The 227,091-nt window shown below is 61.9% G+C and carries 205 protein-coding genes, 1 other RNA gene and 6 pseudogenes (2 of these 212 cut by a window edge); 116 read left to right on the forward strand and 96 right to left on the reverse strand.

Annotation, left to right across the window (positions count from 1 at the left end):
• On the forward strand, positions 1-780 hold the 3' portion of the coding sequence (locus tag JNO50_RS07230) for an endonuclease (protein ID WP_189535539.1). It extends 9 nt beyond the left edge of the window; only the last 780 of its 789 coding nucleotides appear in the window; its start codon lies off the left edge, out of view; its stop codon occupies positions 778-780.
• A gap of 188 nt (positions 781-968) precedes the next feature.
• A complete protein-coding gene (locus tag JNO50_RS07235) occupies positions 969-2,843 on the forward strand; it encodes a B12-binding domain-containing radical SAM protein (protein WP_189535630.1) in 1,875 nt (624 codons plus the stop codon).
• Between the two features lies 1 nt (position 2,844).
• Here JNO50_RS07235 and JNO50_RS07240 read toward each other — a convergent pair whose 3' ends face one another.
• Both JNO50_RS07240 and JNO50_RS07245 read right to left on the reverse strand, forming a co-directional pair.
• Positions 2,845-3,573 (reverse strand): tetratricopeptide repeat protein, encoded by a 729-nt coding sequence (locus JNO50_RS07240; protein WP_189535541.1) that lies wholly within the window; start codon positions 3,571-3,573, stop codon positions 2,845-2,847.
• Between the two features lie 65 nt (positions 3,574-3,638).
• Positions 3,639-5,633: a bifunctional 2',3'-cyclic-nucleotide 2'-phosphodiesterase/3'-nucleotidase gene (locus JNO50_RS07245; protein WP_215796516.1), complete on the reverse strand. Its 1,995-nt coding sequence runs from the start codon at positions 5,631-5,633 to the stop codon at positions 3,639-3,641.
• A 310-nt stretch (positions 5,634-5,943) separates the two neighbouring features.
• Between JNO50_RS07245 and JNO50_RS07250 the strand changes: the two genes are divergently transcribed.
• The 9 genes from JNO50_RS07250 (at position 5,944) to JNO50_RS07290 (ending at position 23,343) form a co-directional block, all read left to right on the forward strand.
• Positions 5,944-8,070: a type I secretion system permease/ATPase gene (locus JNO50_RS07250; protein WP_189535543.1), complete on the forward strand. Its 2,127-nt coding sequence runs from the start codon at positions 5,944-5,946 to the stop codon at positions 8,068-8,070.
• A gap of 3 nt (positions 8,071-8,073) precedes the next feature.
• Entirely contained in the window at positions 8,074-9,495 is a 1,422-nt protein-coding gene (locus tag JNO50_RS07255; protein WP_189535546.1) for an HlyD family type I secretion periplasmic adaptor subunit, read from the forward strand.
• Positions 9,496-9,658: 163 nt separating this feature from the next.
• Complete coding sequence (locus tag JNO50_RS07260; RefSeq protein WP_189535548.1) at positions 9,659-14,929, forward strand: TcdA/TcdB catalytic glycosyltransferase domain-containing protein; 5,271 nt, start codon at positions 9,659-9,661, stop codon at positions 14,927-14,929.
• A 328-nt stretch (positions 14,930-15,257) separates the two neighbouring features.
• Positions 15,258-15,428, forward strand: a complete 171-nt coding sequence (locus JNO50_RS07265; protein ID WP_189535550.1) for a hypothetical protein — start codon at positions 15,258-15,260, stop codon at positions 15,426-15,428.
• Between the two features lie 888 nt (positions 15,429-16,316).
• Positions 16,317-16,820, forward strand: coding sequence for a cupin domain-containing protein (locus JNO50_RS07270; RefSeq protein WP_189535551.1), 504 nt, complete (start codon positions 16,317-16,319; stop codon positions 16,818-16,820).
• Between the two features lie 492 nt (positions 16,821-17,312).
• Entirely contained in the window at positions 17,313-18,542 is a 1,230-nt protein-coding gene (locus tag JNO50_RS07275; protein ID WP_189535554.1) for a tyrosinase family protein, read from the forward strand.
• Positions 18,543-18,559: 17 nt separating this feature from the next.
• Complete coding sequence (locus tag JNO50_RS07280; protein WP_189535556.1) at positions 18,560-19,417, forward strand: hypothetical protein; 858 nt, start codon at positions 18,560-18,562, stop codon at positions 19,415-19,417.
• 16 nt (positions 19,418-19,433) lie between these two features.
• Positions 19,434-20,948: an SCO family protein gene (locus JNO50_RS07285; RefSeq protein WP_189535557.1), complete on the forward strand. Its 1,515-nt coding sequence runs from the start codon at positions 19,434-19,436 to the stop codon at positions 20,946-20,948.
• A gap of 133 nt (positions 20,949-21,081) precedes the next feature.
• A complete protein-coding gene (locus JNO50_RS07290; protein WP_189535559.1) occupies positions 21,082-23,343 on the forward strand; it encodes a hypothetical protein in 2,262 nt (753 codons plus the stop codon).
• A 5-nt stretch (positions 23,344-23,348) separates the two neighbouring features.
• Here JNO50_RS07290 and JNO50_RS07295 read toward each other — a convergent pair whose 3' ends face one another.
• From JNO50_RS07295 to kdsA, 3 genes are all read right to left on the reverse strand, one after another.
• A complete protein-coding gene (locus JNO50_RS07295) occupies positions 23,349-23,792 on the reverse strand; it encodes an RES family NAD+ phosphorylase (protein ID WP_189535562.1) in 444 nt (147 codons plus the stop codon).
• Positions 23,789-24,250: an antitoxin Xre/MbcA/ParS toxin-binding domain-containing protein gene (locus JNO50_RS07300; protein ID WP_189535564.1), complete on the reverse strand. Its 462-nt coding sequence runs from the start codon at positions 24,248-24,250 to the stop codon at positions 23,789-23,791. Before JNO50_RS07300 ends, JNO50_RS07295 begins: the two co-directional genes overlap by 4 nt.
• 109 nt (positions 24,251-24,359) lie before the next feature.
• A complete protein-coding gene (gene kdsA, locus JNO50_RS07305; protein ID WP_373298393.1) occupies positions 24,360-25,196 on the reverse strand; it encodes a 3-deoxy-8-phosphooctulonate synthase in 837 nt (278 codons plus the stop codon).
• Between the two features lie 294 nt (positions 25,197-25,490).
• Between kdsA and JNO50_RS07310 the strand changes: the two genes are divergently transcribed.
• Entirely contained in the window at positions 25,491-26,003 is a 513-nt protein-coding gene (locus JNO50_RS07310; protein ID WP_189535565.1) for a GNAT family N-acetyltransferase, read from the forward strand.
• Between the two features lie 5 nt (positions 26,004-26,008).
• On the opposite strand, the gene JNO50_RS07315 is transcribed toward JNO50_RS07310, so the two are convergent.
• Together JNO50_RS07315 and JNO50_RS07320 are read right to left on the reverse strand one after the other, a co-directional pair.
• Entirely contained in the window at positions 26,009-27,586 is a 1,578-nt protein-coding gene (locus JNO50_RS07315; RefSeq protein ID WP_189535567.1) for a glycosyltransferase family 39 protein, read from the reverse strand.
• 82 nt (positions 27,587-27,668) lie between these two features.
• A complete protein-coding gene (locus JNO50_RS07320; RefSeq protein ID WP_189535570.1) occupies positions 27,669-28,856 on the reverse strand; it encodes a citrate synthase family protein in 1,188 nt (395 codons plus the stop codon).
• 107 nt (positions 28,857-28,963) lie between these two features.
• On the opposite strand from JNO50_RS07320, the gene JNO50_RS07325 reads away from it, so the two are divergent.
• Positions 28,964-30,421, forward strand: a complete 1,458-nt coding sequence (locus JNO50_RS07325; RefSeq protein ID WP_189535572.1) for a CoA transferase — start codon at positions 28,964-28,966, stop codon at positions 30,419-30,421.
• On the opposite strand, the gene JNO50_RS07330 is transcribed toward JNO50_RS07325, so the two are convergent.
• The 4 genes from JNO50_RS07330 to JNO50_RS07345 are packed head-to-tail and all read right to left on the reverse strand — an operon-like array spanning position 30,403 to position 34,583.
• Positions 30,403-31,347: an AraC family transcriptional regulator gene (locus JNO50_RS07330; protein WP_215796517.1), complete on the reverse strand. Its 945-nt coding sequence runs from the start codon at positions 31,345-31,347 to the stop codon at positions 30,403-30,405. The genes JNO50_RS07325 and JNO50_RS07330 overlap by 19 nt on opposite strands.
• 57 nt (positions 31,348-31,404) lie before the next feature.
• Positions 31,405-31,812 (reverse strand): hypothetical protein, encoded by a 408-nt coding sequence (locus tag JNO50_RS07335; protein ID WP_189535574.1) that lies wholly within the window; start codon positions 31,810-31,812, stop codon positions 31,405-31,407.
• A 48-nt stretch (positions 31,813-31,860) separates the two neighbouring features.
• On the reverse strand, positions 31,861-33,387 hold the full coding sequence (locus tag JNO50_RS07340) for a DHA2 family efflux MFS transporter permease subunit (protein ID WP_189535577.1): 1,527 nt from the start codon (positions 33,385-33,387) through the stop codon (positions 31,861-31,863).
• Positions 33,384-34,583: an HlyD/EmrA/EmrK family protein gene (locus JNO50_RS07345; RefSeq protein ID WP_215796518.1), complete on the reverse strand. Its 1,200-nt coding sequence runs from the start codon at positions 34,581-34,583 to the stop codon at positions 33,384-33,386. Before JNO50_RS07345 ends, JNO50_RS07340 begins: the two co-directional genes overlap by 4 nt.
• A 141-nt stretch (positions 34,584-34,724) precedes the next feature.
• Here JNO50_RS07345 and JNO50_RS07350 point away from each other — a divergent pair, with 141 nt between their 5' ends.
• On the forward strand, positions 34,725-35,531 hold the full coding sequence (locus tag JNO50_RS07350; RefSeq protein ID WP_189535580.1) for an AraC family transcriptional regulator: 807 nt from the start codon (positions 34,725-34,727) through the stop codon (positions 35,529-35,531).
• 86 nt (positions 35,532-35,617) lie between these two features.
• Positions 35,618-37,042, forward strand: coding sequence for a cytochrome P450 (locus JNO50_RS07355; protein ID WP_189535582.1), 1,425 nt, complete (start codon positions 35,618-35,620; stop codon positions 37,040-37,042).
• Positions 37,043-37,133: 91 nt separating this feature from the next.
• Here the strand turns inward: JNO50_RS07355 and JNO50_RS07360 are convergent, their stop codons facing one another.
• Positions 37,134-39,638 carry a S9 family peptidase gene (locus tag JNO50_RS07360; RefSeq protein ID WP_189535584.1) on the reverse strand — a complete coding sequence of 835 codons (2,505 nt, stop codon included), beginning with the start codon at positions 39,636-39,638 and terminating at the stop codon, positions 37,134-37,136.
• 142 nt (positions 39,639-39,780) lie between these two features.
• Positions 39,781-40,467: a Crp/Fnr family transcriptional regulator gene (locus JNO50_RS07365; RefSeq protein ID WP_189535586.1), complete on the reverse strand. Its 687-nt coding sequence runs from the start codon at positions 40,465-40,467 to the stop codon at positions 39,781-39,783.
• Between the two features lie 105 nt (positions 40,468-40,572).
• On the opposite strand from JNO50_RS07365, the gene JNO50_RS07370 reads away from it, so the two are divergent.
• The 6 genes from JNO50_RS07370 to JNO50_RS07395 all read left to right on the forward strand — a co-directional run bounded on the left by JNO50_RS07370 (position 40,573) and on the right by JNO50_RS07395 (position 45,841).
• Positions 40,573-41,043 (forward strand): DMT family transporter, encoded by a 471-nt coding sequence (locus tag JNO50_RS07370; protein WP_229804819.1) that lies wholly within the window; start codon positions 40,573-40,575, stop codon positions 41,041-41,043.
• Between the two features lie 11 nt (positions 41,044-41,054).
• Positions 41,055-41,513, forward strand: coding sequence for a DMT family transporter (locus JNO50_RS07375; protein ID WP_215796519.1), 459 nt, complete (start codon positions 41,055-41,057; stop codon positions 41,511-41,513).
• 135 nt (positions 41,514-41,648) lie between these two features.
• Positions 41,649-42,176 (forward strand): cysteine hydrolase family protein, encoded by a 528-nt coding sequence (locus JNO50_RS07380; RefSeq protein WP_189535589.1) that lies wholly within the window; start codon positions 41,649-41,651, stop codon positions 42,174-42,176.
• 95 nt (positions 42,177-42,271) lie between these two features.
• Positions 42,272-42,778: a GNAT family N-acetyltransferase gene (locus JNO50_RS07385; RefSeq protein ID WP_189535591.1), complete on the forward strand. Its 507-nt coding sequence runs from the start codon at positions 42,272-42,274 to the stop codon at positions 42,776-42,778.
• Positions 42,779-43,191: 413 nt separating this feature from the next.
• The gene (locus tag JNO50_RS07390; RefSeq protein WP_189535593.1) at positions 43,192-43,809 is read left to right on the forward strand and encodes a HEAT repeat domain-containing protein; all 618 of its coding nucleotides are present in this window, start codon (positions 43,192-43,194) and stop codon (positions 43,807-43,809) included.
• Between the two features lie 265 nt (positions 43,810-44,074).
• Complete coding sequence (locus tag JNO50_RS07395; protein ID WP_189535595.1) at positions 44,075-45,841, forward strand: hypothetical protein; 1,767 nt, start codon at positions 44,075-44,077, stop codon at positions 45,839-45,841.
• A gap of 379 nt (positions 45,842-46,220) precedes the next feature.
• Here JNO50_RS07395 and JNO50_RS07400 read toward each other — a convergent pair whose 3' ends face one another.
• Entirely contained in the window at positions 46,221-46,955 is a 735-nt protein-coding gene (locus JNO50_RS07400; RefSeq protein ID WP_189535597.1) for a peptidylprolyl isomerase, read from the reverse strand.
• 710 nt (positions 46,956-47,665) lie between these two features.
• Between JNO50_RS07400 and JNO50_RS07405 the strand changes: the two genes are divergently transcribed.
• The 8 genes and pseudogenes from JNO50_RS07405 (at position 47,666) to JNO50_RS19235 (ending at position 53,726) form a co-directional block, all read left to right on the forward strand.
• Entirely contained in the window at positions 47,666-48,520 is an 855-nt protein-coding gene (locus JNO50_RS07405; RefSeq protein ID WP_189535614.1) for a formylglycine-generating enzyme family protein, read from the forward strand.
• Positions 48,521-48,573: 53 nt separating this feature from the next.
• Positions 48,574-49,119, forward strand: coding sequence for an RNA 2'-phosphotransferase (locus JNO50_RS07410; RefSeq protein ID WP_189535616.1), 546 nt, complete (start codon positions 48,574-48,576; stop codon positions 49,117-49,119).
• A 53-nt stretch (positions 49,120-49,172) separates the two neighbouring features.
• A pseudogene (locus tag JNO50_RS07415) lies at positions 49,173-50,031 on the forward strand (IS5 family transposase); the annotation flags it as partial.
• 50 nt (positions 50,032-50,081) lie between these two features.
• Positions 50,082-50,564 carry a hypothetical protein gene (locus JNO50_RS07420; RefSeq protein ID WP_189535618.1) on the forward strand — a complete coding sequence of 161 codons (483 nt, stop codon included), beginning with the start codon at positions 50,082-50,084 and terminating at the stop codon, positions 50,562-50,564.
• A 108-nt stretch (positions 50,565-50,672) separates the two neighbouring features.
• Positions 50,673-51,014 (forward strand): annotated as a pseudogene (locus JNO50_RS07425) (transposase); the annotation flags it as partial.
• Between the two features lie 91 nt (positions 51,015-51,105).
• A protein-coding gene (locus JNO50_RS07430; protein ID WP_215796520.1) for an IS3 family transposase occupies positions 51,106-52,325 on the forward strand; the annotation gives its coding sequence in 2 pieces (ribosomal slippage) (positions 51,106-51,439 and positions 51,439-52,325; 1,221 coding nt in all).
• Positions 52,326-52,403: 78 nt separating this feature from the next.
• Positions 52,404-53,003, forward strand: a pseudogene (locus JNO50_RS07435) (IS5 family transposase); the annotation flags it as partial.
• 366 nt (positions 53,004-53,369) lie between these two features.
• On the forward strand, positions 53,370-53,726 hold the full coding sequence (locus JNO50_RS19235) for a TNT domain-containing protein (protein ID WP_189535970.1): 357 nt from the start codon (positions 53,370-53,372) through the stop codon (positions 53,724-53,726).
• A 441-nt stretch (positions 53,727-54,167) separates the two neighbouring features.
• On the opposite strand, the pseudogene JNO50_RS07445 reads toward JNO50_RS19235, so the two are convergent.
• A pseudogene (locus JNO50_RS07445) lies at positions 54,168-55,136 on the reverse strand (IS481 family transposase); the annotation flags it as partial.
• 144 nt (positions 55,137-55,280) lie between these two features.
• On the opposite strand from JNO50_RS07445, the gene JNO50_RS07450 reads away from it, so the two are divergent.
• Together JNO50_RS07450 and JNO50_RS07455 are read left to right on the forward strand one after the other, a co-directional pair.
• Positions 55,281-55,637, forward strand: a complete 357-nt coding sequence (locus JNO50_RS07450) for a hypothetical protein (protein ID WP_215796521.1) — start codon at positions 55,281-55,283, stop codon at positions 55,635-55,637.
• A gap of 8 nt (positions 55,638-55,645) precedes the next feature.
• On the forward strand, positions 55,646-56,140 hold the full coding sequence (locus tag JNO50_RS07455) for a hypothetical protein (RefSeq protein ID WP_189535966.1): 495 nt from the start codon (positions 55,646-55,648) through the stop codon (positions 56,138-56,140).
• Between the two features lie 223 nt (positions 56,141-56,363).
• On the opposite strand, the pseudogene JNO50_RS07460 reads toward JNO50_RS07455, so the two are convergent.
• The 4 genes and pseudogenes from JNO50_RS07460 to JNO50_RS07475 all read right to left on the reverse strand — a co-directional run.
• A pseudogene (locus tag JNO50_RS07460) lies at positions 56,364-57,458 on the reverse strand (IS3 family transposase); the annotation flags it as partial.
• Between the two features lie 427 nt (positions 57,459-57,885).
• Positions 57,886-58,290 carry a peptide-methionine (R)-S-oxide reductase MsrB gene (msrB, locus tag JNO50_RS07465; RefSeq protein ID WP_189535982.1) on the reverse strand — a complete coding sequence of 135 codons (405 nt, stop codon included), beginning with the start codon at positions 58,288-58,290 and terminating at the stop codon, positions 57,886-57,888.
• A gap of 10 nt (positions 58,291-58,300) precedes the next feature.
• Entirely contained in the window at positions 58,301-58,945 is a 645-nt protein-coding gene (locus JNO50_RS07470; protein ID WP_189535964.1) for a histidine phosphatase family protein, read from the reverse strand.
• Entirely contained in the window at positions 58,945-60,312 is a 1,368-nt protein-coding gene (locus tag JNO50_RS07475) for a deoxyguanosinetriphosphate triphosphohydrolase (protein WP_189535962.1), read from the reverse strand. The genes JNO50_RS07470 and JNO50_RS07475 overlap by 1 nt, the downstream gene beginning before the upstream one ends.
• A 99-nt stretch (positions 60,313-60,411) precedes the next feature.
• On the opposite strand from JNO50_RS07475, the gene JNO50_RS07480 reads away from it, so the two are divergent.
• Together JNO50_RS07480 and JNO50_RS07485 are read left to right on the forward strand one after the other, a co-directional pair.
• Positions 60,412-61,035 carry a helix-turn-helix transcriptional regulator gene (locus tag JNO50_RS07480; protein WP_189535960.1) on the forward strand — a complete coding sequence of 208 codons (624 nt, stop codon included), beginning with the start codon at positions 60,412-60,414 and terminating at the stop codon, positions 61,033-61,035.
• Between the two features lie 146 nt (positions 61,036-61,181).
• On the forward strand, positions 61,182-62,387 hold the full coding sequence (locus JNO50_RS07485) for an MFS transporter (protein ID WP_189535958.1): 1,206 nt from the start codon (positions 61,182-61,184) through the stop codon (positions 62,385-62,387).
• 58 nt (positions 62,388-62,445) lie between these two features.
• Here the strand turns inward: JNO50_RS07485 and JNO50_RS07490 are convergent, their stop codons facing one another.
• The 4 genes from JNO50_RS07490 to JNO50_RS07505 form a co-directional block, all read right to left on the reverse strand.
• A complete protein-coding gene (locus JNO50_RS07490) occupies positions 62,446-63,285 on the reverse strand; it encodes a dienelactone hydrolase family protein (protein ID WP_189535956.1) in 840 nt (279 codons plus the stop codon).
• Positions 63,286-63,289: 4 nt separating this feature from the next.
• A complete protein-coding gene (locus tag JNO50_RS07495; RefSeq protein WP_229804855.1) occupies positions 63,290-63,604 on the reverse strand; it encodes a hypothetical protein in 315 nt (104 codons plus the stop codon).
• An 82-nt stretch (positions 63,605-63,686) separates the two neighbouring features.
• Positions 63,687-64,214, reverse strand: a complete 528-nt coding sequence (locus tag JNO50_RS07500) for a C40 family peptidase (protein WP_189535955.1) — start codon at positions 64,212-64,214, stop codon at positions 63,687-63,689.
• On the reverse strand, positions 64,211-66,121 hold the full coding sequence (locus JNO50_RS07505; protein ID WP_189535953.1) for an ATP-binding cassette domain-containing protein: 1,911 nt from the start codon (positions 66,119-66,121) through the stop codon (positions 64,211-64,213). The genes JNO50_RS07500 and JNO50_RS07505 overlap by 4 nt, the downstream gene beginning before the upstream one ends.
• Positions 66,122-66,261: 140 nt before the next feature.
• Here JNO50_RS07505 and JNO50_RS07510 point away from each other — a divergent pair, with 140 nt between their 5' ends.
• The 8 genes from JNO50_RS07510 to JNO50_RS07545 all read left to right on the forward strand — a co-directional run bounded on the left by JNO50_RS07510 (position 66,262) and on the right by JNO50_RS07545 (position 74,091).
• A complete protein-coding gene (locus tag JNO50_RS07510; RefSeq protein ID WP_189535951.1) occupies positions 66,262-66,615 on the forward strand; it encodes a hypothetical protein in 354 nt (117 codons plus the stop codon).
• Entirely contained in the window at positions 66,572-67,036 is a 465-nt protein-coding gene (locus JNO50_RS07515; RefSeq protein ID WP_189535949.1) for a YgfX family protein, read from the forward strand. The genes JNO50_RS07510 and JNO50_RS07515 overlap by 44 nt, the downstream gene beginning before the upstream one ends.
• Positions 67,037-68,311, forward strand: a complete 1,275-nt coding sequence (folC, locus tag JNO50_RS07520) for a bifunctional tetrahydrofolate synthase/dihydrofolate synthase (protein WP_189535947.1) — start codon at positions 67,037-67,039, stop codon at positions 68,309-68,311.
• 7 nt (positions 68,312-68,318) lie between these two features.
• Positions 68,319-69,110 (forward strand): SPOR domain-containing protein, encoded by a 792-nt coding sequence (locus tag JNO50_RS07525; protein WP_189535946.1) that lies wholly within the window; start codon positions 68,319-68,321, stop codon positions 69,108-69,110.
• Complete coding sequence (locus tag JNO50_RS07530) at positions 69,107-69,601, forward strand: CvpA family protein (RefSeq protein WP_189535945.1); 495 nt, start codon at positions 69,107-69,109, stop codon at positions 69,599-69,601. The genes JNO50_RS07525 and JNO50_RS07530 overlap by 4 nt, the downstream gene beginning before the upstream one ends.
• Positions 69,602-69,692: 91 nt before the next feature.
• Positions 69,693-71,228 carry an amidophosphoribosyltransferase gene (purF, locus tag JNO50_RS07535; protein ID WP_189535943.1) on the forward strand — a complete coding sequence of 512 codons (1,536 nt, stop codon included), beginning with the start codon at positions 69,693-69,695 and terminating at the stop codon, positions 71,226-71,228.
• A 36-nt stretch (positions 71,229-71,264) separates the two neighbouring features.
• Positions 71,265-72,623 (forward strand): aspartate aminotransferase family protein, encoded by a 1,359-nt coding sequence (locus JNO50_RS07540; protein ID WP_189535941.1) that lies wholly within the window; start codon positions 71,265-71,267, stop codon positions 72,621-72,623.
• A 541-nt stretch (positions 72,624-73,164) separates the two neighbouring features.
• Complete coding sequence (locus JNO50_RS07545) at positions 73,165-74,091, forward strand: ADP-ribosylglycohydrolase family protein (protein ID WP_189535939.1); 927 nt, start codon at positions 73,165-73,167, stop codon at positions 74,089-74,091.
• Here the strand turns inward: JNO50_RS07545 and JNO50_RS07550 are convergent.
• Both JNO50_RS07550 and JNO50_RS07555 read right to left on the reverse strand, forming a co-directional pair.
• The gene (locus JNO50_RS07550; protein WP_189535937.1) at positions 74,054-74,617 is read right to left on the reverse strand and encodes a hypothetical protein; all 564 of its coding nucleotides are present in this window, start codon (positions 74,615-74,617) and stop codon (positions 74,054-74,056) included. The genes JNO50_RS07545 and JNO50_RS07550 overlap by 38 nt on opposite strands.
• 544 nt (positions 74,618-75,161) lie before the next feature.
• Entirely contained in the window at positions 75,162-75,677 is a 516-nt protein-coding gene (locus JNO50_RS07555) for an HPP family protein (protein ID WP_189535935.1), read from the reverse strand.
• 107 nt (positions 75,678-75,784) lie between these two features.
• Between JNO50_RS07555 and JNO50_RS07560 the strand changes: the two genes are divergently transcribed.
• Entirely contained in the window at positions 75,785-76,336 is a 552-nt protein-coding gene (locus JNO50_RS07560; protein WP_189535933.1) for a TetR/AcrR family transcriptional regulator, read from the forward strand.
• Between the two features lie 21 nt (positions 76,337-76,357).
• On the opposite strand, the gene JNO50_RS07565 is transcribed toward JNO50_RS07560, so the two are convergent.
• Positions 76,358-76,780 carry a GFA family protein gene (locus JNO50_RS07565; RefSeq protein WP_189535931.1) on the reverse strand — a complete coding sequence of 141 codons (423 nt, stop codon included), beginning with the start codon at positions 76,778-76,780 and terminating at the stop codon, positions 76,358-76,360.
• A 187-nt stretch (positions 76,781-76,967) separates the two neighbouring features.
• Between JNO50_RS07565 and JNO50_RS07570 the strand changes: the two genes are divergently transcribed.
• The gene (locus tag JNO50_RS07570; protein WP_229804853.1) at positions 76,968-78,482 is read left to right on the forward strand and encodes a carboxypeptidase M32; all 1,515 of its coding nucleotides are present in this window, start codon (positions 76,968-76,970) and stop codon (positions 78,480-78,482) included.
• Between the two features lie 9 nt (positions 78,483-78,491).
• Here the strand turns inward: JNO50_RS07570 and JNO50_RS07575 are convergent, their stop codons facing one another.
• The gene (locus JNO50_RS07575; RefSeq protein ID WP_189535929.1) at positions 78,492-79,502 is read right to left on the reverse strand and encodes a zinc-binding alcohol dehydrogenase family protein; all 1,011 of its coding nucleotides are present in this window, start codon (positions 79,500-79,502) and stop codon (positions 78,492-78,494) included.
• A gap of 115 nt (positions 79,503-79,617) precedes the next feature.
• Here JNO50_RS07575 and JNO50_RS07580 point away from each other — a divergent pair, with 115 nt between their 5' ends.
• On the forward strand, positions 79,618-80,583 hold the full coding sequence (locus JNO50_RS07580; protein ID WP_215796522.1) for a LysR family transcriptional regulator: 966 nt from the start codon (positions 79,618-79,620) through the stop codon (positions 80,581-80,583).
• On the opposite strand, the gene JNO50_RS07585 is transcribed toward JNO50_RS07580, so the two are convergent.
• A complete protein-coding gene (locus tag JNO50_RS07585) occupies positions 80,520-81,281 on the reverse strand; it encodes a class I SAM-dependent methyltransferase (protein ID WP_189535928.1) in 762 nt (253 codons plus the stop codon). The genes JNO50_RS07580 and JNO50_RS07585 overlap by 64 nt on opposite strands.
• Before the next feature lie 155 nt (positions 81,282-81,436).
• On the opposite strand from JNO50_RS07585, the gene JNO50_RS07590 reads away from it, so the two are divergent.
• Together JNO50_RS07590 and JNO50_RS07595 are read left to right on the forward strand one after the other, a co-directional pair.
• Positions 81,437-82,222, forward strand: coding sequence for a thioesterase family protein (locus JNO50_RS07590; protein WP_189535926.1), 786 nt, complete (start codon positions 81,437-81,439; stop codon positions 82,220-82,222).
• A 122-nt stretch (positions 82,223-82,344) separates the two neighbouring features.
• Positions 82,345-84,543, forward strand: a complete 2,199-nt coding sequence (locus JNO50_RS07595; RefSeq protein ID WP_189535924.1) for a tetratricopeptide repeat protein — start codon at positions 82,345-82,347, stop codon at positions 84,541-84,543.
• Here the strand turns inward: JNO50_RS07595 and JNO50_RS07600 are convergent, their stop codons facing one another.
• The 4 genes from JNO50_RS07600 to JNO50_RS07615 all read right to left on the reverse strand — a co-directional run bounded on the left by JNO50_RS07600 (position 84,544) and on the right by JNO50_RS07615 (position 87,376).
• A complete protein-coding gene (locus JNO50_RS07600) occupies positions 84,544-85,302 on the reverse strand; it encodes a fumarylacetoacetate hydrolase family protein (RefSeq protein ID WP_189535922.1) in 759 nt (252 codons plus the stop codon).
• Complete coding sequence (locus tag JNO50_RS07605; RefSeq protein WP_189535919.1) at positions 85,299-86,048, reverse strand: class I SAM-dependent methyltransferase; 750 nt, start codon at positions 86,046-86,048, stop codon at positions 85,299-85,301. Before JNO50_RS07605 ends, JNO50_RS07600 begins: the two co-directional genes overlap by 4 nt.
• A gap of 106 nt (positions 86,049-86,154) precedes the next feature.
• Complete coding sequence (locus JNO50_RS07610; RefSeq protein ID WP_189535917.1) at positions 86,155-86,823, reverse strand: SOS response-associated peptidase; 669 nt, start codon at positions 86,821-86,823, stop codon at positions 86,155-86,157.
• A gap of 13 nt (positions 86,824-86,836) precedes the next feature.
• Complete coding sequence (locus JNO50_RS07615) at positions 86,837-87,376, reverse strand: 5' nucleotidase, NT5C type (protein WP_189535915.1); 540 nt, start codon at positions 87,374-87,376, stop codon at positions 86,837-86,839.
• Positions 87,377-87,601: 225 nt separating this feature from the next.
• Between JNO50_RS07615 and JNO50_RS07620 the strand changes: the two genes are divergently transcribed.
• Positions 87,602-88,072, forward strand: coding sequence for a DUF3757 domain-containing protein (locus JNO50_RS07620; protein WP_189535914.1), 471 nt, complete (start codon positions 87,602-87,604; stop codon positions 88,070-88,072).
• Here the strand turns inward: JNO50_RS07620 and JNO50_RS07625 are convergent.
• Positions 87,988-88,962: a LysR substrate-binding domain-containing protein gene (locus JNO50_RS07625; protein ID WP_189535911.1), complete on the reverse strand. Its 975-nt coding sequence runs from the start codon at positions 88,960-88,962 to the stop codon at positions 87,988-87,990. The genes JNO50_RS07620 and JNO50_RS07625 overlap by 85 nt on opposite strands.
• An 89-nt stretch (positions 88,963-89,051) precedes the next feature.
• On the opposite strand from JNO50_RS07625, the gene JNO50_RS07630 reads away from it, so the two are divergent.
• Complete coding sequence (locus tag JNO50_RS07630; protein WP_189535910.1) at positions 89,052-89,717, forward strand: LysE family translocator; 666 nt, start codon at positions 89,052-89,054, stop codon at positions 89,715-89,717.
• A gap of 7 nt (positions 89,718-89,724) precedes the next feature.
• Here the strand turns inward: JNO50_RS07630 and JNO50_RS07635 are convergent, their stop codons facing one another.
• A complete protein-coding gene (locus tag JNO50_RS07635; RefSeq protein ID WP_189535908.1) occupies positions 89,725-90,141 on the reverse strand; it encodes a hypothetical protein in 417 nt (138 codons plus the stop codon).
• A 76-nt stretch (positions 90,142-90,217) separates the two neighbouring features.
• Positions 90,218-91,384, reverse strand: a complete 1,167-nt coding sequence (locus JNO50_RS07640; RefSeq protein ID WP_189535906.1) for a PP2C family protein-serine/threonine phosphatase — start codon at positions 91,382-91,384, stop codon at positions 90,218-90,220.
• Between the two features lie 313 nt (positions 91,385-91,697).
• Between JNO50_RS07640 and JNO50_RS07645 the strand changes: the two genes are divergently transcribed.
• Genes JNO50_RS07645 through JNO50_RS07660 form a run of 4 tightly spaced genes read left to right on the forward strand, consistent with a single transcriptional unit; the run spans position 91,698 to position 96,472 of the window.
• Positions 91,698-92,462, forward strand: a complete 765-nt coding sequence (locus tag JNO50_RS07645; RefSeq protein ID WP_189535904.1) for an efflux RND transporter periplasmic adaptor subunit — start codon at positions 91,698-91,700, stop codon at positions 92,460-92,462.
• A 9-nt stretch (positions 92,463-92,471) separates the two neighbouring features.
• A complete protein-coding gene (locus JNO50_RS07650) occupies positions 92,472-93,788 on the forward strand; it encodes an efflux RND transporter periplasmic adaptor subunit (protein WP_229804850.1) in 1,317 nt (438 codons plus the stop codon).
• Between the two features lie 2 nt (positions 93,789-93,790).
• Positions 93,791-95,899, forward strand: coding sequence for a site-2 protease family protein (locus tag JNO50_RS07655; protein ID WP_229804848.1), 2,109 nt, complete (start codon positions 93,791-93,793; stop codon positions 95,897-95,899).
• 57 nt (positions 95,900-95,956) lie between these two features.
• Entirely contained in the window at positions 95,957-96,472 is a 516-nt protein-coding gene (locus JNO50_RS07660) for a GNAT family N-acetyltransferase (RefSeq protein ID WP_229804846.1), read from the forward strand.
• On the opposite strand, the gene JNO50_RS07665 is transcribed toward JNO50_RS07660, so the two are convergent.
• From JNO50_RS07665 to JNO50_RS07690, 6 genes are all read right to left on the reverse strand, one after another.
• Entirely contained in the window at positions 96,465-96,794 is a 330-nt protein-coding gene (locus tag JNO50_RS07665; protein WP_189535900.1) for a hypothetical protein, read from the reverse strand. The two genes, JNO50_RS07660 and JNO50_RS07665, sit on opposite strands and share 8 nt — an antisense overlap.
• 24 nt (positions 96,795-96,818) lie before the next feature.
• A complete protein-coding gene (locus JNO50_RS07670) occupies positions 96,819-97,406 on the reverse strand; it encodes a phage tail protein (RefSeq protein ID WP_189535898.1) in 588 nt (195 codons plus the stop codon).
• A gap of 168 nt (positions 97,407-97,574) precedes the next feature.
• Complete coding sequence (gene ahpF / locus JNO50_RS07675) at positions 97,575-99,146, reverse strand: alkyl hydroperoxide reductase subunit F (protein ID WP_189535896.1); 1,572 nt, start codon at positions 99,144-99,146, stop codon at positions 97,575-97,577.
• A 121-nt stretch (positions 99,147-99,267) separates the two neighbouring features.
• Positions 99,268-99,831, reverse strand: coding sequence for an alkyl hydroperoxide reductase subunit C (gene ahpC, locus JNO50_RS07680; RefSeq protein WP_189535895.1), 564 nt, complete (start codon positions 99,829-99,831; stop codon positions 99,268-99,270).
• A gap of 188 nt (positions 99,832-100,019) precedes the next feature.
• A complete protein-coding gene (locus JNO50_RS07685) occupies positions 100,020-100,736 on the reverse strand; it encodes an ATP-binding cassette domain-containing protein (protein WP_189535893.1) in 717 nt (238 codons plus the stop codon).
• 3 nt (positions 100,737-100,739) lie between these two features.
• Complete coding sequence (locus JNO50_RS07690) at positions 100,740-101,456, reverse strand: hypothetical protein (protein WP_215796523.1); 717 nt, start codon at positions 101,454-101,456, stop codon at positions 100,740-100,742.
• Between JNO50_RS07690 and JNO50_RS18925 the strand changes: the two genes are divergently transcribed.
• Positions 101,446-101,814 (forward strand): hypothetical protein, encoded by a 369-nt coding sequence (locus JNO50_RS18925; protein WP_229804844.1) that lies wholly within the window; start codon positions 101,446-101,448, stop codon positions 101,812-101,814. The two genes, JNO50_RS07690 and JNO50_RS18925, sit on opposite strands and share 11 nt — an antisense overlap.
• Complete coding sequence (locus JNO50_RS07695) at positions 101,702-103,282, forward strand: methyl-accepting chemotaxis protein (RefSeq protein ID WP_229804842.1); 1,581 nt, start codon at positions 101,702-101,704, stop codon at positions 103,280-103,282. Before JNO50_RS18925 ends, JNO50_RS07695 begins: the two co-directional genes overlap by 113 nt.
• On the opposite strand, the gene JNO50_RS07700 is transcribed toward JNO50_RS07695, so the two are convergent.
• From JNO50_RS07700 to JNO50_RS07710, 3 genes are all read right to left on the reverse strand, one after another.
• Positions 103,270-103,740: a GNAT family N-acetyltransferase gene (locus JNO50_RS07700; RefSeq protein WP_189535887.1), complete on the reverse strand. Its 471-nt coding sequence runs from the start codon at positions 103,738-103,740 to the stop codon at positions 103,270-103,272. The two genes, JNO50_RS07695 and JNO50_RS07700, sit on opposite strands and share 13 nt — an antisense overlap.
• A 149-nt stretch (positions 103,741-103,889) precedes the next feature.
• Positions 103,890-104,906 carry an EthD domain-containing protein gene (locus JNO50_RS07705; protein WP_189535886.1) on the reverse strand — a complete coding sequence of 339 codons (1,017 nt, stop codon included), beginning with the start codon at positions 104,904-104,906 and terminating at the stop codon, positions 103,890-103,892.
• Positions 104,903-106,090: an MFS transporter gene (locus tag JNO50_RS07710; protein ID WP_189535884.1), complete on the reverse strand. Its 1,188-nt coding sequence runs from the start codon at positions 106,088-106,090 to the stop codon at positions 104,903-104,905. Before JNO50_RS07710 ends, JNO50_RS07705 begins: the two co-directional genes overlap by 4 nt.
• Before the next feature lie 120 nt (positions 106,091-106,210).
• On the opposite strand from JNO50_RS07710, the gene JNO50_RS07715 reads away from it, so the two are divergent.
• Positions 106,211-107,137, forward strand: a complete 927-nt coding sequence (locus JNO50_RS07715; RefSeq protein ID WP_189535882.1) for a LysR family transcriptional regulator — start codon at positions 106,211-106,213, stop codon at positions 107,135-107,137.
• 12 nt (positions 107,138-107,149) lie between these two features.
• Here the strand turns inward: JNO50_RS07715 and JNO50_RS07720 are convergent, their stop codons facing one another.
• Positions 107,150-108,055: a LysR family transcriptional regulator gene (locus JNO50_RS07720; RefSeq protein WP_189535880.1), complete on the reverse strand. Its 906-nt coding sequence runs from the start codon at positions 108,053-108,055 to the stop codon at positions 107,150-107,152.
• Between the two features lie 118 nt (positions 108,056-108,173).
• Here JNO50_RS07720 and JNO50_RS07725 point away from each other — a divergent pair, with 118 nt between their 5' ends.
• From JNO50_RS07725 to JNO50_RS07810, 18 genes are all read left to right on the forward strand, one after another.
• Positions 108,174-109,175, forward strand: a complete 1,002-nt coding sequence (locus tag JNO50_RS07725) for an MDR family NADP-dependent oxidoreductase (RefSeq protein ID WP_189535878.1) — start codon at positions 108,174-108,176, stop codon at positions 109,173-109,175.
• A gap of 385 nt (positions 109,176-109,560) precedes the next feature.
• Complete coding sequence (locus JNO50_RS07730) at positions 109,561-110,829, forward strand: DegT/DnrJ/EryC1/StrS aminotransferase family protein (protein ID WP_189535876.1); 1,269 nt, start codon at positions 109,561-109,563, stop codon at positions 110,827-110,829.
• Positions 110,813-111,478, forward strand: a complete 666-nt coding sequence (locus JNO50_RS07735) for a histidine phosphatase family protein (RefSeq protein ID WP_189535874.1) — start codon at positions 110,813-110,815, stop codon at positions 111,476-111,478. Before JNO50_RS07730 ends, JNO50_RS07735 begins: the two co-directional genes overlap by 17 nt.
• Before the next feature lie 12 nt (positions 111,479-111,490).
• Entirely contained in the window at positions 111,491-115,165 is a 3,675-nt protein-coding gene (locus JNO50_RS07740; RefSeq protein ID WP_189535872.1) for a hypothetical protein, read from the forward strand.
• On the forward strand, positions 115,162-115,992 hold the full coding sequence (locus tag JNO50_RS07745) for a hypothetical protein (protein WP_189535869.1): 831 nt from the start codon (positions 115,162-115,164) through the stop codon (positions 115,990-115,992). The genes JNO50_RS07740 and JNO50_RS07745 overlap by 4 nt, the downstream gene beginning before the upstream one ends.
• A 12-nt stretch (positions 115,993-116,004) precedes the next feature.
• Entirely contained in the window at positions 116,005-117,867 is a 1,863-nt protein-coding gene (locus JNO50_RS07750; protein ID WP_189535867.1) for a hypothetical protein, read from the forward strand.
• Positions 117,860-119,110, forward strand: a complete 1,251-nt coding sequence (locus JNO50_RS07755; RefSeq protein WP_189535865.1) for an aminotransferase class III-fold pyridoxal phosphate-dependent enzyme — start codon at positions 117,860-117,862, stop codon at positions 119,108-119,110. The genes JNO50_RS07750 and JNO50_RS07755 overlap by 8 nt, the downstream gene beginning before the upstream one ends.
• On the forward strand, positions 119,107-119,844 hold the full coding sequence (locus JNO50_RS07760) for a PIG-L deacetylase family protein (protein WP_189535863.1): 738 nt from the start codon (positions 119,107-119,109) through the stop codon (positions 119,842-119,844). Before JNO50_RS07755 ends, JNO50_RS07760 begins: the two co-directional genes overlap by 4 nt.
• On the forward strand, positions 119,841-120,140 hold the full coding sequence (locus JNO50_RS07765; RefSeq protein ID WP_189535861.1) for a DUF6137 domain-containing protein: 300 nt from the start codon (positions 119,841-119,843) through the stop codon (positions 120,138-120,140). The genes JNO50_RS07760 and JNO50_RS07765 overlap by 4 nt, the downstream gene beginning before the upstream one ends.
• Before the next feature lie 148 nt (positions 120,141-120,288).
• Positions 120,289-121,560, forward strand: coding sequence for a 2-deoxy-scyllo-inosose synthase (locus tag JNO50_RS07770; RefSeq protein WP_189535859.1), 1,272 nt, complete (start codon positions 120,289-120,291; stop codon positions 121,558-121,560).
• Entirely contained in the window at positions 121,548-122,453 is a 906-nt protein-coding gene (locus JNO50_RS07775; protein WP_189535857.1) for a radical SAM family protein, read from the forward strand. Before JNO50_RS07770 ends, JNO50_RS07775 begins: the two co-directional genes overlap by 13 nt.
• Positions 122,454-122,477: 24 nt before the next feature.
• On the forward strand, positions 122,478-123,728 hold the full coding sequence (locus JNO50_RS07780) for a glycosyltransferase (protein ID WP_189535855.1): 1,251 nt from the start codon (positions 122,478-122,480) through the stop codon (positions 123,726-123,728).
• A 1-nt stretch (position 123,729) separates the two neighbouring features.
• Entirely contained in the window at positions 123,730-124,437 is a 708-nt protein-coding gene (locus JNO50_RS07785) for a radical SAM/SPASM domain-containing protein (RefSeq protein ID WP_189535853.1), read from the forward strand.
• Positions 124,427-125,437, forward strand: coding sequence for a glycosyltransferase family protein (locus JNO50_RS07790; RefSeq protein WP_189535851.1), 1,011 nt, complete (start codon positions 124,427-124,429; stop codon positions 125,435-125,437). The genes JNO50_RS07785 and JNO50_RS07790 overlap by 11 nt, the downstream gene beginning before the upstream one ends.
• A 34-nt stretch (positions 125,438-125,471) precedes the next feature.
• Positions 125,472-127,019: a GMC oxidoreductase gene (locus tag JNO50_RS07795; RefSeq protein ID WP_189535849.1), complete on the forward strand. Its 1,548-nt coding sequence runs from the start codon at positions 125,472-125,474 to the stop codon at positions 127,017-127,019.
• 2 nt (positions 127,020-127,021) lie between these two features.
• Positions 127,022-128,029, forward strand: a complete 1,008-nt coding sequence (locus JNO50_RS07800; RefSeq protein ID WP_189535847.1) for an ABC transporter ATP-binding protein — start codon at positions 127,022-127,024, stop codon at positions 128,027-128,029.
• Complete coding sequence (locus JNO50_RS07805) at positions 128,026-128,799, forward strand: ABC transporter permease (RefSeq protein WP_189535845.1); 774 nt, start codon at positions 128,026-128,028, stop codon at positions 128,797-128,799. The genes JNO50_RS07800 and JNO50_RS07805 overlap by 4 nt, the downstream gene beginning before the upstream one ends.
• Complete coding sequence (locus tag JNO50_RS07810; RefSeq protein ID WP_189535843.1) at positions 128,796-129,587, forward strand: ABC transporter permease; 792 nt, start codon at positions 128,796-128,798, stop codon at positions 129,585-129,587. Before JNO50_RS07805 ends, JNO50_RS07810 begins: the two co-directional genes overlap by 4 nt.
• An 88-nt stretch (positions 129,588-129,675) precedes the next feature.
• Here JNO50_RS07810 and JNO50_RS07815 read toward each other — a convergent pair whose 3' ends face one another.
• On the reverse strand, positions 129,676-130,206 hold the full coding sequence (locus JNO50_RS07815) for a hypothetical protein (protein WP_189535840.1): 531 nt from the start codon (positions 130,204-130,206) through the stop codon (positions 129,676-129,678).
• Between the two features lie 364 nt (positions 130,207-130,570).
• Here JNO50_RS07815 and JNO50_RS07820 point away from each other — a divergent pair, with 364 nt between their 5' ends.
• Complete coding sequence (locus tag JNO50_RS07820; protein ID WP_189535837.1) at positions 130,571-132,163, forward strand: methyl-accepting chemotaxis protein; 1,593 nt, start codon at positions 130,571-130,573, stop codon at positions 132,161-132,163.
• Positions 132,164-132,359: 196 nt separating this feature from the next.
• Here the strand turns inward: JNO50_RS07820 and JNO50_RS07825 are convergent, their stop codons facing one another.
• Entirely contained in the window at positions 132,360-133,151 is a 792-nt protein-coding gene (locus JNO50_RS07825; protein WP_189535836.1) for an EAL domain-containing protein, read from the reverse strand.
• A 218-nt stretch (positions 133,152-133,369) separates the two neighbouring features.
• A complete protein-coding gene (locus JNO50_RS07830) occupies positions 133,370-134,608 on the reverse strand; it encodes an NADH:flavin oxidoreductase/NADH oxidase family protein (protein ID WP_229804840.1) in 1,239 nt (412 codons plus the stop codon).
• 290 nt (positions 134,609-134,898) lie between these two features.
• Here JNO50_RS07830 and JNO50_RS07835 point away from each other — a divergent pair, with 290 nt between their 5' ends.
• From JNO50_RS07835 to JNO50_RS19240, 3 genes are all read left to right on the forward strand, one after another.
• Positions 134,899-135,312 carry a MerR family transcriptional regulator gene (locus tag JNO50_RS07835; RefSeq protein ID WP_189535834.1) on the forward strand — a complete coding sequence of 138 codons (414 nt, stop codon included), beginning with the start codon at positions 134,899-134,901 and terminating at the stop codon, positions 135,310-135,312.
• Positions 135,313-135,660: 348 nt separating this feature from the next.
• Positions 135,661-136,122, forward strand: a complete 462-nt coding sequence (locus JNO50_RS07840; RefSeq protein WP_189535832.1) for a GNAT family N-acetyltransferase — start codon at positions 135,661-135,663, stop codon at positions 136,120-136,122.
• Between the two features lie 384 nt (positions 136,123-136,506).
• On the forward strand, positions 136,507-136,863 hold the full coding sequence (locus tag JNO50_RS19240; RefSeq protein ID WP_425325367.1) for a cation:proton antiporter: 357 nt from the start codon (positions 136,507-136,509) through the stop codon (positions 136,861-136,863).
• A 116-nt stretch (positions 136,864-136,979) separates the two neighbouring features.
• Here the strand turns inward: JNO50_RS19240 and JNO50_RS07850 are convergent, their stop codons facing one another.
• The 3 genes from JNO50_RS07850 to JNO50_RS07860 all read right to left on the reverse strand — a co-directional run bounded on the left by JNO50_RS07850 (position 136,980) and on the right by JNO50_RS07860 (position 140,356).
• Entirely contained in the window at positions 136,980-138,095 is a 1,116-nt protein-coding gene (locus JNO50_RS07850) for an alkene reductase (RefSeq protein WP_189535830.1), read from the reverse strand.
• A 65-nt stretch (positions 138,096-138,160) separates the two neighbouring features.
• Positions 138,161-138,967, reverse strand: coding sequence for a 2,5-didehydrogluconate reductase DkgB (dkgB, locus tag JNO50_RS07855; protein ID WP_189535828.1), 807 nt, complete (start codon positions 138,965-138,967; stop codon positions 138,161-138,163).
• A 168-nt stretch (positions 138,968-139,135) separates the two neighbouring features.
• Positions 139,136-140,356 carry an MFS transporter gene (locus tag JNO50_RS07860; protein WP_189535826.1) on the reverse strand — a complete coding sequence of 407 codons (1,221 nt, stop codon included), beginning with the start codon at positions 140,354-140,356 and terminating at the stop codon, positions 139,136-139,138.
• Positions 140,357-140,457: 101 nt separating this feature from the next.
• Between JNO50_RS07860 and JNO50_RS07865 the strand changes: the two genes are divergently transcribed.
• From JNO50_RS07865 to JNO50_RS18930, 4 genes and pseudogenes are all read left to right on the forward strand, one after another.
• Entirely contained in the window at positions 140,458-141,384 is a 927-nt protein-coding gene (locus tag JNO50_RS07865; RefSeq protein WP_189535824.1) for a LysR family transcriptional regulator, read from the forward strand.
• A 263-nt stretch (positions 141,385-141,647) separates the two neighbouring features.
• On the forward strand, positions 141,648-142,454 hold the full coding sequence (locus tag JNO50_RS07870) for a hypothetical protein (protein ID WP_189535822.1): 807 nt from the start codon (positions 141,648-141,650) through the stop codon (positions 142,452-142,454).
• Positions 142,455-143,548: 1,094 nt separating this feature from the next.
• On the forward strand, positions 143,549-148,429 hold the full coding sequence (locus JNO50_RS07875) for a PAS domain S-box protein (protein ID WP_189535820.1): 4,881 nt from the start codon (positions 143,549-143,551) through the stop codon (positions 148,427-148,429).
• 153 nt (positions 148,430-148,582) lie between these two features.
• Positions 148,583-148,690 (forward strand): annotated as a pseudogene (locus JNO50_RS18930) (IS5/IS1182 family transposase); the annotation flags it as partial.
• A gap of 23 nt (positions 148,691-148,713) precedes the next feature.
• Here the strand turns inward: JNO50_RS18930 and JNO50_RS07880 are convergent.
• The 3 genes from JNO50_RS07880 to JNO50_RS07890 all read right to left on the reverse strand — a co-directional run bounded on the left by JNO50_RS07880 (position 148,714) and on the right by JNO50_RS07890 (position 151,484).
• Entirely contained in the window at positions 148,714-149,193 is a 480-nt protein-coding gene (locus tag JNO50_RS07880; protein ID WP_189535818.1) for a hypothetical protein, read from the reverse strand.
• A 63-nt stretch (positions 149,194-149,256) separates the two neighbouring features.
• On the reverse strand, positions 149,257-150,189 hold the full coding sequence (locus tag JNO50_RS07885; RefSeq protein WP_215796524.1) for an IS5 family transposase: 933 nt from the start codon (positions 150,187-150,189) through the stop codon (positions 149,257-149,259).
• Between the two features lie 461 nt (positions 150,190-150,650).
• A complete protein-coding gene (locus JNO50_RS07890; RefSeq protein ID WP_189534597.1) occupies positions 150,651-151,484 on the reverse strand; it encodes a TIR domain-containing protein in 834 nt (277 codons plus the stop codon).
• A 343-nt stretch (positions 151,485-151,827) separates the two neighbouring features.
• Here JNO50_RS07890 and JNO50_RS07895 point away from each other — a divergent pair, with 343 nt between their 5' ends.
• Positions 151,828-152,307, forward strand: coding sequence for a tyrosine-type recombinase/integrase (locus JNO50_RS07895; protein WP_229804717.1), 480 nt, complete (start codon positions 151,828-151,830; stop codon positions 152,305-152,307).
• 361 nt (positions 152,308-152,668) lie between these two features.
• Positions 152,669-154,273, forward strand: coding sequence for a DUF262 domain-containing protein (locus tag JNO50_RS07900; RefSeq protein ID WP_229804720.1), 1,605 nt, complete (start codon positions 152,669-152,671; stop codon positions 154,271-154,273).
• Positions 154,274-154,714: 441 nt separating this feature from the next.
• Here the strand turns inward: JNO50_RS07900 and JNO50_RS07905 are convergent, their stop codons facing one another.
• The 6 genes from JNO50_RS07905 to JNO50_RS07930 all read right to left on the reverse strand — a co-directional run bounded on the left by JNO50_RS07905 (position 154,715) and on the right by JNO50_RS07930 (position 160,746).
• Positions 154,715-155,455 carry a DUF3800 domain-containing protein gene (locus JNO50_RS07905; RefSeq protein ID WP_189534593.1) on the reverse strand — a complete coding sequence of 247 codons (741 nt, stop codon included), beginning with the start codon at positions 155,453-155,455 and terminating at the stop codon, positions 154,715-154,717.
• Entirely contained in the window at positions 155,452-156,708 is a 1,257-nt protein-coding gene (locus tag JNO50_RS07910) for a tyrosine-type recombinase/integrase (RefSeq protein WP_189534591.1), read from the reverse strand. The genes JNO50_RS07905 and JNO50_RS07910 overlap by 4 nt, the downstream gene beginning before the upstream one ends.
• 385 nt (positions 156,709-157,093) lie before the next feature.
• Positions 157,094-157,458: a transfer-messenger RNA gene (ssrA, locus tag JNO50_RS07915) on the reverse strand.
• A gap of 59 nt (positions 157,459-157,517) precedes the next feature.
• Positions 157,518-159,701 (reverse strand): peptidase domain-containing ABC transporter, encoded by a 2,184-nt coding sequence (locus JNO50_RS07920; protein ID WP_189534589.1) that lies wholly within the window; start codon positions 159,699-159,701, stop codon positions 157,518-157,520.
• A complete protein-coding gene (locus tag JNO50_RS07925; RefSeq protein ID WP_215796525.1) occupies positions 159,698-160,582 on the reverse strand; it encodes an HlyD family secretion protein in 885 nt (294 codons plus the stop codon). The genes JNO50_RS07920 and JNO50_RS07925 overlap by 4 nt, the downstream gene beginning before the upstream one ends.
• Entirely contained in the window at positions 160,579-160,746 is a 168-nt protein-coding gene (locus tag JNO50_RS07930) for a biotin/lipoyl attachment domain-containing protein (RefSeq protein WP_215796526.1), read from the reverse strand. Before JNO50_RS07930 ends, JNO50_RS07925 begins: the two co-directional genes overlap by 4 nt.
• 39 nt (positions 160,747-160,785) lie before the next feature.
• On the opposite strand from JNO50_RS07930, the gene JNO50_RS07935 reads away from it, so the two are divergent.
• Both JNO50_RS07935 and JNO50_RS18935 read left to right on the forward strand, forming a co-directional pair.
• The gene (locus JNO50_RS07935; RefSeq protein ID WP_215796527.1) at positions 160,786-161,046 is read left to right on the forward strand and encodes a hypothetical protein; all 261 of its coding nucleotides are present in this window, start codon (positions 160,786-160,788) and stop codon (positions 161,044-161,046) included.
• A 159-nt stretch (positions 161,047-161,205) separates the two neighbouring features.
• Positions 161,206-161,388, forward strand: a complete 183-nt coding sequence (locus JNO50_RS18935) for a hypothetical protein (protein WP_229804712.1) — start codon at positions 161,206-161,208, stop codon at positions 161,386-161,388.
• Positions 161,389-162,954: 1,566 nt separating this feature from the next.
• Here JNO50_RS18935 and JNO50_RS07945 read toward each other — a convergent pair.
• Together JNO50_RS07945 and ilvA are read right to left on the reverse strand one after the other, a co-directional pair.
• Positions 162,955-163,602 (reverse strand): HAD family hydrolase, encoded by a 648-nt coding sequence (locus JNO50_RS07945; RefSeq protein WP_189534585.1) that lies wholly within the window; start codon positions 163,600-163,602, stop codon positions 162,955-162,957.
• Between the two features lie 8 nt (positions 163,603-163,610).
• The gene (gene ilvA, locus JNO50_RS07950) at positions 163,611-165,140 is read right to left on the reverse strand and encodes a threonine ammonia-lyase, biosynthetic (protein WP_189534582.1); all 1,530 of its coding nucleotides are present in this window, start codon (positions 165,138-165,140) and stop codon (positions 163,611-163,613) included.
• 189 nt (positions 165,141-165,329) lie between these two features.
• Between ilvA and JNO50_RS07955 the strand changes: the two genes are divergently transcribed.
• The 5 genes from JNO50_RS07955 to JNO50_RS07975 all read left to right on the forward strand — a co-directional run bounded on the left by JNO50_RS07955 (position 165,330) and on the right by JNO50_RS07975 (position 170,118).
• Positions 165,330-166,463: a D-alanyl-D-alanine carboxypeptidase family protein gene (locus tag JNO50_RS07955; RefSeq protein ID WP_189534580.1), complete on the forward strand. Its 1,134-nt coding sequence runs from the start codon at positions 165,330-165,332 to the stop codon at positions 166,461-166,463.
• Positions 166,464-166,493: 30 nt separating this feature from the next.
• A complete protein-coding gene (locus JNO50_RS07960; RefSeq protein WP_189534578.1) occupies positions 166,494-166,763 on the forward strand; it encodes an HP0495 family protein in 270 nt (89 codons plus the stop codon).
• 1 nt (position 166,764) lies between these two features.
• Positions 166,765-167,394: a lipoyl(octanoyl) transferase LipB gene (gene lipB / locus JNO50_RS07965; protein ID WP_189534576.1), complete on the forward strand. Its 630-nt coding sequence runs from the start codon at positions 166,765-166,767 to the stop codon at positions 167,392-167,394.
• Positions 167,391-168,338 carry a lipoyl synthase gene (gene lipA / locus JNO50_RS07970; protein ID WP_189534574.1) on the forward strand — a complete coding sequence of 316 codons (948 nt, stop codon included), beginning with the start codon at positions 167,391-167,393 and terminating at the stop codon, positions 168,336-168,338. Before lipB ends, lipA begins: the two co-directional genes overlap by 4 nt.
• A 136-nt stretch (positions 168,339-168,474) precedes the next feature.
• Positions 168,475-170,118, forward strand: coding sequence for a hypothetical protein (locus JNO50_RS07975; protein ID WP_189534572.1), 1,644 nt, complete (start codon positions 168,475-168,477; stop codon positions 170,116-170,118).
• A 129-nt stretch (positions 170,119-170,247) separates the two neighbouring features.
• Here JNO50_RS07975 and JNO50_RS07980 read toward each other — a convergent pair whose 3' ends face one another.
• The gene (locus JNO50_RS07980) at positions 170,248-171,930 is read right to left on the reverse strand and encodes an ATP-binding protein (RefSeq protein ID WP_189534570.1); all 1,683 of its coding nucleotides are present in this window, start codon (positions 171,928-171,930) and stop codon (positions 170,248-170,250) included.
• Between the two features lie 71 nt (positions 171,931-172,001).
• A complete protein-coding gene (locus JNO50_RS07985) occupies positions 172,002-173,333 on the reverse strand; it encodes a DNA cytosine methyltransferase (RefSeq protein WP_189534568.1) in 1,332 nt (443 codons plus the stop codon).
• Between the two features lie 50 nt (positions 173,334-173,383).
• Between JNO50_RS07985 and JNO50_RS07990 the strand changes: the two genes are divergently transcribed.
• Positions 173,384-174,130, forward strand: a complete 747-nt coding sequence (locus JNO50_RS07990) for a SprT-like domain-containing protein (RefSeq protein WP_189534566.1) — start codon at positions 173,384-173,386, stop codon at positions 174,128-174,130.
• Positions 174,131-174,296: 166 nt separating this feature from the next.
• Here JNO50_RS07990 and JNO50_RS07995 read toward each other — a convergent pair whose 3' ends face one another.
• From JNO50_RS07995 to JNO50_RS08015, 5 genes are all read right to left on the reverse strand, one after another.
• On the reverse strand, positions 174,297-174,476 hold the full coding sequence (locus JNO50_RS07995) for a hypothetical protein (RefSeq protein ID WP_189534564.1): 180 nt from the start codon (positions 174,474-174,476) through the stop codon (positions 174,297-174,299).
• A 78-nt stretch (positions 174,477-174,554) separates the two neighbouring features.
• Positions 174,555-175,562 (reverse strand): TniQ family protein, encoded by a 1,008-nt coding sequence (locus JNO50_RS08000; protein ID WP_189534562.1) that lies wholly within the window; start codon positions 175,560-175,562, stop codon positions 174,555-174,557.
• 4 nt (positions 175,563-175,566) lie between these two features.
• The gene (locus JNO50_RS08005) at positions 175,567-176,454 is read right to left on the reverse strand and encodes a TniB family NTP-binding protein (RefSeq protein WP_189534560.1); all 888 of its coding nucleotides are present in this window, start codon (positions 176,452-176,454) and stop codon (positions 175,567-175,569) included.
• Entirely contained in the window at positions 176,451-178,328 is a 1,878-nt protein-coding gene (locus tag JNO50_RS08010; protein ID WP_189534559.1) for a Mu transposase C-terminal domain-containing protein, read from the reverse strand. Before JNO50_RS08010 ends, JNO50_RS08005 begins: the two co-directional genes overlap by 4 nt.
• Positions 178,325-178,981, reverse strand: coding sequence for a TnsA endonuclease N-terminal domain-containing protein (locus JNO50_RS08015; protein ID WP_189534557.1), 657 nt, complete (start codon positions 178,979-178,981; stop codon positions 178,325-178,327). Before JNO50_RS08015 ends, JNO50_RS08010 begins: the two co-directional genes overlap by 4 nt.
• Positions 178,982-179,167: 186 nt before the next feature.
• Between JNO50_RS08015 and JNO50_RS08020 the strand changes: the two genes are divergently transcribed.
• On the forward strand, positions 179,168-181,096 hold the full coding sequence (locus tag JNO50_RS08020) for an ATP-dependent nuclease (protein WP_189534555.1): 1,929 nt from the start codon (positions 179,168-179,170) through the stop codon (positions 181,094-181,096).
• A 522-nt stretch (positions 181,097-181,618) separates the two neighbouring features.
• Here the strand turns inward: JNO50_RS08020 and JNO50_RS19130 are convergent.
• The 4 genes from JNO50_RS19130 to JNO50_RS08035 form a co-directional block, all read right to left on the reverse strand.
• On the reverse strand, positions 181,619-181,750 hold the full coding sequence (locus tag JNO50_RS19130; protein WP_268248178.1) for a hypothetical protein: 132 nt from the start codon (positions 181,748-181,750) through the stop codon (positions 181,619-181,621).
• A gap of 69 nt (positions 181,751-181,819) precedes the next feature.
• The gene (locus JNO50_RS08025; protein ID WP_215796528.1) at positions 181,820-183,214 is read right to left on the reverse strand and encodes a sensor histidine kinase; all 1,395 of its coding nucleotides are present in this window, start codon (positions 183,212-183,214) and stop codon (positions 181,820-181,822) included.
• A gap of 20 nt (positions 183,215-183,234) precedes the next feature.
• Positions 183,235-183,894, reverse strand: coding sequence for a response regulator transcription factor (locus tag JNO50_RS08030; protein WP_189534552.1), 660 nt, complete (start codon positions 183,892-183,894; stop codon positions 183,235-183,237).
• Complete coding sequence (locus tag JNO50_RS08035) at positions 183,891-184,244, reverse strand: PepSY domain-containing protein (RefSeq protein ID WP_189534550.1); 354 nt, start codon at positions 184,242-184,244, stop codon at positions 183,891-183,893. Before JNO50_RS08035 ends, JNO50_RS08030 begins: the two co-directional genes overlap by 4 nt.
• A gap of 131 nt (positions 184,245-184,375) precedes the next feature.
• Here JNO50_RS08035 and JNO50_RS08040 point away from each other — a divergent pair, with 131 nt between their 5' ends.
• The 4 genes from JNO50_RS08040 to JNO50_RS08055 are packed head-to-tail and all read left to right on the forward strand — an operon-like array spanning position 184,376 to position 186,196.
• A complete protein-coding gene (locus tag JNO50_RS08040; RefSeq protein ID WP_215796529.1) occupies positions 184,376-184,774 on the forward strand; it encodes a DUF1924 domain-containing protein in 399 nt (132 codons plus the stop codon).
• A gap of 12 nt (positions 184,775-184,786) precedes the next feature.
• Positions 184,787-185,299: a diheme cytochrome c gene (locus JNO50_RS08045; protein ID WP_215796530.1), complete on the forward strand. Its 513-nt coding sequence runs from the start codon at positions 184,787-184,789 to the stop codon at positions 185,297-185,299.
• A 2-nt stretch (positions 185,300-185,301) separates the two neighbouring features.
• Complete coding sequence (locus JNO50_RS08050) at positions 185,302-186,033, forward strand: cytochrome b/b6 domain-containing protein (RefSeq protein WP_189534548.1); 732 nt, start codon at positions 185,302-185,304, stop codon at positions 186,031-186,033.
• Entirely contained in the window at positions 186,017-186,196 is a 180-nt protein-coding gene (locus JNO50_RS08055) for a rubredoxin (protein WP_189534546.1), read from the forward strand. Before JNO50_RS08050 ends, JNO50_RS08055 begins: the two co-directional genes overlap by 17 nt.
• Positions 186,197-186,285: 89 nt before the next feature.
• Here JNO50_RS08055 and JNO50_RS08060 read toward each other — a convergent pair whose 3' ends face one another.
• Positions 186,286-187,374, reverse strand: a complete 1,089-nt coding sequence (locus JNO50_RS08060) for a cytochrome-c peroxidase (RefSeq protein WP_189534544.1) — start codon at positions 187,372-187,374, stop codon at positions 186,286-186,288.
• Positions 187,375-187,752: 378 nt separating this feature from the next.
• Here JNO50_RS08060 and JNO50_RS08065 point away from each other — a divergent pair, with 378 nt between their 5' ends.
• Together JNO50_RS08065 and JNO50_RS08070 are read left to right on the forward strand one after the other, a co-directional pair.
• Complete coding sequence (locus JNO50_RS08065; protein WP_189534543.1) at positions 187,753-188,196, forward strand: Spy/CpxP family protein refolding chaperone; 444 nt, start codon at positions 187,753-187,755, stop codon at positions 188,194-188,196.
• A gap of 68 nt (positions 188,197-188,264) precedes the next feature.
• A complete protein-coding gene (locus tag JNO50_RS08070) occupies positions 188,265-188,906 on the forward strand; it encodes a cytochrome b/b6 domain-containing protein (protein ID WP_189534541.1) in 642 nt (213 codons plus the stop codon).
• A gap of 6 nt (positions 188,907-188,912) precedes the next feature.
• On the opposite strand, the gene JNO50_RS08075 is transcribed toward JNO50_RS08070, so the two are convergent.
• Both JNO50_RS08075 and JNO50_RS08080 read right to left on the reverse strand, forming a co-directional pair.
• Positions 188,913-189,308 carry a hypothetical protein gene (locus tag JNO50_RS08075; RefSeq protein WP_189534539.1) on the reverse strand — a complete coding sequence of 132 codons (396 nt, stop codon included), beginning with the start codon at positions 189,306-189,308 and terminating at the stop codon, positions 188,913-188,915.
• Between the two features lie 89 nt (positions 189,309-189,397).
• The gene (locus JNO50_RS08080; protein WP_189534537.1) at positions 189,398-189,832 is read right to left on the reverse strand and encodes a c-type cytochrome; all 435 of its coding nucleotides are present in this window, start codon (positions 189,830-189,832) and stop codon (positions 189,398-189,400) included.
• Between the two features lie 143 nt (positions 189,833-189,975).
• Between JNO50_RS08080 and JNO50_RS08085 the strand changes: the two genes are divergently transcribed.
• The 6 genes from JNO50_RS08085 to JNO50_RS08110 are packed head-to-tail and all read left to right on the forward strand — an operon-like array spanning position 189,976 to position 194,025.
• A complete protein-coding gene (locus tag JNO50_RS08085; RefSeq protein WP_189534535.1) occupies positions 189,976-190,410 on the forward strand; it encodes a transcriptional repressor in 435 nt (144 codons plus the stop codon).
• Positions 190,398-191,339 (forward strand): CobW family GTP-binding protein, encoded by a 942-nt coding sequence (locus JNO50_RS08090; protein WP_189534609.1) that lies wholly within the window; start codon positions 190,398-190,400, stop codon positions 191,337-191,339. The genes JNO50_RS08085 and JNO50_RS08090 overlap by 13 nt, the downstream gene beginning before the upstream one ends.
• Positions 191,339-191,479, forward strand: a complete 141-nt coding sequence (locus JNO50_RS08095) for a hypothetical protein (RefSeq protein ID WP_189534533.1) — start codon at positions 191,339-191,341, stop codon at positions 191,477-191,479. The genes JNO50_RS08090 and JNO50_RS08095 overlap by 1 nt, the downstream gene beginning before the upstream one ends.
• Complete coding sequence (locus JNO50_RS08100) at positions 191,476-192,219, forward strand: metal ABC transporter ATP-binding protein (RefSeq protein ID WP_189534531.1); 744 nt, start codon at positions 191,476-191,478, stop codon at positions 192,217-192,219. The genes JNO50_RS08095 and JNO50_RS08100 overlap by 4 nt, the downstream gene beginning before the upstream one ends.
• A 2-nt stretch (positions 192,220-192,221) precedes the next feature.
• Positions 192,222-193,094 (forward strand): metal ABC transporter permease, encoded by an 873-nt coding sequence (locus tag JNO50_RS08105; RefSeq protein ID WP_189534607.1) that lies wholly within the window; start codon positions 192,222-192,224, stop codon positions 193,092-193,094.
• A 31-nt stretch (positions 193,095-193,125) separates the two neighbouring features.
• The gene (locus tag JNO50_RS08110) at positions 193,126-194,025 is read left to right on the forward strand and encodes a metal ABC transporter substrate-binding protein (protein ID WP_189534529.1); all 900 of its coding nucleotides are present in this window, start codon (positions 193,126-193,128) and stop codon (positions 194,023-194,025) included.
• Here JNO50_RS08110 and JNO50_RS08115 read toward each other — a convergent pair.
• Positions 194,009-194,692, reverse strand: a complete 684-nt coding sequence (locus tag JNO50_RS08115) for a sulfite exporter TauE/SafE family protein (RefSeq protein WP_189534527.1) — start codon at positions 194,690-194,692, stop codon at positions 194,009-194,011. The genes JNO50_RS08110 and JNO50_RS08115 overlap by 17 nt on opposite strands.
• A 145-nt stretch (positions 194,693-194,837) precedes the next feature.
• On the opposite strand from JNO50_RS08115, the gene JNO50_RS08120 reads away from it, so the two are divergent.
• Positions 194,838-195,632: an enoyl-CoA hydratase gene (locus JNO50_RS08120; RefSeq protein WP_189534525.1), complete on the forward strand. Its 795-nt coding sequence runs from the start codon at positions 194,838-194,840 to the stop codon at positions 195,630-195,632.
• 30 nt (positions 195,633-195,662) lie between these two features.
• On the opposite strand, the gene JNO50_RS08125 is transcribed toward JNO50_RS08120, so the two are convergent.
• From JNO50_RS08125 to JNO50_RS08150, 6 genes are read right to left on the reverse strand one after another with little or no spacing between them, the layout of a single operon-like run.
• Positions 195,663-196,445: a peptidylprolyl isomerase gene (locus tag JNO50_RS08125; RefSeq protein WP_189534523.1), complete on the reverse strand. Its 783-nt coding sequence runs from the start codon at positions 196,443-196,445 to the stop codon at positions 195,663-195,665.
• A gap of 22 nt (positions 196,446-196,467) precedes the next feature.
• Positions 196,468-197,262, reverse strand: coding sequence for a peptidylprolyl isomerase (locus tag JNO50_RS08130; protein WP_189534521.1), 795 nt, complete (start codon positions 197,260-197,262; stop codon positions 196,468-196,470).
• 18 nt (positions 197,263-197,280) lie between these two features.
• Positions 197,281-197,547, reverse strand: coding sequence for a BolA family protein (locus JNO50_RS08135; RefSeq protein WP_189534519.1), 267 nt, complete (start codon positions 197,545-197,547; stop codon positions 197,281-197,283).
• A complete protein-coding gene (locus JNO50_RS08140; protein WP_189534516.1) occupies positions 197,544-197,846 on the reverse strand; it encodes a YciI family protein in 303 nt (100 codons plus the stop codon). The genes JNO50_RS08135 and JNO50_RS08140 overlap by 4 nt, the downstream gene beginning before the upstream one ends.
• Position 197,847: 1 nt before the next feature.
• Positions 197,848-198,378, reverse strand: coding sequence for a septation protein A (locus tag JNO50_RS08145; protein ID WP_189534514.1), 531 nt, complete (start codon positions 198,376-198,378; stop codon positions 197,848-197,850).
• Positions 198,379-198,431: 53 nt separating this feature from the next.
• Entirely contained in the window at positions 198,432-199,115 is a 684-nt protein-coding gene (locus tag JNO50_RS08150; protein ID WP_189534513.1) for an HAD family hydrolase, read from the reverse strand.
• A gap of 468 nt (positions 199,116-199,583) precedes the next feature.
• Between JNO50_RS08150 and JNO50_RS08155 the strand changes: the two genes are divergently transcribed.
• From JNO50_RS08155 to JNO50_RS08175, 5 genes are all read left to right on the forward strand, one after another.
• Positions 199,584-200,099 carry an FxDxF family PEP-CTERM protein gene (locus JNO50_RS08155; RefSeq protein ID WP_189534511.1) on the forward strand — a complete coding sequence of 172 codons (516 nt, stop codon included), beginning with the start codon at positions 199,584-199,586 and terminating at the stop codon, positions 200,097-200,099.
• 225 nt (positions 200,100-200,324) lie between these two features.
• On the forward strand, positions 200,325-201,458 hold the full coding sequence (locus JNO50_RS08160) for a porin family protein (RefSeq protein WP_215796531.1): 1,134 nt from the start codon (positions 200,325-200,327) through the stop codon (positions 201,456-201,458).
• A 12-nt stretch (positions 201,459-201,470) separates the two neighbouring features.
• Positions 201,471-202,946: an undecaprenyl-phosphate glucose phosphotransferase gene (locus tag JNO50_RS08165; RefSeq protein WP_229804711.1), complete on the forward strand. Its 1,476-nt coding sequence runs from the start codon at positions 201,471-201,473 to the stop codon at positions 202,944-202,946.
• A gap of 25 nt (positions 202,947-202,971) precedes the next feature.
• Entirely contained in the window at positions 202,972-203,898 is a 927-nt protein-coding gene (locus tag JNO50_RS08170) for an EpsD family peptidyl-prolyl cis-trans isomerase (protein WP_189534507.1), read from the forward strand.
• The gene (locus JNO50_RS08175) at positions 203,899-204,675 is read left to right on the forward strand and encodes an SLBB domain-containing protein (RefSeq protein WP_189534505.1); all 777 of its coding nucleotides are present in this window, start codon (positions 203,899-203,901) and stop codon (positions 204,673-204,675) included.
• Positions 204,676-204,740: 65 nt separating this feature from the next.
• Here JNO50_RS08175 and JNO50_RS08180 read toward each other — a convergent pair whose 3' ends face one another.
• Positions 204,741-206,168 (reverse strand): mannose-1-phosphate guanylyltransferase/mannose-6-phosphate isomerase, encoded by a 1,428-nt coding sequence (locus tag JNO50_RS08180; RefSeq protein WP_189534503.1) that lies wholly within the window; start codon positions 206,166-206,168, stop codon positions 204,741-204,743.
• Positions 206,169-206,345: 177 nt separating this feature from the next.
• On the opposite strand from JNO50_RS08180, the gene JNO50_RS08185 reads away from it, so the two are divergent.
• Both JNO50_RS08185 and JNO50_RS08190 read left to right on the forward strand, forming a co-directional pair.
• Positions 206,346-206,996 carry a ParA family protein gene (locus tag JNO50_RS08185; protein WP_189534501.1) on the forward strand — a complete coding sequence of 217 codons (651 nt, stop codon included), beginning with the start codon at positions 206,346-206,348 and terminating at the stop codon, positions 206,994-206,996.
• Between the two features lie 186 nt (positions 206,997-207,182).
• Positions 207,183-208,133 carry a GMP reductase gene (locus tag JNO50_RS08190; protein ID WP_189534500.1) on the forward strand — a complete coding sequence of 317 codons (951 nt, stop codon included), beginning with the start codon at positions 207,183-207,185 and terminating at the stop codon, positions 208,131-208,133.
• Between the two features lie 10 nt (positions 208,134-208,143).
• On the opposite strand, the gene JNO50_RS08195 is transcribed toward JNO50_RS08190, so the two are convergent.
• The 4 genes from JNO50_RS08195 to lptF form a co-directional block, all read right to left on the reverse strand.
• Positions 208,144-208,602 carry a MaoC family dehydratase gene (locus JNO50_RS08195; protein ID WP_189534498.1) on the reverse strand — a complete coding sequence of 153 codons (459 nt, stop codon included), beginning with the start codon at positions 208,600-208,602 and terminating at the stop codon, positions 208,144-208,146.
• Between the two features lie 74 nt (positions 208,603-208,676).
• Positions 208,677-211,247 carry a [protein-PII] uridylyltransferase gene (locus tag JNO50_RS08200; RefSeq protein WP_189534496.1) on the reverse strand — a complete coding sequence of 857 codons (2,571 nt, stop codon included), beginning with the start codon at positions 211,245-211,247 and terminating at the stop codon, positions 208,677-208,679.
• A gap of 1 nt (position 211,248) precedes the next feature.
• The gene (gene lptG / locus JNO50_RS08205) at positions 211,249-212,325 is read right to left on the reverse strand and encodes an LPS export ABC transporter permease LptG (RefSeq protein ID WP_189534494.1); all 1,077 of its coding nucleotides are present in this window, start codon (positions 212,323-212,325) and stop codon (positions 211,249-211,251) included.
• Positions 212,326-212,328: 3 nt separating this feature from the next.
• Positions 212,329-213,429 carry an LPS export ABC transporter permease LptF gene (lptF, locus tag JNO50_RS08210; RefSeq protein ID WP_189534491.1) on the reverse strand — a complete coding sequence of 367 codons (1,101 nt, stop codon included), beginning with the start codon at positions 213,427-213,429 and terminating at the stop codon, positions 212,329-212,331.
• Between the two features lie 188 nt (positions 213,430-213,617).
• Here lptF and JNO50_RS08215 point away from each other — a divergent pair, with 188 nt between their 5' ends.
• The 3 genes from JNO50_RS08215 to JNO50_RS08225 are packed head-to-tail and all read left to right on the forward strand — an operon-like array spanning position 213,618 to position 217,607.
• Complete coding sequence (locus JNO50_RS08215) at positions 213,618-215,183, forward strand: leucyl aminopeptidase (protein ID WP_189534489.1); 1,566 nt, start codon at positions 213,618-213,620, stop codon at positions 215,181-215,183.
• The gene (locus JNO50_RS08220; RefSeq protein ID WP_189534488.1) at positions 215,170-215,592 is read left to right on the forward strand and encodes a DNA polymerase III subunit chi; all 423 of its coding nucleotides are present in this window, start codon (positions 215,170-215,172) and stop codon (positions 215,590-215,592) included. Before JNO50_RS08215 ends, JNO50_RS08220 begins: the two co-directional genes overlap by 14 nt.
• A 2-nt stretch (positions 215,593-215,594) precedes the next feature.
• The gene (locus tag JNO50_RS08225) at positions 215,595-217,607 is read left to right on the forward strand and encodes a hypothetical protein (RefSeq protein ID WP_189534486.1); all 2,013 of its coding nucleotides are present in this window, start codon (positions 215,595-215,597) and stop codon (positions 217,605-217,607) included.
• A gap of 31 nt (positions 217,608-217,638) precedes the next feature.
• Here JNO50_RS08225 and JNO50_RS08230 read toward each other — a convergent pair whose 3' ends face one another.
• From JNO50_RS08230 to trxB, 5 genes are all read right to left on the reverse strand, one after another.
• Positions 217,639-218,484: an alpha/beta hydrolase gene (locus JNO50_RS08230; RefSeq protein WP_229804710.1), complete on the reverse strand. Its 846-nt coding sequence runs from the start codon at positions 218,482-218,484 to the stop codon at positions 217,639-217,641.
• The gene (locus tag JNO50_RS08235) at positions 218,484-219,887 is read right to left on the reverse strand and encodes a PhoH family protein (RefSeq protein ID WP_189534483.1); all 1,404 of its coding nucleotides are present in this window, start codon (positions 219,885-219,887) and stop codon (positions 218,484-218,486) included. The genes JNO50_RS08230 and JNO50_RS08235 overlap by 1 nt, the downstream gene beginning before the upstream one ends.
• A 64-nt stretch (positions 219,888-219,951) precedes the next feature.
• Positions 219,952-220,404, reverse strand: a complete 453-nt coding sequence (locus tag JNO50_RS08240) for a peroxiredoxin (protein WP_189534481.1) — start codon at positions 220,402-220,404, stop codon at positions 219,952-219,954.
• A gap of 56 nt (positions 220,405-220,460) precedes the next feature.
• Entirely contained in the window at positions 220,461-221,108 is a 648-nt protein-coding gene (locus JNO50_RS08245) for a Smr/MutS family protein (RefSeq protein ID WP_189534479.1), read from the reverse strand.
• A gap of 4 nt (positions 221,109-221,112) precedes the next feature.
• A complete protein-coding gene (gene trxB / locus JNO50_RS08250) occupies positions 221,113-222,066 on the reverse strand; it encodes a thioredoxin-disulfide reductase (RefSeq protein WP_189534477.1) in 954 nt (317 codons plus the stop codon).
• Between the two features lie 124 nt (positions 222,067-222,190).
• On the opposite strand from trxB, the gene JNO50_RS08255 reads away from it, so the two are divergent.
• A complete protein-coding gene (locus JNO50_RS08255; RefSeq protein WP_189534474.1) occupies positions 222,191-222,376 on the forward strand; it encodes a hypothetical protein in 186 nt (61 codons plus the stop codon).
• Between the two features lie 114 nt (positions 222,377-222,490).
• Here the strand turns inward: JNO50_RS08255 and JNO50_RS08260 are convergent, their stop codons facing one another.
• The 3 genes from JNO50_RS08260 to JNO50_RS08270 form a co-directional block, all read right to left on the reverse strand.
• A complete protein-coding gene (locus tag JNO50_RS08260) occupies positions 222,491-223,762 on the reverse strand; it encodes a S8 family serine peptidase (protein WP_189534472.1) in 1,272 nt (423 codons plus the stop codon).
• Positions 223,763-224,058: 296 nt separating this feature from the next.
• Positions 224,059-225,510 carry a chemotaxis protein CheW gene (locus tag JNO50_RS08265; protein WP_189534470.1) on the reverse strand — a complete coding sequence of 484 codons (1,452 nt, stop codon included), beginning with the start codon at positions 225,508-225,510 and terminating at the stop codon, positions 224,059-224,061.
• Positions 225,507-227,091: the 3' portion of a PAS domain-containing methyl-accepting chemotaxis protein gene (locus JNO50_RS08270; protein ID WP_189534468.1), read on the reverse strand. It continues 1,274 nt past the right edge of the window; only the last 1,585 of its 2,859 coding nucleotides appear in the window; the start codon falls outside the window, past its right edge — the gene reads right to left on this strand; it ends in the stop codon at positions 225,507-225,509. Before JNO50_RS08270 ends, JNO50_RS08265 begins: the two co-directional genes overlap by 4 nt.

A 227,091-nucleotide genomic window follows, 5' to 3' on the forward strand; every position in this document is an offset into this window, starting at 1 on the left:
CGGTTTTTCATCCTCCTGTTATCGTGTCTGATTCTTTCATCTTGCCAGGACAAGTCCGGCGAACCCGCCCGTGCCGCCGCGCGGCCGGCCGCCGAACCCGCCCGTGTCGCGCTGGTCGCCGGCAAGCGCGGGGTGGGACACCGTGACTTCGTCAATGCCAAGAAAGTGTTGCCGGAGGTGTTCCGCGGTCTGGAAGAGGACTTCTACTGCGGTTGCCGCTACAGCGGCAAAACCATGGATCTGGCGTCCTGCGGCTATGCGCCGCGCAAAAACGCCGAACGCGCGTCGCGGCTGGAGTGGGAACACGTGGTGCCGGCCTGGGTGCTGGGGCACCAGCGCCAGTGCTGGCAGAACGGCGGACGCAAGGCCTGCACCGACTCGGATCCTCTTTTCGCCGCCATGGAAGGCGATCTGGTGAATCTCGTACCGTCGATTGGCGAGGTCAATGGCGACCGCGGCAATTTTCCGTACAGCCAGTGGACGCGCGAACCCGTCCGGCAGTACGGCCAGTGCTCCACGGTGGTCGATTTCAAGGCGCGCCGCGTGCAGCCGCGCGAAGCGGTGCGCGGTCGCGCCGCGCGCATCACCCTGTACATGCATCAGCGCTGGAGCCTTTCGATGAGCCGTCAGGATCGCCAACTGATGTGCGCGTGGGCGCGCCAGTTCCCGGTCGACGATTGGGAGCGCGAACGCGACCGCCGCATCGTGGCCCTTCAAGGGGAAGGCAATCCGCTGGTGTCCGACCCATCCGCCCTCGCCAGGGTCTGCCAGGGCGGCTGACAAGCCGCGCCGCTTGCCGTATCATCGCTTGCCGGCTGGCAAGCCTCGCGGGAAACGCCATGAAATCAAGTGATTGATGGCGTTTTTCGTGCCATGCCGGGCCTGTTTCACTGACCGGAGTATTGTTTCCCTTGACCGCGCTGCCCGCTTCCCCGTCCGACGTTCGCGTCCTGTCGATCATCCCGCCGATGACGCAGTTGAACACCCCATACCCTTCGACCGCCTATCTGACCGGCTTCCTGCGTTCGCGGGGGGTGGATGCGCGCCAGGAGGATCTGGCGCTGGCTCTGGTGCTGGCGCTGTTCTCGAAAGAGGGTCTGCGCGCTGTGGCGGACGAGATCGACGCCATCCCCCCGAAAAAACGTTCCGGGCAGGTCAAGGCCTTCGTCGCCGGGCTGGACCGGTATCTTGCGACCATCGGACCCGCGGTCGCCTTCTTGCAGGGCCGGGACTCGACCGTGGCGCATCGTATCGCCAGCCGGGCGTTCTTGCCCGAGGGACAGCGGTTTTCCTCGCTGGACGTGTACATCGACCCGGATGATCCATACGGCGGCGACCCCCTGGCGTGGGCGTTCGGCGCGCTGGGCGTGCACGACCGGGCGCGCCATCTGGCGACCCTTTACCTCAACGACATCTCCGATGTGCTGCGCGACGCGGTGGACGCGCGCTTCGAGTTTGTGCGCTACGCGGAATCGCTGGCGCTGAGCCAGCCGACGTTCGAACCGCTGGCCCGGGCGCTCGCCGAACCGCACAATCTGGTGGACGGCCTTTTGCATTCGCTGACGCTCGACGTCATGGAACGGCACCGGCCTCACATGGTGCTGCTCTCCGTGCCGTTTCCGGGCGCGGTGTACGCCGCTTTCCGCATCGCGCAGAGCATCAAGGCACGCTATCCGGAGACCGTGACGGTGCTCGGCGGCGGTTACGTCAATACCGAGCTTCGCGAACTGGCGGAACCGCGGGTATTCGATTATTTCGACTACGTGACGCTGGACGATGGCGAGCGGCCGCTCCTGGCGCTGATGGAGCACCTGGCGGGCCGGCGCGCGAAAGACCGGCTGGTGCGCACCTATGTGCGCGACGAGGGCAGGGTGCGGCGCATCGACTGGCCCGAGCCGGATGTGCCGTTCGCCGAGGTGGGCACGCCGACCTGGGACGGCCTGCCGCTCGACCGTTACCTGTCGCTGCTGGACATGCTCAATCCGATGCACCGGCTGTGGTCGGACGGGCGCTGGAACAAGCTGACGATCGCGCACGGCTGCTACTGGAAGAAATGCACCTTCTGCGATGTGTCGCTCGATTACATTTCCCGCTACGAAACGGCATCCGCCGAGCTGTTGGTTGACCGCATCGAGGCGATCATCGCCGAAACCGGCCAGACCGGCTTTCATTTCGTGGACGAGGCCGCCCCCCCGAAAATGCTCAAGGCGCTGGCCGAGGAGCTGCTGCGCCGCAATGTGGCGATTTCCTGGTGGGGCAACATCCGTTTCGAGAAGTCGTTCAGCCCCGACGTGTGCCGCCTGCTCGCGCAAAGTGGCTGCATCGCGGTATCGGGAGGGCTCGAAGTGGCGTCCGACCGGCTGCTCAAACTGATGAAGAAGGGTGTGTCGGTGGATCAGGTGGCGCGTGTCACCCATGCCTTCACCGAGGCGGGCATTCTCGTCCATGCCTACCTGATGTATGGATTCCCGACCCAGACGGTGCACGATACCGTGGACGCACTGGAGTACGTAAGGCAGCTTTTTGACGCCAACTGCATTCAGTCGGGGTTTTTCCATCGTTTCGCCTGTACCGTGCATTCGCCGGTCGGTCAGCATCCCGAGGAATTCGGCGTCACGCTCGAGCCCCTGCCGCCTGTCACATTCGCCAAGAATGATGTGGGCTTCATCGACCCGACCGGCGTCGACCACGACCTGCTGGGCGAGGCGCTCAACAAGGCGCTGTATAACTACATGCACGGCATTGGCCTGGACGAGGATGTGCGGCGCTGGTTCTCGGTGCGGGTTCCGCGCACCCGTGTGCCGCGCCACTTCATCGAGCGCGCGCTGTCGCGGCGCGATTGAGTCAGAACAGCGCCGACTGGAAGTCGCGCACCGCGTGTGCGGCCTGCGCGAAGAGTTCGTCGGACCTGGCGTCGTTCCTGGGTAGTCCCAGATCGCCGGTTCGATAGGCCATGGCGAGGGTCTGCAGCGCCGCGGGCATTTCCAGGCCCGCCGCTTTCTCGTACCAGCTCCTGGCCCGGGCGATATCCCTGTCCACCCCCAGCCCTTCCTGATAACTGATGCCCAGCTGGAACATCGCCTCGGCGCTGCCCTGTTCGGCCGCCTGGGCGAACCAGCGGTTGGCGCCGGCGTAATCGGGCTTGCCTGAGGACGGATTCTTGGCATGCAGGCCGAGCAGGCAGGCGGCATCGGGGTGCTTGAGTTTCGCCGCGGCCAGTAGCCAGGCGCGCGAGCGCTCCCTGTCCGGCGCGACCCCAGATCCCTTGGCGTACAAACGGGCCAGCCGGAACGCCGACACTCCGTCGCCGTGCCCTGCGGCGCGTTCATACCATGGCCGGGCCCGACGCCAGGCGTCGGACGTGTCCAGCGAGGCGAGCGCGTCGGCCAGCGCCCGTTCGGCGGCGGGATTGCCGTCGGCCGCCCATGTCTTCAGATGCTGCCAGGCCATGCTGTCGCGAGCGTATTGAGCGCGGTGGCGTGCGTCGTCGATGTCGGCCTGAGCGGGGGTTTTTGCGCAAGCGGCGAGTATCAGCGCCGCTGTCGCGATCAGAGCGGATAAAGCGGGATTCATTGCGGGTCGATCCATGCTGAAGCGCCCCCCGCCGTGAGGGGCGGAGGGCCGGTTGCTACCGGAATTTACTGATTCAGGTCGATCAGGTAGGTCCACGTTCCGTCATTGTTGTCGGCGCCCTGGGTCACCCCCTGGATGCCGGCCTGCGTCGCCGCCGCGAGCTGGTTGGCCGCGCTCTTGAAGCGGACCGGCCCCGCCGTGCTCACTCTGACGAAACTCCACGAACGGGTGGCGCCGTACTGGGCGCGGGTGAGCGTGCCGTTGGTCTTGATATAGCTGATCAGCACATCGCGGTTGGCGTCGGGCGCCTGGATGATGGTCTTGGTGCCGTCGATGCCCGGGAAGTTGCCGCCACCGCTGGCGCGGTAGTTGTTGGTCGCCACGATGAACGGCTTGCTCGGATCGATCGCCGAACCCTTGTATGTCAGGTTGACGATGCGGCTGCCCACCGGCCGGGTGACATCGATCTGGTACTGGATATCGCCGTACAGCACATCGAAGTTGAACACCTGGAAGTTGGGGTTGAGCAGGTCCTGTGGCGCGGTGCTGGCCGGATTGATGGTGTTGAACATCTCGGCCGAGCGCTCCAGCCAGTTCTTCAGATCGGCTCCGGTGACTTTCACGGCCTGCACGGTATTCGGGTACAGGTAGAGATCGGCCGCGTTATTGATGGCGATCGCGCCCTGGGCCACGGCGGTGTAGTCGCTGGCGCCATTGCGGCCGGCCTTGAACGGCGCGGTCACCGACAGCACCGGAATCGATGCGTATTGCGGCAAGTTGGTCTGAATGTACTTCTGCACATAATCCTGCTGGGCCATGTTGACGATCTGCATGGCGCTCACATCGCCAAGAAGCGCGAAGTAGGTGTTCATATTGAAATCGGTGTTGCCGATCGGGGTCTTGACGTAATCGATGGTGCCCTGGTGTTCGGCCGCCACCATTTGCGCCACGGCCGGATCCGGCGCGACGAAGGTGCCGTCGGCGTTCTTGATCGAGCGGGTTTCCACCGCGGACTTGTCGTTCTGGACCACCCACTTGCCGCCCGTGTATGTGAGCGTCAGGCGGATGATGCCGAGCCGGTTGCCCCAGTTGCCGGCCATCACCGTCGGCACGCCGTTGACGAGGCCTTTGGTGTTGTCGACGCCGGTCATGTTGTTGAACTGCGAGCTCGCCACGCCGGGGTTGGGGAATACGTCGTGGGAGTGGCCGATCATCATCGCGTCGATGCCTGTTTTGGTCAGGTGCCAGCTGCCGTTTTCCATGGTCGGGCTGTAGGCCGACGGATCAAGCCCGCCGTGGGAGAGCGCCACGACCAGATTGGCGCCCTTGCCACGCATCTCCGGAACGTAGGTGTTGGCCGTTTCGACCAGTCCGTTGGTGTAAACCTTGCCGTCCAGATTTTTCTTGTCCCAGTCCATGATGGTCGGCGGCGTAAAGCCGATGACGCCGATTTTCAGGGCGACGGGCATGGTCTTGCCGTCCGGCCCCGTTGCGGTGTAGGTGCGGTCCAGCAGGGTATACGGCTGGAAAATCGGTTTTTTGTCCTGAAGATTGGCGACGTTCGCCAAAACCTGCGGGAAAGCCGGCGATCCGCAGCGCGCCGGGGCCGCGATGCCCGGAAGCCGGAAATGGGTGTTGGTGACCTGGGAGAGGAAGGGCAGGCCATAGTTGAATTCGTGGTTGCCGATGGTGCCGGCGTCGTATTTCAGGTAGTTCATCACCTTGTGAACCGCCAGGGTATCCGAACATTTGACCGGATTGATCACCGCCTGATAGTCGCCCAGCGCGGTGCCCTGGATCAGGTCGCCGTCATCGAGCAGCAGAGTGTTCTTGTACTGGGCGCGGGCCTGATTGATCAGCGTGGCGGTGCGTTCCAGGCCGAACGTTGAATTGGCGGCCAGTTTGTAGTAGTCGTAACTCAGGATGTTCTGGTGAATATCGGTTGTCTCCAGCAGCGCGATGTCGACCGTGGTGCCTTCCGGAACGGAACTGCCGGTGTTGGTGCTCGAGCAGCCGGCCAGGGCGATGCCTGCCATCCCCATCAGAATTGCGTTTCTCACAAACATTTCTTGCCTTTCTTGTTTTTTCGGGCATTCACATTGCCCGAAGGCAATTCTAAAGCGCCTCCGTTGTGCATTGCTTGAGGTGAAATGAATTTTTAATGACGGATGATTCCTGTTGTAACGGTGCGTTTTCCTTGAAGACGGAAGCAACACCTTGCCGATGACGACGGAATGTTCCGCAGCGCCTCGTGTCAGCTGTTTGTAGGTTTTTATCTAAAGTTGTCTTCCAATCGCATTTTGCTATTGAGCAGTTGCTGTGGCCATCACTAGACTCTACTTGTAAAAAATATTTACAAGTAAATGTGTTATGGCTTCAAATTATTCTTGCGCTCCCTCCGATCCGGGGCTGAGCGCCCTGGTGCTGCTTGCCCAGTACCACGGTATCGCTGCCGATGCCGCGCAATTGGCGCATGAGTTTTCCGCGTCCGGCCGCGCCCTGTCCGAACCGGATCTGCTCAGGGCTGCCCGCGCCCTGGGGCTCAAGGCCCGTGTGGTGACGAAAACGGCGGACCGGCTCGAACACGCCGCCTTGCCGGCGCTGGCGCTGAGCGCGACAGGCGGGCATTTCATCGTGATCCGCAAGGACGACGGGGCGGTTCTGATCATGGACCCCGACACGGGGCGGAGCGTCCTGCTTCCCGATGAGGAATTCGCCGCCCGCTACGAAGGCCGGCTTCTGGTGGTCGCGTCGCGCGCCTCCTTGCTGGGCAGCGCCGCGCATTTCGATTTCACCTGGTTCATTCCCGCGATCATCAAATACCGCCGCCCGCTGCTCGAGGTTCTTGCCGTCTCCCTGGTGCTGCAGGGGTTCGCCCTGATCACGCCGATGTTTTTCCAGGTGGTGATGGACAAGGTGCTGGTGCACCGCAGTTTCACCACGCTGGACGTGATCGCCGTCGCGCTGGTCGCGGTCACGCTGTTCGAAGTCACGCTGTCCGCATTGCGCAGCTATGTGCTGTCCCACAGCACGACACGCATCGATGTGGAACTTGGCGCGCGCCTGTTCCGCCATCTGTTGGGATTGCCGCTGTCGTACTTCGAGTCGCGCCGCGTCGGCGATACGGTGACGCGGGTTCGCGAGTTGGAAAACATCCGGCATTTTCTCACCGGCCAGGCGTTGACCAGCGTGATCGATCTGCTGTTTTCCTTTGTGTTCCTGATCGTGATGTGGCGTTACAGCGGCCGCTTGACTCTCGTTGTTCTGGCGTCGATTCCCTGCTATGCCGTCTGGTCGGCGGCGATTTCTCCGGTACTGCGCCGGCGGCTCGACGCGATGTTCGCCCGCGGCGCCGACAACCAGTCGTTTCTCGTGGAGGCGGTCGGCGGCATCGGCACCATCAAGTCCATGGCGGTGGAACCGGTGATGACCCGGCGCTGGGATACACAGTTGGCCGCCTATGTGTCGGCCGCGTTCCGCGTCACCAAACTGGCCAACATCGGGCAGAACGGTGTCCAGCTGATCCAGAAGCTGGTCGGTATCGCGATCATCTGGATCGGCGTGCATCTGGTGGCCGGGGGCAAGCTGACGGTTGGGCAACTGATCGCCTTCAATATGCTGGCCGGGCATGTGGCGGCGCCTGTCATGCGCTTGGCTCAGCTTTGGCAGGATTTTCAGCAGGTGGGTATCGGTGTGGCGCGTCTGGGCGACATTCTCAACGCCAAAACCGAAGCGCCGGCGAGCCGCGTGGCGCTGCCCCCGATCGACGGGCGCATCACGCTTGACGATGTGACATTCCGCTACCGCCCCGACGGGCCGGACATCCTCAAGTCGTTCAGCCTCGACATCGAGGCCGGCTCCGTGGTCGGCATTGTCGGCCGCTCCGGCTCGGGCAAAAGCACCCTGACGCGCCTGGTTCAGCGTCTTTACGTGCCGGAAAGCGGCCGGGTGCTGATCGACGGCGCGGATCTGGCCCTCGCCGATCCGGCCTGGCTGCGTCGCCAGATCGGGGTGGTGCTGCAGGAAAACCTGCTGTTCAACCGGACCGTCCGGGAAAACATCGCGCTGGCCGACCCGGGCATGCCGCTGGAGTCGGTCATTCAGGCCGCGACGCTGGCCGGCGCCCACGACTTCATTCTGGCATTGCCGCAGGGCTACGACACCGTGGTCGGGGAGCATGGCGCGTCCTTGTCCGGCGGGCAGCGCCAGCGTATCGCCATCGCCCGGGCGCTGCTCGGCGATCCGCGCATTCTGGTGCTCGATGAAGCGACCAGCGCGCTGGATTACGAATCCGAGCATGCCGTCATGCAGAACATGCGCTCCATTTGCCGGGGACGCACCGTACTGATCATTGCCCACCGTCTTTCCACGGTGCGCTGGGTGGACCGGATCATCGCCATGGACCGGGGGCGGATCGTCGAGGACGGACGTCATGACGAGCTGCTCGCCAAGCCTGACGGGTATTACGCCCATTTGCACAGTCTGCAAAAAGGATAAGCCATGAAAATCGGTTTAGAGGCGCTGGCGGCGCTCTGCCGTCGTTACGGGGAGGTGTTCGTCACGGCGTGGCGTCATCGCGCGCAATTCGAACCCGTCCGGCGGGCCAACGATGAAAGGGAGTTCCTGCCCGCTCACCTGGAGCTGATCGAGACTCCCGTATCGCCCCTGCCCATGTGGACGATTCGCCTCCTGATCCTGATCGCGGTGCTGACCGTGGCGTGGGCCGCTGTCGGGCGCATGGATATCGTGGCCGTGTCCACCGGGCGGATTGTATCGGGCGGCCGCACCAAAATGATCCAGCCCGCCCAGGGCGCCGTGGTCAGCGCCATCAAGGTCCGCGACGGGCAGCATGTCGCGGCGGGCGAACTCCTGCTCGAACTCGATGCGGTGGGGGCCGACGCCGATCACCGCAAGACCGGTGATGCGCTGCGCACGGCGTACCTCGATGCGTCGCGTTTTGAAGGTTTGCTGCGCGCCGCCGACTCGGGGACATCGCCCAGGCTGGCCGCCGTTGACGGGGTGGAGCCGTCGCGGCTCGCCGCCGAAGTCTCGCTCGCCGAAGGGCAATGGCGGGCCTACCAGTCGCGCCGCGACGCGCTGTCCGCCGTGCTCGCCCAGCGCGAGGCGGAACTGGCGACTTTGCAGCAGCAGATCCGCAAGCTGCAAGGCAGCGCCCTCATGGCGCAAGAGCGGGAAAAGGATTACCGGGATCTGTTGGCGAAAAATTTCGTATCGCGTCATGCCTATCTGGAGAAGCAGCAACAGCACGCCGAGCTGCAAAGCGAGATCGCCGTGCAGCAAAGCCGGGTGAAAGAAGTGCGGGCAACGCTGGCGAGTCAGCGTCAGGAACTGGCGTCGCTGCGCGCGGAGTTCCGCAAGGATGCGCTCGATCAGCTGCGGCAGGCGAACGAACGCATCGCGCAACTGCAGGAAGAAATCCGGAAAACCGGCGCTCAGCAAAGCCGGATGCGGCTGGTGTCACCCGTTGCCGGCACGGTGCAGCAACTGGCGATCCATACGGTGGGCGGCGTTGTGACGGAAGCCCAGCCCCTGATGGCCATCGTGCCGGACGGCGACGCGCTGGAGGCCGAAACCTGGATCGACAACCAGGACATCGGGTTCGTGCGGCCGGGCCAAAGCGTTGTCGTCAAGGTCGACAGTTTTCCCTATACCCGTTACGGCTACCTCGAAGGCACCGTCGAGAGCGTGTCCAGCGACGCGGTGCGCGACGAGAGCCGCGGCTGGGGATTCACGGCGCGCATCCGTCTGAAGCGCGACAGGCTGGTGATCGACGGCAAACCGGTGAAGCTGACGCCCGGCATGACAGTGAGCGCCGAAATCAGAACCGGCACCCGGCGGGTGATCAGTTATTTCCTCGGTCCGTTACAGGAGTACGCCAGCGAGAGTTTCCGGGAGCGTTAACGTCCGGATAGCCCCGTGGGGCGGAGGCACGGCTTTATGCGCTATCCGCGCATGAAGTCCATCTCATGAACAACAGCTTGCTCAATGCCTTGCCGGGGTGTTGCGACGGATGCATTCATTTGTGCGGTACATGTTTTGTGTGTGTTAAACGATAGGTGTCTGAATGAGTAAAAAAAAAGCCAATGAAGTCGCGAATAAAGCCGTGCATGACTACACGGCTGAGTTGCTTGAAAAACTTAACGGTAAGAAAGATAAAGAACTTGCTTCGGCGATTTCTTTCTATCGCGAGGCGCATGAGAAAGGACGTGTTTGTGAATATGACGCGCTAAAAAAAATTGAAAAGGCAATCTCAGATAGAAAGAATGGCGCGGCGGCTTCCAAAGCTGCCAATGCGAAAAAAGACAAGTTGATTGATGAGTTTCGTCAAGTCGTCGAGGCGCGAGTGGCCAAGATCAATGCTCTGTCCGATGAGGATCTGATTTCAAGCGATTCATACCGGCTGGCAAAAGAGAAGGGAGGCATGGCCGAGTACTTGTACCTGCAAGACCTGGTCAGTTCCGTTGGTCAAGGGGGGGGCGATGTACTTCATCAACGAATCCGGAATACGGCATCTGCAAAAATGAGTGGCTTGCAGGTGACTGTCCCGAAGAATCTGCATTTTGTATGGTTCGGGAAGTTGGGCGATGTGCAGAAAGAGTACATTGCCATGTGGGGCAAGGTAAATCCCGGCTACGAGGCGACAGTTTGGTTCGACCCGAACGCAGTGATGGCCATTGAACTGAAAAAGGCCATTTTTGCCAGGGCTGAAGCGGCTTCGTATGTTACGGAATATGGGGGGAGTGAGGATCAAAACAAAACGATCAGAATCATGGCGCTCCAGAACCAGGCCCACGAGTACGTGAAACGGCGCATGGCGGAAGGCGCGGCGATCACATTCGATGCCGCGGCAATCGACTTCATGGCCGGGGAGCTCGGAAAAGACCGTGCCGCATTGGAGACGACGCGCCAGGGGAATCTTGATTCGTTCAAGAGCATTGCCTCAAACAGTGGAGCGAATACAAACGGAGTCGCCAATGTCAAATTTGCCTCGGCTGAAGAACTATTGCCGACATTATCTCCTGCATTGCGTGATGCGTACTACCAAGAATTGAGTCTTCGTGGCAATGCAGCGGCCGCATCCGATATTTTCCGTATTCATGTGCTAGACAAAAAAGGTGGGGTGTATTTTGACGCCGATCTTTTGCCGGTTATTAATGATGGCGTATATTCTTCGATCGATAAATCGCTGACATCGGGTGTTAACCCGCGAGTTTTGAATAGTGCCAAGACACAGGTTGTTCTGAACGAACTAGCCAAATCCGGAGATTTTTCCGGTCGCGAGAAGTTGAAGGGCACATACACTGACTATATACAAAAACTTCGTAACGATGGACAGCATGCGCTTGTGGATGCAATGCAATCTGCTGTCCGGGGAAAGACGTTTGACCAGTTGTTTGTCAAACTGAATGAGGTGAGTATTAACCCATCTGGTTTTGCGGTAGGAAAAATAGCGAAAAACTACTGCAATTCCAGCCTGGCGGCAGAGCAAGGCGCTCCTTTTATTGCGAAGATCAAGGAGGTTTTTGCCGATAATTATGCGTTTTTGAGAAGGGTGGGAGCGGCTAAGCCTGCGACGCGCTTTGACTGGATGGGGGACGTCACGACCAAAGCGCTTGCCGATAATTATTTTGTCTCTCACATGGAAGAACATGGTCGCGTTTACAAGATCCTGACGTATCGACGGGATGGCATGGATAGCGACAGTCTGGCTACGGTTTCCGTCAGTGGACCGGGGGCTCTTGAAAGCGCGATTTTCAGCTACGAAAAAGAACTCCGGGGGAAGAAGGCGGATTTGACGCAGGATAGTTATCGCATGGAGCACTTTAATAGCGATACCGAAGAGGAAAAGAAAAGTACTTGGACCACGCGGGTCGAGGAGCTTGGCAACGTCAGTACGAAACCGGTAACATCGCCTGAAAATGGCCGCCATTCTCTCATCGATGGCGGAAAGCCCGCAGATGCGAGAAAACAGTCCGGCGACTCCGGCATTGAATCGGATAGTGGCGGGCAACGCTCCGTCGACGAGGGGCGATCCCGTAGCGGCTCGGCATCCGGCGATGCCGCGACCAGCGATATCACCCGTGTTTCGAGCGGTCTTGATGTCTCGGACGGGGTGAACGGGTCGACTACGCCGCAAGGGCCGCACTTGACCTCCGATGATGTGGTGTCCCGTGTCTCGCCGGGCTCGAAGTTCCTGTCATCGGGTCAAACCGGCATGCGTCTTTACGGGCTCTACCGCTCCCTGACATCCATCAAGGGCAATCTGGCCCGCGGAGACAATGTCGCGGCGTATATCGACATGGGCAACCTGGCCGCCGAGGGCGTATCCGAAGTGGCGGAGCGCGGACTCGTCAGCCTCGGCCGCTTCATCCAGCGTTCGGTGGGCCGCTCATCCTCGACGCTGGGCGGAGTCGGCCGCGCCCTCTCCAAAGGGGCCGGGCTGATCGCCTCCGTGTTCACCTTGCCCTTCGATTTTTACAATGTCTACACCAATGCCCGCAATGTCGGCAATCTGGAAGGCAAAGCGCGGCAGGACGCGGTGTTCAGCGGCCTGATGGCGGTGGCGTCGGTCACCACCACGGTCGCGCTGGGGGTCGGGGCGCTGTTGAGCGCCAAGGTGGCGGCCGTGCTCGGCCCGGTGGGGCTCGCCGCCGGAGTGGGGCTCATTACCATCTCACAGGTTTACAGCGCTGTACGGCAGGTCGAGGAGATCGAGAAATACGTCGCACTGTCCGGCTGGGAGCGTTTCCGCGAAGGGGTACGCGGCTTTTTCGGCATGGCGCCGACCACCGAGGTGGCGGATGCGGTGCGGGCCGGCAATTGGCAGGAAGCGATGGAACGGCAATTGAAAGCCGGCTTTTTGTCGCTGGCGGCCGAGGCGGAGAACAAGGGCATCGACGACGCCGTGTATGCCCGGCCGTCGATCGTGTCGCGCACGTATCTGGACGATGCCGCGCATCCGAAATGGATGGAGCGAGAGGTGACCGACGAGCACCAGTACCGGCTCGCGGCCGACAGGCTGAATCGGCCCTTCCGGTGCAACGAGCCTCATTCGATTGACGTGTCGGAACATTTGCATCTGCACTTGCTCGAGGAAACCCGGGATCTCCACAGCCGTATCTACATCGGCGAGGAAACCCGATCGACCCATGATCACGCCGAAGTGTACGTCCAGGCGACGGACGACACGCTGGATTTCTCCGAAGGTCTGGACAAGGTCAAGGGGACCGGGCAGTTCAGCGCGATGAATCTCGAGGCGGCCCGCAAAAACGGTTCCGCGAAATTGAACTGCGTGACCCATTACGATAACGAAATGCGCCGCGCGTCGCCCGGCAATGCCAACAAGGGAATGGTGATGTTCGACTTTGGCGATGGCAACGACACGATCGCCGGAGTGCGGGACCGTCAGAACCATTTCCGGCTCGGCAGCGGCAGCAAAGCGATTTTCGGCGGGGAGAAGGACGATATTTTCCGGTTGAGCGCCATGCCGTCGCTTGGCGACAGCCATGGAGGCCGGTTCGCCACGGCGGAAGCGTACAGGCAGCTTGCCGGCCGGATGGGCTCGTATCGCTACCAACTGGAAGGGGGTGGCGGCAGTGATACGTTGATTCTGGATACCCGTTTCGATGAAAACGTTTTTGCCGGTTACCGCATTGATTTGAAGAGTGGCTCGATCGACCTGCTCCGGCCGGATGGCGCGCGGCAAGGCGTCGGCACGGTCAGCGGGATCGAGCATATTCAGCATGGCGGCGCCGCCTCCGCCAGCGCGAATGAATTGCACGGCAGCGATGACTCCAATCATCTGGCCGGCAAGTCGCGCGACAAGGTGTACGGGCGCGGTGGCGCCGACGTGATTCGCCTGACCGGCCATGCCTTTGCCGATGGCGGCGCCGGCATCGATACCTACCGGGTTTCCCTCAACCCTGGTGACGAAGTGACGATTCAGGACCGCTACACTGTGACGGGCGAAACGCTGGAAAGCAGTGTGGTTCATCTGGAGAACCTGGGCATTCGTGATATCGCCTCCTGGGATATCGACGGGAAGGATCTGGTGGTGAGCGCGAAGGGCGGCGGCAAACTGGTCGTCAAGGATGTGTACCGTCCGACGTCCAGGGGTAGCGTGTTCAACGGCAACCATTTCCAGTTCATCACGCGCGACGGTTTGCTGCTGGCGCCGGAGTTTCCGTCCGTCATCGCCCGCGATGGCGCGCATCGGGGATTGACCTTCGCGGCGAGCTATCTGAAAGAGGCGGACAAGGAGTACGCCGCCGAGGCCGGCGGCGTGACGCTGGACCTGGCCGCCGGAAGCATCGCGCGCGGCGGATTGGGCCCCCTGGTGCTGGACCGGCGTTACCGCCTGCTGGGCGGTGGTTCGCTGGAGGGCGACAAGGTGGCGGGAACCGGCGCGGATGACGTGCTGCATGCCGGCGAAGGGGCGGACGTGCTTCAGGGCCGGGGCGGCAAGGATCTGTTCGTGATCGGCGCGGGCAAGGGCGATGTCACGGTGGAAACCGGCGCGGGCGACGAGCACAAGCCAAGCGCCGTGGTGCTGCCGACGGGTTCCCTGCGGGATGTGACCGTATCGACACAGGGCGAGTCGATGCGGATCTCCTCCCGGCTCACGGGCCTGTCCGGCCCCACCGAGCGCACGATCATTCATCGCGGCAAGCCCAATGGACTGTGCCTGATCGACGAAAAAGGGGCCGAATTGCACTGGAAGGTGGACGACACCACGAAAAAAGTGAGCAGCTACACACAGATCGCCGGCGAGGGCGGCACAGAGCTGCGCAGCCGCGAGGCGCGCCAGAACGTGCTGATCGGCCGGGGCGGCGCCGATACGCTGGTGGCCGGACACGCCGACACCCTGATGGTGGGGGGCGAGGGGGCGGATACCTATGAAATCGGCGTTCATCAGGGCGACTACTACCTCAACAACCGAGCGGGAGACCGCGCGCGCGATACGGTACGCTGGAGCCGGGAGGGTCGCGTGAACGGGGAGGATCTGAAGCTTGACCGGTTGGGTGACGACCTGCGTCTGAGCCACGGCGCAGCGGGTGGGAAAGCATCGAACCTGGTGGTGTTCGGCTACTTCGCCGACGAGCAGGCCCGCAATCTGGACCTGCGCCTGGTGTCGGGCGGCCACACCCTGTCGCTGGACCGGGACGCGTTGTGGCGGCGGACGGCCGAGGCGCCGCGTCTGGCCGCCGACGCCCCCCTCGCGGGCAAGGTGCAAAAGCTGATCCAGGACGCCAATCACCGGACCTCGCCGGGCGCCGCCCTGTCGGCGGGTTCCGGTATGACGCGCGACCCGTCCGTCACCCTGGCCGCCGGCTAGGATCATGCGCTCCCGGGGCTCTGACGAACCGGGAGCGCATGGACAGTTCGATGTCTTTCACGTAAAATAATCAAGTCTTTATCAGATGGAGAGTCCCTTCGTGGACGGTGATTCCAGTCGTCGATCTTGTATCGGCGAATAAAGGCAAGGACATCGCGGATTTCTTTTTTCTGGTCGCTGCCCTTGCCTGACAAGGGTAGCGGCATCATCGGGCCGATTCGGCCGATCTTCCCTACCGTTTCATTTCTTACCGGTCACTCCCATTCGACCTGGCGGTCGATGGCCTGTGGCCCTTGGCTCGCGGACCCGCGCGTCCGGAGGAGGAAATATGCGCGTAGAATTCATGAGAACCGGTCTTCTGGTGTATTTGCTGAACGAAAAGCAACTTCGCCATGACAGGGACGGAGCGCTCAGGGATGCCACTCCGGCTTCCCGCCGGGTGCTGGAACCCCTGCTGGCGGCCTGTCGCAAAATGGCCTCCCGGGGACAACTGATCTGACTGTCTCCGTCAGGCGACGCTTTTTTCCAAACCGGACCCGCGTGGTCCGGTTTTTCTTTTCGTGCGTCCGGCAGGGCGGGAAGCATGAGCCCGCGAGGCGTGGCGTCATGGGCGTCTGATTTTTTTGTCATTTAATCTTGATGGCGTAAAACGTTTCGGAATGTGCCAGAGAACATGCGTGACGGTAATAATCGCTACGCCGGACGATATGATCCTTTTTACGGCCTGTCGTGTCAGACATGCCCTGACTCGTGGTGAATCCCTGTATTGAATCCATTGGCATGGCAGGTCCATGGCCGGGCATCGCCCGCTGTGCCGTGGAAAACCCGTGCGCACCGTACCGGAAGGCCCGCCGGAAGCCGAAATCGCGAAGCGCGGTTTTGTTCCGGCATCATGCGTTTTTCTTTGCTGAACCTGGCGGCGCGGCACCGGAGCGCCAAGCGCAAGGTGGCGTTGGCATCATCGCCAGTCTTGTTGATGGCATGAAAACCGGCCGGGTGACCGGGATACCCGCGCGGCTCCGTCTCATTTCATTTTTTGCCGCGAAACGGGAGCCGCGTAACGAGTCGGGCTGGCGCACACCGGCGTGCACCGGCATTACATGGCTTACGCACCCGGCATGAAATGGCGAAGGGTTTTCCTATCGATACCGCATTCGACGTATTACATGGAACAGGCTCGTGAACCGGCGGTTTCATGACGCGGCGCTGGAGGGCGCTCCCCGCAGCCGGGCTGGCCTGGCGGGTCTTCGGCCGTTTGGCGAAGCCGCCGTCCCGGTGGTTCGATTCATCGTCAGTCGTGATGCGAGAGACATATACTTAGAGGGGCACCGCCAAGGATTCCGGCTTTGAGATTCTCATTTGTCTTCACGGGGAAAGGAGTGTTCCCATGTCCGAGCGCGCCAGAGAGCTTGTCGACAAGCTGATCCGTAATTATCGCGATGCGAATCTGGAACGGGAGGTGCGAGACCCGTTGTATGAAACCTTATGCTGCCGGCTCGGGCGGGGCACGGCCGCCTGCAAGCTCGGAGCCTCGGTCGATACCGTTCCGCCCGGCAAGCGGGCATGCCCGTATCACTTTCATCATGCGCAGGAAGAGATGTTTGTCATCCTGAGCGGCGAGGGGACATTGCGAGTGGCGGGTGAAATGCTGCCGGTCCGGGAAGACAATGTCATTTTCATTCCTCCCGGCCCGGAGTATCCCCATCAGTTGATCAATACCTCCCACACGTCCATGACCTATCTGTCCGTCAGCACCCAGGATTCTCCGGAAATCTGCGAGTACCCCGATTCGGGCAAGTATTTCGCGGCCATGTCCCGGGCGGATGGGTCCTGGTTCGGCGCCATCCAGAAGACTTCGGCTTCGCTCGATTACTGGCAGGACGAACCGTGATTACGCTTGCCCCCGAGGTTCAATGACGACCGGCATTGCGTTCGCGATGCCGGTCGTTGTTTTTCATGCATGAAATGCCCGGGGCATGGAACTGGTTCGTCGTTCCGTTGTTCGCCCTGTTCCGGGGGACTGTGCGTGAAAGGCGGATCGCCGACGGGCATTTTTTGTGTTCCAGCGGCGGGCAAGGCGCTGTGGCGCGGTTGGTGGCGCACGCTTGCCGCGGGATGCCATTGCCCCGTGGCGATGCCAATTGCGTCGTTGTGGCTGCCCGCACGCCGCCGGCCCCCGGGATGAAGGTGCTCTTGGCCCCCGCTGTACAAAAAACGGCGGGCTTTGCCGGCGATTTTCCCGGCACGGGGTATCGGGAAAAATTCTCCTCCCGACAGGACGGCGCGGCTCGCTGTGCTATTTGTGAATGTGTTTGACAACTCTCATAAAGGAATCTACTACCTGAATCGAATGGTGCCTTGCGTAAAAGAAGGAGGAGAGCCCATGAAGATCGAATTGCTGATCAATGACAGCGCCGATACGCGGGCACGCTATCTCGGCTGGGCGCCCTCGCCGTGCAAGGTACGGCTGGTCAATTCTCCGGCCAGCAAAGGTCCGGTGGACATCGTGGTCGCGAGCCGGACGAGGGCGGGAGGCGGGCAATTGGTGCTGTTCGCCGCCAAAACCGCCTCGCCAGCCAAAGCCCTGAACCTCTCCTTGCCGGCCAACGGAGATCCGGTGACGTTCTTCGCCGCGGGCGAATTCGGTCACCCGAGCGCCGCCGATCACGATGTCACCCTGGTGATCACGCGCCATGGATCGGTACTGGCCACCATGCCGGTGATGGTGCGAATCCGCAAAGACGCGACGAAGCTCACCGCCGGCGAGCGCAACCGCTTCATCGCCGCGCTCGCCAAGCTCAATGACAAGGGGCATGGGCTGTTCAAGGACTTTCGGGACATGCACACCCAGGTCAGCTCTCCCCAGGCGCATGGCGCGCCGGGGTTTTTACCATGGCACCGCGCCTATCTGCTGGATCTGGAGCGTCAGCTGCAACTGATCGATGCCAGCGTCGCTCTGCCTTACTGGCGCTTCGACCAACCCGCCGCCGCCCTGTTCACGAAAGATTTTCTGGGGGAGTCCGACACGCTCGGCACGGTGCGGTTTTCCGCGTCCAATCCCTTGCAATTCTGGGTGACCGACGGTGTGCCGGGCATCAAGCGGCGTCCCTTGTTCAATGTCGCGAATCAGGCGGCGAACGTGCAGAACGATGAAAACGCGACGCTGGCGTTTGGCTCGGCCTTCGCGGCGTTCCGCGAGCTGGAAGGGGATCCGCACGGCAGCGCCCATGTCAGTTTCGGCGGTTCGATCTCCAGTATTCCGACCGCGGCCAAGGATCCGCTGTTTTTTCTGCTGCACGCCAATGTGGACCGCTTGTGGGCCAAGTGGCAGAAGGTCAACGGCCGTTTCGATCCGGCGCAGGCCGACGCCTTCGACAGCCAGTTGCCCGCCGGTAATCCGGTCGGCCACAACCTGGAGGACACCATGTGGCCATGGAACGGGGTCACCGGTTCTCCCCGCCCGCCGACCGCCCCTGGCGGACCGATGGCGGCATCGGTCTGCGCCGCCGCCCCGGGGCCCGCGCCCAGAGTCAGGGACTGTCTGGACTATCTGGGCCGGGTGCGCGCCGAGGCCAGGCTGGGATTCGGCTATGACGACGTTCCTTACGCCTAGATGATCGCGAGGTAATCATGACCCCCACTTCCGATGAAGAACGTGCCGCCGGCGCTCCGGCCGGCTGGGCCGCTGTCGCCGACGCGGGATTGAGCGAAGGCGAGCGCGTGGCGGCGCTCGGGCGGCTGGCCAACGCGGTCGGCAAGGATCCGGACCTGCTGAGGGCCGCGCTTGCACTGCTGTGCGACGGCACAGAGCCCGCCGCCCTGCGCCTGGCGCTGTTCAGTACTGTCCAGGCGGCGAGTTTCCAGACCGCGCGTTTCGCGCCGGTGCGCCCGGAATACCTGCAGTCCTTGCGCTCGGTCGCGACCGACGCGGACCCGGAGTTGCGCCAGCGGGCGCTGGGCGCCCTGGCCCGGGAGCAGGACGCCGTGGCGCAGACCCTGCTGCTGGACGGTCTCAACGATCCGGCCAAAGCCCTGCTTCCCCCTGAAAAAGCCCTGCAATTGCTCAGCTACGACGTGCATGCCGAGGCCTATCCGGTCGCCCGCCAACTCCTGCAGTCCTCGACGGACCCCGCCGTGAGATGCGAGGCGTTGCGCCTGTTGGCCGGCGATGCCGGTTCAACCGGGGAATTCGAACGCATTCTGGACGACAAGAGCGAGTCCGACGATTTGCGGCGCCTGAGCGCCACGGCCTTGCATGGCGTGGCGCCCTCGGTCTTGCAGGCGCGGGCGCGCGCCATCGTGCTCGACAATGGGGAGAGCGACGAGCTCAAGGCGACGAGCCTGACGGCCATCGCCCATTTTGGCGATGCGGCGTCGCTGGAGCAGGACGAGGACCTGCACCAGTGCGTCGGCCATTTGCACGACATGACCGATTCCGAGGATCTGAAGGCCTGCGCCCGGCAGTTTCTCGGCAAATACCGGCGCTGACGGGAAAAGTGCCGCCATGCGCGATTCGGAGGGTACCGGCCCGATTCCGGCGGAAACCGTATTCCACCAATGGGTGGAGGAGCTGGGCGGCATGGGGGAGGCGCGCGCCCTGATGGCGCTGTTGCGCGAGGATCATCCGGTCTACCGGCAGCGCGGCGCGGCGGCGGTCGCGCGGATGCGCGCCTGGGTGCTGCTGGCGCTGGGGCGAAACGGATTGCCCGATGCGGCGATGCCTTTCGTGCTCGAAGAACTCGAGACCGGCAAAGAGGCCTACCCGGTGGCGGTGGCCGCCCGCGTATTGCGCCAGGGGAGGGTGGCGCGCGCGCCGCTGGCGGCCTTTGTCGTCCGGGCGTTGGAGAACATCCGGACCCATGACGCTTTTGTCCGTCTGGAGCGGTACGGTGGGGTGCCGGCCCCCGGGGAGCCCTGCACCACGGCGGTCGAGGAGCTGCTGGCCGCGCTGCGCTGGCTCGGCCCCGCCGCCGCGGGTCAGCCTGGCGTGCACACCGTGCTGGCCGCGACCCGGGAGGGATTGGCGGGAGCCCGGAAGAGTGCGGTCGATGTCACGGAAACCCTGTTGCGCGCGGTGGGGCCGGATCCGAGCGCGTGTTGCGCCTTGCCGCCCGCGTTGACGGAAAACCGCCGCTGGCCGCGAATTGGGCGGCGGCCGGCCCGCGGCGCTGTCGCGGCTGTTCTGTTCGAGGATCAGGACGGCCGGCGCCAGACCTTCGCGGAGGTGTTCCGGGGAAAGCCCTCGATCGTGGCGTTCTTCTACACGCGCTGCGACAACCCGCGCAAATGCTCGCTGACCGTCGCCAAGCTGGCGCGAGCGCAGGCCCTGCTGGCCGGCCGCGGCCTGGCCGGGGCGGTGCGCACGGCGGCCGTCACCTATGATCCCGCCTTCGACCTTCCCGACCGGCTGCGCGGCTATGCCCAGGCGCGCGGCATGCGGCTCGATGACGAGCACCGCGTGCTGCGCGCCGTGTCGGGAATGGCGGATCTGGCCGGTTTCTTCCATCTTGGGGCGGGATTCATCGGGTCGCTGGTGAACCGCCACCGGGTGGAAGTGTTCGTCCTGGACGCCGAGGGCCGTATCGCGGCCTCGTTCACCCGCGTGGCGTGGGACGAAGCCGTGGTTGCCGGGCAGGCCGCCGCGCTGCTGAAGGCGCCGGTCCCATGGCGGATCTGGACGCGTTGCGCGGCGATCGGCCTGAGCGCGGCCGGGATCGGCGTGATCGGCGCGATGCCGGGTTTGCCCTGGCGGTGGTCGCTGTTGCCGGTGTTCGCGGCCGTCAACCTGGGCGCGTTGTGGTCTGTCCGCGGCCGCTCAGGACGCATGGCGGGCTTCGGCGTCGCTCTTGCCGGCGCGTTGGCGCTGTTCGGTTTGGGCGCTGCGTTTGACCGGACTTCGGCGCTCCTGCCCGGGATCGCGCTGATGACGCTGGGTTCCGTGCTGGAGGTGACGAATGGTGTGTGGCGGCGCGTGGGGCCGCCGTCGCCGTCCTTGCCGGCCGGAACCGAGCCGACCTGAACGCCTGCCTGGGACGCGTTGTGCAAGTTTTCGGGATTCTCGGGGGGAAGACTTTGCGTTTTTTGCTGGTTGGTTTCAACACACGACAACATCGCACCGTTGCGCACACTCTGGATGGAAGGACAGCAAGAACATGGCAAAAATCGACGATATCAAAGATGCCGCCGGCAAAAAGGCGGCGATTCTCGACATCATTTACGGGAGGTTGAATGAATTGATGGGCGGCGGGCCCACCGGGCAGCTTTTCTGTATGGAGTTTCCGGCCCGCCCGTTGAATTACCGGCAATACGAATACGACACGGACAGTCGCACCAGCGTGGTCTCCAAACCGTTCACCGTGGCCGATTCGGAATTCCGGCTGGTGGATGATCTGTTCAATGTCGCGCCCATTGTGCAGGGACCGAACGGCAAAAAGCTGTCCATCACGTTTTTCGAATTGCTCAACAATTTTGTGCCCAAGCTGCAGGAGTTGCACGACTTCATCACCGACAAGACCAATATCCGCGAATGGCTGCTGGCGAGCGTCAAGGATACCGTGGAAGGCAAGCCGTTCGAAGGATCCCGGATGGAGTTGTGCAAGCAGCTTTACTCCGCGTACCTCGATGCGAAATTGCGCTGGGAAACGGAAAAATCCGACCAATACCGGAAATTCAAGGACAAGGACGATCTGGACGGATTCGCCGCCTGGCTGTCCGCCAGCGGGATGGTCAAGGATCAGGAGTTGAACAACCTGTTCAACGACGCGGTGGTCCGGGGCTACTTCCACGAGGTGCTGACGTTCCTGGGGTTCCTCAATGTCTCGTCGTCGGCCGAATCCCTGGAGACGACCAAGCAGAATGCCCGCAATGCCTCGCGCCGCAGTCTTGACGAATCGATGGATGTTTACCCGGTTCAGTTGCAGCCCAACAACTGGTTCAAGGCGATGCAGCCCAATCTGTCGCCCAAAGACCTGACCATGGCGAAGGAAATCGTGCTCGCCCAGTACCAGACGAAGCGTACCGAGCTTGCCCAGTTGAAGTCATACCTCGTGCAGTTGAAAAACAACGCGGTGACGCGCGACGACGTGGACAAGGCCGAGGCGGCGCTCGAGGCCGGCAAGACGGCCTTCCGCAATGCCGAGGCCGGTCTGATCAAATCGTACGGGGACGGCGCGCTGAGTCTTTTCAAGGTGTATCTGAACGCGCAAACCGGAGGGTTGATGTCCGCGGTCGGGTCGGTCAAGGAAGTGGCGAACGATGACCCGACCGCCCGTGCGCTGGGTCTGGCCTCCGAGGTGGCCAATGCGATGCTGGCGACTTACAAGGGTCAGCAGGAGTACCTGGCGGCGGCGGAGCATGTCGCACAGCTTCATGCCAGGCTGGCCGATGCCACGACGCACGACTATCAGGCCGAAATCGCCAACACCACCCAGCGTATCGATGACTTGCAGGCGGATTTGCGTTATCTGGAAACTCTCGCCGGCGGCGTGTTGTCGCCGGCGAATCAGCCGCAAAAGAAAACCGTGACCAAAGCCGACGGAACGACCGAGGAAGTGGAGGTGGCGCCCGACGTGATGCCCGCCGCCAACAGCGATCCGAGCGGGGACGGCATGTTCATGGACGTGGTGATATCGCAAGACGAGTCGTTCGACGCGAGCAGCAGCTCCGGGTCGTCCAGTTCGAGCAGTTCAAGCTGGAATGTCAGCGCCTGGTTCGTGTCGGCGGGTGGGCAGAATTCGACCGCCACGGCCGCGTCCCGCGTCGAGACGGCCGCCTTGAGCAAGTCGTTCAAGATCGGATTTCGTGTGGCCAAAGTGGCCATCGACCGGGGCGGCTGGTTCAATCCCACCATTTTCGAGATGTCCAGCGGCTTTCAGCGGATCGCGCGCGGGATGCTCGCGAGTCCGGGCAAGGACGATCCGCCGCTGACCAAGACCAGCATCATGGACAAGGTCAACAAGGATCCGGGCGGGTTGGCGTCGCTGCTGTCCAGCCGCGACAAGATCCCCTATATGCTTCCAGCCTATCCGGTCGCTTTTGTGGTGGCCAAGGATATCACCATCCGCGTTGAGGACAGCAGTTCGGTCAGCGAGCTGCAAAAAACGATGGCCGAAAGTTCATCGGCCGTCGGGGGCGGGTTTTTGTGTTTCAGCGCCTCCAGCGCGTCATCGAGCAAGAGCACGGCGGAGTCGGCGTATCACGGCTCGCAGGGTGGTTGCTATTACATCCGCATTCCCGGTCCGCAGGTCATCGGCTGGTTCCTGCAATTGACCCCACCGGATGACGCGCAGCCTTACAAGCAGCTGGATGCGGAAACCCTGGCCCAGCTGAGAAAAGGCATCACGGATGTGCTGTCGCCTCCCGCCAGGGAGCCCGTTCCGGATAAACCGCCTGCGCCACATGCGGACGGGGTGTGACACGCTCAGAGCGGACGCAGCCGCGGGTCCAGCGGCGCGCGCAGGACATCGAGAATCCGGCAGCGGGCGGCATCGGGGTGGACGGGGTTGAGCAGCAGGTTGCGCCCGTCCACCGTCAACGCGCTGGGGACCCGCAGCACGGCGGAGGGCGCCTGTTCCAGCCAGGCGTCGCCGATACCGCGCGTCAGGTGCGGACGGGCCTGCCAGCCCGCTTCGAGTTCGCCCGGATCCAGGTCGAGCAGGCAGTCGTCCGGAATCTCCACCCTGAGCAGCTGAAAACTCGCCGGCAGGGTGCGCAGCTCGCAGTGCACCAGCATTTCCAGCATGGCGCTCGCCGAATGATCGGCCAGATAAACGATCGGCCGTCCGGCGAAGTGCCATCGGCCCTCGGCGTGCAGGCCGCCCAGCCCGTTCAGGTCGGCATAATTGCTGATGCGCCAGGCGATCACGCGAAATAGCCTTCGTCGATCTGGGTGAGCAGGTTTTCGACGAGGCGGGCGCCCTGTTCGGTTCTGGCCGTCTCCAGCGGCGTGGCGCCGCCGAAGCGGACGAGGGGATGGCGCAGCCAGTCGGTGGCGGCCTGGGCCCCGCCCAGCACCTGCTCGGCGAGCACCAGCAGATTGGCGATGCGCACGCCGCGCTCCGATTCGTCCCGGCTCAGGCTTTCCTTGCGGGCGATGCGGTGCGCCAGGGTGCGCGCCGGAATGACGAATTCCAGCTCCTTGCGGGTCAGACCCTCGCGGGTGAGGTGATCGATCAGGATGGGTTCGACGCCCTGGGCGACGCAGGTGGCGACATCCAGATCGGAGTGGACCGAATGGCCGATCAGTTTGGACAGCCGGGTATAGCGCGCGGCGCGCGCCGGTGTCCTGTGTGTTGTGCCGCGTCTGAATACCGTGCCCGTCATGGTCCGACTCCGTTTTTGCCATTTGCCGTTTCATTATCGGCATTTTGCCGGAAAAGCTCAAGGCCGGCCGCGCGGTTCTCGCGGGCCGGCCCGTGACGGCGCGTCCCGGTCAGAGCGGCAGCGGGGCGAAGGACTTGACCAGATCGTCGATCGCCTTCAGTTCGGCGAGGAAAGGCTCCAGCAAGTGCAGGGGCAGGGCGCTCGGACCGTCGCATTTGGCCTGGTCCGGATCCGGATGGGCCTCGAGGAACAGGCCCGCGAGTCCCACCGCCATCCCCGCGCGAGCCAGTTCGGCGACCTGTTCGCGCCGCCCTCCCGACGCCGCGGCGCCCGCTTCGCGCTGCTGCAGGGCATGGGTGACATCGAAAATGACCGGGCGGTCGCCCGTGGTTTTTTTCATCACGCCGAATCCCAGCATGTCGACCACCAGGTTGTCGTAGCCGAAGCAGGAGCCCCGGTCGCACAGGATCAGCTGTTCATTGCCCGCCTCCACGAATTTCTCGACGATGTTGTGCACCTGCGGGGGACTCATGAACTGCGGTTTCTTGATGTTGATGACCCGTCCGGTTTTGGCCAGGGCCACGACAAGATCGGTCTGGCGCGCGAGGAAGGCCGGCAGTTGCAGCACATCCGCCACCTCGGCGACGAGCGGCGCCTGCCAGGGTTCATGGACATCCGTGATGACCGGCACGCCGAACGCGGTTTTGACCGCCTCGAGGATCTTCATCCCTTCGTCCAGGCCGGGGCCGCGGTAGGAGTGGATGGACGAACGGTTCGCCTTGTCGAAACTGCCTTTGAAAACGTAGGGAATGCCCAGCTTTTGCGTGACGCGGACATACTCTTCGGCGGCGCGCAGCGCCAGATCCTTCGATTCGAGTACGTTGATGCCGCCGAACAGGACGAATTCACGGGAGTTGCCGACGGTGAGGCCGGGCGGGATGAGCACGTTGGACACGGAGGTTTCCTCTCGATCTGGATAGGGATGACCGTCAGGAAACCGCGCGAGGCGCGCAGGGCGAATCTCGCGCCGGCTGTCCGGACGGCCCGGAATGGGGTAGAGAATAATGTTCCCGCGCCGCTTTGTCACATGCTCTTCGAGCAAGGCGGCCGCGTTGCCGCCAAAGGGGCGCGACACGAGGGCCCCGGTTCGCGTAAGCTCGTGAGGATGGACGCGCGTTCGCGTTCCGTCTCCTGTCCCCGCGCGGGATCCTGTTGACCGGTACGAAACTGAGGTGCGGCGATGTTGACCCTTCGACCCATGCGACCCGATGACTTCGAACGGTTCTGGCCGATTTTCCATTCCGTGGCGAGCGCCCGCGAGACCTATGCGCTCGATCCCGATACCACGCCGGAGCAGGCGCGCCACTACTGGCTGCGGCTGCCGCTCGCCACCCAGGTGGCGGAGGTGGACGGCCATCTGGTCGGCTCCTATTTTCTGAAGCCCAATGGCGCCGGTCCCGGCGATCATGTGTGCAATTGTGGTTACATGGTGGCCGAGTCCGCGCGAGGCCGGGGCGTGGCCCGGGCCATGTGCGAACACTCTCAGAGTCTGGCCCGCGATTACGGGTTCCTGGCCATGCAGTTCAATTCGGTGGTCGCCTGCAACGATGTGGCGGTGGCCTTGTGGCAGAAGCTCGGGTTCGACATCGTCGGCCGGGTGCCGCGGGCCTTCCGTCACGGGCGGGCCGGTCTGGTCGACTGTCTTGTCATGTACAAATGGCTGGGGCAGGGCGATGTTCCCCTCGTGCCGTGAAACCGCTACCGATACCAGTACACCCGGTATGTGGTGGGTATCTTGAGCGGGAACAGCCATCCCTGGCGCGTGGCCGTGATGTCCGACGGGATGGCGGGCAATCCTTTGGCCTTGAGCCAGGCGACCGATTCGCGCTGACAGGCGGCATCGTTCAGCCGGCAAAGCAGGGCGCCGGCGCCAAGGCGCGACAGCCGGGACATGACGGGGCTCACGCCAAGGGGCGGGTGGTCGGGCAGGCCGGGCAGCGCGCGCACGGTGCGATCGGCGAAGAACGGCACGATCGCCGCTTCCGGCCAGCTGCCGCCGACCCAGACGATCCGGCCGACAGGGCTGGCGCGCAACAGTTGCCTGGCGATCGCGGCATCCTCGCGGTAATGGCTCAATGCGCCGTTCAACCCCTGCGCGACGGCGAACAGTGCGCCGGCGGCCATCAGCGTTGCCCAGACGGTGGGCAGCGCGCCCATGGCCCACCGGACTTTTGCCGCATCGGGCGCGGTCGCGCGGGTCAGCCAGAACACCGGGAAAGCGTAAACGACAGGAATGGCCCAGTGCAGGGTGAGGGTCATGCCCGCGGCGAGGGCGAAGAACGCCACGATCGCCAGCGGCGCGAAGGTCAGCCAGAAGAGCACGTCGTCGGGCCCTGTGCGGCGGAACGATTGCCGGATCCGGAACAGCGCCTTGCCGCGGAACGCGGCCCACAGCGCGAGCAGCCAGGCCAGGCCCGCGTAGCTGAACGGTGACAGCAGGAAGCTTGCCAAGTGATCCCAGGCGATCGGCACGCCGCCGCGTTTTTCCGCGTAGGCGATGGTCGGCGCGCCATGCTGGAGCAGCCAGACGATATGCGGGGCGAGGCACAGCATGCACACGGCGGCGGCCAGATAGGGGGCGGGGGTGCGCAGCCATTGGCGTCCGGAGGGGGTGGCGACCGCCGCGATGAACATGCTCGCCAAGAGCACGCCGGTGAAGTATTTGCCGAGCATGCCAAGCGCGGCCAAGGCACCCAGGGCGACCGCGTGGCGCCAGCTTCCGCCACGCCATGAGGTGACGAACAGGCAGGCGAGCCAGGGCCAGATCGGCAGCAGAATGCTATTGGCGTTGTATTTGAAGCCCAGTGTACTGAACGGCAGGGTGAGGCCGAGCGCCAGCACCGCGAGCACGCTTTGCTCGAGAGGGAGAAACAGTCTGGCCAACCGGAAAACCCCCAGCATGCCGATCAGCAGACAGACGCTGCTCAACAGGTAAAACGCCCAGATTTCCCGGGGCCAGACCAGGAACCAGCTTTTGGCGACCCAGCCCATCAGGGGCGGGTGCTTGAAGGTGCCCAGCTCCCAGTTTGGTGTCATCGCGAAAGTCTCGACCATGTCGCCATACGGATCGAGGTTCTGGAAGGCGATCTGCCCCGCGATGAACCAGACCAGCGCATTGAGGGCGCACAACAGCACCGGATAACGCAGCAGGACATCGGCGAATCGCGATGACCAATCGTGCGGGGCGACGCGCGTACCGTATTGGCGCGGAACTCCGGAAGGCGCGGGCATCGGGCGCGAAGCGGTGGCCGCAGGGCGGTTGTCTTGGGTAGTCATGCTCGGGCAGAAGGTTATCCGTTCCGGATCGGCAATCTACCCTCCCGCCCTTAGTTTTTCCTTAGCGGCGCCCCGTATTCGCTCATGATTCGGGCGGAGGCCCGGCGTAGGCGGCCCGGGGGCGGATGAGCCGGTCCTCTGCGCGCTGCTCGAGCGCATGGGCGATCCAGCCGATCGAGCGCCCGAGGGCGAACAGTCCGAACGCGCTTCCTTGCGGCAGGTTCAGGTGCCGGCGCGCCGCCACCAGCGCAAGGTCGATCGACGGGCGCTGGCCGGTGAGGCGTTCCGCGGTGTCGAGCCAGTCTTTCCAGCGCGGGCGCGCTGGCAGGATGGCCGCCAGAAGGGCGGTGGCCCGCGCATCGCCGTCCGGGTAGAGCGGGTGGCCGAAACCGGGCAAGGCATCGCCGCGTTCCAGGCGGCGGCGCAGCGACACGTCCGGAGCGCTCATGTCGCCCATTTCATCCCAGAAGGCTTCGATCCTGTCCGTGGCGCCGCCGTGCCGGCCGCCGCCTAGCGCGCACAGCCCGCCCAGCACGGCGGCGTGCAGGCTCGCGCCGGTAGAGGCGATGCAGCGGGCGGTGAATCCGGAGGCATTGAGTTCATGGTCCGCGCACAGCACCAGCGCCATGCGCGCCAGCTCGGCTCCGGCCTCGTCCAGATTCCAGGCTCTGGCGCATTGTCGGTGCAGCGGCGCCGTTTGCACGGACGTGCCGAGCAGGCAGGCGGCCAGGATCCGGAGCAGGTTTCCGCAACCGGTGGTGCGCCGTTTCGGGTCCGTTTGCCAGACGGCCGTGTCCTCGTTGCCCGGCGCCAGGGCGAACAGGGCGGGCAAGGCAAGGCGCGGACTTTGCCCGGCGTAGACCGGGCGAACCGCGTCGAGCACTGGCGGCAGCGGGGGCGGGGCGGCCGCGAAGGCCTCGCTTTCGTCGCATTGCCAGAGCAGCGCCGCGACCTGTTCCACGCTGGCAGAGCCGGCCAGCCGCACCGCGTCCCGTCCCCGATAGTACAGGCGGTTGTCCCGGATCAGGGTGAGGCCGGACTCCAGAACCGGCAGTCCCCAGTTAAGCGTGGCCCTGGCGGTTTCCCGGGGTTTGCGGCCGCGGGCCCGCGAGCGAGCCAGGGCCTCGACTTCATCGCGCCGATAGCGGTTGACCCGATGGTTGTCCGTCGGGTGGGCGCGCAACAGTCCGCGGCTGACGTAGGCATACAGCGTTTGGCGCGATATGCCGAGCAACGCGGCGGCTTCGGCGGCGAAGAGGTAAAGCGGCATGCGAAAGTTCCTGGTCGGTGCGATAGGTTGATTGTGATGATCAAGATTGACGATAGTGGATTGCCAATTTGTAATGAGTCATTTTTTCCCCGGCGATAGGAAATGGCATGGCACCGGACGAAAAACTCTCCGGCCTGACGCGCTCGGCGCTCGCTACCTTGTGGCGGAGCACCGGCCTGGACGAACGGGCGTTGGATCACGTCAACCTGACAGGGGACGGGCAGAGCCTGCCGTCGTCGTTCGCCGTGGGGTGCGCGGCCCAAGCGAGCATTGCCGCCTCGGCGCTCGCGGCGGCCCATCTGTGGCAGTTGCGTGGCGGCGCCTGGCAGACGGTCAGCGTGGATCGCCGCGCGGCGGAAGCGGAGTTCCGCAGCGAGCGCTATTTGCGCGTGGACGGTTCGGCTCCGCCGGACCCCTGGGATGCGCTGGCCGGACTGTATCGTTGCGGTGACGGGCGCTGGGTGCGATTGCACACGAATTTCCCGCATCACCGGCAAGGCCTGCTCGATTTGCTCGGGTGTGGGGGCGATCGGGAGGATGTGGCGGCGGCGCTGCGGGGCTGGCGCGCGGCGGCGGTGGAGGACGCGCTGGCCGAGCGTGGCCTGGTGGGGAGCATGGTGCGCTCATTCGACGAATGGGACGCCCATCCCCAGGCCCGGGCGCTGGCCGACTTGCCGGTGTTCACCCTGGAGCGGATCGGGGACGCGCCCGCCGAGCCGCTGCCGCCGGCGCTCCGCCCCCTTTCGGGCGTCAGGGTGCTGGACCTGACGCGCATCATCGCCGGCCCGGTGGGCACCCGCGCGCTCGCCGCGCACGGCGCGGAAGTGTTGCTGGTGACGTCTCCGCGTTTGCCGTCCATTCCCTCGCTGGTCATCGACACCGGACGCGGCAAGCGTTCCTGTCAGCTGGATCTGACGCAGGCCGAAGATCGGGGCCGTCTCGCGCACCTGCTGCGGCAGGCCGATGTGCTGGTCGATGGATACCGGCCGGGAGGGCTCGCCGGTCTGGGCTTCGGCGCCGAAGCGGCGGCCGCGTTGCGGCCCGGCATGGTCTGCGTGTCGCTATCGGCCTACAGCCATGCCGGCCCCTGGGCGGGACGGCGCGGTTTCGATTCGCTGGTGCAGGCCGCCACCGGATTCAATCTTGCCGAGGCGGAGGCGGCCGGCCGGAATGAACCGCTGGCCTTGCCGGCGCAAGCGCTGGATCACGCCGCCGGCTACCTGATCGCCCTGGGCGCCATCGCGGCGCTGTCCCGCCGCGCCACGGAAGGGGGCAGCTGGCATGTGCGCGTGTCGCTGGCGCAGACGGCCCGCTGGCTGCGAGGCCTTGGCCGCATCGACAACGGGTTCGCGGTGGCCGATCCGGATCGGGAGTCGGTGCGGGATTGTCTGGAGGAGTCCGGCTCGGGGTTCGGACGGCTCAGCGCGGTCGGGCATGCCGCCGTGATGGCGACAACGCCGGCCGGCTGGGAGCGTCCATCCGTGCCGCTGGGCCGCGACGAGCCTGTCTGGCCGGAAGGCGGCGGGCGGGACGGGATGGCGGCGGGTCAGACCCACAAACGGTAAAGCCAGAATGATTCGTCTTCGATGAAGCGACGGGCGAATTCGCCCGGGGCGAATCCCGTGATGCGTCGCGTGGCGCGGATCAGGTGCGCCTGGTCGGCAAAGCCCTCATCGAAGGCCAGTTCCGCCCAGTCGACGGGCTGGCCGGTTTCGTAGCGTTCGCGCGCGGCGAAAAACACCCCCTCGGTCTTGACCAGTGACTGCCATTGACGCAAGGACCGGCCGCTATAGGCCTTGACACGGCGTTCGACCTGACGCGGGCTGTGGGTGCGGCGCCATTCGCGGGCCTGCAGGGCGATGCGTTCCACCCAATGGCGGCCGATCCGCCGCAGAGAGGGAAGGGCCGATGCCGAGTGGGCGTGCCAGCGCGGCGCCAGGTGCCGCTCCAGCGCGGCCAGCGCCTCTGTATCGTCTTGTGTTTCGAGCAGGGCGTTCAGCAGTGGTCGCCACTGTCCGTCCAGTACGTCGCGCGCATCGGCGAAGCGATCATGGATGTCCGCCGGATCCACGCCGAAAAGCCGGCGTGCGATGTCGGCTGTAAAGCAGAGCATGAGGGCGCGCCCGTCGGTCGGCATCCAGCTTGTGCAGGGGCGCGACTGGCTGCCGGCCAGCACCACGGAGGCGCCGAACGGCCTCCAGAGCGGTCCGGTTCCGGCATGTTCCACGAGTCCCGCCTCATACCCCGCAAACCAGGAGAGGCTGAGCAGCGGCGAGGCCGGAAAATGCGTCAAGCGCTGTTCGGCTGTTGTTCCGAGCCCCCGGATGTCGCGGCTGATGATGGCCGCGATCGCGCCTTGCAGGCCCTGGGGGATACGATGCAGCCGTTCGTGCGCGGACGGGGACGCGATCCGCGGTGCTCGGGCAAGCGGATCGGGGCATGGCGACGGAAGCGGCGGCGACTGGATTGTCATGGCGGCCAAGTATAGCAAACGTCATGCCCTGATCGGAGTGGCGCCTGCGCGGCATTCCTCCACCCCTGCTCCGTATCAGCACCGGCCGGCCAGCCGCGCCTCGGCTTTTGTCCTGGCGTCTTGCGGGGTGGATGCCGTGTCCAGAGGAACACCGAAAAACGGCGCCAGCGTCAGAGCGCGTTTGCGCAGCGATTCCTGCTTTCGCGCATCCGGCTCGATGCTGATCAGGGCGAGGCAGACGCTCGCCAGTTTCGCTTTGTTCGCCTTGAACCAGTCCATGCGACGCTGGCGATCTTCGCGGCTTTCCTGCTCCGGCCGGCCTTCGGGGAAAATCAGAGCGAATGGCCGCGGTTGATTCACCAGGGCATCCAGTTCGCGTTCCCATCGGGCGGCGAAGCCGGGGACAAGGGCATCATTGTTGGCTGTCACGATAGGAAACTCACGGACATCGTAAAGGGTGAAGTTGTGCGCATCGAGGGTCATGATCGGCTCCAGTGAGGCGGGAGGGTGAAAAAACAGGGGTGAACACAGTCAGGTTTTCGTTTTCGGAACAAACGGCGGTCTGGCGAGCCAGACCAGCGCGATGGCCGCCAGAAAAACAACGCCAAGCATGCCCGCCACGTCGTTGAAGGCGAGTTGGGCGGCCTGGGAGTCGACCAGAATCGCCAGCCGCTCAAGCCCGGCCGATGTGCCGCCCTGGCCTGGCGCGGCGATCGCCTGGCGTGTCGCGGCATCGTAAATGTCCAGGTTTTCCGCAAGGCGCGCGCGGTGCTCCACCGTCCGCCTGTCCCATATCAGCGTGGTCAGGGAAACCGCCAGGCTGGCACCCAGCGTGCGCAAAAAGGTGGACAGTCCCGAGCCCGCGGCGATGTCTTCCGGCTTCAGGTCCGACAGCAGGATGGCGTTGATCGGCATGATGAACAGGGCCAGCCCCAGCCCCTGCAGCAGTTGCACCTGCGCGATATGAGCGAAGTCGACACCGGACGGGAAACCGGCTCTCAGAAACGAGGCGCCGGCAAGCAGAACGAAGGCCGCGCAGACCAGCAGGCGCAGGTTGATCCGCGGCGCGTACTTGCCCATGAACGGCGTCAGAAGCACCGGCAGGATACCCATCGGCGCAATGGCGAGGCCGGCGAGGGTCGGCGTATAGCCCAAAGTGCGCTGCAGCCACAGAGGCATGATCACATTGACCGCGTAGAAGGCGGAATAGGCCAGCACCAGCGCCGCGACACCCGCCGCGAAATTGCGGTGGCGGAACAGACGCAGGTTGACGATGGGCTGGCGCGCGGTCAGCGCCCTGAACAGAAAACCCACGATGCCGGCCACCGCCATGACCGACAGCGTCACGATGAGCGGCGACTCGAACCAGTCCGCCTCGTTGCCTTTGTCCAGCACGACCTGCAGCGAGCCGACCCCCGCGATGAGGGCCACCAGTCCCGCGATGTCGACGTTGGCGCGGTCGGTGACAACCGGACTGCCGCGCATCTGGCCGGCCACGACAAGGCAGGCGAACAGGCCGACGGGCAGATTGATCAGGAATGCCCAGCGCCATGAATGGCTGTCGGTGATCCAGCCTCCGAGCAAGGGACCGGCGATCGGCGCCGCCACGGTGACCATGGCGATCATCGACAGGGCGAAACCGCGCCGCTCGGGCGGATGGATCGACAGCATCAGCGCCTGGGTGGTCGGAATCATGGGGCCGGCCACAGCGCCCTGCAGCATGCGGCACAGCACCAGCGTTTCCATGCTCGGCGCGAGCCCGCACAACAGCGACGCCAGCGTGAACAGGGCGGTCGCCCAAAGAAACAAACGCAACAGGCCGACGCGGCGCACCAGGAACCCGGTCAATGGCAGGGCGATGGCGTGACTGGCGGCGAATCCGGTCACGACCCAGGTGCTCTGGCCGGGGCCCACGCCCAGATTGCCGGCGATGGCCGGCAGCGCCACATTGGCGATGGTGCCGTCCAGCACCTGCATGAACACCGCCAGCGCCAGGCCGGCCGTGGTCCAGCCCACGCTGGCCGGATGGAAGCTCCCGGCGGGAGCCGGGGTGCTCACGAATGCTCCGGCGTACGGTCGCCGGCCGGTGCCGCGGCCCGGACAATGCGTCTGATGAGCGCGTCGGCCTGGGCCAGCTGATCGCGGTAGACAGTGGTTTCCGAGGCCGGTTTCCCAGGGGGACTGTGCGCCAGCAACGCGCCTCGCCTGTCCCGAAGGTCCACATCGACATGCGCGGACAAGCCGATGCGCAGCGGGTGGGCATCCAGCTGTTCCGGCCGGGTCAGCGCGATCCGCACCGGCACGCGCTGCGCGATCTTCACCCAATTGCCCGTCGCGTTTTGGGCGGGAAGCAGGGCGAAGGCGCTGCCGGTGCCGATGCCCAGACTCTGGATTTTACCGTCGTAGCTGACTTCGTCGCCGTACATGTCGACGCGGATCCGGGCCGGCTGGCCAAGACGCATGCCGGCCAGCTGCGTTTCCGTGAAATTGGCTTCGATCCATACCTCGCGCAACGGTACCACCGCCATCAACGGTTCGCCGGGTTGGACGCGCTGTCCCACCTGGACGCCGCGCTTGGCGATATGACCGGTCACCGGAGCGAGCACGGTCGCGCGGGCATGCTCGAGAAATGCCGCGCGCAATGCGCTTTGCGCCACGATCACATCGGGGTGAGAGACCAGCATGGTGTCGTCCACCAGCGACTGGCGGGTCTGAAAACGCTTGCGCACCGCATCCCGCTCTGTTCGCGCGAGTCTCAGATCGTCGCGCGCGTGGGCGAGCTCCTCCACGGGAATCGCTCCGGACGCGGCCAGTCCCTTGCGACGTTCGAAGTCGGCCGACGCTTTATCCACGGCGACTTGGCGGGCCGCCATTTCGGCCCGCGCGCTGCCGGCGTCGCTGTACAGTCCGCGCACCTTGCGCACGACGCTCGCCAGGTTCGCTTCGGCGGCGGCCAGGGCGAGCCGGCTTTCGCTCGGGTCGAAACGGAGCAGCACGTCGCCCGCCCGGACGAAGTCGCCATTATCCGCGCCGACCGCCACCACCGTGCCGCGGGTCTGCGGGGTGATCTGCACGATATTGCCCTGGACATAGGCATTGTCGGTACTGACGCGCCAGCGGCCGCTCAGACCGTACCACGCTCCCCAAGCGACGGCGGCGACGGCGAGCGATGCGCCCGCCAGAAGGCCCGGCAACCGGAGGCGGGGGCGTCCGGAGGGAACGGGCGGGGGCGTCGTGGCTGGTGTGCTGTTCATGGCAACTCCTGAAACGTTGGCGGGTTCGCATGGCGGACGCGGGGTAAGCCGTGTGTCCTTGGCGACCATGGTGGACGAAACCGGGTGAAACGCGATAACGTTGTTTATGCTAAAAATAATGAAATCGGGTCATTGCCGACGATGATTGAGTCACCTGGCGGCCGGGATGCCAGCGAGCGTTCCGACGGCCCCGCCCTGATCGTGCTAAGAGGCGAGGATCATCCGGATATGGAGTTCCGCCTCGGCACCCGCGAATACGATTGGCACAGCCATCTGCGCGGGCAGGTGTTCTGTGTGGAAAACGGCCTTGTCACGGTGCGCACCGGGCACGGTTCCTGGCTCATGCCGCCCAATCGGGCCGGATGGATTCCCCCGGGGGAGTCGCACAAGGTCGCTATCAGCGGCGCCATGAGCGGCTGGACCGTGTTGATCGCTCCGGCGCCGAGCCGCGATCTGCCCGACCGGCCCTGCGTGTTCGGAATCGGCGAATTGATGGGGGCGTTGGTGCGGCGCGCGGTCACCTGGTCGAGGCAGGATGTTTTGACGCAGGAACAGGAGCGCGCCATGGCGGTGCTTTTCGATGAAATCCGCCACGCACCCCGCGAGCCTCTGCATCTGCCGATGCCCACCGACCGCCGATTGCTGCGCATTGTGACCGCCGTGCTGGAGAGTCCGCACGATACCCGCACCTTGCAGGACTGGGCGGCATGGGGCGGGCTTTCGCCGAGCACCCTGTCGCGGCTGTTTCTGGCCGAGACCGGCAGCCGTTTCGCGCAATGGCGCCAGCAGGCCCGCCTGACGCTGGCCCTTGAAATGCTGGCGAGGGGAGAGCCGGTGGCGGTCATCGCCGATAAGCTGGGCTATGCCACTCCCAGTAATTTCATCGCGATGTTCCGGCGCAGTTTCGGGGAGTCGCCGGCGCGTTACTTTTCCCGCCGCAAGGGGTGAGACCCGCGATGGCGGCCGCGGCCGTCCTCGCGGGCATGTCGTTTCCGTTCAAGACCGCAGCGGAGGGGAGCGCGCATTCTGCTCCCATGAAACCATCATCCTCTTCCTCCTCGTCGTGCCCGTTCGAACCCGTCTCCGCGACGGCGCCGCCGGAGCGACATCCGCCCGGTGTCTGGCCGCCCGGACCGGCGCCGGGCTGGACCGGATGGCGCCTGCTTTGGCGCATGTCGCGCGATATGCCCGCCATGCTTGCCCAATGGCAACGGGAGCATGGCGATGTGGTGCACGCGCGCATCCGGCCCGAGCATTTTGTGATGGTGTCCGATCCCGAACGGGTGCGCGAACTGCTGGTGGCCAACCACGATGGCCTGATCCGCTGGGAGCGCGGCATGCGGGTGTTTTCCCGTATCCACGGTCATAGCGTGTTGATCGCCGAAGGCGAGGCGTGGCATGGCAAGCGTCACACCCTGCAGGCGAATTTCTCCCGGTCGGAGGCGCTCGCGTTCGTGCCGGCGATCACCGCCGCCGCCGAACGGGCCATGGCCCGCTGGCCCGCGCGCAGCGAAGCGTGGCCGATCGAAGACGAACTGACCTCGCTGGCGATGACGGTGATCCTGCATATGGTGTTTTCCGAGGGGATCGGCGAAGAGGCGCTCTCGGTCGCCCGGGCGGTGCGCGTGCTGGGAGAAGCGGCCAACAAAGACATGTTCCTGCCGGCGAGCGGCCCGGACTGGCTGCCCTGGAAGCGCGCGCGCCGCCAGTCCCTGGCGCTGCTCAACGGGTTGATCGGCCGGCATGTCGCCGCCCGGCTGGCCTTGCCGCGCGACGCCTGGCCGGACGACCTGCTCTCGCGCCTTCTGGATCAGCACCGGCTCGATGCGGCGGCCTGGCCCTTGCGGGCGGTGCGCGACGAATGCATGACGGCGTTTCTGGCCGGCCACGACACGGTGGCGGCGACCCTGACTTGGTGGACATGGTGTATGGCGGCCAATCCGGACGCGCAGGCCGCGGCCCGCGAGGAGGTGAACCGGGTGCTGGGCGAGGCCGCGCCAACCGCCGGCCATCTGGCGTCGCTCGCATGCGTGCGCAGAACCTTGCAGGAGACGATGCGTCTGTATCCCGCCGCGCCGGTGCTGTTTTCGCGCCGTTCGACCCGTCCGGTCGCGCTGGGGCCCTGGTTGCTGCCCGAAGGGGTGATGTTCACCGTGCCGGTGCAATTGATTCACCACGATCCGAGGTGGTTCCCCGAGCCCGGGGTTTTCCGGCCCGAGCGCTTCGATCCCGCCGTGACCACGATTCCGCATGGCGCCTATCTGCCGTTCGGCGCGGGGCCCAGGGTTTGTCTGGGGCAGCATCTGGCGCTGACCGAGATGACGGTGGTCGCCGCCCTGTTGCTGCGGCGCTGGGCCGTGAGCGCGCCCGAAGGCATGGTGCCGCCGCGCGCGGTGATGAACGTCACGCTCAAGCCCGACCGGCCGCTGCGGTTGCGCCTGTCCGTCCCGCCGGCTTAGCGCGGGAGCGGACATCCGAACGGACGCGCCCCCGCGAACCGGACGAATCCGGTCCGCGGGGGCGCGGGTGTTTCCGTTGCCTGCGGAAGGTTTACTGCGGATCGCCGGCCGCGGGCGCCGATTTCGCCGCGCGCGGTGGTGCGTTCTTCACGTACTTGTCGAACCAGGTGAGCATTTCATAAACCAGATGCTCGTTGGATTCGCGCGCCGCGTACCAGTGCGGCTCGTGGGGCAGCATCACCAGCCGGGTCGTTCCGCCGTTGCCGCGCACCGCTTCGAACAGCTTGGTGGCCTGCAACGGGGTGGTGCCGGGGTTGGCGTCGTCCGCGCCATGCACGATCAGCAGCGGGGTTTTCAGTTTGTCGGCGTAGAAGAACGTCGACACCTTGCGGTACACCTCGGGCGCTTCCCAGACCGAACGGCGTTCGCTCTGGAAGCCGAACGGCGTCAGCGTCTTGTTGTAGGAGCCGCTGGTGGCCGCGCCGGCGCGGAACAGGTTGGTGTGCGCCAGGAGGTTGGCCGTCATCAGCGCGCCGTGGCTGTGGCCGGTCACGGCGATGCGCTCGGGGTCGACCACGCCGAGCCGTATCGCTTCATCCACCGCGGCTTTTGCGTTGGCGGTCAGTTGCTCCAGATAGGTGTCGTAGGCCGCCTTGGGGTCCCCGACCACGGGAAAGGATGCGCCGTCGATGATGGCGTAGCCCGCCAGCAGCAGGTACTTGTACTGGTAAAGGCGAGTGAAGGTCTGCTGTGAGCCGCTGATCTGGCCTGCGCTCGCCGCATCCGCGTAATCGAGCGGGTAGGCGTTGAGCACGGCGGGAATGCGGGTGCCTTCCTTGTAGCCCGGGGGCGTGTACAGGGTGAACGACAGCGTGACGCCGTCGGCGCGCTTGTACTTGACCAGCCGCTTCTGGATCTGGCGCAGCTCGGGGGTCGGGTCGACGATGCGGGTGAGGGCGGCCGAGGTCGTGGCGAAGACCGCTTCGCCCTTGCCGGCCGTCACCGGCTCGCCGAGTTTGCGCAGAAACACGTTCGGCGCGTCGGTCGGCGACTGCCGCCAGGTGAGCATCACCGGCTCCGCCGCGTTCGTCAGGGTCGCGACGCGCTCCAGAACGTCCTTGCCGCTGCGAAACAGCCGTTCGCTTCGCAGCGTGGCGAGGTTCAGGCGGTCAAGGAAGGGGCGGTTGCCTTCCGGCGACGCTCCGATGCCGTTCAGGTAGATGTGGTCGCCATCCTGGCGGATGACGCGCGCGCCATTGGGCAGGACGCGGCCGACCGGGAAGCCGGGGTCGCCGTACTTGTCGTTCATCGACAGATCCCACAGCAGACGGGGTGTTTGCTTCGGGTTGTCGACGTTGACGACGCGGGTCTGGCGCCACTGGCGGTTCAGGTCGTATTCGTGCAGCAGTGCGGTATCGGCGCGCTCGCTCCATTCCAGACCGTCGTAGCGCTGGGCGGTGCGCAGCACTTCCACCGGCGCGGCCGTGAAGGGCGCTTTTTGCATCATCACCTTGTCGCGGGCGGGAACGGTGTTTTTCCAGTCGCCGCCGTCCAGCGCTTCGGCCCAGACCAGCGTGGCCGGGTCGGTGGCGCGCCAGGCGAAGTCGCGCGGCCCCAGCGGTTCGCCGTGAACCGGCACGCGGTCGGCCAGCGGCAGCGAGGCGATGGGGCGCACGGCGATGCGCGCGGGCTGGGCGATATTCCAGACCTGCACGTCATGCGGGAAGCGCGCGTAGGTGGTCACGTAGGAGTAGGGTTTGCGCACCGTGGAAACCAGTACGTGCTTGCCGTCCGGCGCCGGCCGGACCGCATCGAAGTTGGCGGGTTTGCCAAGCGCGACGAGTTTCGCGCTCTTGGCATCGACCAGCATCAGCTGCGAGGCGGCGTAATGGTCGAACAGCGCCTCGTCGTGCACGCTGCCGAGCGTGTCGCGGTTTTCATACGTGCTGCTCTGGCCGGTCGTGCCATCGCTTTCCTGGATGCTCGGCGCTTCCTGGCCCGCGGGTTTGACCGGCGGCGGGCCGAGCCTGGCCGGCACGGTCTTGACCAGCAGGGTTTTCTGATCGGGCATCCAGTGCAGCTCGTCGTTCATCATGGGGTTGAGCCGCACGCCGGGGATCTTGCGCACTTTGCCGCTGTCCGTGTCGCCGATCCACAGTTCGACCGCGTCGGTCACCGTGTTGGTGAAGGCGAAATGCCTGCCGTCGGCGGACCATTCGGGCGCGCCGGCGCAGCCGTTGGCGGGCAGGGAGACGGACGTCTCGCGTCCATCGGGAATGCCGACCAGCTTGAAGCTTTCCGCGCAGGGCGGAATGCCGTATCCGCCGGGGGTGTCGTGCTTGCTGTGATTGCGCGGTTCGACACGGCTGCCCGCCAGACGCAGGAAGGGCGTGGAGACTCGGGCGATGGACGGGTATTCCTGCCAGGCGACCAGCAGCATCGCGTTTTTCGCGGGGCTGATGCTGGGAACCGGCAGCGCGGGAGCGCGCATCACCTTGAGAATGGCTTCGGGCGGCTGCTGATAGCCTGCCGCGTGGACGAGCGGCATCATGCCGGCCGCGAGCACGGCCAGCGTCAGTGACTTCGATGTAGACATGCGTTTTCCTTGTTATGACCCCGTCTCTCACGGGGCGGCGCATGGCGCAGGCGAAGCGGGACACGGCACGCCTGCCGTCATGGGCACGATATCTACTGTATCACATGTCATATCCGCGTGGATGGCATGTGCGTCAGCGCGCCTAGTCGTCAAGACCGCTCGGCAACTGAAAAATGCCCACCGCCCGTTTTCGCAGTTCCGCTTCGTTCAGGATCGCATAGCGGGTCTTGTCCTTGGCGAGGAAACCCCGCTCGCAAAAGCCCTGCAGGGTGCGGTGCACATGCCGGAAGCTTGTCCCGAGAAAATCCGCGATCTGCGTGAGGTTGCCGGTGAATTCCGCGGGGATGCCGTCTTCCCGGTTGGCCGTGCCGAGGATGTAGCTGGCCAGCCGGTTCTCGACCGGGTGAAGCATGTTGAGGGCGCTGTTGCGGTTCACCCGGCCAAGCTTGCGGCCCAGCGACAGGCACAGTTGCCTGAGGAACACCGGGTTGTCCGCCAGGTGTGTCATGACGGTGTCGCGCGACAGTTTGAGGCAGACGCAGGGCGTGAGGGCCTCGACCCCGGTCACCGTCACGGGCCGGGTTTCGAAGAGCTCCAGGTCGCCCAGGATCTGGAGCGGTTCGTAAAAGCACAGCAGCAACTGCCGCGCGTTCCGCATCGGCATGAACACCTTGGCGCGTCCTTCCACCAGAAACGCCAGGGAATCGATCGGTTGGCCGATTTCGCAGACCGGCTGGCCTTTCTCGTAGCGTCGCAGTGTGAAATGCCCGATCAGTTCGATGCGCTCGAGCCGGTAGTGGCGGTAGTACGCCTCGATGCATGGGTTCATTGCGGTGACATCCTGGCCATGATTCGCGCACTATGACATCTGTCATAACCTTTGCCAAGCGGCGCATGATAACTTCCGGCCCCAACAAAGAAAGGGGAGAGGGCCGTGTTCAAACAGTTCAAGGAGGGCGGGCTGGCCATCGCGGGCGGCGTGTTGCTGGCGATGATGATCGACAGCAACAGCCAGTTGGCGCGTCACACGTCGTCGGTGTTCGCGTCCTGGGTGGCGCATGGCGTCGGCGCCGCGGTGGCGCTGTTGCTGGTCGGCTCGGTGGCCTGGCTGGCCGGAAAGAAGGGCGCCCGTCCGGTCCGGACGCCCAGGGCGCCCCTGTGGAGCTATCTGGGCGGGCTGCCCGGCGCGTTCACGGTGATTCTTGCCGCGCTGGCGGTGAATGGCCCCTTGTCGTTGTCCGGCGCCATCGCGCTGATGATGGTCGGGCAGGTGCTGTTCGGTCTCGTGTCCGATCATTTCGGTTGGCTCGGCGTGCCGGCGCGGCGCATCCGGCCCACGGATCTCGCGGTCGTGGCGTGCGTGCTGTGCGGCAGCGGCATGATTATTTTCGGAGGGCGGATCTGATGGGGATGTGCATGTTCTGGGCGCTGCTCAACGGCATGGTGATCGCGCTGGGCCGGGCCGTGAACGGCCGGTTGAGCCTGAGCGCCGGTCCGTTCCGCGCCTCGTTGTGGAACCACTGGGTCGGGTTTCTGTTGTTGAGCCTGATGCTGATGGTGCTGGGCCGGCCCGATGCCGGCTTGGCGCCCCGGAATCTCGATGCCTACCTGGGGGGCGTGTTCGGCGCGCTGTTCGTCGCGGTGAACAGCTTTGTCTTCACCCGTCTGGGCGCGATGCGCGCGTCGCTGCTGGTGATCGGCGGGCAGATGTTGTTCGCCGTTCTGCTCGACTGGCGTCACCAGCAGCAGGCGCCGGATCTCATTCGTTGCCTGGGCGTGCTGATGCTGCTCTTGGGCATGTATCTGTCCGGCGTGGCGAAACAACGCCGGGCGGTGATGAAACCGGGCGTTACCGCCGTCGGTTCCGGAGGGTAGATCAGGCCAAAAAACCTCGAACCGCGCCGCAGCGCAATGAAAGAAGGTGGCTTCGCCGGCCGGTTTGTCCTTACACTGATCGCTCCGGCGCCAAACCGGCGCGGCGATAGCGGTTTCTTTCTTTTTGGGGGGATCATGACGGATACGGCGTTACTCATCATTGATGTGCAAGTCGGGGTTGTCGACGGCGAGTTGCGGGCGGCCAGGCTCGACTCCGTGCTCGCCAATCTCAATCTGGCCATTGCCCGTGCCCGCGAGCGCGGTTATCCGGTCATCTTTGTCCAGCACGAAGAAGAGGACCTTCCGCACGGTTCGCCAGGGTGGCAATTGCACCCGGGGCTGGCCCGGGAGGAGGGCGATGCCTGCGTCGGCAAGCGGTATGGCGACAGCTTCTGCGATACCGGTCTTTCGGCGCTGCTGACCGACCACGGCGTCGACCGCTTGTGGGTGGGGGGCTGCGCGACGGACTTCTGCGTGGACAGCACCGTGCGCAACGCGGTGTCGCTTGGCTATCAGGTCACCGTCATTCGCGATGCGCACACCACGCTGAGCGCCTTCGACCTCGACGCGGAGCAGGTCATCGATCACTTCAATGCGGTCTGGAGCGCCACCCGGGCCACTCCCGAGCCGTTGCGCGTCGTGCCCGCCGCACAGCTCGAGTGAACCGAACAGAGCGGACGTTATCCCGATCGACCGGAGGGAGGGAACGAACGCCGTACCAAGAGAAGCCCGCCCATGGCAAATACAAAGGGAAGCCGATGAGAATCGAGCAACTGAGCACGGTATCTGAAAGCCGTGATGAATTGGTGGCCTTGTTGAATGACTGCGTGGCGGACGGTGCGTCCGTGGGGTTTGTTGCGCCGCTGGAAACCGGTGAAGCGGAGCGTTATTGGCAGGAGGTGGACGACGGTCTGGCCAAGGGGGAGCGCACGCTGTTGGTCGCGCGCGAGGGCTGCCGCATCGCGGGCGCCGTGCAGATCCATTATTGCCCGAAGAAAAACGGCCGTCACCGCGCCGAAGTGGAAAAACTGATGGTGCACACCGCGTTTCGCCAACGCGGCATTGGGCGGCAATTGATGACCGCGCTGGAAAGCCGGGCGCGGGCGCATCAGCGCACCCTGTTGGTTCTCGATACCCGCAGCGATGACACCGCGTCCCTGTTGTACCGCAAATTGGGTTATCAGGAAGCGGGGCGGATTCCCCGGTTCGCCCTCAGTTCCGACGGCGTGTTAAACAGCACCACCCTGTTCTACAAGCTGTTGTAGCGCTCGCGTTCAGCTCAACGCGTGATCCGCCGAGTTCCCCGGAGGCAACCACCGGGGAATGGTGTTTTGGGCCGATGCCAGGGTTCCCTGCAGCGCTGACAACAACCGCTGCGGCCGAACTCTTGATCGAAATCAGGCGTGGCACCTTGTCGGCCAATGCGGTCATTCATGACAATGTGATAGCATGACTGCTATCGGCCAGAAGTGGACGTCGGGGAAATTGCTCCAAAGCAGCTGTAGGCAAGAGAAGCTCATAGAATGACGGTCAAGAGTACCGCCGGCACAATCCCTACGCCATTGGTTGCGCCACGTATGTAGGTAGTCACTGATTTTCAATCAATCATCCCGCCGGACCTGCGCGGAAAATCGCACCGTCCAGTAAGTTCAAACGTTAGGCATCACGGGACAGGTAGATGCGTGCAACGCTGACAGAATTGATCGAACGAATGACTCGTTCAGAAGAAGTAACCGACAGCAGGAATTCTGTCTCGTGGCAGGCACACCGCGAAGCCGAGAGGCTGACCGACGTAGCACTTATAGACGAGCTTCTAGGCTTTTTGGCGCAAAAACCTAAGAAGGATGAGCGGTCGGCCGCGTACTTCATCATGGGAAGCATCGGTATGAACTGCCAAAACGCTCTCTGTGCATCTCGGCTCCTCTCTTTCGTTCCAAGTGAGTCAGATAAGTACGCTCTTGCCTGCATCCTGGAAAAGCTTGCTGATATCCAAAAACCGGCAGAAGTTGATTTGACCCCGGTGTTCTCGCTACTGCGTGACAAGCGGTGGCTTGTGCGCCATGCGGCCATCAAAGCGCTAAAGAAGAGCGCAAGTTCGGCCGCAGAAGACAATTTGCTTGAGCTCTTGTCCACGAGCAGCGATCCCCACGACATGATCTACTGTCATGCTACGTTGAATCAGATCGGAACGCGCAAGTCCCTGGACGCTCTTCAACGTGGAGCCACATCACGGAAAAGAGACGTGAAGCTGTCGGCGCTCGCAGCTATAGCAGCAATTGAGGCGCGTGATGCCTGACTCTTCATTCCAGCGGACGTTAACGTCCGCATTCCGACGCGCCGACCGTCACCTTAAGGTCGATAGTTGTTTCTCCCATTGGACGACCTGTGCGCCACTGACGGCCAAAGTACGGCACTCGTCGGTGGCTGCTCTCGGATACTCGCTTCCCTCCCAACTTGCATCGATAGCGCTGGTCTACTATCAGCAAGCAACTCCAACATAATTCCGACGCGAGCTGCTGGATCAAAGTTACGGCAGCTGACATCACGAAGAGAGCCAACACATGAGTGAAGCCTGGATTCTTCAATCGTCTGACATTCGGCGTCAGTTTTCTCGCGCAACGTGGGTCCCCCTTCGTGCGTCGCTCGATGACGAGAAGGGCAATGTAAAAGATGTAGGGTATGTCGGCGACGTATTTGCCTGCGGATCCGTCGCCTTTCCCAAACAGCATCATGAACTCGCCGAACGCTTGAGTTGGAACGACATCGGCATAGGGCACTCCGTGGCTCCGTATGCGTATTCAGACGGCCACTACTCTCCGATTGAGGAGTATCAGTACAACGACAAGGAGCCCGTCGGGATTAATCTCGTTTTCGAGCATCCGCAGCCCGTGGTCGGTGGTCGACAGTGGATCCTGAGTCCGGATCTCGTGGTCGCGCTTCGCCTGATCAAGGAGGGTGCGAACTGGGTCAGGCCAGAAGAGGATTTTGTGGTGGTTGCCAGAGAAGCGGTGGATAGCGATGGCAGCCATCGCCTAATAGAAATCAAGCGCGAGTTCCTGATGGATTATCTGGCTGCGCGCGGTTTATCCCTTCGTCTCTCCTATTACCGCCAGCGGGTGGAGAATGTGGCCGACCTTATGGATAGCCCTTATGCTGGCCTAAGTGAGATCCAGGAGCAACGTGAAGGTGGAAGGTACGAGCTGCGCATCAATGAGCTGAACGCCGTGTTCGGCGGGAGCTGGGCGTCGTTTCGAATGTGGCGCACCGATGTCGACGAGGAGGAAGACGCCCCGGTCATGGGGCCTGAGACGGACGACAACATGGCTTCTGAAAGCGCTAGGGGCCATCGGAGTGGCTACCCCGGTGTCCGCGTCGAAGGCGAGTTCTGGCGAGAAGAGTGGATCGAACATCAGGAAAAAAGCACGCGGGTGCGTGGGGACGAGGATAAGAATCTGCCGCACTTTATCGTCGACACCGACGGCTCACGCAAGTTTTCGGCTGAGCTCAACAACGAAGACGTCGGACGATGGCTCTGGTTTCGTCCGTCCGTAGTCAACGAACTCTTGAGCCATCGAGGCTTCTCCTTGGATTGGTACACGGCTGAAACCGGCGCAATCAAATCCACTTCTGGGTATTCAACCCATTTTGGTATCAACACCTCGGAACTCATAACCGTCTACGCCTACGACATTGCAAAGCTGCCAGCTTGGGAGCAGTTCCTCTGGGCAGCGAGTAACGTCGCGCCGGAGGGCAAGGTCAGTGCGGAGCTGCTCGCCTCACAGGTCAAAGCTCAGCCAGCGGGCACCCACGCCGTGGAGGAGATGTTGTTCGGGTGCATGCGACTACTGGAAGCCGAGTTTCGCAAGTCGTTCGATACCTCACTTTTCTCGCATGAAATTGACGATGCCACGTCAATGCAGCACATCTCTCGCTTTGCAAGCAAGGACCAAGCCTCACTCTTGCGACTGGCCAAGGAACTTGTCCGCGTCTTTTCGGACCGACTCGACGTGCGCGCACTTCGAAAACTGTCCAGTCACCCCGACAAGGAGAAGCTGGGCTCCAACAAATTATTGGAGAGCATCGTCGCCCAGAAGGCTGGCGAAGCGCGTGCACGCGAAGTCTTCGCTGCCATCGCCGGAGCCTACGACATGCGCCTTGGCGACGCGCACCCGACCAGCTCGAAGATCGGCGATGCCCTCAAGCTCGCTGGCATCGACACCGCGGCGTCGTATCTGCGACAGGGCGAGCAATTGATCCGTAACTTCGGCCACGCCGTTTGGTGCACTGGGAGTCTGCTCTTCGGAGACCACGCAAAGGGCAAGGGATAAGCCGTTCGCCGTCGGACGGTCTAATGGAGGAGGTCGGCGGATCAGCGATAAGCCGCGGCGATCCGCCTGAAGCGGTCACCAGCCTTGCGAACGGAAGTGATGGTTTGTGGCCGATAGCGGACGTCGGGGGGCACCATCGGCTTGTCCGCTAAGGCCGATAACCTCCCATCAGGTCACGAAGTGCGCCTCTTGGCACATGGCGGCGGGGTGGCTGCGAAATTACAGAAAGAGATCACGCTGCGCGGTTCCATCGCTGTCCATGTGAGGAAAACCAGGAAACCGCGGTCTGACTTGAGTTTGATCACGGACATCCTCTGTTTTGCCAAGCCGAGAAATCGTTACCGGTGACTCGGCTCTGGCCTGGGAGGATGTCAATGCATTACAGCGACGGCATGGCGTAGCCTTCGATTTTTGCGGCGTTTACCAGACCGCTCAGGTACTGATGCATCATTTTGCTGCCCGCCATCTGGGTCAGGTATTGCTGCAAACGTTCCTTGACGTCGTCAAAACTGATCTGTTCGCCCGCGTGGCGTTCGTTGACCTGGATGATGTGATACCCGAACTGGGTCTGAACCAGATGCGGGGTGATCTGGCCGGCCTCGGTGCTGAAAACGGCCTGTTCGAATTCCGGAACCATTTGGCCGCGGCCAAAGCGGCCAAGGTTGCCGCCCTGCTTGCCCGACGGGCAGGAGGAATGCTGTTCGGCCAGCGTGGCAAACAACGACGGTCCGGCTTGAACTTCGCCGAGCACGCCTTCGGCCTTGGACTTGGTCAGCATGTTGGACAACTCGTCACCGCCGGTCAGCGGGAACAGGATGTGGCTGGCCACGGCGGATTCGCCGCTGCTGAAGCGTTCCGGATACTGCTCGTAAAACTCGCGGCAGGTGGCTTCATCCACCGGCTCGACGTGAATTTCCTTGTCCAGCAGCGCGCCAATGGCTTCCCTGGTATCGCCGGTGTCCAGACCTTCGGCACGGGCCTTTTGCAGCAACAGTTCGCGCAGAATCAGTTCCTGGATGGTGGCCTCGCGCGGCTCGGGTGCATCGGCATGGTGGCTCTGCTCGGCCTGGATCATTTCTTCGGTGATTTCGACGCCGTTAACGAGAATGGACATGTGATTTTCCTGAATGAAAGGGTGGAACGCTGCAAAGGTATACGGCGTGTTGAACAAACAGCCTAGATGAGGCCAATGCGGTGAATGTCAAGAGGACGGGTGCGCGATACGTGATCGCAAGCGGCGGTTGCCGTCATTAAGGAGTCTGTTGCGGGTGGTCAGGAAAGACTCGAGAGCATTCTGCGCATCTTCGCGATATCAGTCTGCTCTGCGCTCATAATCCTCCGCAGGACTCCCCCTGTCATGGAGATCCGCTTGGGTCGGGAAACCGCCGTGCTATTGTAGGGATGCTCTGAATAAGTTGATTTCACCCGCCCCAGATGGCTGAGTGCGTGCGATTTGTTCTCGAGCAACTCCATCTTGGAGTTTCCTGCCCGCCCAAGCTGATGCTCGGCACTGGATGGCGCCGCTAGGGTCGCAACCAGACCATGAAATCCGACCGGAGTTCGGGCCGAAATAGTTACACCACCTTGACGGACTCAATCCTTTGAATCACCGGTTGCATTTTCGGATGTGGGGACAAAAACAACCTTTTATAAAGGCGACTCACCTGATACCTGGGGCCAGGCTGGTATGATCAGATCCCTGCAGCAGCAAGAGAGATTTGGTCAATTTCCAATAACGGGCAATTCCGATTTGCCTGTCTTCACGTTTAAAGATGCGAATGATTGGGCAAAGTACCTCAATCATTTGGAAAGGCTGGGTAATCAGTGAAAGTAAATGAGAGAGCAGATGCTTTAATTGACCTGTGCGTCAAATATGTTGATTATTTAAGTGCGGGTGGCGATGGCGAAAGTGGATTGGCTTTAAGTAAAGCGTTGGAAAATTACGGATTACCGCTTCATGCCCGGGCCTTGTCTACTTATCTCGAGATGGGGGACTGCGTAGGTGCTTTGGCGCTTCCTGCTCCGTGGGCTGCATCCGCGTGTTATTTGGCAAAGAACCCTCCGCAGAATGCTCAGGCATTAGATGTGTGGTTTGATCCATTTGAATTGAGCTTCATGATGAGGAGCGTCAATCCGCCGGGGTTTGGTAGATCGACAATTGGGTGGATTTCAATTGGCCCCGTTTATTACTGGCAATATCATGCCTTTCAACAACTGGTTAAGTATACGAAGAGAGATACCTACTTCCCCTGCAAACCTGATTTATTGGCTTCACGCCCCTTTGGAGTGGATGAGTCGGATTATGCGACGGATATTTATCATGCAGAGGCTTCTGCTTATGCTCTTTGGCATGGTAAGTGGCTTACTTCTGGATTGCGTGCTGAAGCATTAGTTGGCGCCCTGCCGGAAGCGCAGTTGAGTCAAGTGGTCTTGCGTAATTTGTATTTTTGGGATACGAGTCCTGGTGAGAAAGAGGGGGATTGCTCTACCTTTGGGCTAATGAGTGATTTTACTATTGGTCGCTACTCACTTGGCGAATGGGATAGGTCAAAGAGTATAGGGTTTTTTACGGCAATATCCGATCAAGTTGGCCTTCTCCCTGACGAGGCTGTTCCGCGTGATTCTGGTGAATACGTTGAACTGCTTAATTGTTCGAGAAAAGTCTTGACGGGAAAATAATGTCAAATGAATTTTTCAATTAAGCTCATTAATAGAAAAGCTGGGGTGGGCTAATGGATACGGGAAGTATTTCAAAATTGGTATCCCATGCCCTTCGCCACGAACCTTGGCTTTATGAGCTGGAACTCGACGACAAAGGCTGGGTGCCGGTTGAGGAATTGCTGTCCGCCTCGCGTTCAGAAAAGCCAGAGTGGTCGGCCTTGAAAGAGCCCGACTTGGCGGCAATGATCGCGAACTCGGACAAAAAGCGGCATGAATTGCTCGACGGTAAAATCCGGGCCCTTTATGGCCATTCCGTGCCGAATAAATTGCTTAAGCAGCCAGCGGAGCCACCGGCCGTGCTGTACCACGGCACGTCACCAGAAACGGTGGCGTTGATACGGGCGAGTGGCTTGCAACCGATGGACCGGCAATATGTCCACCTGTCGGTGGATACCGCGACGGCGGAGCAGGTCGGTCGCCGCAAGGCCCGATTCCCAGTACTGCTGGAAGTGCAGGCAAAGGTTGCAGCTGCAAACGGTGTGGCCTTCTATCGCGGTAACGATTTGGTCTGGTTGGCAGATCAGGTGCCGGTGCAGTTCATCGAGTTCCCTGATTGATTGTTTACGGCTTTGTTGTATAACCCCGCCACCCGCTGCGGTATGCTAAGGCGATGAACACCACAGCACCCCAGAACAAGAAGCCCAAGCAACGCTACACGACCACCAACTGGCATGACGACGACGCAGCGCTGACCGCACGCGGATCGCTGCTGGTCTGGCTCGACAAAGACATGCAATGCCGAATCCACCAGCAACAACGGCCGGCCAGCCAACTACACCGACGCGGCCATCCAGTTTTGTCTGAGTATCAAATGCCTGTTCAATCTGCCATTGCGCCAGAGTCTGGGCATGGTGCAAAGCCTGCTGCAATTAGCCGGACTCGACTGGCCGGCGCCCGATCACTCCACCGTATGCCGTCGCCAGCGCACCTTGCAGGTCAAGATCGGCTATCGCCGCAGCAACGGCCCACTGCACCTGCTGGTCGACAGCACCGGCATCCAGTTTCTCGGCGAAGGCGAATGGAAACGCAAAAAGCACGGTGCCGAATATCGTCGCCAGTGGCGCAAGGTACACCTTGGTATCGATGCTGAAACGCTGGAAATTCGCGCCATCGAGGTGACGGGCAATGGTGTGGGAGATGCATCGATACTGTCGGAGCTGTTGATGCAGCTGCCGGCGGATGAACCCGTTGCCACGGTGACGCTGGATGGCGCGTATGACACCCAGGGCAGTTACGCAGCGCTACTTGAACGGGGAATCATGCCCGTGATTCCGCCGCGCAAGAACGCCAAGGTGTGGAAGTCGAAAATTGTCGGCAGCGAGGTGCGCAATGCAGCGATTGCGGCATGCAAGCGTGTGGGCCGTCGAATCTGGAAACGCTGGAGCGGCTATCACCGCCGCAGTCTGGTGGAAACGAAGATGCACTGTTTCAAGCGGTTGGGTAGCCGGGTGATGGCGCGCACCTTTGACTGACAGGTGGCGGAACTTCAGGTGCGTGCAGCGCTGTTGAGAGGTTAGGTATGGAAACAAAAATTAATTTTCACTCTCTAGAACATTTTAACTTTATTAAACAGAATGTGTTGGATGTGATAAATTTTACTCGGGGTGAAGATGTAGCAATATTGCGAAGCAAAAATTGGATTTACGCAACTCTTGATGATAAACAAATCCTTGATGAAGATGCGAGAAATTTGGCGTGTGCATTAAGTGGAATAGATTGCGATGTTGCATATTTTGGTTGGATTTGTGAATTTGAGAAGGAAAAAAATTTTGATATATATAAGTTTCAGGTTGATTGTGAATCGATTGTAAGTATTCAAAGGCCGGAATCTCCTCTCGATAATATGGCTAGTGTTGTTTTTGGAAGGTATCCGTTAAGATTTTGTATCGTTAGGCCAGATACATTTGATAAGTTGCTTTATGTTGTGGGTGAGGAGAGTTTTGTGCAAAGGTGTTGCGGAGCACCTGGCTGGAAAATATTCAATAATGTTACGAGTAGATAGGTGTCTGGTTTCGTGGAGCCTGTCAGAATTTCTTGTGATATGAGGTCATGAGATGATACGGCTTTGTTGCACAAATCCGCCCAGGCCCAGGCTTGGTAGAATGATGGCATGGCCAAGCCCGTCCCTACGAAGTACAAAACCACCAATTGGTCAGCCTACAACCGCGCCCTGATCCAGCGCGGTTCCTTCTCTGTTTGACTGGATCGAGACCTGGCCTGGCAGGCCAAGCCCCAGGGCAAGCTCGGGCGGGCGCAAACCTATAGCGACGCTGCCATCCAGTTCTGCCTGACCATCAAATGCCTGTTCGGCTTAGCGCTCAGGCAGTCCATCGGCTTCGTGCAAAGCCTGCTCAAACTCGCGGGCCTCGGCTGGACGGCTCCAGACTACAGTACGGTATGCCGCCGCCAGAAAACGCTACAGGTCAACATCCCTTATCGCCACAGCCACAGCCACAGCCACAGCCACAGCCACTGGATGAGCCCCCTGAAACATAGGACACCGATTCCCGCTTAGAATAAGGGATAGGTTCAAGGCTATGTTTATGACTAACACCAACAACAAGACAGACGTACTCGGACCCGAGCGCCGCCGCCGCTGGAGCATCGAGGAGAAGCAGGCCATTGTGGCCGAAAGCTTCATGCCCGGCCAGTCGGTTTCCCTCGTGGCCCGTCGTCATGGGCTCAATCCCAATCAGCTCTTCAAGTGGCGCAAACTTTATCAGGAGGGCAGTCTATCGGCGATTGCCGCGGGTGAAGAAGTCGTGCCGGCCTCCGAGTTGGCGTCAGCCATCAAGCAAATACGCGAACTACAGCGACTCCTCGGCAAGAAGACGATGGAGAACGAAATCCTCAAAGAAGCCGTGGACATCGCTCGCACAAAAAAGTGGATTGCGCGCTCACCCTTATTGCCGGGGGAAGACCAGTAGCCCCGGTCTGCACTTCGCTCGGGTTGGCGCGCTCGAACGTGATTCGCCGTGCGTCGCGTCCTGTTGATTGGCGCGATGGTCGTTCTTGTCGATCGACCGATGATAGCGAGTTGGTCAAAGAGATCCAGACCGCCATTTCGCCGTTGCCCAGCTACGGCTACCGCCGGACGTGGGGATTGATTCGGCGACAGCGAGAGGCCGGTAACTTGCCACCGGTCAACGTGAAGCGCATTTATCGCATCATGCGTCAGCATGGTCTGCTGCTCCAGCGGCGGCTCAAACAACCGGGTATCCCGCGCAGGCATGAGGGGCGCGTTGCTGTGACCACCAGTAATCGCCGCTGGTGCTCGGACGGCTTCGAGTTTCGCTGTGATAATGGCGAAAAGCTGCGCGTCGTCTTTGCGGAGGACTGCTGCGACCGTGAAATCATCAGTTGGACAGCCTCGACCGGTGGCTACACGGGTGACATGGTTCGAGACGTTATGTTGGAAGCGGTGGAAAAGCGCGGCATTCAGTTGGGTATTTCGCCGGAGGTGGAATGGCTGAGCGACAATGGTTCGAGTTATATTGCCGCCGATACTCGGCGGTTTGCGCGAGAAATCGGCCTCAAGCCGGTAACCACGCCGGTCTGCAGCCCGCAGAGTAACGGCATGGCGGAAAGCATGGTCAAGACGCTGAAGCGAGACTACGTCGGCCATATGCCGAAACCGGACGCCCATACGGCTTACCGGAATCTGGCGATGGCTATTGAGCATTACAACGAGTTTCATCCGCACCGCGCGTTGAAATACCGATCTCCACGAGAGTTTCGACGCCTGGCGGTTTCATCAACTTAAGCGTTGGTCGGTGTCCTGTTATACGGGGGTAAATCCAGCCACAGCCACAGCCACAGCCACAGCCACAGCCACAGCCACAGCCAGGGCGCTTTGCATCTGTTGGTGGATAGCACTGGCATCAAGATGCTGGGCGAAGGCGAATGGAAAACCAAGAAACATGGCGCGGAATACCGCCGCCAATGGCGCAAAGTGCATCTGGGCATCGACGCAGAAACCTTGGAAATTCGGGCCATTGAGGTCACCGACAACCGACAGGGGGATGCACAGATGCTGCCATCCCTACTGCAACAAATCCCGCCCAATGAACCCGTTGCCAGCGTCAGCGGCGATGGCGCTTACGACACCAAGACCTGCCATGAAGCCATTGCCGCACGCGGCGCCGATGCGCGCATCCCCACCCGCAAGAATGGCAGGCCATGGAAAGGGACATCGCCGGGCGTGTTGGCGCGCAATGAGATTCTCCGAGCCACGAAACGGCTGGGCCGGGCGATCTGGAAGCGCTGGAGCGGCTACCACCGCCGCAGCCTGGTGGAAACCAAGATGCGCTGTTTCAAACGGCTGGGTGAACGAGTGATGGCCAGAGACTTCGACCGCCAGGTGGCGGAGCTGCAAGTGCGCGCCGCCATTCTGAATCGCTTCAGCGTGCTTGGCCGACCGCAAACGGTGGCTATGGCATAAATCTGCCTAGGGAAAGGGGAAGCTCAATCCTCGGCCGATTTATGCAACAAAGCCCTAGCTATCCAAAGTGGTGGTAGTGGTATCTGATATTTTTGCAGCAAAGAAATACCTTCTCATTCGATATGAATAAATTATATGATTTATATAACCTCATGTGGGTACACAAAAACGGGATGACCAGCTCCCATTGCCTGCACCGTTGGGAATTCTCTGACCACGCACCGGCTGACCAACGACTTCGACCAGGCGAAAGTGCAGAACGCGCTGGACGTGACCATGGCCTTCCAGCAGCAGGCCAGCACCTTCGTGGCGAACCAGATCGCCAAGGAAAAGACCCGCAGCTGAACCTGGAAAAAGCGCTGGCCGATGGATTCAAGGCATACTCAACCTAACTATGGCGCATTGGGCGGGAATTCACCATTCACCCTATTGTCCGGTACGAAGATTGACCGTTTTGGGTCTGACTTTGGTAGCTTTTTGTCGCCAACAGGTACGTCATACGGGGAAAGAGCATTGAGGCCGGGGACCTTGCGAGCACCATATTCAGTATTTGAAGTTACATCGCGGCTTGAAGTTGAAGCCGGGACTATAGCCCCATGGTTTGGTGAGGTGGGGATGGGGACGCAGTACAAGCTCCTTGGTGATTCTCGGGTAAAGGACTTGCTGTCTAGCGGACAACTAAAGCAAATATATAGGGGGCCATTAAATGGATATAACCACTAGACTAAAACTTATACGTACCTTGCAGGCGGCGGGAGTTCGACCCAGTTCCTACAGTGTATTTGGCCCTGAAGATATGGCGCTCTGCTTAGAAGACTCTGGTAATGGTTGGGAGGTTTTCTACTTTGAACGTGGCGGAAAGACCTTCTCTAAAAAATTTCAAACTGAAGCCGAGGCGTGTACTTACATGTACCACGAGCTAATAAGGGATAAAACAGCTTTTATGTAGGTGATAAGTAAAAATTGGCTAGCTTAAAATAGCTGGCCAATTCATTTTTTCCAAAAACGGCAGGGCTTATCGGGCGCAATGTATGGGTTGATGCAAGTGAAATTCGGTGGTCGCAGGAAAGCGTCAGTTATGCAAAGCCTGAAAATGCATACCGCATTCAATACAATCTTGATACCGCATCGGCGCAGTTCAAGGCGTACGCTAATGCTATACATGTCCAGTCCCGGACGATTGCTAACGCACTTTTTGAATAATTCAGGGCGCTGTTTTTGCCACTCCTTCATGGCCTGAATCGATGTTCGATGTTGCAGCGCCAATTGCGGTAAGTGCTGATTGTAGAGCAGTACATAGCGCTCCAGCGTCTCGGCCAAGTCCTTGCCGGATTCGAAGCGGTGCGTCGCCAGCACGTCGCTGATCCGGCCGTTAAAGCGTTCTACCATCCCGTTGGTTTGCGGGGGGCGCGGTTTGGTCAATCGGTGCTCAATCCCGAGCGCAGTGCACAGCAGATCGAATTCGTGTTCACCACTCGGTTGCTTTTGCTTGGTGAACAGCCGGTCGGTGAACTCACTGCCGTTGTCGGTCAGGATCGTTCGGATATGGCACGGCACCGCCCTTTGCAGGGCGGTTAGAAACGCTCTGGCGGTATGGGCCGTCTTGTTCGACTTAATCTGCACAAAGACCCAGCGTGTGGCGCGGTCGATCGCAACGAACAAGTCGCGGCGGGATGTTTCGTCCGGCATCTGCGGTAAGTATTTGACGTCGATGCGAAAGGAACCCGGATCGTACGCCTTGAATGGCTTGCTGAGGCGGTTGGCCGGCGCGGACGAGGGCTCTAGATCACGCAGGTTGCCTACGCCGTGGCGACGTAAGCAGCGGTCCAGCCCGGAGCGGGAAACGTCGGGATTCAGGAACTCGTGCACGACGACCAGCAGGTCATCCAGGCCGAGCTTGAACAACTTGCGCAGTTCGACCGCGATGTGCTCCTGGGCCGGTGTCAGCCGGGTTTGCAGCCGATGGGCCGTGTGCGAGCGGTCTTCAACAGAGTCACGATTCCGCCACTTGATGATGGTGGGGATGCTGACGTTGAAGCGTGCCGCCAGTTCGGCCAAGGTGCCGGTTGCGTTGCGAATTTCCTCGCGGATAACCGGCGTTGTGCGGGCTTGTTTGTGCAGTTTGACGATCATTGTTGTTGCTGTTGTAGGGCGTGCAGAAGCCTACCCATACCTTCCCGGGCGATGGCAAGTTTCTCAAAGCGTTTGCTTATATGATCATCCGGGATGCGACAGCTAAGCCCGGTATTGGAGTTTGATGCCCATGGAAATGAGATCATGTATCGTACGATGTCGGAAAGACAGTTTGAACAATTCTCAAGAACTGGCAAATTGCCCCCTACTACGGAAACATCAATATCACCCTCTGTAGCCTATTCGTCGAAATATGACGGTGTGACGGTCAAAATTACGGTGACACCAGGAACATCAGCTCAGCTCCAAGAAGTTGGTATAGCGGCAAATAAACCAGCCAAAATTCAGTTCCCCACCATGTCAACGCAGACAGGGCCATGGATGCAGTCTAATGCGCGTTTTAAGGTGGAGGGCGGTCAGATGACGACACAGCTTGGACAAGGCAGAGCGATTGATATATTTAATAAGAATATTGTGGACTTTGAACTAATTCATAAATGAGGTTGCTAATGCTGCTTAACTTGGAAAAATCAGGTGTGCCAATGAAAAGGATATACCTGCTTTCAGAAGAGCTAAAGAATGATCCTGAGCAAATTGCTTTAGCACAGGCGTTGACGATGAATACTTCTAGACCGACGTTGGGTCTTAAAGGCACATATGGGCTTTTTGGATCGCATGAATGGTGGGAAAACATTGAACAGCATAAAATTCCGCTGCTGTTTGTTTCCGGCATCGTTCTCCGCGTGTATATCGCCGGTCAGGATGGCTATGAAAACAACACTGTTGATTTGCTGATGGAAGATGGTTCTGTGCGTGATGCTGGAATCTACGTCAATGATAATAGGGATATTCCTCTCGTTCGTGTTGGTTGTCGAGTGGAGCTTGTCTATGTCCTTGATGAGCTGAAAAAACAGCCTGCGCCAAATGGTGGAGTAAATTACTCCAAAATTGCGCTGGAAATGGCAGTATCATCGCAGCCGGTCGAGACGTTATCAGCCAGGTAGAGTTGGCTGGCCGGAGGTCATGCCCGCGTGTTGAGTGGGCGGCATCCGTCTGATCGTGGTTGGAGATGCGCCGATTGTCGATTCTGAGCTCGTCTAGGCTCTGTTTGCTAAGGCCCTCAAATATCGTCGTATCATTGATCTGCCCCCGCCAGCCATACCAGCAATCAGGAGAGAAGTCCCAGGTTTGCATGGTGGTGGAACCTGCTGATCTTTGGCTTGCTACTTGTGCCTGGCGATGGCGTGCCGCAAATTCCGCAGGCGGTATCCGGCCAATCGATCCATGGGGACGGACTTGATTGTCCATCGTCCCGCCACGCGGAGATGATCTGCCTGGCCTCCGCCAGCGAATCAAAGACATGCTCGTTCAGGCATTCGTCGCGGAGTCTGGCATTGAAGCTTTCGATGTAACCATTCTGCATCGGCCGCCCTGGTTGAATCAGGATGTGGCGGATGCCGCGGCTTTGCGCCCAGCCCATGAATGCCCGACTGGTGAACTCTGGCCCATTGTCCGTCCGGATCGCTGACGGATAGCCGCGAAATTGCGCCGCCTGATCCAGCATCCGCGTGACGTATTGACCGGACATCGAGAAATCCACCGCAATCTGCACCGCTTCGTGGCTGAAGTCATCGGCGACCGTCAGGCATTTCAAGCGCCGACTACTGGCTAACTGGTCGCTGACAAAATCCATGCTCCACACCTCATTCCACTGCGTAGTGGCTTGCAGCGGCGTGCGCACGCCGGTCAGCTTGCGCCGACGGTTACGCCGTCTAACCGCCAGACCTTGTTCGCGATACAAGCGGGACACCCGCTTGGGGTTGATGCCCGGAAACTCGATGCGCAATAGGTCATGCACCCGCCGATAGCCAAAGCGGCGGCGCGTGTGGGCGATATCGATGATGCGCGCGGTCAGCCGATGCGTGAATGCATCGGTTTGCGGCGGATGTCGCCAGGCGTCTCGGGAAAGCCCCACAAGCCGGCAAGCGCGGCGTTCCGACAATGCCAGTCCGCTGCTCAGCATGAGGCGGATGGCCTGCCGCTTGGCTTGCGGGGCTAGCGCTTTACCCCGAAGGCGACCTTGAGGGCTTCGATATCGAGGTGGGCTTCGGCCAACAATTTCTTGAGCCGGGCATTCTCGGCTTCCAGATCGCGAGCGCGCTGCAATTCCGCGACGTTCATGCCGCCGTATTTGCTTCGCCATTTGTAGAAGGTGGCTTCAGAGAAGCCTCCCTGGCGGCAAACCTCCTTGATAGCCATGCCGAGTTCGGCCTGCTTGAGAAAGCCGATGATCTGCTCTTCGGTGTATCTGCTCTTCTTCATATCCGTCATTTTCCTTCAAGTGACGGACTTCTCTCTACTTTTGATTGGTAGGGACTGAGGGGAGCAGATCAAAAAACATGAATTAATAGTGAGAAACAGGGGGGGCGGAAGGAAGATTTTGTATATTCTGCCTTATTTTATGTTCTCTGCATTTTTGACTAGGTCATTATGTCCTAGGTGCTAGGGCATAATGACCTAGTCTTAGATTGTTGTTTTTTTGCTAATTTCCACTAAAGAACGAATAATATATTTCTAGGGCGATTTTCTTTTAAATTTATAAAAAAAGCCAAGGGGATGAGGAAGTAGATGGTTTTAACTGGTGAAAGGGAAAATTAAACGGAGCATAACCTGTAGTGGTTATGCTCCGTTTTGGTGCGTATTTCACTATATGCACAATGTTTTCAGTTGCTTAGGAAACCTACACGTACTATTTCCCCACAGCCCCCTCGAACTTCATCGCCACCGAGTTGATGCAGTAGCGCTCGCCGGTGGGTTCGGGGCCGTCGGGAAATACATGTCCCAGGTGGGCGTCGCAGCGTGCGCAGCGCACTTCGGTGCGAACCATGCCGTGGGAGCGGTCCTCGATGCGCACGGTGGCGCCGCTCAGGGCCTCTTCCCAGAAGCTCGGCCAGCCGCAGCCCGCGTCGAACTTGCTGTCCGAGCGGAACAGCAGGGCGTCGCAGCACACGCAGCGGTAATCGCCCCTGTCGTTGCGGTAGTAGAGTTCGCCGCTGAACGGACGTTCGGTGCCCGCCTCGCGGGTGACGCGATAGACTTCCGGCGGCAGTTCCGCGCGCCATTGCTCCTTGCTTTTGGTGACCTTGTCGCTCATCGCCGGATCCTCACAGTTCGTCAAGGCTTTCGGCCAGGTGCGATTCATCGCCCCAGCGCTCCAGACGCCAGCTTCCATTGGCGTATTCCAGCCAGTTCAGCGCGGCGTTGGGGATGGTGAAATCCCGTTTTTTGCTCAATTCCATGCCGGTCGCCAGGCGGTAGGCGATGTCGAGCACGCCGCCGTGGCAGACGATGAACAGCGTCTGGCCGGGGTGTTGGCGGGCGCAGGCATGCATGAAGCCGGTCACGCGCGCCTGAAAGGCGAGCAGGCTTTCACCGTTTTCCGGGGTGAAGTCCGGCTCGCGCCTGGCGTAGCGGGCATAGGCCTCGGGATGGCGTTCGGCCGCTTCTTCGTAGGTCAGTCCCTGGAACAGCCCGAAGTGCCGCTCGCGCAATGCCGGCGCGGTGTTGAGCGGCAGGTTCTGCCACTGGGCGACCGGGCGGGCGGTGGCCAGCGCCCGCGAAAGGTCGCTGCTGTAAACGGCGTCGAAGGACAGGCCTTGGTGCCGCAGCGTGCGGGCGAGGCGTTCGGCCTGCTCTTCGCCCGTGATGTTGAGCGGAATGTCGGTCTGGCCCTGCAGGCGGCGTTCGGCGTTCCAGGCGGTTTCCCCGTGGCGCACCATGCAGACGCGCACCTTCTGTCTGTCGTTCATCACAAAATTCCTACGCCGGAAATTTCCCGGGCCAGATTGGCCGCGGTGTTGTCGGTCATGGCGCCGACGAAGTCCAGCACCCGCATGTAAGCGAGGTAGCGGCTGCCGTCGGGCACCAGATCATGGTTCATCAGGTCCAGCGCGAGGCGCTGGCGGTGGGTGAGGGCGCCCGGCCCGTTGGTTTCCAGCGCCGCCACGGCGGGCACCAGCGCGTCGAGCAGGGTGGCGAGGCACGGATAGGCCGCCAATTCCGTCACCAGCTTGTTGCGGTGACGGTAAACCTTGTTGCTCGCCAGCTCCTTCGCGTTGAGGAGCGCCCGCTGGATCGCCGGTTCGCACACATTGATCAGGTCCTTGGCCGGAAACGCGCCGGCCAGCAGCGAGTCGTGATGCAGCATGAACTTGTCGGCGACCTCGGTCACGCAGCGGCCGACCGCGATGCCGCGCAGCATCGCGCATTTTTGCTTGATATCGTGGATGGACCAGACCCGTTCGTATTCGGCGAAGCCGGCGAACAGCGCTTCGAACTCCTTGACGTCGAGGATGCCGATTTCCACCGCGTCCTCAAGGTCCAGGATGGCGTAACAGATATCGTCCGCCGCCTCCATCAGATAAGACAGGGGGTGACGCGCCCAGACAGTTTCACCCTTGCGGATCAGCCCCAGTTCGTCCGCCACGGCGCGGAAGTAGGGCAGCTCCGTCTGGTAGATATTGAACTTGTCGCGCTCGCGGGCTTCGTCCTTATCGGAGGTCCAGGGGTATTTGAGCAGGCAGCCCAGCGCCGCCGACGTGAGCCGCATGCCGCCTTCGCGCACGTACATTTCGAGCGTGGCGAGCATGCGCAGGCCATGGGCGTTGCCCTCGTAGGTTTCGATGTCGCGCCGTTCCGCGAGGCCAAGGCCGTCGAGCCAGTGCCGGTTGCGTTCGGCGCGGAACCAGTCGCGCAGCGCGTATTCCCCCGTGTGTCCGAAGGGCGGGTTGCCGATGTCGTGTGCCAGGCAGGCGACCTGGACCGCCGCGCCGATGTCGTGGGCCGTGTAGCCCGCGGGCAGGAGGCCCGCGTGCTGCATCATGGTGCCGACCCGGTTGCCCAGGCTGCGGCCGACACTCGCGACTTCGACGCTGTGGGTCAGCCGGTTGTGCGTGTGGTCGTTCTGCGCCAGCGGATGCACCTGGGTCTTGCGCCCCAGACGGCGAAACGCGCTGGAAAACACCACCCTGTCGTGGTCGATATGAAAATCCGTGCGCAGCCCCGGCATGCCTTCCTCGGTGGCGGGCGTGCGGGTCGGCATGACCTCGCCGTCGCGCACCTTGAAACGGCGGCTGGAGAGCAGGTCGCTCCATTGCATGGGGTTCTTGGCGCTCATTGAGTCGGCTGGCGATGATGTGGACGGTTCCATCATAAGGCAATTCGCTCGTGAAATGGGTATTATGGAAATGTCTATCGTTCCGGATTCCCGCTTTTCATGACCACTGCCGAACGCCTTTTGTTCCTGCTCAAGACCCGTGGTCCGGAGTCCGCCCAGATCCTGGCAAAGATTCTCGGTCTTACCGCGATGGGTGTGCGCAAGCAACTGTTGCTGCTCGAAGAGAAAGGCCTCGTGGCGTCCGCCGACGAGCGCCGCGGCCCCGGGCGGCCGACCCGCATCTGGAGCCTTTCCGCGCAAGGGCAGCGGCGTTTCCCCGACCGGCACGCGGATCTGGCCGTCGACCTGTTGCGGCAACTGCGCGCCGAATTCGGCGAAGAGGGCGTGGCTCGGCTGGTGTCGGCCCGCGAGCGCCAGGCCGAATGCACGGCCCGCGAGGCGCTGACGGGCGCCGCCGATGTGGAGGACAAACTGGGGCGTCTGGCCGCGTGGCGCCATGCCGACGGGTACATGGCGCATGTGGAGCGCGAAGCGGACGGCTCATGGCAGCTGGTCGAGCACCACTGCCCGGTCGCGGCGGCGGCCGGCGAGTGCGGTCGGTTGTGCGAATCGGAACTGGCGTTGTTCCGGCGGCTGCTGGGTGAGGGGGTCGAGATCGACCGGACCGAACACCTGATGGCCGGCGGCCGTTCGTGCCGCTACCGCGTGGTCGTCAAGGTTTAGTCACCGAATGCGTTTGGGCATCCGCTCTTCTTCATTACCGTCATTCTCTCTTCAGCGACGGATCCGCCCTGCTTTTGACGGGTAGAGGGGCGCACACCGTCTTCGACGCTCGACACGAAAACCGCTGGCCATACAGAAAGATCGTCATGCCCAAGCCCTCCGCAACACTTGGCAAGATGCCTGCCGGCATCTGGATACTCGGTTTTGTGAGCATGCTGATGGACATCTCCTCCGAAATGATCCATAGCCTGCTTCCTCTTTTCATGGTGGGCACATTGGGCGCGAGCGCCTTCATGGTCGGCCTGATCGAAGGGTTCGCCGAGGCCACCGCGCTGATCGTCAAGGTGTTTTCAGGGGCGCTGAGCGACTACCTGGGCAAACGCAAGGGTCTGGCGGTCTTCGGCTATGCGTTGGGCGTGTTGGCCAAGCCGCTCTTCGCGGCGGCTCCCGGCATCGGCATCGTCTTGACGGCCCGTTTGCTGGATCGCATCGGCAAAGGGGTACGAGGGGCGCCGCGCGATGCGCTGGTCGCCGACATCGCCCCGCCAGAGGCGCGTGGAGCGGCCTTCGGTCTGCGCCAGTCGCTCGACACCGTGGGCGCATTCCTCGGGCCGCTGTTGGCCGTCATCTTGATGCTGCTGTGGGTCGACAACTTCCGCGCCGTGTTCTGGGTGGCTGTCGTTCCCGGGCTCCTGGCCGTGTGCCTGTTGATGCTCGGTGTGCGGGAGCCGGATCATCATGTCGGTATGAAGCGTAACAACCCGATTCGCCGTGAGAACCTGAAGCGCTTGAGTGGCGCTTACTGGTGGGTGGTCGGGATTGGCGCGGTGTTTACGCTGGCGCGTTTCAGCGAGGCGTTCCTGGTGCTGCGTGCCCGGCAAGGAGGGATTCCCGTTGCCTATGTGCCGCTGGTGATGGTGGCCATGAATGGGGTGTATGCCGCCTCGGCTTACCCATTTGGTGAACTGTCCGACCGGGTGCGCCACTCGACGTTGTTGTCATGGGGTCTGATTGTGCTGATCGCGGCCGATTTGGTGCTGGCCGCGAATGACCATTGGCTAACCGTTGCCATTGGCGTGGCTCTTTGGGGTGTCCACATGGGGATGACACAAGGCTTGCTCGCCACCATGGTGGCGGACACCGCCCCTGCCGATCTCCGCGGTACGGCCTACGGCTTCTTCAACCTGGTCAGCGGCATCGCCATGCTGATGGCCAGTGCCGTTGCCGGGCTGCTATGGGACTCTCTGGGCGCTTCCTTCACTTTCTACGCGGGGAGCGGCTTTTGCCTGTTGGCTCTGGCCGGTCTCGCGGTGAAAGCCCGCCAGTTCTCCCGGACCCGAATGGTGTCGTGACATAGCGCTCATCCGTCGCCTCATCGTGGCGGCGGTTCTTGCCGCCTTCGCGCGGCCGTCAAGGCTTGACGCCGTTGGCGGCGAACCAGGCGAGCATGCGCGCCCAGCCGTCCCTGGCCGCTTCCGGGTGGTAACCTGGCCGGTAGTCGGCATTGAAACCATGCCCGGCGCCGGGGTAGACCACGATACGGCTCGCCGTGCCCTCCAGCGCCGCGCGCATCGCGTCGACCTGCGGCTTGCCGATACCGGTATCCTCCGCGCCGTAGAGTCCCAGCACCGGAATCCTGAGTTTCCCGGCGATATCGACCGGCTGCGTCGGCGCGAGCGCGGTGCGTTCACCGTCGAGCCGTCCGTACCAGGCGACGGCCGCCTTCACGGCCGCCTGCCGGGCCGCGTAAAGCCAGGTGATCCTGCCTCCCCAGCAAAATCCCGTGATGCCGGCCCGCCCGTCGTCCGCGCCGTGGGCGGCCGCCCAGGCGAGGGTGGCGTCAAGATCGGCCATCACCTGTTCATCGGGCACCCTGGCGACGATGCCCGACATCAGGGTCGGAATATCGTGGATCAGTGACGGATTGCCTTGTCGGAAATACAGCTCCGGCGCAATGGCGAAATACCCGGCATGGGCAAGACGCCGGCACAGGTCGCGGATGTGCGCGTGCACCCCGAAGATCTCCTGCACAACAAGAATGACCGGCAGCAGTCCCGATGGTTTGGCCGGGCGTGCGACATAGGCGGGCAGGGTGCCGTCCGGGCGCGGGATACCGACGTTGTCGGTGACAAGACCGGCGGCGCTGGTGGTGATGGTGGTCGCGGACACCGGCAGGACGGCCAGGGCGAACCCCGCCGAGGCGGCCGCGCCAAGCCGGCGGCGGGTGGCGTCGGGAGACACGGCGCGCATGGCGTCAGGTCTTGCGGGTGGGAGTGGTGCCGTTGGGCAGCGAGAACGGATCGTCCCCTTCGTCGCCGGCCTTGGCCGGCAGGGCGCAAAAGCCGTTGATCTCGCTGCCGGGCTTTTCCAGAAGAAGCACGATGCCGGTATTGAGCGCGCCAAGCGCCCAAGTGACCAACATGAAGAGCGTATAGGCCGCGCGCTTGTCCTCGAACAGCTGGACGCCGTGCAACTTCAACTCGAATGGATCGAAAACGGAAAAGAACGCCGCCGTGGCCAGACAGGCGATCATGAAAGACGGCCAGAGCAGCAGGATCGCTCGTTGCATGGTGGGTTCCCGGGGGTGGCGTTAAGCTGAGAATAGACAAGCCCCCGGGAAATAGCAAAACCCGCCTGTCATTTCGGCGGGCTCAGTCGAACAGCGTGCGGGCACCTTCGAAGCGGGCCGAGAAATAGCTGTTGTCCAGCCGGTCGACGCGGATACTGCTGTTGGTTCGCGGCGCATGGACGAATTTGCCGTCGCCGATGTAGATCCCCATGTGCGAGAACGACCGGTTCATGGTGTTGAAGAACACCAGGTCGCCGACCTGCATGCTTCCGGAGTCGATCGGGCGCGACAGCGAGGCGATCTGCGCGGCGTTGTGCGGCAGCTTGATGCCGACCGCGTTGCGGTAGATGTAGCTCACCATCCCGCTGCAATCGAGTCCGGCTTCCGGATTGCCGCCGCCGAAGCGGTAGTTGAGGTCCAGCAATCCCAGCGTGTACATGAGGATTTCCCGGCCGGCGCCATCGGCGCGCAGCCCGGACAGCGCCACCGAACGGTCGGCGGGACGTTTGGGCGTCCACTTGCGCGGCGGCGGCGACGAGCAGGCCGCGAGCAACGCGGCCAGGAGCAGCCAGGGGGCGTGACGGCGAAGTCTTGCCAGCGTGTCGCTCATTTGTCTTTCGACTCCAGTTCTTCCCAGCGGGCGAGTTTCTCCAGGAGCAGTTCCTCGATCCGGTCGATCCGTTCCTGCCAGGCGCGCGCCTCGAGGGGGCGGTCGCGAAAGCAGGTCGGATCCAGCAGATTCCCGGTCAGCTGAGCCTGTTCCGCTTCGAGCGCGGCGATATCGCCGGGCAGGGCGGCCAGCTCCCTGGTCTCATTGTATGACAGCTTGTTGCGGTTTGTCCGGGAGCGTTCCTGGCGGGATTTTTCGGTGGGCGGCGCGGCGCGCGGGGCCTCCTTTGGCGCCATCGCCGCCATGCGTTCCTTGGCGTCCAGCCAGTCCTGATAGCCGCCCGGCGACTCCTCCAGGCGCCCGTCGCCCTCGAAGGCGATGACCTGGGTCACGACATTGTCGAGGAACGCCCGGTCGTGGCTGACCAGGAACACCGTGCCCGTGTAGCCGGCCACCAGTTCCTCGAGCAGCTCGAGCGTGTCGATGTCCAGATCGTTGGTCGGCTCGTCGAGCACCAGCACGTTGGCCGGCCGGGTGAAGAGGCGCGCGAGCAAGAGGCGGTTGCGCTCCCCCCCGGACAGCGAGCGCACCGGGCTGCGCGCGCGCTCCGGCGAGAACAGGAAGTCCTCCAGGTAGCTCATCACGTGCTTGCGGGCGCCGCCGATGTCGAGGAACTCATTGCCCTGGCTGATCACGTCCACGACCGAGGCGTTTTCGTCGAGCTGCTCGCGGAACTGGTCGAAATAGGCGATCTGCAGGTTGGAGCCCTGGCGCACCGTGCCGCTGTCGGCCCCGATCTCGCCGAGGATGAGCTTGAGCAGCGTGGTCTTGCCCGCGCCGTTGGGACCGACAAGGCCGATCTTGTCGCCGCGCAGGATGCGCGTGGTGAAGTCGCGGATGATCGTCTTGTCGCCGAAGGATTTCGAGACATGCTCGAGTTCCGCGACAAGCTTGCCGGAGCGCTCGCCGGCGCTCAGCTGGAACTGGATCTGGCCGACGCGCTCGCGCCGCGCGCCACGCTCCTTGCGCAGGGCCTCCAGGCGCCGCACGCGTCCCATGTTGCGGGTGCGGCGCGCCTCGATGCCGCGGCGGATCCAGGCTTCTTCCTGGGCGTGGAATTTGTCGAAAACCCGGTTCTGCTCCTCCTCGGCGGCCAGCTCCTCGGCTTTGCGCGCCTGGTAGGCCGAGAACGAGCCCGGGTAGCTGCGCAGGAGGCCGCGGTCGAGTTCGACGATGCGCGTGGCCACGCTGTCCAGGAAGCGCCGGTCGTGGGTGATCAGCAGCACGCTGCCGGCGAAGTTCCTGAGCAGGTTTTCCAGCCAGACGATCGCGGCGATATCCAGGTGGTTGGTCGGTTCGTCCAGCAGCAGCACGTCCGGGCGCGAAGCCAGCGCGCGCGCCAGCGCGACGCGTTTTTTCCAGCCGCCGGACAGGCTGCCGATGGTGACGTCGGCGGGCAGGCCCAGATGGCCGAGCGTTGTGGCGATCAGACTGTCGAACTGCCAGCCGTCGCGGGCTTCCAGTTCGTGCTGGATCGGCTCGAGCTCGGCGAGCAGCGCGGCGTGATCGGCGCCGGCGTCCTGCAGTCCGCGGGTGAGCTGGTGGTAGCGGGTGAGCAGCGACTTGAGTTCGCCCAGCCCCTCGGCCACCGCCTCGAACACGGTGTGTCCGGGGTCGAACTCCGGTTCCTGCGGCACATAGGCGACCCTCACGTCGCCCTTGCCGTTGATCCGCCCGTCGTCCAGCGCGATCTGGCCGGCGACCGCCTTGAGCAGCGACGATTTGCCCGCGCCGTTGCGGCCGATCAGGCCGACGGTTTCGCCTGCCTCGAGAGAAAAATCCACCTTGTCCAGAAGAGCGTGGTGGCCAAAGGCCAGGGAGGCCTGTTCGACGGTAATGAGTGCCATGGATTCCGGAATGCTAACGTTCAAGTGCGGCAGGGTTGTGCCGGATTGCCCGGATTGTAGCACGAGAGGGCGCATTGCCTTTCACGCCGCCGTGGCCTGCTGGTACAATGCCCGCCTGAATCACACGGTAAGGATGCCTCATGTATTTCGTCGATCGTTCCGTCGCGGTCATCAAGCCGCGCGCGCCGTTTCTCGAATGGCTCAACGCGGTTCCGGGAAATGATACGGATCTGTCGCTGGACAGCCTGCGCAGTGACTGCACCGTGATCCTGATGCCCGAGTTCACCGACCCGGAAGAGGGCGTGTCCTATATCGACGACATCTACGACCAGCTGTTCCGCATGGAACTGGCGTCCTGGTACGAGGACGAAGCCCTGTGGCCGGCCGAACGCTCCCTCAAGACGTTCTGGGAATGGTTCGATGTCGAAATTCACTCGACCCTGATCGACAGTGTCGAAGGCGATCTGCGCAACTACCCCGCCGGGGAAGTCTGAGCCGCGGGCGGCGTTCGCCGCCTTCCGGGTCGAGCTTGTCCCGTCCCGTCTTTACCGGCGCGGCGTGCTGGCCGTCTCGGCGGCGCTCGCCCTCGTCCTGCCCGCCTGGGCGTCGTTGACGTTGCTGCCCCTTGCCGCGCTGGCGGCGCTTGGCGCCGACGGCTCGGGCCGCCGCCGCTCCCGTCCGGACCGGCTGATGGTGAGCGACGGCCGCGTGCGGCTCGGCTACGGACCGTTCGAAGTGGAAGGCCGGATCGAGGATGCGTCGGTCGTCTGGTCCTGGCTGATCGTGCCGGTGATCCGGCTTGACGACCGGATCGTGCGTTTCGCCGTTTGGCCCGACTCCGCCCCGCCCGAGGCGCGGCGCCTGTTGCGGGCGTATTTGCTGTGGTCCCCTCGCGGGGAAGAGGAAAGTGCCTGAATGAATCCGTCCGAATTTACCCGTCTTGGCGAATGGCTCGACTGGCTGACGACCCTGCACGCCAAAGCCATCGACATGGGACTCGAGCGCGCCGCCCGCGTGCGCGCCGCCATGAATCTCGCACCGGCCGTCCCCGTCGTCATCGTCGGCGGCACCAACGGCAAGGGGTCGGTGTGCGCGATGCTGTCGACCATGCTCAACCGCGCCGGCTACCGGGTCGGCACCTACACCTCGCCCCATATCCTGCATTACAACGAGCGGGTCGCCATCGACATGGCGCCGGTCGACGACGCGCGGCTGATGGCCAGTTTCCGGGCGGTGGAGGCCGCGCGCGGTGACGTGACGCTCAGCTATTTCGAATTCGGCACTCTCGCCGCGGTGCACGCCTTCATCGATGAAAAGGTCGACGTGATCGTGCTGGAGGTCGGACTGGGCGGGCGCCTCGACGCGGTCAACCTGTTCGACGCCGACGTTGCCGCGGTGGTGTCGGTGGATCTCGACCACCAGGCGTTTCTCGGCAACGACAGGGAAAGCATCGGTTTCGAGAAAGCCGGGATTTTCCGGGCGGGGCGTCCCGCGGTGTGCGCCGATCCGGCGCCCCCGGCGAGCCTCGTGGCGCATGCCCAAGCCATCGGCGCCGATCTGCGGCTGGTCAACCGCGACTACTCCCATACCCGCCTGGATCACCAGTGGTCGTTCCACATGGGGGAGCATCACCGCCATTCGCTGCCCCTGCCGGCGCTGCGCGGCGCTTACCAGATCGACAACGCCGCCTGCGCGCTGGCCATCCTCGACTGCCTGGCCTCCCGGTTGCCGGTCGATCAGGGCGCCGTCAAGCGGGGGCTGCTCGAGGTCGACTGGCCGGGGCGCTTCCAGGTGCTTCCCGGACGCCCGGTGGTGGTCATGGATGTCGGTCACAACCCCCATGCCGTGCGCGCCATGGTGGCGAACCTGCGTCGGCTCGCTTTCGCCGAGAACCGCTACGCGGTGTTCTCGATGCTGGAAGACAAGGACATGGACAGCGTCCTCGCGCTGGCGAAGGACGAATTCGACGGCTGGTTCGTCGGCGGACTCGATATGCCGCGCGGACAGAGCGGCGAGCGCATCGCCGAACGCATGGCCGCCGCGGGGGTGCGCGACGTGCGCGCCTTCGGCACCGTGGAAGAGGCGTGGCATGCCGCTTTATCCGCCGCCGGTGAAAATGATAGAATCGTCGTCTTTGGATCGTTTCACACTGTCGCGGATGTCATGACGGCGCGGCAGAGGCACCACTGAGGAAGGCATGGCCGGACTGTCAGCCCAAGAAGAACTGTTGATGCTGCGCAAGCGCGCACGCCGCCGCCTGGTCGGCGCGATCGTGATCGCGCTCGTTTCCGTGGCGGTCATGTTCAAGGTCGTCAAGAGCGTGCCCGATCAGGCGATGCGGCCCGAATCCATCGAAATCGCCGGCGAGGCGTCCGCGCCCGTGGCCGCGCCGCGCGCGGCATCGGCTCCGGTGGCCAAGGCCGCTTCGGCGAGCGCCCCGGACGCGGAACTGCCGCCGCCGGTCGCGGCGGCGGGCACCGAATTGCCGGCGAACCTGTCCTCCGTGGCTCAGGACGACCGGACGGCGGCGAAGCCCGCGGCCGAACCCGCGCCGCCCAGGCCCGCCCAGGCGTCCGCGCCTTCCCTGAAAACCCCCGAACCGAAGACCGCGCCGAAACCCGCGGCCGAGCCGAAACCCGAAGCGAAGCCCAAGCCCGCCGACCCCCGGCCGCGCAAGGTCGATCCGGCCGCCATTCTGGAAGGCCGCGTGGACGGCGAGTCCGGCATGCATGAAACGCCGAAGCCGGGCAAGACCGACAGCAAGTTCGAGATCCAGCTGGCCGCGCTGTCCGACAGCGCCAAGGTCGATGCGCTGCGCGGCAAGCTCTCCAGCGTCGGCGTCTCGGCCCGCTTCAGCAAGGTCGAAACCAGCAAGGGCACCGTGACGCGTGTGCGGGTCGGCCCCTTCGCCAACCGCCAGGAGGCCGATGCCGCCTTGCGCAAACTCGCCCGCGCCGGGGTCACCGGCATCATCGTGAGCCGGCCATGACCGTTTTCGATTACGCCGTTCTCGCCATCCTGGCCGGCTCCGCCGTCATCGCCCTGATGCGCGGCTTTGTCGCCGAAGTCCTGTCACTGGGCGCCTGGCTCGTGGCGTTCTGGTGCGCCAAGGAGTTTTCTCCGGCGGTGTCCGCGTTCATGCCGTCCGAAGTGCCGACCGAGGGGCTGCGGCTCGTGGCGGCCTTCGTGCTGCTGTTTTTTCTGGTCTGGCTCGCGACGGCGCTGCTGCGCGTCACCCTGACCGGGTTGCTCGACGCGGCCGGCCTCGGCGGCGTCAACCGCTTGTTCGGCGCGCTGTTCGGCCTCGCCCGCGGCGCCGTTCTGGTGGTGATCCTGGTGCTGGTCGCCGGATTGACCGACATACCGCGGGAGCCGATGTGGCGCAATGCGGTGCTGTCGCCGCCTCTGGAGAGGATGGCGATATTGTTGAAGCCCTGGTTACCGGCGATGTTGGCCGACAACATACGGTACTCGGGATGAAACAGGTGAAAAGGCGGAGTGTCTTGATATCTTTACTTCAAGAATCCGCCTTTTTCTTTTGCTTGCAGTCTGGAAGTAGGGAAGAGACACGATGTGCGGAATTCTCGGTGTGGTCGGCCAGTCGCCGGTCAATCAAATGCTCTATGACGGTCTTCAGGTCCTGCAGCATCGCGGACAGGACGCCGCCGGTATCGTCACCGCGTCGGGCAAAACGTTTCACATGCACAAGGGCAGCGGCATGGTGCGCGACGTGTTCCGTACCCGCAACATGCGTTCCCTGAACGGCAACGCGGGCATCGCCCATGTCCGCTATCCGACCGCGGGGTCGGCATCGAACCTTGCCGAAGCCCAGCCGTTCTACGTCAATTCGCCGTTCGGCATCGTGCTGGCGCACAACGGCAACCTGACCAACACCGACGAGCTCAAGGCGGAGATGTACCGCCACGACTTGCGGCACATCAACACCAACTCCGACTCGGAAGTCCTGCTCAACGTGTTCGCCCACGAACTGGCAGGCCGGACCGAGGGCTTCGATCTGACGGTCGACGCCGTGTTCGGCGCCATCGCGGCGGTGCACCGCCGGGTGCGCGGCGCCTACGCCGTGGTCGCCCTGATCGCGGGTTACGGTCTGGTGGCGTTCCGCGACCCCCACGGCATCCGCCCCTTGGTGATCGGCACCAGCGAGCTGGACGGCCGCGCGGAATACATGTTCGCCTCCGAGTCGGTGGCGCTCGACTGCTCGGGCTTCACGCTATTGCGCGACGTGCAGCCGGGCGAAGGGGTGTTCGTCACCGCCGACGGGGATTTTCATGCGCGGCAGTGCGCCGAGCACCCACGCCTCGCGCCTTGCCTGTTCGAGTACGTGTACTTCGCCCGGCCCGATTCGATCATCGACGGCGCGTCGGTCTACCAGGCCCGCCTCATCATGGGTGAAAAGCTCGCCGACAAGGTGCGCCGCAGCCTGCCGCAGATCGATATCGACGTGGTGATGCCGATTCCCGACACCAGCCGGCCGAGCGCCCTGCAGCTGGCGAACCATCTGGGCTTGCCGTACCGCGAGGGTTTCATCAAGAACCGCTATATCGGCCGCACCTTCATCATGCCCGGCCAGGCGGTGCGCCGCAAATCGGTGCGCCAGAAGCTCAACCCGGTGGCCTGCGAGTTCCGCGGCCGCAATGTGCTGCTGGTCGACGACTCGATCGTGCGCGGTACGACCTCCAAGGAAATCGTGCAGATGGCCCGCGATGCCGGCGCGAAGAAAGTCTATTTCGCCTCGGCCGCCCCGGCGGTGCGTTTTCCCAACGTGTACGGCATCGACATGCCAACCCGCGAAGAGTTGCTGGCGACCGGACGCACCGAAGAGGAGATCGCCGCCGAGATCGGCGCCGACGCGGTGATCTACCAGGATCTGCAGGCATTGCGCGAAGCGGTGCACAGCCTCAATCCGCAGTTGCGCGAGTTCGAAACCTCGTGCTTCGATGGCGAATACATCACCGGCGACATCACCGAGGACTATCTGCGGGCCATCGAATGCGCGCGCTCGGCGAACAAGGGCGGGCTGCAGGAGGAGTCGGGCTCGCGGCTCATCGATCTGAATCTGAATGTCGCCGAACAAAACCTGATCTGACGCCGGCCGGCGCCGTGCCGGCACAAGGGGCGAAGCATGCGGACAGCACGTGATATCGACCGGAAGAAGGTGGCGGATCTGCTCGCGCGGGAGCGGGCGCGCTTTTGCGAGGAGCGACCCCGCAGCCGGGCGATCGCCGGAGCGGCCGACGCGCATCTGCTGTTCGGTGTTCCCCTGCACTGGATGCGCGACTGGCCGACACCCTTTTCGCTCTTCGTCGAGTCGGCCCGCGCCGCCGAGGTTGTCGATGTCGACGGGCATCGCTACGCAGACTTCTGCCTGGGCGATACCGGCGCCATGTTCGGGCATTCTCCGGCGGCGGTGGCGGAAGCCGTGGCGCGCCAGGCGGCCAGGGGGCTGACGGCGATGCTGCCGTCCGCCGATGCGCCGCGGGTCGCGGAGGAATTGGCGCGCCGTTTCGGGCTGCCCCGCTGGCAGTGGGCGATGAGCGCGAGCGATGCCAACCGGTTCGCCCTGCGCTGGGCGCGCGCCACGACCGGACGTGACCACCTGCTGGTTTTCAACGGGTGTTACCATGGCACGGTGGACGAGGCGTTCGTCGATCTGGTGGACGGCGTGCCGCGCGCCCGGACCAGCCTGCTCGGTCAGGCGCACGATCCGGCCCGTTTCACCCGGGTGGTGGAGTTCAACGACCTGGCGGCGCTGGACGCCGCGCTCGCGGACCGTCAGGTGGCCTGCCTGATGGCGGAGCCGGCCATGACCAATATCGGCATGGTATTGCCCGAGCCGGGATTCTGGGACGAGGCGGCCGCGCTGTGCCGCCGCCACGGCACCCTGCTGGTGCTCGACGAGACGCATACCCTCAGCTCCGGCCCCGGCGGTTACGCCCGCGAGCACGGCCTCGCGCCCGACATGCTGGTGCTCGGCAAGCCGGTCGCCGGCGGCGTGCCCTGCGCGGTGTACGGCATGAGCGCGGACCTGGCGCGGCGCGCCGAGCGGGCGAAACGGGACAAGCCCGAGGGGCACTCCGGCATCGGCACAACGCTCAGCGGCAATGCGCTGGCGATGGCGGCGATGCGGGCCACGCTCGAGTCGGTGGCGACGCCGGAGGCCTACCGGCACATGTTCCGGCTCGCCAAGCGCCTGGAAAACGGCCTGGCCGACGCGATCGCCGAGGCGGGATTCGGTTGGTGCGTGACGCGTATCGGCGCGCGAGTCGAGTTCCAGTTCGTCTCGCGGGCGCCGCGCAACGGCAGCGAAGCCGCCGCGGGCTTCGACGATGAACTGGAGGCGCTGGCCCACCTGTTCCTGCTCAACAGGGGATTCATGATCACGCCGTTTCACAACATGCTGCTGGTGTGCCCCGACACCCGCGAGGAGGTGGTCGACGGGCTGATCGCAGTGTTCGCCCAGTGGCTTGGCGCCTTGTCGTGAAGGCTCGGGCCGACGTTTCGATTTCCCTCGCCGCAAGACATCCTCGCCAGACGAAGGGTTGGATCGGCGCCCGGACATCGCGCCCTGCGGCATCCTTGCCGGACAGCGCCGTGAACGCGATTTCGGCTCCGGTGCCGTCCTCGAGTATCCTGCCGCTACGACAAACCGAGGCCGTGGGGGACAGAACCCTCCTCCTGCAAACCGTTCCGGGTAGTTTCTTCATCCGACAGCTCGAGGCCACGCCGCAGGCGTTGCTTTTGATATAAATTTAATGTCATGGAGAATGCGGTCGTCGCTCCCTCATCCGTCACCAGATTGCCGCGGACCGACAGCGAGTCGTCTTTCTCCCTGTGGTCGTCAAGGCGCGGGACGGGGCGGTTTCCGCCCGCGTGGAACTATTTTTTAGGATATTCATGTCTTTAGTGATATTAAGTCGTTTTTTGTCATTGTCTGGCGTGGTGACGGCGAGCCGGCGCGCCCGCAAGCGACCCGGCGCCGCCGGGGCTTGTCAGGCGCTCCGCGCGGCAAGAAAGGGATGGGCATGACGGAAGCCGTCAGATTGCGCGGACGGGGCGCGCTTCTGGGATTGGCGCTGGGCGATGCGCTTGGCGGGCCGCTGGTGCTGTCGCGAAGGGACAGCGCGCCGGCTCTGACCGACATGACCGGCGGCGGGCCGCTGGGTCTTGCGGCCGGCGAATGGAGCGACGACACGGCGATGGCCCTGTGCCTGGGGTACAGCCTGGTGGATTGCCGCGGTATGGACCCCCTTGATCAGTTGCAGCGCTATTTGCGCTGGCGCAATGAAGGATACTGCTCGGCATCCGGCCGGTGCGTCGATATCGGTTTGATGGTCAACGCCGCTCTGGAGCGCTTCAGCAAGAATCCGCAGCCGTACCCCGGCCTGACTCGCGAGGATACGGCCGGCAACGGCAGCCTGATGCGCCTGGCGCCCGTGGCGCTGTTTTTTCATCCGGACAAGTATCCCGACCCCGCGCATGCGATGCGGGCGGCTGTCGACGCTTCGCGCACCACGCATGGCGAGACGCGCTGTGTGGATGCTTGCCGGGTTCTGGCGTGGATGCTGCACCGCGCCCTGAGCGGCGACGGCCGCGAGGGCGTGTTCGATAGCCGTTCCCTGCTGGCGGCCTGTCCGGATCTGCATCCGGACATCCTGGCGGTCGCCGGCGGCAGTTACCGGCACAAGCGGCGAGAGGACATCCGCAGCACGGCATTCGTTGTCGACTCCCTGGAAGCGGCGCTGTGGTCGCTCTGGGAGAGCGGTTCATTCCGCGAAGGAGCGTTGCTGGCCGCCAATCTTGCCGGAGAGGCGGATACGGTTGCCGCCATTTACGGACAGTTGGCCGGGGCGTTGTACTCCGAGTCGGGATTGCCGGCCGATTGGCTGGCCCGCCTCGCATGGCGCGACAAGATCAGCCGTCTTGCCGATGATCTGTATTTTGTCGGGTGAGTTCGGCCGCGGCCTCCGGGTCCGCGGTGGCCAGTCGATAGCCAAAGCGCCGCGGGTGAGGCGCGACCAGGTCGGTGCGTCGGGCGCGGCGCAATAGCCATAGCGACACGAGATCGGGACTCGACAGCGCGATCGCCAGGGTCGACCAGGCCATCAGCGCGGCGCTGCCTTTGGCGAACCCGGCAACGGCGGGGATCATGCCGGTGGCCACGACTGGCAGCAGCGCGGCCAGCCGGCATGCGAGCACCGGCATGGCGGCGTTTTTCGGCACATGCCGGCCAAGGCCGGCCCAAAGACACGCCCGGCGCACGGCGTGCCGGGTCAGTAGCAGGCCCGCCGCGATGGCGATGGTCTGTTCCACGCTCAGGGCGCGCAATCCCACTTCGATCACGTTGACGCCGAACACCAGAAATCCCATGCCCACTTCGGCGACCGCCAGCAGCACGCTCAAAGGCAGGGCCACCAGCAGCGCGGTCAACGGGCCGAGACTACAGCGGTCGGCATCGGGCAAGGGGGGGCGGCGCATGGCATCTCCAAAGCGAAGAGGGCCATGATAGCCGCTGCCCGGGGCTTTTGCCATGAAACAATGCGAAGTGAATGGAATGGCGGCTCCGCTCCTGTCGCCGTCAATTTGCGTTTGCCGAACGGTCTTGGTAAGAATGGAAGTCATTACCATCATTGCGGAGTGATCCATGCGCATTGAGCGATCCCTGGTCTTGCCCTGCGAGCCCGACGCGTGCCGCGATAGGCTGCTGCGGCCCGATACCATGCTGTATGTCTGCCATCCGCTGCTCGGATTCCGGGGCCGCATGCCAGCGCATGTGCCGGGCGCCTGTCAGGTAGCGAAAACGCTGACGGGTTCGTCTTGCGCGATAACGGTTCGAGCGGACTGATTTCGCGTTGGGACCACCGGCTGATCGTCGCGCGCGATGCCGGCGGCTGCCGCTATGCCGGTCGGGTCGACATCGATGCCGGATGACTGACACCGCGGATCTGGGGGGTCGCGTGGTGTCTGTTCCGCCAGCGCCGGTTCGCCGGGCTTGTCCGGCATGCGGCCCGGAACTCGCGCGTCACCAGTAGCGCGGCCAGCGCGAAGCGCGTCCGCAATTGTTGACCAGCAGAGCGACCGCGACCAGAAGCAATGAGCCGGTCAGGACCGGCAGCAGGAGAAATCCCCAGCCGGTCTTGCCGCTCATCAGCACCACCAGCGGGTCGGCGCCGGCCGGCGCATGCAGAGTCCGGCTCGCCTGCATCAGCGCGATGGCCAGTCCCACGGCCAGTGCCATGGTCCAGGGGCCGGCACCCAGTGTTTTGAGCACGATCAGTCCCACGAGGCTCGCCAGCAGGTGGCCGCCGATCACGCTGCGTGGCTGGGCCAGCGGCGAATCGGGTACGGCGAACAGCAGCACACAGCTGGCGCCGAACGGCGCCATCAGCCACGGCGCTTGCTGCCAGTCCGCCAACTGAGCCAGTGCGCCGATCGCCAGCGTTCCGCCCGCCAGCCCCGCGAGTATCTGCTTTGGCGCGGGACGCGCGGGCAGGGGGTGATTGCCGCGCAGCCGCGCATGAAGAGAGGAAAAAATCATGTCCGGTGTTCTCCAGTATTGTACAGACCGGTCTGTACAATACTGGAGGGGCAGGCGTTTGGCAAGCGGCTTGTTACAATGACGTACCACGATGCAAGGTCAGCGCAATGACAGCAAAACGCGAAGCGATTCTCGAGAAGGCCCAGCCCCTGTTCGCCCGCTACGGCTATCACGCCGTGGGGGTCGACCGGATCAAGGAGGAGGCGGGTGTCTCGAAAATGACGCTCTACAAATATTTTCCGACCAAGGATGCCTTGATCGAATCGGTGCTGGAACGGCGGGATGCCCAGATGCGCGAGTCGATCCGCGCGGCCCTGGCGTGTTTCGGAACCCCGCTCGAACGGCTCGAGGCCCTGTTCGCCTGGCATGCGGCCTGGTTCGCCGAGCCGGATTTTTACGGTTGTCTGTTCATCAAGGCGTGCGACGAGTTTCCCGACCGGACCTGCGCTATCCGTCAGGTCGCGGTGCGTCATAAGCGCTGGATCGAAGACACGATCCGGACCGAGCTCGCGGCCATCGGCCATGCCGAGGAGCGGGAGCTTGCCGCATGCCTGATGGTGCTCCTGGAGGGGATGATCGTGCAGGCCAACCTGCAGGGCGGGGCCGCCCGCGCGAGCGGAATGTGGGACATGATCCGCACGCGCCTGATCGGGGTCTGATCCGGCGCGTGGCGGCGGCGATCAGGCCGGCGGAGCGTACATCTGCATGACTTCGGCTTCCGTCATCGTCTTCATCTCGCCGGCGAAGGCGTACCAGTCCGGTTTCTTGTCGATGTAGATCTGGTGATCGAAAACGAAGCGCGCGTCGGGAAACAGGCCGGTGGGCACGTAGCATTGACCGGTTTCCTTGACGCGGTAAAACAGGTGGGTGCCGCAGGACTTGCAAAAGCCGCGTTCGGCCCATGCGGAAGAGTCGTAGGCGGCGATGTGTTCCTTCCCTTCGAAGCGCGCCGTTGTGCCGGCGTCGAAACTCAGCAAAGGGCCGCCTCCCCAGGCCCGGCACGTGCCGCAATGGCAGGCGCCGGCATGCAGCGTGGCGGGCGTGGCGGAAACCGAGACGGCCTTGCACAGACAGTGGCCGTGAATCGTTGTCGAATCGCTCATGGTGATTCCTTCGTTAACGGACGGTTGATCGGACGCCGGAGTCGGGGTGGAGCATGATGGCGTCTGTATTATCATGGCATTGACTAATGACTTGCGCATTGCATTTTGATATTGTACAAAATCAAATACTGTGTCAAGCAATGCCGGCCCGAACCGACGGGTTAACCCTGACCAATGATTCCCCACCGTGAATGAAAGCGACGAAACCATGCCATCCACCCCGGTCTACGATACGCTGACCCGAACATTCGACCGCCTGCACCGGCTCTTTCATCTGAAGGAGATCGCCTGCTGGGATCAGGCGACCATGATGCCGCCGGGCGGCAATGAAGCGCGCGCCGGCGCGCTCGCTGAGCTGGGCGGGCTGATCCACGCCATGATGACGGACGCGGAGTTCGGCAGGCGGCTTTCCGCCGCCGAAGACGAGGATCTTGACGACATGGCGCGCGCCAATCTGCGCGAAATGCGGCGCGAATGGGAACGGACCAACCTGTTGCCGGCCGACCTCGTCAAGGCGCAGACACTGGCGCGGGCCCGTTGCGAGCATGCCTGGCGCAGCCAGCGCCCGGCCAACGACTGGCCGGGGCTGCGCGAGAACTTGCGCGAGGTGGTGCGGCTGGCCCGGGAGGAGGGGCGCCGGCTGGCCGAAGGGCGCGGCATCGCGCCTTACCAGGCGCTGATGGACAAGTTCGAACCGGGCATGACGACCGAACGCCTCGAGACGCTGTTCAGCGATATCAAGACCTGGTTGCCCGGGCTGATCGCCGCGGTGCGCGACAAGCAGGCCGGCGAAACCTGGCTCAAGCCGGCCGGACCGTTTCCGGTCGAGGCGCAGCGCGCCCTGTGCCGCGAGGCGATGGCGCTCCTGGGCTTCGATTTTTCCGCGGGGCGTCTTGATGTCAGCGAGCATCCGTTCTGCGGGGGCGTGCCGGAGGATGTGCGTATCACGACGCGCTACCGGGAGGACGATTTCGTGCAGAGCCTGATGGGCATCATTCACGAGACGGGGCATGCCCGCTATGAGCAGCGCCTGCCGCGCGGCTGGCTCGGGCAGCCTGTGGGCCGCGCCCGTTCGATGGGCATTCATGAAAGCCAGAGCCTGGCGTTCGAAATGCAGCTGGCGCGCCATCCCGCTTTCGTCGGGTTGCTGGCGCCGCTGGCGCGGCGCCACCTGGGCGAGCGGCCGGAATTGTCCGGGGAGCAGCTCGCGGCTCTGCTCACCCGCGTTGAGCCGGGCTTCATCCGTGTCGACGCGGATGAGTTGTGCTACCCGGCGCACGTCATTCTGCGCTTCGAGATCGAGAGCGCGCTGATCGATGGCGCCATCGAAGTGGACGACATCCCCGCGCTCTGGGATGACAAGATGGCCGCCTACCTGGGGCTGGACACGCGGGGCAATCATGCCGACGGCTGCATGCAGGACATCCACTGGCCCAGCGGCGACTTCGGCTATTTTCCGAGCTACACGCTGGGCGCGATGTACGCGGCACAGTTCTTCGCCGCGATGCGCCGCGAGCACCCGGATCTGGACCGGCGCATCGCCGATGGCGATCTCTCCGTGGTGTTCGACTGGCTGGACAAGGCGGTCTGGAGTCAGGGGTGCCGCTGGACAACCGACGAGCTTGTGCGCAGGGCGACCGGAGGGAGCCTGGATCCGACCCACTTCCGGACGCATCTGGAGGCGCGTTATCTCGGCGGGTGAGCCGCTTTTTCAGGCGAATCCCTCCAGCACGATCTTGCCCCGTGTCCGGCCGCTTTCGAGTTCCGCGTGGACGGCGCGCAGATTGGCCGCCGTCACCGGCCCGGCGTGGCGCGTCGCGGTGCTGGCGAGCACGCCCTCATCGACGAGCCGGGCCACTTCGCACAGCAGCGTGTGCTGCGCGGTCATGTCGCCGGTGCGAAACATCGGCCGGGTGAACATGAACTCCCAGTGCAATGACTGGCTCTTGCGCTTGAGCTTCGTCGCGTCGAGGCGGACAGGGTCGTCGATCAGCGCGAGCTTGCCTTGCGGCCTCAGCAGACCGACCAGTTGATCCAGGTGGCTGTCGGTATGCGTCAGGCTGATGACATGGTCGACTTCGCCAAGACCGATGTCCGTCAGTTGTCCGGCCATGGGGTGGGCATGGTCGATGACGTGATGCGCGCCCATCTTCAATGCCCATTCGCGCGTTTCCGGACGGGAGGCGGTGCCGATCACGCGAAGTCCGGTCAGACGGCGGGCCATCTGCAGCAAAATGGATCCGACGCCTCCGGCGGCGCCCACCACCAGCAGGCTTTCTCCCTCATGGGCGCCGCGAGTCAGGGCCAGGCGATCGAACAGCAATTCCCAGGCGGTGATGGCGGTCAGCGGCAAGGCGGCGGCGTGGGCGAATTCCAGCGAATTTGGCATGGCGCCGACGATTCGTTCGTCGACGAGTTGTTTTTCCGCATAGCTGCCCGGGCGGGTCAGGTCGCCGGCGTACCAGACCCGGTCGCCGGGGCGGAACAGGGTAGCCTCCGGTCCGACCGCTTCGACCACGCCGGCGGCATCCCAGCCCAGCAAGCGCGGCGTGGAGTCGGGCGCGAGGCCGGCGCGGATCTTGGTGTCGACGGGGTTGACCGAAATGGCGCGCACGGCGACGCGCAGGTCCCGACCCGACGGCACGGGCTCGGGAATCTCGGCGTCGACGAGGGATTCGGGGTGTTGGCTGGGCAGCGCCCTGAGGGCGAGAACGGCTTTCATGGGGGATCTCCTGTTTCCGGCCGGCGGGGCGCCGGTTGTCGAAAACCAGTCTAGAGCGCCTCGCTTTTTGTGATAAGTCCCTATAATTTGGCAAGACTGTCCGTAAACTGGAACAATGATGCAACGACTCGATGCCATGGTCCTGTTCGCCGAGGTGGCCGACTGCGGTAGTTTCAGCGCCGCCGCCCGTCATCTGGGAGTGCCCAAATCGACGGTCAGCCAGCAGATCGCACTGCTCGAAGGGCAACTTGGGGTCCGGTTGCTGCACAGGACCACACGGCGCGTGTCGCTGACCGATGCCGGGGCGGCGCTTCTGCCGCACTGCCGGACCCTGCGCGATGCCGCGCGCGCCGCCGAGGCGGCCGTATCGCGGCGACGCCTTTCGCCCTCGGGTACATTGCGGATCACCGCGCCCGAAGCCTCCGGCATCGCCTTGCTTCCGGATATCCTGGACGGGTTCGGGCGCCGTTATCCCGAGGTTCGGGTCGAAACGGTTATCACCGATCGCCATCTCGACCTCGTCGCCGAGCGCATCGATATCGCCTTGCGCACCGGCCGGCTGGACGATTCGTCGTTCATCTCCCGCCGGATCGGGCGGGTCGGACGAGCGCTGGCGGCGTCTCCGGCTTACCTCGCGGAACACGGCGTGCCGGAACATCCCGACGATCTGGAACACCACGCGTGTCTCATGCACGCGTCGGCCAGCGAGTGGCCGCTGGGCGAGGGCGAGGCGCGGCGTTCCGTCGTGCCGGTCGCGGCGGAGCGCAGCAACAGCCTGAGCTACCTTGTGCGCCGCGCCGAGACCGGCGGAGGTATTGTCATGGCGCCACGGTTTTTGTGCGCGCAGGCGCTCGCTCAGGGGCGGCTCGTCGAAGTGCTGGCGGACCACGCGCCCGCCGATAACGAGTATTACGCCGTCTATCCGAGCCGCCGTCATCCGTCCGCGGCGCTGCTCGCGTTTCTCGGTCATCTGGACGATGCGGCCCTGGCCGAGCGTCTGGCCGGCCGGTCCGGGACTCAGCGAGCGGCGATCAGCATGGTGTCCACGGTGAAACTGCCATCTTCGCCGAAGGCGAAGTGATCGGCCACTTCGGCGCAGGCCTGCTTCTGCAAACTCCGGATGGCGAGCGCCCGGTCGGCGGGCACACCCATCCGTCCGGTCCAGTCGTCGAATTCCAGGCGTAACCGGAAGGTGTCGGCGGGGGCTGGCTCGAACCCCGCCCGGCCCAGGGATTCTCGCCACTCGTCGAGCGAGTGGTCGCGCACATGGGACGGGTCGCGCAGCAGTTCCAGGGTTTGCAGCCAGGTGTCCGGCAGGGCGGGTCCTGGCGACACCACGTCCATGAACACGGCGAGTCCTCCCGGTTTGAGGACGCGGCGCACTTCCGCGAGCCCCGCCGCGAAGTCGCGCCAGTGGTGAGCGCTGAAGCGGGACACCGCCACGTCGAAACAGTGGTCGGCGAACGGCAGTGTTTCCGCGCGAGCCCGGCAGGCCGTCAGATTGCCGAGGCCGCGCCGGGCGGCTTCCCGGGTCGCGACGCCGAGCATGTCCGCCGACAGGTCGCAGGCGATGACATGCGCGGCCAGCGGCGCGAGCCGGAATGCCGCATGACCCCCGCCGCAGCCAAGGTCGAGCGCCAGTTCGCCGGGGCGGGCACCGATCAGTTCCATCATCCGGTCAAGATCCCGGCCCGCGGCGTGGACGGCGCTGGCAAGGTAGGCATGCGCGCGCTGGCCGAACCGGGCCTCGACGTTCGCGTCGTGTGAGTCTGGGTGCATGGGGCGGATCCGGGAGAGGGAGAGTCCGATAGTGATAGGGCGCAGGGCTCGCGTTGTCAACGGGCCGGAACGGGTGTGACCTTTGTGCGACAGTGGCGCGCGATTGATTCTGAGGGCGACGGGCTATACCATTGGTATTTTTGCGGGGGGTGCGCATGACGCCTTTTTCTTCGGTAATGACGCTGGATGCGGTGGCGGACGGGTTTGCCGCGCACGTGCCGGGCGACTGGCTGCAGGGCCGCACCACATATGGCGGACTGTCCGCCGCCTTGTGCGTGGAAGCGGCCGGCCGGGCCTTCGGCGGTTTGCCGCCGCTGCGCAGCGCGCAGTTCGCGTTCGCCGGCCCCGCGAGCGGCGGGTTGCGCATCGAGACGCGCGTGCTGCGCCAGGGCAAGTCGTCGGTGTTCGCCGGGGTGGATCTGTTCGGGGAAGAGGGGCTCGCCACGCGTGCCCTGCTGTGCTTCGCGGCGGAGCGGGAATCGGCGCTCGCCTATGAAAACCTCGCTCCTCCCGCTGTGCCCGGGCCGGAAGTGTGTTCCCCCATTCTTGCCGGCGGGCCGGTGCCGGCGTTCATGCGGCATTTCGATTTCCGCCAGGCCGGCGGCCATGCCCCGGTGTCCGGTTCGGCCGAGCCGCACTATATGTTCTGGATTCGTCACCGCGATGACCCGGTCGCCGCCACACCCGCCGCATGTCTTGCCCTGGCCGATGCCGCGCCGCCGACGGCCATGGCGATGTTCAATGCCTTCGCGCCGGTGAGTACCATGACCTGGACCGTCGATTTTGCCGGAGAACTTTTTGCGGGCGGCCTGGAATGGTGCTTGCTCGAAAGCCGCGCGGAACGGGTCCGTGGCGGTTATTCGCGGCAATCCACCCGCATCTGGCGTGCGGACGGAACCCCGCTGTTGCTGGCCAGCCAGTGCGTGGCGGTGTTTGTCTGACCGGCAATCCGACCGGGGCGGCGGGTTCGATTCCCGCCGCCGGTGAATGAATGATGACAGAGGGTTTTCTTTTTTATCCGGTTTGAATGAAAATAGACATTCGGATTCGTTGAGGATGCCTGATGTTCAAACGTCTGCTGGCCCGCCTGATGGGTGACTCCCTGCCGTTCGCCGCCGCGCCCAAGCGCGATGCCGCCGAGCCCCTTCCGCCGCGCGATCCGGCGGCCAAACCCGCCGTGCCGATGGTGCAGCTGCCCCTGGCCCCGGCCCCGGTGCCCGAGCCGCCGCCCCCCCTGACCGATCCGTCCCTGCTTCACCCCTTGCCCGAGCCCGCTCCCGTCCCCGAGGACGCCAGCCGCACCACCGTATCCGATACCTATGGCAGGGAGCTTGCCCTGGCGCGCAGTGAATGGCGCGACCAGGTGGTGCGCGCCAATCTCGAACGCTACCGCAACGATGCCGAGTCGCTCTGTTCGCTGATTCTCGAAGCACTCGAGGAAGGGTACGAAAGCGAATTGTCGGAGGCCTCGGCCCGCCTGGTCGAAATTGACGAAAATCCCGAGCGCGCTCACGGTGTGCGTGCCCGAGTCCTGACGGCGCAGGGCGATCTGCCCGGCGCCGAGTCCGTCTTGCGCGAAGGCATGGCGAAAATCGGTGAGCATCCGGCCCTGCTGGACATCCTCGCCGGCGTCCAGCTGGCCCGCAAGGATGTCGGACAGGCGCAGGAAACGCTGTGGCAGGCTCTCCAGCTCTCGCCCCAGGATGACCGGCTGGACGCCTGGCTCGCCCGGGAAAAGGATCGTGGTCCGGAGGCGTATCTTCATGCCCTTGAGCGGGCGGCGACACTGCCCGGAGCCGGTCGCGCGGTGCTGGAGCTCGCCTGCCGGGATTTTGCCGACGAACAACCCCGGGCGGCTCTGGCGCGTCTGGACCGTTTGCTCGCCGACAAGGCGGTGACGGCGCAAACCGAGGCGCAGGTCGTGTCGCTTCTGGCGGAAAAAGGCCAGGACGAGGTCGTGCTCGGCAAATTCCTGAGCCGTTACCGCCCGGAGCGCCACTCTGACGAGATGCTGGCGCAACTGCTCCGCGCGGCGCGCAAAACGAAACGTTGGCGCGATGGCGCCGCCCTGCTGGCGCGGCGCGAGGCGCAGGAGCCCATTGCGTCGGAGAGTCCGCTGGCCGAGCTGGGCCGGGAATTCGCCGCCCTTCAGGGAACGACTTCCGCTGCGCAGGTGGCCGCGCCTGCCGCTCAGGCAGCGAAGGCGGTGCCGGCGCAGGCGGCTCCGGCCTTGCCGCCGGCGGTCGCCGCGCCCGAGCCGGGCGAGAATGCGCCGGTGCGGCAGGTCGCCAATGCCGATTCCGTGGTGCTGACCGAACCGGTGTGGGGACTCGGCCTCGCGCGGCCCGATTGGCTGCTGCAGCCCAAGCCGGTCCACGCGCCGGTCATGGCCTTTTTCAATCTGGCCCAGGCGGGCGGGGCGCGCATCGCGCGGGACGATGAAACCGCCCGCTTGAGTCGCTCCATTGTGCTCTACCTTGCCGAGTCGGTGCATTTCTGGACGGATTACGCCACGCGCGGCCAGTTCCCCCTGATCAAGGGCAGCGGACCGATGGTGCCGTCCTCCGAGCCCGACGGCCTGGCGCTGTGCGACAGCCTGCCGGGGAATGTGCCCACGTTTGTGACCGGTTCGATCGAACAGACCGCGGATGGCTGGGTTGTCACTCTCTCCTTGTGGGACCGGTTAAACCGCAAGTCGTTCGCCTGCGAGAGCGTGACGCTCGAGCACGCGCGCCCCGGCAAAGGGGTGCTGCAGCTGGAAGAGAAGTTGCTGCGCCGCCTGGGCGGCCAGCGCGCGGCGCCGCACGACGGGTTTTACGCGCGTCCCCCCACCGATGCCATGGATGCCTACCTGGGCCTTCTCTCCGGCATGTTCATGCTGGCGCTGGTCTCGGCGGGGCAGGCGGGCGGAGAGGCCGCGCGCGATGGGCGGGCGGTGGTCGACGCCGCGCTGGAGCTGATTCCGCGCTGGCCCTGGGCCGATGTGCCGGCCATGCACTTTTTCGCCGGGCTCGGATTGCTCGCGGATTGCCGTGTGCCGCCGTCGGCCGGCGACGCGGAGCGCGCCATGGCGCTGCTCGAGGAAGCGCGCGCATCGCGTTCGGTGATGGCGCGCCTCGGACCGCTGGTGTGGCATCTGTGCGCCAGGCGCGATCTGTGGGACGCTGGCGGCGGGCTCAATCCCGCCGGCCAGAGCCATGCCTACCGGCAATGGCTCGCCCGTGTCGCGGAAAAGCCCGTTTCAGCGGTGGCGGCGGGCTGATCAGTCCGCCGGGGTGTCGAACTGGATGTCCAGAGGCATGCCGCCGCCCATTCCGATGCGAAGGCGCGTATCGGCCGGAACGTCCAGCACGCCGGCCCAGGAACCGGTGATGACGGCTTGTCCGGCCGCCAGACCTTCGCCGCGCCGGCGCAGGAACTCGACGAGCCAGTAAAGCGGCGACCACGGGTTCCCGTCGGGATGTCGGGCCGCGCGCCGCACGACGTTTCCGTCGGCTTCCCATGCCAGCTCGGCGGTGCGCCGCGCCTGTTCGATGTCGATCGGCGGCCCGATGACCAGTCCGTCGTTGAACAACTGGTCGGCGAGCAGTTCGGCGAATGGCAGATCCTGCGCCGAAGCGTAGCGCCCGCCGACAATTTCCAGAGCGAAGCGGCTCGATGCGACAGCCCTTTCGACTTCTTCGCGGGAGTACGGATCCTGTCGTGGCGGAAGGTCGTGTCCGAGAAGAAAAGCGACTTCCGGTTCGATGCGTACCCGCGCGTTCTTTCGCGGTAGCGCGTACCGCGCGTCGCGGCCGACCGTGCCGGCAAGGATGGGCGCCGCGACAAGGCGTCCCTCTGCGGGCAGTCCGCATTTCCACCCTTCAGGCGGCCGGCCGTCCAGTTCGATCAGCGCGCGCTGGATGGCCAGCGCCGATTCGATGTCGGCCGGGCGGCACGATTCGGCCAGCCGCGGCAGGGGTACCGCGAGGCGTCGGCATGCCATGAGTTCATGGGCGGCGGCTAGGGCGGTGGCGTTCATTGTCCGGTCTCCCTGACCGCGCTGATGAACAGGAACGGCGGCCGTCTGCGATGCGGCCACAGCGCGGGGGTCGCGCGCACCTGCTCCAGGGTCGGCACGGCTTCTTCCAGCCGGGTCAGACGAAAACCGTGTTCCAGAAGCCCGTTGACATAGGTTTCGAGCGAACGGTGGTATTTCACCACCCCGTCGATGAACCAGTGGGTGTCGCGCGAGCTTTCGTCGCGATAATTGTCGACAGGCCAGTGCGTGGCCTGCCCGTCCTCGTCAAAGTGCCAGCGCTGGCGCGCCACGGCGGTGCAGATCGGGTGCTCCACGGAAAACACCAGATGCCCGCCTTCGTTCAGTTTCCTCGCGAGGGCGTCGAGCACCGACGCATAGTCGTCGACATAGTGCAGGGCCAGGGACGACACGGCCAGGTCGAAGCATTCGTCCAGTTGACCCAGATCCTCGATGGCCATCTCCCGGTAGTCGATGGCCGGGTCGTCGGTCCGGGCCCGCGCTTCGGCCAGCATGTTGCCCGACAGGTCGATGCCGATGACGCGGGCGGCCCCTTCGGCCCTCGCCGCGCGGGCGAAATCGCCGCTGCCGCACCCCATGTCGAGGATGGAGAGGTTGGCGAGCGAGTCCGGCATGAGCCGGCGCAGGACCGGCTGCTCGAGACACTCGTTCAATCCGGCGCCCTTTTGGCGCAGGGTCTGGTAACCCGCGAAAAAACGGGGGTCGTCGTACACGTTTTGTCGGGACATGGAGGGATGCTCGTGGTGGGCCCGTGACTGGGCGGGGTTGTGATAGGTATTTTAAGGGATTTTTCGTTCGGAGATGGTTAACCGCGTGGCACCGCTTGCATGAACTTCAGTCGAACAGATCGCCTTGTCGCGGCCCCGGCGGCTCGACGCGGGCCGGCGCGGGGCCGGTGACGAGCTGGTCTGCCGGCGGCAGGAACCATAATCGTTTGACCTCTGCCGGCGGGCCGTCGCCCAGCCAGGCGCCCCGATCCGCGTCGCCGATGATGGCCAGGCTGCGCTTCTCGTCGCCCGGGCGGTGCAGCCGGTTCAACAGCGGGTGATGGTCGGCATTGACCGTGATCAGTGTGAAGGCATGACTGACGGCGCCGTTGTCTTCCTTCCAGGGCCGCCACACTCCCGCCGCGGCGAACAGGGCGCCGTCGGCCCTGCCGACTCGCCAGCGCACGGCCTTGCCCGATTCGTAGCACGGCTCGTAAAAGCCTTGCATGGGCACAAGACAGCGACGGCCGGCAAGCCAGTGGGCGCGGTAGGCCGGCCGCGCATCGAGGGTTTCCGAGCGGGCATTCATCGTCGTCCAGGCCGACTTGGCGGGAAGGTGCCGGCGCGGGATCAGGCCGAAGCTCGCCAGGATCACGCGCGCGCCCCCGCGGGAGCCGACGATGATCGGGGCCAGACCGTCCTGCCAGACCTCGGCGGGCCAGTCGAAGGTTTCCGTGTCCACATCGAAATGCTCGGCGAGCCGCCGCGGATCCGGGGTCAGAAAGTTGATGCACATGCGGGGAGTCCGGTTACAGGCGCAGCAGCACGCTTTGCCAGTCGGCCCAAGTGGCGCGCGCACCGCCGATGTGCCGGTTGTACGGCTGGTCGAATACCACGTGCCACCAGTCCGGCGTGCGCACCCCGGTGATTTCGGGTTTGTCGTCCACCAGAATATCGCCATGCACCAGGGTTTTGTCGCGGGTCAGAATCAGGCGCGACACGAATTCGGTTCCCAGATGGCGCTCCACCCATTCGTACTTTTCCGGCACGCAGTGCCGGTAGCGTTGCAATGGTGAGGTGCAGATCCGCACATCCAGGCCCATTTCCAGCATGGCGCGCATGGCCGCCACGGCACCTTCGACGGGGGGAAGGTCCAGGTAGAATCCCTTGGCGGCGCATATGGCGTCGACCTTTTCCCGGTACTCTCGCGGGTAGTCGTCGCGGACATAAAAACAGCGCCGCGCAGCGGGTTCGATGCCCGGGAAATCGTGGCCGCCCGCTCGCCATGTGTCGTAAAACCCGCGTTCGAAATCGGCCAGTACGCCGTCTTGATCGACAAGGATTAGCATGACAAAGTGCATAAAGAAGTAAGACCCCCAGCACTATACTCCGGATTTCACTCCCGGGGCCGACAACTATTCACGCCGGGTGCGCGCGGCCGGCAAGGCGGCGTCCCGTGAGAAAAATCGATGCGGCAAAACAGCACATTTCCCGTCCCGTTGGGTTGTTGCCGGCGCAACCTTCCTGCGCCGGCGAGTTCTACCCCTCTCCAATTCCTTGCGAAGGAGTGAGGTATGCGAATATTGCGGAGAATGGTGTTGCCGATGGTCGTGTGGAGCGTTCTGGCTGAGGGGGCGATGGCCGGTAGCCATGAGTCGTGCCCGTCAATCCGGAGTATTGTCGTTTCCCGGTCCGTCTACAAGGCGGCCACGGCCAGCGGCGCGGGCGAATGGATCGGTGTTGCCGATGCGCGTTCCGAGGGGAAGGTTCGGCGCTTCATGGAAGCCGTGTTTTATCCCGAGCACGGCAGCGAGACCTCCAGGGGATCGCTGGGCAAATGCACTTACGAGCTGGATCGGGGCATCGTGGATCTGCGTTTCCGTCCCGACGCCAATCCGGTCGTGGCGCTGGCCAATCCCGGCGCCTGGTCGCAAAGGCAGGGACCGTTCGGCGTCCTGTATTACGAGTGCCGGGGCAGGGAAGGCGATTGCCGGTTCATCGATCCTTCCCCCGCGGCCGCGCGCTCTTCTCCGTCGGGCAAGTGACGCGCGGTGTGCAGAAATTGCCCGACCCTGGCGTCTCTTCCTTCTTCCCGGGTCGCGAGGCAGATATGCACCCGGGCATCGGGGTCCGACAGCCGAAGATACCTGACGCCGGGCAGATTCAGGTGCTCCCAGGGCGCGGGCAGCACCGCCAGTCCGAGTCCGGCGGCGACAAGTCCGATCTGCGTCATGGCATCGGTGGCTTCCTGAACGATATTCGGTAAAAACCCCCGCCCGGCGCATAACTGCGCCAGGGCATCGCGCACCCCCGTTCCCGCGCTGGCAGGAAAACTGACGAACCGTTCGCTCCGGCATTCCGCCAGGGCGAGACTCGCGCGCGTGGCCCAGGGGTGCGCCGCGGGCACCACCAGCCACAGGGGGTCGGTGTGCCAGCGTTCGATCGCGATACCCGGCTGGACGGGCACGGTGGCGGAGCGCAGGAAGGCAACGTCGATGCGTCCATCCGCGAGGCTTTGCAGCTGTTCGGTGGTGTGCATGTCCAGCATCGTCAGCGTGACGCGCGGGCAGCGCGCGGCGTGCGCCCGCACCAGTGCCTGAAAACGCGGATTGAGCGGGACGGTGCCGGCAAGGCCGATCGTCAGCGCGCCCTGTTCGCCCAGCGCCGTCTGCCGGACTTCCGCGGCGATGCGCGAGGCTTCGGCAAGCCAGGGGCCGGCCAGTTCGCGCAGACGTTCTCCCGCGTCGGTGAGGCCGACCCGGCGGCTGGTGCGCTCGAAGAGCATCGCGCCCAGTTCGTCTTCCAGCGCACGGATTTGCTGGCTCAATGGCGGCTGGGCGATGTGCAGGCGCTCCGCCGCCCGGGTGAAGTTGAGTTCCTCTGCCACCGTCAGAAAATATCGCAGGCGCCGCGGATCCATAAAGAGTTTTTTCATCTTGATCGATGCTGAATTATATATTGGATTGGATGAATGAATAGGAATAACCTGCTTTCGTCATATCGGTATTTCGAGAGCGAAACACAATGGACTCCCTGGTTTCCTGGTCGCCGGCCATGCTGAGCGTTCCTTACTGGAAATTCCTTTCCATCGCGGTGGTGGCCGTGCTCAGCCCCGGCCCCGCTGTGATGCTGGCCTTGCATAATGGCTCCACGCACGGTGTTTCCGCGGCGCTGCGTTCGTCGCTGGGCAACATCAGCGGTCTGCTGGTGCTGGCGCTATTGAGTCTGGCGGGGGCGAGTCTCGTACTGCGCGAGTTTCCGCCGGTGTTCTGGGTCGTCAAGCTGATCGGGGCAGGGTATCTGGTACTGCTGGGGGCGAGGCAGTGGTCGGCGGTCCGCAAGGGAACCCCCGCGGCCAGCGCGCCGCGCCGTCGAGGGGCTTCCGGCCGCTTCTATCGCGAAGGCATGCTGCTCGCCCTGACCAATCCCAAGGCCATCCTGTTTCTGGGCGCGCTGCTTCCGCAATTTCTCAATGCCAGGGCGCCATTGTTTCTTCAGTCGCTCTGGCTGGTCGGAGGCTTCATGACATGTTCGTTCATGGCTTTGATGGGCTACGCCACCATGGCATGGCTGACGCGCCATCGCATGGGCGAGTCGGAACGGGCGCGCAAGCTGGCCGTGCTGCTGCGGGCGGTCAGCGGCACGGTGCTGATCGCGCTGGCCCTGTCGATGCTGACGCTGGAGGTCTGAGCGGCGCTCAACACTCCCGCCAGCGCCGCTCTTCGCGCAGCCGTCTTGCGACGCAGTGCAGCGCGCCGTTGCCGATCGCCGCGGCGATCGGAGAACCGCCGTCGCGGTCCAGGCGTTGGGGGCTCACCGCCAGGGCTTGGACGAAGCGTCGGACTTCGTGGAATGAGGCTTGGCCAAGCAGCTCGGGACGCTCAAGATAGGGATCGAGATGTTTGCCGTAGGTGGCGACGTCGCGGCAGACGAATCCGCAGGCTCGGGCCCCTTCGACAAAACGCCTGTGTTCGGGCAACTCGTCGGGAGCCGTGTCGTGCCGCCGCGCCGCGTCAAGCAATTCGTCGATCAGCAGCGCGAGGAAGTCGGCCTGTTCGGCGCGCACGGCGGTACGCTGGGAAATACCGTTGCGATGGATAGGAGGCGATGACATCGGATTTTGATGGAGTCGGACACTGACGGGGCATCTTAGCGGAGTCGCCGCGGCGGCGCCACGATCCCGGCGCACGCTACCCCGTTCCGTAAGCGCTGGTCTGGCAGCGCACCATCAGCAGCGACACGTCGTCCTGAAGCACCGCGCCGTGCAGATGCTCGGTCAGGGCGTCCAGAATGCTCGGCCCCACCTTGTCCGGCCATCCTTTGCGCACGGCCGCCTTGATCCCGCCCACGCCAAACATCGCGGCCGTGTCATTGCTCGCTTCGGTGATTCCGTCGGAACTCATGATCAGGACATCGCCCTCGCTCCAGCCGAAGGTTTTAACGGTCGGGTCGAAGGTGTCTTCGCTCAGAATGCCCAGCGGCGGGTGAAACGACGGCAATTCTTCGCGCACTTCGCCGTTGGCAGAGAACAGCAGCACGCAGGGTATGCCGCCGTTCCAAACCGACAGGGTGCGCGCGGTGTAATCGATCGAGACCAGCGCCGCCGCGACAAACCGGCCGGTGGGCAGCAAGGTGTTCAGTTTTTTGTTGATGCCGCTGGCCAGCAGGCTGGTCGACAGGTACTGCTGCACCAGTTCATGAAAACCGTCTATGGCGGGCAGGGCGCTGATCGCGGCGGTCAGGCCGTGACCGGTGCAGTCGGCCAGCATGAAATGCTCGGCGCCGGATGGCGTGGCCGCGCGGCAGATGAGATCGCCGCTGAAGTTTTCCGCGGGACTGAGCCGATGCCAGATGTGCGGCAGCGCGATGCTGGAGCGCTGGCTGAGCCGCTGCAGCAGCTCCAGCGCCAGCGCCTGCTCGGCCTCATTGTCTTCATAGTATTTCTCGAGGCGCGCGGCATCCCGGCCGATCTGGCGCTTCATGTCGGCGATGCGCAAAAAGACCTTGATCTTGGCGCAGAGCAGGTCGAAGTGCACCGGCTTGCTCAGATAGTCGTCGCCTCCGGCGGCAAGCCCCGCGATGATGCTCGACAACTCGTTGTGACTTGTCAGGAAAATGATCGGTATCCAGTCCTCTCCGAACAGGGAGCGCAGTTTGGCGGTGGCTTCCAGTCCGTCCATTTCCGGCATCGAAACATCCATGAGGATCAGGTCGGGACGCTCGGTTTCGCAAGCGGCCAGCGCATCAACGCCATTGACGGCGAAGGTGCACCGGTAGCCCAGGCGGGCAATGAGTTTCCCGGTGAGCTTGCGGTTGGTTTCGCTGTCGTCGACCATCAGGATGGTGGGAGTTGGCATGAATTCCCCGATGAGAGACCTGTGCAGGAACCGGGCTCGCGCGAGTCCGGGATGACTGCCGACTATTTACCGTCATGTCATTATCGTTGGGCCTTAAGAGAATGCAAGTTTCGCGGCGTCGTGCGGAGGTTCAACGCAAGAAATGAAAACAACAAAACTATGATATAAAGATACATTAATGGTATTGACACGCATAAGACCGACGACGACCGGGGGCAAGGGGATGATGCCCGTGGGCGCATGTCAGCCGGTCAGGCTCGTCGCTTTCCTGCTCGTCGGCACAGAATGAGAAGAATTTATCCGGAGGGAAGGTATGAAATCGAATTGGTTCGCCGGTGGATGCGCACTGGCGATTTTCGCGTCGGCCTGCGCTGGCGCGCAACCGGCGGCAAAGCCGGCCGGAACGGCTCCGCTCAACGCACAGGACGGACGGATCCGGGTGCAATTGATGGCGCGCAACGCGGTGACTCTGTCCGGCGAGATCGCCGCCAAGATCGCCGCGCTGCCGGTCGAAGAGGGGGGCAGTTTCAAACGGGGCCAGGCACTCGTCGAGTTCGATTGCGGCAGTTACCGGGCGCAATGGCGCAAAGCCCAGGCGTCGCTTGAGGCCGCCAATCAGCTCGCCAGGGTCAACAGCCAATTGGCCAAGCTCAATTCGATCGGCGCGCTCGAAGTGGCCCAGGCTCAGGGCAAGGCCAAGGAAGCCGCGGCCGATGCGAGCTATATGCAGACCATTGTCGGCAAGTGCGCGATCGGCGCGCCGTTCAACGGGCGGGTGGCTCGCCGCATCGCCGCTGTCCATCAATACGTCAGCCCGGGAAATCCGATTCTCGATATCGTCGATACCGGGGCCTTGCAGCTTCGCATGCTTGTCCCTTCCAAATGGATCGCCCACCTGAAACCCGGCAGCCGCTTCACGGTGGCGGTGGACGAGCTGGGCACGAGTTTTCCGGCGAAAATCGAGCGGCTTGGCGCGCAGATCGATCCGGTCAGCCAGTCCATTCTGGCCATCGGGGTCATCGACGGCCCGGCCGCGAACCTGTTGCCCGGCATGAGCGGCTGGGCCAGCTTCAAGTAAGGGATGGGCATGTCCGATACAAGTCGGGAACTGGCCGGTCTGATCGCGCTCATGCGCCGCGCCCGCGAGGCGGGCGATGCCGCGGAACTGGGATTCATCGCGGTCAATGAAAGCCGGCAACTGTTGCCTTACCGGCAGGCGGCGATGTGGCGGGAGGGTATGCACCGTCATGTCGGCGCTCTGTCGGGGTTGTCGGAGATCGATCCTACCGTTCCCTATGTCCAGTGGCTGGGCCAGGTATTCAGGCACATGGAGCACGAGGCAGGCGACGCGGACTGCCGCGTGCTGCGCGCCGCCGATCTTCCGGAGCGGCTGGCGGGGGAATGGCCGTCCTTCTTGCCCGCCGAGGCTCTGTGGCTGCGCCTTGGCGCGCAAGGCGCCCTGCTGTTCGCGCGCGATGACGCATGGTCCGACTACGAAATCAGGCTCGCGACGGAACTGGCCCACGGTTACGGGCATGCGCTGTCGTTTTTCGGATCGCGCCGGGACTGGCGCGAAACCGCGCGCCGCTGGTTCGCTCCCGGTCCGAAGCAGCGGCGGCTGCTTTTGGCCGCGCTGATCATCGCCTTCCTGCCGATCCGGCTGAGCGTGCTGGCGCGAGCCGAGGTCGTGCCGCAAACACCGCAGTTGGTACGCGCACCGATCGCCGGCGTGATCGACCGCATCAATGTCGAGCCCAATCAGCGTGTGGCCAAAGGCAGCCCCCTGTTCGATCTGGATGCGACGGTCCTCTCCGGCCAGCTGGCGATGGCGAGCCAGGAGCGCGATGCCGCCCAGGAGCGTTTCCGGGCCAGTGCGCAACTGGCGGTGACCGATGACAAGGGCAAGCTTGCCATGGAGCAGGATCGCGCGCGACTCGAAGAAAAGAGCATCGAGGCCGAGTATGCCGCGCGCGAGCTGCAGCGCTTGCACGTGACGGCGCCATCCGGCGGCGTGGTGGTGTTTTCCGATAAGAATGACTGGCAGGGCAAAGCGGTCGCGGTCGGCGAAAAAGTCATGACCCTCGCCGATCCGGCGAAGGTGGAGCTCGCGGTCTGGCTGCCGGCGGCCGAGGCGATCGATGTCGCTCCCGGCGCCGGCGTCACCCTGTATCCCAATGCCTCGCCCACCGAGTCCTACGATGCCAGGGTCACGCGCGTGGCCTACAAGGCCGAAGCCGTCGAGGGAGGATTGCTGGCCTACCGGCTGCAGGCGGCGTTCGCGCCCGGCGAGCGGCCAAGACTCGGTCAAATGGGCACGGCGCGCGTATACGGCAGCTGGGTGCCGCTGTGTTATTACGCGCTGCGCCGCCCGCTGACGGCCGCCCGTCAATGGTTGGGATGGTGACGATGACCGAACGCGTATTGCCCGGAATCCGGCAGGAACTCACGCTGCATCCCGGTCCGGCGGAAGCGGACGGATCGCCAAGCTGGACCTTGCACGATCCGTGTTCGAACCGCTTTTACCAGTTGGGCTGGGCGAGCTTCGAGATCCTCCGCCGCTGGCATCTGGCCACGCCCGGCAAAGTGCTCGAATCGATCCGCTCGGAGACCACTCTGAACCTGGACGGGGACGACATCGACGCGGTGGTGTCATTTCTGGCGCGTCATCAGCTTCTGGACGCCGGAACCGAGGAGCGCAGCCGCGGTTTGTGGCGCGCGCGGCAGGCGGCCCGGCCAAGCCGCATGATGTGGCTGCTGAAGAATTATCTTTTTTTCCGGATTCCCCTGGTGCGGCCCGAGACGGTGCTCAACCGTCTGCTGCCCTGGTGCGCCTGGCTGTTCGAGCCACGCTTCTGGTGGATCATGGGCGGCGTTCTCGCGTTCGCGCTGGCCATGGTGTCGCGCCGCTGGGACGAGTTCACGCACACTTTTTCCGGATACGGCGGGGCGGGGGCGGCCATCGGGATCGGGCTGTCGCTGAGCGTGGCCAAGGTGCTGCACGAATTGGGGCATGCCCTGACCGCGAAGCGCTTTGGCTGCCGCGTGCCGGCGATGGGGGTCGCGTTCCTGGTGATGGTGCCGGTTCTTTACACCGATACCAACGATGCCTGGAAATTACCGTCCCGGCGCCAGCGGCTGTTGATCGGCGCCGCCGGCATGCTGGCCGAGCTGACGCTGGCCGTCTGGGCGACGGTGCTGTGGTGTTTTTTGCCGGATGGCCCGTTGCGGGCGGGGGTGTTCCTTCTGGCCTCGACCACCTGGCTGGCCACGCTGGCGGTGAATGCCAGTCCGTTCATGCGGTTCGACGGCTATTTTCTGTTGTCGGACTATCTTGGCCTGCCCAATCTGCATTCCCGTGCTTTTGCCCTGGCGTTGTGGCGCTTGCGCCGATGGGCGCTCGGGCTGGACGATCCGGTGCCGGAACCGCTGCCGCCCGGGCGCGAACGGCTGCTCGTGCTGTTCGCCTGGGCCACCTGGCTATACCGGCTGGTGGTTTTCCTGTCGATCGCGTTTCTGGTTTATCACATGTTTTTCAAGGCGCTCGGGCTGCTTTTGCTGGTTGTCGAGCTGGGCTGGTTCATCGTGCGCCCCGTGACCGGCGAACTTCGCGTCTGGTGGCGGCGCCGGCATGAGCTTCGCTGGTGCCGGCCGACAAAGCGCAGCGCGGTGATCGTTGTGTCGTTCCTGCTCTGGATCGCCGTTCCCTGGCAGGGTGAAGTCGCCAGTCCCGCGGTGATCGGCGCGCGGCAATCCCAGGGCATGTACGCGCCGGTCGGCGCCGTGGTGGCGGACGTGTTTGTGAAGGCCGGGCAAGCGGTGCGGGCCGGCGATCGGCTCGCCAGGCTCGAGTCGCCGGAGCTGTCGCTACGCCTGGCGCGGGCCGAGGCGCGCGAACGCGAGGCCGCGTGGCAGGTGTCCCGGCAACCGTTCAATGCCGACTTGCAGGTGCAAGGACCGGCCCTGCGGAAACAGTGGATGGCCGCGCAGGAGGAGGTCAACGGTCTGCGGCAGCAGCAGGACCGTTTACTGTTGACCGCTCCGTTCGCCGGGAGGGTGACCGATGCCGGCGATGCTCTGCTGCCGGGCACGATGGTCACGGAGGGCGAACATCTGCTGGATGTGGTGGGGCCGCATGGCGCGAAGGGCGAGGCGTTCGTTGACGAGGCGGGAGTCGGCGGGCTCAAGACCGGCGATCCGGTGCGCTTTGTCGCCGACGGCGGCGAGCACTGGGGAATCTCTTGCCGTCTTGGCGCGGTCGACCGTCTGAATCTTGCCGTGCTTGACCAACCGGTTCTGGCGTCGGTCTACGGTGGTCCCATCCCTGTCGAACAGCGCCAGCATGGACTGGTTCCGCTCGCGGCCACGTTCCGGGTGCGCCTGGAGTCGTGCGACACGGAGGTGGCGCCGGTCAGGGAAATGGCGGGCCTCGCGCGTATCGATGGCGAGCGGCACAGTCTTCTTGGCGATGCCGCGCGGCGGTTTTTCGTGGCGCTCAGACGCGAGGCGGGGCTGTGATGGCCTGGCGGATCGATCAGCATTTCACCACTTCGGGAGGGGAATATGGCGGCGTTTATGCAAACCTCTTCGTTGGCGCGCAGCGTGACGTTGCGCCCGGCAAGGCAAAGTGACGAGCCTTTCATCGCGCAGGTTTACCGCGCGGCCAGACCGGATCTTCTGTTGATCGACGCGGAGCCCGATTTTGTCCGTATGGTTCAGGATCAGCAGTGGAACGCGATGCGGCAGGGCGCGGGCGAGCACTCGCCGGATGCGATGCATTTTATCGTGGAAAAGACCGGGGCCGGGATCGGCGCCGTGATGGTGGATTTCGGCCACAATGAGGTTCGCCTGCTTTTTCTCGGGCTGCTCCCCGAGGCGCGCGGCAAGGGGTACGCCAGGGATGTCCTGGCCGGCCTGCAGCAGGCGGCAAGACAGGTTTGCACGCCACTGGCGGTCGTGGCCTGGCATGACAATCTCCCCGCGAAGAGGCTGTATCGGGCCATGGGGTTCGTTCCCGAGGAAAGCGGGCCGGTCGCCGACAAGCTGGTGTGGTATCCGGCGCCCCCGGAGGGGCTGCCGGGCATCAGTTGAACGGCAATTGGAAATAGGCGAAGGCCGGATCCCGGCCCGCCGGGATGACGCGGCCGATCCAGACCTGCTCCAGTGCCGGTCCCGGCTTGTCCGGCGCCGTGAAAGAAAGCCGCCCGACGGCATCGGCGAGAACTGTCGGTTCTTCGCTGACCAGCGCGACAACGAACGGGGTGCGGCCGGCCGGCTTGCGTGGCAGGCGCGCGAGCGGTCTGAGTTCGACCGCCTGGATGGTCAGACGCAGGGTGGTGCCCTGCGAGCACTCGAAAAGGCAGGTTTGGCCGAGTCGTTTTGTGAACTCGTCGGCGCAGACGGTGGATAGCATGGCGGTTCTGCCCCCGTGCGACGGTTACGGACGGACCGGGTAAAGCCCGTTGATGGCGATACAGAAATTGAGCGCCAGGAACGGATTGAGCACGGACACCGGGGTATTTCCGCCTGTCGCGTCGGTTGCGCCGGAAACGGACAGACCCTTCACCGCGACCGGGTTGTTCAGGGCCGTCGACCAGATGGTGGCCAGTCCCGTGCCGGCTCCCGAGGCGCCAAGGTAAGGATTGGCGGCGGAGGGGGCGCTGGCCGGCGTGGTCGGAGTGGGCGTGCCCGCCGCCTGGAAGGCGACCTGCATGGCGGAGCTGGTATGCGTATGGACCGGCAGATTGGCGATGGAGAGCGAGGCGCTTTGCTGCCCTCCGTTCTGACCGGGATTATAGGCGGGAAGATTGAACGCGGGTTGCGCCGGTCCGGTACCGATGGGCATGCGGGCCGTCAGGTTGGGCAGCATGAAATTTTGCGATCCATTGCCGCCATAGAGCGTGCCCAGCAAAGAAAACAACGCCTGGTACTGCGATACCTGGTAGGTTTGGCCCTGGCACATCGCCCAGTCCTGCGGGGCGTAGTTGAAGGCGAAGATCGTGATCGTACCCATGTAGGCTTCCATGCGCTTACCTCCGGTAATGGCCCTGTCCGGGCCTCAGTCGGGTGCGGGGCCTGATTCGGTTGCCCGCGTGCCATACCGGTGTAGATCACTCTCCGCTTAATTCAACTGGCATTTATGCTGGTTGATTGGCGGCAAGGGCGAAAAGGGGAGCCGGGCTCCCCTTCGCCGTTAGGCGTGCGCGCTTTCCCGGATCAAGTGATCGAATGCGCCCAGAGCGGCTTTCGCGCCTTCTCCCATGGCGACGATGATCTGTTTGTAAGGCACATCCGTGACATCGCCGGCGGCGAATACGCCGGGAGCCGAGGTGTCCTGATGACGGCCGGTGACGATTTCCCCACGGCCGGTCAGCTCGATACTGCCCTTGAGCCAATCGGTGTTCGGCAGCAATCCGATCTGTACGAAGATCCCTTCCAGCGCCAGTTTACGTGTCTCGCCATTCGTGCGGTCGGTGTACACGAGCCCGTCGACTTTCGCGCCGTCGCCCGTCACTTCGGTGGTTTGCGCGTTCAGAATCACGGTGACATTGGGCAGGCTTTTCAGTTTGGCCTGCAGCACGGCGTCGGCGCGCATGGCGTCGCCGAACTCCAGCAGCGTGACATGCGAGGCGAGCCCCGCCAGGTCGATCGCGGCTTCCACGCCCGAATTGCCTCCGCCGACCACCGCCACGCGCTTGCCCTTGAAGAGCGGACCGTCGCAATGCGGGCAGTAGGCGACGCCCTTGTTGCGGTACTGCTGTTCTCCCGGAACATTCATTTCGCGCCAGCGCGCGCCGGTGGCCACGATCACGCTCCTGGCTTTGAGCGCGACGCCGCTTTCCAGTCCGATCTCCACGAATCCGCTGACACTGTCGGCGGCCGGGATCAGGCGCGTCGCGCGCTGCAGATTCATGATGTCCACATCGTAATCCTTGACGTGCTGCTCCAGGGCGGTGGCCAGTTTCGGTCCTTCGGTTTCCTTGACCGAAATGAAGTTTTCAATGCCCAGGGTGTCGAGCACCTGCCCGCCGAAGCGATCCGCCACCACGCCGGTGCGGATGCCCTTGCGCGCGGCGTAGATCGCCGCCGCCGCGCCGGCCGGTCCGCCGCCAACCACGAGGACGTCGAACGGGGCCTTGTCGGCGAGTTTGGCCGCTTCGCGTTCCGCGCTGCCGCTATCGAGCCGCGCGACGATCTCTTCCAGCCCCATCCGGCCCTGGCCGAATGGCTCGCCGTTCAGGAAAACGGTCGGAACCGACATGATCTGGCGGGAGGCGACCTCGTCCTGGAACAGCGCGCCGTCGACCATGGTGTGGCGGATGGACGGATTGATGGCCGCCATCAGGTTCAGCGCTTGTACCACGTCCGGACAGTTCTGGCAGGACAAGGAGATATATGTTTCGAACACCAGATCGCCGGGCAGGGCGGCGATCTGTTCGATGAGCTCGCGGGACGCCTTGGACGGATGGCCGCCCACCTGCAGCAGGGCCAGGACGAGCGAAGTGAATTCATGGCCCATCGGCACGCCGGCGAAGGCGATGCGCGCATCCGGCCGGCCGGGCTGTCCGACCGTGAACGACGGCTTGCGCGCAGCCTGTCCGTCAAAGCGCGCGACCACCTTGTCGGACAGCCCGGCGAGGTCGGTCAGCAATTCCCGCACCTCGGTGTCCTTGGCGCCGTCGCCGAGCGAGGCGATCAGCTCGATGGTGTGTCGCAGGTTGGCGAGGTAGCTTTTGAGTTGGGTCTTGATGGTGGTATCCAGCATGGTTCTTCTCCTGTTTCGGGTACCTGGAAAACCCGCCTTGGCAAAAGCGGTTTTTCCAGGGGCCCGGCGAGGCCCGGGCATCAAGCCGGAACCGGCGGGACCGGCTCCGGCGGGGTAGGACTCAGATCTTGCCGATCAGGTCGAGCGACGGCGCGAGGGTGGCTTCGCCTTCTTTCCACTTGGCCGGGCACACTTCGCCCGGGTGGTTGGCGACGTACTGCGCGGCCTTGACCTTGCGCAGCAGTTCGGAAGCGTCGCGGCCGACTCCGCCGGAGGTGATTTCGACGATCTGGATGCGGCCTTCGGGATCGATCACGAAGGTGCCGCGATCGGCCAGGCCTTCTTCTTCGATCAGCACGCCGAAGTTGCGGGAGATGGCGTGCGTCGGATCACCCAGCATCGGGTACTGGATTTTCTTGATCGTGTCGGACGTGTCGTGCCAGGCCTTGTGGGTGAAGTGGGTATCGGTGGATACCGAGTAGATCTCCACACCCAGCTTCTGGAATTCGGGGTACAGATCGGCCAGGTCGCCCAGTTCGGTCGGGCAGACGAAGGTGAAGTCGGCCGGGTAGAAGAAGACGACCGACCACTTGCCTTGCAGGGTTTCATCGCTGACGTTGATGAACGCGCCGTTATGGAAGGCTTCGGCGGTGAACGGTTTGATTTGGCTGTTGATGATGGACATGTTTCGCTCCTTGCGTTGTGGTGCCGTTGTCGATGGCTGAATGATGCTCTTGTTTGTTTGCCAAATCCAATTGAATGTTTTTTTGCAATAGTTTTATTTTATTTATTGGGTGACATGATGGGTGGACGGCAAGACGGGAGGCGGTTCGTATCGAAAAACGTCGAGGAGGGCGGCGCGGGCGGGGGGCGTCAGGAGGCCGGAGTTCGGATGGCCGACACAAAAGCGGCGTCGGCGCTCGCGGCATTGAAGGCGCAGGCGAAGGCGTCAAGCCCGGCAAAGCCTTCGATGCGCCGGTCGCGGATCAGCAGGATTTCGTCGCAAAGTCCTCCCAACTCATCCAGAAGATGCGAAGAGATCACGATCAGCCGCTGCACAGTCAGCGCGTCGCGGATACGCTGACCGATAAGCAGCCTGTATTCCGGATCGACGCCGGCGGTCGGCTCGTCAAGCAGCAGGCAATCCAGGCCGGGAAGTTTCAGCAGCCATTCCAGATACAGCCAGCGGCGCTCCCCGGTGCTCAGCGTCCACAGGGGCTTGAGCGCCAGACGCGCCGCCCGTTCCCGGTTGTCGACGGCCAGATTGTCCAGCAGGGCGTGCCAGCCTGGCGCGCCGGCTTCCCGGTTGATCAGTCCAATGAAATCGAACGCTTCGGATACTCTGAGTTTCGAGAAAGCCGCATAGTCCTGAACCAGCATGCCGATCCTGTGGGGCGCGATCCCCGACTCGATCCCGCCCCCCTGGGGACGCTCGTCGCCCCGCAGCAAATTGAAGAATGTGGTCTTGCCCGCGCCGTTCGGGCCGATCAACCCGTATAGCCGGCCGGCGCGCAGCGTGACGCTGCAGTTGTCGAACAGCACGTGATCGCCATGGGCGAAGCGTAATTGCCGGACTTCGATCGCTTCCATCGCTCACCTCATCTGGGTCGGCATGGTGCCGGCCCGCCCGAGCGAGACAAGACCCAGTGCGCCGGCCGCGAGCAATTCACCGCAAAGCAGAGCCGTCCGGCTGTCCGGCGCCGTAAAGGGCAGAGCGATCCACTGCGCGCCCCAATCGAGGGGATTCACATACTGCAGCCAGTGCAGGCCGGGCTGCGCGGAGGCGTACATCAGCGCGACCGCAATGAAAAACAGGCCGTTCAGGGTCGATTGCAATGAACGGAATCCGAGGCGCACGGTGAATAGCACCATGACCGCGCAGCAAAAGAGCGCACCGGTCGCGAGACTGGCGGTGATCAGGGCGGCCATGTCGAAGGGCGTCAGTCGCAAGGGGGACAGAATGTGCGCGATCGCCAGAAAAACACCGACGGCGACGGCGCTGTTGACCAGCGAGCCGAGCATCGATGCCGCCAGCAAACGCGCGAAAGCGTGCTTTGCCAGGCAGAACGAGCGCAGAAACCCCGTTTCTCGCCGCCACACCAGGGTCATGGCGAAGGCGAAACAGGCGTTCGACAGAAGAATGTAACTGAGGAAACGGGCGATATAGGGCCATTCGGCTCCGCCGCCGGGCAGGCGTTGACTGAAGAGCGCGAAGAACCCCACCGGCACGGCGCAACTCCATAGATAACCGACTTTTTCGCGGGCGGTTTCCAGGTAGAGCAGCCAGCTGAGTGTGACGATGTCGCGCATTCGGGCCATGGCTCCAAGTTTTATTCTGAAAGAATATTTCCTGTGTTTGGTAATTGCAATGGATTTTTCCGGGGTGGTGCCCGCAGTCGTTCGCCGAGTGCAATATTTCAGTGAAACTGACTTTGCCATTCCCTTGGCTATAACGGTTAAAGGGAGGGGTTTCGTGCGTTTTGGCGAAGAATGGATCGAGGTACAGGGAAGTCATGAATATATCACGGCGGATCGTAGTTACTTTGGCGGTGGCCATGTTGTCGTTGCTTATCGTTGGCGCTATCGGAATGTGGGAGCAGAAACAGGCCAACGATCGTTTCAATTACCTGAAAATGAACACGTTTCCAAGTATTTCGGCGCTGGATGACGCGCAAGACGGCTTGACTCAGTCGCGTACCGGTACGTACCGGCATATCATCGACTCGGAGGACAGCCAGAAAGCGGTCGATCAGCAGGTGATCAATGCGGCCGACAAGAAAATCGATGAAGCCCTGGCCCGTTATGAAAAGGACCTGGTATCCAATGAAGCGGACAAGGCGCTGCTGGACAAGGATCGGCGCATCCTGGCCGATTACCGCGTAGCCCGCGATGCCATTTTGCGGTTGTCGCTAGAACATAAACGGCAAGAGGCCGAGCAGGCCATTCGCACAGGACCGATGCGCATCAAAAGTAGCGAACTGAACAAGGCCTTGCTGGAACATGTCAAATTCAACCATGATCTGGCCGATAGTTTGTCCCATGACAACGAAGCCGCGTATGACCGGGCGTTGACGGTCTCGCTTGCCATCGTTGCGGCGAGCCTGGCGGCGTGCGCGATGCTTGGCTGGATGCTGTTCAGCCATATCCGTTCGAGTCTGGACGCCATCCGCGCTGTCGTTACCGGAGTCGGCCAGTCACTGGATTTCCGGCTTCGCGTCAACACGGGGCGCAAGGATGAAATCGGCGAAACAGCGGAAGCCTTCAATGGTTTGCTTGAGCAGTTGCAGCTCAGTTTCCGGGAGATCCGCCAGAGTATTCAGTCCGTCGATATCGCCATCGAGAGCATGGCGGCCAACACCACCCAGATCGCGCGCAGTTCCGAAACGCAAAGCGAAGCCGCGGCCGCCATGGCCGCCGCGGTGGAAGAAATGACGGTAAGTATCAATCATGTGTCCGACCGAGCCCTGGAAGCCGCGGGCCAGACCCGTTCAGCCGGTAATGCCGCCGCTCTGGGAGGGCAGGTCATTCAATCGACCGTGACGGGTATCAATCAGGTTTCCGCGTCGATTCGCGAGGCCGCTGGTCACATTGATCAATTGCAGGGCGACAGCCAGACCATCGCAACCGTGATGGGCATCATCAGAGACATCGCCGATCAGACCAACCTGCTGGCGCTCAATGCCGCCATCGAAGCGGCACGCGCCGGGGAAATGGGCCGGGGATTCGCCGTGGTCGCCGATGAAGTGCGCAAGCTGGCCGAGCGAACGGCGCAATCGACAACAGAAATTTCCGGGGTGGTCGGCAAAATGCAGACCAGCACGCGCGAGGCGGTGAGCAGCATGGAGTCTGTGGTCGGCAAGGCCAACCAGGAGGCGGACGGAGCGAGAAAAGCGAACGAAGCGATCGATCGCATCCAGTCCAGTTCCCGGCAGGCGATGGAACTGGTCAACGATATTTCGGGAAGCATCTCCGAACAGACGAGCGCCAGCAATACCATCGCGCAGCGGGTGGAGCAGATCGCACAGATGGCGGAAGAAAACTCGAGCGCGGTCGGCAGTTCAGCCGATGCCGCAAAAGCGTTGCACCACCAGGCGCGCTCCATTTTGCAGACGGTGGCGCGTTATCAGGTGGACTGAGTGTGCCGATCGGGCTGATGTAGCGTTTTTTGCAGAAATACCCTGGCATTGCCATCCGGCCGGCAATCCACCCTGCCGAACTCCACGTAGCCATGCTTGCGATAGAAATCGGGTGCCTGGATTTCCATGGTGAACAGCATGGCCGTCCGACAGCCCCGGCGGCGGGCCTCGTCTTCGGCAAGCCCGAGGATTCGCGAGCCCAGTCCCTGCTGCCGGAGCGACTCGGGCAGGTAAAAGACATTGATGAAAAACACGCCGAGCGATGTACGCCCTGTCAATCCGCCGGCGGGTCGGCCGGTTTGCGGATCGGTCACCGTTACGTCCAGCGGCTGGTCATCGTCGATTCCGGCATGCGCGATGTTGTAGCGGCCAAGGCCTTCGTTGATGACGCGGCGAGCTTCTTCATCGGCATAGGGCAGGACGTGGAGATCGGGTTGCCGAGGCAGGGGGGTGGTCATGGTTCGGGTTCCTTGATGTGATTCACGATTATCGGTGGAACCCGGACTTCGCGCGAGTCAATTTATTTTAATTGCATATTTTCGGGGTGCCCGGTCTGTTCGGCCGCAGAGGCGGCGCTGTCACGGCGCCGCCTTCTGTTTCCTGTCGCTTAACCGTTCGGATCCGTTGCCACCTCCGGCCCGATACGGTTGACCAGCACCATGCCGATCGCCGTCCACCATTCACTGGCCTTCGTATCCGTCATGCGGGCCTCGTCTTCGCCGATCGCCTGCCAGGCTGAGCTGCGCAGAAAATCCTCCAGGTCGCCGACACTGGCGAAGCTCATCAGCGTGACGCCATCGATCTTGCTCGCCTCTGGGTGATAGAGCGGCTGCCCGGGCTCGGTCGGCCCGATGGCGTGAAGCTGCGCGTAGCGTTTCACCCAGGGCCGGGCATGCGCGGCGGCGTGTCGGGCATGTTCGTGCCGCCACCAGCGCTGAAAGGTGTCGCGGTCGATGGCCGGCGAGCGGTGATGCGTCTTGACCAGCGTGACCGCCTCGTTGCCGTCGGCGCTGGGCACAACCACGTACTGGCGGGCCAGTACCGGTGCGATGTCCCGAAAGATCACCCGGTCCTCGGGCAGGATTTTTTCGCGTACGCGGGCATTGCCCAATACCGTGGCGATGTCTTCCGCGCCGGCGAAATTCAGATAGGCGACGCCGTCCCAGCGCGGGCGGCGATAGGGCTCGATATGACCGATAACGGTCGGCCACAGCTTGCCTTGGGCATCGACCGGCGCGCGATACGGCGGCGCATCGGTGTGGGTCGGACCCGGCGCGAAACGGTGCAGCTGGTCGTAGCGCAGCAGGCGCTCCAGGCTGCGGTCATCCGCTTCTTCGGCATGGATGAAGCGCACGCCGTGGACTTTACGCCAGTACTCGCCCCAATGTTCGAAGTTGAGGTTGGCATCGGTCTCGAAGGCGTTGGCGGCGGTATGAGCGGCCGGGTCGCCAAGGGGATTGCCCTCATGATCGAGCATATGGTCATCCGCGCGTCGCCGTATGTCGAGCGGTGTCGAATCGGCCCGTGAGAGAAACGAGCACAGCACGGTCAACGGCCGGTTGCTGCCCGGCGCGGATGGCAGGTGGGGGGGGCGGAACAGGGGCTCCCTGGCAAGGTCGGTCATGGTCGGGGGCTTTCGGTGGTTGAGTGAAGAAACGAGACGGCCAGGGCGCACAGCCCGGCCATCGCGGCGAATCCGTAAAGTCCGGCGAGGCCGGCGTGCGTCCAGATCAGTCCGCCCATGGCGGCGCCCGCCGCCATTCCGGCCATGGCGCCGGTCATCAGAAGACCGTTGAGCCGGCTGCGGGCCTGCGGGTCAAGACTATTGACGATGAACTGGTGGGACACCAGCGCAGCCATCACGCCCAGATCGAAAACAACGGCGCCCGCCGCGAGGCTCCACAGGCTGGCGGGCAGCCCGGCCATGCCAAGAAAGGCGGCGCAGGTCAGCAGGCATCCGGCCCTGACCGCGGACAGCGGGCCGCGCCGGTCGGCGATACGGCCGAAAAGCGGCGCGGCGAACGCGCCGGCGGCGCCAGCGACGCCGAAAGCCCCGGCCACGCCGGCGCCCTGATCAAAAGGCGGCGCGGCCAGAACCAGCGCCAGGGTGGACCAGAAAGCGCCCAGGGTCGCCGCCAGAAGGGCCTGGGTGAGCACGGCGAGCCGCAACGCGCGGTACTCGCGCCAGTATGTCCAGAGGCTGGCCAGCAGCTTGCCATAGCGGCTTTGACTGGCCGGCGGCAAGGCGGGCACGGTTTGCCGGGCGATGACCATGACCAGCAGCATCAGGATCGCCGCCAGCGCCTGCATGATTCGCCAGCCCAGCGTGCTGGCGACCAGCCCGCCCAGGGTCCGCGACAGCAGAATACCGCTGAGCAATCCGGTGGTGATCACGCCCACGGCGCGACCGCGCTGCGTATCGGAGGACATCTGCGCGGCGATCGGCACGAAATCCTGGCCGAGGCTGCCAAGCAGGCCGATGACGGCGCTGACGGCGGCGAGCATGCCAAGTCCCGGCGCCACGCTGGCCGCGAGCAGCATGACGGCCAGCATCGCCGCCTTGACCAGAATCAGCGTGCGCCGTGGAACCGTATCGCCCAGCGGCGCGAGGAGCAGCATGCCCAGCGCGTAACAGGCCTGGGTCAGCGCCGGCACCCAGGCCACCTGATCCGGGCCTGCGCCAAACTCCGCCTGCACCAGGGAAAGGCCGGGCTGAAGGTAGTAAACGTTGGCGACGCCAAGTCCCGAGCATAGCGCCAGCAATACCAGGCTGCCGTTCCTGAGCGGCTGAAGAGAGGAGCAATTCATGATCTTTATCGACGAGTCTGCACGGTGAATGCCAAGCGTGTAGGATATTGGCGATTGAAGTGGCGATATAGAGGAGCCGCTTCGTATTTGAGTTGACTTCAATTCGCCAATGGAGGCGCCATGACTTCACCGGATCCGTTTCGAGGCATCGCCGTATTTTTGCGGGTGGTGGAGGCGGGCAGCTTCACTCGTGCCGCCGAGCGGCTGGACATGAGCAAATCGGGTGTCGCCAAAAGCATTGGACGCCTGGAGGACGGACTGGGGGTGCGCCTGTTTCAACGCACCACGCGCCGTCTGAGTCTGACCGACGAGGGTCTCCGTTTCCGGGAAGGGTGCCTGCGCGCGCTAAGCGAACTGGAGGATGCGCAAGCACAGTTGACGAACCGGCGGCGGGAGCTGGCCGGCAGGCTGCGGATCGACTTGCCGGTGGTGTTCGGGCGGCGTTGGGTGATGCCGGCGTTGCTGGAGATCGCCGCCCGGCATCCTTCGCTGGAGCTGGATATCAGCCTGTCCGATCGCCGCAGCGATCTGGTGGAGGACGGCATCGATCTGGTCATCCGCATCGGTCCCTTGGTCGATAGCGCCACCCAGGTCGCCAGGCCGCTGGGCGTGCAGCGGGCCGTGCTGGTCGCGGATCCCGGTTACCTCGCCCGCCATGGCTGGCCGGGCGCGCCGGAAGACCTGCACGGGCACGCCTGCATCACCTTCGGCGGCGGCGGACAGGCGCGTCCCTGGCATCTGCTCGATGAATATGGGCATGGGCAGGCCCTGAACGTGCGCGGCCGCCTGGGGCTGAATCATAGCGAAGCGATCCTCGACGCCGTGCTGGCCGGGCAGGGTATCGCGCTCTTGTCGGACTGGCTGGTGGCCGAACACCTGCGGACGGGCCGGCTCGAACGGGTGCTGCCCGCGGTACGGACCCAGGGATTTCCCATTCACGCGGTCTGGCTGAAAAACCGCCACTTGTCGGCCAGGGTCAGGCATGTCGTCGATCTTCTGGCCGAACGGTTCGTGCCGCATGCGCCGTGGGAACCGCCAGCGCCATGACCCCGTCAAGCGTCAGGCGGGCGGTGGCGGCTCCGCTGTCCCGGGCCAGACGTTCGGCGCATGGCGGCGAAGGGCGGCCAGGAACGCCTCGACCTTGCGCGGCCGGAAACCCTGTTCCGGCAGAACGGCATGCAATATCGTCAACTGACTCGTCCGGCGCACGGTGTAGGCCTCCAGCAGCGGCGTCAGCCGCCCTTCCTTCAGGGCCGCGGCCACCGCCCAGGCCGGTTGCCGCACAATACCCAGTCCTCCTTCCGCCCAGGCCAGTAGCGCATTCGCATCATTGCTGACCAGGTGTCCGGTCACCGTGTAATCGAGCGTTTCTTCCCCCGCCTGATAGCGCCATTCCGCGCGGGTTTGATAGGTGAGGCACGCATGGCGTTCCAGTTCGTCCGGATGCGCTGGGGTGCCGTGCATGGCCAGATAGGCCGGACTCGCGCAGGTCAGATGGGGGTAGCGCGCCAACGGCAGCGCGACATAGTCCGCTCCGGTGACCGGCCCGGTGCGCAGCGCGAGATCCATGCCCTGTGCGCGCAGATCGACCAGCCGGTCGCTGATGTGCAAATCGACGCCGATCAACGGGTATTGCCGGCAGAAATCGGGCAACCAGGGGTAGAGGAAGCTGCGCGCCACGCCGGCGCTGGCGGTGACGCGCAGCCGTCCGTGCGGTTCGCGCGCATGCTTCTTTGCCGTTTCTTCCGCCTCCGCGGTCTGGCGCAGAATCTGACGCGCATGCCGGTACCACGCCTCACCGGCTTCCGTGACTCCCAGGGTCCGCGTGCTTCGGCGCAACAGACTGACACCGAGGTGCCGTTCGAGACGCGCGACGGTTCCCGTGACGCTGGCGGGCGCCAGGGCCAGCACCCTTGCCGCGTTGGCCATGCTTCCCGAGTCGACGACCTGGCAAAAAACTTTCATTGCATGAAGCAGATCCATTTTATTCGTAAAAATTGAATAACAAATGCATATTGCCAATCTTTATTCGTATCGTACAGCTCATTAAGCTTGAGGCCTCTCATCGCCAAGGAGTGCTGATATGTCTACGTGTTTGGTTATTCCGTCCCGCCGTCAACTATTCCACCTGGTGCGACGGCCTGTCGGCGCCCCCGCGCGGGATGCCTTTGAACGGGTTGATGAGCCGATGCCCGAACTCTTGCCGGGCAGTGTGCTGGTCGCGAACCGCTATTTGTCGGTCGATCCCTATATGCGCGAATGCATGGATGAGGAATGGGAGTTGCATCGACCGCTGGAGGGGCGAAGCCTGGGACAGGTTGTGGCATCGCAGTCCGAGAGCCTGCCGGTGGGCAGCTGGGTGTTTCACCGGCAGGGCTGGGCAACGCACGCGCGGGTTCCCGAGGAGGACGCGCGCCATATCGAGGTGCCGTCATCCGTGCCTCCCAGGGTGTGGCTGGGACTGCTGGGCGGCACAGGCCTGACCGCGTACGTGGCGCTGACCCGCATAGCGGCATTGCAGCCGGGGCAATCGGTGCTGGTCAATGCGGCGGCGGGGGGCGTGGGCATGGCCGCCGCGATCATGGCCAGGCGGCTTGGCGCCGGAAAGATCGTCGGCTGCACCGGTTCGGCGGACAAGACCGCACGGTTGATGCGCGACGGAATCTACGACCGGGTTGTCGATTACCGGTCGCCCGGCGCCTGGCGCGAGCTGGCCGATGCGTTGCCCGGCGGAGCCGATGTCGCCCTGGAAAATGTCGGAGGAGCGCACCTCGCGCGGACCATCGAGCTGATGGCGCCGCATGGCCGCATCGCCTGGGTGGGGGCGGTCAGCCAGTATAATGGCGACGTCGTGCCCGTTGAGAATCTGTACCGGCTGATCGAGAAACGGCTGACCTTGCGCGGGTTTCTGGTCAGCGATCACCGCACTGTTCAATCCGAGCTGGAAAGCTGGCTGCTTCCGGCCCTGATGCGCCGCGAACTGCCGCTGGCCGATACGGTTGTTCACGGCTTCGAGCATTGCGCCGAGGCGTTTCTGGCCATGCTGGAAGGCCGCAATCTGGGAAAAATGATCGTCGAACTCTGAGCTCAAGCCGCGTTTGTCCGCGCGGTTTTTCCGTGCGGGCAAACGCATTCCCCCTGCCGTTTTTACGGTATTCCCTGGTGCGCGGCGTCGCCTCCCTGCCGAAGCCTCTGCAACTTTTCTCTATTCCGTATGTCCTTGAATGGTTTGCATGTTCATGTGATTTGAATGGCCGTGCCGTATTGCGGTCCGGCCGCCCTGAACATCATTTCTCCTCCTGATGTCCCCCGCCAGACGATTTTCTTTGCATTGGACTGGAACTTCGTACAGGTCACACAGTCGAAATGTTATATGAATATACATTGTTCATATAAATGAAATAAATATATGCAAATCTACGCAAAATGATGTGCGAATCGTAATAGTTCGTAATTATTGGAGGTGGTTAATGGTGTCCGAGCTTGCCGTTCATGGCGGTCGCCCTGTCCGTACCGCCGTTTGGCCGGGGTGGCCCGTCAGTTCATCCCGAACACTTGAAAATCTTCAGGCGGTTCTGGCCAGCGAGCGCTGGTCGATCAGCGGCCCATACCGCGGAACCGTTTCCTTCGAGCAGCGCTTCGCTTCGGCGTTCGCCGCGTTCACCGGCTCGCGGTATTGCGTTCCGGCCGCCTCCGGAACATCCAGTCTGACCATGGCGCTGGAGGGGGCGGGCGTCGGCGCGGGAGACGAGGTGATCGTGCCTGCCGTGTCCTGGGTCGCCTCGGCGTCCGCCGTGCTGGGCGTCAACGCTGTGCCGATCCTGGTCGACATCGATCCGCGCACCGGATGTCTGGATCCGGCCGCCGTGGAGCGGGCGCTGACTCCCCGCTGCCGGGCCGTTACCGTGGTGCACCTGGGCTCGGCCGTCGCCGACCTGACCGCGCTGCTGAAGCTTTGCCAACGCCACGGCATTCCATTGATCGAGGATTGCGCCCAGGCGCATGGCGCGCGTTTCGCGAACCGTCATGTGGGCACATTCGGCATCGCCGGCACGTTCAGCATGCAGCACAGCAAGTTGTTGACCAGCGGAGAGGGCGGCGCGGTGATCACCGATGACGGGGATCTGGCCAGAAGGCTGGCGCATTTGCGGGCCGATGGGCGCAGCTTCGGCGATGAACCGCCCGGGCCGGATCAGATGGAGCTGCAGGAGACCGCGGAGCTGATGGGGTCGAACTATTGCCTGTCGGAATTTCACGCGGCCATTTTGCTCGCCCAACTGGAAAAGCTGGAAGCCGAAAACACCACGCGCCGCGACAACGCGGCGCGCCTTGACGCGCTGCTGCGGGAGCTGGGCTGCGAGCCGCAGGCGACCTCGCCCGGCACCACCGCGCGCGCCTACTACACCTATGTGCTCGGATTGCCCGCTCCGGCGCTGGCCCGCGCGCCGGTGGAGCGCATCGCCGAGGCGCTGTCGGCGGAATTGGGGCTGACCTGCAAACCGATGTATGCGTCCTTGAACCATTGCCGGCTGTACCGGCCGGAAACCCGCCGCCGTTTCGCTCTGAGCGAGGCGTTCCAGGAGGCGGTGCGGCCGAGGCGATTCGAACTTCCCGCCGCGGAAGCGTTCGCGCGCAGCCATATCGCATTGCCGCACCGGCTGTTGCTGGCCGATGCCTCCGCGATGGCGGATGTTCAGCGCGCCATGGATAAGGTGCTGTCCCATGTCGGCAGGTTGTGAGCCCGCTGTCCGGCACCGTTTTGTCTTTATCCGGCATGCCGAGGCCCGCTGCAATCTTCAGTCCGCCGATGCGCGTATCGATTCCGTCTCTCCTGACTCGCCGCTGACGGCGACCGGGGAGGAGCAGGCGCGGCTCCTGGCCGCGGGACTGCCGGAAGAGCTGGTCGGCGCCCGGGTGTTCTGCAGCCCGATGCGCCGGGCCGTGCTGACCGCCGGCGCGATCGCCGACCGGCACGGCGTGCCGCTGGCCGTGGATGGACGGCTCGAGGAGTTGAGGATCGCTTCCCCGCTGCGGCCGGCACTCGATGTCGCGGCGTGGGACAGCATGCTCGAGCGCAGACTGGCGCATCCGCGGCGCGAAGCCTTGCCGGGAGTGGAGACGCTTTTGGCGCAGCGCGAACGGGTGGCGGATTTCTTGCTCGATCGGCATGCCGGCCGCGGGCGGGAGCTGTCGACACTGGTGGTGTCGCATGCTTTCACCATCGAGTTGGCGATCAACCTGCTGTTGGGGCAGACGCCGCGGATGCTGGCGCGCTGGCGGCTGCGCATCAGCAACGCGGCTTTGCATGTCATCGAAAACGATTATGTGGGCGGGCCTTCCCGGCTGATGCTGGTGAACGCGAAAAACCACCTCGGAACCCTGCTTTAGGAACGGATAGTTATGACTGCCAAATTGGAACGCCTGCGACAGCTGTCGCAACACCCAGAGTTTGCCGTGCTGGTGCCGCCGCTGGCGGCGCTGCCCACCGACGGGCTCGCCGCCGAAACCGAATGGACGCAAGGGCAGGCGCTGCTTGCCGTGTGCGCCGAGCGCGCCGCCGGCCGCGGCGACTGGCTGGAGCACGTCAAGAGCGTGTGCGGACCGGCGCCGTGGATCATCCGCAGCGCGGGGCTGGAGGACGGAGAGCACTTCGTCAACGCCGGCGGGTACGCCAGCCTGGTGTGCCGCAGCGAGGCCGAATTCGCCAACACCATCGCGGCGGTCGCGCTCAGCGGTTTCGCGGCGCAAGCCGTCGAGCAGCAGCGGCTCGCCGATCCGGCTTACCGGCCGCGGCCGATCGCCTGTTTCGCCCAGCCGCTCATCGAGTCCGGGGACGACAGGGTCGACATGGAGCGGGCGCCTTACCTTTCCGCGGCCGACTGCGCCGGGCTGTTGGGCACGCTTGCCGCCCTGCATCGCCATTTCGCCTTCGAAGCGCTGGATACGGAGTGGGTGCTGGAAACCGACCAGGGCATGGTTTCGGTCACCGGCCTGACCTTGGCCGGCGTCGACGGTGTGCGCGGACAATTGGCGTTCGGTTACGGTTTCGCCTCGGCGCAATCGCCGGGACTGCGCGCGAATTCGGTGGCGTATTGCTGGCCCTCGCTGGCCGCGCCCCTGTGGCAGGGCGAGCGTCTGCTCATGGCCCGCATCCGCAAGACCTGGCTGGTGCAGGTGCGCCCCGCTCCGGGGTATGCGCTGGAGCGCCGCGTGCGGCGGCTGACCGCCGCGGCGCGCGGGCAACTGTCACAGCGCTTGCGCGAGGTGCGGGCGGTGCCGGTGCTGCAACCGGCCGCGCCGCGGCAGGGCGGGTTTCTCGCGGCGGCGACGCTGGACGATGCCTGGAGCCGTTATCTGCGCCTGGCGCCCGAGGCGCGCGCGGAGCTGGCCGCGGTCTTCGTCGAGTCCGGCGTGGCCAGCGAGCATGCCGGGATCATGTTCCGACAGCAGCGTTTGCCGGTGTTCCGTGTCGAACTGGCCGCGCTGCCGGCGGTTTCGGGCGTGGTGGTCGATGCCGTCGGCGAGCGGGCCTGGTTCGGTACGGTGACCCCCTCGCTTGAGCCCGAGACGGAGGAGGCCGACTGTGTCGACCTGCCCGCCGGTGTCCGCTGTTGGTTCGACGATGAGGCGCCGGCGCTGGATGGTCCGGATGCCGAACGGGCGCAGGCGCGTTTGCGCATGGCGCTGGCCGGCCTGCCGGCCGCCGCGGAGCATGATCGGGCGGCCATCGAGCAGCGCAGCGCCTGGCCGTCGAGCAGCTGGCTGGAGTGCGATGGCGGGGTACGCAGCCCGAGCTTGCTCGGCTGGCTGCTCAGCCATGACCGCGCGGCGCTTCAGGCATGGCGGTCGAACTGGGAAACCGTGCCCGAAGCGGTCGCGTATGTCCATGCCGAGCATGCCTGCCGCGATCCGCGGGCGGAGTTGCCCGTGCTGTGCCGCGAATGCCCGTCCCTCGCGACATCCCTTCCCTCGGTGCGCGACATCCGGCTGGCCATGGCGTTGTCCGGGGCCGAGCGTTGGGCGGCAAGGTTGCCGGGCACAAGGCTGGCCGCGCTCGCGGGCACCGCACTGGAAAACCCGGCGGCGCGCGAGCAGCTGGAATGCGTGCTGCGGGTGCTCGACGATACCGGGGTGATGCCGATTTACGATGATGAGGACCGGATCGCCATTGTCGGTGCCCTGTGCGCCGCGGTGGACCACGGCATCGCGCCGGCCGATCTGTGGCGCGCGGTGCGTCGCGGCCAGCTTGCGCCCACCGCGCTGGCGAGTCTGGTGGCGTCCCCCCGCGCCTTCGCCGCGTATCTGGAGTTGCTCGGGCCGCTCGAAACGTTCCGCGCCGCCGCTGCGCTGGCGGGAGGCAACGAAGCGGCGGCGTTGCTGGAGGCCTCATCGGCCCTGACGCGGGTCTTGCGGGAGAACGGCCTGTCGACTCTGGAAGGTTTGTGCCGGATCGATCAGGTCGATACCTGGGATCAGGTGCTCAAGGCCGTTCTGACCGACGTGGTGGAGCGGCGCGACCCCGCCGCGCACCGGCGCTATCTGGATCTGTTGGCCGGCTGGATCGGTTTTGCGCGGCTCCAGGGCATTTCCGCGTCCGACGATGCCGCTTTGGCGGTGTTTCTGGAGTGGCTGGCCCTGGCGCGGGAAGCGCCGGTGCCGGACGCCTTCCTGCTGGAACTGGAGGAAGAGGAGGCGGAGCGTCTGGGCGACGAGTTCTTGCGCTGGCAGGTGCTGATGCCGATCGCCGGAAGCGGGGGGGTGGAGGCGTTGCCCATGCAGAACGCCCACCAGCTGCACAACTTGCTGCACCAGTGGATGCTGGCGCGTTTTCGTGCCGAGGCCGGCGCCGAGTTGCCGGGATGCTTGCGCCAACTGCTGACCATCGCCGACGGATTCGGCGACGCCAGATCGTGCCTGCTCAGGCTTGGCCGTTCGGTGCTGGAGATCTCCCTGCCGATGGTGGTGCACAAGGCGAGTTTCCTGTTCGACGACCGGGAACTGACGGTCGAATTCGCCGAGCTTCCCGACGCGCCGGAGGAGGAAATCGGCCGCCTGCTGGTGTTCGAGGCGCTGGCGCGGCGGATCGGCGAATGGGAGCCGGCCTGGCGCGTTTCGCTGAACCGGGTCTGCGTGCTGGGAACCTGGACGCTGTTTTTGCGCGTGAGGCGCAGCGACGACGAGCGGCTGCGGGCCGGCGATGTGCGGCAGATGCTGATCTGGCTGCGTGTGCTGTTCGATACGGCGTACGACTTTTCTTATGTGGACAACGAGGAGGTCGAAGAGGCGTACGCGCTGTTCGGCGAGTCGCCCTGGCCCGATCTGTTCCGTTTTTATGCCGATTACCGCGAGGCGATCGACTTTTCCATGCAGCGTGCCACGGTGTATGCCTTGCCGTTCGCCACCACGCTGGCCTCGGTGTGCCAGGACGAAGCGGTGCGAGAAGCGGTGGCGGACGCCTATTTGTCCGGCTTCGAGGGAGCCTGGCAGGCGTTTCTGGACACCTGCGCGGAACTTGAGCAACCGGATGAGGATGTCGGGGACTGGTCCAGCCGTTATGCCGCGGCCGGGCAACTGGGACTGCTGCTCGCCGCCGTGTGGCCGCGGCAAGCGTTGGCGCGGCTCGCGCAAGCGCCCGTGTCCGATATCGCCGGCGAGCGCATCGGCGCCAGTTTGCTGCATCGCCGCGATCTTGCCGGAGAGTTGCGCCGACTGATCGCGCCGGGCGCGGCGCCGGCCGGGGCCGCGCTGCGGGCGCTGGCCCTGAGCCGGGCGCCGTGCCGGGTGGTGGAGGCGGCGACAGCCATCGAGATCGGCGAAGAGGTGGCCCGGGCCGGACGCGCGTTCAAGCGCTGCAAAGAGTATCTGCTCGCGCATCATGCCGATCTTTTGCCGGAGCGCGTGTGCGAGCGGTTGATCGCCCAGCTCGATCTCGTGCCGCGCGGCGTGACGCCCGCGGCGGAGGCCAGTATCGGGCGGGCGCTGGAACGGGCGGCGGAGCGACGCGCCCGGTTCCATCTGGCCGAGGTGGATTATGTCGCCATCGTTCGCGCATTCAGCACGGAGATTACCGCATGACGCAACGTCCTTTGATCGCGTTCCAGCTGGCGGCCGACGCCGCCTACGCCCGGATGTGCACGGCCATGGTGCACGCCATCCGCCATTTTCATCCGGATGCGCCGGTCCGGCTGTACCGGCCGGAAGCCGACCGGGAAGCCTTTGCCCATCTGGAAGGCAAGGCGGAACTGCTGCCGCCGCCGCCGAGCACCTTGCCGTTCGGCGAATTCCATCCCCTGATCTGGACCAAGATGGAGGCCGCCGCCTGGGAGGGACCCGACGTCGTCGTGGTGCTCGATCCGGATCAGATCCTGTACCGCCCGATGCGCGAGCTGTGCGAACGGTTCTGGGCCAGCGACGCGGACTTCGGCAGCACGACGGACGATGAGGATGTGCGCCATCAGTTCCGCCAGTTGCCCGCCATTCTGGAACCGGTGGCCGACCGGGCGGGCATCAGCAGCGGCACCATGCTGATCCGGCCGTCAGCGCGCTTTTACGCCAGTTTGCGCGAGGTCGCCGAAAACTTCGCCCAGCACGCGAAGTACCCGGATCAGGCGGTACTCAATGTGCTGGCCTATGTCACCGGCCGATGGATGTATTTCGATGAGGTATTGCAGATGCCGCACCTGTCCCCGGGCATCCTCGACGAAGCGCACGACGCCTGCCTGATCCATTTTTATACACCGCGGCCGGCATGCTTCGGAGCCAGTCCGCGCCGGGCGAAGGAGGAATCGTTCGCCGAGGCGTGCGCCGAGTTCGCCGAGCTGACCGGACGGCCTTATCCGGAGCAGAGGGTCGAGCGCGATTTCCTGGTCCGTCTGGAAAACCGCCTTGCTAAGGCCGGTTGAGTGCCGCCCGCGATGCACAACTCCGTCACGATGAGCGCTCGGGCACAAGGCGACGGGGACGGTGTGCGCATCGTTCCGGCGGCGCTGGTCGCCGCACTGGCGGACGCTTCCGGATCCGGCGACGACTACTTGGCCGCCTGCGCGCTGTTGCAGGTGTGGAGCGATCTGCAATTGCTCGCCGAGGGGAGCGGCCAGCCGGACCCGGTGCGCCGCCGTGCCCGGGCCGCCACCGCGCGCGCGGCGCAGGCGGCATTCGACGCCGCTTGCGGGCGCCCCCTGGCGCCGGCGCGTTCCGCCCGGGCCGGCATTGTGCTGCGCGGCCGGCTCGACGCCTGGCAGGACATGCTGGAGCGCGCGCTGATGGTCCCGATGCCGGAATGCTGCGGCTATGACCTCGGCGACACCGCGGTGTGCCTTGACGACGCCGTCCGTTTCGCGCGCGGCCTGCCGCGCGGCCGCCGTGTGGTGGTGGTCGGCATCCGGGGCGGCGGGGCCTTTCTGGCGCCGCGCTGGGCCGCCGGATTGGCGCGGGCCTCCGGCCGCGCGCCGCCATGGGTCACGCTGCGGCCGCTGGGCGCCGCGTCCTTGCGCGGAGGATACCATCCGTTCGAACTGGATGCCGTCCGGCGGCTTTGCGTGGCGCAGCCGGATACGCCGGATATCGTGATTGTCGACGATCAGCCCGATACGGGCGGCACCGTGGATCTGCTGGCGCAGGCGCTCAAGCCGTGGGCGGACCGGATATGGGCCGCCAGCATCGGCAAGGTCAGTCTCTGGCATGGGCCGGGCCGCTGGACGCGGGTGCAGGAGCGGGCGGTGCTCGCGCCCCGGCCGAGGCCGGCGCTGTGGCAACTGTTGCGGGAGGAGGACCGGCCGGCGTTTCTCTCGGTGCTTTGCGAGGCGCTGCCGCAGGCCGCGGATGGAGCGGCCGGCGTCTCGATCCGCTGCCCGTCGCTCGAGCGGCGCTATGGCCGCGAAACGGCCTGGCTGCCGTGGAATGATCCGGCGCTTTCGCATCATCGGCGGCGATTGATCAATCCCCGCAAAACCCCCTTGCTGGTGACCGGCGACGATGGCCGTCCCTTGCTGCACCTGCGTTTTATCGGCGAGGGCGCATTCGGCGCCGCCGAATTCCGGCGCGTTCAGGCGCTGGCCGCGGCGCAAGGCGAGGCCTGGTTCCTGGACGGGTACCGCATCGCGGCGCACCAGCCCGGCCTGCGGCCGCTGAGCGGCATCCTGGCCGAGGCCGATGCCGTGTCGCGGCGAACCTGGCTGGCCCGCTGCGCCGCGCTGCTCCGTGACAGCCGCGATCGGCCGCTGGCGAGGGTCGGGGAGTGCGCAGGCGATCTTCGCGTTGGCGAGCGCGCCGGCGCGGTCCTGGCGTCCTTGCGGGCACGCATTGGCGGCGTTTTGCCTCCGCCGCCTTCGTGGCTGCCGGCTTTACGGCTACCGGTTTTCGCCGGCAGCCGGGAGCCCGTGCGCGGCGCGCTCACCCACGCGTTCGGCGACTGGCACTGGCAGGCTCGACCGGACGGAACGCTGCGGCGCTTCCATCTGGAGGCCAACTGGGGTGGCGTGAGCTGGCCCGAGCTGGATGCGGCGTCCTTCCTGCTGGCGCACCGGCTCGGACCGGAGGCGCTCGAGGCGATGATCGCCGGCGGCGCGCTGGAGGCGTCGCGACGGGACAGCATCGCGCTCTCGATGCCCGTCGCGGCATGGTTGTGGCTTGACGGTTGCCGCCGGGACCTGCGGCAAATCAGCCCCGACGGGGCGGCGCTCTGGCGCGAGGATCTGTCTTCGCTGTGGTCCGTGCTGTCGCAATACACCGATCTTATTTTCTCTTCACCTGCCCTGAAAGGGAGTGCGCATGAGTAGACCTGTCCAGATCGTTTCCTCCGTCGGCGTACCCGAACCGAAGCTGCGCGCGCGGCATGCCAGCGGTGCCGTGGTGCAGCTGTCCGATGGCCGCGAATATCTTGATCTCATGAATGGAAAGGGATGCGTCACGCTGGGCCATCACCATCCCGCCGTGGACGAGGCGATGATGGCCAGTTTGCGCAATCAGGCCGGCTGCGCGACCTGCTGGTCCGATCCGTTCGAGGAGTTGGCGTCCATCATCGCCGCCGACAGCGGCGTTCCCGGCGCCGAACTGGCTTTTTTCAGTACGGGCACCGAGGCGTGCCGGGCGGCCGTGCAATGCGCGCGCCGTTACAGCGGCAAACCGCTGATCGCCAGTTCCGGTTACCACGGCTGGGGGGATTTCTGGGAAACGGCGCCGGGTTTTCTCGAGCCGAACGACAACGGCGTGGTGGATTTTTTCTTTGTGCCCGAATTGCTGGAGCAGGTGCTGGAGCGCTATCGGGGCCGCATCGCCATGGTGATGGTGTCGCCCGACTACGTGCATTTGCGGCCCGAGACGCTCGGACAACTGGTGCGGCTGGCGCGGGAACAGGGTGTGCTGTTCTGCAGCGACGATGTCAAAAACGGCTACCGTTCGGTCGCCGGTTCGGCCCTGCCGGGCGTGACCGGCGAACAGGCCGATCTTTACACGTTTTCCAAGGGACTGGCCAACGGGCAGCGGCTCTCCTGCCTGGTGGGCGCGCCCGAGGTGGTGCGCAAGGCCAAGCGCATGACCTACACCTCGTATTTCGATTCGCTGCCCGTCGTGGCCGCCCTGGCCACGCTGAACCACATGCGCGGCGAGCGGGGCTACGAACGGCTGGTCGCCTGCGGCGCAAAACTGGCCGGCGGTCTGCGCGCCCTGATCGAGTCGTCCGGCGTGCCGGTCAAGGTGATGGGCGATGGGCCTTTGCTGCAGTTCGTCGGCGCGACCGAGGCGCTGGACGAGGCGTTTTACGCCGCGAGCGCGCGGCGCGGCCTGCTGTTGTACGACTATGACAACCAGGCGGTGTCGCTGGCCACCGAGGAGGTGTTGCCCGAACTGATGGCGCGTTTCAAGCGGGTCTTCGAGGATCTGGCCGAATCGTTCCCGGCGCTGCGGGGCGAGCCTGTGCCGATGGCGCGGCAGATGGAAGCGGCTTTCGGCATGATGGACGGCGCCACCGACGCCGTGCCCGCCGCCGATGCGATCCGCTGGCTGCAGGAGCGGGAAGCGTGAACCCCTGCCTGGATTGGCGCGGCATGCGGGTGGCGTTGATCGCGCCGCATCCGGACGATATCGCGTACTCGATCGGCGGTTTCGCCGCCGGGCTGGCGGACGGGGCGGAACTGGTTCTGGTGACGGTATTCACCCGCAGCGCCTGGGCGCTGCCCAAGGCGTTGCGCCTTGCCGGGCCGGAGGCGGTGGCCGCCGCGCGGGAGGCGGAGGATCTGGCCTTTTGCCGGCGTCTTGGCATGCGTTTTCATTCGCTGGGCTTCGCCGATTCCAGTCTGTCCGGATACGACGACGACAGCGAGCGCGTGGCGGATCCCGCGCAGGACGCGCGCGCGCCCCTGGTGGCCGAACGGCTGAACGGCCTGCTCGCCGGTTTGGCGCCCGACGTGGTGCTGGCGCCGGCCGGCATCGGCGGGCATGTGGATCACCGCATCGTGCACGACGCCTTGCGCTACCGGTGCGCCGGCGCCTGGCGCCTGGCGTTCTACGAGGACTTGCCTTATGCCGCCGAATACACCCTGCCGCAGCTGGAGTCCGCGCTGGATCTGGCCGGGCTGACGCATTTGGCGGCCATCGATATCAGCCCGGTGTGGCACGAGAAACTGGCCGCGCTTAGGGACTACCCGAGTCAAACCGAGCAGGACACCGTGGATGCCATTCTTGCCCATGCTCGACGGATGGGCGAATGGTCCGACTCACCATCTTCTTACGTGGAAAGAATACTGGAGGCCTTGTGACCATCTCTTTCGACTTCGTTAAGCACTTCATCATTAAAACCGCATGCGATACCACCGGCGATGAGCCGGAGGAATTGCTGGAGAGCGGGAGGCTGGAAATCGCACCGCGCGATGCGATCGAATTCGTGGTCAGGCTGGAAACCACCTTCGATTGCGTGTTGGGCCGGTTGAGTTATGCGCCCTTGTCGGTGGACATCGATGAACTGGCGTTCCGGGTGCTCGCCGCGCGGGAGGCGGTAGCGACACGCCCGTCCGAGCGCGCCGGCAAGGATGGCGCGTATGCCGACCCCGCCTGACCTGCCGACGGCCGGCGCTGGCGCCGGACCGGACAGTTAGCCGGGCGAGAGGATTTGCGGCCGCTGCGCCGCGTGTTGGGAAAGGCGATGCGTGCCGCGCATGGTGTGGCGCCGGTATTGGCATGGCCTGCTGAATGGGTGAATCGACATGAACGCACTGGATCATCAATCGGAACACCGGCCCGGAAGCGGCGGACATCTGCCGCCCCGGGCGGCGGAACAATGGGCCCGGGACCAGGACGCACGGGGCAACGGCGAACCGATGCAGCGCATCGACCTGAGTTTTGAAGATGTCGCGTATCCGTTCTGGATAGGCAGCCGCTGCACCGGCGAGATCGCCGCGCACCTGGATGCGATGGCGGCTTCATCGCTGCATATCGTCACCGACCGCAATGTCGGCGCGCTGCACGCCGGAACGCTGGCCGGGCATCTGCGCGACGTGGCGCCGGTCTCGGTATGGACCTTGCCGGAAGGCGAGATGACCAAATCGCTCGGCACGCTGGAGCGCCTGGCCTGCCAGTTGCTCGATGCCGGCGCCGACCGCAAGAGCGTGGTGATCGCCATGGGCGGCGGGGTCGTGGGCAATATCGCCGGTCTGCTGGCCGCGGTTCTTTACCGCGGGATACGGCTCGTGCATGTGCCGACCACGCTGATGGCGATGAGCGACTCCGTGATTTCGCTCAAGCAGGCGGTCAACATGCCGCAAGGCAAGAATCTCGTCGGATGTTTTCATACGCCATCCGCAGTGTTCGCCGATACCGCCTACCTGATGACGCTGCCGGCCGAGCATTTGCGCTCCGGTTTGTGCGAAATCATCAAGAACGTGCTCACCATCGACGCCGATCGCCTTTCCTTTCTGTCGGCGACCCTGGATCCGTCCGCCCGCTATGACGAGACAACGCTGGTGCGCATGGTCGAGGCCGGCGTGGTCGCCAAGCAGCGGGTCATGATCGACGACAAGCGCGAGAAGGGCCGCGCCATCGTGTTCGAATACGGGCATACCGTCGGACACGCCATCGAACTGGCGTGTGGCGGACGGCTCAGTCATGGCGAGGCGGTGGGACTCGGAATGGTGGTGGCGGCCGAGGTGGCGCATGAACTGGGGCTGCTGCCGGGGGAGGTGCGCGATCTGCATTACCGGCTGTTGCGGCGCAACGGCGTGGCGATCCGCGCGCCGGAAGGGCTGACTCCGGAAGCGGTGATGACGGCTTTGCGCTCGGACAACAAGCGCGGCTATGTGCGCGCCGGGGCCGGCGAAATCCCGATGATCCTGTTGCGCGGACTCGGAGAGCCGCTTTGGGGGAACGGGGAGCAGCCTTTGACGCTGGTCGACGCCGATCTGGTCGGCGCGATGCTGCGCCGTCACCTTTTTCAACTCGAACCATCCCATAGCATGCAGGAGTTCCCATGTCTGTCGTGACCCACACGGTGCATCGCATCGAAAAGGCGGCGGCGTGGCCGCCGGTTACCCGCCGGGTGCGCCGCTATCGCAATATTGTCATCAAGGCGGCCTGTAATCTGCGCTGCAGTTATTGCGAAATGAAAAAAGCCCGGGTCGATGTCGGGGCGACCATTGCCTCGGTCGAGCGCATCATGCGCCGCTTTTCCCCCGAGGACACCCTGTTCCGCGTCGAGGCCGACGGCGAGATCACGCTGTATCCGCAAATCCTGGATTTTCTGGCGGAGCGGGTACGGACCGACGGTTATGCGATCGAAGTGCTGACCAACGGCACGCGTTTTCCCGATTGCCTGCGCCCGGGCCTGCTCTGGGTGGTGTCCGTCGACGGACACACGGCGGGCATGAATGAAGCGCGCGGTCTGAGCCAGGCCCAGGTCGACGTGATCCTCGATCACGCGGTGGCGCTCAAGGCGGAGCTGCAGTGCGTCTACCACGGCCAGGGGGTGGAGCAGATCAACGCGTTCATCGCCGCGCTGGACGCGCGCGGTTTCGCCGGACGGCTGCATTTTCTGCCGTTGCTGGCGACGGAGGGGCGGCCGCTGACCGTGCATCTGGATTATGCCCAGCTGCGCAAGGCCCCGTTTCTGGAGCGCGAGGAGTTTTTCCGGCGTTGGGACTATATCTTCCGTCACGGCCGCCGCGGCGATTTCCTCTGCGACCAGATCCTCAACGGATTCAACTACTACGTCGACGGGGACAAGATCTCGATGGTCAAGTGCGACTGCTATTCGCCGGTGCCGGACGAACTCGAAATCGAAGGTCTGCAGAGCGAGCGCGAGTACGACAACTTTCCGTGCGGCACCTGTCTGTCGCATCAGGAGTTCAACAACCAGCGCGACCGCATGGCGATCTGAGTGCGGGGGCGGCGAAAGGACGGTATGCGCGTTTTGCGTTTGACGCCATTTTTTCATCATCCCGATGCGGACGCCTGGCCGGCCGAATACGATTCGGTCGGCGGCATGCAGATCCAGGCCTGGCGGCAGGCCATGTGGCTCGCGCAGCAGGGGGTGAGCCAGCATGTGATGACCATCGGGTTTCCCGGTTTGCCGCGGCTGCGCGATCTTCACGGCAACTTGCGGGTGGAGCGGGCCTATCTGCCGCTGCCCAGATTCCGCTCCGAACTGACCGGATTGTGGGGGCTGACCCAGTCCTGGGCGCTGGCCACCTTGCTGTCCGTCCGGCGCAGGGCCCGGCGTGAGCCGTTCGATCTGGTGCATGCGCATCTGGACGGCCAGATTCCCGCGCTGCTGGTGGCGTGTCTCGCGCCTTTTCTGCTGCGTCGGCCGATGGCCCTGACCATCCATTGCTCCCGTTTGTCCGTGTACCGGCCGATGTCGGCGTGGGACCGGGCGACCCACGGTCTGGCATGCCGTCTGGAGCGCAAGGCGCTGGCCGCCGCCGCCGTCTCCATCGCCTTGACCGAGCGCACCGCCCGGGTGATCGGGCCGCATGCCCGGCGCGTCGAGGTGGTGCCCGACGTGGTCGACCCGCGGCAGTTCCAAGCCCCCTGCGAGGGCGACATCGAGGCGTTTCGGCGGCGTTACCGGCTGGACGGCCCGGTTGTCGGCTTTGTCGGGCGCATCGCCAAGGAAAAGGGATGGCCGCACTTCGTGGAGCTGGCCGCCCGGTTGCGGGATCCCTCGTTGCGTTTTCTGGTGGTGGGCGACGGCCCGCAGCGCGAGAGGCTCGAACAGGCGGTGGCTAACGCGGGGTTGCAGGACCGGTTCACCGTGACCGGTTTCATTCCCAACGACAAGGTGCCGGCCGCGCTGGCGGCCTGCCGGGTCGTGGTGATGCCGTCGGAGCATGAAGAGTTCGGCGGGGTCGCGATCGAGGCGATGGCCGTCGGAACGCCGGTCGTCGGCTACGCGGTCGGCGGCATCAAGGAAATCCTCGGCCGTCTCGCGCCGGACCGGCTGGCCCCTCCGGGCGATGTGGAGCGGCTGGGCGAGAGGGTGCGCGCCGTGCTGGACGAACCATCGGCCGGCGTTCGCTGCGCTGCGGAGCCGTCTCCCATCCATGCTTTCGCGCCGGACACGGTGCTGCCCAGACTCGCCGCGCTGTATCGCGAGCTGGCCGGTTTGTCCGCGCCGAAAGCGCCTTCCACTCATTCAGCAGGGATGATCTGACATGTTTTCCATGGTAGAGATCGAAGTCAACTCGCGTTGCAACCGCCGCTGCGATTATTGCCCCAATGTCATCGAGCCGCGCAAAGCGCCCAAGATGATGAAACCGGAGCAGTTCGAGCGCATCCTGGATCGGCTGGTGGAGGCGGATTTCTCCGGGCGGCTGTCTTACCACTTTTACAATGAGCCGCTACTGCATCCGAAGTTGCCGGACTTCGTCGGGCGCGTGCGCGAGCGTCTGCCGCGGGTGCGGCAAATTCTCTACAGCAACGGCGATTTTCTCACCGACGAGAAATACCATTTGCTCCACGAGCGCGGCATCGAGCGTTTCATCATCACCCAGCACGACGGCAACCCCGGCGAGCCCAAGCCCAATCTGGTCTGGCTGACGCCTCAGTTGCTCAAACTGACCAGCCGGGCCGGCACGGTGGAAGCCGGCCCTCCGGTGGCCCCCGGCGTGTCATGCTTCGCGCCTTCGGACATGCTGATCATCACGATTACCGGCAACGTGGTGCTCTGTTACGAAGACAGCCGGGAAGAGGTCGTGATGGGCAATGTCTTCGATACACCGATCATGGACATCTGGATGTCTCCCGCGTTCCGGGCCGCCCGCGAAGCGCTGACGGACGGCGACCGCACCGTGTCGGAAATCTGCCGGCGCTGCAATAACCGGGCCCACCAGACAAGCGAGGCGTTCGATTATGTCCTGTAACCGTACCGTTCTGATCGAGCGCTACCCGGACAGTTTCGACAGGAGGCAGTGGGGCGGCATCGAGACCGCCTACTGGAACCTCGCCCGTGTGCTGCCATCCTGCGGTGTCGAGGCGGTCTGGTATACCGCCCGGGAGTGCCCGACGCTGGCCAGTCTTGCGCGGCGCGCGCAGGAGGTCCGGGCGGCGGCGGTGATGCCGCTGGTCGACCACGAGCTGTTTCGCACGCCCCAGGCCGCCCCGGCCGGTCTTCGGCGCCGCACCGTGCGTGTCTGGCATGACGTGTCGGCGATTTCCCCGCGGTTTTCCACGCTGACAGGCTGCGACGCGCACCGTCCCGGCTCGGCCGCCGTTTGCCGGGCGGAAGCGGCCGCGCCGTCCGCCAGCGCCGCGGATGTCTTTTTTTACGAAGAGGCCTGGACCCATTGCTTTCCCAACCGGCGCTACATACCGTGGGCGGCGGATCATGTTCCGGCGCGCGATTATCACAATCCGTCCGGCCCGCTGGTGCTGCTGGCCGGAAAAATCCCGCTCGACACCCTGCGGCCTGTCGTCGAGGCCTGCCTGGCGCGCGGCTTGCGGTTGCGCGTGATATTCAACAACTGGTCGAAGCTGGGACTGGAAGCGAAAACCTATTTCACCGCCCTGGGGCTGGGGGAAGGCCACCGGGTGTTCGACATCTACGATATCGAGCGGGACCACGAACGCATCTTCGGCGGTGCCTGCGCGGTGCTGGTGCTCAGTCATTTTCATGAAACCTTCAATTTTCTGGCGGCCGAAGCGGTGCAACTGGGCGTGCCGGTCGTGGCGTTTGTCCGGTCCGGCGCCACGCGGCGTTTCGCCTCTCATCTGGAGGAGGACGGCGACGGGCTGATCGACTGGCTGGATGACGGGGGCCTGGCCGCGCTGCGACCGCTGCCGCGCTCCGGCTGGTCATGGCGCGATGTCGGTTCCGCCTATGCCGAATTGTTGGGTTGTCTGGAGGCCGAGCCCGCGTGGTGAGGCGAAACGTCATTTCGAGAAACGAGGGCACAGGATGTCGATTCAAGCTGAACGACCGCTGGGAGCGAGGCACTTTCACGGATTCGGGGATGTGCCGGGAGAACTTGAGGCGGATGCCTGCATCATCGGCAGCGGAGCCAGCGGCGCCGTGGCGGCGGATGCCCTGCGCGATTGCGGCTGGTCCGTCATCATGGTCGAAGAAGGGAGCCTGCTGCGCCGCGATGTCTCCCAGGAGGAAGTGGACGATGCCTCGCCGGCCGCCGAGGTTCGCGGCGAGCAAGGCTGGGAAGACAAGGGATGGCCATGGAGCACGCGCAATGTGGGCGGCGGCACCCTGTTTTACGGCGGAGCGTCGTTCCGCTTCCCCGACTGCGATTTCGACGCGTCTTCCTGGCTTCCCGGGCATGGCCTGGAGGTGGCCTGGCCCATCGGCCCCGCCGATCTGGCCCCCTATTACGAACTGATCGAGCGGCGCATCGGGGTCAGCGGCGGCCGTCCGGACGAACCGGCGGGCGGGCGGGGCAGTCCTTTGCCGATGACGTTGCCGGCCGAGCGCATGTCGGCGGCGGCAAAACGCTTGGGCTACGCGCCGTTTCCCACTCCGGTGGCGGTCAACGGGGGGGCGTGCAATCTGGAGAAACGCTGCATCGATTACCAGTGTCCGAATGGCGCGAAGGGCGACGTTGTGCGCGTTTATCTCAAAAAACTGGCCGATGATCCCGATTTCCTGCTGCTGTCGGGCATCCGGGGCGTCGCTCTGGAGCAGGACACGGCGGACCGGGCCGCCGCGCTACGCTGCCTGGACCTGGCCAGCGGCGTCACCCGCCGCGTGCGCGCGCGTCATTTTTTCGTGGCGGGCAACGCCATCCAGAGCGCCGCGCTGCTCTTGCGGTCGGTGACGCCGTTCGCGCCGGAGGGCATCGGCAACCGCCACGATCTTGTCGGCCGCGGCCTGTGCATGAAGCTCAGTCAGTACGTGCGCGGCATGACGGAGGTTCCGCCGGATGCCGATCGCCATCCGGTGGGGCTGCGCGGACCGTTCTCCACCCTGGCCATCCTCGACCATTATCTGGACGCCGGCTGTCCGACCGGCATGGGCGGGCTGATTTACGAAGCGCGTTCGCTGACCTTGCCTCCCGGGCCAGTCCGGCAGTTGCCGATGGAGCTGGAAACCATCATCGCGGATACGCCTTCGTACCATAACCGGGTACGCCTCTCGGGCAATCGCGATGCGTGGGGGATGCCCAAAATCGTCATCGACTACCGGGTCGATCCGGTGGATCTTGCCCGCCTCGCCTATATGGCCGGCCGATGCGAACGCATTCTGCGCGAGGCCGGCGTGGACGAGGTGAAGTCCAAGCGCGCCCGCTCGGAGCATGGCAGCACCCATCTGCATGGTACCTGCCGCAGCGGCACCGATCCCGCGCGTTCGGTGCTGGATCCGCATTGCCGCGTGCATGACCTCGAGAATGTTCATGTCGTGGACGGCAGCTTCATGCCGTTTCCCGGCGGTCTTAATCCCACTTTGACCATCCAGGCCAATGCCTTGCGGGTGGCGCTGCATGTCGCGGGAGCCTGTTGATCATGATTCTGGCGGACGGTGTAGGCAAAAGTTATCTTGTGCATCGGCGCGGCGAGGCGCTGGGTTCCGCGATAGCTGCGCTGTGGCGCAGGCGGTACGAGGAAGTGGCCGCCTTGCGGGAGGTGAGCTTCCGTATCGAAGAGGGCGAACGGGTGGGCGTGCTGGGGCCCAATGGCGCCGGCAAAACGACGCTGATGAAATTGCTCAGCGGTCTACTGCATCCGAGCGCCGGACACTTGCGGGTGGAAGGACATGATCCGTCCCGGCGCGAGGATGCCTTCCTGAAGCGGATCGGCCTGGTCATGGGCAACAAGGGGCAACTGATCTGGGATTTACCCCCGGTGGACACCTTCGACATGATCCGGGTGCTGTTTCGCGTGCCCCGGGCCGAGTATCGGCGTTCGTTGGCGGAGCTGGCTGAACTGCTGCAATTGGGCGACATCATGACCAAACCCACGAGGCAGCTGTCGCTGGGGGAGCGGATGCGTTGCGAGGTGGCCGCCTCCCTGATCCACCAGCCCCGCGTGCTGTTCCTCGACGAGCCGACCATCGGTCTTGACGTATCGATGCAGGCGGCATTACGCGATTTCGTCGCCGAGTACAACCGGCGGCGCGAAGCGACGGTGCTGTTGACCTCGCATTACATGGAGGACGTGCGCGTCATCTGCCCCCGCGTGATTATCGTGGATCAAGGTTCCATTCTTTACGACGGCGAGCTGCGCCGTTTCGTGGCGCACCAACGGCCCGAGCAGATTCTGACGTTTTCCCTGAACGAGAAAGCCCGGCAGACGGAACTCTCCCGTTTCGGAACGCTGATGCAGGGGGATGAAGAGCGCACCAAGCTGATCGTGCCGCGCGATCAGGTGCCGGAGGTGGTGCGTCTGCTGCTCGATCAGCGACTGGCGCTGGATCTGACCATCGAGGATCCGCCCTTGGAAGAGCTGTTGCGCCAGATGTTCGGCAGGACGCCCGCGCCGGCGGTGCGTCAGGATGAGGAGGCGACGACGTGATCGCGGCGCTGGTGAGGATCCGCTTGCTCGAAACGCTGGCCTACCGCGCGGAGTTTCTCCTGTGGCTGGTCACGCTGACGATGCCTTTGGTGATGCTGGTGTTCTGGCGCTCCGTCGCGCAGGATGGCGCGTTTCACGGGTATACCCCGGAGGACTTCAATGTTTACTATCTGGCGGTGCTGGTCTGTACCTTGCTGACCAATTGCAACAGCGTCTGGGAGGTCAATGAAGACATCCGCACCGGCGAGCTGTCGTTCTGGCTGATGCGCCCTGTCCATCCTTTCGTCAATTATATGACCATCACCTTCGCCGAACTCGGCTTGGGGCTGCTGGTCGCGTTGCCGGTCTTTTTTCTGGCGCTGGGAATGGGCGGTGACGGGCCGCCGCGGGAGTGGCTGCGGTTCGCGCTGTTGCCGCCGGCCCTGCTGGGCGGTTTGCTGATCAATCAGGCGATTCACCTGCTGATCGGCAGTCTGGGCTTCTGGATCGAACGCTCGCTGGTGGTTCACAAGCTCTATGCGACGGCCAGCGCGGTGCTGTCCGGCTATATGTTTCCGCTGGCGTTTTTGCCGGACCGGGCAAAGGACATGGCCGATCTGCTGCCGTTCCGTTTTGTCATCGCCTTGCCCGTGGAGCTGTTCACCGGCAAGGTGTCGCTCGATGAGGCCATCGGTCTGATGGCCTGGCAAGCCCTTCTGGTGGCGGTGCTGTTTGCCGCCGCGCTTCTGGTCTGGCGGCGAGGTGTCCGCCGTTACTCGGCGTTTGGATGATGACCCACTACCTGTCTGTTGTTCGCATGGCGTTGATGCTCGGCTTGAAGCGGTCGATGCAATACCGCTGGGATTTCCTGATCGAGGGATCCTTGTCGCTGGCCATGGCCGCGTTGCAACTGCTCCCCTTGCTGGTCCTGTTTTCCGAGCGCAGCTCGGTGGCGGGGTGGTCGGTGAATCACATGCTGGTGCTGATGGGCTGGTACATGATGGTGCGGGCGCTGGTGGAGGGGGTGGTGGCGCCGGGCCTCGCCGCATCGGTTGCCGGCATACGCACCGGACAGTTCGATTACACGCTGATAAAACCGGTCGACTCGCTGTTCCTGTGTTCGCTGGCCGAACTCAAACCCTGGAAAATCATCGATTTTCTCTTCGGTCTTGGCCTGGCCGGCTATGCGCTGTCCCGCCTGGATGTCGCGCCGTCAGCCGTCGATGTGCTACTGGCCGCGGTGTTGTCCGTGGCCGGGGTGGCCGCCGCCTATGCGCTTTTCGTGCTGGCGGTCGCCGCGTCGTTCGTGCTGGTGCGCATCCAGAATCTGACCAATGTGCTGTCATCGTTTCTGGATTTCGCGCGCTGGCCGATCCAGGCGTTCGACCCGGTCTGGCGGCTGGTGTTCAGTGTGGTGATCCCTCTGGGTGTGATGACCAGTTACCCGGTCATGGCGCTGCTTGGCATGCTCAGTCTGCCGCTGGCCGCCGCTTCCCTGGCGGTGGCCGCGCTGTTTTTCGCCGCGGCGCGTCTGGCGTGGAGCCGGGCGTTGCGTGGATACCGCTCGGCGTCCAGTTAAGCCGCTTCTGGCCGCGTGGCGCTCCCGGGAGCAAGGGGGCCTTGACCTGCCCGACCGGAAGGCGTGCCGACCGTTCGGGCGAGTCCCGCTAACGCTGATGATCCTGGTGCTCGGGATCCGGGTGGTGGTCTCCCTCCGGAAAAATCCGGTTTGTCAGCGGCCAGGGAGCGGCGACCAGGATGAGGCCGACCACACATTGGCACGCGGTCGTGATCAGCGGCATGCTCTGATCCGGGTTGGCGTAATACGTCATGAACCTGAAACCGTCTATGGCGTACATGCTGATGGCGGCCAAAAGCGCGGGCAGGGTGTGAATCACCGCCCATAGTCCCAGTATGGCAATCGACGCCGCGGTGAGTTCTCTGGCCGGAATGCGCAGCATGTTGCTGTCGTGGGTCCGGGGAACGAGTTTGTGCGCCACCGCCATCGGAAACATCCAGAGGAGAATCGCGGGCACCAGCACGAGCAGCATGGCGCCCAAACCGAGAAACCGAAGGTCGGCCGGTGCCGTCAGTTGTTTACCAAGCAGAGTGATGATGCCAAGACTTTGGAAGGAGATGAGGGCCAGCCAAATAGCGAACAACCGTACACCAAGACCAACGAGCTGTTGCGGGGTCATGCGATTGCTCCTGATTTTATGATTTTGTCATCATAAATGAGTTTGGTATGGATTGACAGCGTTTGACGCTTCGAAACCATTCCTCGTTTCGGGAATGGCCCGCTGACCGGCCGACTATCGCCGGGCGTGATAGGGATCTGTCCCGCCGGCCCGACTGCGCGACCGGATTCGGGCGACAAGGAGGTTGCGCGGCGTCAAACGGTTGTAAAGAAAAGTGTAATGTCTTCGCGGTTTTGTGCGTGATCCGGTTGTATACCGTGGGCATCTGTCTATAACAACGAATAGAGTAGGGAATTATCGCGGGAAAACCCTGCGGGTCCCGCCAGTACCCACCTTCGGCGGCGCACGATGTCCGGGAGATAACATGCGCAATAATCAGCCTGTCACAGATCGCGAACTTTTTCTTAAGCCCAAGCGACCGATTGTCACGAAAACGGATCTGAAAGGGCAGATTACCTATGTCAATCGGGCTTTTGTCGAGATCAGCGGATTTACCGAACAAGAGCTGATCGGGCAGTCTCACAATATCGTGCGTCATCCAGATATGCCCTGCGAGGCATTTGACGATTTGTGGCAAACAATCCGCGCCGGGCGCCCGTGGCGGGGACTGGTCAAGAACCGCAGCAAACAGGGGGATTTTTACTGGGTCGAAGCGTATGTCACACCCTTGAAGGAAAATGGACGCATTGTCGGATACATGTCTGTCCGGAATGCGCCTTCCCCTGAGGACAAGGCCGCCGCTGAAAAGCTTTATGCCGCGGTCCGCAATAAAACGGCGGTTTTCCCGAAAACCCGAAAACCGAATGCCCCGTCTCTGGTTCGGCTGCTCGCCATCGGCCTTGTTCCGCCTTTGCTGGCGCTGGCTGCCCAGTTCGTTGTTCCCGATGCCAACGGGGTCCACGAGAGCCTCAATATCGGTGTGCTTGCCTGGCTCTGTGTTTGCGCGGTGCTGCTGCACCGGAGCATCGTCAAACCGCTGCAGGTCACTCGGCTGGGCCTCGAAAAACTGGCCGAAGCGAACTTCAGCGAACCATTCACTCCGAGCGGCCGCCGGGAATTGCAGGCGCTGCAGGCATCGCTTGAAGCGATGCGGATCAATATGCGCGCTTTGTTTTCCGATGTGGTGGCCGGCGCGTCGACAGTGGAAGGCGCGGCGGCTTGCGTGCACGAGCAGGCCGAGGCCTTGCAGCACAGGGAAGAACAGGCGCTGGACAGCGGGGCCAGAGTGGCCGCCGCGCTGGAGGAGTTGTCCGTTTCGGTCAACGAAGTGTCCAACAGCACGCATTCCGGGGCCGATCATGCCTTGAGAGCCGCGCGACTGGCCGAGCAGGGGGAGCGGGATATCACCAGAACGGTCGATGCCACAAAAAAAGCGGTCAAGGAGTTCGAGGAAACAAAGGTTTCCATCGATCTGTTGAGCAAGTGTTTTGTCGATATTGTTTCCATCACCTCGGTGATCCGGGACATTGCCGATCAGACCAATCTTCTGGCGCTCAATGCCGCGATCGAGGCCGCCAGGGCGGGAGAGCAGGGGCGGGGATTCGCGGTCGTGGCCGACGAGGTGCGCAAGCTGGCGGAGCGCACCACGCGCAATACGGGGGAGATCGAAGGTTCGGTGTCGGTGCTCAAGGAACAGATTGGCCGGGTATCGGCCAGCATGGACGGCGCGATCCGCGAGGTGCAATTCATCGAAGGGTCGGTGCATACCGTCAGCGAAAGTCTGGCTTTGATCAGAACCGCGAGCCATGAGGTTTCCCAGGCCTCGAATTCGGTCGACAGCATGCTAAGACAGCAGTCCTCCTCTTCGACGGAAGTCGCGCAGAACATGGAGGCGCTGACCGGCTTCACGGAACAAAATACCGTCAGCCTGGGCGAAATCAACCGGCTGGTCAATCAACTGCATACCACATCACATGATCTGGAGTCGCTGGTCAGCCGATTCGAGCGCTATCTGTGATGCCTGGTGGTTGAGGACTTTCCGGGGGCCGGGCGAGTCATCTCCCATGCTGGCCGGGTCGAATCTCGTGTGTCTTTGCGCAACGATGGTGAAGGATTCCCGGGTGGGTCGTGCTTGATGAATATTTGCCCCTTTTGCCGCTTGCGTCCTGACGTCCGGCTGGTTGCGAGGCAACCGGCGCGCATCGTCGCCGGGATCAACACGGAACAATGGTTTCGGCATTATTGATACTGTCTTCGAATAAAGGTTTGCATAACAGATAACCCTGGATCAACTCGATGCCCAGGTCGCGCAGGCAATGGTATTCACCGAGGCTTTCGACACCCTCGGCGACAAGCAGGATGCCCAGTTCTCCGCACAGGCCGACGACACTCCGCACGATCGCCTGGCTGGTTGTTCGTGTGTGGATGTCGCGTATCAGTCCCATGTCCAGTTTGACGATGTCGGGCTGGAAATCCGCCAGCAAGTTCAGCCCAGCATAGCCGGCGCCGAAGTCATCGATAGCCGTCATGAAGCCAATGCGCCGGTATTCGCGAAACACCGTGGCGAGCCATTTGCCGTCGTCAATCCGCTCACCTTCCACCGCCTCGAAGATGATTCTGTCGACGGGGAAACCATGCTGCCTCGCGGCCTGCAGCGTCGTCATGATGCATATATCGGGTCGGTAGATGGCATTGGGCAGGAAGTTGATGGAAACCTTGCCGGCAATGCCCAGCCTGGCGGCCATTTCGATCGCTTTTACCCGGCATGCCTGATCGAACTGATACCGGTTGTCGGGCGTCACCTTGTTCAGTATCTGCCCGGCTCCTTCTCCGTGCGCTCCCCGGATCAATGCCTCGTGGGCAAAGACTTTCCGTGCGCCGGTGTCGATGATCGGCTGGAACGCGTAACTGAATGCGAAGTCAAGCGGACGGCCGTTCCGGCATGCTCCACAGGCAGGCGCGTCAACCGGAAGTTCAGCATGTTGCCCTTTGCCGACCGAAGTCATCCTGTGTTCCTTGTGTCAGGTACTCGCTACGGTTTTAAGTTTTTATCATAGTTGTTGGTGTTGGGAGGGCAACCATCCAAATACCAGCAATCCGGCCAGATTGACGGCTGGCAAACGGCCGCCGACCTCATGAACAGCCCTGTCGCAAGCACGGTGAAGGGGGCATGACAGGAACGCCGCACAGACGTTTTGGACGCGGCCGGCGGTGGCTCCTTCAGTCATTCCTGGCCTGCTGTCCTTATCCAGCGCCGATACCGGCAGCCCCTGACGGCGGTGTCCCATTGCTGCTGCGCCAGCGCCACGGCCGGCAGCACATTCGGCCGGGAAGGGCGGCCGCGGCTGAGGTGGCGCAACTGATACTTCACCATGGCCATATAGCCGATTGAGGCCAGTACTTTGTTTTTCCATAAAATGGCGCGCAGCCGGGGGGAGGCCGATATGTTCCCGCGCCATTTCTCCGGCAGGCCAGGGTCGATGGCCAGCGCGGTGGCCATGCCGACGAGATCAATCCCGCTGTCCAGAACCTGCTCCGCCACTGGATAGCGGCGAATACCGCCCGTGACCATGACGGGCATGCGGGCGATGGCGGCGATGTCTTTCGCGAACTCCAGAAAATACGCTTCGCGGGCCAGTGTGCGGCCATCCCGTGCCTGACCGTGCATGGCCGGAGCTTCGTAGCTGCCTCCGGACAGTTCGATCAGGTCTACGCCAAGCTCGTTCAGCATGGCGACCACCCGACCGGCGTCCTCCGTGCTGAAGCCGCCCCGCTGGAAATCGGCCGAGTTGAGTTTTACCGAAACGGCGAATCCGGTTCCCACGGTCCGGCGGATATCCCGGACAATGTCCAGGAGCAGACGGGCCCGGTTCTCGAGACTGCCGCCCCAGCGGTCCGTGCGCCGGTTTGTGAGGGGAGACAGGAACTGGCTGATCAGGTAGCCGTGCGCGGCATGGATCTGGACACCGTTGAAGCCGAATTGCTCGGCCAGTTGCGCCGTTCTGACAAAGCGCGCCAGCACCTCAGCGATATCGCTTTCCGTCATCGCGCGCGGAACGGCGAATTGCCTGGAAAAATTGCCCAGCGACATGGCCACCGCCGACGGCGCGATGGTCGCCTGACCCAATGATGCCGGCATCTGGCGTCCAGGGTGGTTGATCTGCATCCAGACCTGCGCGCCTTGCGAACGGGCGGTGGATGCCCATTTCTCAAAACGGTCGCCGAATTGCGCCGACTCGAGCACCACGCCGCCCGGTCCTGTCATGGCGCGGCGGTCCACCATGACATTGCCGGTGATCATCAGACCCGCTCCGCCTTCCGCCCACACACGGTACAGACGGATCAGTTCATCCGATGGGGCGTGGTCCTTGTCGGCCATGTTTTCCTCCATGGCGGCCTTGGCGAGACGGTTCGGCAGTACCGAACCATTGGGCAGGGTCAGGGAAACGAAGGGGGTCATCATGCTCTCCTCGGGTAGCGATGACGGCACGATAAGATTAAAGCCGACTTCAAGGTCAAGCTCTGAAGCGAGCCGCAGCACCCTCGCTGTGCGAAAAGAACGGATCCGGCGAATTGACCGCGTGTCTTGCCGCTTTTCCGGGCAAGACGCCATGGGCGGTGACGAAATGCTCTATCATCCGAAGACATCCGGCGGCTCCCGTTCGGACAATATCGGGAAGCAGGATGGGGGCCGGCTCGTTCGCTATTTGCGCCGGCGGGTATCTTTACTGTCAGGTGTTGGTCAGGAGCAGCATGAAAATCGGCGAATTGGCGAAACGAAGCGGGATGGCGACATCCGCGATCCGCTTCTATGAATCGAAAGGCCTGCTGAAGGCGGGCCGTCGTCAGCCAAACGGCTATCGCGACTATCCGCCAGAGGCGGTGACGGTGTTGTCCATCATCAGCGATGCACAGCAGGTCGGTTTTACCCTGGACGAGATCCGGCAAATTCTGCCAGAGGGCAGCGCGCCCTGGCAGCACGACCAACTGATGACAGCGCTCAGGCGCAAGGTGGCGGAAATCGAAGCGCAGGAAGCGAGTCTGGCGCAAAACAAGGCGCACATCCAGTCCCTGATCCGGCTGATCGATGCCAGCCCGCAGGACATGGATTGCAAGGTCAACGCCGCCAGGGTGATGGCCGGCATGGGCATCGGCGATAACCCGTAATGCGGGCACGCGCGGGCGGCAAGGGCTCCGATGCCGCTTACCGACGGTGCATCGTTTCTTCCCGTCCGTGGTGGATCGGCGTTGCCAGTGCCGGTACGAGCCGCGATGCCTTGCCCCATCGGATCGTCGATCAACCGCCGCATCGATGTGGAGCAAGGGCTCCCGTCGGTTGCGTGCGCGAGTTTCGCCTCGGCCGGAGGAGGGGCGCGTATCGGGTGTTTTGTCCGTGATGCGCGAGGGAGGTGCGCAATGCTGCCCGGGAAATATTGGTATCATCGATCGGTGTGAAAGGCAGCGCCGCCGCCCTCTGGCGGGCGGTGTCCAACGGAACTTAACCGGGATTCGCGAATGACTGATCAAGTTGTTGTAAGACCCGTGGCGGAGGAGGACTACGCGGAATGGCGTCCATTGTGGGATGCCTACAATGCCTTCTATGGGCGGCAGGGCGATTCCGCTTTGGATGAAGCGATTACCGCCAATACCTGGGCGTGTTTTTTTTCCGACGCGGAGCCTGTTAACGCATTGGTGGCCGAATCGCAGGGTCGTGTTGTCGGTATCGTTCATTACCTCTTCCACCGAAGTACAACCCGTCTTGGCGATGTCTGTTATCTCCAAGACCTTTATACGCTGGAATCCCTTCGCGGCAAGGGAGTCGGACGCAAGCTCATCGAGGCCGTCTATGTCGCGGCAGGCGATGCCGGTTGCAGCCGAACCTACTGGCAGACTCAGGCGTCGAATGCGGTGGCTAGAATGCTCTATGACAAGCTCGCTGAAAATAAGGGCTTCATTGTCTATGGCCACGAACTCTGAGGCGGAAAGCAACGTCGTTCATCGGCTTCCCTGCGAGTGGTAAACCGGGCGGGAGGCAAGGAATATCTTTGCTTCCCGCTCCGGGCGACGTTTCCGGTGACTTGTGTTGTCTTGTCGCTTTTCACTCGATCCATCCGGTCGCGGCTCGCGCCAACCCTTAGTTTGTCGGCAATCGCAACTGGCTTTCATCTTATGTGTCGGATTCGGCTCGGCCCTGGTAGCCGAAATCATCGGTATTCATGCGCTTTATTGGTGCATTCTTGGCCTGTGCCATCATGCCCAACGAACTTAGGACCAGGTTTGAGCGCCAAGAGCGAGGCGCTGACCTCGGTTGTCTTGTAGCCGATCTTTTTCGCCTACGCCGGTATCTGGGCTGAAAGCGGACTGCTTGGCCGTTGGCAAGGCTGGCATGTATGCGGTGGCACCGTTCTGGTTGCGACAACGGGCAACGTCCTTGGCGTTGCCATTTCCGCCCGTTGGGCCGGTGTCAGCAGGCATGAATCCCGGGCTTTGGGCGCCTTGATGAATACCCGTGGCCTGATGGAATTGGTGGCGTTGAATATAACATATTATGGCATGGGTATTATTGCTCCGACCCTCTTCGCCATGATGGTGGTGATGGCGCTGGCAACCACTTTCATGACCTGTCCCTTGCCGGCCTTGCCGCGGCCTTCTTTGCCCCCTCATTCTTACGGCGAAACAAAGCGGACGCCCGGGTTTCTGAGCCGAGTCCGCTTCTGAACCGAATGCGATTCGCGAGAGTTGAAGAAGTACCGGTGCAAGCTCTCCGCCGTCTGGGCCATGTTCCGGATGGCGGCGGGCATGGCCCGCGGCGAAGCTGGCCGGCTGTGCGTCGTTCAGGCCTCCGAATCGGCCAACGCGGGGTAATCGGTCAGTCCGCGTGCGCCGCCACCGAACAGCGTGTCGCGATCATGCGGGGCCAGCGGAGCATCGGTGCGCAGGCGCTCGGGGAGATCGGGATTGGCGATGAACGGACGGCCGAAGGCGATCAGGTCGGCCCAGCCCGCGGCGATCGCTTCGCGAGCCCGTTCCGAGGTGTACCTGCCCGCATAGATCAGCATGCCGGGGAAGGTCTCGCGCAGCTTCCATTTGAATTCCAAAGGCATGACCGGCGCATCTTCCCAGTCCGCTTCCGCGATGTGAATGTAGCCGATGCCGAGGCTGCCCAGCTGCTTGGCCGCAGCGAGATACGTTGTCTGCGGATGATCGTCTATACAGCCGTTCAGTGTGGTCAGCGGCGCAAGACGGACACCGACGCGAGAGGCGTCGCCGGTGCCGCCGATCAGCGCCCGGGTGACTTCGTCGAGGAAGCGCAGGCGGTTCTCCAGCGAACCACCGTAGTCGTCCGTGCGGGTGTTGGCGTTCGAATCGATAAACTGGTTCACAAGGTAGCCGTTCGCTCCGTGCAGTTCGACGCCGTCGAAGCCCGCGGCCATCGCGTTGCGGGCGGCGACGCGGTACTGTTCCACGATTTCCCCGATCTCGGCGACGGTCAGCGCGCGCGGCGCGGAGGCCTGAACAAAACCTGGCGTGCCGCCGTCCTCCGCGGCGATGAACACGTTCACTCCGGCCGCCTGGATTGGCGATGACGATACCGGCTGGCGGCCTCCTAGGAGACTGACGTGGCTTAACCGGCCGACGTGCCAGAGTTGCGCGAAGATGCGGCCTCCGGCGGCATGCACGGCTTCGGTGACTTTGCGCCACCCGGCGACTTGACCGGGAGTATGAATGCCGGGAGTCCAGGCATAGCCCTTGCCCAGTGGCGCGATGTAGGTGCCTTCACTGACGATGAGGCCGGCGCTTGCGCGTTGGGCGTAATACGCCGCCATCAGTTCGTTGGCTTCGTCGCCGGGCTGGCTGGCCCGCGAGCGTGTCATGGGAGGCATGACGATGCGGTTCGGCAGTGTCAGAGAGCCAAGCCGCAGCGGTTGAAACAGGGGATGCCGAGTCATGAGGAGATCCTGTTTGGGTCCACGGCCAGCGGGCCGCGGACGGGTCGAAGAAAATACCGGTTGGCTCAGTCCCATTGAGGCGCAAGGCCGGCTGGGTCAACTTCACGGCCATTACGCTCGAGCGCGGCGATCAGTGCCATGTCCTCGTCGCTCAGGCGCAGGGTCTGCGCGAGCAGGTTACTGGCAAGGTTCTCGCGTTTGGTGGAGGATGGAATCACCGAGTAGCCAAGCTGCAAGGCCCATGCGAGCGCGACTTGGGCCGGGGTGGCCTGGTGCCGTTGTGCGATCGCGCCGATCGTCGGATCGCCGAGTACTTTGCCGTACGCAAGAGTCATGTACGACGTGACGTGAATGCCTTCGTTCTGCAGGAATTCAACGAGTTTGCGATTCTGCAGATAGGGACTGAGCTCAATCTGATTCGTCGCGATCGCGTCCTTGCCGACCGCGGCGATCGCCTGTTTCGTCAGTTCGATATTGAAGTTCGAGATGCCGATCTGGCGTGTCAGCCCCTGCGACTTCGCATCGGCGAGCGCGGCCATGAAGGCGTCGACGGACACGCCGTTGCCGGGTGCCGGCCAATGAATCAGGGTCAGGTCGACATAGTCGGTGCGCAGTTTGGCGAGGCTTTCCTTCAGGCTGGACACGAGCTTGTCCCGGGCGTAGTTGTCGACCCAGATTTTCGTGGTGAGGAACAGATCTTCGCGGCGCACGCCGGACGATGCGATCGCTTCGCCCACTTCCGCTTCATTGCCGTAGATCTGGGCCGTGTCGATGGCGCGGTAGCCGAGTTCGAGGCCGGTGCGGACCGAGTCGATGACCACCTGGTCTTGCAGGCGGAAGGTGCCCAGGCCGAAAGCAGGGATAAGAGTCATGTGGTTTTCTCCGTGGTGGATGAGTCGTGATAGCGATAGCGGTATTGTGCCAATCCCTATCGATGCGAAAAACTGCGGTAGACGCGAATTATCGTTGCGTTGAAATCAAATATCGGTTGGGGGAGCCGCCACCAGCGGGCCGGTGTGCCCCCGCTGGCGGTTTCCCGGTTAAGAAGACGCGCCTTCAGCGCGCGAGGGAGCGACAGAGTCGGCGGTGCCTTCGGGCAGACCGTCACGCTGGTCAAGCGATCCGCTTAGCGCGGTCAACGCGAAGGCGCCGAGTGTCACGATCGCGGCGATCCACGGCGTGTGGTCAAGGCCGATGTGCGCGACGATCGCGCCTCCCAGTGACGACCCCCCCGCGACGCCGAGATTGAAAGCGGCGATATTGAAGCCCGATGCGACATCCACCGCCTCTGGCGAGAAATGCCGAGCCTGTCTGACGACGTAAACCTGCAGGCCCGGCACGTTGCCGAACGCGACCGCGCCCCAGGCGAACAGTGTCAGCACGGCGAGCCAGGCGACGTGGATGGTGAACGTCAGCGCGAGCAGCACGAGGGCGAGCAGCAGGAAGATCCGCTTGAGCGCCTTGACCGGTCCGGCGCGATCCGCGAGCCTGCCGCCCCACACGTTGCCGAATGCGACCGATACCCCGTAAGCGGCCAGCACCAGGCTGACTTGAGATGGGGTGAAGCCGGCGACTTGTTCGAGCAGCGGCGCGAGGTAGGTAAAGGCGATCAGCGAGCCGCCATAGCCGACCGCGGTTATGGTGTATACGAGCAGCAGGCGCGGTTGAGTGAGCACGCGAACCTGTCGGATCAGCCGTGCCGGCTCGCCCTGGGGCAGATGGCGCGGCATGAATCCGGCCGTGCCGATGAAGGCGGCGAGGCCGAACAGCGCGACGATCAGAAACGTGGCGCGCCAGCCATAGTGCTGGCCGATGAAAGTGCCGAGCGGAATTCCGGCGACGAATGCGACGGTCATCCCGCTGAACATGGTCGCGATTGCGCTCGCCGCCTTGTCTTTCGGCACCAGTGTCGTCGCGATGACCGAGCCGATTGAAAAGAACACGCCATGCGCGAGGCCGGTGAGAATACGTGCAACGATCAGCGACTCGTAACCGGGCGAACGCCAGGCGATGAGGTTGCCGATCGTGAACAGCGCCATCAGTGCGACAAGCAAGCGTTTGCGCGGCACGTGGCCGGTCAGGGCGGTGAGGAGCGGAGCGCCGATCGCCACTCCGAGTGCGTAAAGGCTGACGAGCAGGCCGGCGGAAGGCAGGCTTACCGTGAGATCGGCCGCGATCGTCGGAATCAATCCGACTATCACGAATTCGGTGGTGCCGATGGCGAAAGCGCTGATTGTCAGCGCGAGCAGGGCGAGTGGCATGATGGTATCCATGGCTTCGATAGCGATGGACGCAGTGTGCCCGCTTTACTTTTGCGTAAAAACTGGCTTATAAACGAAATTATTTTGATTTCAATTCAATAATGAAAGTCACGCTCGATGAACTTCAGGCTTTTACCTCGGTGGTGGACACCGGCTCGATCACCGCGGCGGCGCCGCAGCTCGGTCTGACCGTATCGGCGACAAGCCGCTCGCTCGCCCGGCTTGAGGAGAAGCTGAAGACGACGCTGCTGCGCCGGACCACGCGCCGTCTTGAGCTGACCGAGGAGGGCCGGGCGTTCCTGCAGAATGCGCGGGCGATCATCGACTCGGTCGAAAGCGCGGAGGAGCAGATGCTCGCGCGGCGCGAGATGCCGGCTGGCCGTCTGCGGATCGACGCCGCGACACCGTTCATGCTGCATGTGATCGTACCGCTGGTGCGCGGCTATCGCGAACGGTTTGCGCAGGTGGAGCTGGAGTTGAACAGCAACGAGGGCATCATCGATCTGCTCGAGCGGCGCACCGACGTCGCGATCCGGATCGGTCGCCTGAAGGATTCGACGCTGCACAGCCGGCTGGTCGGCCACAGCCGGGTGCGCATCCTCGCCAGTCCCGACTACCTTGACAGACACGGGCTGCCGGATACGGTCGAGGCGCTTGGCAAGCATGCGCTGCTGGGTTTCAATCAACCCGAATCGCTGAACGTGTGGCCGATTCTCGGCGCGGACGGCGAGCCGTACCGGATCGCGCCCGCGGTATGGACGTCGAGCGGTGAGACGCTCAGACAGCTCGCGCTCGACGGGGCCGGCATCGTCTGCCTGTCGGATTTCATGACCGCAGGAGACCGCGAATCCGGGCGTCTTGTTCAGATCCTCTCGCAACATACCCAGGATGTGCGGCAGCCGATTCATGCCGTTTACTACCGGAATACCGCGCTTTCCTCGCGTATCGCATCGTTTGTCGATTATCTGGTGGAAGCGCTCGCCGACAAGGCTCCTGCGGGTCGGGCCGTGTTGTGGTCGACCCAATGAGGTCCGCTTCGGGCCTGAGTGTCTCTCGGGACCCAAGTCGTTTTTCCGGTTCGATTCGGTCAGGCTAGATCCATTGCGTTTCCTTACACGCAAACCGGATGAGTTTGGAAAAAACGAGGGTATGCAAGGTAGCGTGCATCAGCGTAAAACTCGGATAATCCACCTGAAACGATAGCGGGTCGATGAGATCTTCGAAGCATAGGGCGCCGGATGCAGGGCGCTATGCTATAGTTGAAGATATATTCAAATGCTGGATGAGATTTATGAGCTTACAGACATTTATTGGAAAGCAGGTTCTTGGTGTGCTTGCTTTTTATCGTCATGGCAAGACCATCATACATATATGCTGTGTCTATCCGCTGTTTGATAACAGCTTGAAGATATTTTTTCCTCGTGGCCACTCCCTGGTATTGGGCGATTTTGCCACGATTCATCTTGATAACAGAACCGGTGTTTATGAATTCGATTCTGATATCAAAGTATACCGTGCTTCTTATAAGGGCCATGTGTCAGAGGTCGATGGTGATTGGTTGACGCTGACGGCAAGGGAATGCATCGTAGTGCATGGGATGTCCCCGGTTCTCAGTCTAAAGGAACCTGGATATGAGTTTCCAAAGGATTGCAGGCCTGAACGGGCCATCAGCAAGTCGCCGCTGAACACCATCCCCAAGTTTGCAGACAAGGATTTCCCTAATAAAGTTGGTGTGCTGGTTACTGAGGCGATTGAACAACCCCATACAACGGTGCTGGCATTCCTGTCATCAGAGGATGATGATATATTTCTGATTACTTTTCCCGAGACATTCAAGTCGAAGCTATTGAAGAGGAGCGCTCATTGCTATTTTGTTATGGATGAGCGCGCGTCCTATACCTTCGAAAAATCCATAGAATGGAATTACACGATAATTGAGGGAGAAGCCTACTCTATTGAACGCAGTGACCCTGTTTTTGAGGAGGTTAGACAGGCGTTTATCGATAAAAACCCATGGGAGTTGCCATTCTTTATAAGGCAGGATCTTGAGATGTATCATATCAAGAGGGAGAAGATCGTTTTCCCGGGCGCGCTATAGACTATACCGCGCTGTATAGGTTTTCAAATCAATGCGTGACCTCATGGCGCTAACTGAGGTTATCCTCGGATAAAAGTTTGCGAGTATGTTTGAAAGTTGCGGCTTCGCTCTTGCATGGCTTGTATGGCATGTATCTGTTTCACGACTTTAATTGCGACATGCCATCGTGTCTATAGGCGGGTTGTTGCATGTGTGTATGTGGTGCGCAGGTTGCCATTGGGTTCTTTACGCGATAACTCCTTCTGGAGTGTGTCCTGTGCGCACTGCAATTAGGCGACTTGGCCAGTTTGCGCAGTCAGGAAAACATTTCAAACGCTTTGCATTCAAGTAAGAAAAGGCGAGTTGAGTAACGCCTTTTATTGCTTCGGAAATGACTCACTGCCTATAACTTCGCATTCTTCCCCTGCAGCCAACGTCAAACTTTGGAATGTGTCAGTTTATGCGGTGGAGATCTGTCGCTATGGCTGACGTATTTTTCGATTTATGAAAAATCAGCAGTGGAAGATCTGTGCGCGCGAGGCGCATGGAATGACGAGTTCGGCAATAGAACGCCTCGTAGGAATCAAGAGAAGGTTCCTGATGCGATCAGGGGCGTGATAGCGCGCACCTTCGCAGTGAAGGTGCGTTTTTTCAACCGATCGTCGTCAATCGTCAACGTGGTGCTTGCCGGCTTGGTCTGATTGCCCGAACTCATGGTTCGAAACCATATTGGATCCCGCCATATGAAATAATTGCTTTAATGTTTCGTGTAAATTAATAAGTATTATTGTCTGTTTTTGCCTGCGTCAAAGTAGCCCTCCGTCCGTATTTTCAGTGTTGTTTAAAGAATCGCGCGCTTAATTGTCATTCTCACTTGTCCATATTCTTGGAATACCAGTTGATGCTGAGGGTAATTTTTAGGCGGCAGCGGGTCGATCAGGTTTGTGGATAGTGTAGATAGTGCGGGTCATATGTCATATTCTGATGGTGTCAGGTTGCAGGATTTTATCGGGCGCATCCTTGACGTCCTCCGACTTTCATTGCTTGAGTCGATACATCGCCTTCTGAATGATAAGCCGGATCAGATGGTCTGAACTCGAAAAGGGGGGGGCTGCATGCGTGAATGTTCCCATATGACTCGAGCCGGTCGATATGGTGCCATTGTTCTGCTTCTTGGTTGTCTGGTCAGCGCGCTCTTGGCCTGGCAGATTCAACAGGACAATCAAAAACAGTTGGCAATGTCGCTGCGACAAGCGTTGGGTGATATGTCGAACGAGGTTCACGAGCGTTTCAAGCTGTATCAGTATGGCTTGCGCGGGATGCGGGGGACGGTCGTTACCGCCGAGGAATCGCTGAGCTTTGGCAAAGTTCTTCGCTATATGCAGACTCGGGATCTGGATGGCGAGTTTCGCGGGGCAGGGGGGTTCGGGTATATCCAGCGCGTGGCTCCTGAACAGGTGGCTGGTTTTTTGCGGCAAGCACGCGCCGATCAGCAGCCGGACTTTCAGATTCGGGAACTCAAGCCCAACCCCGGAGAGCGTTTTGTTATCCGTTATATCTTGCCGCTGAAGCCAAATGCGAAGGCGGTGGGACTCGATATTGCCTCTGAGGATCACCGGCGTCAGGCCGCTGTCGCAGCGATGACATCCGGCACGCCTCAGCTTACCGCCCCGATCACCTTGGTGCAGGCTTCAGGCAAGCCAACGCAGGCTTTTTTGTTCCTGCTGGCGATCTACAGAAACGGTGTCATGCCAGCATCCATTCGGGCTCGGTATGAGCAGACCATCGGTTGGAGTTATACCCCCTTGCTGATAGAGGATGTATTGGGCGAACTCAGAAAAACCCCGGACTATCTTCAGCTGCAGCTAGTCGATATCACCGATCCCAAGCATCCCATTCCCTTTTATCAGCCACGACACAGTATTCAAAACATGCCCTCCGCCGAGTTGACGCGTGACGTTTTCGGGCGGCAATGGCAGATTCGACTCTTTGCCGGCCCTGCTTTTATCCGGCAGTTGAATCAACCCTCGGCATTACAGACATTTGTTTTTGGGTGCATGGGAAGTGTCCTGCTGGCTGCTCTGCTGATGGCGTTAAGTCTCAACAGGTTTCGTCGCAATGAACTCTATGCTCAGCAGGCAAGACTGGCTGCCATTGTTTCCAGCTCGGCCGATGGCATCATCGGTTTTCAAAGCGATGGCACGATCACCTCCTGGAATAATGGCGCGACAACGTTGTTTGGCTACCATGCGGAAGAGGTCATCGGCCTTAAGGTCGCTAACCTGTTGGTTCCCGAGGCGTTGCAAGCCGAAGAGGCGTTTATCCTGCAGCGGATCCGGGAGGGACGTCTGTTACCCGGTTTGGAAACCCGCCGGCAGCATAAAAGCGGCAAACTGCTGGATGTCTCCTTGACGGCGTCTCCGATTCTGGATACGCAGGGTCAGGTGGTGGGCGGATCCAAGACGCTACGTGATATCAGCGAGCACAAGCAGGCGGAAGCGCAGATTCACGAACTGAATAGCAATCTGGAAACTCTGGTGGCCAGACGTACGCAAGAACTGGCGCATGCCAATCAGCTGCTGGAAAGTGTGTTGAATGCGGCTACGCAGGTCGCGATCATCGCCACCGACCCTCAAGGACTCATCACGCTGTTTAATCGTGGCGCGGAGCTGATGCTGGGTTTTCGGGCGTCGGACATGCTGCACAAAGTCAGCCCTCTCCGGATTCACGTTGGGTCCGAAATCAGCGAGCGCCGCGCCGCGCTAGAGCAGAGTCACCAGATTGAGATCGCGGATTTTCACGCATTGGTTTTTCAGGCCGATCTATCAGGGGCCGAAGTGCGGGAATGGACCTACGTCCGCAAAGATGGCAGCCCATTCTCGGTATCCCTTGCCGTTACTCCCATTCTTGATGAACAGGGCGGCAGTAACGGCTATTTGTTCATCGCCATCGATATCAGCCAACGCCTTCAGGCCCAGCATCAATTGGCGACCAGCCTGGCGACCACCCAAGCTATTCTGAACACCGCTCCCAACCCTGTGTTCACCATCAATCCGCAGGGCATCATTCAGTCTTTCAACCAGGCGGGAGAAGATATCTTTGGCTGGTCAAGCGAGCAAATTATCGGTCAACCCCTGGACCGGTTGCTGCCGCAGTTGACGCCTGAGAAATACCGGCAATTGCTGCAGGAAGGGCATGTGTCCGGAGGCAGTCAGAGAGTTGAAGTGCAGGCGAAATGCCGGGATGGTCGTTGCTTTCCCGCGCAACTCAGCCTTGGCGGACATCTGTCGGCCGGGGAGCATGTCGCCGTCGCGGTATTGACCGACCTGTCGCTACTGCAACAACAGCAGGCAGAAGTGCTGGTTACGCGTGATCAATTGGAAATGGCGGCCAATGTGGCTGAACTGGGTGTATGGACCTGGGTTCTGGCGAATAACTCCCTGCACTGGAATGATCGCATGTATGAAATGTATGGCTGGCCAATCAGTTTGAGAGAAGAAGGCATCGATTATTCCCACTGGTACAGCCGGGTACATCCGGATGATATTGCCGTTACCGAAAAAGCCTTGCTGGATGCTGTCGCGGGGAAAGCTGCATATACGCCGATCTTCCGTGTGCAGCGCCCTGATGGCAGTTGCATTTATATCCAGGCTGGCGCGCAAATTGAACGCGATAGTCACGGCAACGCGGTGCGTGTCACGGGCATAAATCGAGATATCACCTCCCAGTTGCAGCTGGAGGGGCATTTACGCGAGGCCAAAGAGCGGGCGGATGCCGCCAGCGCGGCCAAGTCGACTTTTCTCGCGAACATGAGCCACGAAATCCGTACTCCGATGAATGCCGTGCTCGGTATGCTGCAGTTGCTCAAGCAGACGGCACTGACGGATCGTCAGCTTGACTATGTCACCAAGGCCCAGGGCGCAGGCACTGCGCTGCTAGGCTTGCTGAATGATATTCTCGATTACTCGAAGATCGAGGCGGGTAAGCTGCAACTCGATGTGCACGCCTTTGATCTGGACGATTTGCTGCATGACTTGTCGATCGTATTGACGGGTAATCAGGGGGATAAGGATGTTGAAGTCATGTTCGACATCGATCTTGACCTTCCGCGGCAGTTGATCGGCGACAGTCTGCGTCTGTTGCAGGTGCTGATCAACCTTACCGGCAATGCGCTCAAATTTACTTCTCACGGGCTGGTTCAGCTACTCGTCGCCACTCTTTCACGTTCCGATGATCGGGTGCTGCTGCGTTTTACCGTCAAGGATACAGGCATTGGTATCAGCCCGGAACAACAGACGCGTATCTTTGATGGTTTTACCCAGGCTGAAACATCGACTTCCCGACGCTATGGCGGTACCGGATTGGGACTGGTCATCAGTCAACGGCTGATTCAGCTGATGGGTGGGCGGCTGCAGCTGGAAAGCCAGCCGGGTGTCGGCAGCAGCTTCTGGTTCGATATCTGGTTGCCGGTGGCGGATTGTACGCCGCTGGTCGAGCAAACCCGTTGGCCAACCAGGTCGTTGCGGGTTCTTGTGGTGGAAGACAACCCTCTGGTTGCGGAATTGGTCATGCGAACCATCCAGTCACTGGGGTGGCAGTCCCATCTGGTTGGAGGAGGTCTGGCCGCCGTGGAGGCCACTTTTCAGGCTCAGGAACAAGGTAATGACTACGACGTTATTTTGATGGACTGGAAAATGCCGGACATTGACGGCTTGACCGCCGCCCGGTTGATTCGTGACAGGCTGCAGAGTAACGGTCATATACCCATTGTAATTATGCTTACTGCGCATGACAGAGAAATGCTTGCCGCCAATTTGCAGCAAGACGATGTGCCGTACGTTGACTTGCTGACTAAGCCGGTTACCCCTACCCAACTATTGCATTCCATCTCCCGCGCCATGCAGGGGCCGTTCGGGCAGATCGCGATTGCGCCCGATCCCGGCCCGCGACGGTTAGAGGGGCGGCATATTCTTGTCGTTGAAGACAACGCGCTCAACCGGCAGATTGTGGTGGAGTTGCTGAGCCATGAAGGCGCTCGAATCGCTGTGGCCGAAGGTGGACTGTCCGGTGTGGCACAAGTATTGAAAGGAGAGGATCTTTTCGATGCCGTGTTGATGGACATGCAAATGCCCGATATCGATGGATTGGAGGCCACACGAAGAATCCGGGCTGACGAGCGTTTTGCGCGCCTGCCCATCATCGCCATGACCGCAAATGCCTCTCTTGGTGACAGGGCCGAATGCCTTGCCGCCGGGATGAATGATCACATCGGCAAGCCGGTGGATTTGGAGCAACTGCTCCATGTGTTGCTGACTCACTGTGCCGAGCCGCCAGTGATACCTTCTGATTCGATTGTGCCGGGTGAGGATTCGTGTCCTGCTGTCATTGAGGCGTTGGAAAGCATTACGCTTCGGTTCGGGGGAAGGCTGGAGGTATACCGCGCTGCGCTCATGCAATTCATGCCGCAGATGCAAACGTTGCTGGCGGCGCTTGAACGTGCGGACCGCGAGGCGGATATACGCACATGCAAGCGGCTGTGTCATAGCATCAAGGGCAGTGCGGCAACATTGGGAGCTCAGGCACTTTCCCGGCAGGCCGCGATTCTCGAAGACGCGTGTCGCGCAGGCCGGTCTCCGGGGCGCGAGGCCATTGCGAGGCTCTCTGACATGCTCAATGAAGCAGATACGCTGTTGCAACAGGCTTTACCCGAAGCCCCCGCCAGCGGCAACCCTCCCGTTACCTGGGATGGCCGCACTGTGTTGCAGCAACTGGAAACCATGCAAGCCTTGTTGAGAGATAGCAACCTGAAAGCATTGGACATGCTGAACGATATGCCTCTGCATGCGCCTGAACCTCATGCCCAGCAATTTGATGAGTTGCGCCGTCAAATACAATCGCTGGACTTTCTGGCGGCCGACCGGACCGCTCAGTCGTTGATGCAGGACTTGCAGTCGGAGATGGCGCGGTTGCATAGCACCGGGGCAGCCCAATCGTAGGGCTTGACTGCTTGAAGTAGCCGGGGCTGGCTACGGGAGAGGATCAGAGGGCGCAATACGGCATTGAAGGGGCTTTGTTGCATAACCCCGCCATCCGCTGCGGTATGCTAAGGCGATGAACACCGCAGCACATCAGAACAAGAAGCGCAGCAACGCTACACGACCACCAACTGGCATGACGACGACGCGGCCCTGACCGCACGCGGATCTCTGCTGGTCTGGCTCGACAAAGACATGAAGTGGCTGGCGAAACCTGCCGGCAACAGTTGATTGGTTTTCAGGTTTTATAAGGCACGGTAAATTAATCGGCCGCCAGCGGTTTTAACAACCCCATTCTCAAAAACAACAATTACCCGAATTTCATCATGAAATACAACGCTAGTGAGCATATTTCTCTCAACGTACACTGCCACAAGTGTCTGTAACCTGTCCGGCGCGATTGGTTGATCATTCAGTGAAAATTTATGCTCTTTGAGATAATTTTCCACAGCCGCTTTGTGGGTGCCAACCAGAATATATTTTTTGACGATCCCTGAAATGTCGATATTTGCGTCTTTATTTGATTCGCGAATTTTTTTAATGTCACCTACAATGTCATTTGCCATGGCGCACCCCTGGACAATAAAGAAAACTCCTGCCAATATTGCGGTTGCTAATTTTTTCATCTCTAAATAATCCTCCTGTCTATTAAATACGCTGAACGCTATTAATCCGGCAGATAAATACCGTACGGCTGCCTTACGCGGCGTAGCGGATCTTTTCATGCCGGAAATGGCTTTGTTGCATAAATCGGCCGAGGATTGAGCTTCCCCTTTCCCCAGGCAGATTTATGCCATAGCCACCGTTTGCGGTCGGCCAAGCACGCTGAAGCGATTCAGAATGGCGGCGCGCACTTGCAGCTCCGCCACCTGGCAGTCGAAGTCTCTGGCCATCACTCGTTCACCCAGCCGTTTGAAACAGCGCATCTTGGTTTCCACCAGGCTGCGGCGGTGGTAGCCGCTCCAGCGCTTCCAGATCGCCCGGCCCAGCCGTTTCGAGGCTCGGAGAATCTCATTGCGCGCCAACACGCCCGGCGATGTCCCTTTCCATGGCCTGCCATTCTTGCGGGTGGGGATGCGCGCATCGGCGCTGCGTGCGGCAATGGCTTCATGGCAGGTCTTGGTGTCGTAAGCGCCATCGCCGCTGACGCTGGCAACGGGTTCATTGGGCGGGATTTGTTGCAGTAGGGATGGCAGCATCTGTGCATCCCCCTGTCGGTTGTCGGTGACCTCAATGGCCCGAATTTCCAAGGTTTCTGCGTCGATGCCCAGATGCACTTTGCGCCATTGGCGGCGGTATTCCGCGCCATGCTTCTTGGTTTTCCATTCGCCTTCGCCCAGCATCTTGATGCCAGTGCTATCCACCAACAGATGCAAAGCGCCCTGGCTGTGGCGATAAGGGATGTTGACCTGTAGCGTTTTCTGGCGGCGGCATACCGTGCTGTAGTCTGGAGCCGTCCAGCCGAGGCCCGCGAGTTTGAGCAGGCTTTGCACGAAGCCGATGGACTGCCTGAGCGCTAAGCCGAACAGGCATTTGATGGTCAGGCAGAACTGAATGGCAGCGTCGCTATAGGTTTGCGCCCGCCCGAGCTTACCCTGGGGCTTGGCCTGCCAGGCCAGGTCTCGATCCAGCCAAACAGACAAGGAGCCGCGCTGGATCAGGGCGCGGTTGTAGGCTGACCAATTGGTGGTTTTGTACTTCGTAGGGACGGGCTTGGCCATGCCATCATTCTACCAAGCCTGGACCTGGGCGGATTTGTGCAACAAAGCCGATCATGCCACGAAGTATTTGGTAAAGGTCGCTATATCGATCACGACAGCTACGGCCATTCAAAACCCGTCTGAACCAAGAGGTAGATAATTGGTGCATAGCAGCCAGTTTTTAACCAAAGGCAGAAGCTCAGCTCCGGCTGATGACTGGTCGCTAGGTGAATTGCGGCTATCAGTGGCAGCATCTTGGCCTTTGCGGTCGTTCGCGCGGCCGACTCGAAGAGCATGCTCAGATACCAAAACCGGACATTCACCCATCTGTTGGGCAAATATCCGGTTTTATCTTTTGCCAACGGCCGGAATAGACCCAAAGGCGACGGTCAGACTTTAGTGAAGCAGACTTTCAACGTCTGAACTCATCAGGGGACGACAAAAAGCTGCGTTTTTTGTCGTCCCCTGGAATGATGGGTTAGTTAAAGTAGCTTATTCATGTCAAATGAGTAGCCGGCATTGCACAGCTCTTTCGCAACCAAAAGATGCCATGCACCATGCCTGTCGAGAGGCACATAAACTACCCCACTAATATCATTTGGGATTTCTACATCCTCCTTAACCAAGGCGCAAACATTGTGACGCCCAAGCTTGCCAATTAAGTAACCATGCTCAAATACAACGTTTTGCCTAGCGCGCGATTTCTGCGTTTTTTCACCAGCCAGACCGCCAATATCACAGGGTGTGTACAAGACGATGGCGAACCCCACGTTTGTATGTGCCTCAATTTTCTCGATAATGGTTTTTCCAGAACTTGCTTGTTCATGAAGAATGATCGCAGAAAAACCAAGCTTCTCGATAAAACGCGCCGCCTCAGTTTTTGCAAGATCATCTCGGCCGTGAACAATAAATACCTTGGTTAGATCAGGCGCGGTTGGACTATTTTTCGTCGCGCTCTTGGCTGGAAAAAAGGATTTTGCTTTGTCAAAAACTGTGGTTGTGATGTCTTTTGTGTGTTTGTCGTATCCAACTATGTCACTCGGCGATACAAACATAAATACACCAGATGGCATATGGTCATTTTCGTATTTCGAAAGTTCTTGTGTGGTTTTTTGTGTTTCTTTAATCGTAATGCGTTTTATTTCTCCGAAATTGAGAAAGTAGCCATCAAACTGGAAGTCCTCTTTCCTGAGATATGGATAGACAATTCTCTCTTCGATTTCCGTCAGGTCAGTTTTGTCTAGTTCGAAGTACTGCTTGTTTCTCCCAGCCTTGCCAACTTTCTCAGAAGTTTCGATAAGTACTTGGTAATACATTTATGAATTTCCTCCGCTGGAAAATTGGTCTGGGCTAACTTTTAGCAGACGGACCTATGGTCCGTCTACGGTTAATAGTGCGGACAGATAAAATCCACGTTAAATGTTTGATTTACAAATAATAAATATTCAACCTATCCGTATACGCATATCAACAGCACTGACAGAAGAGTGAAGGATAACAGCGCCTGAATGTCCGCTTTAGGCGCTTAATGTCGAAGGTCCGAAATTGGCTGATAGCACCAATTAGGCATAGTACTACTGAGCAGATAATACCAGCAACATCGAATAATCAGACTTCAGATAGCAACCAAGGAGTCTGTTATGGAAACGATTCAGAAGCGTGAAGCATGGAACAAGGGCAAGCTGCGTCGGGCAGAAACCACCGCTGAAGCTTAAAGATATTTGGGCAATTCGTATTCATCTTCAGAATGCCCATGCCGTGCGTGATCTGGCCATGTTCAACTTGGCAATCGACAGCAAACAGCGAGGCTGTGATCTGGTCAACTTACGAGTACGAGACATCTGCCATGGAGCACAGATTCCTTCTCGTGCCATGATCATTCAGCGGAAAACGCAACGTCCAGTGCAATTTGAACTAACGGAACCGACAGGATCGGCGGTTGCCGCCTGGATGGAAAAGGCTCATCTGCGGGGTGCAGATCAATACCTCTTCCCGAGCAGAGTCAAATGCTCGCCCCATATCTCCACACGCCAGTATGCGCGGATCGTCCATCATTGGGCCGAGGCGGCCGGCCGGGCTGGACTCATCTCTCTACAGAACCCACTCGACGCGGCGGACCAAAGCCACGCTGATCTATAAGCGAACCAAAAACCTACGAGCGGTGCAGCTGTTGTTGGTGCATCCCAAACTGGAAAGCACGGTGCGGTACCTCGGCATTGAGGTAGATGATGCGTTGGAGATTTACGAGCAAACTGAGATCTGACCTACTCCAGCGGTAGCGCATATTTTTGCAAACGTCTGCTTTCCTATGTCATGTCGCGTGCGTACAATCGGCCAGAAGCGGTCACTGCGGTAGCACTCGCAAACCCGCCACTAAAGCGCTTACGGTATATGCTTTCGTGCTTAATTGATCCAAGGGGAAAAACCTGTGTCACAAGTTCAGGAAATTAACATTCAGCTTGATGGAATCAGTAATGTCTTGAAGACACGGCGATTCCGAGTGCCAGCGTATCAGCGTTCCTTCGCATGGGAGCCGGAGCACGTGCAAGCACTCCTTGCCGATATACACGAAGCTATAATGAGTAAGGAAAAGGAATACTTTCTTGGTTCCATCGTAGTAACAGGTCCCGTCGAACGACGCTACGAGGTCGTTGATGGTCAGCAAAGGTTAACGTCAGTGAGCCTCTTAATTTCCGCGATTCGGGACAAATTCCGTGACGACAATGATCACGAGGCGGAGACGTCGATTCGAAATGACTTCCTTGCCAACGTAGATCGAAAGACAAAAGAGCGGGAGCCAAAACTGACACTAAATGAGGTTGACAACGAACTCTATCAAGAGCTCCTGGAGGACAAGCATGCCATTGATGCGCTTCGCTATCCACGTCAATCTCACAAACGACTGTTGGCTGCTGCTGATTGCATGCGCAAATACATCGATGAAATATGCGAGGAAGCGCCAGACCCCGAGGAGGCTCTGCATGATTGGCTTGACTACTTGGAATCGAATCTAAAGGTCATCCTTGTAACTGCTCCGGACGATAGCAACGCTTTTGTTATTTTCGAGACCCTCAATGATCGTGGGCTAGAACTCGCCATTTCTGATCTACTGAAAAACTATCTATTCCACCGGTCTGGTGAAAAGCTTGAAGAGACAAAGAATCGATGGCTAACAATGGTTGCCACGCTGGAAAGTGCATCCGATGACCCCCTCGTAGTGACTTATCTTCGTCATTTTGCAATGTCAAAGTACGGTCTCATTCGGGAAAAAGATCTTTTCGGGGTCATAAAGAAGAAGGTTACGAGCAAGAAGGCTGCTTTGCAGTTCTCCACTGAATTGAGTAATGCCGCAAAGACGTACGCGGCACTGATCAATACGGATCACGAGCTCTGGTCTAAGTATGACGCGAACGTTCGCGATGCTGTCTCTGCCCTGAATCTCCTTGGCATGGCGCAGGTTCGTCCTCTCTTGCTGGCGATCTTGGATAAGTTGGAACCCAAGAAGGTTTCCGCAGCCTTTAAGAAACTGGTAGCCGTGGCTGTTAGGTTTCAAATTGTTGGAGGTGCTGGTGGCGGTACTCTGGAGCGCATTTATAGTGATGCAGCTCGCGGCGTCTCAGAAGGAAAGCTGACATCGATAGATGATATTTTGAAGGGATTCACGACACTGCCGGCTGATTCTGCGTTTATTGCAGCATTCTCCGTTGCATCGATATCAAAACAGGGGCTCGCTAGATTTTATCTTCGCATGCTTGAGACCGCAGCACCCGGTGTATCTGGGGAGCTAGTGCCAAATGCAAACACAGATCGGGTCAATCTTGAGCACGTATTGCCTCTTACATTGAGCGACAAGTGGACTAAAGATTGGAGCGCTGATGATGCTAAGGCGTACCAACGGCGCCTCGGAAACATGGCCATCATGGCAGCAAAGGCAAACAGTTCTCTTGGGAATGACGAATTTTCAAAGAAGAAACTCGTCCTTGCAAAGTCCCAATTTTCCTTTACCAAGTTGATCAACGAATACGAAAAATGGGACATCTCCGCAATCGAGAATCGACAATTGAGGATGGCCGAAGTCGCGGCAAGAATCTGGTCCATTAAATAAGCCATCTTGGCTGTAATGTCTGTTTTGACTGCTGCTATCGGTCTGTTTTGGGTCGAAAGCGGCCCTAAGCTGCTTAGGAATGCAGTCATTCAGACTGGGGGTTGGGGTTATCGCAATAGTCCGCTAGCTGAATGATTGCTGACGTTGCACAGGCTCCCCCCTTGTGGCTGCTAAGGCCGAATAGTTGACGGAGCAAGTTCGTGCGCTCAGCGGCCAAAACGGCGATCACCCTGTCTGCGCCAAGGCTTGCTTGCCGGGGGAGCTCGCTTTGGGCCGCTGCCGGTTTCCTTGGCCATCATGCTCGGGTTGTACAACGACGGGTCACGGGGTCTTGAACGGGCGGCTTCATCGCGGTAGGATGGTGGCAAATGGGCTGCGACTACGCCGCCGGCGCTGGGCTTCTGCGAAAGTGGAGGCCCTTCGGCTTTTTGGGGACAGGGGTTAGGGGAACAGCCTGAGTCCCGATCCCGGCGGGCACTCGCCGGTGCGCCGATACCATTTGCCGAGCAGGGCCTCGGCCGCCCGGTTGGCCTGCTCCGGGCGCAGGATGGACAGGCCGATCGGACGGGCGGTCAGGTCGGCGAGCTGTAGCCCTTCCGAATTGGTTTTCTTGTCCGCGACGATCAGCGCGAAGGGAAGGGCGCAGGCGTGACCGTTGTCGCCGCCGACCAGGCGGCGGAACTCCTCGTGCAATTCCGCATCTTCCTTGGCGCCACGCGCTTCGCAAATCACATGGGTCAGCCGTCCGTCCTGGCCGTGCTCCCGCAGCCGCAGATACAAGCCCTCCAGTCCGAACTCCAGCGCCAGATGATAGGGATGCAGGTCCCGCCCGTGCTCGCGCAGCCGGCGCTTGTCGATGACGACCGCAAACAGCTCGAACGCGGCGTCGCGGATCAGGTCGGTCAGGGCGGTCATGAACGCCTCCCGGGGCGCTTTGGACAGCCGGGCGAACGGTCCCTGTTTGCGGCGCAGTTCGGATTCATGCAGCACGACAAGGTCGTGGCCGAAAGTGGTGAACTTCAGCCGGCGGATCGCCGGAGTCAGTTGCTCGGTATAGTCGCGTTTGCGGAACAGGCAGAACGACAGCACGAACAGGGGGTAGCGTTCGCATACCGAGGTCAGGCTGTGATCGCCGCTTTCGTCGACGAACACCACGTAGTCGCTGAAATCCGGGGCCGTCATCGCGATGCCTCCGACCGGACGGTTTTGCCGCGGCGCGACGGTGCCGCGGGTCGGGGCGGAGGATCGGCGTGGCGCAGGGTGTCGAGGTAATCGGCCCAGGCTTGCATCATCTCGGTGCGCTCGACGAGGTATTCGGCCTTGTTGTAGGTGCCGCGTACCGAATGGCTCGACGAGTGCGCGAGTTGCCGCTCGATCGCGTCCGGATTCCAGCCTTGCTCGTTGAGCAGCGTGCTGGCCATGTGCCGGAAGCCATGCCCCGTCATTTCGTCACTGGCGAACCCCAGGCGCCGCAAGGCGGCATTGACGGTGTTGTTGCTCATCGGACGCTGGGCGCTGCGTGCGCCGGGAAAAACGTAGCTGCGCCTGCCGGTCAGGGCGTGCAGTTCGCGGAACAGTTCGAGCGCCTGGCGGGACAGGGGGACGAGGTGCTCCACGCGCATTTTCATGCGGGCGGCCGGGATGCGCCACAGTCCCTGCTCGAGATCGAACTCGCTCCATTCGGCCTTGCGCAGTTCGCCCGGACGGACAAACACCAGTGGCGCGAGCAGCAGTGCGAACCGGGTCACGGGCGCGCCCCGGTAACCGTCGATGGCGCGCAGCAGCGGGCCGATCTCGGCGGGGTTGGTGATGGTCGCGTACGACGACTTGACCACCGGCGCGAGCGCGCCGCGCAGGGCGGCGGACGGATCCTGGATCGCGCGGCCGGTGGCGATCGCGTAACGGAACACCTGCCCGCAAATCTGCAGGATGCGCCGGGCGGTTTCCCGCGCGCCGCGCTGCTCGACGCGCTGCAGGGTCTTGAGCAGCATGGGTGCGGTGATCTCCGCGATCGGCCGGTCGCCGAGCCAGGGGAACAGGTTCTGCTCGAGGCGGGCCCACACCGTGCGGGCATGACCGGGGGTCCAGACGGGACGCAGCTTGGCATGCCACTCCCGGCACAGCACCGCGAACACCGATTCGGCCTGCAGGCGCTCGGTCTGCGCGGTTTCGCGGCGCTGCTGCAGCGGGTCGCGACCCTGCTTCACTAGCTTCCTCGCGGCATCGCGCAGCTCGCGGGCCTGCCGGAGCGTGGTGGCGGGGTAGACGCCCAGCGCGAGGCACTTCTCCTTGCCCTGGAAGCGGTATTTCAAACGAAAGTATTTCGAGCCGTTGGGCATGACTTGCAGGTACATGCCGAAACCATCGGTCAATCGGTACATCTTGCCGTCCGGATCCGGCCGGGCGGTCCGGCACGCCGTATCGGTGAGGGGCATGACTCCTCCTTCTGAGGGCAGACAATCGGGAACGCGGCCCGGGAAACACAGGGTTTCGCCCGGGGTATGGCGTCACCTTGCGGGGTCTGGCAGGAGAGCGTCAATGGCGGGATGCGGGTTCGATTCCCATGCGATGGCAGATCATATCGGCCCGTTCCGGAACGCCGGAAAGGCAGGCCAGGCAAGGGTTGTGGCGCTGGGGGCATCGCACTGGGTGCACAGTGGTCGGAATCGGCAAGCGTACCCCCCTGCATACCCCGGAATGGTTCGGGTTGCCCCGGTTTCGGGTGACACGGGGCGAAAAAAGCAAAAGCCCCGGAAGGGTGATTTTCCGGGGCTTTCGGCCGTTTTTGCGACGGCCTGCGCTGTGCTGCTTTTTCGAATGTGGTGGAGGCGGCGGGAATCGAACCCGCGTCCGAAAGTCCTCTACAGGGAGTTCTACATACTTAGCCTTGTCTACTTGAATTTAACCCCGACCACGCCGACGGGCAGGCTTGGGAGAGGCGAGTCACCTAGAGTTTCATTCCGGATCAAGTGACCCGATACGGAACTAGCTGATGTAAATGACACTGCGGGAGTTGCCTCCACGGCCCATCAGCGAGCCGTTGCAGTGCGCTAAGCCGGTTATTAAGCGGCTACTGCGTAAGTTTCGTCGTTTGCGACTATATAAATTCAGTGTTTTACGGGGTGACTGAAATCCCGGTATGCCCTCGTCTGCTTCGCAACCCCCGTCGAAACCAGGTCGCCCCCAGATTTGGAACGCTCACTATACCGTAAAGCCCGACGGGCGTCTATGTGTTGTACCAGTCTTAGGTGGCATTGGCAGCCACTTGGCAGGCTTCGACGATTTCGTTTGGCGGGGCTTTCGAGGGGCGGGTTATTACATCCTGCACGATACGCCCGTCATCCAGCACGACGACGCGCTCCGCTGTGGCAATCGTTTCCGGTCGGTGCGCGACCAGCAGGCGGGTCATGGCGATCTGCGCCACCGCGGCATTGACCCGCCGTTCGTTTTCGATATCCAGATGGCTGGTCGCCTCGTCGAGCATCAGGATGCGCGGCTCGCGGTACAGCGCCCGGGTCAGCAGGATACGCTGCTTCTGGCCTCCGGAGAGTCCCGAGCCGATGTCGCCGACCAAGGTGTTGTAGCTCATCGGCATGGTGGTTATCTCGTCATGTACCGCCGCCAGCGCGGCACATTGTTCAATCCGATCCTGATCCGGGTGCGAATCAAAAAAACTGATGTTGTCCGCGATGCTGCCCGAGAATAACTGGTCGTCCTGCATGACTGTGCCGAGCATCTTGCGGTAGTTGTCTACCCCCAAATGTGCAAGACGGATGCCGCCGACCAGAATCTCGCCATCGGTGGGTTCCAGCAAGCCCAAGAGCAGCTTGACCAGCGTTGTCTTGCCGCAACCGGAAGGACCCGTTAGTGCGACGCATTGGCCGGCCGGCACGGTCAGGTTGAGCCCATTGAGCACATAGGGCTCATTGTCCGAATAGCGAAACGCCACTTGACGGAGTTCGAGGCTTGGCGTCAGCCCGGCGAGGTCGGTCTCTCCGGTTGGCTCATCCGCTTCCGGGGTGGTCAGCACGATATCCGCGACGCGCTCGCCGTGCAGTCGCATCATGGACAGCTCGAACAAACGGTCGATCAATGCCGCCATACGCTGGCTGAACTGGTCCTTGTAGCTGAGGAAGGCGAACAGCATGCCGACCGAAAACCGTTGCTCCATCACCGCCAGCGCAGCCAGCCAGATCACCGTGATGCGCTCCAGACCGAACAGCAGAGTATTGGCGGTCTGGAAAGAAATCGACAGGCGAGCGATACGCAGCTCGGCATTGAACTGCTCGGCCATCAGATTCATCCAGCCGATATGGCGCTCGTGCTGGCGGCTGAACAGACGCACGCTCTGCACGCCACGGGTAGACTCCAAAAAATGGCTCTGCTGGCGGGCGGCATGGATGATCTGCTCTGCCGTGGCCTCGCGTAAGGCGCGGAACGCTACCCCGCGCAACGCGCCATAGAGTCCGACCACCAGTAGGGACACTCCTGCCAGTGGTATGCTGTAAAGCAGCATAGCGCCGAGCGTGGCCAGCACCAGCACTCCGTCGATGATCCCTTCGACGAAGTGGCTGGTCAGTTTCTGCTGGATGGTCTGAATCGAACCAAAACGCGAGACGATATCGCCAAGGTGGCGCTTCTCGAACCAAGGCAGCGGCAAGCGCAGCAAATGACGGAAGGCATTGCCGAGCCACTGGAAATTGAGGTCGGTGGACAACGTGATGGTGACCCAGGAGCGCACAGCCCCGATCATGGCCTGTATCGCGGCCAACAGCAGGAAACCGAGGCCCAGCACCGTGATCAGATCGCGGTCGGCGGCCACCAGCGCCTCGTCGACGATCCATTGCAAATAGAATGGCATGGTTAGAGCACACACCTGCAAGGCCAGTCCGAGGAGCAGGATCTGCCCGAGGCCGTACCCCAGCCCGTCGACGCGGCCCATCAACGACCGCGGTGTGAACAACTGACGCGTTTCCTGCGGCCGGAACGCCTCGCCGGGCATCAGCTCCAAGGCCACACCCGTGAAGTGCCGGGCCAGCTCCGCCAGGCGCAGACGCCGCGCTCCAACTGCGGGATCGTGGATCACGGCATAGCGTGTGTTTACCGCCTTGAGTACCACGAAATGGGTCATGTCCCAGTGCAGAACGCATGGCAACGCCAACTGAGGCAAGTGCTCCATGTCAAGCTTCAGCGGGCGGACCGTCAGTCCCAATCCCGTTGCCATGGCGATCAGGTTCTTCAGGGTCGCGCCCTTGAGCGATAGCGAAAAGCGCCGACGCAAACTGGCGACATCGGACCGATATTCCCAATAGCTGGCAATCATCGCCAAACAAGCGAGACCGCATTCGGCCGCTTCGGTCTGCAGTCGCACGGGCAAGTGCCGGCGACGCCAGAACTGCAAGAGAGGGGTGGCTTGATGCACGGTCATACTTTACCTCCCACGCTATAGAGCGGGTCGAGAACCCATTCATACAGGCGGCGGGTTTCCAGCTGTACGCTGGCCTCCACACGCATGCCGCTTTTGAGGGCGTGCGCACGTCCATAGGCCAGCACCTCCTGCCGCTCCAGCCGTACCCGGATCCGGTACACCGGCTCGCTGCCGTACGCCGCACCTCGGACGCCCAATGGACTCAACTCCTCGGCCGACAATGCGCCGCTGGAAATTTCGCGAACTACTCCGCGGAACGGCCCGAACTTCTGGTACGGATAGGCCGGATAGCGCAACAGAACTGTCATACCGGGCTTGATGAAGCCGGTTGCTTGGGATGGCGCATACAATTCGGCTTCCAGCGGCGACCCTTGCGGCACTAGGGATGCCAGTGTTTGTGTAGTGGTGACGGTTTGCCCAACGGTTGCGGTCAATGCAGATAGGGTGCCTGCGTGCGGTGCGCGGATCAGAATGCGCCGGCGTGCCTCGTTCTCGGCCAGATCCTGCTCAAGGCGCGCCACGTCACGCCCGGCCGAGGCCAGATCCCGTTGCATCTGGATGCGCTGATCGGCCAGGTCGGCGGCGGCGCTGTCACGGTCGCGCCCAGCAGCGGAGCGTGCGAGCTGTAATTCGCCGAGCCGTTCCTGTTGGTCCAGCCACTCGGCTTGCTTGTCTTGTAGTGCGGCGGGGGCAATGAAATGGGCTTCCATCAAGCGCTGGAAACGCGCCACCGCGGCTTCGGCCAAGGCGGCGCGGCGCTGCTGCAAGGCAATTTGGCCATCAAGACGCAGGATATCGGCGCCCAACTCGTCGAAGCGGCGCTGTAGCGCGGCAAGACGCTGAACGGCCTGTTGCCGAATGGCGTGGGTGTCGCTATTCAAACTGTCCCGGCGCGCGTAACCAGCGCACTGACTGTGTTGCCCACGTCACCTTGTGCGGCGCTGCTGCGCTGGCTGTCCAACACATAGAGGACCTGGCCCGCCGTGACCGATTGTCCCTCGGCCACCGGTTTGCCGACGATCACACCGTCTTGCAGGGGGAGCACGCGAATCAATCCTTGAGTCGGTAACAGCTGCCCGGAGACGTGCGCCTTGCGGGTTTACTGGAAGACGTAGAAAAAGAGGATGGGCACGATGGCAATCGCGCAGAACAGCAGCGTCAACAGGGAATGGCTGATGGAGCGGGTCAGCAGGATGTGACCGAAGCGGCGAGCGTTACTTTGCTCAAGAGCTTGCTTCCTGAAAATGATGGTCATGGTTTAAATGATTTGAATGATTTGTTTTTGAAAATAGGTGGTATCTTCTCGTTTGTTTTAATTTTGTGTGTGTTTTGTCTGTGTTGTTGACGTTATTGTGTGAAAATAAAATATTCGATAGTTCCCAGTGTTAAAATGTAGGCGTTAATGGCTGAGTGTATGAGGCATGTTGAAATAAATGCGCTGATTTTAGATGATTTTTGATTGATTATATAATTTGTGGAAAAGTACCATCCACCTGCCGGAGCCATGAATAATACCATCGTTAGGCCACTTTTTATGTGGCCAATCGAGAATAAAAAAATACTTATTGAGATTTGTTTTGTTTTGTTCATTCCTAATAATTTAGTTATTTCTATGATGCAAAATTGGAATATGAAAGTTTCAATTACAGGGGTGCTGGATATCGCAATCAATACGCGTTTTAGCTGAGGTAATTCTATTTCGGCTATTTTTTCAGGTGAGTAGGGGGTTATAACTCGGAAGATTGCTAGTGCGGTTATGAATATTGCTAGTTCATAAAACAAACGTAACGATAGTGTTGTTGAGGAAAGCCTATTTAAATTTTTTATGCGTTTCTCTGTTAGAGAAAAGGCGATTTCTCTCGTGATGGTTGTGATCTCTTTTAGCGTCACCAAATTCGTCCCTACTTCTATAGTGTAGGGAGGAACGTTTTATTTGCTTCTCCCTATTTTATGTCGAATTTATTTTGTATGGAGAGCTGGTTAAGCTTATCGTGCTCCCCCCGCAATAACCGCCTTGTCCACAACTTGACCTCTCCACATCACTTAAAGATGGTCCTGGTCCAGATGCTTTTTCACGTGCCCAACTGAAATCGGCGCCGATTGTCCCTTCGATAATATGCTGTCGGACAATATCGTAAATTCTTTTTTGCCATCCAGCGCCTGATACATGGCTTATCTCTTGAATTGTTAGTTATTGCATTTTTATCTTCTTTTTACAATTAACTATATGTTTAATATAATGAATATTAGCCTAATGGATAATAGGCGTATAATTCTAATGTATTTGATTTTTTATTCAACTGTCATTTTTGACAGGGTTGTCAGTTGCCGATCAGGTCTGCGGTCTTTACCCGGTATATGTTTGGCATTGTTGGGTGCAATTAATCACACGAGGTGGTCGCCGATAATTTGCCAGCAACGGATTTTGCTGTATGAAGCAATGGCTACTCATCTTTGATGGAGACCTCGTTTCGGGCGGGGTTGAAAACTCTTACGGGAACTCCCTCTACGGCAAGGTCGGGTCTCAGCGGCGCAAGCCCATCGTTCCAGTTTGCTGGCAAGGGCAAGTCGCGCAGGCTCTATGAATTGGTGCGAAGGCGGCGACCGCATACGAGGAAGGACGGGGGGTGTGGATGCGCTCGATTCCCGGGGTGTACGCTGCACGAAACCTGGAGCAAGTGGAAATCCTGATGAGCTCCGGCCCGATGACGCTTCCGTGGATCTGGATTGTTGTGGGGTGGCGGCACAGGATGGGTGCCACCGCGAGCTCAAGCGCGGCATGACTGCGTGTTTAGAACGACCAATCGATCTCGTCAAAGCTATCCGGGTTACGCTGCAGCATTTCCACTACCCGATGCCATACGCCTGAGTGCGCCCATCGTCGGAAACGCGAATACACCGTTTTCCACGGGCCGTCGCATTCCGACAAGCACGCCATGGCACGCCGGTCTCAAGGCGAACATAATGCCTCACGATGGCGCGGTGATCGTGGTAGCGGCGGCCAGCCGTTAGTCTATGGGGCAAGACGGGCTTCAGCACCGCGCCTATTATCCCTCGGTCAGTTCATGGCGACGCACTGTCATGGCTATTCTCGCTTGATGGTCTGATCATCAGACCATCAAGCGGGCTGAATGGTTTGCAGACAGAGCCTTGAGGAGTGGAACCCCAATCCGGCGGAAGAAAAGCGCTTGGCGGGCCTGCGTGAGTGGGGTGATGTCCAGGTATGGAGCGCGAGGCGTTCTCCTCCGGATGCTCAGAGCAGCCCGAGCAGTTCCAGAGGGTGGTCGATCGCGTGATCGGCGCCCCATTCATGGGGCCGGTCTTCGTCCGACAGGTAGCCCCAGTTGGCGAGAACCGTGCGCATGCCGACATTTCTGCCAGCGATGATGTCGCGCTCCGCGTCGCCCACGTAAACGCAGTGAACCGGATCGACCCCGATCAGCTCGGCCGCGTGCAGCATCGGTCGGGGGTTGGGCTTGGCGACCCCGACCGTGTCGCCGCTGACGACAACGTCCGGCGGGAGCGGAAAGGGCAGGGTCGGCACCAGGTGATCCGTGAAGCGCATCGGCTTGTTGGTGATGATGCCCCAGGGCAGGCCTTTTTTGGCGATGGCTTCCAGCATCGGCACCACGCCATCGAACAGTGTCGTCTGCTCGGTGAAGCCGTTGGCGTACTCATCGAGAAAACGCAGTCGCAAGGGCTCGAAATCGGGATGGTCGGCCGCGATGCCGAACCCGAGACTGACCAGCGCGCGCGCGCCGTGGGAGGCGAGGGGACGGATGGCGGAATAGGGCTGGGTCGGCAGCCCTTCTTCCAGTAACAGACGGTTCAGCGCGCCGCCCAGGTCCAGCGCGGTGTCGGCGAGCGTGCCATCGAGGTCGAATAGAACGGCTTTGATCATGTCGTGCATCAGCGAGTTGTCTTTCCCAGAAAGAGTTTATACGCCGGGTTCTCGGTCTCATCAATCCATGGATAGCCCAGCGACTCCAGAAAACCGGCGAAGCTTTCCGCATCCTCGGGGGGGACCTGGATGCCGATCAGCACCCGGCCATAGTCGGCGCCATGATTCCGGTAATGAAACAGGCTGATGTTCCAGTCGGTGCGCATGGACTCGAGAAACCGCATCAACGCGCCGGGCCGCTCCGGAAATTCGAAGTGCAGCACGCGTTCGTGTCGCAATTGCGGGGCATGACCGCCCACCAGGTGGCGAATATGCAGCTTGGCCAGTTCGTTGTCGGTCAGGTCGATGCCGTCAAGATGGTGGTTCCCAAGATCGGAAAGCAGTTTGCCGACATCGTCCTTCGACGCGATCTGCACGCCGACGAAGACATGCGCCGTCTCCGGATCGGCGTAGCGGTAGTTGAATTCGGTAATGCTGCGCGAGCCGATAGCCGCGCAAAAGGCCTTGAAGCTGCCCGGGCGTTCGGGAATCGTGACGGCGATCACCGCTTCGCGGCGTTCACCCAGTTCCGAACGCTCCGACACATGGCGCAAACGGTCGAAATTCATGTTGGCGCCGCAATTGACGGCGACCAGTGTCTCGCCACGCAGTCCTTCGCGCTCCGCGTAGGCCTTGGCGCCGGCCACGGCAAGCGCTCCAGCCGGTTCGGAGATGGAGCGGGTGTCCTCGAAAATGTCCTTGATGGCGGCGCAGATCGCATCGGTGTCGACCAGGATGATTTCATCGAGCAATTCGCGGCACAGACGGAAGGTTTCGGCGCCGACCAGCTTGACGGCCACCCCGTCGGCGAACAGACCGACATCCTTGAGTTCCACACGTTCGCCCCGTTCGATCGATTGGCGCATCGCGTCCGAGTCGACAGGCTGCACGCCGATGATGCGGATTTCCGGTTTGAGCCGCTTGATGTATGCGGCGACGCCGGCGGCGAGCCCTCCGCCGCCGATCGCCACGAACACCGCATGAATCGGCCCGGCGTGCTGGCGCAGGATTTCCATGCCGATGGTGCCCTGGCCCGCGATCACGTCCGGGTCGTCGAAAGGGGGGATGTAGGTGGCGCCAAGCTCCCCGGTCAGGGTGACGGCGTGCCGGTAGGCGTCGGAGTAGGAGTCGCCGGTCAGCACGACTCGCCCGCCGAGGCGGGTGACCGCGTCGATCTTGATCGCGGGGGTCGTCACCGGCATGACGATGTGCGCCGCGCAGTTGAGCCGGCTCGCCGCAAGGGCGACGCCCTGGGCATGATTGCCGGCCGACGCGGTGACCACGCCGCGGGCCAGTTCCTCCGGACTCAGGCGCGACATCTTGTTATAGGCGCCGCGCAACTTGAAAGAGAACACCGGTTGCAGATCTTCGCGCTTGAGCAGCAGGGTGTTGCCGATTCTGCGCGAGAGATTGGGGGCCAGTTCCAGCGGGGTTTCGATGGCCACGTCGTAGACGCGTGAAGTCAGTATCCGTTCCAGATAGTCGTTCTGTTCTCGCATGATTTCGCCTTTGTCCATATGTTTGCTGTTTTTATGACAGAGTATCAGCAAGGCGACGGCTCCGGAAAGTGTTGTGCTGCATAGCAGCAAGAATGCGGAACCTCGATGTCACATTCCATGGGAACAGGGCTGGCGAGTTGTGTATAATCGTCGTCATTGTTTGTGACGCCTTCCGCAAGTCTGATTCCGATGAAAACACTCTCCCGAATTTTTCTGGCCGCCACCCTGGCGCTGCCCGTTTTGTCTCACGCCGCTTTCGTGCCCCCGGTTCCCGAAATCGCCGGCAAGGCCTACTACCTGACCGACTTCTATAGCGGCCAGGTGATCGCGCAGAAAGATGCCGACAACCGCATCGAACCGGCATCGCTGACCAAGCTGATGACGGCTTACCTGACCTTCAAGGCGTTGCACGAAAAGCGCCTGACGCTGGAGCAGACCCTGACCGTGTCCACCAAGGGCTGGAAGATCGAAGGCTCCAAGATGTTCCTCGATCCCAAGGTGCCGGCGCGTGTCGATGACCTGATCAAGGGCATGATCGTGCAGTCCGGCAATGACGCCTGCGTGACGCTCGCCGAAGCGATCGCCGGCAGCGAGGAAGTCTTCGCCCAGATGATGAACGCCGAGGCACGGCGTCTGGGGATGAAGAACACCCAGTTCCGCAACGCCACCGGCCTGCCGGATCCCGAGCATTACACCACCGTGCACGATCTGGCCATCCTGTCGGCATCGATCATCCGCGACTTCCCCGAGTTCTATCCGATCTACTCGATGAAGTCCTTCACGTATAACAACATCAGCCAGCCGAACCGCAATCTGCTGTTGTACCGCGACCCCAACGTCGACGGCATGAAAACCGGTCATACCGACGGGGCCGGTTTTAATCTGATCACCTCCGCGCACCGCGACGGTCGTCGCGTGCTGTCCGTGGTGGTCGGCACCGCGAGCCCCGAGGCGCGCGCGGCGGAAAGCTCGAAACTGATCAACTACGCCTTGCAGTTCTTCGAAACGCCCAAACTCTATACCGCGAACAAGCCGGTATCGACGCTCGGTCTTTACAAGGGCGCCAAGGGATCGCTGAATGTCGGCTTCACCTCCGATATTTTCGCGACGGTCGGCAAGGGCGATGCGGCCAAGATCAAATCGACGATCGATATCAAGCAGCCGCTGATCGCGCCGGTCAAGGCCGGACAAGCCGTCGGCAAACTGACGGTGACGCTGGACGGCAAGGTGATCGAAGAGCGTCCGGTCGTGGCGCTCGAGACGGTCGAAGAGGGTGGTTTCTTCCGCCGTTTGTGGGATGCGATCCGCCTGCTGTTCAAGTAACGCGAACCGCTATTGCAAGGAATCCAGGCAATGACTGAAGCACGCACGGAACTGCTCGAGTTCCCCTGCCGTTTTCCGCTCAAGATCATGGGCGAAAAACATGAAGCCTTTACACTGACCATCATCGAGGTCGTGCGCATGCACGCGCCGGATCTGATGGAGCATGATGTCGACAGCCGTGACAGCAGCAGCGGCCGCTACCAGTCCCTGACCGTGACCGTTAACGCCGTGTCGCGCGAGCAGCTGGACGCGATCTATCTTGCTCTGACGGGACACCCGATGGTCAAGGTGGTGCTCTGACGTGAGCCGGCTGATCAAGCATTTGGGACTGGTCGACTACGAACCCACCTGGCGGGCCATGCAGGCGTTCACCGACGGGCGCGACGAGCGGACCCCGGATGAAATCTGGCTGGTCGAACACCCTCCCGTCTTCACGCTGGGGCTGGGCGGCAAGGAAGAGCATCTGCTGTGCCCGACGTCCATTCCCCTCGTGCGCACCGACCGGGGGGGACAGGTCACCTACCATGGCCCCGGACAACTGGTGGCGTATCTGATGATCGACTTCAAGCGCATGCAGATCGGGGTGCGCGAGCTGGTGCGCCGCATCGAGCAGGCACTGGTGGACACGGTGGCCGAGTACGGTATCCGCGCCAATGGCGACGTCGACGCGCCCGGGGTGTACGTGGACGGCGCGAAGATCGCGTCGCTGGGGCTGCGGATCCGCAACGGCGCCGTGTACCATGGGCTGTCGCTCAATGTGGACATGGATCTGACACCGTTTACCTGGATCAATCCTTGCGGTTATGCTGGCCTCAAGGTGACCCAGTTGAAAGATCTGGGGATCGATACAACGGTCGACGAGGTCGCCGCCAGGCTGCTGCCGCACCTGGAGCGCCATCTGACCGTGACAATGGAGAAGGCAAGCGCATGAAAACAGATAACCAGGCCGGCGTGAAGCACAAGGGCGCGGCCAAGACGGCGCGGATTCCGATCAAGATCGTGCCCCTTGAAGAAAAACTCAAAAAGCCGGAATGGATCCGCGCCAAGTTGCCCACCGGCACGCGCTTTAACGAAATCAAAGCGATCCTGCGCGAGCAGAAACTTCACACCGTGTGCGAAGAAGCGACCTGTCCGAATATCGGGGAATGCTTCAGCAAGGGCACCGCGACGTTCATGATCATGGGCGATATCTGCACCCGGCGCTGCCCATTCTGCGATGTCGGTCATGGCCGCCCCAATCCGCTGGACCCGCAAGAACCGACCCATCTTGGCCAAACCGTGGCCGCCATGCGCTTGCGCTATGTGGTGGTGACCTCGGTGGATCGCGACGATTTGCGCGACGGCGGCGCGGGTCACTTCGCCGAATGCATCGGCAAGGTGCGCGAATTGTCGCCGGGGACCCAGATCGAAGTGCTGGTCCCGGATTTCCGCGGTCGTCTGGATGTCGCCATCGATATCCTCAGCGAAACCCGCCCCGATGTGATGAACCACAATCTGGAAACCGTGCCGCGTCTTTACAAGCAGGCCCGCCCCGGCGCCGATTACCAGCATTCGCTGGATCTGCTCCGTGACTACAAGGCGCGCAACCCCGATGTGCTCACCAAATCCGGTCTGATGGTCGGACTTGGGGAGACCGACGAGGAAATCCTCGAGGTGATGCGCGATCTGCGTGCCCATGGTGTCGACATGCTGACGATCGGGCAGTATCTGCAACCGTCCGGCGGACACCTGCCGGTGCTGCGCTATGTGCATCCCGATACCTTCCGCATGTTCGAGGAGAAGGCCCGGGAAATGGGGTTCAAGCACGCCGCCGTCGGCGCCATGGTGCGCTCCAGCTATCACGCCGACCAGCAGGCGCATGGCGCCGGGGTGTGATGACGATTCCAACGCTCATGGCGACTGAACAACGCTAATTTGTACTCTACATCGCTAATCGCTACTGAAAGGGGCGGATATGCGGAGGGCTATACCGAAGATCAGAGAGTTTCCGGATGATGGCCGAATCTGGAGGGTGGACTGGTTTGGTGGTGTAGAGCGCAATCCTCAGATTCCTTCTGAACCGAAAATCCAACTCATCATCAGCCCGGTGGTTGCTGGCGCTACCGACTATGCTGCTACCAGCGCGGTCAATCATGAAGAACGACGCTCGATTAGCATCGGCGTCGGCCAGCTCCCTCTCGTAACGATCGGTTCCCTCTGGCAAAACCGCCACTGTCTTGTTGAAATCGCCGGCAAGACCAAGACCTTCGACAATCTCGTCATCTCACCCGAAACGGTTCGTTTGCTGAAATCCGATGCTCTGGTGGAAGGGCAGTCCCTCATTCGCAAGAAGTACCACCAGATCGGCGTTGGGCTTGCGGCAAACTGCCTGGCGATCGAATGGCAGGGCGACCCCTACGGCATCATCATCCCGGCAGCTGAGATCATTCGTTTTTACTATGCAACGTCAACCGATCTCGCCAAAGCCATTTTCGCCGGCGATTTTCGACATGAGCTGGGCTCGATCGTGAATCCGGCGGAGTGTGGTTATTTCGAGCAGGAGAGACGCGGCAGACTCAAGCTGCGCAAGGAATTTGCCGATGCGGATGCCTATGTTATTGGCCGCATCTTGTTTAGCCCTGAAGCGTTCAAGGGTACCGCCCTGGTGCATGACTCGATGATCAAGCAAGCGGTGCAGGGCAAGTCCCGCTTGTATCCAGAAGCTGCGTTTCCTTTCTCAGGGAAGACTAACTTACGGGTGCGCATGAAGTCGATGAAGGCTCCGGATGAGGAGCGCTGGCGTTTCATTGTCTTTGCCGTGGAGTACTGCACGGGGCCATTTCCATTCAGTGCAATCACCTGTGATCGAGATAACAGCAACCTGCGGCCGGAAGAAGGTCATGATCAGCCGGACGAATTGAAAGCACCTGCTTACCCTCGCAAGCAGCAATCGGGAAAGGATGTTACCGATGGTGAATTGCAGAGCGATGAGGATGCCTCCAAGGAGGTCCAGTCGGCTGTAATTGATCTGCCGGAGGAGCGATTTGGCGCGCTGGCAAACATGGAGTTAGAGAAACCAGAGAAAGACATTTGCCACTATTTCAATGCAGGAAGTGTTCGGCCTCTTGCACTCCCGACGGATGTGCTAGGTACGGGAGATGGTAATTACTCTAATGACGTCGTGACCCCAACGTCAGCCGAAGTTAAGCATGTGCGCCAAGAGGCTTTGCCGGCAAGCTTTGCAAACTTCGAGGCGATGGTGAGGCATCTGGATGGATTGCCTGGGTGCCAGGCAAGGATTCGTCCCAGAACTGATGCCATTGCTTACATTCCACTGACAAAACCAAAGCGCACGTGGCAGTGGGCTTACTTTCATTCTGGGACGCAGCAAAGACGCGCTGTTATCGTTGCTGATATTGTGAGAGAAGGACATGAATGCAATTTGATCGAGTTTCAGTGGCGTGAAGGAGAGTCGTTCAAGCTTGCTATGGTGTCTTTGCCGAGTGGGGGCAAGCTTAGTGATGAGCAGCTTTATCTATTACTTCGTATGCTGGCTAAACAAGATGGTCGTTGGGAAAACACAAAGCCATTACCGGGAAATATCTGTTTGATAACGCTTAAACATACTTGGCCTTCAGTAGATGCTTGTGTTCAAGCTGTAATATCAAAGATTTAAATGCATAAGTTGTATGGGTGTTTCTAGGGGAAATTGGATTATTTGTTTTTCGGATGAGAAAGAGCATTGGAAGAATTTTTTCTTGCCAATGCTCTCAGTGTGAAATGTGTTAGTTGGAATGGAGAATTGTTAGTTTTTGCAATAGGCCCACTCGAGTAAAGGCTGTGTATTAGCAACTAGTGTATCAATTTCTTGTTTGTTAGGTTTGTAATTTCCGTGAGAGATGCTGTTTAATAAAATGATGCTGTCAAATATTTTAGCGACACCATTTGCTTTGATTGCTTGGACAACCTTCTGATCCTTGCTGTAGTGAAAAATTTTATTGATTGTGGGGGTCTTTGGCCCTAGTTGACCAACTTCATTTTTGAGTTTGGTGAATATGGTATGTATTCCATCTGCCGAGTAGTTTTGGTACTCATTAGGATGTTTGTCTTTTATCCTGTTAAGAATTCCTTGCTCTAAAATTATCCTCAAGCAGAGTGCTGTCCCGATGTATCTTGCGGAAGTATAAAGTCGCACGGACTCATCGATAATATCTTTTAGTCCAATATAATTGGTCTGTTCCCCTAAACTTTTCAAAAAAGACTGAATTGTTGGGGCCGATGGAGGAGGCTGATCGCTATTGTTCTGGCCTTGGTTTGTGGCCGGAGAAGTGGGCTGAGCTGTTCCTCCTTGTGGTGTTGTAGGATTGTGAGGTGCAGTAGGTTTGGGTTTAGTGTGCGGTGGTTTAATGTTCTGCTCTTTTTCCGCTTCTTCTCTCGTGGCTACAACTTTAGGTGTTTCTTTTGTTCGGTATGCTTGTGCTTGTTTCTGCAGATCGTGCATTCCTGGAGTGGCCTCGATCTGAGCAAAGAAGTGTTCTTCGTTGAACTCAAACTTATCTTTCGTATAACTTATGGGTTGCCCATCTAAAAATAACTCGCCATAAATGCGTTGGCGTCCATATTTATTTCCCGTTTTGAATAGTTTGTTTGGGATGTATGGAGTTCTTGTGGTGCCATGAATTACTCGACCATTTCTGAATAATACAAGCCCAGGGTTTGTTACATAGCTACCTTCCTTGAGTAGCATTATGTCGCCAGTTACTAAGTGGCCATTCATGACAAATTCAATAGGGACGCTCCATGTTTTTGGGGCGCCAATAGCATAAAGCTGTCCCTTTATGGTTTCATAAACAGGGGTGACTAGCACTTCGTTGTTGTTTTCGAAAATTAACTTTTCTTCTTTTTCATCGTAACTGAAATATATGCTTATGCGTTCTCTTGATATAAATCTTTGATAGATTTCAGTAATGTCCTTCTTGATCTCTTGATATTTTTTTGGATCAATAGGTTTTCTAATATTCTTTAGAGAAATTTTTGTGTAATTCTTTTCTATGCTAGCTTGCTCTTGAACTTGTATTTTGCTGCTTCCGCTGTTAAGCAAATTCTCTAGATTGAAATCTGTTGTTAACTTGTTAGACTCAGAGAGCGGTTTTGTTTCTAGAGTCCAGTTATCAGCGAACCAAACCGCAGCAGCTTTCATCCCTATGCCGAATTCGCTAAGCCCCTTGTTTTGCGGCTGCTTTGCGGGCTTTAGTGCGGCCTCAAGTTTTGCTTTTTGAATCCCCGGGCCATTATCACTTATGATTATGGAATTTTTTAGCTTGTCGTTTATGTATTGTTCTGAATAAATTTTAACGTGAATTTTAAGTTCATTTTCAGGATTTGGATTCTGTGCTGATTCTATTTGATATGCATGAATGGCATTGTCAATGAACTCTGCCAAGGCGTAAGCAGGTTCATAGCCTTGGTTTTTTAAAAGAAGATACATGGACATGTCAGGCGATATGTTTACCGAGAACATTTTTTAGCCCTTATTTTCTTGATGATAATGTGGTGCCTTTAAAGCAGTCTTTTTGCTATTTCTTCAACTATATGAGCATTAACTGCATTGCCAAGAGCTTTGAAAGCTCTGGCGCGAATCGATGGAAGAAATTTCAACCCATCTAATGCTTGAAGTGTTGCTGCTTCTCTTGCCTCTAAATATCTTTTATGTCTTCCAACTATTGGAATTTGCGTTGTGGTCATGGCAATAAGTGAAGGGGCCATTTCTGGTTTCATTACACGAATGCCTGATGCTCTAAATTGAATAGTGTGCTGCCAAATGTCTGGAATTTTTCTGTCTCCACGCCATTCAAATTTTTGCCAACTGTTTGGAAATTCTTTTAATTCCTGCTTCCATATATCAAAAAAATCTTTATGTTTTTCATAAATGGAGCGTGAATATTTTATTGAGGAGTGCATCCACTTTGGTGCCGCTCCATTTTCATTCTTGGATGCGTAATGCGGGAGCGCTTGAATCGCATCTTCTCTGGTAAGGTAATTTGAGAGAGGAGTACCAAAAGCGCCTGCATGTATGTTCCAGTCCTCGTTTGGCAGGCCTTCTAAAGGGTAGGTTGCACCGAATTCCGATGCGATAATTGTCAAGCTTGAAAAATTTTCTAGCCTACGGATAGTTTCATTCCATTTCTCCAATGCACGGAGCTTTCCTGGTTCGATGGGCCGGGCATCTTTTGTTTCTGAGTTTATTAATTCATATATTGGTTTTATTCGATCAATTTTTGGGGCTGGCCAAGAGAAATCTTCTAGCCCAGTTCTGGATGCGACAACAAATAAGCGGAGGCGTTGCTGAGGAAGGCCGAATTGGGTTGGAGAATATATTTTATATTGAACTTCATATCCAAGGTTTTTGAAATTATCTTTAATATATTGCCAAAAGCTTCCATTTGCAATGGTGAGTACATTCGGCACATTCTCCAGTAAAACATATTTTGGATTATGGTGTCTGATAATGCGAAACACATCATCGATCAATTTTCCGGATTCTGGACAGGCGGCGCCTTTCTTTTTTCCTGCAAGTGAAAATGGTTGGCAAGGGAATCCAGCGCATAAAATTTCATGGGCTGGAATTTTTTTCTCGTCAACATTTCTTATGTCGCCTTCAGGAAGTAATCCAAAATTTTTGTGATATAAATCCCTTAGGCCGTCATCTAGCTCGCAAGAAAAGACGCATTGATGCCCTGTGTTCTCCAGTCCAACATGAAATCCACCGAGTCCTGCGAATAGGTCTACAAATTTATACGAGCGCGAAGGGGGGGGGGGGCGAGACTTGGTCCTGGTGACGGCGCCTGCAAACGGGGTGTCGTAAGGTTCCCCTTGGGGGAGGAAGTCCATGTGTTCTCCCTGCGGTTGACTGTTATTGTTTCGTACGATACATTTTAATAATGAGACATGATAACGTCAACCCCACTGCTGATTTATATGCGCAATTGATGCATGTGGCAGATCATTTCAATCACAAGCTTTTCGATGGCGCCTTGCCAGAAATGATGTTCACTTTACATAGAGAGAGGCATTCGGCGGGCTATTTCTCAGCCGAACGGTGGCGACACTTAAGTGGCAAAAGTGTTAGCGAAATTGCACTAAATTCAGCTTATTTTGCAAATAGATCTTTGATTCAATTGCTCCAGACGATCGTGCATGAGCAGTGCCATCTCTGGCAGCATCATTTTGGTGCCCCAAGTCGCGCAGGGTATCATAATGCAGAATGGGCTCATAAGATGGAAGAGGTCGGGCTTGTTCCAAGTTCTACTGGTCAACCTGGAGGGAAGAAGACAGGCCAAAAAATGGCTGACTATCCTGCTTCGGGTGGAAAATTTCTTTTGGCTTGTGTAGAGCTAGTCAAAGATGGGTTTTGTCTTTCATGGATTGATAGAGGTTTTAATGGGGGCAAGGTAAGTAGAAGTTCCGTGAGTGGTGTGTTGGACATCGAGGATATGTTAGGAGATAAGCTCTTTGCTCCTATCGGGAAGTACTTTACTGATTTTCATTTGAATGAAAATGCTGATGTTGTCTTGAAGAAAAGAAAAGTAAAGTATTTTTGTAGTTCTTGTCAGGCTAATGTTTGGGGGAAAAAAGGGCTGCAAATTATGTGTATGAAATGTAATAAACTATTTGTCGTTTATGAGTGATTGCTTGGTATCTGGAAATATTTTTGTTTCCTTGAGTTTTCCTGATTTAAGTGTTCACCGGGTGTTGGCTCTGACAGTCTTAGCTGTCGCATCTCCATGCGCAATATTGGCTGAAGGCCGATGCTTACGCAGATCAGCCTAACGCAGCCTTTACCGCAGTATCATTTTAGCGACGGCGATCGGGTTCCTTCGCCACGCCCTTGTAGGGATCTCCATCCTTCTTTTGGCTGATGAAGCGACCGCTTTCATCATCTCGTTTGGTCCAGTTGCCATTCTGCGGATTCTGTACCTGACTTCGATTAATTACGGATCCGTTACGGTAATTCTCTCCAGTGTTTTTTGCCATGGAAATGCTCCAGTGTCTGTGCAAAAGCGCACGATTCACTATAGACAAACATCCATATGTTGCAAGTAAATTTTGTTTTCAACTACATGTTGTGTTTGTCATGGTGCGAATGGACTCGATGTACCAGTCTGGACAATCGTCGAAGTCCTTGAAAAGGACGTTGTAACGGACTGCCTTGTCACGGTGTGCGGCTTTCAGTCGATGTGGCCAGTGGTGGATTAGCCACCATGCCAAACCAATGATGTGGTGCCTTTCGCTAATTGGACGTTGCTCGAAAGTCGGCATGCCAGTCGTTAGTTCTGGCAGGGGATGGCCGGTTTGCGCGCAAAGGTACGGATGCAGCTTGAGTGCCAAGCGTTGAGACACGCACAGCGCGCAAAAATGATGCAGGATTGCGAGCCGATCACTCATTTGCTGCAGGGCATGAGGTATCGGCGAGGATAGTAGTTCAAGTGCATGTTGCCAGGAAGTGAAGATCTCACGGTTCCATTGGTCAACTGGATCGGTCTGGGCTCGCGTCAGATCGAATGCGCAATGGCTACAGATGTTCAACGCGGCAAACGCCTCTTGATCAGGATGGCCTAGGTCGGTGCGGTGGAATGCGACGCCCTTGCCGCAAGCCGGGCAGCGATCGAGCAGCATGACACCATGGATCGGGCAAAAGGTGTGGAAGGCGACGCGCCAAGCGCGGTGATAGTACGGTTCATTGGCTGTGGCCAAGCAGAGCGGGCAGAACTGCAAACCGTGCCCCAAGCGTGTTCGGTGGTAGATATTGAGCGGCAGTATCCAGCGTAATTGACCGGATTGACTCTGCTGTCGGAATACAGTGCCAAGTAAGGTCTGCAGTGTTGTTGCTAAGACTCGTTCTTCGTCTTGTCCTGTTCGCAATGACACAAGGTTCAACAACCAGGTGGGTGCACCCCGGTCGATATCGCGATTCCAAATTTGGTAGTGTGCGCCGAATTCGTGTTGGCAGAAGGTTTGAACCTTCAACCCATTTGCATGGGCCGTCCGTACCAACCAGCAGGATAACAACTCGTCCGGAAGAGGATGGGGGTGAGCTGGCCAACGCTGACCGGATAGCATGTGTTTAGCCGTTTGTTATGAGAAGCCGTTTACGGTCTGACGGCGACACCCAGTGAATGGCCTTCAGTATGCCCACGTCGATGTATTCACGTCCGCTCTCTATCGCGGCGATCGCTGCTGCTGTCAGCAGTTGGGACAGCTCACCAATATATCCTTCGCTGAGTGCAAACAACTGGGTAGCTATGGATGTGTCGTGCAGAGCCGAGGGCTCACGCAACGGCAGCATGCGCTCGAAGCTGGCCAACAGGCGCAGAAAGTCGGTATCAAATTCCCAGCGTGGCAGCAGCGCAGGTTCGAACCGGTTTGCCAATTGTGGGTCGGTTTGCAGTGCGCGGAAGGCATCGCGGGTGCCGACAGCCACGATTGGAACCTGTAGCTCATTGCCCAGGTACTTGAGTACGTTTAAGAAGGCACGCTGCCGGTTCAGGTTTCCAGCCAGAACATGATGGATCTCATCGATGATCAGCATGCGCAGCCCGACATATTTCAGCAGCTTGATGACCTGGAATTGCTTCTTGTCTACTCGATCGTTCGGCTTGTAGGGCGCAAACAGCAGCTCAAGGATGGCGTTGTAGAAGCGCCCTTCATCGGGAACCGGCGGCGCCTGCATGCACAGCACCGGTACGCGGATGCCATCGCCTTCAGGGTTGTCGTCGGCAGGATGTTGGGTGCAGAACCGCTGTACCAGCATGGTCTTGCCGTTGTTGGTGTCGCCGACTACCAGCAGGTTGGGCATGCGGTGCGATTGCGGATAGGTCAACAGATCTTCCAGCTTGGACAGGATGGCTTTCGCTTGCGGGTAGCCGATCCAGCGCGGTGCGCGAATACGCTCGATCCGCTCGGCATCGCTGAGCGCGAGCAACTTGAGGGTCGATTCGTTCAAGTGGCTCATGTCAGGTCATCCATTTCATCAAATGGCAGGATGGCCGGCGTCGTCTGTATCGGCATTGGGATTGGTGCTGTCCTTGGCTCAACCTGCTCGGCAGGCGGGCGGGGCACCTCTTGGTTATTTTTCCGGCGCTGCGCGGCTCGCCGGGTCGACATGGTTTTTGCCTGGGCCGTCTGCTCGATCTCACGCATGCGATCGTAGGCCTCAAATAGCTCTCTTTCCTCGATGTGACGTCTGCCGTCAGCCTCGGCACGACGCTTGGCCTCGCGCATTTCCCAAATGCTGATAGGCGGGTGCGATGTGTTTCGGTAGGGAATGGGGTAGTAGACATTCACCTCGGGGTCGTAAAACCAAACCGTACTGATGTCGCGCGGGTCGCGCCGGAACATGAATTTGCGTTTGTATTTTGGAGCGACCGGGTCAGGGGCGTTGATCCAGCGGCGCAGCACGTCGTGATAGTAGTGGATCTCGTCGATCACCACGCCGTAGTCCTGCACCGTGCGTTCCTCGTAGGGCATCAGGTCGAGCCGCAGCCGGTTCTCATCGGTCATTCTTGCCGGCAGTCCGCGGCCCGGCGTGTCCTTGGTACCGAAGACGCCTTGGCGGTATTTCTCCATCGGCGACATGTTGAGGCTGGAGTGCACGCGCTGGTGATAAACACTGACGATGAACGTCACCAGCCACTCCTCGAACTCGGTCAGCGTCAGTGCCGCCTTGCCCACTGAGTCGTAGTCTCCGCGTTCTCGGGCATTCGAAAAGGTGGTGCCCGGCAAGGTATGGATCTCCTTGGCAAAAGTGCCAAGAAGTCGTTCGATGTGCCCGCCGAAATGGGGGCGCGCCACCGGGCGCCATTCGATATCGATGCCATATTCGTCGCAGGCGCGCTTCAGCATGTTGCCGCGAAACTCTTTGGCATTGTCCATGTGCAGCTTCGCGGGTACGCCCCAGCACGGCCATTCGCCTTTGATGCCGTGCTTAGCCAGCCAGGCGTCCTTGGGCAGGATGGCGTTAGCGAGGCACTGGCCGGTAGACAGCGCGCCAGGCGGGTCGAACGACACGTAAAACCCGACAACCATCCGGCTGAAGACGTCGATAGCGAGCGTGATCCACGGACGGCCAACTGGGCGCCGGTCGATGTCGTCCACCAGGATGATGTCCAGCGGCGTGTGATCGATCTGAACGACGGCCAAGGGCCAGTCGGCGCCTGGGAAGCTGCCTTCGATTGGCGAATAGGCATGGTCGGCGGCTTTGCGGCCCTTGCGCTTGGTCATCACCTGTTCACCGGCAAGTTGCTTGAGGCGATTGCGTATGGTGTTGTCGTGCGGAGGTTCGAATCCTGCATGTAAGCAACGCTTGCGCACTTCGTCGCACACCTTCTGTTGCGACTTGCGCTGCTTGGTCAGGTATTCGCTTTCCACGACTGCCTGAATGATGGTTTCGATTTCCGGCAAGAACTTGGTGGCGCCTTTGTCGCTGCGAGTGCGCGGTAGTAGGGCGGTCAGCAAGTGGCTGTCGTCGTATCGCTGTATCCACTCGTAGAGTGTATTCGTATGGTGGCCGAACAGCTTACCGCGCTCGGTGACGTCTTGCCGGCTGCGATCCGGTTTGTCGAGCAATGGGCGGATGATTTCATAGCGCCGTTTGGCTTCTTCCCAGTCTTTGTCGAGCACTTGCAGCAGCTCGGGACGGTTTGCAGGCTGCGCATTACCGACTACCGCTTCCAACGCGGATACCTTGGCATGGCAGACCTGGTCGGTTTCCTCATCGATCAGCAGCACCTCATCCAGATCGAGCACATGGGTAATGCGATGAAGCCGGTTTTGATAGATGACCGCGGTCCCTGGTTGCAGCTGCAGCATCGTACTCGGCGTATTCATTTGCGAAGGCTCCAGATTGGGCTGCTCATCGTCAGTTTGGTCGAAAGGTCGGTACCGATTTGGCGGGTGCCGACTAAGTACCAGAGGGACGGGAGCAGGCGTGCCTGATTCCATTGATCTTGGAATGCCGACTCCAGTAGCTCTGACGGCGTAGTTCGGCGCAATTGGCGCAGTCGCTCATCGAGCAGATCCATGTGCGCATCCTCGACCGGGCCTTGTCGGACGAATGGCAACAGGAACTTGGCGTTGTCGAGATAGGGAGTGCGGATCTCTACCTCGGTGACGATCTTGAAGCGCCATCCTTGGGGACGGGCGAAATGCACGGCAGCACGCAGTTTGGGCCGCAGCTGTAACCAGTCATTGCGCAGTTCGTCGCGGTATTTGACCTCGTAGAGCGTTTTGCTGCTCTGCCCATGCGGCAGATTGAATGTAGCGAGAACGTCGGGGGTGTAGCGGCGCGGTTTGCCGTCCGAATCCGTCCAGTCGAGCGTCAGCGGCTGAACTTCGAAAGTTTCGACAGCCGGGTCGAATTCCAGCAGGGCGATGAAATCGCGCTCCAGCGTCGATTCGAACATGGCCGGGCCGTCGGCTTTGGCGTGTGCAGCAATGCCGGTCACGTTGCGGTAGTTTTTGGGGATCTTGCGCACGGGCATGATCGGCCTCTCAGCTCACTGCATAAATGTCATCTGTCAGCCCAACTCAGTACACAATAGCACTGTGAAATTAGGGTTGGTGCGACAAAACGATTGTGGGTGGCTGTTGCATGATGTATGTCATAGGAATTTCATTGTTTGTATAGTAATTTCAATGGCATTGTCATCCCGTCAGAGATCAAACACATGCGTATCAAATCGTTGTTGATCCGGAATTTCCGCTCAATTTCTGAAGCCACAATTGATTTTGATTCCTTCAACTGTCTGGTTGGGCCCAATGGCGCAGGCAAATCCACAATTCTCTGCGCACTCAATCTTTTCTTTCGTGAAACGGAAAACGCATCGACTGATTTGTTGTCGCTGACAGCCGAAGATTTTCATAAGCGAGATACGTCACAGCCCATTGAAGTGCAGGTTACTTTTACTGAGCTGAGTGCAGAGGCGCAGGATGATTTGCAAGAGTACGTCCGGCATGATCAGTTGGTGATTTCGGCTGTGGCCACCTACGATCCCCAATCGGAGCGCGCCCAGGTCAAACAGTATGGTCAACGTCTCGGCATGGCGGCCTTCAAGCCATTTTTTAAAGCGCTGGGTGACGATGCCAAGGTAACTGAGTTGAAGGGCATCTTTGCTACGCTACGCGAGCAATTTGCAGATTTACCCGCAGCAACCACCAAGGATGCAATGATTGGTGTCTTGAGGGAGTATGAGGCGGCCCGCCCCGGTGAATGCGAGCTCATTCCGAGTGAAGATATGTTCTACGGCGTTAGCCGTGGCAGCAACCGGCTGCAGAAGTACATTCAGTGGATCTACATTCCGGCTGTCAAAGACGCCTCTCAGGAGCAGTTGGAGGGTAAAAATACGGCTCTGGGACGGTTGTTGGCACGGACGGTGAGAACCCAGGTGAATTTCAAGGAATCGGTCGACGCGCTGTTACAGGATGCTCGTGATAAATACGATGAAATGCTGGGACAGCAGCAAGACGCTCTGGCTGCACTCTCGACAGCATTGACAGATCGCCTGAGCCAATGGGCGCATCCCGACGCAAGTATCCGGCTGGAGTGGCACTTGGACCCGCAACGTGCGGTTAAGATAGAGGAGCCATTCGCACATGTAATCGCTGGGGAGTCTGGTTTTGAGGGCGAGTTAGCGCGTTTCGGACATGGTTTCCAACGGTCGTATTTATTGGCGCTTCTGCAAGAGTTGGCTGGCAATGATCAAGGTGATGCTCCGACCTTACTGCTGGGGTGTGAAGAGCCCGAGTTGTACCAACATCCCCCACAAGCTAGGCATCTGGCCGCGATTCTGTATGCTCTGGGCCAGGGTAACGCACAAGTGATCGTCACTACCCATAGCCCCTATTTTGTGATCGGTGAGCAGTTCCATCATGTGCGTATGATTCGAATGGATCATGAAGCGCGTTACAGTACAGTTAAATGTGCTTCCCAAGCGTTGCTGGCCGAGCGCTTCGCGGAAGTGACTGGAGATCCATTCAGAGAGATCAGCGCGTCTGTTGCCCGGGTGCACCAAGCTTTGCAACCATCCTTGGGCGAAATGTTTTTCACTCAACGACTGGTGCTGGTTGAGGGGCTCGAAGATATCGCCTATGTGCATGCCTGGCTGACGTTGACAGATCGGATGGAGGAGTTCCGACGTAAAGGAATTCATTTGGTGGCCACGCAGAGCAAGTCAATGATGATTCGTCCACTGATCATTGCTCAGGCTTTGGAAATTCCGACCTATGTCATCTTTGATGCTGATGGCGACAGAATTGATAGGCCTGAACACCGCGTTCAACATGAGCGAGATAATAGAGCCTTATTGCGCCTGATAGGCGCCGATGATGGCAACTTGTTTCCTGAGGGTATCTTGTGGGGCGCGCGCCATACCGTGTGGCCGAAGAACCTTGGTGATTGCATTTTGGGGGAATTGAAAGACTCGTTAGGTCAAGATGGATATTCGGCGGTGATCAATACGGCTGCGCGCGAATACGGCTTTGATGGCGGGCTTAAAAAACATGCGTTGATGGTCGGTACTCGCTTGGCGCTGGCGTTCGAGGCCGGCGCAAGGTCAGCTAGCCTGGATAGGCTCTGTGAAGCCATTATTGCCATGTGAGTCGGCAGCAAGTTTCCAGATATGGTTTTTCAATCTGGTACAAAAGATCGTTGTAAATGGCTGCTGGATACAAAGGAACGATGTATGTCAGTAGCGAGTAGCGATGTAAAACGTGTAGGAAAATTTACTTTCAATACAGATGAGCGTTGGAAGTCACAGTGTGATGGCGGTTCCAGCGCTCAGGAAGACTGAGGGGGCTAATTCGTACTCCACATCGCTGATCGCGACGGAAACGGGGGGCGCTGCAAGCCGAAGCCCCTTCCAGCAGCAGAGTCCTCGGGGTAACCGTTAGCCCAGCAAGCCCGGTGGCCGGCCTTCAGGGGAATGCCGACCGTGGTGTGGCGATGTCAGGGCGCTGTGTCCGCCGGCTTGCGGGGTAGCCCGAGATGCCTGGCTATCGACTGTGCATGGTTTGCCGCGATCGGAGTTTCCTGGCGTCAAGCACCGGCGGGAAGAATCAATGTGTGGCAGTAACGTATGACGATATGGAACGATCCTGAGCCGCAGCGGTGCTGCGGCTTTTTATTTGTCCGGATGCGTTCCCATCGCTTTTTCGAGTAGCGCCATGGCAGCCTTGATCTGCCCTTTTCCGCGCGCGGCCCGGACTTGAAAGCGGGTTTCCGCATCGAACTCGGCCAGCATCAAGGTGACCATGTCCTCCGCGCAGGCTGAAGCGCCAACCCGAACGTCCGGATTCGTTAATCCCCACATGGTTCGCGGGGTTCAATCGCGGGCGGGCGGGATGGCCGGCAGCCGAAGGGTTGCCCTAACGCCGCCCATTTCCGAGGCGTCGAGTGTCAGGCCGCCATGGTATAGCTCCGCCAGTTCCGCGGCGATCGACAGGCCAAGACCGCTGCCCGGCACCGACTCGTCCAGCCGCATTCCCCGTCGCATCGCCGTGTCGACGGCTTCGGGGGGAATCCCGGGACCGTCGTCCTCAATGACGATGGCGAGAGTGTTATCTCGAGCCATGGCCCCGACCGTGACGCATGTCCGCGCCCATTTGCAGGCGTTGTCGAGCAGGTTGCCGAGCATTTCCTGCAGATCCTGCTCTTCACCGGCGAACAGGGCTGCGTCGGGCGGCATGTCACACCGGATCGTCAGCCGGTGTTCCGCATGAACCAGTCGCATGGCATGCACCAGAGAGGCGATGACTTTTCCGGTATCGGTGGCGTGCCCGGGCACTGCGGCGGCCGCGGCGGCCCGGGCTCTTGCCAGGTGCCAGTTCACTTGCCTGCCCGCCAGGTCGACCTGCTCTTTCACCAGATCGGCCAACGGCCGTGTTCCATCGGACGACTCCCCGGGAACTTCCGCGGCCTGGCGCAGGATGGCCAGCGGTGTCTTGATCGCGTGGGCGAGGTTGCCCGCCTGCGTGCGGGCCCGCTCCACCAGGTCGGCGTTGCGCGCCAGCACATGATTGAAATCCTCGGCCAATGGCCGGACCTCCAGCGCGAACCGCCCCTCCAGACGCCGCGCCTTGCCCTGTTCAATGCGCCGCAGCGCGCGGCGCAGATCGCGCATCGGCGCGAGGCCGACATGAACCTGTACCATGGCGGCCGCCATCAGCAGCACGAACAGAATACCCAACGACAGGGCGAGCAATCCGGAGAAATCCGCGATGGCCGCCTCGGTCGGGCCCATGTCGCCGGCCACGGTCAGGCGCCATCCTTCCTGTGTCGTGTCCTCGCCGTGCACGGTGCGCTCCAGCGCCATCAGCCGTTGTCCGGCCGGTCCCGGAATTTCATGCCGGTGGATCTGGCCATCGGCGAGCGCATCATCAGGCAGGGTGAGGGTGAGATCCCAGAGCGAACGCGAGCGCAGTTCGCCAGGATGGGCCGGCCGGTTGGCCGGCACCCGATCCACTTGCCAGTACAAACCGGAAAACGGTCGCACCCAGCGCGGGTCGCTCAGTTGCCCCGCGCTGATTATCGGCATGCCGCGCTCGTCAAAGTCGAGGCGGGCGGTCAATTGGTCCAGCTGCGCTTCCAGCGTTTGGGCGAACTGCCGGGTGACATGATCGTGAAACAGCCGGTGCAATGACCATCCGGTCAGGGTCAGCGCCAGGCAGACGGTGACGGCGGTAGCGATCAGCAGTCGCCATCGGAGGCTGTCGCGCAAGTTTGTCCTGCGTCGCACGGCTACGCCTCGCGCAACCGGTAACCGAGGCCGCGTACGGTCTCGATGGTGTCCGGCGGCAGTTTCTTGCGCAGCCGGCCGATGAAGACTTCGATGGTGTTGGAGTCGCGGTCGAAGTCCTGGGCGTAGATGTGCTCGGTCAGCTCCGCGCGCGAGACAATGGTGTTCGGTCGATGCATCAGGTAGTCCAGCACCATGTACTCATGGCTGGTCAGAGCGATGGGACGGCCATGAGCCGTGACTTTGCCGCTGCGGGTGTCCAGGCACAGACCTCGGCATTCGAGCAGGGGAGAGGCCAGGCCGTGGGCCCGGCGGATCAGGGCGCGCACCCGGGCCAGTAACTCTTCCATATGGAACGGTTTGGTCAGGTAATCGTCCGCCCCGGCGTCGATGCCCTCGACCTTCTCGTGCCAGCTGTCCCTGGCGGTCAGGATCAGGACGGGCATGTTCCGGCGGCAAGAGCGCCATTTTTTGAGAACCGAGATGCCATCCAGACCGGGCAATCCCAGATCCAGGACAACCGCATCGTAGTCTTCCGTTTCGCCAAGAAAGCATGCATCCACGCCGTTGCCGGCCGGATCCACGACATAACCGGCCAGGAGCAGCCCGTCGTAGAGCTGCTGTCGCAATGTCGGTTCGTCTTCAACAAGCAAGAGTTTCATGATCCGTGTCTTCTCTGGCTTCGTTCTCCATGACGGCGTCGCTCGTCATCGGGTGAGCGGGCGTTCAGCAAGGTGGCGGTTCTGGCGTTGTACCTCAGTTTCCTTAACTGTCCATTGTCCTGCAGCAACTTTATCTCGTAGACCCAGTATGGCCCCTTGCGCTCCAGCTCGACTTCCAGAACCTCGCCGGAAAATTCGCCGCGCACCTTTTTGAGAACTTGTTCAAGCGGCAATACCTCACCGGCGCGCAGGGCATTGCGCGCCATGTCCTGTTCGTTGTCCGCCCGGGCGAGGCCAGGCAAAACCAGGGTGAAAACGATGAGCCATTGCGGCCAATTGACGAATCGCATGGTGGTTCCCGTGTCGGATACGGCTGCCATTTTAGGGTGGCGAGTCTGAACGCGGGCTGAACACCCGCTTCAGACGGCTTTCAGTCGCGCGGCCGCACACTGTGTCCATGTCGAACAGCAAGGAGTGTGCGATGCGATCAGTCTTTCTTTGTGCGGGGATCATGGGGATGGTGTGCGCCGGTATGGCCTCCGCCGCGGATACCAGCCCGGCCGCGCAGCTGCAGCGTTGGAACCGGCTCGCGGGAAGCCCGGGGCAGGCGGCGCGCGGACAACTGTTTTTCACGAAAAAGCATGGCGCGCAGTGGTCCTGCGCCTCGTGCCACGGGGAGTCGCCAACCATTCCGGGTAAGCACGCCAATACCGGAAAAACACTGCCGCCGCTGGCGCCGGCCTTCAATCCGCAGGCCCTGACGGATCAGGCCAAAGTCGACAAATGGTTGCGCCGCAATTGCAACGATGTGCTCGGGCGGGAGTGCTCGGCATTGGAAAAAGCCGATGTGACCGCGTTTCTGGTCAGTCTGCGCCGTTAAAAGGAGTCGGTCATGAATCGGATGGTTTTGCGCCTGGTGGCGTGTCTCGGGCTGGCGGCCTGCGCGGGAGTCGTGTTGGCCGGCGGACACCGGGCGATGCCGGGAACGGTTCCCCGCGTCTATGTCGAGGAATGCGCCAGCTGCCACATCGCCTATCCGCCGGGGTTGCTGCCCGGCGCCGCATGGCAGCGGCTGATGGATGGGCTGGGGCGGCACTATGGCACCGACGCCTCGCTGGATCCGGCCAGCGTCAAACTGATCGCAGGCTGGCTGCGCGACAACGCGGGACGGGGGAAATATGCCCTGTCGCCGCCAGCGGACAACCGCATTACCCGGACAGGTTGGTTCATGCGAAAGCATCGGGGCATCCCGGATTCCGTCTGGCGCATGCCCAGTGTGAAGAGCGCGGCCAATTGTCAGGCGTGTCACACCGGCGCTCAGCAGGGCCGGTTCGACGACGATGAACTGCGAATTCCCGACGGTTTGAACGCCGCGCAGCGACGCGCTTTTCATGATGGGGAGTGATCATGGAGTCGATTCGAACCGGGCGGGTGACCCGGCCGACCGCCGTTTCTCGCCGGCGCGTGGTGGATGCGCCGGTGCGCATGTTCCACGGCCTGTTTGCCGTGTGTTTCGCCGGCGCATGGCTGACCGCGGAAAGCGAGCTGTGGCGAACCTTGCATGTATCGCTGGGGTACTCCCTGGCCGGATTGTTGGGGTTCCGCCTTGTTTACGGCTGTTTCGGCCCCCGTCCTGCGAGCTTGCGCTTGCTTGTCGGGCGGCTCGTGCCGCTTGCCGGGCTGATTCGGAACCGGCGCGCCGTCATGACCCGTCCCGTCTCCGTGTGGCGACCGCTATGGCATGGCCTGATGTCCGGGTTGATTTTGGTGGTGTTGCTGGGCGCCGTACCGGTCTGTCTGAGCGGCTATCTGGCCTTTCACGACGCTCCGGAGTGGGTGGCCGAATGGCATGACATGCTGGCCGAGATCATGCTGGCGATGGTGCTGGGACATGTTGTGCTGGTGGCGCTGGGCGTGTTCGGCGAGGGGGGCGGCCGGTGCGGCGCGATGCTGACCGGCCGCGTTCCTGGCTCCGGCCCCGATCTGGTGCGTAAGAACCGGACCTGGCTTGCGCTGGTGTTGCTGCTCGTTGTCCTGGGGTACAACGGTTATGTCTGGTTGCAGAGCCGTGGATGCGGTGAAGCAGTCTGTGGTGAAATGGTATCGGTGGAAGGAGCGCGCGATGGCGAGCACGACTGAAACGGTTTATCTGTGCCAGGCCTGCGGCGTGGTGTACGATCCGGCGGCCGGCTGGCCGGAAGAGGGGTTCCCGCCGGGGACGCCCTGGGCGGCTATTCCCGATGACTGGCTTTGTCCGGAATGCGGGGTGGCCAAAAAGGACTTCATCGCAATGACGATGTGATGAGCGCCCTCGTGCCACGCTACGTTCGCGATCAGAAAAAAACGGGGGCGCACGGCCCCCAAAGAATGGAAAAGCGCAGCTAGAGACAATCAGCTGTTATCGGGCAGCGGAGTCGCCTTGCCCGACTTGGGCAGTACCGGCAGAACCAGTGCCTCTTTGGGTATCTGACCGGTCAGCGTGGACAAGAAGGCGCGAATATCAGCCACGTCCTGACCGTTCAGGTCCTTACCCAACTGCGTTTTTGCCATGATCCGGATAGCATCGCCCAGATCCGTGACGCTGCCATCATGGAAATAAGGATAGGTGCGTTCCACGTTTCTCAGGGTCGGCGTGCGGAACACGTCGCGGTCTTCCTCCTTCTTGGTCAGGTCATAACGGCCGGCATCGCTGTTGGGCTTGCCGGTGTATTTGCTGTAAGGCCCGTTGACGAGGCCGAACTTGAAGAACTGGTTTCCACCCAGCGTGGCGCCGCTATGACAGGTCACGCAACCGGTCGAAACAAAGGTGCGCAACCCGCGGGCTTCCTGATCGTTCAGCGCCTTGACATTGCCTTTCAGGTAAGCGTCGAAGCGCGAAGGCGTGATGAGGGTGCGCTCGAACGCCCCGATGGCATTGGCGATGTTCTCGTAGGTGAGGGGATTGGCCTCCTTGGGGAAGGCTTGACGGAACAGCGCCCGGTATTCGTCGATGCTGCCGATGCGGGCGAGGGCCAGATCCTTGTGCGGCATGCCCATTTCAACCGGGTTCATGATCGGCCCTTGCGCCTGGGCTTCCACGTCTTTGGCGCGACCATCCCAGAACTGCGGCTCCAGAAGGCCCGCGTTCATCACCGTCGGCGAATTGCGTCCGCCGAATGCGCCCTTGTGCCCCTGCGATGTCGGCAGGTTGTCGACGCCATAACTGGCGATGTTGTGACAGGAATTACAGCTGACCGTGTTGCCTTTGGACAGCCGGGTGTCGAAATAAAGAGCCTTGCCCAACTCGATCTTGGCCGGGTTCGCCGGATTGGCCGGATTGGGCGCGGCTTTGGGCAATGGACGGAACAGCTCTTTGGCTGACTTCCAGATCGATGTCCGATCCTGTTGGCTAAGCGCGGGCACCTGTGACGCCAGGGCGGCGAGACCGGTGGACATGGCGACGCTGCCGCCAACAACCATTGCGATATACCGTGATTTCATAGTCGGTTCCTATCGGGTTGATAAATTCTGACTATTGCATTTTTCTATTTACATCGCGCCTTCGATTGTTATTTAGAATGCCCAGTATTTATGACGTAGGGGTTGATGGAGGTCAAGGAAGCGGTGTTCGCTGTCGGGCGCGTCCGGTGTCAGCGGCGGATCGCCATGCGCCCGTCTCACACAGTTTGCTTGCGCCATATGTAATTTTTTATGTTTTATTTTTACGTAAATAATGTTTTAAATAAAAAATGTAATAAATAGTTAAAATTTCGCAACATTTCTTTTACTGTCTGATAAGACATGCTTAAGCAAACACGGGATAATGCAGTTGTGTACTGAATCGTGCGATGCGGTTCGGAAGAGTCAAAGGAGGAAACGATGAAGTGGATGCTTGTCCGCGCACTGGCGCTGGCCGCGGCGATGGCCTGCGCAACGTCGGCACGGGCCAGCGAGGCGGCCGATGACGCGAAAGCCGCCTGGCATCGGGATGCGGCGCTGGATCAGGCGTTGCAGGTGAATTCCCAGGCTCTGCTGCATGACCGGCTCGGCGTTCGGCCCGAGCAGGAACAGGCGTGGCTCGCCTTTGCGATGGTGGCGGGTCATGCCGGCGAATGTCTTGGCGAAAGCGCGCTGAACATGCCGGCTCCGCAGCGCCTGGAGCGGCGTCTGGCATGGCTTGAGCGGCAGAAAGTCCAGACGGCCAGGGAGCTGGCCGTGGTGCGCGAGTTCTACGCGGTTCTGACACCGGATCAGAAGAGAACCCTGGATACCTGGCTCGCGTCCTCCCTGGCGCCGCAGGCGTTCGCCGCTCCCCGCCCCTGAATGGCCCTGGCTGGGCTCGTCCGGCGTATAATGGCCCCGTGTCATTATCAATGCGACAGGAGGGCTGGATGAGTCGGTCGGTTAAGGTATGGGATGTCCCGACCCGGTTGTTTCACTGGTTGTTGGTGGGGCTGGTCGGCGCCATGTGGTACACCGGTCAGCAAGGGGTGCTGGAGCTTCACATCCGCTGCGGAGTGCTGCTGCTGGCCTTGCTGGTGTTCCGCCTGATATGGGGCGTGGTCGGCAGCCAGACGGCGCGGTTCTCGGACTTTTTGCGAGGTCCGGCCGCCATTCGCCGCTATCTGGCCGGCGATGTGTCGCACGCCGGGCATAATCCGATGGGCGGCTGGATGGTTCTGGTGATGTTGACCGTGCTGCTGACGCAGGTGGGTACCGGATTGTTCGCCAGTGATGTCGATTCCATGCTCTATGACGGTCCGCTCGCCCATCTTGCCGGTGGCGCGGCAGAAACCATGACGGCCGTTCACAAGCTTGGCGTGAATATTCTGCTGCTGCTGGTGGCGTTGCACCTCGCCGCCATCGTGTTCTACCGGGTGGTGAAGAAAGAGGCGCTGGTGCCTGCCATGGTGACGGGGCGCAAGGCGCTGCCGTATGGTGTGACGCCGCCCTTCTTCGCGCCGGTCTGGCGTGCGGCCTTGTGTCTTGCCGCCGCCGCGGGGCTGGTTGCGGCCATCCTGCGTTTTGCTTGATGTTTTCTAACCGCGGCGGATGGGCGTCTTGAGTGCCTGGTAGTCGGCCAGAATGCCGTCCGCGTGGCGCAGGGCCGCGGCAAGTCGTTCTTGCCGCGGGTGGCCGCAGAACTCCAGGGCGGGGTCGAGCGCGCTCATGGCTCGCCTCGCCGCCGTGGCGACATCCACCGCATGATTGAAATCGGCGGGCCCCATCACCTTGCCGTTACGGATTCTCTTGTAGTAAATCAGCGCCATCCGCACATACTGGGCCGCCGTCTCGTGGCTCGATAGTCCACCTTCCCGCTCGAGGGTCAGCAGTTCGTCGAGCGTGCTGCGGCATCCTTCTTCGGCACGCAGGAAACGCCGCTGGTCTTCGGTTTTTGCGCTGCGCGCCGCCGGGGCGCTCTTTTTCGCGGCCATGGTCGTCCTTCCCGGTAAGCCACTCATCAAACAATACAGCCTGGCCGAAGCCAGGCTGTCAGGTTCACTGCGCGTGCTGCGCGCGGAAATCAGCGTTCCGGACCGCGGAAGGCATCGTGACAGGATTTGCAGGTTTGCGCCACGCCGCCGAAGCTTTTCTTGATCTGGGCAAGATCGCCGGTTTTGGCCGTGGCATCCAGTTCGTCGACAGCCTTCAGGAATTTATCCTTCTCAGCGGCGAACTTGGCCGGTTGGGTCCAGATTTCCGGCTTGGAACGACTCTTGGCGTCGATGCTGTTCGGCGCGAACAGGGTGAACGGTTCGGCCGCCATCTTCTTGAGCGCGTCGGCGTGCTTGATGAACTCGTCCTTCTTGTACGGTTCGCGCTCGCGGACCATCAATCCCATCGGCTCGAAGCTGCGCAGAAGTTTCTTGAACGACTGCTGGCGTTCGGCGCCGCCCGGGGCGGCGAGCGCCGGCAGGGCGGTAAGGGCGATAAGACCGGCAAGCATGACTTTTTTCATCGGATTTTCCTTTCGTTGTCGACGTTGGAAGTCTGCATTGCCAGCTATTGTACCTGCTTTTGACGCTCAGGCCGAATCCCGGGCCGGTTGTCTTGTGTGATGTTATACAGTAACATTCTGGCTTTCTGTCCGGAAAGCTGCCGATGAACGCGGATCACTATCTCGCCGCCGCCGAAAGGCATTGCCAGGCTCGTGGCTGCAAACTCACCGCCGTGCGACGCCAAGTGCTCGAGCTGGTGCTGCGCTATGAAGGCGTGGTGAAAGCCTACCAGTTGCTGGCCGATCTGCAAAAAACACGCGCCATGGCCGCGCCGCCCACCGTCTACCGCGCGCTGGATTTTCTGGTCGAGCAGGGGCTCCTGCATCGCGTGGAAGCGCTCAACGGCTTCATCGTCTGTCGACATTTCGAATGCCGGCACGACGGCCTGATCCTGGTATGCGAAGCGTGCGGACGCGTCGAGGAAATCGATGCCGCCGCCTGTCTTGATGCCCTGCGCGCGGCCTCGGCGGCGTGCGGCTTCGCCGTCAATCCACAAAACCTGGTCCTGACCGGGAAATGCAAAGTCTGTCCAGCATGAATACAACCACGGTGAATCTCTTCACGGGATTTCTGGGCGTGGGCAAAACCACGGCCTTGCGCCATTTGATCAGCCAGCGCCCCACGAATGAAAAATGGGCCATCATCGTCAATGAATTCGGCGAGGTGGGCATCGACGGCGCGGCGCTGTCCGGCGACGACATGCCGGTCGCGGAAATCGCGGGCGGCTGCCTGTGTTGCGTCGCCGGGCCGCAATTGACGGCGACCGTCGCCAACCTTTTGCGCCGCGAGCGCCCCGACCGCCTGCTGATCGAGGCGAGCGGACTGGCCCACGCCGCCGGCGTGATCGATGAGTTGCGCGAAAAACCGCTGGGGGACGCCCTGGCCATCGGCGCGGTGGTGACCCTTGTCGATCCGCGTCAGTTCATCAGCCAGGACTATCTGCGCCAGCCGCTGTACCGCGACCAGATCGCGCTGGCCGATGTGCTCGTGGCCAACAAGACCGACGCGGCCGATGTGCCGACGCTCGAAGCATTCCGGGCCCGGGCGGCGCAAATGTTTCCGCCCAAGGCGCTGGTGGCCGAAGTGCGCCAGGGGCAACTCGATCCCGCCTGGCTGGACGTCGCCGCCCGTCCGCAGCCGCGCTACCGTCCCGCTGTCGCGCACGGAGCCCATGACGCCTGGAGTTCGGAAGGCTGGCTGTTCGGACCGGAGACCGAATTCGATGGCGAACGGCTGGTGGCCTTTTTTGATGAGCTGCCCGTCCGCGTGCCGGGCCTGGTGCGCGCCAAAGGGGTGTTCCGGGTGCTTGACAGCTGGGTCTGGCTCAATTGGGCGGAAGGGCAATGGGGCGCAACGCAGGTCGCCTGGCGCCGCGACAGCCGTTTCGAGCTGATCGCTCCGCGGATCGATGCCGACGCGGTGTCCACGGCGCTCACGGCCTGCCGGACCGGCAAGGAGGCGCGGTAATGGCGCATGAACCGCATCACAAGCGCACCTACCGCTTCACTTTGCTGACCGCTTCGGCGGCGCAGCGCGCGCTGTGGGTGCTGGCCGTGCTGGCGCTGCTTTGGTCGTGCGTGATCTGGGCGCTGGAGGGCGGAGCATGAGTCTACGCCTTGAAAACCTGACGGTTTCCTATCAGCGCCACCCGGCCGTGCACCACGTGCAAGGAGAGTTCGCCGCGGGCGAAGCGACGGCGATTTTCGGACCCAACGGCGCGGGCAAGAGCACACTTCTCAAAACCATGATGGGCCTGATTCAACCGGATGCCGGGCGTGTCGTGCTGGATGGCCTGACGCGCCGGGATATCGCGTATTTGCCGCAGCAGTCGGAAATCGACCGCAGCCTGCCGGTCGAGGTGCTGGATCTTGTGACGACCGGACAATGGTTCCGCAGTTCCTGGTTCCGGCGGGTTGACCGTCAGGGGCGGGATGCGGCCTGGCAGGCCCTCGAGACCGTGGGGCTGGCCGATTTCGCCCATCGGCCGGTGTCGGCTCTGTCGATCGGCCAATTCCAGCGCGTGCTGTTCGCGCGGATTCTGGCCCAGGATGCGCGCGTGATCCTGCTGGACGAGCCGTTCAATGCGGTGGATGCGCGCACCACGCACGATTTGTTCGACCTCTTGCAGCGCTGGCGCGGCGAGGGGCGGACGGTGATCGCCGTGCTGCACGACGAATCCCAGGTGCGGCGGCATTTTCCCCGGACGTTGCTCCTGGCCCGCGAAGTGGTGGCCTGGGGAGAGACGGACCGCGTTTTGACCGAAGACAACATGCGCAGGGCCGTGGATACCGCGGCCCACTGGCAGGATCGCGCTCCGGTGTGCCATGTGAACGGAGAAACGGCATGAGTTTGGCTGTGTACGAGTTGGCGGTGGCGCCGTTTGTCGAATTCGGCTTCATGCGCCGGGCGTTGGTGGGGTGCCTCGCGCTGGCCCTGTCGAGCGGCCCGATCGGCCTGTTTCTGGTGATGCGCCGCATGAGCCTGATGGGGGACGCCATGAGTCATGCCGTTCTGCCCGGCGCGGCGGCGGGGTTCATGGTGGCGGGCTTGAGCTTGCCGGCGATGAGTCTTGGCGGGTTCGCCGCCGGCGTGACCGTCGCGGTGCTGGCGGGGCTGGCGACCCGCTACACGGGACTGAAGGAAGATGCGAGCTTTGCGGCGTTCTACCTGCTGTCGCTGGCGCTGGGGGTGCTGATGGTGTCCAGGAGCGGCAGCAATGTCGACCTGATGCATCTGCTGTTCGGCTCCGTGCTGGCGGTCGATAACGCCGCATTGGTGCTGGTGGCCGGGGTGTGCAGCGTGACCCTGCTGACACTGGCGCTGATTTACCGGCCGTTGCTGCTGGAAAGCCTGGATCCGGTTTTCCTGCAGGCGGTCGGCGGGCGGGGCGGTCTGTGGCACACGCTTTTCCTGTTCCTGGTCGTGTTGAATCTGGTGGCGGGCTTCCAGGCGCTGGGGACCCTGATGGCGGTCGGTCTGATGATGCTGCCGGCCATCACCGCGCGTCTGTGGTCCTCCAGCGTGGGCGGCATGCTGGCCGTGGCGGTGGGCGTGGCGTTCGCCTGTGGCGCGGGCGGCTTGCTGCTGTCCTATCACCTGGAACTGCCGTCCGGACCGTCGATCATCCTGCTGGCCGGACTGGCCTATCTGCTTTCCCTGATCATCGCTCCGGTGGGCGGCGCGCTGCCGCGTTATCTGCGTGCCCGGCATCTTGAACTGTGAGGGCGTGACCCTCGGTGAAGAAGGAATCGTTATGAAAAGAACCATCGCGGCGCTGCTGTGCGCCATCGCGTCGTCCTCGGCCCTGGCCGGCAAACTGCCGGTGGTGGCGAGTTTCAGTATTGTGGCCGATCTCGCGCGGGAAATCGGCGGCGACAGGGTGCAGGTCGAATCGCTGGTCGGCCCCGATCAGGACGCTCATGTGTATCAGCCGACCCCCGCCGACATCCGCAAACTGTCCCGGGCACGGGTCTTTGTCGTGAACGGCCTGGGCCTGGAAGGGTGGCTTGGCCGCCTGGGCGGGGCTTCGCACTTCAAGGGTGTCGTGATCGAAGCGGCCGCTGGTGTGAAACCCTTGTCCGCGCACGAAGACGGGGAGGCGCGGGGGCACGATCATGACCATGGTCATGGCGTCGATCCGCATGCCTGGCAGGATCCCCAGCGGGTGAAGCGCTACGTGGATAACATCGAACGGGGTTTTGTTGCGGCGGATCCGGCCGGCAAGACGGAATTCGCCGCCCGTGCCAGTGCGCTAAGGCAGCGCATCGATGCGCTGGATGCCTGGGCGGCGAAAGGATTCGCCGCCGTGCCGGCGTCGCGCCGCACGGTACTGACCTCGCACGATGCGTTCGGCTACCTGGCGGATCGTTATCGCGTGCGCTTTGTCGCGCCGCAAGGCGTGAGCACCGAGGCGGAGGCGTCGGCCAAGGGCGTGGCCCGGCTGGTGCAGCAGATCCGCAAGGAAAAGGTGAGGGCCGTGTTCTTCGAGAACATGAGCGATGCCCGTCTGCTCAAGCAGATCGCCCGGGAAGCGGGTGTCGACGTCAGCAGCAAGCTGTATTCGGACGCGCTGTCCTCGCCCGGAACGCCGGCCGATACCTGGGAAAAGATGTTCCGCTACAACGTTCAGACGATTCTTACATCCCTGCGTTGAGCGCGACAAGCGCGCGTGCGATCTGCACCGCGCCGATGCCCGTCACGGCCAGTCCGGCAATCAGCCGTACTGGCCGTTTTTGCAGGTAGCGGCGCACTGTTTCGGCGAACAGGCCCATGGCCAACAGATTGGGCAGAGTGCCCAGGCCGAAGGCCAGCATGATGCCCGCGCCCTTTAGCCAGTTGCCGGTGGCCAGTGCCGACAGGCTGGCGCTGTAGACCAGGCCGCAGGGGAGCCAGCCCCACACGGCGCCGGCGGCGAGCGCCCCGGGCACGGAGCGGATCGGCAACAGGCGCGCGACCAGCGGCTGAAGCCTGGCCCATAGCGGCCGCCCCAGGCGTTCTACCCGGGTGACCAGGGTGGAAAGTCCGGCAAGGTACAGTCCCAGCAGCAGAATCATGGTATTGGCGAGCAGATAGAGGGTGATCTGCCAGGGGCGGGTTGCCGCCATCGACAGGCCCGCCTGGGAGAGGGCGCCCAGCAGCGCGCCGACGGCCACGTAGCTGCCAATGCGCCCGGCATTGTAGCCCAATAACAGCGGCAGGCGCCGCGCGCCTTTGGGCATGTTCAGCGACAGTGCGGCGGCGACGCCTCCGCACATGCCGACACAGTGGCCGCCGCCCAGCAGGCCGGAGAGAAACAGCACCAGAAACCCGGTTTCGATCATGGCGTGGCCGATGTCACTTGAAAACGGTATTTTAACAAAGCGGGGCGATGCCGTCCTGCTCTGATACGGCTGGCATTCTCCTTTGCGGAGCGCTACAAAAGACACATGGATGTTGTCATATCGCCCCGTCAAGAAGGGAGTTCCAATGCCTCAGCCTGTGCTGGTCGACCGTATCGGTCATATCGCCATCCTTACTCTGGATCATTCTCCCGCCAATACCATGACGCCCGCTTCCCTGGCTATTTTGGCCGGGCATCTCAAAACTCTGTCGGCCGACGACACCGTGCGCGCGGTGGTCATGACCGGCAAGGGCGAGCGGTTTTTTTGCGCGGGGCTGGATGTTCGCCTGCTCAACGGCGCGGATCGCCAGCAGACCGAGTCACTGCTCGTGGCGTTCACGGCGATGCTCGATGCGATCCGGGAGTTTTCCGGGGTGACGGTGGCGGCGATCAACGGCTTCGCCTTGGGCGGCGGGCTGGAGTGGGCGCTGGCGTGCGATTATCGGGTCGCGGAGCGCGGCGCGAGTCTTGGCATGCCGGAAGCCCGTCTTGGCTTGCTGCCGGCCGGTGGCGGCACGCGCATGCTGGTGGACGCGGTCGGCGCTGCTTGGGCGCGGCGGATCATTCTGGGTGGCGAACGGGTGGATGCGGAAACCGCGTGGCGCATAGGGCTGGTGGAAGAGGTGGTCGATCCCGGATGCGCGAAAATCGTCGCCATCAGTCTGGCCGGCCGCGTTGGCCGTCAGGGGCGGCAAGCGGTCGCGGTGGCGCGCAGTCTGATCGACAGCGCGCGGGATGTGTCCTTCGATGAGGCCCGGCGGCGCGAGCGGTCGGCGTTTCTGGCCTTGTGCGGCGCCGCGGAGCCGCGCGAGGGAATCGCGGCGTTTCTGGCGAAGCGGCCGCCGTCGTGGAGCGACGAGGACGATCCGGAGGATGAATGAAAAAGGGCGGCCAGGCCGCCCTTGGTGCTGTTACTGGCTGACTTTCGCCTTGGCGCGCAGCTCACCGACCAGCTTGTCGATGCGTTGGCCCATCATGCGCTGGGCCAGTTGCGGCTTGAGCGCATCGAACGCCGGCGGCGGTTCGGTTCGCACATCCTCCAGTTTGATGATGTGCCAGCCGAACTGGGTTTTCACCGGTTTGGCGGTGATCTGCCCCTTGGCCAGATGGCTCGCGGCCTGGGCGAACTCGGGGGCGAACCCGCCACGAACGGGATCGAACCAGCCCAGATCGCCACCCTTGGCTTTGGACTCCGGATCGGTCGACTTCGCGCGGGCCAGATCGGCGAACGGCTTGCCTTTCTTCAGCGAATCCAGAACGGCGTTGGCTTCCGCTTCCGTCGCCACGAGAATGTGCGCGACGTGGAGTTTCTTCTGAACCGGAATCTGTGCCTTGAGCTTGTCGTATTCGGCTTTCAGCTGCGCATCCGTCACCGGATTCGCGCGCTGATAGTCAGCGATGTAACGCTGCGCGAGCGCCATGGTCTGCATGTTCTGCAGCTCGGCCTGGTAATCGGCGCTCTTGTCCATGCCCTTCTTCACGGCTTCCTGACGGAGGAGTTCGGCCGTGACGAGCTGGTCGACGATCGCCTGGCGCGTGGCCGGCGTGATCTGCTGGCCCTGGGCTTCCACTTGCTTGATGATCATGTCGATGCGTGCCTGGGGAATGTCCACGCCATTGACAGTGAGCCCCGCCGCCAGGGCGGCGGGGACGAGGGCGGCGGCCAGAAGGCCCGCCATCAGGGTTTTTTTCATGAGGCGTATCCTGTGCTGGTGATTACTGGATCTTGGCCTTGCCGCGCAGTTCGTTGACGGTCTTGGTGATCTGCTCTTCCTGCAGCTGGCGCGCGAGTTGCGGCTTCACCTGATCGAAAGCCGGGGCTTTCGCATCACGGACTTCTTCGACCTTGAAAATGAACCAGCCGACATTGGTCTTGAACGGCTTCTGGGTGTATTGGCCCTTGCCCAGCGGTTTGAGAATGCCGGCCAGTGTCTGGTCCATGCCGGACAGGTTGCCCCAGCCCATGTCGCCGCCATTTTGCTTGGCTTGCGGATCGATGGAGCGGGCTTGGGCCAGCGCCTCGAACTTCTTGCCCTTCTTCAGGTCGGCGAGCACGGCGTTGGCGTCGGCTTCGGTGGCGAGGACGATCTGGCGGGCGTGCACTTCCTTCTGGCCGTTCAATTTGGCGGACAGCTCGTCGTAGCGCGCCTTGATCTGGGCGTCGGAAACCGGATTCTGCTTGACGATGTCGGCGAACAGCGCGTCCTGCAGGATGTCGCTGCGAGCCTCGTCAATGCGGCGGACGACGTCCGCATCCTTTTCCAGTCCGCGGCGGCGGGCCTCTTCCTGGATCAGTTGGCGATTGATCAGACGGCTCTTGATTTCCTCGCGCATGGCGGGGGTGTCCTGAGCCTGGCCGTTGCTGTTCTGCACGATGGTGGCGACCACCTGGTCGACGTCCTTCTTATCGATGGCGACACCGTTGACCACGGCGACCGATTCGGCGGCGGCCAGGGAGGGCAGCCCGATGGCAGTGGCGATCATGAGACCGGCGAGACGGGAGATGTGCATTGTAACCCCTTGGTTAATTCAAATTTCATCCGGAGACAAGGCGTGGATGTTTAACGCATGAATCCGGTGCGGAAAAAGATCGGCCAGTGCGTGATACACCCGCCGATGGCGATCGATACGGCTCAGGCCGCGAAAGTGTGGCGACACGATGGTCAGCCGGTAATGGCCTGCGCCACCGGCGGCGCCCGCATGTCCTGCATGCGCGGCGCTGTCGTCGGCGATGTCGATGAACTCGGGATCGAGCGCGGCGAGACGCGCCGTGAATTGCGCTTCAAGATCCGTCATCCCGGAAAAACCTTGCGGAACGGCTTGACTTCGACGCCGGCGTAAACACCGGCCTCGACATACGGGTCATCCTGCGCCCATGCGGACGCGCTGTCCAGATTATCGAACTCGGCGACGATGAGGCTGCCGGTGAAGCCGGCCGGGCCGGGGTCGACGCTGTCGATGGCGGGCATCGGACCCGCGAGCACGAGGCGGCCTTGCGCTTCCAGCGTCCTGAGGCGCTCGAGGTGGGCCGGGCGGGCCGCGAGGCGCCGCTCCAGCGAATCGGCGGTGTCGCGGGCGATAATGGCGTAGAGCATGTCACTCGTCCTGAACGTAGCGCGACAGCGCGAAGCTCTGCGCGATGGCGAAGACCGCGATGAGTCCCAGCGTGCCGAACATTTTGAAATTGACCCAGATACGTTCGCTGAACGTGTAGGCGACGAACAGATTCAGTGCGGCAAGCGCGATGAAGAACACGCCCCAGGCATGGCAGAGCACGGTCCAGACCCGATCCGGGAGCGAGACCTGGGTCTCCATCACGGCGCGGATACCGTTCTTGCCGGCCAGTTGGCCGACGACGAGGCCCGCGCCCATCAACCCGTACAGTACGGTGGGTTTCCACATGATGAAGTGCTTGTCGTGCAGGAGGAGCGTGGCTCCGCCCAGGACCACGACCAGGCCCAGTGTGAGCCATTGCAGCTTGTCCACGGGGCGACGGCGGATCAGCGCGTAGCCGACCTGCAGAACCGTCGTGACAATGGCGATTCCGGTGGCCACGAAGATATCGTTGGTCCACCAGTAGGCACCGAAGAACAGCAGGATGCCAAGAAAGTCGACGATGAATTTCATGGTGTGTGATTATGGGGGCGAAGATCGTTGAAAACAAGCGTCGGCATGCGATTTTATTCCATTGGCAGAATGGCCGCGTCCCGCAGGGTCTGCAGAACCGGAAGGGCGTCGTTCAGTGTGGCGCACACCGCCACGGCCCGGTCGGCCAGTTCGGAGCTCGCGGTGAGAAGGTCGGGAACCTGGATAACGCGGATGCCGGCCGCGAGTGCCGCTTCCATGCCGATGGGAGAGTCCTCCAGCGCCACGCAGCGCTCCGGCGCGATGCCCAGCCGCGATGCGGCGGCGAGGTAAAGATCCGGCGCGGGTTTGGTGCGGGCCACCTCGTCTCCGGCCACCGTGGCGTCAAAGTGACGGATCAGCCCGGTGCGGCCAAGCTTGAGGTCGAGCAGGGCGCGCTCGGTGGAGCTTGCCACGGCGCAGGGCAGGGCGAAGCGGTGCGCCCACTCGAGCACGGCCTCGATGCCGGGTTTGAGCGGGATGCCCTCGCTGTCGAGCCGTTCCCGGTAACGGGCGCGCCAGCGCTCCAGCAGGCGCCGCGCATCCTCCGGCGCATAACGGGTTTCGAGCAGGCGCGCGCAGCGTTTGACGGCAAGTCCCGTCATGGCGTGGATCAACTCGTCGGACACGGGGATCGCGAGCTGCGCGGCGCTGTCGCGCCAGGCGTCGCGCGAGACGGCCTCGCTGTCGATCATCAGTCCGTCCATGTCGAAAATCACGGCGTCAAGGGGGTGATGCATGCGTGTGGCTCCGGCCGGAAAGGTCTGTGGGACAGGCAGTCTGGCCGATCATGGCGCGGCTGGCAAGAGGGTCGGGTGTTGTAAAAATGCACAGTACGCTTTCGACAGTTTGAAGGCTTCGCTTAACGGTTCGCGCGTGCCGCGCTCCCGGGGCCGGACGGCTTGCGTCACGCGCCTTTGACGGGGTTTCAAACGAAAGCTTGATCCAGGTCAATGAGATGGGGCGTGGTTGGTAACGTAAATTTAAAGAAGTGATTAGATATATTTACTTATGACGAGGGCGATTTTTTTCGGTATTGTTCTGTCTGCGCGCCGGGGCAACCAGTGTCCGGAGCAGGTTTCGACGGGTCGGCATGGCGTGTCAGGCGCCGTCAGGCTCGAAGGAGCCGCCTCATACTTTTTGGGTTATTGCGATCGGGATTCTCGATAGTGTTCCTTTTGCGCTTATTTAATGACAGGCGGATTTTGATGAATAAAATCAAATTACTTGCAGCTTCCCTCGCCCTGATTTCGGTTACGGCCCACGCCGGTGTGCGGGATATCGGCCAGCTCGATCACGGCACCTTCTTCGAGGATACCTTCGGCGTATCGCTGAGCGGAAAAACGCCGTCTTTCAGCGAAACCATCAAGTTCTCGCTGTTGCCGGCCTCGGATCTGAGCACCACCATCTGGTTGAACCAGCGTGGCAACTTCAACGGCCTGCTGCAGTTCGTGACGGCCAGCATCACCGACAAAACCGGCAAGGTGTTGTGGACCGAGTCCAAGTATGGCACCAAGGGATTTGCCGCCGAGCTGGGCAGCCTGCTGTCCCCGGGCGGCGAGTACAATCTCAATCTGAGCGGCAAGCTGGCAAACGGTGCGTCGAGCTACAACGGCAAGTTCAGCTATTCCCTGAACGTGTCCGCGGTACCTGAGCCGGAAACCTACGCGCTGATGGGCCTTGGCCTGACCGCGCTGCTGCTGCGTCGTCGCAAACGCTTCTGATCGCTTGCTGCACGGCTTGGGCCAAAGGGCAGGGTGACCGGTTCAACGGGAGCCTTGCCTTAATTTATTTGTTACATAAAATACTTTTTTTACATGTAGCATCGAGTCCTCATGGCAAGGGCTTAAATAACTGCGCGTTTCACCCGCCATCAAACCGAAAAGTGTCCCGTCATGTCTTTGGTCGTTAGAGTAATTGGCACCGGTCAGCGGTGTCTTGGCCTGATTATGCTGGCAGCGCCTTGTCTTGCAGCGGCGGCTTACGATCCTACCGACCGGTTTTATCTGTACGCCGAAGCGGGGTATCTGAGCGACAGCAATGTGCTGCGGCTGAATGAAAAGCTCGAATCGCCGAGGCAGTTCGGCTATGGCGGCGCCAGTGACCGCATCGTGACCACGACGGTTGGCGGGCACTATGACACGACGTTTTCCCGGCAGCGGTTCACGCTTGACGGAAAATTCTCGGACACACGCTATGACCGCTTCAGCCGGCTCGACTACCACAGCTGGACGGCCCGTTCCGCCTGGAACTGGGCGCTGGCCTCGCGCTGGACGGGAACGATCGGTTATTCGGACAGCAAGAACCAGTCGAGTATCGAAGACGCGGCCGGCGGGGTGCGCGACGTGATCCGCGACCGGGTCCTGGACGGGCGCGCGGTGTTCGCCCTGACCAGCCGCATCGGGCTGGAGTTTTCCGGGCAGCGCAAGGCCGAACGCCGGGAAGTCCGGTTCAACAATAATTTCAACCAGGATACCTTCGGCCTGGGGCTGGTGACCTCGACCGAGAAGGGCAGCATGCTCGCCGTGCGTGCCCAGAAATCGGACATTACCTACGTCTGGCTGAAAAACTTCATCGGCAGCCAGGCGTCTTATCGCCAAACCCAGTTTTCGGTCTCGGCGCGCTGGCCGGTCACGGCCAAAACCACGCTCTCGGCATCGACAGGCTGGGTCAGGAACGAGGGCAATGGTGGCACGCAAGGTGGCTCGCGCAACCGCATCGGCAGTTTCGAATGGAACTGGAACGCCGACGCCAAGAATACGTTTGCCGCATCCTACTCGCGGCAAAGCGATACTCCGGGCAACAACACCATTCCCAGCGTGCTGACCAGTTACTCGGGAAGCTGGCAGTACTTGCCCACTGCCAAGACGCAAGTCAGCGCGCGTACGAGCGAGTCGACGCGCAAATACGCGACCTCGCTCGGGAATGAACGGACCCGACTGTACAATATAACATTGTCCTGGAAGCCGATGACTCAGCTGGAACTTTCGACATTTGCCCAGAACGTCGTATTCAAGGGAACCTCCCCGCTGAACGACTACAAGGTCAATCAATACGGGGTGAACGCCCGGGTCTTTTACTGAGGCGGAATCAGAATGCAAGCGAAACACGAGCCGCTCGGCCTGCATACCGTGCATAAACCGGGCAAGAACACTTCCACCATGACCATGGTGAACGAGTCGCTGGGCGCGCTGCGCAATGCCGCGCCCATGGCGAGTCTGCTCAAGTCGCTCGTTGATCCGGTCGTGGTCGCGGTATTGCTGTACCTGTTGGCCGCGTATATGGATGTCAGTCTGCACGGCATGCTGCTGACCTGGGCGACCATCGCCTTTTTGCTGGCGGCGTTGCTGATGGACGGCACCTTCCTGCTGCTGCCCGGCGCGAAAGGGCATTGGCAAGGCGTTGGCCGCATGCTGGCCACCTGGCTGTTCATTTGCTTCGTGCTGTACTGCTACGGCGCGCTGTCCGGCCTGCTGGAGTATTTCCCCGACGAACTGATGATCAGTTGGGCCCTGCTGTCTCCGCTGATGTTGCTCGGGATGCACTTGATCATCCGTCAGGTGATCGTGCGCCCGGCATCGGAGCAAAGCCAGGTCAGCCGTGTGGTGGTGGTCGGCGCCAACAAGTCCGGTTGCATGCTGGCCGAGCGGATCAAGCAGAATCCGCAGCTGCGCATGGAATTCATGGGCTACTTCGATGACCGAGGACTTGACCGGATCGAGAGCATCGCTCCGGACGAACTCAAGGGCACCATTGCCGAGCTGTACGATTATGTCCGGGCGAACGGCGTCCACCAGATCTACATTTCGCTGCCGATGACATCCCAGCCCCGCGTGATGGCGCTGGTCGACGGCCTGATGGACTGCACGGCGTCGATCTACTTTGTTCCCGATCTTTTCGTATTCGACCTGATCCAGGCCCAGATCGATCATGTGGCGGGTTTCCCCGTCATGTCGATTTGCGAGAGTCCGTTCATCGGTCTGGCCGGCGTCGTCAAGCGGGTGTCGGACATCGTCCTCGCGCTCGCGATTCTCGCCCTGATCTGGCCGTTCATGCTGGCGGTGGCGATCGCGGTCAAAGTCACCTCGCCGGGGCCGGTGCTGTTCAAGCAGCGCCGTTACGGCGCCAATGGCGAAAGCATTCTCGTCTACAAGTTCCGTTCGATGAAGGTGATGGAGGATGGCGACAAGGTCGTGCAGGCGACCCGCCAGGACAGCCGGCTCACCCCGATCGGCGGCTTTATCCGCCGATCGTCGCTTGACGAGCTGCCGCAATTCCTGAACGTTCTGGAAGGCAAGATGAGCATTGTCGGGCCCCGGCCGCACGCCAACGCCCACAACGAAATGTACCGCAAGCTGATCAAAGGCTATATGCTGCGCCACAAGGTCAAACCGGGTATAACGGGGTGGGCCCAGGTCAACGGTTACCGGGGGGAAACCGATACCATCGACAAGATGGAGCGCCGGATCGAATATGATCTGGACTATCTGCGCAACTGGTCGTTGTGGTTCGATCTGAAAATCATTCTGATGACGGTTACCACTATTTTTCGTGATAAGAACGCTTATTGATCCCTATTTAACTTGGTGAACATCAATGCTGACTAAAAAATCCACTCTGTGCCTTGTCGCGGTTGCCGTGACGGTGGCCTTGGCCGGTTGTTCCAAGAAAGAAGAGAAGAAAACACCGAGCCAGGTCCTGGCCCGGGTCAATGGCGCGGAAATCACGCTGCTGCAGCTGAACAGCCTGGTGGGCAACCTGGCTCCCGGACAGGCCGGCCCCGCGGTTCAGCAACAGGCTCTTGACCAGTTGGTGAATCAGGAGCTGCTGGTGCAAAAAGCCGGCGAGCTCAAGCTCGACCGCGATCCGACCGTGCTTCAGGCCATCGAAATGGCGCGCCGCGACATCCTCGCCCGCGCCGCGAGCGAAAAGCTGCTCGGCGGCGGCAAGGCGCCGAGCCAGGCGGAAATTTCCGACTTCTATGCCAAGAATCCGGCGCTGTTCTCCGGCCGCCGCATCTATGATGTCGTCGCCTTCATCGTCCCCACCGCGGAGCTGAAGGATTCGACGCGCGCCGCGCTGGATTCGGTGAAGACCCCGGATGAAACCCGGACGGTTCTGGAGAACGCCAAGGTGCGGTTCGATGCCCGTCCTTCCCGCATTCCCGCCGAAAAATTCCCGTTGCCGCTGCTGCCCAAGATCGCGGACATGAAGCAGGGCGACATCATTGTCGTGCCCGAGGGCGAGCGGACCACCCTGATGCAGCTGGTGCGCAGCGAGGCCGCGCCGGTCCAGCTTGACAAGGTGCAGGACCAGATCAAGACCTACCTGGCCGGTTCGCAAATGCAGGACACGGCCAAGACCAAGCTGGACGAGTTGAAGAAGGCCGCCAAGATCGAGTACGTGAAGCGCTTCGCTTCGGAACCGGCGGCGGGCGCGGCCCCCGCCGCGGCTCCGGCCGAGCCGGCGGCCAAGGGCGCCGTCGATCAGGATGCCTTGAAGTCGGGTGTGAAAGGACTGTAAATGATGAAACGTTTGCTGATTGGACTGGTTTGCCTGTTTTGCGGATTGGCGCATGCCGAAAATGCCGGGGAATACCACCTCGGGCCGGGGGATGTCATCAAGATCACCGTGTATGACCACGCCGATCTGGCCAACGAGGTCCAGTTGACCCGGGACGGGGACATCACCTTCCCGCTGATCGGAACGTTCTCCCTCAAGGGGCAGAGCACGGCGCAGGCCGAGCAGACCATCGCGTCGAAACTGGCCAACGGGGGGTTCATCGTCAATCCCCAGGTCAATGTGATCATGAGCCAGTACCGCAGTCAGCGCTTGTCGGTGCTGGGCGAGGTGAACCGGCCGGGACGTTTCTCGCTGGACAGCGCGACCGACCTTGTGGATGTGCTTTCCCAGGCCGGCGGCATCGCCGTCACCGGGGGGGACAAGATCGTGGTGATTCGCGGTGAGCAGCGCACCGAATACAATCTGAGCGAACTGATGAACGAAAAGGATCCGTCCCGGCGCATCGTCAAGGTGAGCAACGGCGATGTGGTGTTCGTGCCGCGCCAGCAGGTGTATGTGCAGGGCGAGGTGAACCGGCCCGGGGTGTTCCGGCTGGAGAACAACATGACGGTGCTGCAGGCGATCGCCGCGGCGGGCGGCTTCAACCCGCGCGCCTCGCACCGCTTCATCTACGTCCATCGCGCCGATGCCGACGGCAAGGTGCGCGAGCAGCGCGTCACCTATACCGACAGGGTGCGCGAAGGCGACGTGGTGTACGTCGAGGAAAGCTGGTTCTGAGCGGACCGGCCGCCGGATGCGACAATGCCCCGCGATGTTCTGCGGGGCATTGTGCTTTTCGGGGATTAGCGGGCGGTGCGTCCGTAGCTGTCTTCGAAACGCACGATATCATCCTCGCCAAGGTAACTGCCGGACTGCACCTCGATGAGCTCGAGCGGCAGTTTGCCGGGGTTTTCCAGGCGGTGAACCGTGCCGAGGGGGATATAGGTCGACTGGTTTTCCGTGAGGAGCAGCACCGCTTCGCCATTGGTGATGCGCGCCGTTCCCCGCACCACGATCCAGTGCTCCGCACGATGGTAGTGCATTTGCAGCGACAGCGAGGCGCCGGGGTTGACGACAATGCGCTTGACCTGGAAGCGTTCGCCATCGTCAAGTCCTTCGTAGCTGCCCCAGGGGCGGAAAACCCGCCGGTGCAGGTTCGCTTCGCTGCGCCCGGCCGATGCCAGGCGCTCGACGATGGTCTTGACGTTCTGCACATCGGATTTCCGGGCCACCAGCACGGCGTCCGCCGTCTCAACGACGATCAGGTCGTCGACGCCGATCGCGGCGATCATGCGGTGCTCGGCGCGCAGATAGGTGCCGCGGCAGTTCTCGGCGAGCGTGTCGCCGATCAATGTATTGCCGTTTTCGTCGGCCGGGCTGATGTCCGACAGTGACGACCAGGAGCCGATGTCGCTCCAGGCAAGGTCGCGGGCCGCGACGACGGCGGCGCGGTCCGTGCGTTCCATCACGGCGTAGTCGATCGAGTTGGACGGACTGGCGGCGAAGGCTTCGGCATCCAGCCGGAGAAAATCCAGGTCTTCGTGGCCGCGTTCGACGGCGAGCTCCGCGGCGGCGAGCATGGCCGGTTCGAAGCGCCCCAGCTCTTCGAGGTAGGCGGCCGCGCGGAACAGGAACATGCCGCTGTTCCAGGCGTAGTGGCCTTCGGCGAGGAAGGCTTCGGCGCGCGCGCGATCCGGTTTTTCCACGAAGGCATCCACCGCGAATCCGTTCGCGGCCGCCGCGATGGGCGCGCCGCGCCGGATGTAGCCGTATCCGGTTTCCGGCGCGGTGGGTTCGATGCCGAACGTGACGAGACGGCCGGCGCAGGACAGCGCCAGCGCCGACGACACGGCGTCGGCGAAGGCCTCATGGTTCTGGATGACATGATCCGACGGCAGCACCAGTATGTGGGCATCGGGATCCTGGCGCAGGGCGAGGAGGGCGCCGACCGCGACGGCGGGCGCTGTATTGCGCGCGCACGGCTCGAGCACGATCGCGCCCGCGGCCAGGCCGATGGACCGCAGTTGCTCGGCGGCGAGAAACCGCTGCGCTTCGCTGGTGATCAGGATCGGAGCGATGGCGCCCGGCAGCGTGGCGGCGCGCAGCGCGGTTTGTTGCAGCAGGCTGTCGTCGCCATGGAGGGCCAGGTATTGCTTGGGATAGCCGCTACGCGACAACGGCCACAGGCGGGTGCCGCTGCCACCGCCGAGGATAATCGGAATCAAGGTCATCGTGGTTTCTCTTTGGCGGCCCCGCGAAGGGCCTTGAATCATGCAAGCATTTTACCTGTGAGGCATTAAAAGAAAAATAACTCTTTGCGTGAGGTCAAGGCCTTTCGCCAAGGGCGGTCGTCCGCGGTGCGGATTCTCTGGTAAAGTGAGTCTTTCGTTATGCTAAAGGAATGATGCGTGTTTTCGGTACTGGTGGCGAATCCCAAGGGCGGAAGCGGCAAGTCCACCCTGTCGACGAATCTGGCGGGGTACTACGCCTGCCAGGGCAAGAAGGTCATGCTGGGCGATGTGGACAAGCAGCAGTCTTCGTTGGCCTGGCTCGCCCGGCGCCCCGAGGGGCTGGCGCCGATCAGCGGGTGGGAAATCGCGGCGGGAGAGCCGGCGAGGCCGCCCAAGGGAACGCAGGTGGCGATCCTGGATAGTCCGGCCGGATTGCACGGCAAGAAGCTGGACGCGCTGATCCGTCGTGTCGACCGTATTCTGGTGCCGATTCAGCCATCTCCGTTCGATATGTGGGCCAGCGAAAGTTTTCTCGGGCAACTGCTCGAAGAAAAGGCGGTGCGCAAGGCCCGGGTTTTTCTTGGGGTGGTCGCCATGCGGGTCGATCCGCGCACCCGTTCCGCGCGGGAGCTGGAGGTGTTTTTGAGTCGCTACGACATCCCGGTGATCGGTTGGTTGCGCGATGCACAAAGCTATGTGCGGGCCGCCGGCGAAGGACTGTCGATTTACGATATGCCGGAAGGGCGAACCCGCAAGGAGCGGGAGAGCCTGGCGTCCGTGGTGTCATGGCTGGGCGGCGCCGAGCCGGATCACTGGTTTGACAAATGACAGGGGTATCTTGACGTAAAGAAAATGCTTGACGCTGAGATTCCGGTGGCGTATTATTGACCGGTAAGTGCGTGCGGGCCGAACCAAGGCGCCGCAGGGAGCGCTGTAAACGGGAACCGGAGAGGTTCCCGTTTTTATTTGGGGCCCCCTGTTTTTTATCCCGAAATGCCTAACGGAGAAGCTCGCATGATCAAGACTGAACTCAACTACGGTGACGTTTACCTGGTTCCCAAAAAAACTGTCGTGGATAGCCGCAAGGCCTGCGACACGTCTGTCCAGTTCGGTCCGCGCCGGTTCGACATGCCGATCTATCCGGCCAACATGAAGAGTGTGGTGTCGGACGAAACCTGCGAGTATTTCGCGCGGCGTGGCTGGTTTTATACACTGCACCGCTTCAATACCGACAGCGTGGCGTTTGTGCGCGACATGCAGGAAAAGGGCCTGTTCGCCTCGATCAGCATCGGCGTCAACGACGATACGATCGCGCAACTGGAGGCCCTGGCCGACGCCGGCCTCGTTCCCGAATACATGACGCTCGATATCGCCAACGCCTGGTGCGTGAAGGCGGAAAGCATGATCGCGCGGGTGCGCCGGATGTTCCCGGGCACTTTTCTGATCGGCGGCAACATCGCCACGGCGGACGCCGCGCGCGACCTGGAAAGCTGGGGGTGCGACGCCATCAAGGCGGGGATCGCCGGCGGTCGCGTGTGCATTACCAAAAACAAAACCGGTTTTCATCGTCCGATGGTGTCGACGGTCTCGGAGTGCGCCGCCGCGGTGTCGGTGCCGGTGATCGCCGACGGCGGTATCGTCGAGCATGGCGATATGGCCAAGGCGCTGGCCTGCGGCGCGACGATGATCATGGCCGGGTCGTTATTCGCCGGCTATGACGAGTCGGCCGGGCAGATCGTCGAGATCAATGGCAAGCACTACAAGGAATACTTCGGCAGCGCTTCCCAGTACAACAAGGGGGCCTATGTGAATGTTGAAGGAAAAAAAATCCTTGTCGAGTACAAGGGCAGCATCGACAAGCTGTTGCGAGAGCTGAAGGAAGACCTGCAGTCGTCCATCAGCTATGCGGGCGGCACGGATCTTGCCGCCCTGCGCGATGTTGAAATGATTTTCGTGCACCGCTGACGAGGCGGTATCAGCCGGGGGTGTCCCGCCCCCGGCGCGCCACCCACATCGTGGTTTCCATCCGCACGGCGATCTCGCCGTTCTGGTTGCGGGTTTCCCAGGCCAGCCTCACCACGCCGAATCCGGGTTGCGACGTGGAGGGCTTGCGGTCGATGACGACCGCCGACGCCGTCAGGGTATCGCCCGGCCGGGTCGGTCTTGGCCAGCGCATCTTGTCGACCTGCATGCCGATCATGCCATTGGCCGTGCCGGCCAGTTCGGAGCGGGACAGCAGCCCCATGGTCAGGGCGCTGGTATGCCATCCGCTCGCGGCCAGCCCGTCGAACAAGGAGCGTTTGGCCGCGACCGGATCGGTATGAAAGGGCTGCGGGTCGTGCTTTGTGGCGAACTCGATGATCTCTTCGGCCGTGACGGTACAGGACGGCGTGTCGAAACGGCGTCCTGGCGTGAAGTCTTCAAAATACAGCATGGGTCGTGACAGGGTCGTTGTGACGGGAAGCGATCAGCCTAACGGGGCGCGGCCGGCCTGTCAAAATCCGCCGGTCAGATCCTGAGGGCCTTGATCAGCGCCGCCTCGAGCTGGATGACCTGCTTGGCGTCGCCAAGCCCGGGGCCGGTGACGAGAAAGGAGTCCTCGACACGCCCGCCGAGGGTCATGATCTTGGCCGAATGGACATTGAGGCCATGCTCGGTGAGTACGCTCGCCACCCGCGCGAGCAGGCCGGGACGGTCTCCGGCGACCAGCGAGACAACATGAAAATCGGAGCGGTCGTCGGGGCGGATCAGTACCTGGGGGGTGATGGGGAAATGCTTCAGATGCCGGCTGATGCGCCCGGAGCCGGCGGACAGGTCGGCCTGCGGCGCGGCGAGGGCGGACGCCAGCTCGAACTCGATGAAATTGATCATGTCACGGTAATTGCCGCCCTTGTCATGCTCCGGAATGAAGACATGGAAGGTGTCCAGGGCGTAGCCGTGACGGGTGGTGTAGATTTTCGCGTCGGCGATGCTGTAGTTGGTGCGGCCGAAGAACGCGCAGATGCGCACGAACAGCTCCGGCTGATCCGGCGTGTAGACCAGAACCTGCAGTCCTTCCCGGTCGTCCGACAGGCGGGCCCTGACCACCGGGACCGGCGTGTCCACGAGGTGATTGAGCACTCTTGCGTGCCAGGCGATCTCGCGGGCTTCGTGACGCAGGAAATAGACGGTATCCAGACGGCTCCACAGATTGTCCTGAGCTCCTTCGGGAATGGCATGCAGCCGCAGCATGGCGCGGGCCTGGTGCTGGCGTTCTTCGAGCTCCGAGTTGCGGTCGACCTTCCCGCCGTTCGCCAGGTGGCGCAGCGTGGAGTGATACAGGTCCTCCAACAGCTTGGCCTTCCAGGCGTTCCAGACCTTGGGGCTGGTGCCGCGGATGTCGGCGACGGTCAGCAGGTACAGCGCGGCAAGCCGGCGCGGGGTCGCGACATCCGCCGCGAAACGCGCGACTGTCTCCGGGTCGTAAATATCCTGTTTCTGGGCGACGCTCGACATGGTCAGGTGTCGTGAGACCAGCCATTCGACAAGATCGGTGTCCTCTTTCGACAGCCCGTGGTTTTCACAGAACTCCCGCGCATCGGCGCGGCCAAGCTCGGAGTGGTCGCCGCCCCGGCCCTTGGCGATATCGTGGAACAATCCCGCGACATACAGAACTTCGGGGCGGTCAAAGTCGTTGATCAGGCGCGACAGGAACGGGTATTCGTGGTTGAACGCACTGATCGCGAAGCGTCGCAGGTTGCGCACCACCATCAGAATGTGTTCGTCGACGGTGTACACGTGAAAAAGATCGTGCTGCATCTGGCCGACGATGCGGCCGAAATTGGGCAGGTATTTGCCGAGCACGCCATACAGGTTCATGCGCCGCAGCGCGCGGGTCAAACCCGGGGAGCGCAGGATTTCCAGGAAGGTGGCGCGGTTGGCCGGGTCGCGTCGGAAGCGTTCGTTGATGCGCGCGCGCGCGTGCCACAAGGCGCGCAGCATGCGCGGCGCGAAGCCCGTCAGTTCGGGGTGGCGCTGCAGCATCAGGAAGGCTTCGAGAATGGCGCCTGGCTGTTTTTCGAACAGGTCGTTCTGGCGAATGCCCAGCATGCCGTTGACCGAGTAGAACCGGTCGTTCAGATTGTCGACGACGCGCGGAACCTGGGAATAGATTCGGGCCTGCAGGGTGGGCAGCAAAATGCCGTTGAGCTGGCTGACCGTCTTGGCCGCCCGGTAGAACAATTGCATGACCTGTTCGCTGGCGCGCTTGGCCGGCGTGTCCGCCAGATCCAGCGTCTTGCCCATCTGTTGCTGCAGGTCGAAGATCAGCCGGTCCTCGCGACGCCGCGCCAAGAGGTGCAGATCGATTCTCAGGCGCATCAGCTGTTTTTCGCTGTGCTTGATCAGGCGGGTTTCCGCGAGCGTGAGGATGCCGCGGCGAGCCAGCGCGTCCCAGTTGCCGCCAAGCCCGATGGCCTTGCCGATCCACAGGATGGTTTGCAGATCGCGCAAGCCGCCCGGGCTCTCCTTGATGTTCGGTTCGAGATTGTTGGTGGCGCCGAAATGACGCAGGTGGCGCTGCTGCTGTTCGAGTGTTTTGCCTTCGAAGAAGGCGAGGGGGTCGCGGTGCTGTTCGAGGCGGGTTTCGAGCATCCGGTACAAGGGCATGTTGCCGGCGACAAGACGGCTTTCGAGCAGGTTCGTCTCGATGGTGATGTCGCCACCCGCTTCCGACAGGCATTGTTCGACGGTTCTGACGCTGTGACCGACTTCGAGACCGACGTCCCACATCAGGCTGATGAAATGGGAGACGGTGTCTTCCAGTCCGGCCGGCGTCGGGGTCGGCAAAAGAACCAGCAGGTCGATGTCGGAGGAGGGAAACAGTTGGCCGCGCCCGAAGCCGCCGACCGCGACCAGGGCGGCCTGCTGGCCGAGGCCGAGTACGCTCCACATCGATTCGATCAGCTGGTCGACGGTCTGGCTGTGCCGCTTGAGATAGCGCTCGGGCTGCGGATCGGCCCGGTATTCGTCGGCAATGCGCTGGCGTGCCGCCGTCAGCGTGGCGCGCCAGTTGCGGGTCAGCGCGTCGGCGGCATCCATGTCAGCGTCGCTCCTGGCGCAGGATCATGAACAGTCCGGCGGCGAGGAACAGCACGGTCGGCAAGGTGGCCGACATCGGCGCGTTCCATTCGTGCAGCAGGCCAAGGTAGCCGAACAGACGGTTGATGAAGTGAAAGGCCACTCCGAGGCAGATGCCGAGGAACAGCCTGAGTCCCAACTGGCCGTTGCGCCGCTGTCGCGGCATGAACGCGAGGGCGACCAGCGCCATCGAAACGCAGGCCAGCGGATAGAACAGTTTTCCCCATAGCGCGATATCGTACCGTTCGGTTTTCTGGTGATTGCCGCGCAGGTGGGTGATGTAGCTGTACAGGTTCAGTGCCGACATCTGCTCGGGCGCGACCAGCAGGACGTTAAGTATCGCGGGCTCGATCACCGATTTCCAGGTCTGGGTCGGGTGCAGGGCGACGCTCGCGCGGTCATCGGCGAGCAAGGTGTCGCGCACGTTGAACAGCGTCCATTCGCGGGTGCCCCGATTATAGGTGCCCCGCTCGGCGTAGCGGCTGTGGATCAGCCGGTAGTTGCCGTCGTAGCTGAGAATGCGGATGCCCAGCAAGGTGCTGTCCGGAAGCATTTCGCGCACGTTGATGTAGTTGTTGTTGTCCTTGGCCCAGATCCCGGAGCGGAACTCCTGGGCGACCATCGAGTGCGTCGATTGCAGTTTCAGGCGTTCCGCCTGCTGACTGGCCAGGGGCGCAAGGAATTCGCCGAGCAGGACCGTGAGCAGGGCGAACAGGGCGCCGAACAGCACCAGCGTGCGGGCAAGCTGGGTCATGGTCACGCCGCTGGTGCGCAAAATGGTGTATTCGCTATTGCTGACAAGCTGGGTCATCGCCACCAGGCAACCGATAAGAACGGCCAGCGGCATCAGTTCGTAAGCATGGCCGGGGACCAGCAGGCCGATGTAGCGTGCCATGGTGCCCAGCGTGAAGGTGCCGGTGCCCAGTTGGGAGACGTTCTGGATGGCATCGAAAAAGGCGTAAAGACACAGCAGCGCCAACAGCGTCAGCAGCGTGCCGCCGGCGAGGCGGGCCAGAATGTAGCGGTAGATGAGTTTCATGCGTCAGGCTTTTCCGAACAGGCTGGACACCACCCGTCCGAGCGGGCGGGCCGGGCGATTGCGATAGCGCATGAGCGCGAGGGCAATCAGCAGGACGGCCAGGTGGCAGGCGAACATCGTCGAGGAGGGCAGCCTGTCATGCAAGGCGGCGTTGCGAATCAGCGTCAGGGCATTCTGGTACATGAAGTAGGCCAGGATCGCCACAAGAAGGTTATAGGTTTGTCCGCTCCGGGGGTTGAAATAGGATAACGGGATCGCCAGCAGCGCCAGAACCAGGCAGCTGACCGGCATCGAGAAGCGCCAGATCAGTTCCGAGCGCGCTTCGGCATCGTGTCGCTGCCGGTACAGGGTTCGGGTGGACAGCCCCTGCCGGTTGTCGCGCGGACCGATCAGCTTGCGCGTCTCACCGATCACCACGGCGTAACGCTTGAATTCCACCACTTCGTAAGCGGCCGAGCCGGGTTCGCCGGCGTAGCGCCGCCCATCCTCCAGCACCAGCACCCGTTTGCCCTCGTCGTCGGTTTCCACGTGGCCATTATTGGCCAGCACGGTGGAGACCTTGCCTTCGGTCATGTCCTGGAAGAAGATATTTTGCGCCTTGCCGTCGCGACCGTATTTTTCGATGAAATAAACCCGGTTCGACTGTCCGGATTCCTTGAAAAGACCGGGGGAAATGGCCGACATTTCTTCGCGCTGCTTCAGGATTTCCGCGTATTGCTGGCTGCGCTGCTCGGCCCAGGGGCCGACGTAGAGCGATACGATGGCGACCAATACCGACATGGGCACGGCAAAACGCAGGACCGGCACGATAAACCGCTGCAGCGGCAAGCCGGCGGCCAGCCAGACCACCATCTCGTGTTCCCGCCACAGGCGCGTCAGGACAACCATGACGCTGACGAAAACCGTGAGGATCAGCAGGACGGGAAACAGGCCCAGCGCCCAGAAGCCGATCAGGGCGCCGACCGCTTCGCCGGCGATCTGCCCCTCGGCCGCCCGTCCGAGCAGATTGATCGCCTGGGTCGAGACGAGAATCGCCAAAAGTATGCTGAACACACCAATGGCGGTAAATGTCAATTCGCGTGTCAGGCTTTTTTGAAAAACCATTTAAATCGTGCCTTTTTTGACTTTTTGCGATGAGCGTAGTGATAATTCAACTCGAAAAATTCTGAAGTGCCGGTTTTGGCATAATTCGGAATCGACAAACCGGTTTCATCGCAGGCAGACGATAATGTCATTTTACGTTGCCCGGCGAAGGTAAATCAGCTGACACTCGTTATCCACGGGAGTACACCATGGAATTTAACATAAAAAGCGGTAGCCCGGAAAAGCAGCGCGTTGCCTGCGTGATCGTCGGGGTCTACGAATCCCGCAAACTGACGTTGGCGGCCGATCTGCTCGACCGCATTTCCAACGGTTTCATCGGCGACGTCCTGCGCCGCGGCGACATGGAAGGCAAGCTCGGTTCGACGCTGGTGCTGCATTCCGTGCCCCATACCCTGTGCGACCGAGTGATGCTGGTCGGCCTTGGCAAGGAGCGCGAATTCCGCGCCAAGGAATACCGCGAGGCGATCCGCGCGTCGATCCGCGCGTTGACCCAGACGTCGGCCAACGAGGCGGTCAGCTACCTGTCCGAACTGACTGTCAAGAAGCACGATGTCGAATGGATGATCGAGCAGGGCACGGTGGTGACCATGGATGCCCTCTACCGCTTCGACCGTTTCAAGACCCGCAGCGACGAGCCGGTCAAGGAACCGCGCAAGCTGACGCTCGCCGTGCCGCGGCGCAGCGATCTGGGCGATGGCGAACGCGGCCTGGCGCGCGGTCTGGCGATCGCCAACGGCATGAAGCTGGCCAAGGACCTGGGCAATCTTCCGGGCAATGTCTGCACCCCTTCCTACCTGGCGGACGAGGCGCGCAAGCTGGCCGAATCGCTGGGGGGCGAGGCGGAGATCCTCGGCCGGGAAGACATCGAGGCGCTGGGCATGGGTTCGTTCCTGTCGGTGGCCCGCGGCAGCGTGGAGCCGGCCCGCCTTATCGTGCTCAAGTACCACGGCGCGCGCGAGCGGAGCGATCGCCCCGTCGTGCTGGTGGGCAAGGGCATCACGTTCGACTCGGGCGGCATCTCGCTCAAGCCGGGCGAAGGCATGGATGAAATGAAATACGACATGTGCGGGGCGGCCAGCGTGCTCGGCGCCTGGGCGGCCGCGGCGGAAATGAAGCTGCCGCTCAACCTCGTCGCCGTCATCCCGTCGTGCGAGAACATGCCCTCGGGCGGCGCCGTCAAACCCGGCGACATCGTCAAGAGCATGTCCGGCCAGACGATCGAGATTCTCAATACCGACGCGGAAGGCCGGCTGATCCTGTGCGATGCGCTGACCTACGCCGAACGTTTCAACCCCGCCACCGTTGTCGATGTGGCGACGCTGACCGGCGCGTGCGTGGTGGCGTTGGGTCATATCGCCACCGGTCTTTACAGCAACCAGGACACGCTGGCGCGAGACTTGTGCGCGGCGGGCGAAGAGGTGGGCGACCGGGCGTGGCACATGCCGCTCTGGGACGAATACCAGGAGCTGCTGAAGAGTCCCTTCGCCGACATGGCCAATATCGGCGGCCGCGCTGGCGGCAGTGTTTCGGCGGCGTGCTTCCTGTCGCGCTTCGCGAAGGCGTATGATTGGGCCCATCTGGACATCGCCGGCACCGCCTGGAAGAGCGGCAAGGACAAGAGCGCGACCGGCCGACCGGTGCCCTTGCTGGTTCAGTTCCTGCAAGACCGTGCCGATATCGCGCTCGGTAATGTCGTGCGCCGCGGCCGCCCGCGCCGCGAAACCCAGGAAACGGTGGACGATGACGCGGATTGATTTTTATACCCAGGTCGCCGAGCCGCACGATTTTGCCTGCCGGCTCGTGCGCCGGGTATACCGCGAAGGCGTGGGCCTTGCCGTTCTGCTTGCGGACGACAGGGAGTTGATCGCCTTCAGCAATCGTCTTTGGAGTTTTGAAGATACGTCGTTCATTCCGCATTGCCGTGCTTCGGCACCGGAAGCGGATGACACGCCGATATGGCTTGCGACGAATCTTGCAGCTACGATAAAGCATCCGGTCCTTCTCAACCTGGGACCGGAACTGCCCGACGAACCGGGACGCTTCGAGCGCATCCTGGAAATCGTCGGCCGGGACGAGGCGTCACTGGCCCGTGCGCGCGAGCGCTTCCGGGCTTGCCGCCAACTCGGGTTTGAGATCGTACATCACGACATGAGCCACAAGTGAGCATGACCGAGCCACAAATGCCATTCGATCCGGCCAAAAAGCCGGAGCAGGAGTTTCCGGAACTTCCGGTGTTGACCGATATCGTCGATGCGATAGAAGTTCCGGCTTTCGATTTCAGCACCGAGCTGGATGATCTGGCGCGCGCCGTGCCGGAAGGGGACTCTCCGCAGGAGCTCGACATTCCGCCCGATCTGTTGCTCGAGGATGTTGTCGACCTTGGCCCCGAGCCCCGCGATGATGGTTCGCTGGACTTTTCCAAACTGCCGTCGCTGGATCTGGAAGTCGCCGTCACGGAAGAGATGTCCCTGGACGAGCTGCTTGGCGACGAGAACGCCGCCGCCGGGGAGGGCGCGGCCGAACCCCCCGCGGCTCCCGACGCCGCTGCCGTTCCGACGCTAGAGGAAAACGAGCCGGAAATGCCGCTGGCGAGCGCCTGGGCCGAAGAGTCCGTCGCGGAGCCCGCCGGAGCGGATGCCGAACCGACCTTGACCCCCGACACCGATGCCGTTCCGACGCTCGCGGTTGACGAGGCGGACATGCCGTTATCGAGTGCCTGGGCCGAAGAATCCGCCGCGGAGCAGGCGGACGCCGAACCGTCCTTGACCCCCGACACCGCTGCCGTTCCGACGCTAGAGGAAAACGAGCCGGAAATGCCGCTGGCGAGCGCCTGGGCCGAAGAGTCCGTCGCGGAGCCCGCCGGAGCGGACGCCGAACCGTCCTTGACCCCCGGCACCGCTGCCGTTCCGGCGCTCGGGGTTGACGAGGCGGACATGCCGTTATCGAGTGCCTGGGCCGAAGAATCCGTCGCGGAGCAGGCGGACGCCGAACCGTCCTTGACCCCCGACACCGCTGCCGTTCCGACGCTAGAGGAAAACGAGCCGGAAATGCCGCTGGCGAGCGCCTGGGCCGAAGAGTCCGTCGCGGAGCAGGCGGACGCCGAACCGTCCTTGACCCCCGACACCGATGCCGTTCCGACGCTCGTGGCGGAGGAGCCGATTGCCCCCATCGAAAACCTGCAAGCGACGACGCAGCCAGTTGGCACCCCGTCGATGCAAGAGGATGCGCCTCTGTCGGCGGAGATGGATCTGGACCTTCCCTGTGTCGATGAGACGCCGTTCGGTGAGGACATCTCGGGACAAGGAAGTGCGCCTGACGCCAAAACCGCCAATGCGGAGCCGGAGGGTGAACGGCCCGCACCGGTTGACGATGATTTCCCGATTGACCTGACGCCCGCCGGCGCCGCATTGGCCCAGCCGGCGCCCGCGCCGTTCCAGTCGATTTCGTTGTCCAGCTTGCCGCGTGGCGTGCTGGGCGGCGAGTTGTCGCGCACGACCGACCGCGAGTCGCTGCTGCAGGCGGCGCGCGATACATTGGCCGAAGAACTGCATTTTGCCAAACTGAAGGCGGCGGCATCGTCTCCCGCGCCGTTGCAGGAAGAGCCGGCTTCGCCGGAGGCGTCGGCCCTGTTTGCCCAGCCGATGGATGACGTGGCTTCGGCCATGCCATTCGCCAACTCCCGCTATGCGGAACAGATCAAGGCCGCGGAGGCCCGGCTGGCGGAGGAGTTGCGCCTGGCCGAGCAGCGGCGTCTGGCCGAAGAGACCGCCCGGGCTCAGGCGCCGGCCGAGCCGTCGCCACCTGAGGTGGCGGAAGAGGTGGCGCCGCCACCCTCCGCGGAGCGGCACACGGTCTCTGTCATCAAGGTGGCCGGTGTCGCGGCGGCGTCGGCGCAGGCCGGCGTGCCGTCGTCCGGGACGGGAAGAACGCCGATCGCGCTGGTCAACGAAAATGTGCTGATCGATTCGTTGTATCAGCGAATCCTGCCGCACATGAAGGTCGAATTGTCGTTATGGTTGCAGGATGCGCTGGAGGCTCACGCCAAGCAGATGATGGCGAATGTGATGCACCAGTTCAAGGAAGACTACGAGATGCTGTTCAGCGATACCCTGCGCGAATCCTTGCGTCAGGCCGTCAGCGATCTTGGCCGGGAGGATCGGCCGCGCATCGAGGAATGATGTCCGACGCCCGCTGATGCGGGCGTTTTTTTCATGTCGCGGAGGCGGGGGGAGAAGCCGTTTCCCGCTGGCGGCGATGGCCGAACCGGCCATCCTCCAGCCATTCATGAATGCGCATGGCGACGCTTTCCCAGCGCGTGTCCATCATCATCATGTGGCCCATGTGGGGCAGGATTTCCGCGCGGGCATCCATCAGGTTGGCCGTGCCGACGATGTCGGCCGGCGGGATCAGCATGTCGTCGGCCGCGCCGAGCACCAGCGCCGGCACCGGCGGGGGCAGCCCGATCGCCAGTGGATGAACCAGCGTCATGTCCATCAGCGCGCGCTGACTTTCCGGCTGGCTTGCCCGGATCAGATGCTCGACGGCCTCGTCCGGCGCGTCACGGGAAAACAGCATCTCCTTGACTTCGATGAATTCCGGATCGTAGACGCCGTGCTGGTAGAGATTCAGCTTCATCAGCATCTGGGGTGTGTGCGTCAGCATGCGCAGGCTGGATGACGCCAGGCCGCCGGGCGGCACCGATGCGAGAAACACCACGGCGGGTGGGATGTGGTGCGACAGATAGTGGCGGATGACATAACCGCCCATCGAGTGACCGATCAGGATGGGCGGCGTCTTGATGCGGCGCATCGTCGCGGCGAGGTTTTTCACATAGTCGTCGATGCTCACGGCGGCCAGATAGTGCCGCCCCTCGCTGCCGCCGTGTCCTTCCAGGCTGACCGCCCAGCAATCGTAACCGCGCCTGGCGAACCAGGGCATGAAGCGCAGTGCCCAACAACTGGCGTCGCAGAAGGCGCCATGCACGAAGAGCAGGGGCGGCGAGTCGTTTTTCGTGCCTTTGGCCGGTTCGTGCAGGAGCTCCAGGCGCGGCGACATCACAGCACCTCTGCCGCGTAATCGGCGAGGCGCGAACGCTCGCCACGCTGCAGCGTGATGTGGCCGGAGTGGCTCCAGCCCTTGAAGCGGTCGACGACATAGGTCAGGCCCGAGCTGCCTTCGGTCAGGTACGGCGTGTCGATCTGCGAAATATTGCCGAGGCAGACAACCTTGGTGCCGGGCCCCGCCCGCGTGATCAGTGTTTTCATTTGCTTGGGCGTGAGGTTCTGCGCCTCATCGATGATCAGGTATTTGTTGAGGAACGTCCGGCCGCGCATGAAGTTCAGGCTCTTGACCTTGATGCGCGAGCGGATCAGATCGCGCGTCGCGGCGCGTCCCCAGTCCCCGCCGTCGTCGTCGCTCTTGTTCAGCACATCCAGATTGTCTTCCAGGGCGCCCATCCAGGGGGCCATTTTCTCCTCTTCGGTACCCGGCAGAAAACCGATGTCCTCGCCGACCGGCACGGTGACACGGGTCATGATGATTTCGCTGTAGAGCTTCTGTTCGAGCGTCATGGCAAGGCCGGCGGCAAGCGTCAGCAGGGTTTTGCCGGTGCCGGCCTGGCCGAGCAGGGTCACGAAATCGATATCCGGATTCATCAGCAGGTTCAGCGCGAAATTCTGTTCGCGGTTGCGCGCCACGATACCCCACACATTGTTCTTGCTATGGCTGTAATCCTTGAGCGTTTCGAGTACCGCGGTCTTGCCTTCCTGGGAAATCACTCTGGCCTGCAGGGGACTGTCGCCCTCCTGCCAGATCATCTGGTTGACGTACAGGTTGGCGGCGTCGTTGCCCTTGAGCTGGTAATAGCTGCGGCCGTGATCCTGCCAGGACTTCAGTTCCTTGCCATTGCGGTCCCAGAAGGCGCCGTCGATTTCCCGGGTGCCGGTATACAGCAGATCGGTGTCTTCGAGCACCTTGTCGTTGAAGTAGTCCTCGGCCTCCATGCCCAGCGCCCGGGCCTTGATACGCATGTTGATGTCTTTGGAGACCAGAATGACCGGGCGGTCCTGATGCAGATCACCCAGCGCCTTGACGATGCCGAGAATCTGGTTGTCCGCTTTGCCGACGGGCAGCGTGTCGGGCAGCACGCTGTGGATCGCCTGGGTCTGCAGGATCAGCTTGCCGGTGGCGGCGTCCTTGCTGAACGACTTCAGGGGAATGCCGGCATCGATCCGCGATTCGGCTCCGCTGACGATCTCGTCGAGAAACCGGCTGGCCTGACGCGCATTGCGCGCGACTTCCGACATGCCCTTCTTGTGGTCGTCCAGTTCTTCGAGGGTGACGATGGGGATGAAGACATCGTGCTCTTCGAAGCGGTAAAGACAGGTCGGATCGTGGAGCAGGACATTGGTATCGAGAACGAACAACTTGGCGATCTTGCTTTTTTTGCGGCTTGCCATGACGGCCCCCTTGCTTGGAGAGTCCAGCCCGGCCCAACGGCCGGGCCACAAATCGATCAAGACTTCATAATGCGAGTACGGCTTCCAGCACTTCCTCCGCGTGTCCCGGAACTTTCACTCCGCGCCATTCGCGTACTATCCGGCCATCCCCTCCGATCAGAAACGTACTGCGCTCTATACCGCGAACCTGTTTGCCATACATATTCTTCATTTTGATGACGTCGAACAGTGCGCAGACCGTTTCCTCGGTGTCCGAGAGCAGTTCGAAGGGCAGACCGAGCTTGGCTTTGAAGTTTTCGTGGGATTTGAGACTGTCGCGGGAGAGACCGACCACCTCGGCGCCGGCGGCGGCGAATTTTCCGTAGAGGTCGCGAAAGGCCATGCTTTCATTGGTGCAGCCCGGAGTGCTGTCTTTGGGGTAGAAGTACAGGACGAGGGGTTTGGTGGCGGCAGACAGCACAAAGGTTTTGCCGGAGGTGGATGGCACGGTGAAATCCGGGCATGGCTGTTCGAGCATGCGGTCACTCCTTTTTCAGGATGATTTGCAAATAGATTAGCTGATTGAATGAAAAATTAATACCGGGTCGGGTCAAGTCCCTCCGCGCCGGATTCGGATGGCGTCATGCGCTTGAGAAGCACCAGCAGCGCGCCGCTGCCGCCGGCCGAGTCGTCCGCTTCGCAAAAGGCCAGCACGTCCGGATGGTGCCTCAGCCATGCGCGCACCACGGGCTTGAGTACCGGTTCGCCCCCGGAGCCGAAGCCCTTGCCGTGAATGATGCGCACGCAGTTGCCGCGGCGCCTGGCCCGGTGCAGGAACACGGTCAGGACTTCCTGCGCCTGAAAGCGGTCGCAACCATGCAGATCGAGCTGTCCGGAACAGGGCCAATGATTGCCCCGCAGGCGCTTGAGAATCCCGCTGTTGACGCCGCCACGCACGAACTGGCGATCCGCTTCGCGCGGCTCGAACCAGCCGACGAGTTGTCGCATCAGTTCCAGCTCCAGCGCGGGAGTCATCTGCGCCTCCTGCTGGCCGCGCGTGCGCGGGCGGGGGCTGGGGTGACGCGGCGGCGCATGGTAGCGGCCGTCATCCTTGAGCGGCACGGCATCGGCGAACAGTGCCGGAAAATCGGGCTCCGGCGCTGGCCGCGGAGCGGGCGCCGCGGGTTCGTCGGGACGAATCCGCGGCTTGACCGCCTTTAGCGCGGACTTGAAGTCCTTCAACGCGTTACTTCAGTTGGTCGAGATAACGCTCGGCATCGAGGGCCGCCTGGCAGCCGGAGGCCGCGCTGGTCACCGCCTGGCGGTAAATGTGATCCTGTACGTCGCCGGCCGCGAAGACACCGGCCGCGCTGGTCGCGGTGGCGTTGCCCTCGCGTCCGCCGCGGGTGATCAGGTAACCGGTGGCGTCCATGTCCAGCTGGCCCTTGAAAATCTCGGTATTCGGCTGATGGCCGATGGCGACGAACAGCCCGTCGACCGTGATGTTCTCGGTGGCGCCATCGTTTTTACGCAGACGCAGGCCGGTCACGCCGGAGGCGTCGCCCAGCACTTCGTCGAGCTGACTGTTCAGCTTCAGGGTGATCTTGCCTTCCTCCACGCGCGACATCAGCTTGTCGACCATGATCTTTTCCGCGCGGAAGGTTTCGCGGCGGTGGATCAGCGTCACGTGGCTGGCGATATTGGCCAGGTACAGCGCCTCTTCGACGGCGGTATTGCCGCCACCGATCACGGCGACGGGTTTATTGCGGTAGAAGAAGCCGTCGCAGGTCGCGCAGGCCGATACGCCCTTGCCCATGAACGCCTCTTCGGAAGGCAGGCCGAGGTATTTCGCGGAAGCGCCGGTGGCGATGATCAGGGCATCGCAGGTGTACTCGCCGGAGTCGCCGATCAGCCGGATCGGTTTTTCGTTGACCTGGGCCGTGTGGATATGATCGAAAATCATTTCCGTGCCGAAGCGCTCGGCGTGCTGCTGGAAGCGGGACATCAATTCGGGCCCCATCACCCCGTTGGGGTCGGCCGGCCAGTTGTCGACATCCGTGGTGGTCATCAGTTGACCACCCTGGGCGATCCCGGTGATCAGCACCGGCTTGAGATTGGCGCGGGCGGCGTACACGGCGGCGGTGTAACCGGCAGGGCCGGAGCCAAGGATGAGGAGCGGGCTGTGACGAGGTGTGGTCATGTGGGTGTCCTGTTCTGACTGTGGTATTTCGCTGCTATTTTAGCATTTAAACCATGACAGTCTGCGTAGTAAGGCTTAAAGTAAGAAAGTGGCACTTGCCTGTAACCGGAAAGGAGATGGGGGCATGGATGGAGTAAGTCAAGTTGGAGCCCAGACGGCGGGTGCGGCTCAGGTGTTCGCGCTGAACAAAACCCGCGAGATCGCCAAAGACACCGTGCTGTCTCTGGTCGGGTCAGCGGTGCAGGGCGCCGAAGCCGCGCGCGCGTCCAATCCCGCGCACCTCGGGCAAACCATCGATACCCGCGCTTGAACGGCCCCATGACGGACCTGCGGCAGCAGGCCCGTCAGGCCAAGCCGGATATTTCACCAGCGGCCACGGCTTTCTGTCCGTGGCATGTATCCCGCCGTTCCTCGAATCTTGTTATCAGTTATCCCCGCGTCGCGCTTTGTCCGCGGCGAGGCGAACCGCTTTGCCCGCATCCAGCAATCCCGCACCGCAGACTTTGGGCCCACGGCAATCCGAATTCGCCGGGAAGGGGCGCGCCGACCCGATCAGCAGGGTTTTCACCTCGGATGGCGTCAACGCCGGGTTGACCGAGAGCATCAGCGAGACCGTGCCGGTTGCCATGGCGCTCGAATACAGACCGCCCTCGGCATCGTCGAGCGGATAGGGATTGCCCGGGTGGCTGTCCGGTTCGCCGCACTGTGCCGCCGTGAGCGCCGGAGCGCCCGATGAGCAATTGGACAGTCGCGCGAAATGCCGGATGGTGGTTCCCGGGGCGGGGTTGTTCCGTGCCAGGCCGCCCGGTGCGCCAAGAGTGACGGTCGTTCCCCAGTTGGAATAGGGCGCGCGGTTTCCGTCCCGGCCAATGGCCGCGACGCTGATCACGTCCTTGCAGCCGCCAGGCCAGCTTTGGACGGCGTCGCTATTGTCGTCGCCGGCAGGCGCGATGATCGCGCGCACCTGACTGCGGGCCAGCGTTTCACTGATAGCGGCCTGCAATGCGGGTGAGCAGGCGATGCCGAATCCGGCCGGTAGCTGGATCACGTTCGCCGGATGCGGATTGACCGGCAAGCCCGCGACCGGAAGGCCGGCCGCCCAGCGCAGGCCGTCGATCACATCGGACTCGATGGCGATGCCCATGCCCGCGACACGAACCGGCAGCAGGCCCGAGCGCCAGTTGATGCCGCTCACTCCCGCGCCATTGTCGCTTCGCGCGCCGATCAGGCCCGCGACACCGGTTCCCTGCCAGCCGACCCGCTGCACGCCGGGCAGGTCCGGCAGCAGGGATCCCGGGTCGGAGGCATCCGGATCGCGACCATCACCGTCGCCGGTATGCATGAACAGGCAGTCGCTTCTGCCCAACAGCTGGCAAGGGTCGGCCGGCATGTTTTCCTGCCCGGACAGCGGGACGGGAGCAAGTGCCCCCAGCATGTCATAACCGGGCAGAAGGCGGCCCTGAAGTTCCGGGTGGGCGCCAAGCACGCCGGATCCCAGCACGCCGATGACGACAGACGGCGAGCCGGTGCTTATCCCCCAGGCTTCACGAACATTGATGCCGACCGACGGATCGTCCAGGTACCACTGTTCGCCACGCAAAAAAGCCGGGTCGTTCGGCAGAGGCTCCGCGGAGAAGGCCGGGCTGAAGTGGCCGGCGGTAACGCAGACTATGAAAAATCCACTCTTTCCTGTCATTGAAATGTCCTCATGGTTTCGTATTCGGATTATTAAGAGGTGTGCCTGTTCGGCGCTTGATAATGTAAACGAGACCCGCGTGGAAAAATGCCGGAAACCTTCTCGCCGGTGTTATCCGGTGGTGGATTCGAGGGCGGATTCGGAGGTGGAAATGCGTGAACGATCCGGAACAGTCTTGTCGTATTCTTCCCGAAAGGCCCGCTCTCACAGACTTCACGTCGCGGGCGGCTTTGTGTTCCGTCCTTCTTGTCCCTCCGGCCGTCACGCTGTTGTACGATCAGCGTTTTCGTGCGCGGTCAGTGCGCGAGAAGGTCGTTTGCCATCGCTATCAGGTCAATCACGACCAGTATCCGCTCCGAACCGCCCTGACCGAGCGTGATATGGGCCAGGGAAGGATTGCGGTTGCCAGGATGGGCCTGCGTGGCGCAGGCCGTTTCCTCCTCGATGAGGCGTCCGCTATCAATGGTGATGAGACGAGGAACGGCGAATCCGACCTGTCCCTGTTCGCTTTTCACGACCAGGACGCTGGCCGTATCGGTGCTCGGCGACAGCGGTACGCCCAGAAGCTTGCTCAGGCAGTATGTCGGGATGGCCTGTTCGCGGCTGATGATCAGCCCGGCATGATCACAGCCCAGACCCAGCAGCATTTTGTGCTCCGACCAGGGAATGATCTGTGTGATGACGTCGATAGGACACGCTACCTCGCCATTGGCATCGACGGTCAGCACTTGAACGAGCCGGCCGTTTTGCTTTTCAGCCGCCCGGCGCGCCGTGCCGTCATGACTGTTTTTATCCGGCATGGTCATTCTGGCAAGGGCCACCAGGGCCTCCCTCTGGCCAAGTGTCCGGTCCGATACCACCAGGAAATGTCCCTGCGCGCAACGCTGCCGCGCCAGCGAGTCGTACGGAAGGTGTTCGGCCGACACCCCCCCGATGATGCAGTCCGGATCCGCAAAGGCGGAGCGCGGGATGGGCACGGGTTTGGCCTGTCGTATAGGGGCGACATCGAAAATGGTTTCAACGGTAAAAGCGATGAAACCATCTGGGTACTTGATGATAAATGCTTGATCAGGGCGGGTTGGCAAGCGGCCCAATCCGATGGCGCCCAGGAGGTTGATGACAGGGATCTGCAGGCCGCTATAGCGAAGGATGCCCAGGCAAAAGCCCGATTTCATCGGTGAATCTTCGATCTGCGGGCTGAGGATGATCGTGTGTACGGCGGTGGCATCCATGGCCAGGGGAACGCCTCCGCTCTCCATCAGCATCAGGGGCGGGCTTTCCGTCATTTCCCCGGCGTCGTGTTCCTCTGACGCGCCATCGATTTCGACGCAAGGAAGCCCGGGCAGGGCGGCTAGCCGGTCCGCCGCGATCACGCTGACCGGGCGTGATTCGCTCGGCAAGGTGAAGCCCGCACAGAGAATGCCGGTGGTATCGGCATCGATGAGTGCATGCGTTTCGCACTCCACCACCTGATCAATACCCGAAGCCAGCAGGCCGAAAAGCCGGTTGTGAGTGGCAACGATCACCACGTTGCAGAGTGCCGCGTCCCCCGAGCAGGCCGGCATCAGTTCGCGCAGGTCCAGCACGGGGATCGGGGTGCCCCGCAGGCTGAACTGGCCTTTGAGCCCCGGATGGGCGCCAGGCATCGCTTCAAGCGCGGGGCAGGGCACGACCTCCCTGAGCGCATGAATCTCGAGCGCGAGCAGGCTCTCCCCAACCGAGAACACACCGTAGCGCGAGGCGCTCATTTAACATCCCGCTCGCTGGCGCTGAGCCTGGCCAGCGAGGTGATCAGTTCAGTGACAATCCCGACCATGTCACTCTGGCCTTGCGTGACATCGACGATTTGCTGAACGCTGGCTGCCGTACGATCCACGCTGTCCAGGATGCCCTTGAAATGGTTGGCTGCCTGTTTGCTGACCTCCAGCCCCTGGTCGATCTGGCTGTCGGCCTGTCTGACCTGGTCCGTTATTTCCCGCGCGGCTTGCGAACAGCGCTCGGCCAGTTTGCGGACTTCGGCCGCCACGACCGAGAAGCCCACCCCGTGCTGACCGGCCCTGGCCGCTTCGATGGCGGCATTGAATGCCAGCAGGTTGGTCTGGTTGGCGATTTCGCTGATGACTCTCACGATTTCTGCGATATGGTCGGCGCTGCTGCGGATCTGGCTGATGACTTTGAGGGACTGGTCAAGCGCCACACTGCCTTCTTTCGCGACAGTCGCTGCAAGACAGGAGGTGTCGGAGGCCTCACCGGAAAAGTGAGTGACAGCTTTGATGCTGCTGATCAACGTTCCGACCTTTTCGGTCATCAGGTGCGATTTTTGGGTGATCTCGCGCTCCATCTGGACTTCCTTGGATACGTCGTGGGCGTACTTGACGACTTTCGCGACCTGGCCGTTCAGGTCGAGAATCGGGTTGTAAGTGGCCTGGATCCAGACATCACGGGAGAATTTACCGATGCGGTGAAAACGGCCATTGACGAACTTCCCTTCGTTCAGACTCAGCCAAAAATCACGATATTCCGCACTGTGGGTGTATTCCGACGTACAAAATATGCTGTGATGCTGCCCCTGAATTTCCCTGAGCGTATAGCCCATGATGGCCAGGAAATGGCGATTGGCCGTGAGTATGTTGCCTTCAAGATCGAATTCGACCACGGCCTGGCCTGCCGTGATGGCATCCACCTTGGCATGAAACTCGGCATTTTGCAGTTTGGCCTCGGTGATGTCGCTGGCCAGTTTGACGACTTTGATCGGTTGTCCCCGCGGATCCAGTACGGCGTTATAGGTCGCCTGTATCCAGACCTCCCGGCCTCCGTTCCCGATCCGCTTGAATTCCCCGGTGAAAAAGTCGCCCCGGGCCAGTCGTTCCCAGAAGCTCTGGTATTCCGGCTTCGCGGCCTCGTGCGGATCGACGAACATTCTGTGGTGCATGCCCCGGATCTGCTCAATGCGGTAACCCATCAGCTCGAGGAAGTTGTTGTTGGCGCTAAGCACCTTGCCGGAGAGATCGAATTCGATCACCGCTTGCGCCCGATCGATGGCGCTGAGTTTTCCCTCGGTTTCCAGCCGTTCCATTTTGTCGCTGGTGATATCCCGGGACAGCATGATCACCTTGACCAGTTCGCCCTCCAGCCCCAAAACCGGGCTTAGCGTCGTGCTGAGCCACACCTCGCGCCGACTGGCGCTCTGGAAGCGCATCTCTCCGGCATGGGTTTTGCCTTGGCGCAGCTGTCGCCAGATATCCTGCCAGGCAAGACTGTCCCGATCCTCTTCAAACATCATGGACGGCAAGGGATTTCCCTGAAATTCCGCGTAGGTCAGACCCAGC

The sequence above is a fragment of the Paludibacterium paludis genome (assembly GCF_018802605.1).
GTDB classification, from domain to species: domain Bacteria; phylum Pseudomonadota; class Gammaproteobacteria; order Burkholderiales; family Chromobacteriaceae; genus Paludibacterium; species Paludibacterium paludis.

Excerpts from the sequence above, each read along its gene's own strand:
- JNO50_RS07235 (WP_189535630.1), top strand. The coding sequence starts at position 969 with ATGACGCAGTTGAACACCCCATACCCTTCGACCGCCTATCTGACCGGC.
- JNO50_RS07240 (WP_189535541.1), bottom strand. The coding sequence starts at position 3,573 with ATGAATCCCGCTTTATCCGCTCTGATCGCGACAGCGGCGCTGATACTC.
- JNO50_RS07250 (WP_189535543.1), top strand. The coding sequence starts at position 5,944 with ATGGCTTCAAATTATTCTTGCGCTCCCTCCGATCCGGGGCTGAGCGCC.
- JNO50_RS07255 (WP_189535546.1), top strand. The coding sequence starts at position 8,074 with ATGAAAATCGGTTTAGAGGCGCTGGCGGCGCTCTGCCGTCGTTACGGG.
- JNO50_RS07260 (WP_189535548.1), top strand. The coding sequence starts at position 9,659 with ATGAGTAAAAAAAAAGCCAATGAAGTCGCGAATAAAGCCGTGCATGAC.
- JNO50_RS07265 (WP_189535550.1), top strand. The coding sequence starts at position 15,258 with ATGCGCGTAGAATTCATGAGAACCGGTCTTCTGGTGTATTTGCTGAAC.
- JNO50_RS07270 (WP_189535551.1), top strand. The coding sequence starts at position 16,317 with ATGTCCGAGCGCGCCAGAGAGCTTGTCGACAAGCTGATCCGTAATTAT.
- JNO50_RS07275 (WP_189535554.1), top strand. The coding sequence starts at position 17,313 with ATGAAGATCGAATTGCTGATCAATGACAGCGCCGATACGCGGGCACGC.
- JNO50_RS07280 (WP_189535556.1), top strand. The coding sequence starts at position 18,560 with ATGACCCCCACTTCCGATGAAGAACGTGCCGCCGGCGCTCCGGCCGGC.
- JNO50_RS07285 (WP_189535557.1), top strand. The coding sequence starts at position 19,434 with ATGCGCGATTCGGAGGGTACCGGCCCGATTCCGGCGGAAACCGTATTC.
- JNO50_RS07290 (WP_189535559.1), top strand. The coding sequence starts at position 21,082 with ATGGCAAAAATCGACGATATCAAAGATGCCGCCGGCAAAAAGGCGGCG.
- JNO50_RS07300 (WP_189535564.1), bottom strand. The coding sequence starts at position 24,250 with ATGACGGGCACGGTATTCAGACGCGGCACAACACACAGGACACCGGCG.
- JNO50_RS07310 (WP_189535565.1), top strand. The coding sequence starts at position 25,491 with ATGTTGACCCTTCGACCCATGCGACCCGATGACTTCGAACGGTTCTGG.
- JNO50_RS07315 (WP_189535567.1), bottom strand. The coding sequence starts at position 27,586 with ATGACTACCCAAGACAACCGCCCTGCGGCCACCGCTTCGCGCCCGATG.
- JNO50_RS07320 (WP_189535570.1), bottom strand. The coding sequence starts at position 28,856 with ATGCCGCTTTACCTCTTCGCCGCCGAAGCCGCCGCGTTGCTCGGCATA.
- JNO50_RS07325 (WP_189535572.1), top strand. The coding sequence starts at position 28,964 with ATGGCACCGGACGAAAAACTCTCCGGCCTGACGCGCTCGGCGCTCGCT.
- JNO50_RS07335 (WP_189535574.1), bottom strand. The coding sequence starts at position 31,812 with ATGACCCTCGATGCGCACAACTTCACCCTTTACGATGTCCGTGAGTTT.
- JNO50_RS07345 (WP_215796518.1), bottom strand. The coding sequence starts at position 34,583 with ATGAACAGCACACCAGCCACGACGCCCCCGCCCGTTCCCTCCGGACGC.
- JNO50_RS07350 (WP_189535580.1), top strand. The coding sequence starts at position 34,725 with ATGATTGAGTCACCTGGCGGCCGGGATGCCAGCGAGCGTTCCGACGGC.
- JNO50_RS07355 (WP_189535582.1), top strand. The coding sequence starts at position 35,618 with ATGAAACCATCATCCTCTTCCTCCTCGTCGTGCCCGTTCGAACCCGTC.
- JNO50_RS07360 (WP_189535584.1), bottom strand. The coding sequence starts at position 39,638 with ATGTCTACATCGAAGTCACTGACGCTGGCCGTGCTCGCGGCCGGCATG.
- JNO50_RS07365 (WP_189535586.1), bottom strand. The coding sequence starts at position 40,467 with ATGAACCCATGCATCGAGGCGTACTACCGCCACTACCGGCTCGAGCGC.
- JNO50_RS07375 (WP_215796519.1), top strand. The coding sequence starts at position 41,055 with ATGTTCTGGGCGCTGCTCAACGGCATGGTGATCGCGCTGGGCCGGGCC.
- JNO50_RS07380 (WP_189535589.1), top strand. The coding sequence starts at position 41,649 with ATGACGGATACGGCGTTACTCATCATTGATGTGCAAGTCGGGGTTGTC.
- JNO50_RS07385 (WP_189535591.1), top strand. The coding sequence starts at position 42,272 with ATGAGAATCGAGCAACTGAGCACGGTATCTGAAAGCCGTGATGAATTG.
- JNO50_RS07390 (WP_189535593.1), top strand. The coding sequence starts at position 43,192 with ATGCGTGCAACGCTGACAGAATTGATCGAACGAATGACTCGTTCAGAA.
- JNO50_RS07395 (WP_189535595.1), top strand. The coding sequence starts at position 44,075 with ATGAGTGAAGCCTGGATTCTTCAATCGTCTGACATTCGGCGTCAGTTT.
- JNO50_RS07400 (WP_189535597.1), bottom strand. The coding sequence starts at position 46,955 with ATGTCCATTCTCGTTAACGGCGTCGAAATCACCGAAGAAATGATCCAG.
- JNO50_RS07410 (WP_189535616.1), top strand. The coding sequence starts at position 48,574 with ATGGATACGGGAAGTATTTCAAAATTGGTATCCCATGCCCTTCGCCAC.
- JNO50_RS07420 (WP_189535618.1), top strand. The coding sequence starts at position 50,082 with ATGGAAACAAAAATTAATTTTCACTCTCTAGAACATTTTAACTTTATT.
- JNO50_RS19235 (WP_189535970.1), top strand. The coding sequence starts at position 53,370 with ATGGATTCAAGGCATACTCAACCTAACTATGGCGCATTGGGCGGGAAT.
- JNO50_RS07450 (WP_215796521.1), top strand. The coding sequence starts at position 55,281 with ATGTATCGTACGATGTCGGAAAGACAGTTTGAACAATTCTCAAGAACT.
- JNO50_RS07455 (WP_189535966.1), top strand. The coding sequence starts at position 55,646 with ATGCTGCTTAACTTGGAAAAATCAGGTGTGCCAATGAAAAGGATATAC.
- msrB (WP_189535982.1), bottom strand. The coding sequence starts at position 58,290 with ATGAGCGACAAGGTCACCAAAAGCAAGGAGCAATGGCGCGCGGAACTG.
- JNO50_RS07470 (WP_189535964.1), bottom strand. The coding sequence starts at position 58,945 with ATGAACGACAGACAGAAGGTGCGCGTCTGCATGGTGCGCCACGGGGAA.
- JNO50_RS07475 (WP_189535962.1), bottom strand. The coding sequence starts at position 60,312 with ATGAGCGCCAAGAACCCCATGCAATGGAGCGACCTGCTCTCCAGCCGC.
- JNO50_RS07480 (WP_189535960.1), top strand. The coding sequence starts at position 60,412 with ATGACCACTGCCGAACGCCTTTTGTTCCTGCTCAAGACCCGTGGTCCG.
- JNO50_RS07485 (WP_189535958.1), top strand. The coding sequence starts at position 61,182 with ATGCCCAAGCCCTCCGCAACACTTGGCAAGATGCCTGCCGGCATCTGG.
- JNO50_RS07490 (WP_189535956.1), bottom strand. The coding sequence starts at position 63,285 with ATGCGCGCCGTGTCTCCCGACGCCACCCGCCGCCGGCTTGGCGCGGCC.
- JNO50_RS07495 (WP_229804855.1), bottom strand. The coding sequence starts at position 63,604 with ATGCAACGAGCGATCCTGCTGCTCTGGCCGTCTTTCATGATCGCCTGT.
- JNO50_RS07500 (WP_189535955.1), bottom strand. The coding sequence starts at position 64,214 with ATGAGCGACACGCTGGCAAGACTTCGCCGTCACGCCCCCTGGCTGCTC.
- JNO50_RS07505 (WP_189535953.1), bottom strand. The coding sequence starts at position 66,121 with ATGGCACTCATTACCGTCGAACAGGCCTCCCTGGCCTTTGGCCACCAC.
- JNO50_RS07510 (WP_189535951.1), top strand. The coding sequence starts at position 66,262 with ATGTATTTCGTCGATCGTTCCGTCGCGGTCATCAAGCCGCGCGCGCCG.
- folC (WP_189535947.1), top strand. The coding sequence starts at position 67,037 with ATGAATCCGTCCGAATTTACCCGTCTTGGCGAATGGCTCGACTGGCTG.
- JNO50_RS07525 (WP_189535946.1), top strand. The coding sequence starts at position 68,319 with ATGGCCGGACTGTCAGCCCAAGAAGAACTGTTGATGCTGCGCAAGCGC.
- JNO50_RS07530 (WP_189535945.1), top strand. The coding sequence starts at position 69,107 with ATGACCGTTTTCGATTACGCCGTTCTCGCCATCCTGGCCGGCTCCGCC.
- purF (WP_189535943.1), top strand. The coding sequence starts at position 69,693 with ATGTGCGGAATTCTCGGTGTGGTCGGCCAGTCGCCGGTCAATCAAATG.
- JNO50_RS07540 (WP_189535941.1), top strand. The coding sequence starts at position 71,265 with ATGCGGACAGCACGTGATATCGACCGGAAGAAGGTGGCGGATCTGCTC.
- JNO50_RS07545 (WP_189535939.1), top strand. The coding sequence starts at position 73,165 with ATGACGGAAGCCGTCAGATTGCGCGGACGGGGCGCGCTTCTGGGATTG.
- JNO50_RS07550 (WP_189535937.1), bottom strand. The coding sequence starts at position 74,617 with ATGCGCCGCCCCCCCTTGCCCGATGCCGACCGCTGTAGTCTCGGCCCG.
- JNO50_RS07555 (WP_189535935.1), bottom strand. The coding sequence starts at position 75,677 with ATGATTTTTTCCTCTCTTCATGCGCGGCTGCGCGGCAATCACCCCCTG.
- JNO50_RS07560 (WP_189535933.1), top strand. The coding sequence starts at position 75,785 with ATGACAGCAAAACGCGAAGCGATTCTCGAGAAGGCCCAGCCCCTGTTC.
- JNO50_RS07565 (WP_189535931.1), bottom strand. The coding sequence starts at position 76,780 with ATGAGCGATTCGACAACGATTCACGGCCACTGTCTGTGCAAGGCCGTC.
- JNO50_RS07575 (WP_189535929.1), bottom strand. The coding sequence starts at position 79,502 with ATGAAAGCCGTTCTCGCCCTCAGGGCGCTGCCCAGCCAACACCCCGAA.
- JNO50_RS07580 (WP_215796522.1), top strand. The coding sequence starts at position 79,618 with ATGATGCAACGACTCGATGCCATGGTCCTGTTCGCCGAGGTGGCCGAC.
- JNO50_RS07585 (WP_189535928.1), bottom strand. The coding sequence starts at position 81,281 with ATGCACCCAGACTCACACGACGCGAACGTCGAGGCCCGGTTCGGCCAG.
- JNO50_RS07590 (WP_189535926.1), top strand. The coding sequence starts at position 81,437 with ATGACGCCTTTTTCTTCGGTAATGACGCTGGATGCGGTGGCGGACGGG.
- JNO50_RS07595 (WP_189535924.1), top strand. The coding sequence starts at position 82,345 with ATGTTCAAACGTCTGCTGGCCCGCCTGATGGGTGACTCCCTGCCGTTC.
- JNO50_RS07600 (WP_189535922.1), bottom strand. The coding sequence starts at position 85,302 with ATGAACGCCACCGCCCTAGCCGCCGCCCATGAACTCATGGCATGCCGA.
- JNO50_RS07605 (WP_189535919.1), bottom strand. The coding sequence starts at position 86,048 with ATGTCCCGACAAAACGTGTACGACGACCCCCGTTTTTTCGCGGGTTAC.
- JNO50_RS07610 (WP_189535917.1), bottom strand. The coding sequence starts at position 86,823 with ATGTGCATCAACTTTCTGACCCCGGATCCGCGGCGGCTCGCCGAGCAT.
- JNO50_RS07615 (WP_189535915.1), bottom strand. The coding sequence starts at position 87,376 with ATGCTAATCCTTGTCGATCAAGACGGCGTACTGGCCGATTTCGAACGC.
- JNO50_RS07620 (WP_189535914.1), top strand. The coding sequence starts at position 87,602 with ATGCGAATATTGCGGAGAATGGTGTTGCCGATGGTCGTGTGGAGCGTT.
- JNO50_RS07625 (WP_189535911.1), bottom strand. The coding sequence starts at position 88,962 with ATGAAAAAACTCTTTATGGATCCGCGGCGCCTGCGATATTTTCTGACG.
- JNO50_RS07630 (WP_189535910.1), top strand. The coding sequence starts at position 89,052 with ATGGACTCCCTGGTTTCCTGGTCGCCGGCCATGCTGAGCGTTCCTTAC.
- JNO50_RS07635 (WP_189535908.1), bottom strand. The coding sequence starts at position 90,141 with ATGTCATCGCCTCCTATCCATCGCAACGGTATTTCCCAGCGTACCGCC.
- JNO50_RS07640 (WP_189535906.1), bottom strand. The coding sequence starts at position 91,384 with ATGCCAACTCCCACCATCCTGATGGTCGACGACAGCGAAACCAACCGC.
- JNO50_RS07645 (WP_189535904.1), top strand. The coding sequence starts at position 91,698 with ATGAAATCGAATTGGTTCGCCGGTGGATGCGCACTGGCGATTTTCGCG.
- JNO50_RS07650 (WP_229804850.1), top strand. The coding sequence starts at position 92,472 with ATGTCCGATACAAGTCGGGAACTGGCCGGTCTGATCGCGCTCATGCGC.
- JNO50_RS07655 (WP_229804848.1), top strand. The coding sequence starts at position 93,791 with ATGACCGAACGCGTATTGCCCGGAATCCGGCAGGAACTCACGCTGCAT.
- JNO50_RS07660 (WP_229804846.1), top strand. The coding sequence starts at position 95,957 with ATGCAAACCTCTTCGTTGGCGCGCAGCGTGACGTTGCGCCCGGCAAGG.
- JNO50_RS07665 (WP_189535900.1), bottom strand. The coding sequence starts at position 96,794 with ATGCTATCCACCGTCTGCGCCGACGAGTTCACAAAACGACTCGGCCAA.
- JNO50_RS07670 (WP_189535898.1), bottom strand. The coding sequence starts at position 97,406 with ATGGAAGCCTACATGGGTACGATCACGATCTTCGCCTTCAACTACGCC.
- ahpF (WP_189535896.1), bottom strand. The coding sequence starts at position 99,146 with ATGCTGGATACCACCATCAAGACCCAACTCAAAAGCTACCTCGCCAAC.
- ahpC (WP_189535895.1), bottom strand. The coding sequence starts at position 99,831 with ATGTCCATCATCAACAGCCAAATCAAACCGTTCACCGCCGAAGCCTTC.
- JNO50_RS07685 (WP_189535893.1), bottom strand. The coding sequence starts at position 100,736 with ATGGAAGCGATCGAAGTCCGGCAATTACGCTTCGCCCATGGCGATCAC.
- JNO50_RS18925 (WP_229804844.1), top strand. The coding sequence starts at position 101,446 with ATGTCGCGCATTCGGGCCATGGCTCCAAGTTTTATTCTGAAAGAATAT.
- JNO50_RS07690 (WP_215796523.1), bottom strand. The coding sequence starts at position 101,456 with ATGCGCGACATCGTCACACTCAGCTGGCTGCTCTACCTGGAAACCGCC.
- JNO50_RS07695 (WP_229804842.1), top strand. The coding sequence starts at position 101,702 with ATGTTGTCGTTGCTTATCGTTGGCGCTATCGGAATGTGGGAGCAGAAA.
- JNO50_RS07700 (WP_189535887.1), bottom strand. The coding sequence starts at position 103,740 with ATGACCACCCCCCTGCCTCGGCAACCCGATCTCCACGTCCTGCCCTAT.
- JNO50_RS07705 (WP_189535886.1), bottom strand. The coding sequence starts at position 104,906 with ATGACCGACCTTGCCAGGGAGCCCCTGTTCCGCCCCCCCCACCTGCCA.
- JNO50_RS07710 (WP_189535884.1), bottom strand. The coding sequence starts at position 106,090 with ATGAATTGCTCCTCTCTTCAGCCGCTCAGGAACGGCAGCCTGGTATTG.
- JNO50_RS07715 (WP_189535882.1), top strand. The coding sequence starts at position 106,211 with ATGACTTCACCGGATCCGTTTCGAGGCATCGCCGTATTTTTGCGGGTG.
- JNO50_RS07720 (WP_189535880.1), bottom strand. The coding sequence starts at position 108,055 with ATGAAAGTTTTTTGCCAGGTCGTCGACTCGGGAAGCATGGCCAACGCG.
- JNO50_RS07725 (WP_189535878.1), top strand. The coding sequence starts at position 108,174 with ATGTCTACGTGTTTGGTTATTCCGTCCCGCCGTCAACTATTCCACCTG.
- JNO50_RS07730 (WP_189535876.1), top strand. The coding sequence starts at position 109,561 with ATGGTGTCCGAGCTTGCCGTTCATGGCGGTCGCCCTGTCCGTACCGCC.
- JNO50_RS07735 (WP_189535874.1), top strand. The coding sequence starts at position 110,813 with ATGTCGGCAGGTTGTGAGCCCGCTGTCCGGCACCGTTTTGTCTTTATC.
- JNO50_RS07740 (WP_189535872.1), top strand. The coding sequence starts at position 111,491 with ATGACTGCCAAATTGGAACGCCTGCGACAGCTGTCGCAACACCCAGAG.
- JNO50_RS07745 (WP_189535869.1), top strand. The coding sequence starts at position 115,162 with ATGACGCAACGTCCTTTGATCGCGTTCCAGCTGGCGGCCGACGCCGCC.
- JNO50_RS07750 (WP_189535867.1), top strand. The coding sequence starts at position 116,005 with ATGCACAACTCCGTCACGATGAGCGCTCGGGCACAAGGCGACGGGGAC.
- JNO50_RS07755 (WP_189535865.1), top strand. The coding sequence starts at position 117,860 with ATGAGTAGACCTGTCCAGATCGTTTCCTCCGTCGGCGTACCCGAACCG.
- JNO50_RS07770 (WP_189535859.1), top strand. The coding sequence starts at position 120,289 with ATGAACGCACTGGATCATCAATCGGAACACCGGCCCGGAAGCGGCGGA.
- JNO50_RS07775 (WP_189535857.1), top strand. The coding sequence starts at position 121,548 with ATGTCTGTCGTGACCCACACGGTGCATCGCATCGAAAAGGCGGCGGCG.
- JNO50_RS07780 (WP_189535855.1), top strand. The coding sequence starts at position 122,478 with ATGCGCGTTTTGCGTTTGACGCCATTTTTTCATCATCCCGATGCGGAC.
- JNO50_RS07785 (WP_189535853.1), top strand. The coding sequence starts at position 123,730 with ATGTTTTCCATGGTAGAGATCGAAGTCAACTCGCGTTGCAACCGCCGC.
- JNO50_RS07790 (WP_189535851.1), top strand. The coding sequence starts at position 124,427 with ATGTCCTGTAACCGTACCGTTCTGATCGAGCGCTACCCGGACAGTTTC.
- JNO50_RS07795 (WP_189535849.1), top strand. The coding sequence starts at position 125,472 with ATGTCGATTCAAGCTGAACGACCGCTGGGAGCGAGGCACTTTCACGGA.
- JNO50_RS07800 (WP_189535847.1), top strand. The coding sequence starts at position 127,022 with ATGATTCTGGCGGACGGTGTAGGCAAAAGTTATCTTGTGCATCGGCGC.
- JNO50_RS07810 (WP_189535843.1), top strand. The coding sequence starts at position 128,796 with ATGATGACCCACTACCTGTCTGTTGTTCGCATGGCGTTGATGCTCGGC.
- JNO50_RS07815 (WP_189535840.1), bottom strand. The coding sequence starts at position 130,206 with ATGACCCCGCAACAGCTCGTTGGTCTTGGTGTACGGTTGTTCGCTATT.
- JNO50_RS07820 (WP_189535837.1), top strand. The coding sequence starts at position 130,571 with ATGCGCAATAATCAGCCTGTCACAGATCGCGAACTTTTTCTTAAGCCC.
- JNO50_RS07825 (WP_189535836.1), bottom strand. The coding sequence starts at position 133,151 with ATGACTTCGGTCGGCAAAGGGCAACATGCTGAACTTCCGGTTGACGCG.
- JNO50_RS07830 (WP_229804840.1), bottom strand. The coding sequence starts at position 134,608 with ATGATGACCCCCTTCGTTTCCCTGACCCTGCCCAATGGTTCGGTACTG.
- JNO50_RS07835 (WP_189535834.1), top strand. The coding sequence starts at position 134,899 with ATGAAAATCGGCGAATTGGCGAAACGAAGCGGGATGGCGACATCCGCG.
- JNO50_RS07840 (WP_189535832.1), top strand. The coding sequence starts at position 135,661 with ATGACTGATCAAGTTGTTGTAAGACCCGTGGCGGAGGAGGACTACGCG.
- JNO50_RS07850 (WP_189535830.1), bottom strand. The coding sequence starts at position 138,095 with ATGACTCGGCATCCCCTGTTTCAACCGCTGCGGCTTGGCTCTCTGACA.
- dkgB (WP_189535828.1), bottom strand. The coding sequence starts at position 138,967 with ATGACTCTTATCCCTGCTTTCGGCCTGGGCACCTTCCGCCTGCAAGAC.
- JNO50_RS07860 (WP_189535826.1), bottom strand. The coding sequence starts at position 140,356 with ATGCCACTCGCCCTGCTCGCGCTGACAATCAGCGCTTTCGCCATCGGC.
- JNO50_RS07865 (WP_189535824.1), top strand. The coding sequence starts at position 140,458 with ATGAAAGTCACGCTCGATGAACTTCAGGCTTTTACCTCGGTGGTGGAC.
- JNO50_RS07870 (WP_189535822.1), top strand. The coding sequence starts at position 141,648 with ATGAGCTTACAGACATTTATTGGAAAGCAGGTTCTTGGTGTGCTTGCT.
- JNO50_RS07875 (WP_189535820.1), top strand. The coding sequence starts at position 143,549 with ATGCGTGAATGTTCCCATATGACTCGAGCCGGTCGATATGGTGCCATT.
- JNO50_RS07880 (WP_189535818.1), bottom strand. The coding sequence starts at position 149,193 with ATGAAAAGATCCGCTACGCCGCGTAAGGCAGCCGTACGGTATTTATCT.
- JNO50_RS07885 (WP_215796524.1), bottom strand. The coding sequence starts at position 150,189 with ATGGCCAAGCCCGTCCCTACGAAGTACAAAACCACCAATTGGTCAGCC.
- JNO50_RS07890 (WP_189534597.1), bottom strand. The coding sequence starts at position 151,484 with ATGTATTACCAAGTACTTATCGAAACTTCTGAGAAAGTTGGCAAGGCT.
- JNO50_RS07905 (WP_189534593.1), bottom strand. The coding sequence starts at position 155,455 with ATGACGGCCCCGGATTTCAGCGACTACGTGGTGTTCGTCGACGAAAGC.
- JNO50_RS07910 (WP_189534591.1), bottom strand. The coding sequence starts at position 156,708 with ATGCCCCTCACCGATACGGCGTGCCGGACCGCCCGGCCGGATCCGGAC.
- JNO50_RS07920 (WP_189534589.1), bottom strand. The coding sequence starts at position 159,701 with ATGACCGTGCATCAAGCCACCCCTCTCTTGCAGTTCTGGCGTCGCCGG.
- JNO50_RS18935 (WP_229804712.1), top strand. The coding sequence starts at position 161,206 with ATGAATAATACCATCGTTAGGCCACTTTTTATGTGGCCAATCGAGAAT.
- JNO50_RS07945 (WP_189534585.1), bottom strand. The coding sequence starts at position 163,602 with ATGATCAAAGCCGTTCTATTCGACCTCGATGGCACGCTCGCCGACACC.
- ilvA (WP_189534582.1), bottom strand. The coding sequence starts at position 165,140 with ATGCGAGAACAGAACGACTATCTGGAACGGATACTGACTTCACGCGTC.
- JNO50_RS07955 (WP_189534580.1), top strand. The coding sequence starts at position 165,330 with ATGAAAACACTCTCCCGAATTTTTCTGGCCGCCACCCTGGCGCTGCCC.
- JNO50_RS07960 (WP_189534578.1), top strand. The coding sequence starts at position 166,494 with ATGACTGAAGCACGCACGGAACTGCTCGAGTTCCCCTGCCGTTTTCCG.
- lipA (WP_189534574.1), top strand. The coding sequence starts at position 167,391 with ATGAAAACAGATAACCAGGCCGGCGTGAAGCACAAGGGCGCGGCCAAG.
- JNO50_RS07980 (WP_189534570.1), bottom strand. The coding sequence starts at position 171,930 with ATGTATCTTCTTTTAAAAAACCAAGGCTATGAACCTGCTTACGCCTTG.
- JNO50_RS07985 (WP_189534568.1), bottom strand. The coding sequence starts at position 173,333 with ATGGACTTCCTCCCCCAAGGGGAACCTTACGACACCCCGTTTGCAGGC.
- JNO50_RS07990 (WP_189534566.1), top strand. The coding sequence starts at position 173,384 with ATGAGACATGATAACGTCAACCCCACTGCTGATTTATATGCGCAATTG.
- JNO50_RS07995 (WP_189534564.1), bottom strand. The coding sequence starts at position 174,476 with ATGGCAAAAAACACTGGAGAGAATTACCGTAACGGATCCGTAATTAAT.
- JNO50_RS08000 (WP_189534562.1), bottom strand. The coding sequence starts at position 175,562 with ATGCTATCCGGTCAGCGTTGGCCAGCTCACCCCCATCCTCTTCCGGAC.
- JNO50_RS08005 (WP_189534560.1), bottom strand. The coding sequence starts at position 176,454 with ATGAGCCACTTGAACGAATCGACCCTCAAGTTGCTCGCGCTCAGCGAT.
- JNO50_RS08010 (WP_189534559.1), bottom strand. The coding sequence starts at position 178,328 with ATGAATACGCCGAGTACGATGCTGCAGCTGCAACCAGGGACCGCGGTC.
- JNO50_RS08015 (WP_189534557.1), bottom strand. The coding sequence starts at position 178,981 with ATGCCCGTGCGCAAGATCCCCAAAAACTACCGCAACGTGACCGGCATT.
- JNO50_RS08020 (WP_189534555.1), top strand. The coding sequence starts at position 179,168 with ATGCGTATCAAATCGTTGTTGATCCGGAATTTCCGCTCAATTTCTGAA.
- JNO50_RS19130 (WP_268248178.1), bottom strand. The coding sequence starts at position 181,750 with ATGGTCACCTTGATGCTGGCCGAGTTCGATGCGGAAACCCGCTTTCAA.
- JNO50_RS08030 (WP_189534552.1), bottom strand. The coding sequence starts at position 183,894 with ATGAAACTCTTGCTTGTTGAAGACGAACCGACATTGCGACAGCAGCTC.
- JNO50_RS08035 (WP_189534550.1), bottom strand. The coding sequence starts at position 184,244 with ATGCGATTCGTCAATTGGCCGCAATGGCTCATCGTTTTCACCCTGGTT.
- JNO50_RS08040 (WP_215796529.1), top strand. The coding sequence starts at position 184,376 with ATGCGATCAGTCTTTCTTTGTGCGGGGATCATGGGGATGGTGTGCGCC.
- JNO50_RS08045 (WP_215796530.1), top strand. The coding sequence starts at position 184,787 with ATGAATCGGATGGTTTTGCGCCTGGTGGCGTGTCTCGGGCTGGCGGCC.
- JNO50_RS08050 (WP_189534548.1), top strand. The coding sequence starts at position 185,302 with ATGGAGTCGATTCGAACCGGGCGGGTGACCCGGCCGACCGCCGTTTCT.
- JNO50_RS08055 (WP_189534546.1), top strand. The coding sequence starts at position 186,017 with ATGGCGAGCACGACTGAAACGGTTTATCTGTGCCAGGCCTGCGGCGTG.
- JNO50_RS08060 (WP_189534544.1), bottom strand. The coding sequence starts at position 187,374 with ATGAAATCACGGTATATCGCAATGGTTGTTGGCGGCAGCGTCGCCATG.
- JNO50_RS08065 (WP_189534543.1), top strand. The coding sequence starts at position 187,753 with ATGAAGTGGATGCTTGTCCGCGCACTGGCGCTGGCCGCGGCGATGGCC.
- JNO50_RS08070 (WP_189534541.1), top strand. The coding sequence starts at position 188,265 with ATGAGTCGGTCGGTTAAGGTATGGGATGTCCCGACCCGGTTGTTTCAC.
- JNO50_RS08075 (WP_189534539.1), bottom strand. The coding sequence starts at position 189,308 with ATGGCCGCGAAAAAGAGCGCCCCGGCGGCGCGCAGCGCAAAAACCGAA.
- JNO50_RS08080 (WP_189534537.1), bottom strand. The coding sequence starts at position 189,832 with ATGAAAAAAGTCATGCTTGCCGGTCTTATCGCCCTTACCGCCCTGCCG.
- JNO50_RS08085 (WP_189534535.1), top strand. The coding sequence starts at position 189,976 with ATGAACGCGGATCACTATCTCGCCGCCGCCGAAAGGCATTGCCAGGCT.
- JNO50_RS08095 (WP_189534533.1), top strand. The coding sequence starts at position 191,339 with ATGGCGCATGAACCGCATCACAAGCGCACCTACCGCTTCACTTTGCTG.
- JNO50_RS08100 (WP_189534531.1), top strand. The coding sequence starts at position 191,476 with ATGAGTCTACGCCTTGAAAACCTGACGGTTTCCTATCAGCGCCACCCG.
- JNO50_RS08110 (WP_189534529.1), top strand. The coding sequence starts at position 193,126 with ATGAAAAGAACCATCGCGGCGCTGCTGTGCGCCATCGCGTCGTCCTCG.
- JNO50_RS08115 (WP_189534527.1), bottom strand. The coding sequence starts at position 194,692 with ATGATCGAAACCGGGTTTCTGGTGCTGTTTCTCTCCGGCCTGCTGGGC.
- JNO50_RS08120 (WP_189534525.1), top strand. The coding sequence starts at position 194,838 with ATGCCTCAGCCTGTGCTGGTCGACCGTATCGGTCATATCGCCATCCTT.
- JNO50_RS08125 (WP_189534523.1), bottom strand. The coding sequence starts at position 196,445 with ATGAAAAAAACCCTGATGGCGGGCCTTCTGGCCGCCGCCCTCGTCCCC.
- JNO50_RS08130 (WP_189534521.1), bottom strand. The coding sequence starts at position 197,262 with ATGCACATCTCCCGTCTCGCCGGTCTCATGATCGCCACTGCCATCGGG.
- JNO50_RS08135 (WP_189534519.1), bottom strand. The coding sequence starts at position 197,547 with ATGACGGATCTTGAAGCGCAATTCACGGCGCGTCTCGCCGCGCTCGAT.
- JNO50_RS08140 (WP_189534516.1), bottom strand. The coding sequence starts at position 197,846 with ATGCTCTACGCCATTATCGCCCGCGACACCGCCGATTCGCTGGAGCGG.
- JNO50_RS08145 (WP_189534514.1), bottom strand. The coding sequence starts at position 198,378 with ATGAAATTCATCGTCGACTTTCTTGGCATCCTGCTGTTCTTCGGTGCC.
- JNO50_RS08150 (WP_189534513.1), bottom strand. The coding sequence starts at position 199,115 with ATGCATCACCCCCTTGACGCCGTGATTTTCGACATGGACGGACTGATG.
- JNO50_RS08155 (WP_189534511.1), top strand. The coding sequence starts at position 199,584 with ATGAATAAAATCAAATTACTTGCAGCTTCCCTCGCCCTGATTTCGGTT.
- JNO50_RS08160 (WP_215796531.1), top strand. The coding sequence starts at position 200,325 with ATGCTGGCAGCGCCTTGTCTTGCAGCGGCGGCTTACGATCCTACCGAC.
- JNO50_RS08165 (WP_229804711.1), top strand. The coding sequence starts at position 201,471 with ATGCAAGCGAAACACGAGCCGCTCGGCCTGCATACCGTGCATAAACCG.
- JNO50_RS08170 (WP_189534507.1), top strand. The coding sequence starts at position 202,972 with ATGCTGACTAAAAAATCCACTCTGTGCCTTGTCGCGGTTGCCGTGACG.
- JNO50_RS08175 (WP_189534505.1), top strand. The coding sequence starts at position 203,899 with ATGATGAAACGTTTGCTGATTGGACTGGTTTGCCTGTTTTGCGGATTG.
- JNO50_RS08180 (WP_189534503.1), bottom strand. The coding sequence starts at position 206,168 with ATGACCTTGATTCCGATTATCCTCGGCGGTGGCAGCGGCACCCGCCTG.
- JNO50_RS08190 (WP_189534500.1), top strand. The coding sequence starts at position 207,183 with ATGATCAAGACTGAACTCAACTACGGTGACGTTTACCTGGTTCCCAAA.
- JNO50_RS08195 (WP_189534498.1), bottom strand. The coding sequence starts at position 208,602 with ATGCTGTATTTTGAAGACTTCACGCCAGGACGCCGTTTCGACACGCCG.
- JNO50_RS08200 (WP_189534496.1), bottom strand. The coding sequence starts at position 211,247 with ATGGATGCCGCCGACGCGCTGACCCGCAACTGGCGCGCCACGCTGACG.
- lptG (WP_189534494.1), bottom strand. The coding sequence starts at position 212,325 with ATGAAACTCATCTACCGCTACATTCTGGCCCGCCTCGCCGGCGGCACG.
- lptF (WP_189534491.1), bottom strand. The coding sequence starts at position 213,429 with ATGGTTTTTCAAAAAAGCCTGACACGCGAATTGACATTTACCGCCATT.
- JNO50_RS08215 (WP_189534489.1), top strand. The coding sequence starts at position 213,618 with ATGGAATTTAACATAAAAAGCGGTAGCCCGGAAAAGCAGCGCGTTGCC.
- JNO50_RS08220 (WP_189534488.1), top strand. The coding sequence starts at position 215,170 with ATGACGCGGATTGATTTTTATACCCAGGTCGCCGAGCCGCACGATTTT.
- JNO50_RS08225 (WP_189534486.1), top strand. The coding sequence starts at position 215,595 with ATGACCGAGCCACAAATGCCATTCGATCCGGCCAAAAAGCCGGAGCAG.
- JNO50_RS08230 (WP_229804710.1), bottom strand. The coding sequence starts at position 218,484 with ATGTCGCCGCGCCTGGAGCTCCTGCACGAACCGGCCAAAGGCACGAAA.
- JNO50_RS08235 (WP_189534483.1), bottom strand. The coding sequence starts at position 219,887 with ATGGCAAGCCGCAAAAAAAGCAAGATCGCCAAGTTGTTCGTTCTCGAT.
- JNO50_RS08240 (WP_189534481.1), bottom strand. The coding sequence starts at position 220,404 with ATGCTCGAACAGCCATGCCCGGATTTCACCGTGCCATCCACCTCCGGC.
- trxB (WP_189534477.1), bottom strand. The coding sequence starts at position 222,066 with ATGACCACACCTCGTCACAGCCCGCTCCTCATCCTTGGCTCCGGCCCT.
- JNO50_RS08255 (WP_189534474.1), top strand. The coding sequence starts at position 222,191 with ATGGATGGAGTAAGTCAAGTTGGAGCCCAGACGGCGGGTGCGGCTCAG.
- JNO50_RS08260 (WP_189534472.1), bottom strand. The coding sequence starts at position 223,762 with ATGACAGGAAAGAGTGGATTTTTCATAGTCTGCGTTACCGCCGGCCAC.
- JNO50_RS08265 (WP_189534470.1), bottom strand. The coding sequence starts at position 225,510 with ATGAGCGCCTCGCGCTACGGTGTGTTCTCGGTTGGGGAGAGCCTGCTC.